This window comes from Parvimonas parva, assembly GCF_045866535.1.
In the GTDB taxonomy this organism is placed as follows: Bacteria; Bacillota; Clostridia; order Tissierellales; family Peptoniphilaceae; genus Parvimonas; species Parvimonas parva.
Genome location: NZ_AP038371.1, coordinates 865071 through 1095756, shown reverse-complemented (window position 1 = coordinate 1095756; position 230686 = coordinate 865071). Strand labels below are relative to the sequence as shown.

217 protein-coding genes, 1 tRNA gene and 1 pseudogene (2 of these 219 only partly in view) are annotated in these 230686 nt (G+C 28.2%); 203 read left to right on the top strand and 16 right to left on the bottom strand.

Annotated elements, in window-relative coordinates; translation table 11 throughout:
- From ACKTSI_RS05420 to ACKTSI_RS05315, 22 genes are all read left to right on the top strand, one after another.
- Positions 1–97, top strand: partial view of a hypothetical protein gene (locus ACKTSI_RS05420; protein WP_407862650.1) — the 3' portion only. It extends 920 nt beyond the left edge of the window; 97 of the gene's 1017 nt are visible here — the last part of the coding sequence; the start codon falls outside the window, past its left edge; it ends in the stop codon at positions 95–97.
- Between the two features lie 12 nt (positions 98–109).
- Positions 110–382 carry a DUF3343 domain-containing protein gene (locus ACKTSI_RS05415; RefSeq protein ID WP_068473072.1) on the top strand — a complete coding sequence of 91 codons (273 nt, stop codon included), beginning with the start codon at positions 110–112 and terminating at the stop codon, positions 380–382.
- Complete coding sequence (locus ACKTSI_RS05410; protein WP_407862649.1) at positions 375–1205, top strand: mechanosensitive ion channel family protein; 831 nt, start codon at positions 375–377, stop codon at positions 1203–1205. The genes ACKTSI_RS05415 and ACKTSI_RS05410 overlap by 8 nt, the downstream gene beginning before the upstream one ends.
- On the top strand, positions 1198–1407 hold the full coding sequence (locus ACKTSI_RS05405; protein ID WP_068473066.1) for a DUF951 domain-containing protein: 210 nt from the start codon (positions 1198–1200) through the stop codon (positions 1405–1407). Before ACKTSI_RS05410 ends, ACKTSI_RS05405 begins: the two co-directional genes overlap by 8 nt.
- A gap of 11 nt (positions 1408–1418) precedes the next feature.
- Positions 1419–1940, top strand: a complete 522-nt coding sequence (locus tag ACKTSI_RS05400) for a nitroreductase family protein (protein ID WP_201274976.1) — start codon at positions 1419–1421, stop codon at positions 1938–1940.
- A gap of 12 nt (positions 1941–1952) precedes the next feature.
- Positions 1953–2648: a DNA alkylation repair protein gene (locus ACKTSI_RS05395; RefSeq protein WP_201274977.1), complete on the top strand. Its 696-nt coding sequence runs from the start codon at positions 1953–1955 to the stop codon at positions 2646–2648.
- An 87-nt stretch (positions 2649–2735) separates the two neighbouring features.
- A protein-coding gene (gene prfB, locus ACKTSI_RS05390) for a peptide chain release factor 2 (protein ID WP_201274978.1) occupies positions 2736–3849 on the top strand; the annotation gives its coding sequence in 2 pieces (ribosomal slippage) (positions 2736–2810 and positions 2812–3849; 1113 coding nt in all).
- A 99-nt stretch (positions 3850–3948) separates the two neighbouring features.
- Positions 3949–4566: a regulatory protein RecX gene (locus ACKTSI_RS05385; RefSeq protein WP_407862648.1), complete on the top strand. Its 618-nt coding sequence runs from the start codon at positions 3949–3951 to the stop codon at positions 4564–4566.
- Positions 4566–4856 (top strand): GIY-YIG nuclease family protein, encoded by a 291-nt coding sequence (locus ACKTSI_RS05380; protein WP_068473053.1) that lies wholly within the window; start codon positions 4566–4568, stop codon positions 4854–4856. The genes ACKTSI_RS05385 and ACKTSI_RS05380 overlap by 1 nt, the downstream gene beginning before the upstream one ends.
- The gene (locus ACKTSI_RS05375; RefSeq protein WP_288981141.1) at positions 4846–5667 is read left to right on the top strand and encodes a hypothetical protein; all 822 of its coding nucleotides are present in this window, start codon (positions 4846–4848) and stop codon (positions 5665–5667) included. Before ACKTSI_RS05380 ends, ACKTSI_RS05375 begins: the two co-directional genes overlap by 11 nt.
- Positions 5668–5676: 9 nt before the next feature.
- Positions 5677–5898 (top strand): YdbC family protein, encoded by a 222-nt coding sequence (locus tag ACKTSI_RS05370; RefSeq protein WP_068473047.1) that lies wholly within the window; start codon positions 5677–5679, stop codon positions 5896–5898.
- Between the two features lies 1 nt (position 5899).
- On the top strand, positions 5900–6685 hold the full coding sequence (locus tag ACKTSI_RS05365; RefSeq protein WP_407862647.1) for a DnaJ domain-containing protein: 786 nt from the start codon (positions 5900–5902) through the stop codon (positions 6683–6685).
- A 78-nt stretch (positions 6686–6763) separates the two neighbouring features.
- Positions 6764–7975, top strand: coding sequence for a peptidase T (pepT, locus tag ACKTSI_RS05360; RefSeq protein ID WP_407862646.1), 1212 nt, complete (start codon positions 6764–6766; stop codon positions 7973–7975).
- A gap of 1 nt (position 7976) precedes the next feature.
- Complete coding sequence (gene pepD / locus ACKTSI_RS05355; protein WP_308577611.1) at positions 7977–9365, top strand: beta-Ala-His dipeptidase; 1389 nt, start codon at positions 7977–7979, stop codon at positions 9363–9365.
- Between the two features lie 179 nt (positions 9366–9544).
- Complete coding sequence (locus ACKTSI_RS05350) at positions 9545–9886, top strand: histidine triad nucleotide-binding protein (protein ID WP_407862645.1); 342 nt, start codon at positions 9545–9547, stop codon at positions 9884–9886.
- 149 nt (positions 9887–10035) lie between these two features.
- The gene (gene rpsU / locus ACKTSI_RS05345) at positions 10036–10215 is read left to right on the top strand and encodes a 30S ribosomal protein S21 (protein WP_004832359.1); all 180 of its coding nucleotides are present in this window, start codon (positions 10036–10038) and stop codon (positions 10213–10215) included.
- Positions 10216–10392: 177 nt separating this feature from the next.
- Positions 10393–11511 carry a carbohydrate kinase gene (locus ACKTSI_RS05340; protein ID WP_407862644.1) on the top strand — a complete coding sequence of 373 codons (1119 nt, stop codon included), beginning with the start codon at positions 10393–10395 and terminating at the stop codon, positions 11509–11511.
- Positions 11483–12403, top strand: coding sequence for a pseudouridine-5'-phosphate glycosidase (locus ACKTSI_RS05335; RefSeq protein ID WP_407862643.1), 921 nt, complete (start codon positions 11483–11485; stop codon positions 12401–12403). Before ACKTSI_RS05340 ends, ACKTSI_RS05335 begins: the two co-directional genes overlap by 29 nt.
- 148 nt (positions 12404–12551) lie before the next feature.
- On the top strand, positions 12552–12725 hold the full coding sequence (locus ACKTSI_RS05330; protein WP_288981130.1) for a hypothetical protein: 174 nt from the start codon (positions 12552–12554) through the stop codon (positions 12723–12725).
- Between the two features lie 9 nt (positions 12726–12734).
- Positions 12735–13010, top strand: a complete 276-nt coding sequence (locus ACKTSI_RS05325; RefSeq protein ID WP_308577617.1) for a TfoX/Sxy family protein — start codon at positions 12735–12737, stop codon at positions 13008–13010.
- A 293-nt stretch (positions 13011–13303) separates the two neighbouring features.
- Positions 13304–13825, top strand: coding sequence for a hypothetical protein (locus ACKTSI_RS05320; protein WP_308577619.1), 522 nt, complete (start codon positions 13304–13306; stop codon positions 13823–13825).
- Positions 13826–15229, top strand: a complete 1404-nt coding sequence (locus tag ACKTSI_RS05315; protein WP_308577621.1) for a sodium:alanine symporter family protein — start codon at positions 13826–13828, stop codon at positions 15227–15229.
- 90 nt (positions 15230–15319) lie between these two features.
- On the opposite strand, the gene ppdK is transcribed toward ACKTSI_RS05315, so the two are convergent.
- Entirely contained in the window at positions 15320–17944 is a 2625-nt protein-coding gene (ppdK, locus tag ACKTSI_RS05310) for a pyruvate, phosphate dikinase (RefSeq protein WP_407862642.1), read from the bottom strand.
- 12 nt (positions 17945–17956) lie between these two features.
- On the bottom strand, positions 17957–18763 hold the full coding sequence (locus tag ACKTSI_RS05305; RefSeq protein ID WP_407862641.1) for a pyruvate, water dikinase regulatory protein: 807 nt from the start codon (positions 18761–18763) through the stop codon (positions 17957–17959).
- 206 nt (positions 18764–18969) lie between these two features.
- Between ACKTSI_RS05305 and ACKTSI_RS05300 the strand changes: the two genes are divergently transcribed.
- The 7 genes from ACKTSI_RS05300 (at position 18970) to ACKTSI_RS05270 (ending at position 23025) form a co-directional block, all read left to right on the top strand.
- Positions 18970–20379 (top strand): L,D-transpeptidase family protein, encoded by a 1410-nt coding sequence (locus ACKTSI_RS05300; protein ID WP_407863127.1) that lies wholly within the window; start codon positions 18970–18972, stop codon positions 20377–20379.
- A 135-nt stretch (positions 20380–20514) separates the two neighbouring features.
- Complete coding sequence (locus tag ACKTSI_RS05295) at positions 20515–20832, top strand: pro-sigmaK processing inhibitor BofA family protein (protein ID WP_068473020.1); 318 nt, start codon at positions 20515–20517, stop codon at positions 20830–20832.
- An 11-nt stretch (positions 20833–20843) separates the two neighbouring features.
- Positions 20844–21473, top strand: coding sequence for a dTMP kinase (gene tmk, locus ACKTSI_RS05290; RefSeq protein ID WP_068473017.1), 630 nt, complete (start codon positions 20844–20846; stop codon positions 21471–21473).
- Positions 21470–21796, top strand: a complete 327-nt coding sequence (locus ACKTSI_RS05285) for a cyclic-di-AMP receptor (RefSeq protein WP_407862640.1) — start codon at positions 21470–21472, stop codon at positions 21794–21796. The genes tmk and ACKTSI_RS05285 overlap by 4 nt, the downstream gene beginning before the upstream one ends.
- A gap of 8 nt (positions 21797–21804) precedes the next feature.
- Complete coding sequence (locus ACKTSI_RS05280; protein WP_068473011.1) at positions 21805–22077, top strand: cyclic-di-AMP receptor; 273 nt, start codon at positions 21805–21807, stop codon at positions 22075–22077.
- Positions 22078–22080: 3 nt separating this feature from the next.
- Positions 22081–22887, top strand: coding sequence for a hypothetical protein (locus ACKTSI_RS05275; protein ID WP_068473008.1), 807 nt, complete (start codon positions 22081–22083; stop codon positions 22885–22887).
- A 12-nt stretch (positions 22888–22899) separates the two neighbouring features.
- Positions 22900–23025 carry an LPXTG cell wall anchor domain-containing protein gene (locus tag ACKTSI_RS05270; RefSeq protein ID WP_231698822.1) on the top strand — a complete coding sequence of 42 codons (126 nt, stop codon included), beginning with the start codon at positions 22900–22902 and terminating at the stop codon, positions 23023–23025.
- A 45-nt stretch (positions 23026–23070) separates the two neighbouring features.
- On the opposite strand, the gene asnA is transcribed toward ACKTSI_RS05270, so the two are convergent.
- The 4 genes from asnA to ACKTSI_RS05250 form a co-directional block, all read right to left on the bottom strand.
- Complete coding sequence (gene asnA, locus ACKTSI_RS05265) at positions 23071–24084, bottom strand: aspartate--ammonia ligase (RefSeq protein WP_068473005.1); 1014 nt, start codon at positions 24082–24084, stop codon at positions 23071–23073.
- 117 nt (positions 24085–24201) lie between these two features.
- The gene (locus tag ACKTSI_RS05260; RefSeq protein WP_068473003.1) at positions 24202–25083 is read right to left on the bottom strand and encodes a stage 0 sporulation family protein; all 882 of its coding nucleotides are present in this window, start codon (positions 25081–25083) and stop codon (positions 24202–24204) included.
- A gap of 175 nt (positions 25084–25258) precedes the next feature.
- Complete coding sequence (locus ACKTSI_RS05255) at positions 25259–27568, bottom strand: ABC transporter permease (RefSeq protein WP_407862639.1); 2310 nt, start codon at positions 27566–27568, stop codon at positions 25259–25261.
- Position 27569: 1 nt separating this feature from the next.
- Positions 27570–28268: an ABC transporter ATP-binding protein gene (locus ACKTSI_RS05250; protein ID WP_407862638.1), complete on the bottom strand. Its 699-nt coding sequence runs from the start codon at positions 28266–28268 to the stop codon at positions 27570–27572.
- A gap of 217 nt (positions 28269–28485) precedes the next feature.
- On the opposite strand from ACKTSI_RS05250, the gene uvrB reads away from it, so the two are divergent.
- The 36 genes and pseudogenes from uvrB to ACKTSI_RS05070 all read left to right on the top strand — a co-directional run bounded on the left by uvrB (position 28486) and on the right by ACKTSI_RS05070 (position 68201).
- Positions 28486–30459: an excinuclease ABC subunit UvrB gene (gene uvrB / locus ACKTSI_RS05245; RefSeq protein ID WP_407862637.1), complete on the top strand. Its 1974-nt coding sequence runs from the start codon at positions 28486–28488 to the stop codon at positions 30457–30459.
- A complete protein-coding gene (gene uvrA / locus ACKTSI_RS05240; protein ID WP_407862636.1) occupies positions 30452–33286 on the top strand; it encodes an excinuclease ABC subunit UvrA in 2835 nt (944 codons plus the stop codon). The genes uvrB and uvrA overlap by 8 nt, the downstream gene beginning before the upstream one ends.
- An 879-nt stretch (positions 33287–34165) precedes the next feature.
- Complete coding sequence (locus ACKTSI_RS05235; protein ID WP_407862635.1) at positions 34166–36271, top strand: hypothetical protein; 2106 nt, start codon at positions 34166–34168, stop codon at positions 36269–36271.
- Positions 36272–36410: 139 nt separating this feature from the next.
- Positions 36411–36620, top strand: a pseudogene (locus tag ACKTSI_RS05230) (excinuclease ABC subunit A); the annotation flags it as partial.
- 115 nt (positions 36621–36735) lie between these two features.
- Entirely contained in the window at positions 36736–37944 is a 1209-nt protein-coding gene (locus ACKTSI_RS05225) for an ATP-binding protein (protein ID WP_407862634.1), read from the top strand.
- 14 nt (positions 37945–37958) lie between these two features.
- Positions 37959–38546 carry a DJ-1 family glyoxalase III gene (locus ACKTSI_RS05220; protein ID WP_068472980.1) on the top strand — a complete coding sequence of 196 codons (588 nt, stop codon included), beginning with the start codon at positions 37959–37961 and terminating at the stop codon, positions 38544–38546.
- A complete protein-coding gene (rlmN, locus tag ACKTSI_RS05215) occupies positions 38547–39593 on the top strand; it encodes a 23S rRNA (adenine(2503)-C(2))-methyltransferase RlmN (protein WP_407862633.1) in 1047 nt (348 codons plus the stop codon). It abuts the gene before it with no gap.
- A 347-nt stretch (positions 39594–39940) separates the two neighbouring features.
- Positions 39941–41068: an acyl-CoA dehydrogenase family protein gene (locus ACKTSI_RS05210; RefSeq protein WP_288979592.1), complete on the top strand. Its 1128-nt coding sequence runs from the start codon at positions 39941–39943 to the stop codon at positions 41066–41068.
- 72 nt (positions 41069–41140) lie between these two features.
- Positions 41141–41962 (top strand): phosphate/phosphite/phosphonate ABC transporter substrate-binding protein, encoded by an 822-nt coding sequence (locus ACKTSI_RS05205; RefSeq protein ID WP_407862632.1) that lies wholly within the window; start codon positions 41141–41143, stop codon positions 41960–41962.
- 7 nt (positions 41963–41969) lie between these two features.
- Complete coding sequence (locus ACKTSI_RS05200) at positions 41970–43151, top strand: cobalamin-independent methionine synthase II family protein (RefSeq protein WP_068472968.1); 1182 nt, start codon at positions 41970–41972, stop codon at positions 43149–43151.
- Positions 43144–43611 carry an OsmC family protein gene (locus tag ACKTSI_RS05195; protein ID WP_068472965.1) on the top strand — a complete coding sequence of 156 codons (468 nt, stop codon included), beginning with the start codon at positions 43144–43146 and terminating at the stop codon, positions 43609–43611. Before ACKTSI_RS05200 ends, ACKTSI_RS05195 begins: the two co-directional genes overlap by 8 nt.
- A 254-nt stretch (positions 43612–43865) precedes the next feature.
- Entirely contained in the window at positions 43866–44126 is a 261-nt protein-coding gene (locus ACKTSI_RS05190) for an HPr family phosphocarrier protein (protein WP_068472963.1), read from the top strand.
- A gap of 50 nt (positions 44127–44176) precedes the next feature.
- Positions 44177–45841 carry a phosphoenolpyruvate--protein phosphotransferase gene (gene ptsP, locus ACKTSI_RS05185; protein WP_407862631.1) on the top strand — a complete coding sequence of 555 codons (1665 nt, stop codon included), beginning with the start codon at positions 44177–44179 and terminating at the stop codon, positions 45839–45841.
- 137 nt (positions 45842–45978) lie between these two features.
- On the top strand, positions 45979–46668 hold the full coding sequence (gene ftsE, locus ACKTSI_RS05180) for a cell division ATP-binding protein FtsE (protein ID WP_201274999.1): 690 nt from the start codon (positions 45979–45981) through the stop codon (positions 46666–46668).
- Positions 46655–47551 carry a permease-like cell division protein FtsX gene (gene ftsX / locus ACKTSI_RS05175; protein ID WP_201275000.1) on the top strand — a complete coding sequence of 299 codons (897 nt, stop codon included), beginning with the start codon at positions 46655–46657 and terminating at the stop codon, positions 47549–47551. Before ftsE ends, ftsX begins: the two co-directional genes overlap by 14 nt.
- Before the next feature lie 9 nt (positions 47552–47560).
- Positions 47561–48757 carry a murein hydrolase activator EnvC family protein gene (locus ACKTSI_RS05170; protein ID WP_407862630.1) on the top strand — a complete coding sequence of 399 codons (1197 nt, stop codon included), beginning with the start codon at positions 47561–47563 and terminating at the stop codon, positions 48755–48757.
- Positions 48758–48769: 12 nt separating this feature from the next.
- The gene (locus ACKTSI_RS05165; RefSeq protein WP_407862629.1) at positions 48770–49966 is read left to right on the top strand and encodes a S41 family peptidase; all 1197 of its coding nucleotides are present in this window, start codon (positions 48770–48772) and stop codon (positions 49964–49966) included.
- Positions 49967–50068: 102 nt separating this feature from the next.
- A complete protein-coding gene (locus ACKTSI_RS05160; RefSeq protein WP_288868391.1) occupies positions 50069–50821 on the top strand; it encodes a PP2C family serine/threonine-protein phosphatase in 753 nt (250 codons plus the stop codon).
- Positions 50815–52761 (top strand): Stk1 family PASTA domain-containing Ser/Thr kinase, encoded by a 1947-nt coding sequence (pknB, locus tag ACKTSI_RS05155; protein ID WP_308577726.1) that lies wholly within the window; start codon positions 50815–50817, stop codon positions 52759–52761. The genes ACKTSI_RS05160 and pknB overlap by 7 nt, the downstream gene beginning before the upstream one ends.
- Before the next feature lies 1 nt (position 52762).
- Positions 52763–53638: a ribosome small subunit-dependent GTPase A gene (rsgA, locus tag ACKTSI_RS05150; protein ID WP_407862628.1), complete on the top strand. Its 876-nt coding sequence runs from the start codon at positions 52763–52765 to the stop codon at positions 53636–53638.
- A complete protein-coding gene (rpe, locus tag ACKTSI_RS05145; RefSeq protein ID WP_288868396.1) occupies positions 53639–54298 on the top strand; it encodes a ribulose-phosphate 3-epimerase in 660 nt (219 codons plus the stop codon).
- 76 nt (positions 54299–54374) lie between these two features.
- A complete protein-coding gene (obgE, locus tag ACKTSI_RS05140) occupies positions 54375–55640 on the top strand; it encodes a GTPase ObgE (RefSeq protein ID WP_288868397.1) in 1266 nt (421 codons plus the stop codon).
- 10 nt (positions 55641–55650) lie between these two features.
- Positions 55651–55944: a ribosome assembly RNA-binding protein YhbY gene (yhbY, locus tag ACKTSI_RS05135; RefSeq protein ID WP_068472933.1), complete on the top strand. Its 294-nt coding sequence runs from the start codon at positions 55651–55653 to the stop codon at positions 55942–55944.
- Positions 55944–57086, top strand: coding sequence for a nicotinate (nicotinamide) nucleotide adenylyltransferase (gene nadD, locus ACKTSI_RS05130; protein ID WP_407862627.1), 1143 nt, complete (start codon positions 55944–55946; stop codon positions 57084–57086). The genes yhbY and nadD overlap by 1 nt, the downstream gene beginning before the upstream one ends.
- Positions 57087–57090: 4 nt before the next feature.
- Positions 57091–57399, top strand: a complete 309-nt coding sequence (gene rsfS / locus ACKTSI_RS05125; protein WP_201275007.1) for a ribosome silencing factor — start codon at positions 57091–57093, stop codon at positions 57397–57399.
- An 18-nt stretch (positions 57400–57417) separates the two neighbouring features.
- Positions 57418–57789: a RidA family protein gene (locus ACKTSI_RS05120; RefSeq protein WP_407862626.1), complete on the top strand. Its 372-nt coding sequence runs from the start codon at positions 57418–57420 to the stop codon at positions 57787–57789.
- Between the two features lie 118 nt (positions 57790–57907).
- Positions 57908–57983: transfer RNA gene (locus tag ACKTSI_RS05115), tRNA-Lys, on the top strand.
- A 201-nt stretch (positions 57984–58184) separates the two neighbouring features.
- The gene (locus tag ACKTSI_RS05110; protein ID WP_407862625.1) at positions 58185–58703 is read left to right on the top strand and encodes an adenine phosphoribosyltransferase; all 519 of its coding nucleotides are present in this window, start codon (positions 58185–58187) and stop codon (positions 58701–58703) included.
- The gene (locus tag ACKTSI_RS05105) at positions 58703–58942 is read left to right on the top strand and encodes an RNA-binding S4 domain-containing protein (RefSeq protein WP_068472921.1); all 240 of its coding nucleotides are present in this window, start codon (positions 58703–58705) and stop codon (positions 58940–58942) included. Before ACKTSI_RS05110 ends, ACKTSI_RS05105 begins: the two co-directional genes overlap by 1 nt.
- Positions 58943–59022: 80 nt before the next feature.
- The gene (locus tag ACKTSI_RS05100; RefSeq protein WP_068472919.1) at positions 59023–59304 is read left to right on the top strand and encodes a septum formation initiator family protein; all 282 of its coding nucleotides are present in this window, start codon (positions 59023–59025) and stop codon (positions 59302–59304) included.
- Between the two features lie 36 nt (positions 59305–59340).
- Complete coding sequence (gene tilS, locus ACKTSI_RS05095) at positions 59341–60726, top strand: tRNA lysidine(34) synthetase TilS (protein WP_407862624.1); 1386 nt, start codon at positions 59341–59343, stop codon at positions 60724–60726.
- Positions 60723–61283: a hypoxanthine phosphoribosyltransferase gene (gene hpt / locus ACKTSI_RS05090; RefSeq protein WP_308578113.1), complete on the top strand. Its 561-nt coding sequence runs from the start codon at positions 60723–60725 to the stop codon at positions 61281–61283. The genes tilS and hpt overlap by 4 nt, the downstream gene beginning before the upstream one ends.
- Before the next feature lie 19 nt (positions 61284–61302).
- Positions 61303–63264: an ATP-dependent zinc metalloprotease FtsH gene (gene ftsH, locus ACKTSI_RS05085; RefSeq protein WP_407862623.1), complete on the top strand. Its 1962-nt coding sequence runs from the start codon at positions 61303–61305 to the stop codon at positions 63262–63264.
- A 45-nt stretch (positions 63265–63309) separates the two neighbouring features.
- Positions 63310–63786, top strand: a complete 477-nt coding sequence (locus tag ACKTSI_RS05080; protein ID WP_288979626.1) for a DUF5673 domain-containing protein — start codon at positions 63310–63312, stop codon at positions 63784–63786.
- Positions 63786–64661 (top strand): DNA-3-methyladenine glycosylase family protein, encoded by an 876-nt coding sequence (locus ACKTSI_RS05075; RefSeq protein ID WP_407862622.1) that lies wholly within the window; start codon positions 63786–63788, stop codon positions 64659–64661. Before ACKTSI_RS05080 ends, ACKTSI_RS05075 begins: the two co-directional genes overlap by 1 nt.
- A 213-nt stretch (positions 64662–64874) precedes the next feature.
- A complete protein-coding gene (locus tag ACKTSI_RS05070) occupies positions 64875–68201 on the top strand; it encodes a SpaA isopeptide-forming pilin-related protein (RefSeq protein ID WP_407862621.1) in 3327 nt (1108 codons plus the stop codon).
- A 205-nt stretch (positions 68202–68406) separates the two neighbouring features.
- Here ACKTSI_RS05070 and ACKTSI_RS05065 read toward each other — a convergent pair whose 3' ends face one another.
- A complete protein-coding gene (locus tag ACKTSI_RS05065) occupies positions 68407–69621 on the bottom strand; it encodes an IS256 family transposase (protein ID WP_407862556.1) in 1215 nt (404 codons plus the stop codon).
- Between the two features lie 106 nt (positions 69622–69727).
- The gene (locus tag ACKTSI_RS05060) at positions 69728–70294 is read right to left on the bottom strand and encodes an ECF transporter S component (protein WP_407862620.1); all 567 of its coding nucleotides are present in this window, start codon (positions 70292–70294) and stop codon (positions 69728–69730) included.
- Between the two features lie 276 nt (positions 70295–70570).
- Between ACKTSI_RS05060 and ACKTSI_RS05055 the strand changes: the two genes are divergently transcribed.
- From ACKTSI_RS05055 to ACKTSI_RS04780, 56 genes are all read left to right on the top strand, one after another.
- On the top strand, positions 70571–71704 hold the full coding sequence (locus tag ACKTSI_RS05055) for a class I SAM-dependent RNA methyltransferase (RefSeq protein WP_308578052.1): 1134 nt from the start codon (positions 70571–70573) through the stop codon (positions 71702–71704).
- 14 nt (positions 71705–71718) lie between these two features.
- Positions 71719–72834, top strand: a complete 1116-nt coding sequence (locus tag ACKTSI_RS05050; protein WP_407862619.1) for a SpoIIE family protein phosphatase — start codon at positions 71719–71721, stop codon at positions 72832–72834.
- Positions 72835–74103, top strand: coding sequence for a glucose-6-phosphate isomerase (locus ACKTSI_RS05045; protein WP_407862618.1), 1269 nt, complete (start codon positions 72835–72837; stop codon positions 74101–74103).
- Positions 74104–74116: 13 nt separating this feature from the next.
- Positions 74117–74689: an AI-2E family transporter gene (locus ACKTSI_RS05040; protein ID WP_407862617.1), complete on the top strand. Its 573-nt coding sequence runs from the start codon at positions 74117–74119 to the stop codon at positions 74687–74689.
- Positions 74679–75908 carry a gephyrin-like molybdotransferase Glp gene (glp, locus tag ACKTSI_RS05035; RefSeq protein WP_407862616.1) on the top strand — a complete coding sequence of 410 codons (1230 nt, stop codon included), beginning with the start codon at positions 74679–74681 and terminating at the stop codon, positions 75906–75908. Before ACKTSI_RS05040 ends, glp begins: the two co-directional genes overlap by 11 nt.
- Complete coding sequence (mobB, locus tag ACKTSI_RS05030) at positions 75898–76389, top strand: molybdopterin-guanine dinucleotide biosynthesis protein B (RefSeq protein ID WP_068473190.1); 492 nt, start codon at positions 75898–75900, stop codon at positions 76387–76389. The genes glp and mobB overlap by 11 nt, the downstream gene beginning before the upstream one ends.
- 177 nt (positions 76390–76566) lie before the next feature.
- Positions 76567–78081 (top strand): D-alanine--poly(phosphoribitol) ligase subunit DltA, encoded by a 1515-nt coding sequence (gene dltA / locus ACKTSI_RS05025; protein ID WP_407862615.1) that lies wholly within the window; start codon positions 76567–76569, stop codon positions 78079–78081.
- An 11-nt stretch (positions 78082–78092) separates the two neighbouring features.
- Complete coding sequence (gene dltC / locus ACKTSI_RS05020) at positions 78093–78320, top strand: D-alanine--poly(phosphoribitol) ligase subunit DltC (protein ID WP_068472899.1); 228 nt, start codon at positions 78093–78095, stop codon at positions 78318–78320.
- Positions 78321–78322: 2 nt separating this feature from the next.
- A complete protein-coding gene (gene dltB, locus ACKTSI_RS05015; protein ID WP_407862614.1) occupies positions 78323–79495 on the top strand; it encodes a D-alanyl-lipoteichoic acid biosynthesis protein DltB in 1173 nt (390 codons plus the stop codon).
- Positions 79489–79620 (top strand): hypothetical protein, encoded by a 132-nt coding sequence (locus ACKTSI_RS05010; protein ID WP_255353727.1) that lies wholly within the window; start codon positions 79489–79491, stop codon positions 79618–79620. Before dltB ends, ACKTSI_RS05010 begins: the two co-directional genes overlap by 7 nt.
- Positions 79621–79628: 8 nt before the next feature.
- Complete coding sequence (gene dltD, locus ACKTSI_RS05005; RefSeq protein WP_407862613.1) at positions 79629–80771, top strand: D-alanyl-lipoteichoic acid biosynthesis protein DltD; 1143 nt, start codon at positions 79629–79631, stop codon at positions 80769–80771.
- Between the two features lie 160 nt (positions 80772–80931).
- Positions 80932–81453 carry a hypothetical protein gene (locus tag ACKTSI_RS05000; protein WP_311526245.1) on the top strand — a complete coding sequence of 174 codons (522 nt, stop codon included), beginning with the start codon at positions 80932–80934 and terminating at the stop codon, positions 81451–81453.
- A 276-nt stretch (positions 81454–81729) separates the two neighbouring features.
- Positions 81730–82101: a glycine cleavage system protein GcvH gene (gcvH, locus tag ACKTSI_RS04995; RefSeq protein ID WP_068472897.1), complete on the top strand. Its 372-nt coding sequence runs from the start codon at positions 81730–81732 to the stop codon at positions 82099–82101.
- A gap of 70 nt (positions 82102–82171) precedes the next feature.
- Positions 82172–83065 (top strand): DMT family transporter, encoded by an 894-nt coding sequence (locus tag ACKTSI_RS04990; protein ID WP_201275392.1) that lies wholly within the window; start codon positions 82172–82174, stop codon positions 83063–83065.
- Positions 83066–83340: 275 nt separating this feature from the next.
- Positions 83341–84819 carry a 3D domain-containing protein gene (locus tag ACKTSI_RS04985; RefSeq protein WP_407862612.1) on the top strand — a complete coding sequence of 493 codons (1479 nt, stop codon included), beginning with the start codon at positions 83341–83343 and terminating at the stop codon, positions 84817–84819.
- 283 nt (positions 84820–85102) lie between these two features.
- Positions 85103–86323, top strand: a complete 1221-nt coding sequence (locus ACKTSI_RS04980; RefSeq protein ID WP_308578042.1) for an MFS transporter — start codon at positions 85103–85105, stop codon at positions 86321–86323.
- Entirely contained in the window at positions 86323–87213 is an 891-nt protein-coding gene (locus ACKTSI_RS04975; protein ID WP_068472889.1) for a phosphorylcholine transferase LicD, read from the top strand. Before ACKTSI_RS04980 ends, ACKTSI_RS04975 begins: the two co-directional genes overlap by 1 nt.
- A 117-nt stretch (positions 87214–87330) precedes the next feature.
- Positions 87331–88038 carry an NAD(+) synthase gene (gene nadE, locus ACKTSI_RS04970; protein WP_288868598.1) on the top strand — a complete coding sequence of 236 codons (708 nt, stop codon included), beginning with the start codon at positions 87331–87333 and terminating at the stop codon, positions 88036–88038.
- 2 nt (positions 88039–88040) lie between these two features.
- On the top strand, positions 88041–88784 hold the full coding sequence (locus tag ACKTSI_RS04965; RefSeq protein ID WP_068472885.1) for a YebC/PmpR family DNA-binding transcriptional regulator: 744 nt from the start codon (positions 88041–88043) through the stop codon (positions 88782–88784).
- Between the two features lies 1 nt (position 88785).
- Positions 88786–89421, top strand: coding sequence for a TIGR01906 family membrane protein (locus tag ACKTSI_RS04960; protein ID WP_311526154.1), 636 nt, complete (start codon positions 88786–88788; stop codon positions 89419–89421).
- Positions 89422–89429: 8 nt separating this feature from the next.
- Entirely contained in the window at positions 89430–90179 is a 750-nt protein-coding gene (gene lgt, locus ACKTSI_RS04955; RefSeq protein ID WP_082713886.1) for a prolipoprotein diacylglyceryl transferase, read from the top strand.
- Positions 90180–90474: 295 nt separating this feature from the next.
- Entirely contained in the window at positions 90475–90912 is a 438-nt protein-coding gene (mraZ, locus tag ACKTSI_RS04950) for a division/cell wall cluster transcriptional repressor MraZ (RefSeq protein WP_407862611.1), read from the top strand.
- An 11-nt stretch (positions 90913–90923) separates the two neighbouring features.
- Positions 90924–91856, top strand: coding sequence for a 16S rRNA (cytosine(1402)-N(4))-methyltransferase RsmH (gene rsmH / locus ACKTSI_RS04945; protein WP_407862610.1), 933 nt, complete (start codon positions 90924–90926; stop codon positions 91854–91856).
- Positions 91857–91869: 13 nt separating this feature from the next.
- Positions 91870–92235: a septum formation initiator family protein gene (locus ACKTSI_RS04940; RefSeq protein ID WP_288868584.1), complete on the top strand. Its 366-nt coding sequence runs from the start codon at positions 91870–91872 to the stop codon at positions 92233–92235.
- A gap of 25 nt (positions 92236–92260) precedes the next feature.
- The gene (locus ACKTSI_RS04935) at positions 92261–94678 is read left to right on the top strand and encodes a penicillin-binding transpeptidase domain-containing protein (protein ID WP_407862609.1); all 2418 of its coding nucleotides are present in this window, start codon (positions 92261–92263) and stop codon (positions 94676–94678) included.
- A gap of 17 nt (positions 94679–94695) precedes the next feature.
- Positions 94696–95667: a phospho-N-acetylmuramoyl-pentapeptide-transferase gene (gene mraY / locus ACKTSI_RS04930; RefSeq protein WP_288980196.1), complete on the top strand. Its 972-nt coding sequence runs from the start codon at positions 94696–94698 to the stop codon at positions 95665–95667.
- 13 nt (positions 95668–95680) lie between these two features.
- Complete coding sequence (murD, locus tag ACKTSI_RS04925; RefSeq protein WP_201275401.1) at positions 95681–97006, top strand: UDP-N-acetylmuramoyl-L-alanine--D-glutamate ligase; 1326 nt, start codon at positions 95681–95683, stop codon at positions 97004–97006.
- On the top strand, positions 97006–98109 hold the full coding sequence (locus ACKTSI_RS04920) for an FtsW/RodA/SpoVE family cell cycle protein (protein ID WP_407862608.1): 1104 nt from the start codon (positions 97006–97008) through the stop codon (positions 98107–98109). The genes murD and ACKTSI_RS04920 overlap by 1 nt, the downstream gene beginning before the upstream one ends.
- Position 98110: 1 nt before the next feature.
- Entirely contained in the window at positions 98111–99220 is a 1110-nt protein-coding gene (gene murG / locus ACKTSI_RS04915) for an undecaprenyldiphospho-muramoylpentapeptide beta-N-acetylglucosaminyltransferase (RefSeq protein WP_288980203.1), read from the top strand.
- Between the two features lie 2 nt (positions 99221–99222).
- Positions 99223–100827, top strand: coding sequence for a cell division protein FtsQ/DivIB (locus ACKTSI_RS04910; RefSeq protein ID WP_288980206.1), 1605 nt, complete (start codon positions 99223–99225; stop codon positions 100825–100827).
- A 92-nt stretch (positions 100828–100919) separates the two neighbouring features.
- Positions 100920–101975, top strand: a complete 1056-nt coding sequence (gene ftsZ, locus ACKTSI_RS04905) for a cell division protein FtsZ (protein ID WP_068472867.1) — start codon at positions 100920–100922, stop codon at positions 101973–101975.
- The gene (nrdR, locus tag ACKTSI_RS04900) at positions 101975–102421 is read left to right on the top strand and encodes a transcriptional regulator NrdR (RefSeq protein ID WP_068472865.1); all 447 of its coding nucleotides are present in this window, start codon (positions 101975–101977) and stop codon (positions 102419–102421) included. The genes ftsZ and nrdR overlap by 1 nt, the downstream gene beginning before the upstream one ends.
- A 304-nt stretch (positions 102422–102725) precedes the next feature.
- A complete protein-coding gene (locus tag ACKTSI_RS04895) occupies positions 102726–103217 on the top strand; it encodes a hypothetical protein (protein ID WP_288868701.1) in 492 nt (163 codons plus the stop codon).
- A 14-nt stretch (positions 103218–103231) separates the two neighbouring features.
- Positions 103232–104032 carry a peptide chain release factor N(5)-glutamine methyltransferase gene (prmC, locus tag ACKTSI_RS04890; protein WP_407862607.1) on the top strand — a complete coding sequence of 267 codons (801 nt, stop codon included), beginning with the start codon at positions 103232–103234 and terminating at the stop codon, positions 104030–104032.
- A gap of 1 nt (position 104033) precedes the next feature.
- Complete coding sequence (locus ACKTSI_RS04885) at positions 104034–104555, top strand: chromate transporter (RefSeq protein WP_407862606.1); 522 nt, start codon at positions 104034–104036, stop codon at positions 104553–104555.
- 9 nt (positions 104556–104564) lie between these two features.
- Positions 104565–105101, top strand: coding sequence for a chromate transporter (locus tag ACKTSI_RS04880; RefSeq protein WP_407862605.1), 537 nt, complete (start codon positions 104565–104567; stop codon positions 105099–105101).
- A 39-nt stretch (positions 105102–105140) separates the two neighbouring features.
- Positions 105141–105716 (top strand): signal peptidase I, encoded by a 576-nt coding sequence (gene lepB, locus ACKTSI_RS04875; protein ID WP_288868698.1) that lies wholly within the window; start codon positions 105141–105143, stop codon positions 105714–105716.
- 3 nt (positions 105717–105719) lie between these two features.
- The gene (lepA, locus tag ACKTSI_RS04870) at positions 105720–107528 is read left to right on the top strand and encodes a translation elongation factor 4 (RefSeq protein WP_068475195.1); all 1809 of its coding nucleotides are present in this window, start codon (positions 105720–105722) and stop codon (positions 107526–107528) included.
- A 59-nt stretch (positions 107529–107587) separates the two neighbouring features.
- Positions 107588–108712 (top strand): radical SAM family heme chaperone HemW, encoded by a 1125-nt coding sequence (gene hemW, locus ACKTSI_RS04865; protein WP_288868697.1) that lies wholly within the window; start codon positions 107588–107590, stop codon positions 108710–108712.
- Between the two features lie 8 nt (positions 108713–108720).
- Positions 108721–109365, top strand: a complete 645-nt coding sequence (locus ACKTSI_RS04860) for an HAD family phosphatase (protein WP_288980421.1) — start codon at positions 108721–108723, stop codon at positions 109363–109365.
- A 113-nt stretch (positions 109366–109478) separates the two neighbouring features.
- Entirely contained in the window at positions 109479–110615 is a 1137-nt protein-coding gene (locus ACKTSI_RS04855; RefSeq protein WP_288980423.1) for a cysteine desulfurase family protein, read from the top strand.
- A 9-nt stretch (positions 110616–110624) separates the two neighbouring features.
- Complete coding sequence (locus tag ACKTSI_RS04850) at positions 110625–111827, top strand: AI-2E family transporter (RefSeq protein WP_288980425.1); 1203 nt, start codon at positions 110625–110627, stop codon at positions 111825–111827.
- A 9-nt stretch (positions 111828–111836) separates the two neighbouring features.
- On the top strand, positions 111837–114443 hold the full coding sequence (gene alaS / locus ACKTSI_RS04845; protein ID WP_407862604.1) for an alanine--tRNA ligase: 2607 nt from the start codon (positions 111837–111839) through the stop codon (positions 114441–114443).
- Positions 114444–114461: 18 nt separating this feature from the next.
- The gene (locus tag ACKTSI_RS04840; protein ID WP_068475212.1) at positions 114462–114713 is read left to right on the top strand and encodes an IreB family regulatory phosphoprotein; all 252 of its coding nucleotides are present in this window, start codon (positions 114462–114464) and stop codon (positions 114711–114713) included.
- Positions 114714–114766: 53 nt separating this feature from the next.
- Positions 114767–115192 carry a Holliday junction resolvase RuvX gene (ruvX, locus tag ACKTSI_RS04835; RefSeq protein WP_068475216.1) on the top strand — a complete coding sequence of 142 codons (426 nt, stop codon included), beginning with the start codon at positions 114767–114769 and terminating at the stop codon, positions 115190–115192.
- A gap of 10 nt (positions 115193–115202) precedes the next feature.
- A complete protein-coding gene (locus tag ACKTSI_RS04830) occupies positions 115203–115448 on the top strand; it encodes a DUF1292 domain-containing protein (RefSeq protein ID WP_068475219.1) in 246 nt (81 codons plus the stop codon).
- Positions 115449–115462: 14 nt separating this feature from the next.
- Positions 115463–115906 carry a Fur family transcriptional regulator gene (locus tag ACKTSI_RS04825; RefSeq protein WP_068475222.1) on the top strand — a complete coding sequence of 148 codons (444 nt, stop codon included), beginning with the start codon at positions 115463–115465 and terminating at the stop codon, positions 115904–115906.
- Positions 115907–115918: 12 nt separating this feature from the next.
- Positions 115919–117589, top strand: coding sequence for a ribonuclease J (locus tag ACKTSI_RS04820; RefSeq protein ID WP_082713940.1), 1671 nt, complete (start codon positions 115919–115921; stop codon positions 117587–117589).
- 8 nt (positions 117590–117597) lie between these two features.
- Positions 117598–117921: a YlbF family regulator gene (locus ACKTSI_RS04815; RefSeq protein ID WP_068475228.1), complete on the top strand. Its 324-nt coding sequence runs from the start codon at positions 117598–117600 to the stop codon at positions 117919–117921.
- Positions 117921–118559: an O-methyltransferase gene (locus ACKTSI_RS04810; protein WP_068475230.1), complete on the top strand. Its 639-nt coding sequence runs from the start codon at positions 117921–117923 to the stop codon at positions 118557–118559. Before ACKTSI_RS04815 ends, ACKTSI_RS04810 begins: the two co-directional genes overlap by 1 nt.
- A 64-nt stretch (positions 118560–118623) precedes the next feature.
- Positions 118624–119850 carry a peptidase U32 family protein gene (locus tag ACKTSI_RS04805; protein WP_407862603.1) on the top strand — a complete coding sequence of 409 codons (1227 nt, stop codon included), beginning with the start codon at positions 118624–118626 and terminating at the stop codon, positions 119848–119850.
- 281 nt (positions 119851–120131) lie between these two features.
- Positions 120132–120398, top strand: a complete 267-nt coding sequence (gene rpsO / locus ACKTSI_RS04800; protein WP_068475239.1) for a 30S ribosomal protein S15 — start codon at positions 120132–120134, stop codon at positions 120396–120398.
- A 55-nt stretch (positions 120399–120453) separates the two neighbouring features.
- Positions 120454–122562 (top strand): polyribonucleotide nucleotidyltransferase, encoded by a 2109-nt coding sequence (locus tag ACKTSI_RS04795; RefSeq protein ID WP_288980024.1) that lies wholly within the window; start codon positions 120454–120456, stop codon positions 122560–122562.
- A gap of 69 nt (positions 122563–122631) precedes the next feature.
- On the top strand, positions 122632–123621 hold the full coding sequence (gene trpS, locus ACKTSI_RS04790) for a tryptophan--tRNA ligase (RefSeq protein ID WP_311526274.1): 990 nt from the start codon (positions 122632–122634) through the stop codon (positions 123619–123621).
- Between the two features lie 205 nt (positions 123622–123826).
- Complete coding sequence (tkt, locus tag ACKTSI_RS04785; RefSeq protein WP_407863126.1) at positions 123827–125800, top strand: transketolase; 1974 nt, start codon at positions 123827–123829, stop codon at positions 125798–125800.
- Positions 125801–126251: 451 nt separating this feature from the next.
- On the top strand, positions 126252–126953 hold the full coding sequence (locus ACKTSI_RS04780) for an HAD family hydrolase (protein WP_288868225.1): 702 nt from the start codon (positions 126252–126254) through the stop codon (positions 126951–126953).
- A gap of 67 nt (positions 126954–127020) precedes the next feature.
- Here the strand turns inward: ACKTSI_RS04780 and trmB are convergent, their stop codons facing one another.
- Positions 127021–127656 (bottom strand): tRNA (guanosine(46)-N7)-methyltransferase TrmB, encoded by a 636-nt coding sequence (gene trmB / locus ACKTSI_RS04775; protein ID WP_068475251.1) that lies wholly within the window; start codon positions 127654–127656, stop codon positions 127021–127023.
- Positions 127657–128313: 657 nt separating this feature from the next.
- Between trmB and ACKTSI_RS04770 the strand changes: the two genes are divergently transcribed.
- The 12 genes from ACKTSI_RS04770 to ACKTSI_RS04715 all read left to right on the top strand — a co-directional run bounded on the left by ACKTSI_RS04770 (position 128314) and on the right by ACKTSI_RS04715 (position 146267).
- The gene (locus ACKTSI_RS04770) at positions 128314–130839 is read left to right on the top strand and encodes a ribonucleoside-diphosphate reductase subunit alpha (RefSeq protein ID WP_407862602.1); all 2526 of its coding nucleotides are present in this window, start codon (positions 128314–128316) and stop codon (positions 130837–130839) included.
- Between the two features lie 12 nt (positions 130840–130851).
- Positions 130852–131901 (top strand): ribonucleotide-diphosphate reductase subunit beta, encoded by a 1050-nt coding sequence (locus ACKTSI_RS04765; RefSeq protein WP_288868229.1) that lies wholly within the window; start codon positions 130852–130854, stop codon positions 131899–131901.
- A gap of 178 nt (positions 131902–132079) precedes the next feature.
- Positions 132080–133024, top strand: coding sequence for a metal ABC transporter solute-binding protein, Zn/Mn family (locus ACKTSI_RS04760; protein ID WP_068471976.1), 945 nt, complete (start codon positions 132080–132082; stop codon positions 133022–133024).
- A gap of 9 nt (positions 133025–133033) precedes the next feature.
- Positions 133034–135286: a pneumococcal-type histidine triad protein gene (locus tag ACKTSI_RS04755; RefSeq protein ID WP_407862601.1), complete on the top strand. Its 2253-nt coding sequence runs from the start codon at positions 133034–133036 to the stop codon at positions 135284–135286.
- Positions 135287–135494: 208 nt separating this feature from the next.
- A complete protein-coding gene (gene groES / locus ACKTSI_RS04750) occupies positions 135495–135779 on the top strand; it encodes a co-chaperone GroES (RefSeq protein WP_004833192.1) in 285 nt (94 codons plus the stop codon).
- 11 nt (positions 135780–135790) lie between these two features.
- Positions 135791–137422: a chaperonin GroEL gene (gene groL, locus ACKTSI_RS04745; protein WP_407862600.1), complete on the top strand. Its 1632-nt coding sequence runs from the start codon at positions 135791–135793 to the stop codon at positions 137420–137422.
- Between the two features lie 126 nt (positions 137423–137548).
- The gene (locus ACKTSI_RS04740; protein WP_288868236.1) at positions 137549–137812 is read left to right on the top strand and encodes a hypothetical protein; all 264 of its coding nucleotides are present in this window, start codon (positions 137549–137551) and stop codon (positions 137810–137812) included.
- Positions 137813–137821: 9 nt separating this feature from the next.
- Positions 137822–138901 carry a ribonuclease E/G gene (locus ACKTSI_RS04735; protein WP_407862599.1) on the top strand — a complete coding sequence of 360 codons (1080 nt, stop codon included), beginning with the start codon at positions 137822–137824 and terminating at the stop codon, positions 138899–138901.
- Entirely contained in the window at positions 138901–140493 is a 1593-nt protein-coding gene (gene rlmD, locus ACKTSI_RS04730; protein ID WP_407862598.1) for a 23S rRNA (uracil(1939)-C(5))-methyltransferase RlmD, read from the top strand. Before ACKTSI_RS04735 ends, rlmD begins: the two co-directional genes overlap by 1 nt.
- A 64-nt stretch (positions 140494–140557) precedes the next feature.
- On the top strand, positions 140558–143332 hold the full coding sequence (locus ACKTSI_RS04725; protein WP_288868024.1) for an HNH endonuclease: 2775 nt from the start codon (positions 140558–140560) through the stop codon (positions 143330–143332).
- Positions 143333–143748: 416 nt separating this feature from the next.
- On the top strand, positions 143749–144585 hold the full coding sequence (locus ACKTSI_RS04720; protein WP_288868025.1) for a hypothetical protein: 837 nt from the start codon (positions 143749–143751) through the stop codon (positions 144583–144585).
- A 212-nt stretch (positions 144586–144797) separates the two neighbouring features.
- A complete protein-coding gene (locus ACKTSI_RS04715) occupies positions 144798–146267 on the top strand; it encodes a hypothetical protein (protein ID WP_407862597.1) in 1470 nt (489 codons plus the stop codon).
- A gap of 46 nt (positions 146268–146313) precedes the next feature.
- Here ACKTSI_RS04715 and murC read toward each other — a convergent pair whose 3' ends face one another.
- A complete protein-coding gene (gene murC, locus ACKTSI_RS04710; RefSeq protein ID WP_068471993.1) occupies positions 146314–147714 on the bottom strand; it encodes a UDP-N-acetylmuramate--L-alanine ligase in 1401 nt (466 codons plus the stop codon).
- Positions 147715–147912: 198 nt separating this feature from the next.
- Between murC and polA the strand changes: the two genes are divergently transcribed.
- Both polA and coaE read left to right on the top strand, forming a co-directional pair.
- Positions 147913–150543, top strand: coding sequence for a DNA polymerase I (gene polA, locus ACKTSI_RS04705; RefSeq protein ID WP_407862596.1), 2631 nt, complete (start codon positions 147913–147915; stop codon positions 150541–150543).
- Positions 150530–152251, top strand: a complete 1722-nt coding sequence (coaE, locus tag ACKTSI_RS04700; RefSeq protein WP_407862595.1) for a dephospho-CoA kinase — start codon at positions 150530–150532, stop codon at positions 152249–152251. The genes polA and coaE overlap by 14 nt, the downstream gene beginning before the upstream one ends.
- A gap of 462 nt (positions 152252–152713) precedes the next feature.
- On the opposite strand, the gene ACKTSI_RS04695 is transcribed toward coaE, so the two are convergent.
- Together ACKTSI_RS04695 and ACKTSI_RS04690 are read right to left on the bottom strand one after the other, a co-directional pair.
- Positions 152714–153667, bottom strand: coding sequence for a GTP-binding protein (locus tag ACKTSI_RS04695; protein WP_068471999.1), 954 nt, complete (start codon positions 153665–153667; stop codon positions 152714–152716).
- 61 nt (positions 153668–153728) lie between these two features.
- Positions 153729–154784, bottom strand: coding sequence for an NAD(P)-dependent alcohol dehydrogenase (locus ACKTSI_RS04690; RefSeq protein ID WP_068472001.1), 1056 nt, complete (start codon positions 154782–154784; stop codon positions 153729–153731).
- A gap of 325 nt (positions 154785–155109) precedes the next feature.
- Between ACKTSI_RS04690 and ACKTSI_RS04685 the strand changes: the two genes are divergently transcribed.
- The 14 genes from ACKTSI_RS04685 (at position 155110) to ACKTSI_RS04620 (ending at position 170684) form a co-directional block, all read left to right on the top strand.
- Positions 155110–155574, top strand: coding sequence for a CtsR family transcriptional regulator (locus ACKTSI_RS04685; RefSeq protein ID WP_068472003.1), 465 nt, complete (start codon positions 155110–155112; stop codon positions 155572–155574).
- Positions 155567–156061, top strand: a complete 495-nt coding sequence (locus ACKTSI_RS04680; protein ID WP_068472005.1) for a hypothetical protein — start codon at positions 155567–155569, stop codon at positions 156059–156061. The genes ACKTSI_RS04685 and ACKTSI_RS04680 overlap by 8 nt, the downstream gene beginning before the upstream one ends.
- Positions 156054–157031, top strand: coding sequence for an ATP--guanido phosphotransferase (locus tag ACKTSI_RS04675; RefSeq protein WP_068472007.1), 978 nt, complete (start codon positions 156054–156056; stop codon positions 157029–157031). Before ACKTSI_RS04680 ends, ACKTSI_RS04675 begins: the two co-directional genes overlap by 8 nt.
- A 10-nt stretch (positions 157032–157041) precedes the next feature.
- The gene (locus ACKTSI_RS04670) at positions 157042–159465 is read left to right on the top strand and encodes an ATP-dependent Clp protease ATP-binding subunit (RefSeq protein WP_068472009.1); all 2424 of its coding nucleotides are present in this window, start codon (positions 157042–157044) and stop codon (positions 159463–159465) included.
- Between the two features lie 397 nt (positions 159466–159862).
- Positions 159863–160189 carry a heavy metal-binding domain-containing protein gene (locus ACKTSI_RS04665; protein ID WP_068472012.1) on the top strand — a complete coding sequence of 109 codons (327 nt, stop codon included), beginning with the start codon at positions 159863–159865 and terminating at the stop codon, positions 160187–160189.
- A 252-nt stretch (positions 160190–160441) separates the two neighbouring features.
- Positions 160442–163123 (top strand): calcium-translocating P-type ATPase, PMCA-type, encoded by a 2682-nt coding sequence (locus ACKTSI_RS04660; RefSeq protein WP_156435973.1) that lies wholly within the window; start codon positions 160442–160444, stop codon positions 163121–163123.
- Between the two features lie 411 nt (positions 163124–163534).
- Complete coding sequence (locus ACKTSI_RS04655) at positions 163535–165205, top strand: formate--tetrahydrofolate ligase (RefSeq protein ID WP_068472016.1); 1671 nt, start codon at positions 163535–163537, stop codon at positions 165203–165205.
- 16 nt (positions 165206–165221) lie between these two features.
- A complete protein-coding gene (locus ACKTSI_RS04650; RefSeq protein ID WP_068472018.1) occupies positions 165222–165860 on the top strand; it encodes a cyclodeaminase/cyclohydrolase family protein in 639 nt (212 codons plus the stop codon).
- Positions 165861–165870: 10 nt separating this feature from the next.
- A complete protein-coding gene (locus ACKTSI_RS04645) occupies positions 165871–166722 on the top strand; it encodes a bifunctional 5,10-methylenetetrahydrofolate dehydrogenase/5,10-methenyltetrahydrofolate cyclohydrolase (RefSeq protein WP_201275969.1) in 852 nt (283 codons plus the stop codon).
- Positions 166723–168000 carry a bifunctional folylpolyglutamate synthase/dihydrofolate synthase gene (locus ACKTSI_RS04640; RefSeq protein WP_407862594.1) on the top strand — a complete coding sequence of 426 codons (1278 nt, stop codon included), beginning with the start codon at positions 166723–166725 and terminating at the stop codon, positions 167998–168000.
- A complete protein-coding gene (locus ACKTSI_RS04635; protein WP_288979305.1) occupies positions 168000–168542 on the top strand; it encodes a 5-formyltetrahydrofolate cyclo-ligase in 543 nt (180 codons plus the stop codon). Before ACKTSI_RS04640 ends, ACKTSI_RS04635 begins: the two co-directional genes overlap by 1 nt.
- 106 nt (positions 168543–168648) lie before the next feature.
- Positions 168649–169533 (top strand): DegV family protein, encoded by an 885-nt coding sequence (locus tag ACKTSI_RS04630; RefSeq protein ID WP_068472027.1) that lies wholly within the window; start codon positions 168649–168651, stop codon positions 169531–169533.
- A 91-nt stretch (positions 169534–169624) separates the two neighbouring features.
- The gene (locus ACKTSI_RS04625) at positions 169625–170011 is read left to right on the top strand and encodes a CidA/LrgA family protein (RefSeq protein WP_201275973.1); all 387 of its coding nucleotides are present in this window, start codon (positions 169625–169627) and stop codon (positions 170009–170011) included.
- On the top strand, positions 169995–170684 hold the full coding sequence (locus ACKTSI_RS04620) for an LrgB family protein (RefSeq protein ID WP_407862593.1): 690 nt from the start codon (positions 169995–169997) through the stop codon (positions 170682–170684). The genes ACKTSI_RS04625 and ACKTSI_RS04620 overlap by 17 nt, the downstream gene beginning before the upstream one ends.
- A 38-nt stretch (positions 170685–170722) precedes the next feature.
- Here the strand turns inward: ACKTSI_RS04620 and ACKTSI_RS04615 are convergent, their stop codons facing one another.
- Positions 170723–171934, bottom strand: coding sequence for a nucleotidyltransferase family protein (locus ACKTSI_RS04615; RefSeq protein ID WP_407862592.1), 1212 nt, complete (start codon positions 171932–171934; stop codon positions 170723–170725).
- A 477-nt stretch (positions 171935–172411) separates the two neighbouring features.
- Between ACKTSI_RS04615 and ACKTSI_RS04610 the strand changes: the two genes are divergently transcribed.
- The 6 genes from ACKTSI_RS04610 to ACKTSI_RS04585 all read left to right on the top strand — a co-directional run bounded on the left by ACKTSI_RS04610 (position 172412) and on the right by ACKTSI_RS04585 (position 178302).
- The gene (locus ACKTSI_RS04610; protein WP_308577070.1) at positions 172412–172843 is read left to right on the top strand and encodes a macro domain-containing protein; all 432 of its coding nucleotides are present in this window, start codon (positions 172412–172414) and stop codon (positions 172841–172843) included.
- Positions 172844–172874: 31 nt separating this feature from the next.
- The gene (locus ACKTSI_RS04605; RefSeq protein ID WP_407862591.1) at positions 172875–173603 is read left to right on the top strand and encodes a hypothetical protein; all 729 of its coding nucleotides are present in this window, start codon (positions 172875–172877) and stop codon (positions 173601–173603) included.
- Between the two features lie 45 nt (positions 173604–173648).
- Positions 173649–175166, top strand: a complete 1518-nt coding sequence (murJ, locus tag ACKTSI_RS04600) for a murein biosynthesis integral membrane protein MurJ (RefSeq protein ID WP_407862590.1) — start codon at positions 173649–173651, stop codon at positions 175164–175166.
- A 241-nt stretch (positions 175167–175407) separates the two neighbouring features.
- On the top strand, positions 175408–177180 hold the full coding sequence (aspS, locus tag ACKTSI_RS04595) for an aspartate--tRNA ligase (protein ID WP_407862589.1): 1773 nt from the start codon (positions 175408–175410) through the stop codon (positions 177178–177180).
- The gene (locus ACKTSI_RS04590; protein WP_068472043.1) at positions 177170–177883 is read left to right on the top strand and encodes a ThiF family adenylyltransferase; all 714 of its coding nucleotides are present in this window, start codon (positions 177170–177172) and stop codon (positions 177881–177883) included. Before aspS ends, ACKTSI_RS04590 begins: the two co-directional genes overlap by 11 nt.
- Positions 177871–178302: a SoxR reducing system RseC family protein gene (locus tag ACKTSI_RS04585; RefSeq protein WP_068472045.1), complete on the top strand. Its 432-nt coding sequence runs from the start codon at positions 177871–177873 to the stop codon at positions 178300–178302. Before ACKTSI_RS04590 ends, ACKTSI_RS04585 begins: the two co-directional genes overlap by 13 nt.
- A 71-nt stretch (positions 178303–178373) precedes the next feature.
- Here the strand turns inward: ACKTSI_RS04585 and ACKTSI_RS04580 are convergent, their stop codons facing one another.
- A complete protein-coding gene (locus ACKTSI_RS04580) occupies positions 178374–178823 on the bottom strand; it encodes a hypothetical protein (RefSeq protein ID WP_288868541.1) in 450 nt (149 codons plus the stop codon).
- Positions 178824–179009: 186 nt separating this feature from the next.
- Here ACKTSI_RS04580 and ACKTSI_RS04575 point away from each other — a divergent pair, with 186 nt between their 5' ends.
- From ACKTSI_RS04575 to ACKTSI_RS04440, 28 genes are all read left to right on the top strand, one after another.
- On the top strand, positions 179010–180668 hold the full coding sequence (locus ACKTSI_RS04575; RefSeq protein ID WP_288868543.1) for a histidine kinase N-terminal 7TM domain-containing protein: 1659 nt from the start codon (positions 179010–179012) through the stop codon (positions 180666–180668).
- Positions 180661–181959: a hypothetical protein gene (locus ACKTSI_RS04570; RefSeq protein WP_308577058.1), complete on the top strand. Its 1299-nt coding sequence runs from the start codon at positions 180661–180663 to the stop codon at positions 181957–181959. Before ACKTSI_RS04575 ends, ACKTSI_RS04570 begins: the two co-directional genes overlap by 8 nt.
- Entirely contained in the window at positions 181937–182560 is a 624-nt protein-coding gene (locus ACKTSI_RS04565) for a response regulator transcription factor (RefSeq protein WP_311526211.1), read from the top strand. The genes ACKTSI_RS04570 and ACKTSI_RS04565 overlap by 23 nt, the downstream gene beginning before the upstream one ends.
- 127 nt (positions 182561–182687) lie before the next feature.
- Positions 182688–184025, top strand: coding sequence for an SPFH domain-containing protein (locus ACKTSI_RS04560; RefSeq protein WP_407862588.1), 1338 nt, complete (start codon positions 182688–182690; stop codon positions 184023–184025).
- 30 nt (positions 184026–184055) lie between these two features.
- Positions 184056–185123 (top strand): hypothetical protein, encoded by a 1068-nt coding sequence (locus tag ACKTSI_RS04555; RefSeq protein WP_407862587.1) that lies wholly within the window; start codon positions 184056–184058, stop codon positions 185121–185123.
- Between the two features lie 9 nt (positions 185124–185132).
- A complete protein-coding gene (locus tag ACKTSI_RS04550) occupies positions 185133–185885 on the top strand; it encodes a TPM domain-containing protein (RefSeq protein ID WP_407862586.1) in 753 nt (250 codons plus the stop codon).
- A 541-nt stretch (positions 185886–186426) separates the two neighbouring features.
- Positions 186427–187593: an FTR1 family protein gene (locus ACKTSI_RS04545; protein WP_288979631.1), complete on the top strand. Its 1167-nt coding sequence runs from the start codon at positions 186427–186429 to the stop codon at positions 187591–187593.
- 75 nt (positions 187594–187668) lie between these two features.
- On the top strand, positions 187669–188385 hold the full coding sequence (locus ACKTSI_RS04540; RefSeq protein WP_068472061.1) for an iron transporter: 717 nt from the start codon (positions 187669–187671) through the stop codon (positions 188383–188385).
- Between the two features lie 152 nt (positions 188386–188537).
- Entirely contained in the window at positions 188538–189863 is a 1326-nt protein-coding gene (locus ACKTSI_RS04535; protein WP_407862585.1) for a Fe-S-containing protein, read from the top strand.
- A 1-nt stretch (position 189864) separates the two neighbouring features.
- Positions 189865–191145, top strand: coding sequence for an ABC transporter permease (locus ACKTSI_RS04530; RefSeq protein ID WP_288868734.1), 1281 nt, complete (start codon positions 189865–189867; stop codon positions 191143–191145).
- Positions 191146–191152: 7 nt separating this feature from the next.
- Complete coding sequence (locus ACKTSI_RS04525; protein WP_407862584.1) at positions 191153–192352, top strand: ABC transporter permease; 1200 nt, start codon at positions 191153–191155, stop codon at positions 192350–192352.
- A gap of 3 nt (positions 192353–192355) precedes the next feature.
- Entirely contained in the window at positions 192356–193033 is a 678-nt protein-coding gene (locus tag ACKTSI_RS04520; protein WP_068472067.1) for an ABC transporter ATP-binding protein, read from the top strand.
- A gap of 121 nt (positions 193034–193154) precedes the next feature.
- The gene (locus ACKTSI_RS04515) at positions 193155–193556 is read left to right on the top strand and encodes an FMN-binding protein (protein WP_068472069.1); all 402 of its coding nucleotides are present in this window, start codon (positions 193155–193157) and stop codon (positions 193554–193556) included.
- Positions 193557–193580: 24 nt separating this feature from the next.
- Positions 193581–194039, top strand: coding sequence for a DUF4418 family protein (locus tag ACKTSI_RS04510; protein ID WP_201275807.1), 459 nt, complete (start codon positions 193581–193583; stop codon positions 194037–194039).
- Positions 194040–194062: 23 nt separating this feature from the next.
- Entirely contained in the window at positions 194063–195268 is a 1206-nt protein-coding gene (locus ACKTSI_RS04505) for an ABC transporter permease (protein ID WP_407862583.1), read from the top strand.
- Between the two features lies 1 nt (position 195269).
- Positions 195270–195941 carry an ABC transporter ATP-binding protein gene (locus ACKTSI_RS04500; RefSeq protein ID WP_407862582.1) on the top strand — a complete coding sequence of 224 codons (672 nt, stop codon included), beginning with the start codon at positions 195270–195272 and terminating at the stop codon, positions 195939–195941.
- Positions 195942–196285: 344 nt separating this feature from the next.
- Entirely contained in the window at positions 196286–196435 is a 150-nt protein-coding gene (rpmG, locus tag ACKTSI_RS04495; RefSeq protein WP_009372623.1) for a 50S ribosomal protein L33, read from the top strand.
- A gap of 22 nt (positions 196436–196457) precedes the next feature.
- Positions 196458–196661: a preprotein translocase subunit SecE gene (gene secE / locus ACKTSI_RS04490; RefSeq protein WP_201275810.1), complete on the top strand. Its 204-nt coding sequence runs from the start codon at positions 196458–196460 to the stop codon at positions 196659–196661.
- A gap of 34 nt (positions 196662–196695) precedes the next feature.
- Positions 196696–197235, top strand: a complete 540-nt coding sequence (gene nusG, locus ACKTSI_RS04485) for a transcription termination/antitermination protein NusG (RefSeq protein ID WP_068472077.1) — start codon at positions 196696–196698, stop codon at positions 197233–197235.
- A 98-nt stretch (positions 197236–197333) separates the two neighbouring features.
- On the top strand, positions 197334–197759 hold the full coding sequence (gene rplK / locus ACKTSI_RS04480) for a 50S ribosomal protein L11 (RefSeq protein WP_201275811.1): 426 nt from the start codon (positions 197334–197336) through the stop codon (positions 197757–197759).
- A 45-nt stretch (positions 197760–197804) separates the two neighbouring features.
- Entirely contained in the window at positions 197805–198500 is a 696-nt protein-coding gene (gene rplA, locus ACKTSI_RS04475) for a 50S ribosomal protein L1 (RefSeq protein ID WP_068472081.1), read from the top strand.
- Between the two features lie 195 nt (positions 198501–198695).
- Entirely contained in the window at positions 198696–198971 is a 276-nt protein-coding gene (locus tag ACKTSI_RS04470) for an HPr family phosphocarrier protein (RefSeq protein WP_068472083.1), read from the top strand.
- Between the two features lie 703 nt (positions 198972–199674).
- Entirely contained in the window at positions 199675–200160 is a 486-nt protein-coding gene (locus ACKTSI_RS04465) for an NAD(P)H-dependent oxidoreductase subunit E (protein WP_068472085.1), read from the top strand.
- A gap of 10 nt (positions 200161–200170) precedes the next feature.
- On the top strand, positions 200171–201766 hold the full coding sequence (locus tag ACKTSI_RS04460; RefSeq protein ID WP_407862581.1) for an NADH-ubiquinone oxidoreductase-F iron-sulfur binding region domain-containing protein: 1596 nt from the start codon (positions 200171–200173) through the stop codon (positions 201764–201766).
- A 25-nt stretch (positions 201767–201791) separates the two neighbouring features.
- Positions 201792–204545, top strand: a complete 2754-nt coding sequence (gene fdhF / locus ACKTSI_RS04455) for a formate dehydrogenase subunit alpha (protein WP_407863125.1) — start codon at positions 201792–201794, stop codon at positions 204543–204545.
- Between the two features lie 130 nt (positions 204546–204675).
- Positions 204676–205359: a response regulator transcription factor gene (locus ACKTSI_RS04450; RefSeq protein ID WP_288868509.1), complete on the top strand. Its 684-nt coding sequence runs from the start codon at positions 204676–204678 to the stop codon at positions 205357–205359.
- The gene (locus ACKTSI_RS04445; protein ID WP_288868508.1) at positions 205344–206822 is read left to right on the top strand and encodes a cell wall metabolism sensor histidine kinase WalK; all 1479 of its coding nucleotides are present in this window, start codon (positions 205344–205346) and stop codon (positions 206820–206822) included. Before ACKTSI_RS04450 ends, ACKTSI_RS04445 begins: the two co-directional genes overlap by 16 nt.
- On the top strand, positions 206812–208209 hold the full coding sequence (locus ACKTSI_RS04440) for a hypothetical protein (RefSeq protein ID WP_407862580.1): 1398 nt from the start codon (positions 206812–206814) through the stop codon (positions 208207–208209). The genes ACKTSI_RS04445 and ACKTSI_RS04440 overlap by 11 nt, the downstream gene beginning before the upstream one ends.
- A gap of 49 nt (positions 208210–208258) precedes the next feature.
- Here the strand turns inward: ACKTSI_RS04440 and ACKTSI_RS04435 are convergent, their stop codons facing one another.
- Complete coding sequence (locus ACKTSI_RS04435) at positions 208259–209191, bottom strand: selenium metabolism-associated LysR family transcriptional regulator (RefSeq protein WP_068472099.1); 933 nt, start codon at positions 209189–209191, stop codon at positions 208259–208261.
- Between the two features lie 240 nt (positions 209192–209431).
- Here ACKTSI_RS04435 and glyA point away from each other — a divergent pair, with 240 nt between their 5' ends.
- Positions 209432–210670, top strand: a complete 1239-nt coding sequence (gene glyA / locus ACKTSI_RS04430; protein WP_201275815.1) for a serine hydroxymethyltransferase — start codon at positions 209432–209434, stop codon at positions 210668–210670.
- 69 nt (positions 210671–210739) lie between these two features.
- Here glyA and ACKTSI_RS04425 read toward each other — a convergent pair whose 3' ends face one another.
- Positions 210740–212500, bottom strand: a complete 1761-nt coding sequence (locus ACKTSI_RS04425) for a glycerophosphodiester phosphodiesterase family protein (protein WP_407862579.1) — start codon at positions 212498–212500, stop codon at positions 210740–210742.
- A 418-nt stretch (positions 212501–212918) separates the two neighbouring features.
- Here ACKTSI_RS04425 and ACKTSI_RS04420 point away from each other — a divergent pair, with 418 nt between their 5' ends.
- The 19 genes from ACKTSI_RS04420 to ACKTSI_RS04330 all read left to right on the top strand — a co-directional run.
- Entirely contained in the window at positions 212919–213596 is a 678-nt protein-coding gene (locus tag ACKTSI_RS04420; RefSeq protein WP_201275817.1) for a phosphoribosylaminoimidazolesuccinocarboxamide synthase, read from the top strand.
- A gap of 280 nt (positions 213597–213876) precedes the next feature.
- A complete protein-coding gene (gene purE / locus ACKTSI_RS04415; RefSeq protein WP_068472107.1) occupies positions 213877–214356 on the top strand; it encodes a 5-(carboxyamino)imidazole ribonucleotide mutase in 480 nt (159 codons plus the stop codon).
- A 15-nt stretch (positions 214357–214371) separates the two neighbouring features.
- Positions 214372–215397: a phosphoribosylformylglycinamidine cyclo-ligase gene (gene purM, locus ACKTSI_RS04410; protein WP_407862578.1), complete on the top strand. Its 1026-nt coding sequence runs from the start codon at positions 214372–214374 to the stop codon at positions 215395–215397.
- Between the two features lie 17 nt (positions 215398–215414).
- Positions 215415–219083: a phosphoribosylformylglycinamidine synthase gene (locus tag ACKTSI_RS04405; RefSeq protein WP_288979800.1), complete on the top strand. Its 3669-nt coding sequence runs from the start codon at positions 215415–215417 to the stop codon at positions 219081–219083.
- Position 219084: 1 nt separating this feature from the next.
- The gene (gene purC / locus ACKTSI_RS04400) at positions 219085–219792 is read left to right on the top strand and encodes a phosphoribosylaminoimidazolesuccinocarboxamide synthase (protein WP_068472113.1); all 708 of its coding nucleotides are present in this window, start codon (positions 219085–219087) and stop codon (positions 219790–219792) included.
- On the top strand, positions 219779–221224 hold the full coding sequence (gene purF, locus ACKTSI_RS04395; RefSeq protein ID WP_407862577.1) for an amidophosphoribosyltransferase: 1446 nt from the start codon (positions 219779–219781) through the stop codon (positions 221222–221224). Before purC ends, purF begins: the two co-directional genes overlap by 14 nt.
- A 57-nt stretch (positions 221225–221281) precedes the next feature.
- Positions 221282–221905, top strand: coding sequence for a phosphoribosylglycinamide formyltransferase (gene purN / locus ACKTSI_RS04390; protein ID WP_407862576.1), 624 nt, complete (start codon positions 221282–221284; stop codon positions 221903–221905).
- 1 nt (position 221906) lies between these two features.
- On the top strand, positions 221907–223436 hold the full coding sequence (gene purH / locus ACKTSI_RS04385; protein WP_407862575.1) for a bifunctional phosphoribosylaminoimidazolecarboxamide formyltransferase/IMP cyclohydrolase: 1530 nt from the start codon (positions 221907–221909) through the stop codon (positions 223434–223436).
- Positions 223437–223445: 9 nt separating this feature from the next.
- A complete protein-coding gene (gene purD / locus ACKTSI_RS04380; RefSeq protein WP_068472121.1) occupies positions 223446–224687 on the top strand; it encodes a phosphoribosylamine--glycine ligase in 1242 nt (413 codons plus the stop codon).
- A gap of 124 nt (positions 224688–224811) precedes the next feature.
- A complete protein-coding gene (gene rpsF / locus ACKTSI_RS04375; RefSeq protein WP_068472123.1) occupies positions 224812–225096 on the top strand; it encodes a 30S ribosomal protein S6 in 285 nt (94 codons plus the stop codon).
- A gap of 12 nt (positions 225097–225108) precedes the next feature.
- Entirely contained in the window at positions 225109–225561 is a 453-nt protein-coding gene (locus ACKTSI_RS04370; protein WP_311526038.1) for a single-stranded DNA-binding protein, read from the top strand.
- Positions 225562–225580: 19 nt separating this feature from the next.
- Positions 225581–225805: a 30S ribosomal protein S18 gene (rpsR, locus tag ACKTSI_RS04365; RefSeq protein WP_004833472.1), complete on the top strand. Its 225-nt coding sequence runs from the start codon at positions 225581–225583 to the stop codon at positions 225803–225805.
- Positions 225806–225856: 51 nt separating this feature from the next.
- Positions 225857–226276 carry a hypothetical protein gene (locus ACKTSI_RS04360; RefSeq protein ID WP_068472127.1) on the top strand — a complete coding sequence of 140 codons (420 nt, stop codon included), beginning with the start codon at positions 225857–225859 and terminating at the stop codon, positions 226274–226276.
- A gap of 92 nt (positions 226277–226368) precedes the next feature.
- Positions 226369–226584 carry a helix-turn-helix transcriptional regulator gene (locus ACKTSI_RS04355; RefSeq protein WP_068472129.1) on the top strand — a complete coding sequence of 72 codons (216 nt, stop codon included), beginning with the start codon at positions 226369–226371 and terminating at the stop codon, positions 226582–226584.
- 183 nt (positions 226585–226767) lie between these two features.
- Positions 226768–226974: a helix-turn-helix transcriptional regulator gene (locus ACKTSI_RS04350; RefSeq protein WP_308577035.1), complete on the top strand. Its 207-nt coding sequence runs from the start codon at positions 226768–226770 to the stop codon at positions 226972–226974.
- Positions 226975–227068: 94 nt separating this feature from the next.
- Entirely contained in the window at positions 227069–228343 is a 1275-nt protein-coding gene (hflX, locus tag ACKTSI_RS04345) for a GTPase HflX (protein WP_407862574.1), read from the top strand.
- Positions 228333–228974 carry a YigZ family protein gene (locus ACKTSI_RS04340; RefSeq protein ID WP_407862573.1) on the top strand — a complete coding sequence of 214 codons (642 nt, stop codon included), beginning with the start codon at positions 228333–228335 and terminating at the stop codon, positions 228972–228974. Before hflX ends, ACKTSI_RS04340 begins: the two co-directional genes overlap by 11 nt.
- A 157-nt stretch (positions 228975–229131) precedes the next feature.
- Entirely contained in the window at positions 229132–230670 is a 1539-nt protein-coding gene (locus ACKTSI_RS04335; RefSeq protein ID WP_311525918.1) for an ABC transporter ATP-binding protein, read from the top strand.
- Positions 230660–230686, top strand: the beginning of a protein-coding gene (locus ACKTSI_RS04330; RefSeq protein ID WP_288979790.1) for an ABC transporter permease. It continues 1050 nt past the right edge of the window; only the first 27 of its 1077 coding nucleotides appear in the window; it begins with the start codon at positions 230660–230662; its stop codon lies beyond the right edge, outside the window. The genes ACKTSI_RS04335 and ACKTSI_RS04330 overlap by 11 nt, the downstream gene beginning before the upstream one ends.

Below are 230686 nucleotides of genomic sequence, written 5' to 3'. Positions count from 1 at the left end.
TAATCTAAAAGAGTTTCCTGCTGAAATCGTAGATTCAGTTGATAGTGAAAATTCTGCATATTTGATATTAAAAGATAGATATAAGAAAATAAAGTAGGAGGTGTTTATTTTGAACGAAAAGTATTTATTATTAACTTTTAATTCAGTTAATCATACAATGCAAATAGAAAAAGAACTTAAGAACTTAGAAAAGAAATTTAAAACAATTCCAACGCCTAGAGAAGTTAGTCGTTCTTGTGGACTTGCGATATTACTTGACCCAAGCGAACTTGTGACTGTAAAATCATTGAAAGAGGACGGAAAAAATGTTGATTACATTTGGTCTTTTGAAAAAACACAAGATAGAGGAAATGTAATAACGGAGATAAATATTAATGAATAAATTTTTTAAAAATTTTATTTATTCGGAGTCGCTTAAAAGTTTAATTATAAAAATAATTTTATCAGTCATAGTTTTTTTGATTGCTAAAATTATTATTTATATTTTTACAAAAGCTCTAAAGAATTTAGTTAAAACTTATAAATCGAATGATTTTAGAAATTCTAAAAAAGTAAATTCAATTGTTTCCATATCATCAAGTGTTTTGAAATATATAATTTATTTTATTGTAATAGTTATAATTTTAAGTATTTTTAATGTAAATACATTGTCCTTAATTGCAACTGCTGGAATTGGTGGTATCATCATTGCCTTTGGAGTTCAAAGCATTATCAAAGACCTTTTTAGTGGGATTTTTATTTTACTTGACGACCAATATAATATCGGTGATGATGTAATTATAAATGATATTGCCGGAAATGTTATTACTATAAATATGAGAAATACACAGATACAAGGTTATGATGGAAGTATAAATACCATTTCAAATGGAAGTATTACTACTGTTACAAATTTAAGTAAAAATAACCAAAGATCTATTGTTACTTTCTGTTTTCCAACTGATGTGGATATTGAAAAAGTTAAGAAAATAATAAGCGATTTTTCAACTGAATTTCCAGAAAAACATAAAAGTGTAATCAAAGCTCCTGTATTTTTCGGAGTTACAGAAATGGAAAGTTATTATATAAAAATAGCTGTTGTTCTTTGGAGCAAACAGTCAACACAATGGCAAAATGAAAAAATTTTAAGAGAAGAATTATACAAAAAATTTAAAGAAAAAAATATTGAATTTTTAAAGTTCGAAAAGGGTGATAAAATTGTATAAATATCAAGTATCAGACATTGTTGTATTAAAAAAAGAGCATCCTTGCGGAACAAATAGATGGCAAATTTTACGAACCGGCATTGATATAAAATTAAAATGTTTGGGATGTGAAAGAGAAGTTTGGGTTAAGAGAATTGACTTTGAAAAAAGACTTAGAAAAGTTGAAATAGACGGAAAGCTTTATAAAGTTGCAAATCTTTAAAGGAGGTAGTTATGGATTTTTTAGAATTAGCAAAAAATAGATATTCTGTTAGAGAATTTTCTGGTAAAAAGGTTGAAAAAGAAAAGATTTTAAAAATTTTAGAATCTGCAAAAATTGCACCGACTGCAAAAAATAAACAACCGATAAAAATTTATTATTGTACAGATGATGAAAAGCTAAAACTTTTAAATGAATCATCTCCTTGTGAATACAACGCACAACTTATGTTTGTAATAACTTACAATTTGGACGAATGTTGGTACAACGAACATAGTGGCATACCAAGTGGAATAGTAGATGCGACAATAGTTGCAACACAAATGGTATTAGAGGCTGAGGACTTAGGCTTAGGCTCAGTTTATATTGGAGCTTTTGACCCTGAAATAGTTACTAAAAATTTTGAAATTCCTGAAAAAAATAAAATTGCCATGCTTTTATTTATGGGATATAAAGGAGAAAATGCTATGCCTTCTCCAATGCACGAAGAATACAAAAAAGACGAAGAATTATTTGAAGAATTAAAAATTAGATAATCAGGGGATTATATGGATAAAATATTAGAAGATTTATTTTCTTTACAAGATATTGAATATAAAAATTTTAATGCAAAACTTATTCCTACAGTAGATAAAGACTTAATAATCGGAGTTAGAACGCCTGATTTAAGAAATTATGCAAAAAAATTATTTAAAGAAGATGAAAAACGAAGCTTTAAGTTTTTAAATAGTCTTCCACATAAATATTATGAAGAAAATAATTTACATGGATTTTTAATTGAGCAAATAAAAGATTTTGATTTAGCTATGGAATATACAGAAAATTTTATTCCTTTTATAGATAATTGGGCGACTTGCGATTCTTTTTGTCCGAAAGTTTTTAAAAAATATGTAAATGAAACTTATGAAAAAATTTTACTTTGGATAAAGTCTGATAAAACTTATGTTGTTCGATATGGAATAGGACTTTTGCTTTCAAATTATTTAGATGAAAATTTTAAAGAGGAACATTTAAAAATTGTTTCAAAGATTAGGTCTGAAGAATATTATATAAATATGATGATTGCTTGGTATTTTGCCACTGCTCTAACTAAACAACAGAAGTATGCTATCAAGTTTATAGAAAATAAAAAACTTGACGATTGGACTCACAACAAAGCAATTCAAAAAGCAATAGAGAGTAGAAGAATAACTGATGAACAAAAAATATATTTAAGAAGTTTAAAAGTTAAGATAATGAGATAAAAAGAGCGAACGCTCTTTTTTTGTTGGACTTGACGAAAATATTTTAATGTTATAAAATTAGATATTATGTATATTGTTGGAGGATTAATGGAAAATCTAAGTACGGTTATCGAAAGATTGAAAAAATTACAACAAAATTTATCAGAAATCGGTGATTCACTTTGACATTTCAAAGTTAGAGGAGACTTATAGAGATTTAGAGGCTCAAACTTTAAAAGAAGATTTCTGGAATGATTCTAAAAGTGCAAAGTCAATTCTTGATAAAATGAAAAGTTTAAAATTTAAAATTGAAACTTTTACTTGTTTAAGTCAAAAAATTTCGGATTCAATAGAATTTTTAGAAATTTTATCTGATGAGGAGTTTATGGAGTATGAGAAAGAAGTTTTAAAAAATATTAAAAATATTGAAAAAGAATATTTTGCATTAAAGTTAGATACTCTAATGGTTGGAGAATATGATTCAAACAATGCTATTTTGGAAATTCATGCAGGAGCAGGGGGAACTGACGCTCAGGACTGGACAGAAATGTTACAACGTTTATATACGAGGTGGATTAGCAATAAGGGTTTTTCATTTTCCATTTTGGATTATAATTCCGATACTGAAGGGGGAATTAAGTCTGTTACTTTAAAGGTTGATGGAGAAAATGCTTATGGCTTTTTAAAGGGAGAAAAGGGCGTTCATAGGCTTGTTAGGATTTCTCCTTATGATTCATCAAATAAAAGGCATACAAGTTTTGCAAGTGTCGATGTATTTCCGGAGATTGAAGAGATTACAGATGTTGAGATAAATCCGAAAGATTTACGGATTGATACTTTCCGTTCAGGTGGAGCGGGTGGTCAGCATGTAAATAAAACGGATTCGGCTGTTAGGATAACTCATATTCCAACGGGCTTAACTGTTTCTTGTCAATCCGAAAGAAGTCAAATGTTTAATAAGGATACGGCTATGAGGCAACTTGTTGCTAAACTTTTGATAATAAAACAAGAAGAAAATAGAGAAAAGATAGAGGATATTCAGGGTAAATATTCACAAATAGCTTGGGGCTCACAGATAAGGTCTTATGTTTTTCAGCCTTATACTCTTGTTAAGGATCATAGAACAGGTTATGAAACAGGAAATGTGGAGTCTGTTATAAATGGTAATATTGATGAATTTATAAATCAATATTTATGTGAATTGATTAAAAAAAGTAGGTGATTTTATGAAAAGAGAAAAAATAACTAGAGCAGTTGCTCTTATATTAGCTTTATTAATGTTAGCCGGAGTTTTTCCAACTGTTATAGGATTATTTAGATAATGTTGGTTATTGATATAAAGTATAACAAGTCAAAGGAAGTTTTTGAAGTGATTTTTGAAGATGAAACAAAACTTCTTTTGAATTATAATATTTTTGAAAAATATAAAGTTTCTGTTGATATGGACTTTTCGGAAACAGAAATTTTGGAGATGAAATATTTTTCAGATATTGAAAGAGCAAAGTCAAGAGCGATAAATTATATTTCCGGAAAATTAAAGACAAAATATGAAGTTAGATTAAAACTTAGAGAAAATGAATTTTCAAATGAAGTAATAGATGAAGTTTTAGAAATTTTAGAAAATGAAGAATATTTGAATGACAGGCTTTATTGTGAAATTTTCATCGAGGATAAAAAAAGATTAAACGGTTATGGAAAAAATAAAATAAAATCTTTATTAATTCAAAAGGGAATTTCAAAAAGCATTTTTGAAGACTTTTTAGATAATTTTGAATATGAAGATGAATTTGATAATGCTGTTAAAATGGGTATAAAAAAGTTGAATCTATTGGCAAATGAAGAAGATAAATTTAAGAAAAAGCAGAAAATTATAAATTATTTAGCTTATAGAGGCTTTAGTTTTGATGTAATAAATGATGTTTTAAAGGAAATTTTGTGATGACTTTTGTTTATATTGTAGAGTGTAAGGACGGGAATTTTTACACCGGTTATACAACGGATTTAAAAGGACGGATTGAAAAGCATAATTTGGGACTTGGTGCAAAATATACAAGGGGAAGAACTCCTGTAAAACTTATTTATTTTGAAGTTTTTGAAACAAAGTCTGAGGCGCTTAAAAGAGAGATTAAGATAAAAAAATTAACTAGAATACAAAAAGAAAAATTAGTATTAAATTTTGATAAGAGTAAATTTTCTACTTATATGGAAGGTGATTTTAATGGTAATTAACGAAAATTTATATGAGAAATATAACAATTTAAGAGAAAATTTAGCAGAATTATTACTTTTAAAAGAGGAAATTATTTCAATTAGAAATGATTTAGTTTTAGAGGACGAAGAAAAGTTTAAACTTTTATATAAAAAAAATATAGAAAGTCTTGTAGAGGTGCAAAAACATTTAGAAAGAGATGTTATGAATCTTTTCAGGGCAAATGAAATTTTAAAAATACTTGAATTTTCAAACAATTTTGTCGATGTTAGTCAAGTATATACAATTATAAATTCTGAAAATAATAATAGCAAAAAGTTTAATTCAAACGAAGTTAAAAATTTTGTTGGACTTTTTGATGAACTTGATATTGAGGAAAACAAAAATTGTAATGATGTTTTTAAAGCTATTGCAAAGGAAATATCTCCACATACAAATAGTGAAAATTGGGATAGAGAGCTTTGGAAACAGACTTTAAAGGCAAAGGCTGACGGTAGCAAAAGAACTATGAATAAGATTTTTAAGACAATCGAAGAGGAAAGATTGAATAAAAGTCCGATAGATTTTAATATTGATGAATATTCTAAAAATATTAGGACTTTGGAAAATAATTTAGAGTTTTTAGAAAGAGAAGTTAGAAATCTTGGAGAGTCTTGTAAAGATACTCTTGATGAGAAAAAAGTAAAAAAGATGACTAAATTGTTAAAAAAGGTTGAGAATAAAAAAGTTGAAATCAATCATTCAATAGAAATTTTGACAAAAATTAGAAATGGTTTAGTTGACGGCTTTATAGCATCTTTACCTGCAAATAAAAACGGAATGTTAAATTAGGAGGAGAATATGGAATTAAAATACGAAATTACAGAAGAATTAGGAGTTTTATCCGAAAATGAAAAAGGCTGGAGAAAAGAATTAAACTTAGTTAGCTGGAATGAAAGAGACGCTAAGTACGACATAAGAGATTGGAACCCAAGCCACGAAAGAATGTCTAAAGGGGTAACTCTTACAAAAGAAGAAGCTGAGGCTCTTTATGAAATTTTAAAAGAAGAATTTGGAGAATAATGTGAAAAAACTTTTTGGAAAATTTATTTTAGGTCTTTCTAAAGCTTTAGATGTAATTTTAGGGGGACTTGTAAATATTTTATCTTACATTGTAAATTTACTTAGCAGTTTATCTGTATTTTTAGTAATACTTGGAATTGGATTTTTAGCCTTAGGCTCATTTATAATTCCGTTTGTACTTATAATTTTACTTGCAAGTCCGTTTTTCTGGGCAGTAATTTTTGTTTTTTTCATTGTGCCGTTTTTGGGAAAGAAATTTATTTCATTTTTAAGGTATGTTAATTATTCATTATGCGAATATTTGAATGATTACGGAAACTTTTTAATGGGAAATAACAAAAACTATTCATCTTTTAGAGAATATAAAAGAAAGTACGAAAGAGCACAGGAAGAACAAAGACAAAGAGAACGTGAAGAAAGACAAAGACGTGAAAGAGAAGAATGGGAAAGACGATTTAATTCATTTAATGAATATTTTTCACAAGGTGGTTTCTATACGAACTATCAAGGTCAAGGTTATCAAGGCTATCAAAATTATAACGGAGCCTACTCCGACCCGTACAGCGACTTTAAAAATAAATTTGAAAAGTCTTGTGATGAGTTGGAATTTAATACCTATGATATAGATTTTTACCAAGTTAAGTTGCAATACAGAAAACTTGCTAAAAAATATCACCCTGATTTGAATAGAGATGTTGACACAACAGAAAAATTTCAACAAATTAATTCAGCTTTTGAATTCTTAACAGAAGAAAATATAAAAAGATATAATCAAATGAAAAGATAGCAAAAATAAATGCTATCTTTTTTAAATTCATAAAATGTGGTAAAATAAATGTATCTTAAAAAAATTTTGGAGGTAGTTATGAATATAGTAGAACGTTTTGTTGAATATGCAAAAATTGATACGCAATCAAATCCTAAGTCTGCGACTGTTCCTTCAACAGAAAAGCAAAAAAACTTGGGAAATTTACTTGTTAAACAGTTAAAAGAAATGGGAATTGAAAATGCTCATATTGATGAAAAGGGTTATGTTTATGCACATTTAAAATCAAATGTAGAAAAAAATCTTAAAAAAGTCGGTTTTATTGCACATATGGATACTGCAACAGAACTTACCGGAGCAAATGTAAATCCACAATTTGTTGATTACAAGGGTGGAGATATAAAGTTAAATGATGAAGTAACTATGACTGTAAAGGAATTTCCTTGTTTAAATGAAGTTGTTGGAGAAAGACTTATAACAACTGACGGAAATACTTTGTTGGGTGCTGATGATAAATCAGGTATTGCAATTATTATGGATATGGTTCAAAAAATTATTTCAGAAAATTTACCACATGGAGATATTTCAATAGGTTTTACTCCTGATGAAGAAATTGGACGTGGAGCGGATCATTTTGATGTTAAAAAATTCGGTGCAGACTTTGCCTACACAATTGACGGTGGACCTATCGGAGAACTTGAATATGAAAGTTTTAATGCTTGTAGTGCTGTTGTTGATATTAAAGGAAAGAATGTTCACCCTGGTTCTGCAAAAGATATTATGAGAAATTCACTTATGGTTGCTCATAATCTTTTATCAATGTTACCTGCAAATGAAAGACCTGAACATACTGAAGGTTATGACGGATTTTATCATTTATTAGAAATGAACGGAGATACAGAAAATACTCATATGGAATTTATCATAAGAGATTTTGATAGAGAAAAATTTGAAAATAAAAAAGAATATATGAGAAAAATTGTTGAAGTTTTAAATTTTAAATATGATAATTCAATTAGTTTAGAACTTAAAGATTCTTATTACAATATGAGAGAAAAATTAGAGGACAGAATGGATATAATTGACCTTGCTTACAATTCAATGGTTGAGATTGGAATAACTCCAAAAATTCAAGCAATTAGAGGAGGTACTGACGGTTCAAGACTTTCTTATATGGGACTTCCTTGTCCGAATATTTTTGCAGGTGGATTTAACTTCCATGGTAGATTTGAATTTGTTCCTGTTTCATATATGGAAAAAGGCTCAGAATTACTTGTAAAAATTGTAGAAAATATTGTTAAAGGAGAATAGTATGAATTTAAAACCAGAAAGAGTTTTTCATTATTTTAGAGAGCTTTCAAACATTCCTCATGAATCACATAATGAAAAAGCTATATCTGATTATATTTATAATTTTGGTAAAAGTTTAGGACTTGAAACAAAACAAGATGACATTTTAAATGTTTATATAAGAAAACCTGCTACAAAGGGTTATGAAGATAAACCCGGAATAATCTTACAAGGACATATGGATATGGTTTGTGAAAAGGCTACAAGTTCAAATCATAATTTTGCAACAGATAAGATTGAATGGGTGATAAAGGACGATTTGCTTTTCGCTAATGATACAACATTGGGTGCTGATGACGGTATTGCAGTTGCAATGGCAATGGCAATTTTGGAAGATGAAACTCTAGTTCATCCTGAACTTGAAGTGCTTATAACTGTTACTGAAGAAACTACAATGGCAGGGGCTTTAGGACTTGAAAAAGGACTTTTAAAAGGAAAATATCTTTTTAATATAGACTCTGAAGAAGAAGGAATTTTAACTCTTGGCTCAGCAGGAGGAACTCTATTTAAAACTAATTTGGAATTAAAATTTGAAAATAGGGAAGTAGAGCTTGTTAAACTTCATTTTGACGGATTTTTGGGTGGACATTCAGGAATGGAAATCGGAAAAAATAGAAGAAATATGATTAAAACAATCGCTGAATTTATAAAAGAAACAGGACTTTCCGTTTCAAGTGTTGATTGTGGGAATAAAGATAATGCAATTCCTAGAGTTGGAGAAATTGTAATTGAAAATTCTCCAAAATTAGATGAAGTAATTGCTAAATTTGTAGAAAAATATAATGGTGAAGAACAACTTACAATAGACAAAAAGGAAGTTTTTGTAGGAAAAGTTTTAACAAATGCTTTAAAAGATACATTGATTGAAATTTTAGAAAAATTACCAACAGGAGTAAATACAAAAGATGAAACAGGTATCATAAGTTCTTCAAACCTTGCAATCGTTCAAACAATCCAAGATGAAATTTTAATTCGTGATTCAATTCGTTCATCATCACTTAGTATCTTAGAAGAAATGAAAACAGCATTTGCTAAAATTTCTAAAACATTAGGATTGAATTATGAATTTTCAGGTGGTTATCCATCTTGGGAAAAGAAAGAAAATTCAATATTACAAAAATTTGCAAACAAAGTTTATAAAGACTTAACAGGAAAAGAATTTGAAAATATCATAGTTCACGCAGGATTGGAATGTGGAGCAATCTATGAAAAATATCCAAATCTTGAATTAATTTCATTTGGACCTGATATAAGAGGAGCACATACTCCAAAAGAAAATCTTTCAATTTCATCAACTAAAAGAGTTTATGATTTTACATTAAAACTAATTGAAGAAATTGCAAAAAATTAATATTTAAACATTCAAACGGAATAGGGATATTCCGTTTTTTGTGTAAAAAATCTAAAAAACATACCATTTTGGTAATTCTGAGCGAAACGTAGTGAAGTCGAAGAATCTCAAAATTTATTGAAAAAATATTTACCTAAGACACAAAATATGGTACAATATATGAGTATGGAGGTGAGATAATGGATTGTATATTTTGTAAAATTGTTAATGGAGACATTCCGTCAAATAAAATTTATGAAGATGATGATATAGTTGCATTTAACGATTTATCACCTCAAGCACCGATTCACTTTTTAGTAATTCCTAAAAAGCATATTGAGTCTTGTAATTTTGTAAATAAAGAAAATTCAGAAGTGGTTGGAACAATATTTGCAAAGATTTCCGAACTTGCAAAAGAAATGGGATTTGATGAGTCAGGTTATAGAATTATTAATAATTGTAACGATGATGGTGGGCAAACAGTTAAGCATCTTCATTTTCATGTCCTGGCAGGACGTAGTTTAAATTGGCCACCGGGTTAAAATTTAATTTTAGTTAAAAATTTTTGAGTTTATATAAATTATATAAAAAAATGTTATGAATTTACTTGAATTTATATCGATTTTGTTGTATAATATGTATGATTATTTCTCAAGACAGAGTTTGTCTGTATAAAGAGAGGGGGGATATCATGGCAGAAATCAGAGTTGGCGAAAACGAATCTTTAGATAATGCGTTGAAAAGATTTAAAAGACAATGTGCACGTGCTGGAGTGCTTTCAGAATATAGAAAAAGAGAACATTACGAAAAGCCAAGTGTAAAGAGAAAGAAAAAATCAGAGGCAGCAAGAAGAAAAAAGAAAAAATTCTAATTTAATAGCTGTATTAAAAAGTAACTAAAGTCCTTTTATTTAAGGGCTTTTTTTATTGCGAAAAATCGCGGAATGGTATGGGTATTATTGAATTTTATTTTAAAAATTTTCTAAAAAATATTGTTTTTTTTATAAACTTTTGATATAATATAATTAACTGTTGTTTAAGGAGGGCTTATGACAAAGAGAGAACAAGAACTTTTAAATATAATTAAAGAAAATCCTTATATTTCTCAAAATGAATTGGCTGATTTGCTGGACATAAAGAGGTCGTCTGTTGCAGTTCATATTTCAAATTTGATTAAAAAGGGATATTTAGTTGGTAGAGCCTATGTGATTAGCTCTAATTTATCGAAAGATGTTTGTGTTATTGGCGGTTGCAATATCGACTTTATTGCAAAGAGTTTCGATAAAATAAATATGAAAGATTCAAATCCTGGAACTTTGGAATATTCTTTTGGTGGTGTTGCTAAAAATATTGCTGAAAATTTAAAAAGAATGGGAATAGAAAATAAATTTATCAGTGTTTTTGGTGATGATGCTTATTCGAGAGAAATTAAAGAGTATTTAAATAAAGTGGGGATAGATTTTTCAAACAGTAAATTTTTAACAAATAGAGGAATGTCAAACTACATTTCGATTTTAGATGAAAATAATGATTTATTTACAGCTATTTCTGCAATGGAAGTTTTAGAAGAAATTAATATTGAATTCATTTCAAAACATATTGATTTAATAAAAAGTTTTAAGTTTATCGTTATGGATACAAATTTAAGTGAAGATGTGCTTGAATATATTTGCAAAAATTGTCCTAATTCAAAGATAATTGTGGATTGTGTTTCAAGAAAGAAATCTTTAAAAATCAAAAATTTATTAAATTATATTTATCTTATAAAGCCAAATATTTATGAGGCTGAAGAATTAACAGAAGTACCTTATAATGATGAAAGAGATTTAAAAAATATTGTAGATGTCTTTTTGAAAAAAGGTGTTCAAAAAGTTTTTATCTCAATGGGAGAAAAGGGAATTCTTTATGCTGATAAAAATGATAGTGGAATTGTAAAGATAAATGAAACTGCAAAGGTTGAAAACACTTCAGGTTGTGGCGATGCGTCTATGAGTGGAATCATCTTTGGTGTAGTTAATGAAAAAGATAGTTTAGAATGTGCTAAACTTGGTAATGTTGCCGGATTTATAACGGCACAATCAATGGATACAGTTAGTAAACATATTAGTGAAAAAAATCTATTAAATTTTGGAGGAAGTTATGAAATTAGAAAAATATTTAACGATTAGTGAAGAAGTACAAAATGCAATTAAAGAAAACAAACCGGTTGTTGCTTTAGAATCAACAATTATCTCACATGGTATGCCATATCCTAAAAATGTTGAAACAGCTCTTGAAGTTGAAAAAGTTATTAGAGAAAATGGTGCTATTCCTGCTACAATAGCTATTGTAAACGGAGAAATTAAAGTTGGTTTAACTAAAGAAGAAATTGAAGTAATCGGTAAAGCAGGGCTTAGCGTAACAAAGACTTCAAGAAGAGATTTACCTTATGTTGTAGCTAATAAATTAAATGGAGCAACAACAGTTGCCGGAACTATGATTTGTGCTGAACTTGCAGGAATTAAAGTTTTTGCAACAGGTGGAATAGGTGGAGTTCATAGAGGGGCAGAAACTACAATGGATATTTCAGCTGACCTTGAAGAATTGGGACAAACAAATGTTGCAGTTATTTGTGCAGGTTGTAAATCAATTTTGGATATGGGACTTACTTTAGAATATTTAGAAACAAAAGGAGTTCCTGTTTATGGATACCAAACAAATATTTTACCTGCATTCTATACAAGAGTAAGTGATTTTAAGGTAAATAAAATAAATTCAGAAGAAGAAATCGCAAAAGTTTTAAAAACTAAATGGGATTTAGAATTAAATGGTGGAGTTGTTATCGCAAATCCAATTCCAGAAGAATATTCAATGGATAGAGAGGCTATCGACAAAACTATCCTAGACGCTTTAAAAGAGGCAGATGAAAACGGAATAAAGGGAAAAGATACAACGCCATTCTTACTTGATAAAGTTCAAAAACTTACACAAGGAAAGAGCTTAGAAGCTAATATCAGATTAGTATTCAATAACGCAAAACTTGCAAGTAAAATAGCAATAGAACTTTCAAACTTAAGATAAGAACTCCACTCATTTACGAGCTTTACATCAGGTGGGTGCCCGGGAACCTTGTTATTTCACAATAAATTACAAAAAGGTCGGAATAAATTTCCGACTTTTTTTGACGAAAATAGTAAAATAAACTTATCAAAAATATTAGGAGCTTAAGATGAAAAATAAATGTAAATTTAAAAATTATTATTTACCAATCGGTGCAATTTTTTTATCAATAGCATTAATTATAAAAAGATATTCTAATATAAATGATATAGTATTAGGATTTTTGTTTGGAATTTCTATTGGATTGTTGCTATTAAGTGGATTATATAAAATTAAAAAATAGGAAATTATTATGGCATCAAGTAAAGAATATTTAGAATTTATAATTGAACAGTTGTCTGAATTTGAAAAAATAAAATACAGAGCTATGATGGGTGAATATATTATTTACTACAAAGAAAAAGTTGTAGGTGGAATATATGACGATAGATTTTTAGTAAAAAATACGAAGTCTGCAAAAAAATATATGAGCAATGTTGAATTTCAATTACCATACAAGGGGGCAAAAGAAATGTTGTTGGTCGATAATGTCGATGACAAAGAATATTTAAAAGGACTGTTTGATTAAATGTATGATGAATTGCCATTACCAAAAACTAAAAAGAAAAACTAATATAATTTTCATTAAGACAACTAAATTAAGGTAAATTATGTTGAAATAAAAATTTCAATTTACCTTAATTTAAATTATCTTTTTAAAGATACAAATAATTTTGTTACTAATTTTTTATATAATATTAACGCTAAAAAACTAAATTGTTAAAAAATATTAAAAGATATTGAAAATTTTTTTATTTTTTGATACAATATTAACTACTGTACATATTGTTTATGTATAATATATAAATAAAGGAGAAAAAAATGTTTAAGAGTATTTTAGTTTCAATTGTTGTTGCTATTTGTTCATTATTAAATTTTAATTTAGGACAAACAGATTTAAGAGCTTCCATGGGAATCGTTGCATTAATTGTTGCTCTTCATGATGACCCTAACCTTAATGAATTAAAAACTGGCTTAATAGCTGGTATTTTCGTTTTCTTAATGAGAATATTAGTAAGTGCATTTGTAGGAAAAGCTTTAACTTTTGCGGTTATAAGTTCTTATTCTATAGAAATTTTATTTTATGCAAGTTATGCCTTATTCTACCTTATACTTGTTAGACATGATCATTCAGTTTACAAAACACCTTTTATAATGATGCTTATGCTTTGTGATTTTGGTGCAAATACTGTTGAATACGTTGTAAGATTTTTAATATTTGGAGGTGGAATAATGAAAAGTCAATTTAATGATATTTTCATTTCTGCATTCATTCGTTCTGCAATTATATGGATAATCGTTTCATATCTTGCAAAATACAAATTAAAAAACGAGGAGAATTAAATGGATTTTATAAAAATTGTTGATGTTTTAAGCGGTTTCTTATGGAACTATGTTTTACTTTTTTGTTTAGTGGGAATAGGAATTTATATGTCTATTAGACTTAAATTTCCACAATTTACAAGACTTTTTCCAGCTCTTGGGAAAATGTTTAGAGATATAAAAGAAAATAAACCTGTAGAAGAAGGAAGAATGACTCCATTTCAATCTTTATCTACTGCAATTGCCGCTCAAGTTGGAACTGGTAATATAGTAGGCGTTGCAACTGCTGTTGCATCAGGTGGACCTGGAGCTGCATTTTGGATGCTTTTATCTGCTTTTTTTGGAATGAGTACAATTTTTTGTGAAGCAGTTTTAGCACAAGTTTACAGAGAAAAAAGAAATGGAGAATTAGTAGGAGGCCCTGCCTACTACATAAAAAATGGATTAAAAAATAAATATCTTGCGGGATTTTTTGCAGTTACTTGTATAGTTGCTTTAGGAATAGTTGGTATAATGGTTCAATCAAACTCTGTTGTGGAATCATTAAAGACTTCTGTAAAATTGCCAAGTACAATAACAATCATCGGGCTTATAGCCTTTGTAGGAATTGTTCTAACAGGTGGTATGGATAGAATTGCAAAATTTACAGAAAAAGTTGTTCCTGTTATGGCTTTTTCTTATGTATTTGGTTGTTTAGTAATAATAGTAATGTTTTCTAATAAATTATTACCTGCTATAGGTTTGATTTTTGAAGGAGCTTTTACTCCTCAAGCTATCGGTGGAGGCGTATTAGGAATAACTTTAAGAGATACAATAAGATATGGTCTTGCTCGTGGCCTTTTTTCAAACGAAGCAGGAATGGGATCAACTCCTCATTCACACGCCGTAGCACACACAGACCATCCAGCAGAACAAGGTTTTACTGCTATGATAGGCGTTTTCATATCTACATTTTTAATTTGTCTATCTACAATAATTATAAACCTTGTAAGTGGTTCATATAACATAAACATTCCAGCAACTGAAATGGCAAAATCAGCTACATTAATGACTCAAAATGCTTTTATCAAAGGATTTTATAGCTTTGGTGGTATATTTTTATCATTATCTCTTACATTTTTCTCACTTACAACAATAGTTGGTTGGTATTTCTTTGCAGAGTCAAATATAAAATTCATTGCAGGAAACAAAAAAACAATTATAATTGTATTTAGAATAATAGTGCTTACTATGCTTGCTGTAGCTCCACTTTTCCAAGGAGATTTTGTTTGGAAACTATCAGATCTTTTCATGGGGCTTATGGCATTACCTAACTTAATCGCTCTTATATTATTATCAAATAAAAGCGTAAGTATCTTAAAAGACTATGATAAATGTGTTAAAGAAGGTAATGTACATTTTGAATATGAATTTGAAAATAAATAATTTTTAAATAAAAAAGTGTCAATGATTTCTCATTGACACCTTTGTCTGCACTCTGAGGATAGCAATTTGCTATCCTCTTTGTTTTTCTTATTATTTACTTTGTTTTATTTTTGCTTGTGCTGCTGCAAGTCTTGCGATTGGCACTCTAAATGGTGAGCAAGATACATAGTCAATTCCAACTGCGTTTAGGAATTCTATTGTTTCAGGGTCGCCACCATGTTCTCCACAGATTCCAACGTGAAGATGTGGATTTGTTTCTCTTCCTAGTTTGAATGAAGTTTTGATTAATTTACCAACACCTCTTTGGTCTAGTTTTGAGAATGGATTAAAGTCAAATATTTTTTTGTTTTCATATTCGTTTAAGAATTTTCCGGCATCATCTCTTGAAAAACCAAATGTCATTTGAGTTAGGTCATTTGTACCGTAACTAAAGAATTCTGCTTCTGTTGCGATTTCATCAGCAAGTAGGGCAGCTCTTGGAATTTCAATCATTGTTCCAATTTTGTATTTAATATTTTCGTTTAATTCTTTTAATGTTAATTCGATTTCTTCTACGATTTCTTTTTTAACATATTTTAATTCTTCGATTTCTCCAACTAATGGAATCATTATTTCCGGAGTAATTGAGATATTTAAATCTTTTTGTGCTTTTATTGCAGCATTTATTATTGCTTTTGCTTGCATTCTATATATTTCAGGGAAAGTTACAGCAAGTCTGCAACCTCTATGTCCAAGCATTGGGTTTACTTCTTCCAATTCTAAGATTACATCTCTTAAATGACTTTCTTCGATATTCATTTCTTTTGCTAAATTTTTGATATCTTCATCTTCATAAGGTAAGAATTCATGTAGAGGTGGGTCAAGTAATCTTATAGTTACTGTTTTTTCTTTTAATACACAGTAAATATCATAGAAGTCTTTTTCTTGCATTGGTCTGATTTTTTCTAATGCATCGATTCTTTGTTCGATTGTTTTTGAAAGAATCATTTGTCTTACAACAGGTATTCTTTCTTTGTCGAAGAACATATGTTCTGTTCTACAAAGTCCGATTCCTTCAGCACCAAATTCAACAGCTTGTTTAGCATCTCTTGGATTATCAGCATTAGCTCTAACACCTAAATCTTTGATTTCATTTACCCAATCCATAAAAATTTTGAAGTTTCCTGTTAATTGTGGATTTAGTTTTTCGATTTCACCTTTGTAAATAATACCGGTTGTTCCATCAAGTGAAATTACTTCGCCTTCTTTGACGATTTCATTTTGAGTTTTTATAACTTTTTCGATTTCATCAACTTTGATTTCACTAGCTCCGGCGATACAACATTTACCCATTCCTCTTGCAACTACGGCTGCGTGAGAAGTCATTCCACCTCTGGCAGTTAAGATACCTTCAGCTTCAACCATTCCTTCAATATCTTCCGGAGAAGTTTCTTGACGAACTAAAATTACTTTTTCTCCTGCTTTAACAGCATCAACAATGTCTTTTGAGTGGAAGTAAACTTTACCACTTGCAGCTCCCGGAGAGGCAGCAAGACCTCTTGATAATATAGGAGTATTCTTCATCATTTCAGCATTAAAGATAGGGTGAAGAAGTTGATCTAAGCTCTTTGGTTCAACTCTTAAAATAGCCTCTTCTTTTGAGATTAAGCCTTCTTTAACTAAATCTACTGCTACATTGATTGCAGCATCTGTTGTTCTCTTTCCATTTCTTGTTTGTAATAAGTACAATTTACCTTTTTCAATAGTAAATTCCAAGTCTTGCATATCTTTATAATGATTTTCTAATGTTTTTGCAATTCTTAAAAATTCATCATAAACTTCCGGCATAATTTCTTTTAATTTTTCGATTGATTCTGGAGTTCTAATACCTGCAACAACGTCTTCTCCTTGTGCATTCATTAAAAATTCTCCAAATAATTTGTTTTCTCCTGTGCTTGGATTACGAGAGAAAGCTACACCAGTACCACTTGTATTACCCATATTACCGAATACCATTGCTTGAACATTTACAGCTGTTCCTAAAGAATCGTCAATACCGTTTAATTTTCTATAAACGATAGCTCTTGGATTCATCCAAGATTTGAAAACTGCTTTAATAGCTATGATTAATTGTTCGATAGGGTCTTGTGGAAATTCTTTGCCAGTTTCTTGTTTAAAAATTTTCTTAAATTTTTCAACTAAGCTTTTTAAATCTTCTGCAGTTAATTCTGTGTCTAGTTTTACATTTTTTTCTTCCTTAATTTTGTCAAGTTCATTTTCAAAATAAACTTTTGGAATTTCCATTGCAACATCACTAAACATTTGGATAAATCTTCTGTAACTATCGAATGCAAATCTTTCATTACTTGTAGAGTTTGCAAGACCGATAACTGATTTATCGTTAAGACCTAAGTTAAGAATAGTATCCATCATACCAGGCATTGATATAACGGCACCACTTCTTACAGAAAATAATAGAGGATTTTCTGTACTTGAAAAACTTTTTTGTAGCTTGTTTTCACAGTCTTTAATGTGAGTTTTGATTTCTTCAATTAAATCATCTGAAATTTTTTCATCATTTTTGTAAAAATTATTACAAGCCTCAGTAGTAATAGTAAAACCAAAAGGAACATTTAGTCCAATATTAGTCATTTCGGCAAGGTTAGCTCCTTTACCGCCCAATAAAGCTCTCATATCTTTATTGCCTTCGTCAAAATTGTAAACAAATTTGCTCATTTTTTCCTCCAATTACTTATTAATTTTTAATAGATGTTTTAAAATAATATCTGCTGTTTCTTCAATAGCTTTTGTAGATACATCTATTACAGGACAACCTATTTTTTTCATTATTCGGCTAGAATATTCAAGTTCTTCAAGTATCCTATTTGAATTTGAATAAATACTATTATCAGGAAGACCTAAAGATTTTAGTCTTTCCTTTCTTATGCTTTCCAACTTTTCTGGTGAATTAGTTAAGCCAATTATTTTTTTAGGCGAAACTTTGAATAATTCATCTGGAACCGGCGTTTCTGGAACCAAAGGAATATTTGCAACTCTAATGTTTTTATTTGCAAGATACATAGACAATGGAGTTTTAGACGTACGAGAAATTCCAATAATTACAAGGTCTGCAATTAAAACTCCTCTTGGGTCTTTTCCGTCATCATAACGAACTGCAAATTCAATAGAGTCAATTCTTCTAAAATATTCTTCATTTAGTTTTCTAAGTGCTCCAGGAGTATTACCGGGAGTTGTGTTGCTTACTCTTTGAATAGCTAAAATAGACGCAGAAAGCAAATCTACATTTGTTATAGAATGTAGCTCTGAGAATTTTTTAACATAATCTAAAAGAGATGCATCAACTAAAGAATAAAATAAAATAGAATTTTCAGTTTCTTTACATTTGTTTAATATCTCTGAAAGTTGTAAAAATTCTCTTGTGTGAGAAAATCTTTCAAGAGTATATTCAATGCCATTAAACTGAGCAAGAGCAGCACGTGCAAGTTGTTCTGCTGTTTCTCCAGTAGAGTCAGAAATTAAAAAAATGTTAAGCATTTATCTTCCTCCTTACTAAATATATTATAAACTTTTAATTAAATAAATACAAGTTTTTTATCAATTTTACTTTTGAAATTAAATATGATAAAATAGATTAATAATATAAATTATTCATTTGTTTATTGTATAATATGAAAAATGATTATTTTATTTTAAAATGTGGTATTTAATATAATGTTATTTTTATGTTTAATAAAATGGAGGTGTGTTTTTTGATAAAGAAAAGTAAAAAAACAAAAACCGGTAAGTCTATAGGAAAGAAGATAGCAATATTTGTAGGAGCGTTATTTTTATCTATTTATTTACTTGGAGTTATTATTTTTTCTTTTGTAGCTTTACCTAACACAAAAATAAATGGAAATGATGTTAGTTATGTTATGATAGATGATGTGTTTAACAAAGACTGGACTGATACATCTATTAAATTGAATCGTGCTGATGGCAAAAGTGATTTTTTTAAGCCGGAAAAAATAAATTATAAAGAAGAATATTTGGCAGATAAGAAAATTTTACAAAATCAATTTGCTTGGCCGATTTCTTTCTTTACAAGCCGTAATTTTAAATTGGAAGTAAATGTAAGTTACGATAATGAAAAGTTCGAAGAGTTTTTGAAAAATACTTTGATTTTAAAGGGAGTAAAGCACCCTGAAGACGCAAAAATAATTTTTAAAGATGGACAATATATTATAAAAGATGAAATTTTAGGAACATATACTACTAAAGAAAAATTGAAAGAGGCAATTTTGATTGCTTTGTCTGAAAGAAAAGATAGTATAGATATGAGTAAAATTTCTGAACAGCCAAAAATAAAGAAAGACGATGCATCTTTGCAAGAGGCTCTTAAAAAATATCAAAAAATTTCAAAGTTAAAATATGAAATTTCCATAGGGTCAAATAAAGAAATATTAGACGGAGAAATTTTAGCTAATATTTTTACTTTTGTAGATGGTGAACTAAAACCTGATGAAGGAAAAGTAAAAGACTATATTATAAGAATTGCGATAAAGTATGATACTTTCGGAATGGATAGAAAATTCAAAACTACCGGCAAAGGTGAAATTACAGTTCCCGGAAAAGATGGAATTTACGGTTGGCAAATTGATGTTAATAAAACGAAAGACCTTTTGATAGAGAAACTGTTAGCGTATGAATCAACTGCTATTGAGCCTGTATTTATACACAAAGGCTTGTCTTATGAAAATACTGACGATATAGGGAATACTTATATAGAAATAGATTTAACCAGACAACATATGTGGTTCTATAAAGATGGGAAACTTCTTTTAGATACTGATGTTGTTACTGGAGATGTTAGCAAAAAAGTTGAAACACAAATCGGTGTTATGAAAGTTTGGAGTCGTGAAAAGGATAGAAATCTTAAAGGGTTATCTCCGATAGGTTACGATTATGTTGCTCACGTTGATTACTGGATGCCTATAAATTGGAAAGGCGTTGGTATTCACGATGCTACTTGGAGAAATGGACAATTTGGAGGAAATATTTATAAAACTTCAGGAAGTTATGGTTGTATAAATACACCACTAGAAAAAGTAAAACAAATTTATGAAAATGTCCAAATAAATACTCCGGTTATTGTTTATAAGAGTAATTAAATTTAAAAGCAAGTAGATAAAATCTATTTGCTTTTTTGATGCCACTAACAAAAAATAAATTACGTACAATAATTTTAATTGATAAAATGTTTACATTGTGATAAAATAATAATATAAAGATAGGAGAGTGATACTATGGGTAAGTTAGAAGAAATATATTTTAAGTCACTAAAATCATTAGATTTTTCCGGTCTTACTAAATTTTTCTTTGAAAACAGTATTATTTCTTATATTATTGGAATTGTTTTAATTTATATTCTTTTTAAATTATTAAAATTCCCTTTAAAAATTATAAAAAAGATTATTTTGAATTCTATAATTGGATATGTAATTTTATATATTCTGTTTCTTTTTAAGATTGTAATAGTACCATTTACTTATATAAGTTATTTTCTAGTTGGTACTTTTGGAATAGTAGGAATAATTTTATCATATTTATTTTATTCAATTTAGGGAGATAAAAAATGGGTTTATTTATTACTTTTGAAGGGCCGGACGGTTGTGGTAAGACTTCAATAATAAATTTATTGAAGGAATATTATAAAAATAATGAAAAGATAATTTTCACAAGAGAACCGGGTGGAACGAAAATATCAGAAAAAATTAGAGAAATTATTTTATCTAATGATAATAGTGAAATGTCAGCTCGTACAGAGGCGTTACTTTATTCAGCAAGTCGTGCCCAACATATTGATGAACTTATAAAACCGAATTTAGAAAAAGGAAATGTGATTATTTCAGATAGATTTGTTTTAAGTTCACTTGCTTATCAAGGTGGTGGTAGAGAACTTGGCGTTGAAAATGTTAAGAAAATAAATGATTTTGCAATAAATGGAGTTAATCCGGATATGGTGATTTTCTTTTATGTTGACCCTCTAACAACCTTGAAGAGAAAATCTTTAAGTGATGAGGCAGATAGGCTTGAACTTTCAGGAGATAATTTCCATAGTAGAGTTTATAATACATATATGGAACTTCTTGAAGAAATGAAAAATGAAAAATTTTTGAAAAAAGTTGATGCTACAAAGAGTATGATGGAAGTTTTTGAAGATGTAAAAAATATAATAGATGAGAAATTGGAGGAATTGCTATGAAGATGATAATTGCAATAGTTCAAGATCAAGACTTGAACCCTTTACAAGACGATTTAACTGAAAAAGGTTTTAGAATGACAAACCTTGAGTCAACAGGTGGATTTTTAAGAGCAGGAAACTCAACTCTTTTAATCGGTGTTGAAGAAGAAAAATTAGATGAATGTCTAAAGATTATTGAAGAAAATTGTAAATCAAGAGAAATTACAACGTCAGTTCTAAGCGTTACTATGCCGGGGGATGCATATATTCCATTCCCTATGGAAGTTTTAGTTGGAGGAGCAACAGTTTTTGTTCTTGATGTTGTAGATTTCGTTAGAATGTAGGTGATATTATGAAACTTATTATGGCTATTATACAAGACCACATTGTTCAAGATGTTTTAAACGAACTTTCTGAAAATAAGGTTAGAGCTACTAAATTATCTTCAACAGGGGGATTTTTCAAAAAAGGAAATACTACTGTTTTGATAGGGATAGAAGATGAAAAAGTAGATAGAGTTAAAGAAATGATTTTAAATATTTCAAAAAATAAAGAAACTGTTGATGATAAAACTGCTAATACTGTAATGTTTGTTTTAAATATGAATCAATTAGTAAGGATGTAGTTTATGAATTATGCTCTTTTTAAAGAGAAGTTGGATTCTTTGACTTTTTCTCAGAATTATATAGTTGAGGGAAGTGAAAGCTTTTTGGAAAAAGTTTCTAGTGAGCTTATAAAAAAAGTTTTAAATCCTGATGATGAATTTAAAAATTCAAGAGAAATTGAAGAAAATACTCACCCCGACTTGATGATAGTAGAACCTGAAAGGAATAATATTTCTATTGATTCTATTAGAAATATGATTGAGTATGTTCAAAAAAGACCTTTAGATTCAAAATATAAATTAGTTATCATAAAGGGTGGGCAGTTTTTAAGAACAGAATCTTCAAACGCTTTGTTAAAAACTTTAGAAGAATCTTTTGATTATGTTATAATCTGTATTTTAGTAGATTCAAGATACAAACTTTTGTCAACCATAAGAAGTAGATGTATCTTTGTTTCTGAAACGGATTTAACAGAAGTTTTTGATTACTCTGAGTATGGAAAACTATTAGAAATTTTATCAATGGCTTTAAAAGGAGATTTTTTAGCTATATATGATTCTAAGAATAAGGAGTATTTGTTAGGTTTAAAGGAAGATAGAAATTTCCTGCCACTACTATATGATTTCTTTAAAGAGTTTTATATGTTTTTAGAAACTAAAAAAGATAGTTCAAACAGAGATATTTTAAAAATATTTAAAAACAATGTTAATTTTGATAAAGAAAAATTGCTTAAAATTTTAAAATCGATAGAAATTGTTAGAGAAAATTTGTATAATAATGTAAATTTTCAACTATCTATTGAAAAAATATTTATAACAATTTTAAGATAGTTGGAGGAGCTTATGGAAAATTTTGCTAATATTATTACTCTTATGAATGTTAACAGCAGTAGAAAATTATTTTTAGCAGTAGGAGCTGTTAGTTTATTAGCGATGGGAGTAGTTATATTTTTAAAGAGAAAGAAATAGATAAACATAAAAAGGATATGATTTTAAAGTCATATCCTTTTTGAATTAAAGTAAATTTATTTTATTTTCTTTACATATATTTAGCATTTCATCAGACCAAAAGCTTGATTGCACTTCTCCAATATGTGCTTTTTGTAAAAAGAACATACATATTCTGGATTGTCCGATTCCACCACCAATTGTAAATGGTAATTCATCGTTTAGGAGCATTTTGTGATAGTCTAAGTTTTTTCTATCTTCATTTTTGCTAAGCTCTAATTGTTTTAAAAGTCTTTCTTTATCAACTCTTATTCCCATTGAAGAAAGTTCAAGAGATGAATCTAAAACGGGATTCCAAAATATTAAATCTCCATTTAAATTCCAATCATCATAGTCTGGACTTCTTCCGTCATGTTTTTTACCACTATTTAATATATCACCAATTTTTGTAATAAAAACTGCTTTTTTTGCCCTTGCGATTTTGTGCTCTCTTTCTTTTGGGGTATCGTTAGGGAACATATCTTCAAGCTCTTGTGTTGTGATAAAAAACACTTTTTCAGGTAAGATTTTTTTGTAATCTAAAAATCTTCTTGATAAAAATTCGTCCGTTCTTTTAAATACATTAAAAATCTTTTTTACAATATCTGTTAAAAATTTTTCATTTCTATCTTCGTTTTTTATAACTCTTTCCCAATCCCATTGGTCAACATATACGGAGTGAATATTATCCAAAGTTTCACAAGGTCTTATTGCATTCATATCTGTATAAATTCCTTCGCCAACCGGAATTTCATATTTTTTTAGAGCTATTCTTTTCCACTTTGCTAAAGATTGAACTATCTCAAGTTGCTGTGAATTTTCTTCTTCACTTAGTGAAAAGCTAACAGGAGATTCACTACCGTTTAAATTATCATTTATTCCCGTATTCTTTTTTACAAATAGTGGGGCAGAAACCCTCGTTAAATTTAATTCATTTGCTAAATTTGATTCAAAAAAATCCTTAATTTCTTTAATTGCTTTTTGTGTTTCAATAATGTTTAAGTCTGAGCAATACCCTTTTGGTATAATCACATTGTTCATAAAATCACTCCCTATAAATTTAAAAATATAACATAAATGATACTATAATTTACAAATATTGTCAACGCCATATTGAATTAAAATATTGAAACAAAAAAATAGAGTTGTTAAACAACTCTATAATAATTTCTCGATATATTCAAATTGAATATCCTCGTCTTTCTTTGCATAAGCCATATCTCTTTCTTTTGTAATAGCAATATCATCTACGAAAAATGGTTTAATACTTTCTGTATTTGCTTCTTCATTTACAATTTTTACTTTTACAATCTCAGATAGAGTATAACTATCTACAACAACACCTTTTCCTTCGTTAGTTATAACATAAGTTCCACAAGGTGGAATTTTTTTCAACTTTTCTTCATAGACATTTTGCTCATATTTTAAACAACACATAAGCCTACCACAAGTTCCTGAAATTTTATTTTGATTTAAAGAAAGCGACTGGTCTCTTGCCATTTTTATCGTTACAGGAGCAAATTCTCCTAAAAATCTTTTGCAACAGCAAGTTTGTCCACAAGAACCGATAGCACCAACTATCTTTGCATGGTCTCTAACACCTATCTGTCTAAGTTCGATTCTGTTTTTAAATATATATGCAAGGTCTTTAACCAATTCTCTAAAATCAATTCTATTATCAGAAACAAAGTAAAAAATTACTTTTTGATTGTCAAAAGTATATTCACAATCAACTAATTTCATATCTAAGCCATGTTCAATTACTTTTACTTTACAAATTTCAATTGCATCTTTAGCTTTTTTCTTGTTTTCCGTATGAATATAATCGTCCATACTGTCGGCAATTCTCAAAACAGGTTTTAATGAAGAAACAAGTTTTGATTCTTCGACTTCTCTCGGTGCTATTGCTACATGTCCGTACTCAACTCCACGAGAAGTTTCCACGATTACATTGTCATTTTGATTTATACTAAAGTTGCAAGGGTCAAAGTAATAAATTTTTCCGGCCTCTTTGAATCTTACCCCAACTACTTTTTTCATAGTTCCTCCTAAAAATTATACATTCATATTATATCATAATTTTCTGTTGAATACTAGATATATAGACTTAATAAAGGGAAAACCGGCGGGAGAAAATATTCAAAAAAATAACGGACAAAAAATCCGTTATTTTTGATTTTATTTTAAAACTAGGTAAACTATCAAATATTTATTTTTATTCTCTGTTTTTTAAAACTTCGCTGAAATTCATTTTGGATATTCTATAAAATTGTAATATACTTACAAACGCATAGGTTGCAATAGTTATTAGAACTGATAAAATTACTATTGTAAAAGAAATATAAAGCTCTAAATATCCTGAAAATTTAAGCATAGAGTAGTACATTATTTCTTTTACCACATATACTTCAAGAGGAATTAAAGCTAGCAAACTTATTAAGACTGTTATAGTTATCGGTCGTATATAAATTTTTGAAATTTCTCTGTTAGTATATCCGAAGATTTTTAAATAAGCTATTTGTAAAGTGTTCTTATCAGTTATTATTTTCATAAGGCTATACATAAAACCTGCCAAAAACACTGCAGATAAAAATACAAAAGTATTTATAAGAGGTCCCATAATTTCAGATAATTGTTTGGAAACATCGGTCATTGAATTTTCATCAATTGTAGTTGCGATGTATTTTTCATCAATATCCAATTTTTCATTGCTGAAATAGCCGTTAAAGAATTCTTTTTTTTGTTCTATTTCTTCGTTTAGGAATTCTTTTTTTACAAAAGCTGAAAGAGTAGATGATTTTTTGTAAATACCAACTATTTTATAAGTTTTTTCTTTATCTAACAATTTGCTTTTTATAGTTATTTCATCTCCTACATATTTTCTGAGTTTTTTTGAAAGATATTCACTTACAATGATTTCATTTTTATTTTCCGGCAGTTTTGTATTTTGAAAATATTTTGAATTTTCACTAATTCCTAATAACAATATATCATCATCTGCTTTTCTGATAGGGTGATATACACTTGCAGATATTGTTGTATATTTTTCAGCCGTTTTACCTTCAATTTCTATCGGTGCTTTTAAGACATATTGATACTTACAAAATAAATTCTCTTTCAAGTTATTTCCATAGTTATCAAATGTCGGCTTTGCAGAAATACCGAAAATAAATAAGATTGAAGTAATAAAAATTCCAAGTATTATAGCTACATAATCACCTCTATTTGATTTTATAATAGATTTTCTAAAAGACCCCAAAAAATTTTTCTTTATTTTCGATTCACTTTCAGATTTTGATTTTATTTTATTTTTATAATGTTTTAAATTTTTTTTCAAAAAATCTAAAGGTGAAAAATTTAATTTCCTATAAATATATAAATAATTAAAAATCAAAATTATAGAAATTGGAATTATAGTTGTAATTATTAGCGCTTCCAAGTTGAAATTAGGGGTAAAGTTAGGCAAGTTAAATGATTTGTAGTAAACAGCTTTGAATGAATTTGTAAAATATGTGTAACCTAAAATATTACCTAAAACCGCTGCCAAAAAAGTTATTATTACTGAATTTGCAATATAATTTAAAACAAGTTCCGATTTTTTATATCCATTTGCAAGTAGTATTCCGATTATTTCAGATTCTTCCTGTATTTTACTTACAATTGAAAGTGCGAATATAAAACTTAGTAAAATTACCATAAGACATAGCATTACAATCATCATAGGTCTATCTCCGCCCATGTCGTCTATCAAATAACTTATTGCATTATTGTCTTTTTTTGTAATCTGCTCCAAAACTGTTTTCGATTTATTTGCTGATTTTACTATATCTTTATTTTTTTCGTCAATTTCTTTTTCACTTAAGTTCCTATTATTAAATCTATAAGAAACTTGATATTTTAATTTACTCTCATTAAAAATATCTTTTTCTTCTTCAGATAGCAATCCTGTTCCGAAATCCGTTGCATTAAATACTAAATCACTATGTTTTTGAAAAGATGAATTATAATCAGGAATAGAGGCAAATCCTACTATTTTAAAAGTATGTTCCTTATTGTCTTTAAAAAATTCTTTTTTAAATGTTATAGTATCTCCGATTTTTAAATCATTAGTTTTAGCAAACAAATGATTTATGGCTATTTCATTCTTATTTTTTGCAAGAACTCCTTCATTAATTATAGGAAGATTAATATTTTTTCTATTTGTATAAAGCCTAATCGTCTTTTCATCTTTATTATCCTTATTTTCCTTAATTTTTGCATCAACATAAGGAGATTTTTCGACTTTTACATTTTCATCTTCAATAGATTTTATAATTTCATCTGTCGGATTAAATGCAAATAATAATTTTCCGTCTTCAACAACTCCTTTAGACATAAGTTCATAATATATAGTCTTTATACTTCCTGATGCAACCAACATACCGGAAGTTACGGAAATCATAGAACACATAAGGATAAAAAGCAATAAGTTTTTTGACCATTGAGTTTTTAAACTTCTGAAAATTCTTTTATTTAAGTTTCTCATACTACCACTCCAATTCTTGTGCATCCAGTACTTTTTCGTTTTTCATTTCTTTAGATATGACACCATCTTTAAGTCTTATAATTATATTAGACATCTTTGTTATCTCTTCATTGTGAGTTGCAAGAATAATTGTAGTTTCATATTCTTTGTTTATTCTTTGAAGTAGGGATAAAATATCTTTAGAAGTTTTATAGTCCAAAGCACCTGTAGGCTCATCACAAAGCAGTATTTCAGGCTTTTTTATTAAAGCACGTCCGATTGCACATCTTTGTTGTTGACCGCCTGATAATTGTCTAGGATATTTATTTTTGTGTTCCCATAAACCTAAATCTTTTATTAATTTTTCAATATCCATAGGGTCATTGTGTATAAAAGAACCCACTTGAATATTTTCCGTTACATTTAAATCCGGAATTAGATTATAAAATTGAAAGATAAAACCTAAATATTTTCTTCTAAAATTTGAAAGGGGATTTTGTTTTAAACTTGAAATTTCACAATTATTTATTGTTATCAACCCACTGTCAATTTTTTCAAGTCCACCAATAGCATTAAGCAATGTTGACTTTCCCGAACCTGATGGTCCCAGTAGAGTACAAAGTGCTCCTTTTTCTAAAGAAAAATTTATATCTTTTAAAACGGAAATTTTATTTTCGTTTGTACCATAAGTTTTATTCAAATTTTTAACAACTAAAAACATAAATACCTCCATAAAAATTTAATTTTATTACAGCTCAATTATAGCACTTTTGATATACACTATCAAGTTGTTTTATAATGAAAAGGAGTTTATATTCTGATTATTAAATAATTTTTTGCGGTATATTAATTATGTTATATATAAAAAATATAGTATAATATAGGTGAATTATTTTTAATAAAAAAATTTTTGATTAATATATAAATTGGAGTACATTATGGAGTTTGTTTTAAATTCAAAATTTAAACCTACCGGCGATCAACCGGAGGCTATTGAAAAAATTTCGGATTCGATTAAAAAAGGAAATAAAGAAATAATTTTAAAAGGTGTTACAGGAAGTGGAAAGACTTTTACAATGGCAAATATTATTGAAAAAGTTCAAAAACCAACTCTTGTAATTGCACATAACAAAACTTTGGCTTATCAGCTTGCGAGTGAATTTAAGGAATTTTTTCCTAACAATGCTGTTGAGTTTTTTGTGTCTTATTATGATTATTATCAACCTGAGGCTTATGTTCCACAATCTGATACATATATTGAAAAAGATAGTTCCATAAATGATGAGATAGATAAACTTAGGCACTCTGCAACAATGTCTCTTTTTGAAAGACGTGATGTAATTATCGTTGCGTCCGTTTCATGTATTTACGGTTTAGGAGATCCGATTGACTATGAAAATTTAGTAGTTTCTTTAAGACCTGGAATGATAAAAGATAGAGATGAAGTTATAAGAAAACTTGTTGACATTCAATACGTTAGAAATGATATTAATTTTATTCGTGGAACTTTTCGTGTTAGAGGAGATAGTTTAGAGATTTTTCCCGTTTCATCTTCTGAAAATAGTATTAGAGTAGAATTTTTTGGAGATGAGATTGACAAGATTTCTGAAATAAATTCTTTGACAGGAGATGTAATTGGAACTCGTGAGCATATTGCAATTTATCCTGCATCTCACTTTGCTACAAGTTCTGAAAAAATAGAAAGAGCAGTCGGTACAATTTCTAAGGAATTGGAAGAAAGACTTTTAGTTTTAAATGAAGAAAATAAATTAGTTGAGGCTCAAAGACTTGAACAAAGAACAAAATATGATTTAGAAATGTTACAAGAAATTGGTTTTTGTAGTGGTGTAGAAAATTATTCTGCCCATCTAAGCGGTAGAGAAAGAGGCTCAAGACCTTATACTCTAATAGATTATTTTCCTGATGACTTTTTGATTATTGTTGATGAAAGTCATGTTACCGTTCCACAAATTGGAGCAATGTACGAAGGAGATAGAAGTAGAAAACAAAATTTGGTAGATTATGGTTTTAGATTGCCGTCAGCTTTAGATAACAGACCTTTAAAATTTACAGAATTTGAAAATATGATAAATCAAATTTTATATGTATCTGCAACTCCGGGTAAGTACGAAAAGAGTCATCACTTAGAGGAAGTCGAACAAATTATAAGGCCGACAGGACTTTTAGACCCATTAATTGAAGTTAGAGAAACGAATGGACAAATTGATGATATTATCGGAGAGGTCAATTCAGTTATAAAAAATGGCGAACGTGTTTTAATTACAACTTTGACTAAAAAAATGGCTGAAAATTTAACAGATTATCTAAAAAATGTAGGAATAAAAACTACTTATCTGCATAGTGATATTGATACAATTGAACGTATGGAAATAATTAGAGATTTGCGTGTTGGAAAGTTTGACGTTTTAGTTGGAATTAACTTGCTAAGAGAAGGTCTTGACTTGCCCGAGGTTAGTTTGGTAATTATAATGGACGCAGATAAAGAAGGGTTTTTACGTTCTGAAACTTCTATGATACAGACTATTGGACGTGCTGCAAGAAATGTGAACGGTAGAGTAATTATGTATGCAGATAGAATTACAAAATCAATGGATATTGCTATAAGCGAAACAAATAGAAGGCGTGAAATTCAAAATAAATATAATATAGAGCATAACATTACACCAAAGAGTGTTAAGAAAGATATTAGAGAAATTATTCAGGCGACAAAGGTTGCTGAAGATATTTCTGAATACAAAACTGAAAATGTTGAAATAACAAATTATGAAAGTTTTATCGCCGACTTGGAAAATGAAATGTTATCTGCTGCAGATTCATTAGAATTTGAAAGAGCAGCGTCAATAAGAGATGAAATAAAGAGATTAAAGGAAATGTGGGGATTAGATGTCTAAAAATACAATTAAAATTAAAGGTGCAAAGGCAAATAATTTAAAAAATATAGATTTGGAAATTCCAAGAGATAAAATGGTTGTTTTTACCGGTCTTAGTGGAAGCGGAAAATCTTCTTTAGCTTTTGATACGATTTATGCAGAAGGTCAAAGGAGATATGTTGAAAGTTTATCAAGTTATGCCCGACAATTTTTAGGTCAAATGGATAAACCTGATGTTGAATATATTGACGGACTTAGTCCTTCAATTTCTATCGACCAAAAAACTACAAATAGAAATCCGAGGTCAACCGTTGGAACTGTTACAGAAATTTATGATTATTTGAGATTACTTTTTGCAAAAATTGGGATTCCAAAATGTCCGAAATGTGGAACAGAGATAAAAAGTCAAAGTATTGACCAAATGGTTGACAGGGTTATGGCTCTTGAAGAAAGAAGTAAAATTTTTGTACTATCTCCCGTTATTCGTGGAAAAAAGGGAGAGCATAAAAAACTTTTAGAAAATATAAAAATTCAAGGTTTTGTTCGTGTAATAATCGATGAAAAAGAATATGAACTCAACGAAGAAATTGAACTTGATAAAAATAAAAAACACAATATTGATATTGTTGTAGATAGACTCATCGTGAAAAAAGGAATTGAGTCAAGACTTGCAGAAAGTTTGGAAACAGCTTTTAAGTTTAGCGATAGCATTGTAAAAGTTAAGGTTGTTAATGGGGAAGAAATTTTATTTTCAGAAAAAATGGCTTGTCCAAACGGACATATTTCATTTGATGAAATTGAGCCGAGAACTTTTTCCTTTAACAGTCCTTTTGGGATGTGTGAAGATTGTAATGGACTTGGTAGTCATAAGATTGTTGACCCGGATTTAGTTGTTCCCGATATGAGTAAATCTCTTTTAGATGGTGCGATTGAGTGTTACAATATGACAACGGGAGAAGACGGCTACTACTATAAAATTTTTAATGAAATCATAAAATATAATGGTTTTGATGAAAATACTCCTTTTAAAAATTTGAGCAAGGAAACTTTGGACGAACTTTTTTATGGAACGAATGATAGATGCGTAAAATTTAGATTTGAAAGTAAATTTTCGAATGAAAATAAAGTTTTTAATAAGCCTTTTGAGGGAATTATAAAAAATTTAGAAAGAAGATATAATACAAATCCGATATCGTCTTTTAGGGAAAAGATTGAAACAGTTATGACAGAAAAAACATGTGAAACTTGTAAAGGAAAAAGACTTAATGAAAAGGCGCTTTCTGTTTATATAAGGGATAAAAATATTGCAGATATTACAGATATGTCTGTTGAAAAACTTAATGAATGGTTTTCAAACTTAGAGCTTACTGAAACTGAAAATATAATTGGAGAAAGAATTTTAAAAGAACTTAAAGAAAGATTAAAGTTTTTAAAAGATGTAGGACTTGAGTACCTGACTTTATCAAGGAGTGCAGGAACTTTGTCAGGTGGAGAAAGTCAAAGAATTAGACTTGCAACACAGATTGGGTCAGGACTTGTTGGAGTTGTTTATGTTTTAGATGAGCCGAGTATCGGCTTGCATCAAAGGGATAATGAAAAACTTTTAGGTGCTTTGAGAAATTTAACAAATCTTGGCAATACTTTGATTGTCGTAGAGCATGATGAAGATACAATTCGTCAAGCTGATTATATTGTAGATATTGGACCTAGAGCCGGTATTCATGGTGGAGAGGTAGTCGCTCAAGGAACTCTAAAAGATATTATGAAAAGTAAAAAGTCAATTACCGGAGCATATCTTTCAGGAAAAAGCAAAATAGAAGTTCCTAAGACAAGAAGAAAATATACAGATACAATTAAAGTTTTTGGTGCCAGAGAAAATAATTTGAAAAATATTGACGTTGAATTTCCTATCGGTGTATTCACTTGTGTAACAGGTGTTTCAGGAAGTGGAAAAAGTAGTTTGGTAAATTCAATTTTAAATAAGGAATTATCCAATAAATTAAACAGAAGTAAACAAAAAACTGGAAAATTTGATAGGATTGAAGGATATGAAAAACTTGATAAGGTTATAGAGATAGACCAAAGTCCTATCGGAAGAACTCCACGCTCCAACCCCGCAACATATACAAAACTTTTTGATAATATTAGAGATGTCTTTGCAATGACAACAAAGGCAAAGATGAAAGGATATACTAAGGGTAGATTTAGTTTTAATGTTCATGGAGGACGTTGTGAGGCTTGTAAGGGCGACGGAACTATAAAGGTTGAAATGCATTTTTTACCCGATGTTTATGTCCCTTGTGAAGTTTGTAACGGACAAAGATATAATAGAGAAACATTAGAAGTAACATATAACGGAAAGAACATTTTTGAAGTTTTAGATATGACCGTTGAGGACGGACTTAAATTTTTTGAAAACCACCCGTCAATAAAAAGAAAGCTACAAACACTATATGATGTAGGTTTGGATTATATTAAAATAGGACAAAGCTCAACAGAACTTTCAGGTGGAGAGGCTCAAAGGGTTAAACTTGCATCCGAACTTGCAAAACGTGGAACCGGAAATACAGTTTATATTTTAGACGAGCCTACAACAGGACTTCATATCGAAGATATAAAGAAATTGATTGAAGTTTTAAATACATTGGTTGAACAAGGAAATACAGTTATAGTTATTGAACATAATCTGGATATGATAAAAATAGCCGACCATATAATCGACTTAGGAGTTGAAGGTGGCGATGGTGGTGGAACTGTCGTTGTAACCGGAACGCCGGAAGAAGTTGCTAAATGTGAAAAATCTTATACAGGACAATTTTTGAAAAAAATATTTGAAAAAGAAAAATAATTATACGATTATTTCCTTTTTGATAACTTTAATTAAGGTAAATAATACGTGAAATTAAATTTTCTTTTTGATAATTTCTTCAAAGTAAATTTAATTTTAAAAAAAACTTAAAATTAATTTTTGATAAACTCTTAAATTACTAATATATTTAAAAAGGTAAACTCATTAATTTGTGTTTATCTTTTTTATTTAAATTATATCTAAAATAAAATGATTTTATTTGCAAAAATATTATAATAGTGGCATAATATTCGAGTAAAGTAAAAGAGTTGTTTTAAATATTTTTAATTAACATTATTTAATTTGAATTATACGATTATTTACATTTTGATAACTTTAATTAAGGTAAATAATGCGTGAAATTAAATTCTCCTTTTGATAATTTCTTTAAAGTAAATTTAATTATAAACAATTAACAATATTTAAACAGTTTTTTGAAATGATTTTAAAGATAAAAGATTACAAAAAAGTAACAAAAACAAAAAAGTTAAAATTTTTTTATAAAAAAACTTGACATGTTTTTTAAAATTATATATAATGTGTTATATAAATCAGATGATTGATTACACTAGATAATTTAAGGTAAATGTTTGTTTAGTTCAAATCCTTTTATTAAGTAACATATCTTTCTTATCGTTGTAGATTTAGACAAGTGGATATGCTACTTAATAAAACCAGATTGACTTGTGATTGTTTTGAAACATATACTTTGTAGTAATTGTATCATTAGAGTCATTTAACTCGATTGGCTTTTGTTTTGTTAAGTAGTTTAGTTTGTAGGCTGGCCGATCGGGTCTATAAATTGTTTTAGTTTTGTACATATCTTCAGTGTACAAGATTATGGAGGAAAACTCTAAATGTATTATGTGAGGTGATTTTATGAAGAAAAAAACAGTATTAGCTTTAGCATTAGCTTCAGCTATGGTAGTGCCAACAGTAGCTCACGTTGCTACAAAAGTTGTTTACGCAGAAGAAGAAAAAACTCTTGATGAGTTAAAGAAAGAGTTAGTAGGATTAATTGGGGAAGTTAAAGCTGCTCCTTTAAGTTTTACAGGTACAGCTGCTTATGATTCATTAGACAAAATCAAAGCTGAAAAACTTAATAAAGAAGAAGTTAAAACTCTTATAAATGTAATTAAAGAGTTAAAGGTTCTTTTAGGAAAAGAATTGGGAAAATACAGCACAAAAGAAAGTTCTGTATATCAAGCAAAGTTAAATTTAGATAACCATGTAGAAAAATATGGTATGGGAAGTGTTCTTCAAGAAAAAGATAAAAAATTGATTGAAGATAGCATTAATGAATACAGAGAAAAACAAGAAAAAGAAGTTATTAAACCTAAAGTTGAAGCAGTTGAAGCAGCTGAAAGAGCTTTAGCAAAATCAAAAGCTGAACTTAACGAAGTTGAAGCTGATGATTATGCTGAAAAAGCAAGAATTACAGCAGAAATCGCTCAAAAACAACAACTTCTTGAAGCAGATCAAAAAGATTTATTGGAAGAAGAAAACAAATTAGCAAATAAAATCAACGATGTTGAAAACTATGTAAAAGTTAAAGAAGCTGTTGAAGCTGTTATAGCAAAAGCAAACGCTGGAGTTGATAAACTAAAAGCTGATGTTAAAGTAAGATTAGCAAAAGAAGCTTATAAAAAGAAAGCAAGTGACATTGCTAACTTTGATAAACAAGAAAAAATCGATGCTGCTAAAGCAAAAGCTGATGCTGAATTAACTACTGCAGGTAAGAAAATAAAAGATAAATTAAAAGTTAATACAGCAGTTAATGTTACTCTAAAGGATATTGACACATACGTACAAGAAAATCACGGAAATCTTGCTGCTGAAAAAGTTGTATTAATTGAAGAATTACTAGACAAAGCAGACATCGAAGCTTACGTAGCTGCTAAAAAAGTAAAAACTGCTATCCCTGATGAACCTGTTACTAGTGCTAGTGATGAAGAAACTAAATATAATGAAGCTTATGACGAATTGCAAACTAAAAAAGATGCATTAGACGAAGCATCTAAAGATGCTACTAAAAAAGTTTCATTATTAGGAATAGCTGTTGACGCCGAATTTTCTAAAGACTTCTTTGAAAAATACGGAGTTCAAGAAAAAGCGGTAAAAGTATTAAAGGATCAATTAACTGCTCATAAAAGAGAATTAACTGAAGCTAAAGCTAATAGAAAAACAAAAGAAGCTGAAAAGAATGAAGCAGAAGAAGCTTTAAAAGCTAAACCTGAAAATGAAGTATTAAAAACTAAATTTGAAGCTGCTAAAACAGCTTTAGAAGCAGCTCAAAAAGCTGTTGAAGATGCTCAAGCTAAAATTGATGAAGTTAAAGGACATTTAGCTAATTTAGAAGCAAAATCAAAAGAATTATTTGAAACATTCAGAAAATATAATGAAGCAGTTAAAAATGGTGCTACTAAAGCAGAAATGGACATCCTTCAAGAAAAATTAGCAAATATTCTTAAAAGCTACAATGATTATGCTAAAAAACATAACTTACCAACAATGGACATCAACAGATCAGAAGTAGCTGAAAAATCTTGGAGTAAAGTTGACGGAGTTTGGTACTACAGAGACAAAGACGGAAAAGATGTTTACAAGAATGCTTGGGGTAAAATTAACGGACTTTGGTACAGATTTGATGAAAAAGGTGCTATGTTAGCTGACCAATGGGTTAAAGTTGGCGAAGAATGGTACTGGGTTAACGCAAATGGTAGATTATCTCAAAACGAATGGGTTTATGTAAACAACGAATGGTACTTTGCTAATGCAAGCGGAAGAATCGCTCAAAACGAATGGTTCCTTGTAAATAATGAATGGTACTTTGCTAATCCAAGCGGAAGAATGGCTCAAAACGAATGGTTCGAAGTAGCTGGCGTTTGGTACTATGCAAAAGAAGACGGAAGAATGGCTTGCAATGAAACATTAGAAATTAAAGGAACTAAATATAGTTTTGATGAATCAGGTGCTTTAGCTTAATAATTTTCAAAAAAGTTGAGAATAAGTTAAAAAACAAATAAAAGGACACAGTTTTGCTGTGTTCTTTTTTATTTTTAACAGATTAATTTGTATTATTTAAATTTTTTTGTTTTTTTGGTATAATACTCATACAGCGTAAGTTTTAAATACATTGGTTGAACAAGGAAATACAGTTATAGTTATTGAACATAATCTGGATATGATAAAAATCGCCGACCATATAATCGACTTAGGAGTTGAAGGTGGCGATGGTGGTGGAACTGTCGTTGTAACCGGAACACCGGAAGAAGTTGCTAAATGTGAAAAATCTTATACAGGACAATTTTTGAAAAAAATATTAGGGAAATAAAATTCTAGACTATAATCGATAAAATTAAAAAATACTTAATAGTTTCGATTATAGTCGATAAATTTATTGATTTATGTTTTATTTTCGTTTATAATAGATAAAAGGAGATGAGCATATGAATTATATTACTAGACCTAAATATATTAATAAAATAAAAAAATTTATAGATAAGCCGATTGTAAAAGTACTAACAGGAATGAGAAGAGTAGGAAAATCAACCATTCTATCGATTATTAAAGATGAAATGTTAATTAATGTTGAAAGCGAAAGAAAGATATATTGCAATTTTGAATCTATGAAATTTCTAGAAATTAATAATTCGATAAAATTTTTAGAATATTTAAAGCCTTATTTGAAAAACTCAAACAAAAAAATGTATTTTTTTTTCGATGAGATACAGATGGTTAAAGATTGGGAAAAAGTTGTTAACGGATTGTTAGTAGATTTTGATTGTGATATTTACATTACAGGTTCAAATTCAACTTTAATTTCAGGAGATATTTCTACTTTACTTGCTGGACGATATATAGAATTTGAAATTCAGCCATTTACATTTAGTGAGTTTGTTTGTGTTTTTAAAGAAGAAAATTTATCGAAAGAAGAATTATTTGATAGATTTATAAAAATAGGGGGAATGCCTTTTTTAAAATATTTTAATTTAGAAGAAATGCCAAGTTATAACTATTTAACAGATGTCTATAATACAGTTCTTATAAAAGATGTTTTGGAATATAATAGTATAAGAGATGTCGATTTGTTTAATAGAATTTTATCTTATGTAATTGAAAATATAGGTATGAATTTTTCTGCGAATAGTATAAAAAAATATTTTAAAAATGAAAATAGAGATGTTTCAGTTGATACAATTTTAAATTACTTGGAATATTGTAAAAAAGCATTTATTATAAAAAAAGTTTCAAGATATGATACTTTCGGGAAAAAACTTCTTAAAGTTGATGAGAAATATTATCTAACAGACCATGGATTTAGACAGGCTGTGGGATTTTCTAATATTAAGGATATTGAGCGTTCTCTTGAAAATATAGTTTTTATTGAATTGATTTCAAGAGGATATAATGTTGAAGTTGGTAGAGTAAAAGATAAAGAAATTGATTTTATCGCTAAGAAAAATGAAGAAATTTTTTATTATCAAGTTTCTTATTTAATGCCGACAGAATCAACAAGAGAAAGAGAATTTGGTGCATATAAGTTTGTAAATGATAATTATCCAAAATTTGTTTTGTCACTCGATAGTTTTGACTTTAGCCAACAAGGAATAATTCATAAAAATATAATAGATTTTTTATTGGAAGATTTAGATTAATTTAGGAGGAGAATATGCAAGAAAAATATATGTTAATATTAACAGATACTTTTGAAGAGATTGAGGCGTTAACTCAAGTTGATTTTTTGAGAAGAGCTGATATAAAAATTGATATGATTTCGATTACCGGAAAACTTCAAGTAACAAGTAACAGAGGAGTAACTGTTTTAGCTGATGATTTAATTGAAAATATAAGTTTAAAAGAGTATGCCGGAATAATTATTCCGGGCGGACTTCCTGCAGCTTTTGATATTAGAGATGATAAAAGAGTTTTGGATATTGTAAAGAAATTTAATGATGAGAAAAAACTTGTTTCTGCAATTTGTGCAGGGCCTTGTGTTCTTGCAAAAGCTGGTGTGTTATCCGGTAGAAATGCAGTAATATTTCCGGGAATGGAAAGTGAGTTGTTAGACGCAAATGTAAAAGAAGATGCAATTTGTATTGACGATAACATAATAACTGCAAGAGGAGCAGGGCTTGCTTTAGAATTTGCATATACTCTTATTAGAAAGATTAAAGGAAAAGTTCAAGAAAAACAAATTCGATTTGCATCTGTTGACCATTTGCTTAAGAGTTTTATCTTAAAGGAAGAAAATAAATAAATGAAAAATGAAAAAATAGAATTTAATTCGATGAAACTTGAGGAGCTTGAAGATTTATTTTTGAGTTTAGGAGAAAAAAAGTTTAGAGCTGAACAATTTTTTAGATTTATGCACCAAAAGAAAAATTATGAAATAGAAAATTGCAAACAACTTCCCAAGACTTTGATTGAAAAACTTAAAGGTATTGGATATATAAATACTTCAACAATTTACACAAAGTACGAATCGAAAATAGATAATACAAAAAAATATTTGATAAAACTTTTTGACAACAGAATAATAGAAACTGTTTTTATGGACTATGGTAGTTACTGTACTGTTTGTATTTCAAGTCAGGTCGGTTGTAGAATGGGTTGTACTTTTTGTGCATCTACAAAGGAAAATTTTAAGAGAAATTTAACTTCGGCAGAAATGTTAAACCAGATCTATTTAATAGAAAATGATTTGAATTTAACTGTAAATAATATCGTAATTATGGGAATTGGTGAGCCACTTGATAATTATAAAAATGTAATTGGCTTTTTAAAACTAATAAATTCTGAAAAAGGAAAAAATTTATCTCTTAGAAATATTACAATTTCAACTTGTGGTTTGGTTCACAATATTTATAAACTTGCTGATGAAAAGTTACCAGTAACACTTACTATTTCACTTCATAATCCTTTTCAAAAGGAAAGAAGAGAGATAATGCCGATTACAGATAGTTTTTCTATCGATGAGATATTAAAGGCTTGTAAATATTATTTTGATAAAACTTCAAGACGTGTTAGTTTTGAATATACGATAATAAAAGGACAAAATGATACAAGAGAGCATGCTTTGGAATTAAAAAATATTTTAAAAGGATTAAATTGCCACATAAATATAATTCCATTAAATTCCATAAAAGAATTTGACGGAGTTGCTCCAAGTACGAAATACATTTACGCATTTAAGTCAATGTTGGAAAATTATGGAATAAATGCAACGATTAGAAAAAAACAAGGTGATGATATAAATGGAGCTTGTGGACAACTTCGACAAGGTGTATTAGAAGATGAAGATTAAACTGACTGAGCAGGTCAGTTTTTTTGTAAAAATTTTTAAATTAATTAATAAATAAATATTTATTATTAAAAGTTTTTATAATTTGATAATTTTATTATTTGTAAATATCAATATTTACTAAAATTAATTATATAAAAAATTTATATATATGTATTTTATATAATAAGTAATATTTATTGATAAATGCTTATAAATATTGAAATTTTAATAAATTATAAAATAAGAAAAAATTATTTAGGCTATCAAATCAAATTTTTAAAATAATTATTATTGTGCTATAATGGGTAAAGATTAAATAATCTTTAATGATTATAAAGATTATTTATATTTTAAAATTGGAGGTTAGTATGAGTAAGTTTTATGAAGAGGCATTATTATTTGCCGAAAAACATATTTTGCCTTATGCAAAAGAGATTGATGAAAAGATGGAATTTCCTGTTGAATCTTTTAGAGAAATGGGGAAAGCTGGATATTTTAAATTGATGATTCCTACTGAACTTGGGGGATTAGGAAAAGGAATGACAGAGCATTCTGAAGCATGTAGGGCTTTTGCTAAAAGTAGTGCAACAGCCGGACTTTGTTATATGATGCATAATGTTTGTTTAAGTATTGTTTTGAAATATGCCAGCGATGAGCTAAAAAGCAAAATTGTTAAAGATGTTGTTGAAAATAATAAGTTTTTAGGATTTGCTTACTCAGAGTTTGGATCAGGTACAAATTTTTATCGACCTGATATTAAAGCTGAGTTTAATGATAAAGAAGTAATTTTAAATGGAACAAAGAGTATGGTTACATCTGCTGGACAGGCTTCTTATTATCTATTACTTTCTTCTTCAGAATCAGGTGAAGGAATTGATAACTGGATTGTTCCTATTGAAACTGAAGGTGTTGAATTTAAGAAAAGTGAATGGAAAGGTTTAGGAATGAGAGGAAATGTTTCTTGTCCTATGGAATTTGTAGATGCTCATTTGCCAAAATCATATAGAATAGGTAAAATTGGAGATGCTATGACTCATATTTTTGAAGTTGTTGCACCTTTCTTTATTACAGGTTTAGCTTCAGTTTATACAGGTGTTTGTGAAGCTGTTCTTTCAGAAGCGTTAAGTCATGCAACAAATAGGAAACATACTTTTGGTTCTAAACTTGCAGAATATGAAACTGTACAAACACATATTTCAAGAATATATTCTCAAACTAATGCTGCAATCTTAGGAACAAAAGAAGCAGCCAGAGCTGCTGATGCCGGAGAAAGTGATGCTATAGTGAAAATTATATCAGCTAGAATTTTTGCGTCAGAGGCTGCTATTGAAGTTGCAAGATTAGGAATGAGAGTTGGCGGAGGAAAAGCTTATAATAAAATGGGAATAATGGAAAGACTTTTAAGGGATTCTTATGCAGGACAAATTATGGCTCCAAGTGTTGATGTTTTGATTCTTTGGTTAGGAAGAGCTCTTTTAGGATTACCTTTAATCTAAATTTTAATTTTTTAATAAATAAGCTTTTTGCTTAGATTTATCTTAAATATTTAAAAAATAGGAGAAACATATATGAATAAATTAAAAGTCGGTGCAGTAGTTTATGCACCTAGAGTAACCGTTATTTGGGGAATAATCGCTGATTTCTTTAAAGGAGAAGGTTTTGAAATTGAACCTATTTATTATAAAGATTATAGATCACAAGTTGACGGACTTATTAAAGAAGAAATTGATGTTGCTTGGAATTCTCCTCTCGCTTGGTTGGATGCTAATTTAAGAACTAATGGGAAAGCATTAAATGGTTCTATGAGAGATACAGATAATGATCGTTCAACATATTTGGTTGTAAAAAAGTCTTCAAATATAAAATCTATGGAAGATTTAAAGGAAAAAATAATAGGTTTTGGAGCTGTTGATTCTCCTCAAGCCAGACTTATACCGATATATAATTTACATCAACATGGTCTTGAATTTAAAAAAGATTATGTTGAAAAAAGATTTGATATAGGAATTGGACTTCATGGAGATCATGTTGGTGGAGAATTGGATTCTGCAAAAGCTATGATTAATGGTGAAGTTGATGCAACTTGGATGTTAGATTTGAATTATGATGCATGGATATTAGATGGAACTATTGACAAAAATCAAGTTGATATAATTTATAAAACTCCTTTTTTTGATCATTGTATTTTTTCAGGAAGACCTAGTCTTGAAGTTGAAAAATTTGAAATGTTTGCGAAAATTTTACACAAAATGGATTACAACAATCCTGAACATAAAGAAATGATGGATATGGAAGGTTTAAAAAAATGGGTTGTTGGTAGAACAACAGGATTTGAGCAAATAAAAAATGCAAATGAATATATTAATTTTTTAGAAACTTTTTATAAGTAGGTATGAGATGAAAAAAACTTTTAAACCATTTACAACTTCTCTTATAGGAAGTCTGCCAAGAAGTAAAGAGGTAATGGCTTTGAAGAGAAGATTAAAATTTGATGTTGATTATAAAAAGGAATATGAGGATTTAATAAAAATTGAAACTGAAAAATTGGTTAAACTTCAAGAAAAATATTCAATAGATATAATAACTAATGGAGAATTGGCAAGAGATAATTATGTTTCTTTTGTAGCAGATAAGATAGATGGAGTTGTTATGATGAATATGGGCGATATGCTTGAATATATAGACGATAAACAGGCGTTCGAACAAATCTTGGAAACACTTGATGTTCCATCTGTTAGTATAAAAAATGCTATTTGTAATGGCGTTTTAAAATATAATAAAAGTTTAGTTTCTGATGAGATAAAATTTTTGAAAAAAATTACAACTTGTTCTGTTAAAGCAACTCTTCCTGGACCGTATCTTATGACAAGATCTATGTGGCTTCCGGCTCTTAGCAAAAAATTTTACAATAGTAAAGAAGAATTAGGTAAAGATGTAATAAAAATTTTAAAGCAAGAGATAGATAACTTAATAGAAGCTGGTGTTGATATAATTCAATTTGATGAACCTGTACTTACAGAAGTTGTTTTTTCTGAAGGGAAAACTCGATCTTTTATGTGTGCTGCTCTTTCTGAAAGAAAAGATCCTACAGAAGAGTTGATATTTGCAACTAGTTTGATAAAATGCGTTATGGATTATATGAAAGATAAACCTATACTTAGTTCACTTCATGTTTGTAGAGGAAACTGGAGTAAGAATGAGAGTATTTTGCTTGAAGGACCATATACTCCTCTTGTTCCTCTTTTTGAAGAAACATCTCCCAATATTTTGGCACTTGAATTTTCGACTCCTCGTGCAGGAGAACTTGATTCTTTATTATCAAGTGAAAAAATTAAAGAAAATTCAATTCTTGCACTTGGAGTTATAAATCCTAGGACAGACGTGATTGAAACAGCACAATCAATAATTGATAGAGCTAAAGAAGCATTGAAATTTATCCCCAAGGAAAAACTTTGGTTAAATCCGGATTGTGGCTTTGCTACTTTTTCAAATAGACCTGTAAATACATTTGAAATAATTGAAAAGAAGTTGGAACAATTACAAATAGCTAAAAATGCTTTAAGGGAAATGTATGAGTAGTTTATATGAATCATATAATTATGATGCTTCTTACAGGGCTATTGTAAGTTATAACGATGTTGTAAAAGTTTTTACAGAAAAAGATTTTATTGAAGTAAATTCTCAGATAAGTTTTGATATAGAAGATAGTAATAAAACTTCTTTTAATTATTTTGCAAGCTCAATTATTTCGGGGATAATTCACAATTTAATTTTTGTTTCAAAAAAACTTAATATAAAATTAGAGGATATTGAGGGAAAAATTAAAATAAAATTAAAAAATCCACTGACAATATTAGCTGTTAAAGGCTATTCAGAGGAAGCTAAAATTGATAGTTGTGATATCATAGTATATTTATTTTCAGATCTTGAAGATGATGAGTTAGTTGATTTTTGTAAGAAATCTTTAAATAGTTGTTTTATTTATAATACACTCAAGGATGTAATGGATATTAATATAAGATTTATTCCAATTTTATAAAAATATTAATAATAGACTTCAAATTTTTAATAAAAAGATTAATTATTTGAAGTCTTTTTTGATAGATGTTTTTAACAATATTAAAATTTATTAATATAGATTTTTTTATATTTTATGTAAAAAATTACAAACTAAATTAATTTAACAATTATGAAAAACGTTTTTTAAAATTTCTTTAAAAACTATTGAATTGTTTTTATAATAATGGTAAAATATATGTATAGTTTAAATATAAAATTTTTAGGAGGCGTATTATGGTAGAGAAAAACGTTACAATAAAAAATGAAACAGGTTTACATGCAAGACCTGCAGCATCTTTAGTTCAATTTGTTAAGAAGTTCGATGAAAGCATTGAAATTATTTTAGATAACAAGGTTGCAGATGCTAAGAGTATTTTTAATGTTATGAGCTTAGGTATTTCTAAAGGTACTGAAGTTACATTAAGAGTTGATGGGGAAAATGAAGAAAAAACTTTGGAAGAAGTTTTTAATTTCATTGAAAATTTAGCTGATTAATTTTTGAAATATAGCTTCTCTTTTTGAGGAGCTTTTTTTGGTGGTGCGTTATGAAAGTGTATGAGGGATTTTCTGTTTCTGACGGAATAGCTTATGGCAAGGCGATAACTGTTTGTTATGAGAGAAAATTTGTTCGTGATGAAATTTCTGATTGTGAGAAAGAAAATGAGATAGCGAGATTTGAAAGTTTGTTGTCAAGTTATTTGGAGTCTGAAAGGGTAAAGGCTGTTGACAAAAAACTCGAGAGTCTATTGAATGTTCATATTGAACTTATAGACGACCCTTATTTGAAAAATACGATAAAAAATAAAATTTTAGAAGAAAATAAGTCTTTAGAAAAGGCGATTGAGGAAACTTTTAATCAAATTTGTTTTGAGTTAAATAATCTTGAGTCTGACTATATGAGAGATAGGATTTATGATTATATTTCTATTCAAGAAGAGTTTATTAGGACTTTAACTTCAGCAAAAGATGTTGAAATTACTGAAAAAAAATTTATTTTATTTATAGAAAATTTATCTCCTAAAATAATTGATAAGTATAAAAATAGATTGCTTGGAATTGTATCTACAAATGGTGGAAAGACTTCTCATGCGTCTTTGTATGCAAAAAATTTACAAATTCCTTATATGATTTGTGATTCTTTGGATTTGAAAGAATTAAAAGATGAGAATTTTGATTGTATTTTAGACTGTGATGGTGAAAAAATATTTTTAAGTCCAAATGAAGATACAATCAGTTGTTATAAAAACTTACTTAAATCATCACAAAAAGAATTTTTAGATACTAATATAGTGAGAACAAGAAATAATAGATATATTAGAGTTTGTAGTAATATTTCAAGTTTTGAAGAATTTGAAGTTTCATTAAAAAATGGAACAGACGGATGTGGATTGTTTAGAACAGAATTCTTGTATATGTCTGACGATTCTCCGACTGAAGAATATCAATTTGAAATTTTTAAAAAACTTGCAGAAAGTACAGATAAACCGATTATTATTAGAACTTTTGATATTGGTGCTGATAAAAAGTCTAAATTTTTTAGATTAGATGAAGAAAAAAATCCGTTTTTAGGGCTTCGTGGTTTTAGAATTTATAAAGAGTTCCATAAGGAGCTTAGGAAACATTTAAGAGCAATTTTAAGGGCGTCAGCTTTTGGAAATTTAAAGATTATGATTCCTATGATAACTACTTTGGAAGAAATTTTGTGGATAAAAAATGAAATATTAAAAATCAAAGATGAATTGAAAGAAGAAAGAGTTGATTTTGATGAGGATATTGAATTTGGGATAATGATTGAAACACCGGCATCTGTTTTTCTTTTTGATATTTTAGTTAAAGAGGTTGATTTTGTAAGCATTGGAACTAATGACCTTGTTCAATATATGCTTGCTTGTGATAGAGAAAATTCCAAGATGCAACTACTTTATGATTGTTATGACCCTTCTGTTATTCGTTCTATTCATAGGGTTGTCGATATTGCACATAGAAATGGAAAGAGAGTTTCTATGTGTGGAAATTTTGCAAGTGAATTGGACGCTGTTGAGCTTTTAATTTTACTTGGAATTGATGAATTTAGTGTTACTAATGATGTTTTACAAAAAATAAAGAAGAGAATAAAATTGTTCGACCAAAATAATTATTTAGACTTCTTTGAAAATATAAATAAGTTTAAAACAGGACGTTCTGTACTATATTATTTTGACAACAAATAGAACAAATAAGGCAAATATTAAGTTATTGAAATATTTTTGTAATGTTTTTGTAACTTTTTTGCTTTTTTTACTACATTTTGTAATTTTTGTGTTATAATAATACCGATGATTAATTAAAATAAATTTGAGGTGATATTTTGTTAGAATTTATAGAAGTAAATAAAACATATACAAATGATGTTTGTGCTTTGAAGAATCTTAGTTTTAAAATAGAGGACGGAGAGTTTGTGTTTTTAATAGGAGCAAGTGGTGCGGGAAAAACAAGTATCATAAAAATGCTTTTAAGAGAAATTAAACCTACTTCAGGACAAATAATTGTTGATAATGTAAATATAGTTGAATTGAGAAATAGAAAAATTCCACAACTTAGAAGAACAATGGGAGTTGTATTCCAAGACTTTAGATTGTTAGAGGGAAAGACGGTTTTCGACAATATAAAGTATCCATTACAAATTCTAGGTGTTTCAAAGAAAGAAATTAACGAAAGAGTAACTGAACTTTTAGAATTAGTTGGACTTTCTGATAGGGCGAATGCATTCCCTAATCAATTATCAGGTGGGGAACAACAAAGAATTTGTATTGCAAGAGCCATTGTAAATAAACCAAAATATTTAATCGCTGATGAGCCTACAGGTAATTTGGACCCTAATACTTCAGAAGAAATTATGAGGGCGCTGTTAGATGTAAACGCAAGTGGAACTACTGTAATTGTTTCTACACATGATAAGGATATAGTTAATAAACTTAAAAAGAGAGTTATTAGTATGAATCATGGAGAAATGGTAAACGATGAAGAGCATGGAGGTTATTTTGATGAGTTCAATTAGAAGATTTTTCTCTGCAATAGGAGAGGGCTTAGTTGGTATTTGGAGAAATAAATCTATGGGTCTTGCGTCAATAGTTTCTATTTGTTCGATGCTTTTAATCCTTGGAGGAATTACTTTTGGGGTTTTTGTTGCAAATAATATTGTAAATGATATGAAAACAAAGGTTGACCAAATTGATATTATTTTGGAACCGGAAGTTGCTCCTGCTAGAGTTAGAGAGATAAAAAAAGAATTACAAAAAATTGAAAATATAAAAGATGTTAAATATGTTTCAAAAGAAGAAGCACTTTCTAAAATGAAAGAACAATGGAAAGAAAATTCATTTCTATTAGATGGAATGGAATCTGCGCTTCCTGAAAGTTACGAAGTAAAAGTTGAAAGTATAGAAAATTCAACAACTGTTGCATCAAGTATTTCTAATATAAAAGATGTTGAAAAAGTTGTTTATTATAAGGATATAGTTGACAAGATAACAAAGATGTCTCAAATTGTAAAATATGTTGGGATTTCATTAGTAGGCGTACTGTTATTAGTTAGTTTCTTTATAATGTCTATAACAATAAAACTTACTGTTATTGCAAGAAGAAAAGAGATAAGCATAAAGAAGTACATAGGAGCAACAAATATGAGTATAACGGGACCTTTTGTTGTCGAGGGAATGGTACTGGGTTTGCTTGGTGCCGGAGTATCTTTTTCTATGATATTCTTTGCTTATAAATATGTTTATGAAAGTCTTACTTGGGGAATCGGAAATATATTTTATAACTATCTTCTACCTTTAAATACATTTGGATATTATGTAGCCGTTGCATATTTTGGAATAGGTATAGGTATTGGAGTTTTAGCATCAATATTCTCAAGTAGAAAGTATATGAAAGTATAGGTGATTGATATGAAAAAGAAAAGATTTTTAGCGTTATTACTTTTGTTTTCAATGTTAGGTTCTGGAGCAGTTTCTTATGCTGATAAAGTTGAAGATTTGAAAAAAGAAAAACAAAATCAAGAACAAAATTTAGAAAATAAGAAAAAATCAATTGAAGATATGACTACTGAAAAAGATTCAGCTTTTAAAGAAATTGTTGAAAAGCAAAAACTTATTGATCAGTTAGATAAAGATCTTACAGATTTGGAAGATGCGATAAATAAATTATCCGATGAAATTCAAGCGTCAAAAGAAAAGATTAAAGTTTTAGAGGAAAGAATTAAAAAGAATGAGGACCTTTTCAAAAAAAGAGTTCGTGTAATGTACGGAAATAAAGATTTGAATTCTATTGAAGTATTATTTTCTGCATCAGATATAAGAGATTTTATTTCAAGATATTTTATGATGCAATCAATCGCTGATTATGATAAAAAATTAATTACAAGTTTAAAAAATGATAAGGCAACTTTGGTTAAAGAAAAAGAAAATCTTGAGGCTAGAAAAGAAGAAAAAGTGGCTAAAAAGAAAGAAATGGAAATAAAATATCAAACATATACTGAAGAAGTTGCAAAAAATAAACAACGTATTGCAAAGTTGGAAGAAAGTATAGAGTTTACAAAATCAGAAGTTGATAAATTACAAAATAAAGTTAAGAATTTAGATGCAAATATAAGTTTTGAGGAAAAAGTAAAAGCTGATATTTTAAGAGGAATGAATGAAAAGAAAATTCAACAAGGTATAGATAGTGGAGAAATAAAAGCACGTCCTTCAAACGGAGAAATGATGTGGCCATTAAGTGGATATTATTCAATCTCAAGTCCATTTGGATGGAGAAATGCACCTATTGGTAGTGGTGGAGAAAGACATAGAGGAATTGATATTCCGGCTCCAACAGGAACACCTGTATATTCTGCAACAGATGGAGTTGTAATTTCTTCAGGTTGGAATGGAAGTTATGGTAATGCTGTTATGATTCAATATACAAATAATATTGTTATTGTATATGGACATAATTCAAGTTTAGTAGTTAGTGCCGGTCAAAGAGTAAGTAAAGGACAAGTTATTTCTTTGGTAGGTTCAACAGGAAATTCAACAGGACCACATTTGCATTTTGAAGTAAGATACAATGGTTATCCGGTTGATCCTCTTAAATATTTGAATCACTAGGAGAAATAATTTATGATAAAAAATAAAAAATTGGTATCTTTTTTAGTTTTATTGATATTTGTGTGTTCATTTATATCATATAAGGCTGGAAAGAATTCATCAACATTATCAATTCAAAACAGTTCGAGTGGGGGAGCCTTAGATTATGGAAGTTTCCAACCTTTTGTAGATGCTATAAAAGATAAATATTATTTTGATATTGATTATGATAAGATGAATACTGAAATAAAGAAAGCAATATTTTCTTCTTTAGGCGACCCTTATACTCAATATATGACTGAAAAAGATATGAAGGAACTTAAAAAGACTAGTACAGGTAAATTTATTGGGATAGGTGTTCAGGTTAGTGTAAATGATAAAGGAGAAGTAGTTGTTGTTGCTCCTATAAAAGGTGGACCTAGTCAAAAGGCGGGTATATTAGCAGAAGATGTCATTTTAAAAGTTAATGATGAAGAAATTAAAAAGAATGATTTAGAGTCAACTGTTAAGATGATGAGAGGAAATGAAGAAATCGGTTCAGATGTTAAGGTTACAGTTAGAAGAATTGTAGATTCTAAAGAGAGTATTTTAGATTTTAATATAAAAAGAGAAGAAATAACAACTGAATCTGTAATTTCAAAACTTTTAGATAATGGAATGTTATATGTTCAAATTACTAATTTTGCTGAAAAAACAGGAGCTGATTTTGAAAAAGCTATTGATGAGGGAATGAGTAAAGGGGCAAAATCTTTAATCATTGACCTTAGAAATAATCCGGGAGGATTGTTAACAGCGGTTAGACAAGTAGCTGATAAACTTTTACCAGAGGCTACTATAATGAAAATTGTAGATAGTAAAGGAAAAGAAACTTTTGAAAAGGCAACAGGCAAAGGACTTAATATTCCAATTGTTGTTTTGATTAATAAAGGTTCAGCATCAGCCTCAGAGGTTTTAAGTGTTGCACTTCATGACAACAAAAAAGCTACATTAGTTGGAGAAAAATCTTTTGGTAAAGGAATTATTCAATCAATCTTCCCTATAAATAATGGTGGAAAGACTGAAGGAATAAAAATGACTGTTGCTGAATATTTTGGACCTAACGGAACAAAAATTCATAAAGTAGGATTGGAACCTGATTATAAGATTGAACAAAAAAATAATTCTAAAATTGGAATAGAACATTTGAATGAAGATAAACAATTACAAAAAGCGTTGGATTTATTAAAATAAACTTTGCAAATTATTGTTAGTTGTTAAATTGAAAAAAAAATGATATAATACCATTATGAAAATTTTAAATTTTCATAATGGTATTTTTTTAGGAGGCGTTTTATGTCTTTTTATATGAATTCAGATAAAGGAAATGTTAGAAAAAATAATGAAGACAGTTTTCTTTTTGAAAGTTTTGAAAAATTGAATATATTAATTTTAGCTGATGGTATAGGAGGACACGAAAGAGGAGAAGTTGCGTCTAATTGTGCAGTTAATGTAGTTATGAATTATATAAAAGATAATTATAAATTGTATGCAAACTATTCACATTTGTTAGTTGATGCTTTTTGTGAGGCAAATAAAATTATTTATCAAATGAATTTAGAAGAAATTTCAGAAGGTGAACCAATTTCTCGAAAGACGATGGGGACAACTTTGGAAACTCTTTTGATAGACGGAGATACTTTATATTTTGCTCATGTTGGAGATAGTAGAATATATATTAAAGATGATAATTTTAAAATGTTGACTAAAGACCATTCTTTAGTTCAATATTTATATTCCAGTGGAGCGTTGACAGAAGAAGAAGTAGAGAATTATAGTGACAAAAATTCTCTTTTAAGAGCAATAGGAACAGAAAAATATATAGAAGTCGATGTTGATAGTATGAAGATAAAAAATAATGATATTTTGCTTGTATGTTCTGATGGACTTACAAATGAAATGAGTGATGATGAGATTTCAGAAATGTTAGACTTGAAATATAGTGCAAAAGAAATGGTTGATAATATTATATCTGCTGTTAAAAATGGTTTAGCAAGAGATAATGTTACTGTTGGAATTTTTAAAAATGATGAGGTGATTTTATGTTAGGTTCGGTTTTAAATGGTAGATATGAGATACTGGAAAAAGTTGGCATTGGTGGAATGGCCATTGTATATAAAGCAAAAGATATTTATTTAAAGAGAATTGTTGCGATTAAAGTTTTAAAAGAACAATATCTTGAAGATAAGGAATTTATTAAAAAATTTGTTATAGAGGCACAATCTGTTGCGAATTTAAATAATCAAAATATAGTTAAAATTTACGATGTTGGACAACATATCGAGAATGATAAGACATATAACTATATTGTTATGGAATATATAAATGGTAAAACTTTAAATCAGTTAATAAAAGAAAAAGGAAGATTAAATTCAAATGCAGTTGTTGCTGTATCTAAACAAATAGCAAATGCTCTTGATTGTGCACATAAGCATCATATAATACACAGGGATATAAAACCACATAATATTATTATAGATGAAAATTTGAATGTTAAGGTTACAGACTTTGGTATTGCAAGAATTGCCACAAGTTCAACAATAACTTATACTTCTTCAGTTCTTGGAACTGTTCATTATATTTCTCCTGAACAAGCAAAGGGAAAATTTATTGATGAGAAATCAGACCTTTATTCTTTAGGGGTTGTAATGTATGAAATGGTAACAGGTAGAGTGCCTTTTGATACAGATAATGCAGTTGGAATAGCTATGCAACATATAAATGAGCCGTTAGTTGAGCCGATTAGACTTGTTCCAAATTTAGAGCCTTGGATAAATTCTATAATTGTTAAATGTATGGAAAAAAAACCAAATGATAGATTTGATAGTGCTGAAAGTTTGATAAAAGCTTTGGAAGATAGAAAAATTGAAAAAAATCAAAAGGTTACATTTAACGACAATAGTGATAGAGCATTGTATAAGGAATCTGTTTACAAAACTAATAAGCAAAAAGACTTTGTTTCCAGTAAACCACCGGTTAGAAATACTAATAAAAATAGGGAAATACTTGATAAGAAAAAAGGAATTTTTGATCACAGTATAACCTATGTTATTTTAGCACTACTTATAGTTGTTTCTGTTTTCTTTATTTATAGACTAGCTGTTTCAAATAAAGCCGGAAATACTGTAAAAGTACCACCGGTTGTAGGTTTAGAAAAAAATGAGGCTATAAAGGTTTTAAAAGATAAAAAACTTAATGGACTTATTGTAAAAACTGTTAGCGATGATTCTGTTGAAGCGGGTAAAGTTGTTAGTCAATCTCCAAGTCCAAATGCAGAGGCAAAAGAGGGAACAAATGTTGAACTTACAGTTAGCGTTGGAAAAAATAAAACAATAGTTCCAAATCTTTCTAATGTTGAGTATGATAAAGTTGAAGGATTGTTAAAGAAGAGTAATTTAACTTTAGGCAATGTTGAAAGAAAATATGACGATAAAGTTGAAGAAAATAAGGTAATTAGTCAAAGTATAAATTATGGTGAAGAAGTTGAAAAAGATACTAAGATAGATATTGTCGTTAGTAGAGGAAAAGAAGATAAGAAAGTTGAAGTTCCTGATTTAGTCGGTAAAACTGAGGCAGAGGCAGTTAAAATGTTATATGATATCGGACTTTCAGTAGGAAAAACTGAAAAGAAAGAATCTGAGCAAAAAGCTGGAACTGTAATATGGCAATCTTATGGAAAAGGGACTAAGGTTGATGCTGAAACTAAGGTTGATATAACAGTTAGCTCAGGAAAATCTGCTAAAGAAAACACTTTAGATATTACTTCTTCTAATGATCCGGGATTTGTTATAAAAAAATATACTATTGATGAACCTAAGAAAAATTATGTTTTATTAGTTACTAGAGATATGGGACCTAATGAAACAAGATTATATGAAAAAACAATGGTTACAAGTGGTGGAAAACTTACTATAAATATTAAAGCTAAGTTTGAAGAAAAATTCCACATTTATGTAAATGATAAGCTTGTACTATCAAATGAGAATTAATATGTTTGAAAATGGAATAATATTTGATATTTCAAAAGATTTATATTATGTAAAAACTGAAAATGGAAACTATATGTCTAAGGCTAGGGGTGTTTTTAGAAAGCAAAAATTTTCTCCGATGGTTGGAGATAATGTTAAGATTGAAATTTTTGATGATAATACTGCATATATTGTAGAAGTATTTGAAAGAAAAAATGAAATTTTAAGACCTCCGGTTGTAAATGTTGACCAAGCCATTGTGGTTTTTTCACTGAAAAATCCTGAAATTTCGTATAAAATTATAGATAGATATATAATGTATTATGAAATAATGAATGTTCCGATAATTTTGTGTTTGAACAAATGCGATTTGATTGGCGAAGAACTTGAAAGAGAGTTTAAAAGCATTTATGAAAAGCTGGGATATAAAATTATATTTAATAGTGTGAATTTAGATAATAAAAAATTATTTAAAGAACTATGTGGGGACAAAATTTCTGTTATTACAGGTCCTTCCGGAGTGGGGAAAAGTACAATTTTGAACTATTTGAATCCGAATTATAATATTTGGGTTGGAGAAATTAGTAATAAGACAAAAAGAGGAAAGCATACTACAAGGTCTGCAACTTTATATGAGATTTTTGAAAATTCTTTTATAATAGATACGGCAGGTTTTACTTCTTTGGATATTACTAAATTTATAGAAAATGAAAGCCAAATTAGAGATGCTTTTATAGAATTTAAGTACAATTTAGAATGTAAATTTTCGGATTGTAAACATATAAATGAGCCAAGTTGTTATGTGAAAAATGAACTTGAAAATGGAAATATAAGTAAGAGTAGATATGACAGTTATCTATTCTACTTAAATGAGTATTTGAAAAATAGGAGGTACTAAATGTTAGAATTATCACCATCATTGTTGTCAGCTGATTTTACAAATTTAAAATCAGATTTGGAGGTGCTTGATAAAAACGGAGTTAAATATTTACATTTAGATGTAATGGACGGTATGTTTGTTCCAAATATTTCTTTTGGGCCAATGATAATTAAACAGTTAAGGCCTTTAACAAATATGGTTTTTGATGTTCATTTGATGATTGAAGAGCCGGATAGATATGTTCAAAATTTTAAAGATTCCGGAGCTGATATACTAACTGTTCATTATGAGGCTTGTAAGCATCTTCATAGAACTATATCATATATAAAATCATTGGGAATGAAGGCAGGAGTTTCATTGAATCCTGCAACAAATATTGATGTTTTGGATTATGTTTTGGAAGATTTAGATTTGGTTTTAATTATGAGCGTAAATCCAGGTTTTGGTGGACAAAGTTTTATTCCGTCAGCTATTGATAAGATAAAAAATTTAAGAAAAAAAATAGATGAGAGAAATTTGGATGTAATAATAGAGGTTGACGGTGGAGTTAAAACTACAAATGTTAAAGATGTAATAGATGCAGGAGCAGATTTAATAGTTTCAGGCTCTGATGTTTTTGTTGACAAAGAAAATAGAATTAAGGCTTACAAAGAGATTTTTGAAAATTATAAAAAATAATTTTTTGTGAGTTATCATACAAAAAAGATTGAACTCTCAATCTTTTTTATAGTTGAAAAAAGAAAAAGAGGTAAATATGTTTATAGATATTGCAAAAATAGAATTAAAAGCCGGAAAAGGTGGCGACGGTTGTGTATCTTTCAGAAGAGAAAAATACGAACCGGACGGAGGCCCTTATGGTGGCGACGGTGGTGATGGTGGTAGTGTAATTTTTATATCTGATGAAGGAGTTAGAACTCTTATGGACTTTAGGTATAAGAAACATTATTTCGCACAGAATGGAGAAAACGGAAGAACAAAAAGACAATACGGTAAAAAAGGAGAAGACTTAATAGTTAAAGTTCCTGTTGGAACATTGATTAAAGACTTTGAAACTAATAGAGTAATTCACGATTTCAAAGTTAAAGATGATGAATTCATCGTTGCAAAAGGTGGTCGTGGAGGTAAAGGAAATGCAAGATTTGCTACAAGTACAAGACAAGCTCCAAGATTTGCACAACCCGGTAAAAAAGGGGAAGAAAGAACAATTAAGTTAGAATTAAAATTAATTGCAGATGTCGGTCTTGTTGGACTTCCAAATGTTGGAAAATCTTCTTTGCTTTCTGTATTAAGTGATGCAAAACCAAAGATTGCAAATTATCATTTCACAACTTTAGAACCGAACTTAGGAGTTTGTAGAGTTGAAGAAAATAAATCATTTGTGATTGCAGATATTCCAGGGCTTATTGAAGGAGCAAGTGACGGAGTAGGGCTTGGTTTTGAATTTTTAAAACACGTTGAAAGAACTAGACTTTTGGTTCACGTTTTGGACGTTTCCGGAATTGAAGGAAGAGATCCAATCGAAGACTACAATACAATTTATAAAGAATTAGAACTTTATAATGAAAATATAAAAAATAAAAAAGAAATAATTGTTGCTAATAAAATGGACTTGCTAACTTCTAATGAAAATTTAGAAAGAGTTAGAGAATATTTTAAAGATAGAACAATATTAGAACTTTCAGCAGTTACACAAATGGGTGTAAAGGAATTAAAATATAAAATATTTGATGAATTATCAAAAATTGAAATAGATTATGAAACTTTTGATGAAGAATATGAATATGTAGAAGACCCTGAAAAAGAGGCTTATGAAATTTATAGTGAAGATGGAACTTTCTACATTGAAGGACCACTTATCGATTATTTAGTTTATATAACAAATTTTGAAGATTATGATTCATTAAAATATTTCCAAAAAGTTTTGGCTGATAAGGGAATAATTGAAGAATTAAAACAAAAAGGTGTAGAAGAAGGACAATCCATTGTAATTGGTGAAATGGAATTTGAATTCTTTGAATAAAGGAGAGTATATGATAAATCCAAAACAAAGAGCGTTTTTAAAATCTTTGTCGCACTCTATGGAGCCTGTTATGAATATAGGTAAATATGGAGTTAACGACGAAACTATAAGACAATTAGATTTAGCTTTGGAAAAAAGAGAACTTATAAAAATAAAAATTTTAAATAACAATTTAGATGATAATAAACAACTTGTTGAACTGGTTTTACAAAAAACCAGAGCAGAGTTTGTTCAACATATTGGAAATAAATTTGTTATTTATAGAAGAAAAAGAAAAGATGAGAACAGAATAGAGTTACCATAATGAAAATAGGAATTTTTGGTGGGAGTTTTTCTCCCATTCATAATGGACATTTGCAAATAGCTGAGGATTGTTTAATTGAAATGGGACTTGATAAAATTATTTTTCTTCCCAATTCTAAACCACCACATAAAAATGTAGAAAAATTTTCTTTTGAAAATAGAGCTGAGATGTTAAAACTAGCAATAGAGGATAATGAAAAATTTGAGATTTCTCTTGTTGAAGAAGATTTTTTAAAAACGCATTATTCATACAATACAATGAAAGAAAATTTTTGTAATGGTAAAGATAAATTTTATTTTATTATGGGTGATGATGAATTTTTAAATATTAGTTCTTGGTATGAATATGAGAAATTTTTAGAAATAACTTCAGTTATAGTTTTTTTGAGAAAATATAATTTAGATTTTATTTTAGATAAAAATAAATATTTAATAGAAAAATATGATATTAATATCGTGAAAAATTCTGTAATTTCAATTTCTTCAACAGATATTAGAAATAGAATGAATGAAAAAAAATCTATAAAATATTTAATCCCTAAAAAAGTCTATAAATATATCTACGAAGATTTGAATTATTTTGACATTAATAAGATAAAAAAAGATTTAAAAGAAAAACTTTCAAAAAATAGATATGAACATTCATTAAGAGTTGCAGATTGTTGCAAAAGACTTGCTAAAATTTATAAAATTGATGAGAATAGAGCGTATTTATCTGGACTTGTTCATGATTGTGCCAAAAATTTGGAAGAATTTTATATGTTGAATAAAAAATTAAATTCTGATATAATATTTGATACCGAAGAAAAAGATAATGAAAATCTTAAACATGCTCCGATAGGTGCAATTGTTTGTAAAGATTTATATGGAATTTTTGATGAAGAAATAATTTCAGCTGTTCGTTATCATACAACAGCAAAAGAAAATATGACTTTGCTTGAAAAGATTTTATTTATATCTGATAAAATTGAGCCTGGGAGGAAGTATGATACAGTTGATGAGCTTAGAAGACTTGCTGATTTTGATATAGATAGAGCTATTGTAAAATTTTTAAATGATAGTTTTGAATATTTAGAAAAAAAATCACAAAAAGTTCATCATCTATCTGTTAAGGCAAGAGATTATTTAGTAAATAAGGAGTAGTTTTATGGAAAAACTTGATATTATATTAAAAGCATTAGATGATAAAATTGCAGAGGATGTTGTAACGATAGACTTAAAAGGAAAATCATCTATTGCTGAATATTTTGTTATTGCAACCGGAAGTGTAATTAATCACAATCAAGCTATTTGTGATGAAGTTGAATTCCAATTAAAAAAGAATGATATGGACTGTTTCGGTACAGAAGGATATAAAGACGGAAATTGGATTTTGTTGGACTGTGGAGAAGTTATAGTTCATATTATGACAAAAGATTATAGAAGCTATTACAATCTTGAAAGATTGTGGGCATAGATTTTAGGAGGGAAAGAAATGAGCGTAGAATTTTTAAAAACTGAAAAGGCTCCAGCAGCTATTGGACCTTATTCACAAGCTGGAAAAGTTGGTAATTTAATATTTGTTTCTGGACAATTACCAATAACTAATGGAGAATTACAAACTGAAATAAAAGCAGCTACACTTGCTAGTTTAACAAATGTTTTAGAAATAATTAAAGCAGGTGGTGGATGTTTAGAAAGTATTGCAAAAGTTAATGTATTTGTAAAAGATATGAATGACTTTGAAGCAATCAACGGAGTTTATGCAGAATTTTTTGGTGACCACAAACCGGCTAGAGCTTTAGTTCAAATTGCAAAATTACCAAAAGATGCTTTAATCGAAATTGAAGCAATAGCAGCTGTTTAAAAAATATTTTTAATACTGATGTGAAAGCATCAGTATTTTTTTATGTAAAATATAAAAATTTTTGAAAAAGGCTTGACAAAATTAAATAAATGATTTATACTATTTGAGTATTAGATTTGCACCTTTAGCTCAGCTGGCAGAGCACCTGACTCTTAATCAGGGTGTCCAGGGTTCGAACCCCTGAAGGTGCACCAAGATTGACAGCTATTTTATATAGCTGTTTTTTTGTGTAAAAATAATTTATTTATATTTACTTTATTTTGGGTAAATTCTATTCATAAAGTAAAATTTTGTGTATATTAAATGAATATAAAAATAAAATTTTGTATTAAATGATTGCAAAAAAACTTAAAATGGTATATAATGAGTAGCCGATAAAATTTTAGGAGGATGTTATGGATTTAAAATCAAAGATTAGAGTTATTGAAGGATTTCCGAAGGAAGGAATCAGTTTTAAAGATATAACTACATTAATTAGTGATGGAGATGCTTTTAAACAAGCAGTAGATATTATAAAGAAAAATTTAGAAAATAGAAACATAGATTACATAGTTGGACCTGAGGCAAGAGGTTTCGTTTTTGGTTCAGCAGTTGCTTATGCTTTAAACATTGGATTTATTCCTGTTAGAAAGCCTGGAAAATTACCGGGAGAAACTGTTTCTTTTGAATATTCACTTGAATATGGAACAGATGTTTTAGAAATTTGCAAAGGAACATTAAAAAGTGGAGATAGAGTTGCAATAGTTGACGATTTACTTGCTACTGGTGGAACGATTAATGCTTGTGCTAAATTGATTGAATCACAAGGTGCAAAAGTTGTTTCAATGCAATTTTTAATGGAATTAACTGAGCTTAAAGGTAGAGAAAAGAATAAAGACTACCAAATAGATTCTGTTTTGGAGTATGATATTTAATGAGAATTGATAAATTTTTAAAAAATTCACGTCTTATAAAGAGAAGAACTGTTGCAAAAGAGGCTTGTGAGAAGGAAAGAATTTTTAGAAATGGTAAGGCAATGAAACCTTCTGACGAAGTTAAGGTTGGAGATATTATTGAATTAAAATTTGGAAATTCTGAAGTAAAAATTAGAGTTTTGGATATAACAGACAGTCAAAAGAAGGAAGATGCTCAAAAAATGTACGAAAATCTTTAAAAATCTTTAAAAATCTGTAAAAACTGTTGAAAAATTATATTTTTTAGTATATAATCATATTAGATAGGGGTGATAGCTTGATGAATAAGAAACATAGAGGTCGAGTTAGACTTTACTCTTTAATATTTTTAGTTTTTTGTATCGTTTTTGGAAAAACTTTTATTTATCAAGTTCGTGAAAAAAATAGATTAAATGCTAAAATTAATTCTTTGGAAGAAAGAAAAGATAAGTTGAATAGTGAAATTATTGAGGCTAAGGATAATCTTCAAAAGGTTGATAGTGAGGAATTTGTTAAAAAAGTAGCTAGAGAAAAACTTAAAATGATAGAAAAAGATGAGATAGTAGTAAAGTATAAGGATTAAGACTAATAAATTAATATGGAAGGGAGCCGAGTATTTTTGCTCGGTTTTTTTGATTTTATGAAGAATAGATTTTTAAAAATTTTAAAAAATTATAATTTTAATAATGTGGGAATTTTACTTGCCGTTTCAGGTGGTAAAGATTCTATGACGATGTTAGATTTGTTTAATTCTTTTAAAGATGAATTTAAACTTAATTTAATTGTTTGCCATTTCAATCATTCTTTGAGGGATAATGCCGATAGAGATGAGAACTTTGTTAGAGAACAATGTGAAAAGTATGGTTTAAAATTTTATTCTAAAAAGGAAGATGTAAATAAATTTTCAGTTGAGAACAAACTTTCTACTGAAGAGGGTGCAAGAATTTTAAGATATAAATTTTTTGATGAAATTAAGAAAAATGAAAATTTAGATTATATTGCAACTGCTCATAATAAAAATGATTTGGCAGAAACTGTTATTATGAGAATTTTAAGGGGAACCGGTATTAACGGTTTGGTTGGAATACAGTCTGAAAGAGGAGATTTGATTAGACCTGTTTTGGATTTTTCAAGAGTAGAAATAGAAAATTATATCAAAGAAAATGATATTCCTTTTGTTGAAGATGAAACTAATTTTGAAGATATTTATAGTAGAAATAAAATTAGGTTAAATCTTTTGCCTATGTTGGAAAGGGAATATAATTCTAAGATTTGTGATGCACTTTGTAGATTGTCAAACATTGCCTCAGATTATAGTTATATCTCAAGAGAATATATTTTTTCTAAAAAAGGAAATTTATGGGATTTTGATGGAGATAAAATTGTTGTTGATATTTCTAAATTACGTTTAGAATCTGTTTCGTTTAGAAATATTTTATATAGAGAAGTTTTTGAGTTTATAAGTAAAAATCCAAATGGAATAAGTTATAAAATAATTGAAGAAATAGATAATTTGATTTTTGCAAAAACGGGTAAATATATAGAGATAAAAAATGTTGTTTTTAAAATTGAATATGATAAATTACTCGTTTACAGTAAAAATATTTTGAAAAGTTCAGAAAATGATTTTTATTTTGAAAATTTAGATTTTTCTTTGTATTCTACAAAATTTTTTGATATAATTATAGAGTATTCAAATTTTGAAGAATTTAAAAACTTAAAACAAAATAAAGATATGTTTTTTATAAATAAAAAATATCTTAGTTTGTTAAAAATTAGAAATAGAAAAAATGGAGATTTTTTAGAGTTTGAATTTGGCAAAAAGAAACTTAAAGATATATTTATTGACGAAAAAATAAGTAAAGATATTAGAGATGATATACCTATTTTTGAAATCGAAAATAATATTGTTTGGGTTTCTAATATTAGAAGGTCTAATAAATATTTGGTTGATAGATTAGATGATATTGTAAAAATTAGAGTTTTATCAAAGGAGAGATTATGAAAAGATTAGATTGTATCGTTAAGTCAGATATGAAAGAATTGCTATTAGATGAAAAAACTATTAAAAATAGAGTTGAAGAGCTTGGTAAAAGTATAACTGAATATTATGAAAATGAAGATGCTGAGCTTGTTGTTGTTGGTATTTTAAGAGGGTCAAGTTTGTTTTTTGCAGATTTGATTAGAAATATAAATTTACCAATTTTAATAGATTTTATGGCTATTTCATCTTATGGAAGTTCATCAGAAAGTGGAGTTGTAAAAATTGTAAAGGATTTAGAGGCTGATGTTACAGGAAAAAATATTTTAATAGTTGAGGATATTATAGATACAGGTAAAACTTTAAAATATCTTTTTAATTACTTTAAAGAAAGAGGAGCTAAAACAGTTAAGGTTTCCAGTATGTTAGATAAGCCTGAAAGAAGACTCGTTGATATTTCCGGAGATTTTGTCGGTTTTGAAGTTCCAAATGACTTTATAGTTGGTTATGGTTTAGATTATAATCAATCATATAGAAATTTACCATATATAATTTCGTTAAAAGAAGAAGTTTATAAATAAATTAATTAGGAGGTAGAGCGTGAATAAGAAAACTAAAGCGTATCTTATATATTTGATACCGGTTTTATTTTTAGCTGTATATTTCTTTGCTATAAAGACTTCAGCTCCTGTCGTTAAGGAATATACTGTTACAGAAATCGTATCAAAGATAAAAAATGATGAAGTTGCTGAGGTAACTACTCAAGGAGCTTATATAACAGGGAAATTAAATGATAAAGATAAAACAGAATTTAAAACTTATTTGCCACAAGAATTTAGATTTAAATTTTATGATAACTATCTAAAGGCTAAGGTTGACAATAATACTTTAAAATATAATGGTAAAGCTGAACCTACAAAACCATTTTATCTTGAAATTTTACCAACTCTTATAATTCTAATAGGACTAGGTGTACTTTGGTTTATGTTTATGAGACAAGCCCAAGGTGGTGGAAAGGTAATGAATTTTGGAAAGAGTAAAGCCAGACTTCATAAGGATAAGAAAAATGAAGTTACCTTTGGAGATGTTGCAGGACTTGAAGAAGAAAAAGAAGAATTACAAGAAGTTGTAGATTTCTTAAAATCTCCTAAAAAGTACAGCGACATTGGTGCCAGAATTCCAAAAGGTGTATTAATGGTTGGACCTCCGGGAACAGGAAAAACTTATCTTTCAAGAGCTGTTGCAGGAGAGGCAAAAGTTCCTTTCTTTAGCATAAGTGGTTCAGATTTTGTTGAAATGTTCGTTGGGGTTGGTGCCTCAAGAGTTAGAGATTTATTCGAAGAAGCAAAGAAAAATGCTCCTTGTATAATTTTTATAGACGAAATTGATGCTGTTGGTAGAAGAAGAGGTGCTGGACTTGGTGGTGGACACGATGAAAGAGAACAAACATTAAACCAATTACTTGTTGAAATGGACGGTTTTGGTGTTAATGAAGGAATTATCGTTATGGCTGCAACAAACAGACCCGACATACTTGACCCGGCTATCTTAAGACCTGGTAGATTTGACAGACAAATTTATGTTGGTATTCCAAATGTGAGAGAAAGAGAAGCAATACTTATGGTTCATACTAGAAACAAGAGATTGGCTCCAGATGTTGACCTTAAGGTTATTGCTAAACATACAACAGGATTTACTCCGGCAGACCTTGAAAACTTGTGTAATGAGGCTGCGCTTTTATCAGCAAGATATGGTCAAAAAACTATCACTATGAAAGTTTTTGAAGAGGCCTCAATAAAAGTTGTTGCAGGTCCCGAAAAGAAATCAGCAGTTGTTACAGATAGAGATAGAAAGATTACTGCATATCACGAGGCAGGACATGCTATTGTTTCAAGATTTGTACCATTATCAGACCCTGTTCAAATGATTACTATTGTTCCTAGAGGAAGAGCTGGTGGATTTACTGCTTATACTCATGATGAAGATAGTCAATATATGACTGTAAATGCAATGAAATCAAGACTTGCAATGATGCTTGGTGGACGTTCAGCTGAACTTATAATCTTTGAAGATTTTACAACAGGTGCATCAAACGATATTGAAAGAGCTACAAAACTTGCAAGAAATATGGTTACAACTTATGGAATGAGTAGTAAGATTGGCCCTATAAATTATGATATGGGCGAAGAAGAAACTTTCTTAGGCAGAGATTTCGGCAAGGGAAGAACTTACTCAGAAGATATTGCAAAACTTATTGACGGAGAAGTTAAGGATTTACTTGATGAGGCTTATGCTACTGCTCAAAGAGTTTTAAATGAAAATATTGAATTTTTACATGCTGTTGCTAAAAAATTACTTGAAGAAGAAACTGTAAGTGGAAAAGATTTCGAAGATATGTATAAAAAACATATGGGTATCGAAGAAAAATTCGAAGTTACAGAAGAAGTTAAAACAGAAGAAGTTAAAACAGAAGAAGTTAATTTAGAAACAGAAGAAGTAAATAGTGAAGTAGTTGAAGAAACTGTTGAAAAAGTAGAAATAGAAGAAAATAAGGAAAATTAGAATTAAGTAGAAGTTCGCTTCTACTTAATTTGTATGGAGGATTTTATGAATAGTGGAGATTTGTTATTAATAGTATTTGGAGTAGTTTTAATATTTGTAATAAAGAAAATAGTTGCTATGTTCCAAACAAGAAAAAAATTAGAAGGAGAAATATCAACGATTAAACTTAGAGGAAGAACTGTTTTACTTGCTTTGTCCATCTCTTTAGTAGGATTTGGAGTTGTTTATACAATAAAAATTAGAGATATTTACAGTATAGTATATATTTTAATCGGACTATGTTATTGTATCGTTTCTCTTGATAAATTATACATTGCAGAAAATGGATTTTGTTTTGACGGAAAATTTGCTGAATTTAAAAAAATAAAAAAATGGACTCCTATTAGCAATAAATTTTATGAAGTTGTTGTTGCAGGAGATATGAAAGATGAAACTTTAACTATTCCACTAGATAAGGAAAATTCTGAAAAACTTTCTATTATAATAAAACAAAATAAGGCAAGACCAAAGGCTAAAAAGTAATGAAGTTATACGAAGAAAATAATTTAGTAATTTTAGAAGATGTCGAAAATTTCGACGCCAGAGCAATATTTACTTGTGGTCAAGCTTTTAGATGGTATGAGGAAAAAGACGGAAGTTTTACAACTGTACATTTAGGAAGAGTTTTAAATGTTTTAAATGAAGAGAATAGAGTTGTTTTCAAAGGGACTAATTTAGAAGAATTTAACGAAATTTGGATAGATTATTTTGACTTAAATACAAACTACCAAGAGATAAGAAAAAACTTAGCAAACAACGAAATTTTACCAAAGGCAATGAAATACGGAGAGGGTATTAGGATTTTAAATCAAAATCATTTTGAAATGTTAATAAGTTTTATAATTTCAGCCAATAACATGATTCCTAGAATAAAAAAATCCATTGAAGTAATTTCTATGAGATATGGAAAGTTTATCTGTGAAGATGAAAATAGAAAATATTACTCATTTCCAACGGTTGAAGAGCTTAGTAATGCAACAGTTGAAGATTTAAGAGAATTTGCAAAAGTCGGCTTTAGAGATAAAAGAATTTTTGATACGGTTAATATGATTTTAAACGATAAAATTGATTTAAATAGTTTTGAAAGTTTAGAAACAGATGTTTTAAGAGAAGAACTTTTAAAATTTTCTGGAGTAGGAAATAAAGTTGCCGATTGTATTATGCTATTTTCATATAAAAGAGGAGAAGTTTTTCCCGTTGACGTTTGGATAAAAAGAGTTATGGAAGAACTTTTCATAAAACAAGAAACACCTGTAAAAAAAATAGCTAAAGAGGCGAACAGAATATTTGGAAAATATGCAGGATATGCACAGCAATATCTTTTCTACTATGGAAGAGAAGAAAAAATAGGTAAATAGAAAATTGTAAATGAAGGGGAAACCCTTCATTTTTTATTTAACTCTGAAAAAATACTTGAAAATATATATAAAAATACTTGACAATGTATATATATATATATATATAATAGTATGTGTAAAACGTTATTTACAGTAAAAAGGTGTCTTTTTAGCATGATAAATTAAAAATGAAAGGAGGCGTATGGATAAATTAATTCCATACAAAAAGTTTATATGAAAAAATCTAAAAGAATATTTGCGTTTTTGTTTGCATTAGTAATGTTAATGCAGACCACGTTTGTATCGTTTGGAAGTTTTGCAGAAGAAACTCCAAAAAAGTTTAAAGCATACGCTAATTCTAGGACTCCAGAATTTATAGAAATTGGAGAAATAGATGGAGGACAAGTAAAGAACCGTATGGTTGCGTATTGCTTGAATTATAAATTTGCATATCCTAAAGTTAAAGAATTAAAGGATAAGTCAGCTGAATACACTAAATTAGATTCAAAAGATTTGAAGGATTTAGAAACAACAAAAAATGATAAAGATTTGTACGAAAATTTGAGAAGGGTTTTGTATAATGGTTATCCTACTGACGGAGCTCATTTTGTTGAATTTGGTAAGATAAGTGAAAACAGAATGAGATTTTTAACTCAATATGCTATTTGGTATTATACAGATGGAAAGAATGCTAAAGATTTTAACTTATCAGGATCTGAAAAGGAAATTTTTGAATCTTTAATAAATCCTGATTCTGAAAATTTAAGAAAAGTTCCGGATAGTTTTAATCCAACTTTATTTAAAAATGATAAGAGCATAAAAGCAGACAATTCTGCTAATGCTCATAAACCATATTTCCAAAATTTAATAGGGTCTCCTAAGTCTGACGATAAGACTTATGATATTTATGCTCAAAAAGTTTGGGAAGGAATGAAAGGTTCAGATAAACCTGTTGTTGAATTTGAATTACGAGAAAAAAATGGAGATAAAAAAGTTGATATTGCTAACAATCCAGTAGAAATGACAGTTTCTAAAGATGAAGAAATGTCTGATGTAGTTGTTTGGAAAGATTTAAAGAAATCACCAACTGAATATAAAGTTGTTGAAAAATATAAATCTGATGCAGATTCAAAAAAATATATTTCATCTTCATTAACAGGAAATGGTAGAAAAGAATCTCCTTACACAATAACTAATGGTAAATTAAATTCTTCATTTATTTTACAAATAAATGCAAATAAACGTTGGGAAAATGTTAATGGAGTTGAAAAACCGGAAGTTTATTTAGGTTTATTTAGAAAAACTGCAACAAAACCAGAAGAATTAGTTACTAAAGAAATGTTAAATTATGGAATGGGAAAAAACAATCACCCAAATTTTGAAAATCCTATAAAAGTTGATTCTTCTCAAAATGTATTTACAAAACATCTTACTACTCTTAACTTATTAGATAAAGTTGACGGAAATGATCCAAATAGTGAGTCTTATATTTACTTTATGAAAGAGTTGAAAAAAGTAGGAGAAGAATTTAAAGATTTTGATTCTCAAGGTTTTACTAGTAAATTAGAAACTAATAATTTAAAGCCTAATAACCCTATGTTTACTTTTACTAATACCTATACAGGTAAATTTAAAATAAATATAAGTAAGAAAAAAATAACAGGCGAAGATGAATTACAAGGAGCAGATTTAAGAGTTCTTAAATCAACTGGAGAAAATGTAACAAGTTGGACTTCTTCTAATAAGCCAAAAGAAATAGAACTTACAGAAGGTGATTATAAGTTAGTTGAAGATACTGCACCTGCTGGATATGAAAAAGTTTCAGTATTTGAATTTTCAGTTAATAAAAAAGGTGAAGTAACTTTGAAAAATAATGTTGAGGGAGTTAATGTTGATAATTCAAAGAGTACTTTAATCGTTAGAGATAAAGACGAAAAAGTTAGTAAAAATATAAAAATCAGCAAAATTAGTAATGATCAAACACCACTTAAAGATGTTGAAATAAAGATTACTAAGATTAATGATAAAACTAATCTTGATACAGATATTTCTTTAAATCCAGATAAAGATATTGTTGCTAAATTTATAACAACAGGAACAGATGAAGAAATTTCATTAAAACCGGGTTCATATAAGCTTGAAGAAATTTCAACTCCTGAAACTCATGAAAAGTTAGAGAAAGTAATATATTTTGATGTTGATGAAAATGGAACAATAACTTTTAAAGCTGGTGAAGATTATAATAATATCGCTGTTGCTGATAAAGATAAATTAACAGTAATAAATAATAAAAAACCAGAAGAACCAAAGAAAAAAGATATAGTAGTAAGCAAAGTACAACTTGGAGATGATAATAACGTTGTAAAAGAAGTAGTAGGAGCAAAAATACAAATCTTTGAAGGTGAAAACACAAGTGGAAAGAAAGTAGATGAATGGACAACAGAAAGCGGAAAAAATCATGAAGTAAAAGGCTTAGAAGTTGGAAAGAAATATACATTACACGAAGAAGTAGCACCAAAGGGACTAAAGGTAGTAACAGACTTTGTATTTACAGTTGATGAAAATGGCAATGTAAAAGTAGAAACAACATTGACAAGTGGAAAGGCAGAGTTCAAAGACGGAAAACTTATAGTAACAGATGATAAGGAAGTTGTACAACCAGAAGAACCAAAGAAAAAAGATATAGTAGTAAGCAAAGTACAACTTGGAGATGACAATAACGAAGTAAAAGAAGTAGTAGGAGCAAAAATACAAATCTTTGAAGGTGAAAACACAAGTGGAAATAAAGTAGATGAATGGATAACAGAAAGCGGAAAGAATCATGAAGTAAAAGGCTTAGAAGTTGGAAAGAAATATACATTACACGAAGAAGTGGCACCAAAGGGACTAAAGGTAGTAACAGACTTTGTATTTACAGTTGATGAAAATGGCAATGTAAAAGTAGAAACAACATTGACAAGTGGAAAGGCAGAGTTCAAAGACGGAAAACTTATAGTAACAGATGATAAGGAAGTTGTACAACCAGAAGAACCAAAGAAAAAAGATATAGTAGTAAGCAAAGTACAACTTGGAGATGACAATAACGTTGTAAAAGAAGTAGTAGGAGCAAAAATACAAATCTTTGAAGGTGAAAACACAAGTGGAAATAAAGTAGATGAATGGACAACAGAAAGCGGAAAAAATCATGAAGTAAAAGGCTTAGAAGTTGGAAAGAAATATACATTACACGAAGAAGTAGCACCAAAGGGACTAAAGGTAGTAACAGACTTTGTATTTACAGTTGATGAAAATGGCAATGTAAAAGTAGAAACAACATTGACAAGTGGAAAGGCAGAATTCAAAGACGGAAAACTTATAGTAACAGATGATAAGGACGTTGTACAACCTCAAGAACCAAAACCTGAGGAACCAAAACCGGAAAATCCAAGTCTAAAACCGGAACCAAAAGATAATCAAGAACCAAAAATGAAGAAAACTTCAATAGGGTTGAGTTCAAGTATATCAATGGTATTAGTTGGAATGGCAGGATTGGTTATTTCATCAAAGAAAAGAAATAAATAGTAATTAAAAAAGACTGAGGGTCTGTAAATAATTTTGTGTATCAACCTAAATCCTGACACAAGGGTAAGGGTTGATACATTTTTATATGTATCAATGTTTGTCCATTCCTATAGGAATGGAGCTTGTCTTAATTTAACACAACTTTAATAAACTGTCAAATTTTTTAAAAATTTGCAGCTAATTTTATACTCTATTTTTAACTTATCTAAAACCTCCCCTCAAAAAATATTGATAATTGCGATAAGATTTGATCCCAACCACGAATTCTACTTGTCCACTTGCTTGAGGCATCTACCATTGCCAAATACAGACTTTTTTGTAGGGCATAGTCATTTGGAAATATGGTTTTATTTTTCGTTACTTTTCTTAGTTGCCTATTGAAGTTTTCCATGGCGTTTGTTGTGTATATTAGCTTTCTTATTCCTTCTGGATACTTGAAATATGTTGATAATTCTGTCCAGTTGTTTTTCCAAGAACTTACACACATTGGGTATTTTTTACCCCATTTTTCTTCAAAGATTCCTAGATTTGTTAATGCTAAGTCTTCGGTTGGTGCTTTGTATACTGCTTTTAGGTCTTTCATCAGCTCTTTGATGTCTTTGTATGACACATATTTAGTTGAGTTTCTTATTTGGTGGATTATACATTTTTGAATTTCTGCTTTTGGGTATACTGCTTCTATAGCCTGGCTAAATCCTGGTAGGTTATCTGTTGAAACTATTAGGATATCTTCAAGACCTCTTTCTTTTAGTTGATTTAATACTAAGAGCCAGTATTTGCTTGATTCATTTTCTCCTACCCACATTCCTAGTATTTCTTTAAAGCCTTCTAGATTGTAGCCTAGGGCAATGTATACTGCCTTTTTGACTACTATGTTGTTTTCTCTTACATGATAGTGTATAGCGTCTAAGAACACCATAGGATAGACTTTTTCTAATGGTCTATTTTGCCACTCTTCTATTGTTGGTAGAATTTTATTTGTTATTTTTGACACCATTGTTTCTGATATCCCAAAACCATAAATATCTTTTATGTGACTTGATATATCTCTTGTTGTCATACCTTTTCCATACATTGATATTATTTGATTTTCTATGTTTGATATGTCTTTTTCGTATTTTTTTAATGCCTGAGGCTCAAAGGATCCTTCTCTATCTCTAGGAATATTTAAATCTATATTTCCATATGATGATTTAACTGTTTTTTTACTTGAACCATTTCTAGTATTTAATGATAGTGGTTTTTCTCCATATTCATAATCTAAATGCTCATCTAATTCTGCTTTTAATAATTGCTCCATTGTATCACCTAAAAGGTCTTTTAAAGCATCTTGTAGATCTTGAACTGTTTCCGGTTGATATTCTTCGATTAACATCTTAGAAATTTTGTTTAATTTTGTTTCTGATCTCTTTCTTGGCATAAAAATTCCTCCTGATTAGTTTTTCTTTACCCTAATCAGGAGGTTTCTATACACAAAATTTTACACAGTCTCAAGACTGAGTTTATTATAAACTTAGTCTTTTTAATTAAATTGTTTTTAGAATTTTTTGTAAACTTTTGTAAATCATTGGTACTAATATTGAACAAACAATTATTTCTGGAATACCATTAGATATTGCGATTGTGAATAAAAATTTTGCCGGATTAATTTTTAGAACTTCATAAAGTTGACTTGAGCAGAATATGTATGCCATTGATAATACACCGAATGTATTTATCATTGTTCCTATCATACTTGCGATTATCACATTAAATACATTTTTTATATATTTTTTTACAAAAGTAAATGTGTAATATGTTCCAAGTCCTATTAATGCTCTTGGTAATACTGAAACAAATGGATTTACAAACATGAAGGATAATGGGCTTATGCCTGATAAATGTTGAAAAAATGAAAATAATCCAAAAATTAATCCTACAAAGAAAGATACGGTTGGTTTTTCGATTAATGCGATTAAGACTATTGGAATGTGTACGGTTGTTATTCTAACAGGTCCTAATGGTATGAATCCGATAGGTGAAAGTGATAAAATAATTACAAGTGCACTTAATATTCCAATTTTTGTTATAGTTTTTGTTGAAATGTTTTTCATAAATCCTCCTTTATTTTTATGTAAAATTTATTGAAATAAAAATTTTAAGTATTTCAACACGAGTCTAATTATATCAAATTTTTCATTTTATAGCAAAAGTTCAAAAAATTTTTCAATATTTTTTTGTTTTTTTTATGTAAATTTGATATAATTATATTTAATGATAAAATAGTTTTTATTGTTAAACAACAAGGTTCTTATGGATACAAATGATTTGAATTATTGTGAAAATATGGAGGTCTTGTTGGATTAAATTTTTATATAAATGGAGAAATGATGAAAAAAGTTACTTTGATTGCAACTTGTGCTTTTGGACTAGAGGCGATTGTTAAAAGAGAGATAATAAAATTAGGTTTTGATGATATAAATGTTTCTGATGGTAAGGTTGAATTTTTGGCGAATGTTAATGATATAGCAAAGGTTAATCTTTGGGTTAGATGTGCAGAGAGAATTTTGCTTAAATTAGATGAATTTAAAGTTTTAAGTTTTGAAGATTTATATCAAGGAATAAAAAAGATAAAGTGGGAAGACTTGATTTCAGAAAATGATAAATTTCCCGTTAATGCAAATAGTGTTAAGTCTAAACTTTTCAGTTTATCAGATATTCAAAAAATTACAAAGAGGGCTATAGTTGATAGGCTAAAAGATATTTATAATGTTGAATGGTTTGATGAGAGTTCAGATGCTTTGTATTATATAGAAGTTTCTATTTTAAAGGATATTGCGACAGTTACTGTTGATACTTCCGGAGAGGCTTTGCATAAGAGGGGATATAGAAAAAGAGCAGGAGATGCTCCTCTAAAGGAAACTTTGGCAAGTGCTATGATTAGTTTATCTTTTTGGGAGCCAAGCAGAGTATTTTATGACCCATTTTGTGGAAGTGGAACGCTTTGTATTGAGGCATATATGATTGGAAGAAATATTGCTCCCGGAATTATGAGAAATTTTGCTTTTGAAAATTGGAATTTACTTGATAAAGATGCTTTAAAAAACGAAAAAAATAGAGCGAGAGCTTTAATAGATTATGATACAGATTTAAAGATTTTAGGTTCAGATATAGATAAGCGTTCAATTTTAAGAGCTAGGGATAATGCAGATATTTTAGGTGTCGAAGATGAAATTTCTTTTTTCATAAAAGATATGAGAGATGTTGATTTATATAATGAGTATGGAGTTGTAGTAACTAATCCGCCTTATGGTGAACGTATGGGGGATATTAAAGAAGTAGAAAGACTTTATAGAGATTTTGGCGAAAAATTTAAAGAGTTAGACACTTGGAGTGTGTATTTAATAACAAGTATGGAAAGTTTTGAAAGATTGTATGGAAAAAAAGCTGATAGAAAGAGAAAACTTTTTAATGGAAGAATAAAGGTTGACTTTTATCAATTTTATGGGCCTAAACCAAAGTAATGGGAGATAACAGTATGTATATGGATAATTTTACACATTGGAATTTTGAATTAGTAGATTTTATGGAAGATTTGGTTAGAGTTTTCGATAAAACGGGATTAATTGTTTATACTAATTCAAGTATGAAAAAATTTTTAGAAAATGAAGAAGGAAAGTTTTGCTTGTTTTCTGAAGATAATTCAGATAAAGATGATAGAGTTTTTTCTTCTTTGAAGTGTGTTGCTCCAATAGGTTGTAGAGATGATGTTACTACTGAGTTGTTATCGGTTGGAGGAAGAGATTTTTTTGTAAAAAGTAGTCCTATTTTTAACTCTAATAATGAGTATTGGGGTTGTATTGAAGTTTTTAGAGATATTACAGATGTAAATAAATTACAAAATGATTTGATAAAATATCAAAAAATGATAAAGAATGATATGCTAACTGCATCAGATATTCAAAAAGGTCTTTTATCTAAATTAAATCATGTAGATGGATTGGATTTAGAATATAAATACATATCATCTGACCAGTTATCAGGAGATTTTTTTGATGTTATAGAATTACCGAATGATAAAGTTTGTGTTTATATTGCAGATGTTATGGGACATGGTATTTCAGCTAGTATGATAACAATGTTTATAAAATTTTCAGTTAGAATGTTGGTTTATGGAAGAAAAATTGAGCATCCTAGAGAAATACTTATGGCTTTATCAAAGGAATTTTCAAAGTTGAATTTAGAAATGTATTTTACAATATTTTTAGGAATTTATAATAAAAATACTTGTGAGTTTGAATATTCAAATGCCGGACATAATTCTATTCCTATTTTATTTAATAAAAATAAAAATTTACGTTTAGAGTTGAGTGGATTACCTATTTCTTGGTTATTCCAAGATAGTGGATATTCTGTTGGTAAGGCTAAGCTTTGTCATGGTGATTGTCTTTTGTTTTACACAGACGGATTGACTGAAACAAAAAATGAAAATAGAGAAGAATATGGAGAAGAAAGATTTTTTAATGCAGTAGATAAATATAAAAATTCTCTTTTAGGTAGGGAGCTTTTAGATAAATTAGTTGAAGATGTTTCTGAATTTAGATACGGAGTTCAAGAAGATGATATTGCATTATTAAGTATGAGGGTTTTGTAGATGGAATATAATAATTTTGAAATTGACTTTTCAGAAGATTTATGTTTTGATAATTATAGAGAAAAAGGCTTTAAAGCTCTTGATTTCATTTTGAATAAAAATGGATTGGGAAATAAATTTTTAGGTTGGGTTACCCACCCTGAGGTTTATGATAGAGAAGAATATAGTAGAATGAAAAATTTATCTGAAAAGGTAAAAAAAGCAGAGGTTTTAGTTGTAGTTGGAGTTGGAGGAAGTTTTCTCGGCTCTAAAGCAGTTATCAAGGCATTAAAACCATATTTTAAGCAAAATGGTCTGGATATTGTATTTGCCGGAAATAATTTAAGTGGTGATTATTTAAGTGAATTGGTTGATTATATTAAAGATAAAGATTTTTATATAAATGTAATTTCAAAATCCGGAAGTACTTTTGAAACAGCTATTGCTTTTAGAGTTTTAAAAGAGCTTTGTGAAGAAAAATATGGAAAAGAATCTGTAAATAGAATTATAGTTACAACAGATTCAAAAAAAGGAATATTAAAAGAAATGAGTGAAAAGGTCGGCTATGAAACTTTTTGTGTTCCTGATGATATTGGAGGAAGATTTTCAGTTTTAACTGCCGTTGGATTATTTCCAATTATGTCTGCCGGAATTGATACCGATGCTATATTACTTGGAGCTAACGACGGACTGGAAGAATATACGAAAAAAAGTTTAAATAATGTTGCTTTAAAATATGCAATTATTAGAAATGCAATGTTTGAAGATGAGAAAAAAGAAATAGAATATTTAGTAGCTCACGAATTTAAACTTTCTTATTTTCAAGAATGGTGGAAACAATTATTTGCAGAAAGCGAAGGTAAAAATGGTAAAGGACTTTATGTTGAAAGCGCTATTTTTACAAGAGATTTGCATTCTTTTGGTCAGATGATTCAAGACGGAAATAAGATAACTTTTGAAACTATAATTGAAGTTGAAAATTTAAAAAATGATATTATAATTCCTTTTGTTGAAGATGATTTTGACAAATTGAATTACTTATCAAAAAAATCTTTAAATGATATAAATAAAGTTGCTGTAACAGCAACTAGAAAGGCTCATACAGACGGGAAAGTTCCTACTGTAAAGATAAAAATTCCAAGATTGGACGCATATAATATTGGTAAATTAATTTACTTTTTTGAAATGTCTTGTGCTATTTCAGCCTATATGTTAGGGGTTAATCCTTTTGACCAACCTGGAGTTGATAATTATAAAAAAAATATGTATCAATTATTAGAAAAAATGTAGAGGAGGAAGAAAAATGTATCTAAACTATATAAATGCTCTTTTGAAAAAAGGAAAGAAAACTTTTAAAGATTATTTACAAGTTCAAGGCATATTAGTATTGTTAGCGTTGATTACTTCATTGGTAGCCATTTATCTTATGAATTATTCAGGTAGATTTAAAGCAGGGCTTATTATGGGTATTTTGGAAATTGTTCCTATTATAGGAAACGGACTTTATCTTTGCTATCAAATTGTAGTTAATTTGATAAAAGGAGAGGCTGTTATTGCATCAAATTTGGCTGTATTGTATCTTACAATATTGATTGTTAGATTAGTTTTAGAACCAATTTTATTAGGTAGGAAAGTTAATTTTAGAATTGCAATTATAATAGTTTTAGGAATTATCTTTAGAATTGTTGGTGGAAATAAAGGATTATCTATAATAGCCGTAATTATATTTATTTTAAATACTCTAATAAATATTAATGAAATTTATTCTTTTGAACAAAAAAGAAAAATGAGAGAAAGAAAAGAAAAAAGACTTAGACAAAGAGAAATGAGAAAGAAATATGATTATGAAAATGTAGGAGGGGAATATGATAATTAATAATTTTTTACCTATTGAATTAAAAGATGCTAGAAAAATTGTTGATGAAGTAGATATTGAAGAAAGATTTGAAAAAATATATTTTAATGATGCATTAAAAAGGGTTTTAGCAGAAGATATAGTATCACAAGTTAATATACCAAGTTTTGACAAATCACCTTTGGACGGCTATGCTTTTAGAAAAGAAGATGTTGAAAAAGCAACAAAAGAAAGCCCGATAGTTCTTGAAGTTATTGATGTAATAATGGCTGGGGAGGTTTCTGAAAAATCAGTATTTGAAGGACAAGCTGTTAGAATAATGACAGGCGCAAAAGTTCCAAATGGTGCTAATTGTATTGTTAGGTATGAAGATACAGAATTTTCTGAAAAAGAAGTTAAAATTTTTTCTCCGATAGGTAAAAATGTAAATATAGTTAAATTAGGAGAAGATGTAAAAAAAGGCGATATAATTATAAAAAAAGGAACAGTTATAACTCCTGCTGAAATTGGAGTTTTAGCAAGTCTTGGAATTCCTTTTGTTAAAGTTTTTAAATCTCCTGTGGTTAGTGTATTTGCAACAGGTAGTGAATTGCTTGATGTTACAGACGAAATGGAAGATGGAAAGATAAGAAATAGTAATAGCTATACCATTGAACAACTTGGAAAAATGTATAATGCTGATGTTATTCAATACGGAAAAGTTGAGGACGACTTGGATACCTTGGTTGATATGTATGAAAAAGCTATAAGAAATAGTGATATAGTTATTTCTACCGGAGGAATTTCTGTTGGAGATAGTGATTTTGTTTTGACTGCGCTTGATAAAATAGGTGTTGAAACTATTTTTACAAGAGTTTCTGCAAAACCGGGTGGACATGTTTTCTTTGGTAAGTATAAAAATAAATTTATTTTTGCACTATCAGGGAATCCTGCTGCATCTTTTATGAATTTTTATCTCTATGTTAGACCGATAATTTTAAAAATGCAAAATAAAAATGTAGATATGCTTAAAGTTAAAAGTGAATTGATTAACGGGTTCGAAAAGAAAGCTAAAGTAGATAGAATATTAAGAGCAAATACATTTTATAAAGATGGAAAATACTTTACAGAGCTTGAAGAAAGACAAGAATCAGGAGTATTATCCACAATGGTAGGTAAAAATTCCATAGTAATTGTTCCAAAGGAAACTAAAATTTCTAAAGGAGAAATTGTTGATGTGGAGTTTTTATATGAAAACTAAAGCAATATCTATTGTCGGAGAATGTTCCAATGTCGGTAAGACAACTTTAATAAAAAATTTGCTTGAAATTTTTTCAAAAGAAGGTTTAAAAGTAGGAGTTATAAAGCATCATCATAAAGAGTTCGACTTTGATAGAGAAGGAAAGGACAGTTATATTTTTTCGCAAAGTGGTGCAAGTTGTGTTAAAATGATAAGTCCCAACAGAGTTATAACGGTTGAAAATTTAAATTATGAAAAATCGCTAAATGATGTGTTAGAAACAATGACTGAGTATGATTTTATTTTAGTTGAAGGATATAAATGGGAAAAACTAGATAGAATTGAAATTTATAGAAGTGGATATTCAACAAAGATAATTTCTGAAAAAGAAAAATTAATAGCAATAGTTTCAGATATTGAGCATAATTTGGATATTAAACAATTTAAGCCTGATGAATATGAAAAAATTGCAAAAATAATAAAAGAATATTTTAAAATTTAAATGAGGTGCCATAGCATCTCATTTTTTTGAAAATTATTTTTTAAATTTTGTTTTTTATATGCTTGTTTTAGTTTTATTTAAAGTTTTTATTGTAGAATGTAATAAAATGGAAATGATATGTATTGAAAAAATATTAGGTATATGTTATACTTTAACAGTTAATGAGGAGGTGATTTTGTGAGATATTTGGAAGTTTTTAATAGTTATAAAAATTCAAATAGGATTGCTTATATATGTAATGAAAAATCCATTTCATATAGTGAGCTTATGCTATATTCAGATAGACTTGCAAAATATATTTTAGAAAATTTTGAAAATGGAAATAAAGATGCCATTCCTGTATATGGACATAAAGATTTTTTAATGTTAGTTAGCTTTTTGGCTTGTACAAAGTCTGGGCACCCTTATTGCCCTATGGATATTTCTTTTACTAAAAATAGAGTAGAAGATGTTTTAAGTGTTACAGAATCAAAATTTTCAATTTTTACTGAAGATTTAGTTGTCGATGAAAAATACAATTTATTAAATAGAAAAAACATTCTTGATATTATCCACGATGAAAAATATGATGATATTTCTACTGACGGATTATATGAAATTAGTGGAGATGATATTGTCTATATAATTTTTACATCCGGAAGTACAGGAAAACCTAAAGGAGTGCAAATAACTTACGATAATTTAAACAATTATATTAATTGGATACATAATGTTGTAGGCAATGAGAAAAATAAAGTTTATTTGAATCAGGCTCCTTTTTCTTTTGACTTATCCGTAATGGATTTGTATTTGTCTTTATATTCAGAATCTACATTATTTGCTATAACTAAGGAAGATCAACAAGATTTTTCTAAACTTTATGCAAATTTAGAAAAGTCCAATATTACAAATTGGGTTTCTACGCCATCATTTGCTGATATGTGTTTGTCTTTAAAGGAGTTTAATTCTGAAAATATTAAAAATTTAAAGTATTTCTTATTCTGTGGAGAGGTTTTGACAAAGAAAACTGCTCAAAGGTTAAGGGAGAGATTTCCGAATGCAAAAGTTATAAATACTTATGGTCCAACTGAATCAACAGTTTGTATTACGGATATTTTAGTTACAGATGATGTACTAGAAAAGTTCGATATTATTCCACTTGGAGATACAAAAAATGGAACTAGAATTGAAATTAGAGAAAATGATAGAGTTTTAAATGACGGAGAGGTTGGAGAAATTGTAATAATCGGCGATACTGTAAGTAGTGGTTATTATAAAAATCCTGCTCAAACAGAAAAGGCGTTTTTTGTTGCTGATGATGGACAAAGAGGATATAGAACCGGTGATTTAGGATATTTTAAAGATGGAAATTTATTTTTCTCAAACAGAAAAGATTTTCAAGTTAAGTTAAATGGGTATAGAATAGAACTTGGAGATATTGAGAGTAATCTTTTGAATGTTGAAGGGGTAATCTCTTGTTGTGCATTGCCAAATTACGATTTGGATAATAAAGTTAAGAGTATCACTGCTGTTATGGTTTGTAATGATGTTACAGATGAGAAAGCATATACGAAGTTTTTAAAGGAAGAGTTACAAAAATATGTTCCAAGTTATATGGTACCTAAAAAATTTAAATTTTTAGAAAAATTACCAATGAATAACAATGGAAAGATAGATAGAAAAGAATTAAAGAAAATTTTAGAAAGTAAGTAGGAAGGATTGTTATGGAAGAAAAAGTTTTTGAAATTTTAGAGGACATTTGTGAAGAAGATTTAAGAGAAACACCTGATATGAATATATTTGAAGAGGGTCTTATGGATTCACTTGGACTTGTTAGATTCATAGTTGAGGTTGAAGAAAATTTAGGAATTACTTTAGGAATAATGGAATTGGATAAGGAAGTGGTTAATACTCCAAATAAAATTATCGAATTTTTAAAGAGTAGGAATTAAATATGGAGTTTTTTAGTGGTTTAAATTTTTGGCTAATACTTATTTTAATGATTGTACCGGCTGTAATTTTTGGCATTAAAGAAAAGAAAAATAAATATTATATTTTAGCTGTATCACTTATTTTTTGCTTTTTAGTTTATTCAAAAAGTAAAACTTCACTATTTTCGCTTATTTTGTTTATAATATATGAATTTTCACTTATAAAAATATATTTAAAGTTGAAAAGTGAAAATAAATTTGATAAGGTATCCATTTTTATAATTTTAAGTTTGATGCCACTTGTTTTAGCTCGTGTATTACCTTTTACAAAAATTCATTATAAATTAGGATTTTTAGGAATATCATATATCACTTTTAAAGTAATGCAAATGCTTATAGAAATAAAAGACGGCTTAATCAAAGAAGTAAAATTTGTAGATTATTTACTATTTATGATATTTTTTCCAACACTTGCCTCAGGACCTATAGATAGAAGTAGAAGATTTTTAAAAGATTTTGAAACTAAATTTACTAAAGATGAGTATTTGGATAATTTAGGAAAGGGAATAGAATATATTTTACAAGGCTTGGTGTATAAATTAATTTTATCTCAGGTTATTTTTGATAAAATGGAAATTGTTGCTAATAAAAGTTACACAATTCCAAACCTATTGATATATATGTACCTATATGGTTTCTATCTGTTTTTCGACTTTGCAGGTTACAGTTTAATGGCTGTGGGTGTTAGTAAAATATTTGGAATAGAAACACCTATGAACTTTAATAAACCATTTTTAGCAAAGGATATGAAAGACTTCTGGAATAGATGGCATATCAGTTTATCACACTGGTTTAGAGATTTTATTTTCAGTAGATTAGTTTTTAAAATGTTTAAAAATAAAACCTTTAAAAAACAATTAACGACAGCAATGGTTGCATATATAGTTAATATGACTGTTATGGGTATTTGGCATGGACTTAATTTAAGCTATCTTTTGTACGGCTTATACCATGGTATGATTCTTGCAATCACAGAGTATTTTCAAAAGACTAAGTTTTATAAATCAAATAAAAACAAAAAATGGTTTGAATATTCATCAATTTTTGTTACATTTAATTTAGTTATGTTCGGATTTTTCATATTTTCTGAAAAATTTGTCTATATTTTACGAATTTTAGGAGGTAGATTATGGTAAAAAAAGAAACCAAAGAATTTTGGCTTAGAGTTGTTTTTTATACTATAATGATGACAAGCCTTATAATTTTTTGCGCTTTGTATGATTTTAATGTCGTAAAAGAATTTATATATAGTAATTTTTAGGAGTTGTTATGAAAAGATTAAAAGCTTTATGTTTGTCGGTTGTTTTATCTTCGATTATTTCTTATTCATTTTTAAATTTTTACACAAAAGGAAGTGAAGATTTAACTGTTAAAAACAATTCGATAAGATATAATGTATCATATGAAAAATATAATTCTCATGATGTTTTAGTAAATAATATAAATAAAAATACAATACTACTTCTTGGTTCATCTGAACTTACAGTAGGAAATGATTTTGAAGAGCATCCTAGACAATTTTTAGATTTTTCAGATAAAAATATTATGCAGATAGGTGGAGGATACTATCAAAGCTTGATGCATTCTATTATTTTGGGTTCTATAGGTAATGAGGTTCCAAATAAAACCGTTAATTTCATTTTGTCTATGCAATGGTTTGATAAAGAAGGGGCTAATCCTAATGCTTTTCAGCCTAGATTTTCTCTAGATCATTTGAATAATCTTTATAGAAATGAAAAATTATCTAAAGAAACAAAAGAAAAAATCTATAATAGAATACTAGAACTTTCTTCTAATAACGAAATAACTAAAACAACTATTTCTAGAATGAAGAGAGATAATTATTTTGATAAAATTTTGAATAAATTGTATTATAGAAAATATAAATTTATTTGTAATAATAATTTTTTAAAAGAATATAAGAGAGATAATAGTGTAAATAATAAAAAATTTTCAAAAGATATTGATTGGGAAAATTTAAAAAATAAGGCTATAGAAAGAGGAAAATTAGAAACTACAAATAATAAATATTTTTTAGAAAATAAATATTTTAATCATTTTATAAAGAATAAGTTTAAGAAACTAAAATCATCAGATAAAAATATAACTTTTGGAGAAAGTCCAGAGTATAAAGATTTACAATTGTTTTTGGATGTTGCAAAAGAATTGGGCTTTAAAGTTAATCTTTTTTTAGTTCCGCTTCAAGGATATTGGGCAGATTATACCGAAGTTCCTAAATCTGAAATTGAAAAATATTATGTAAAAATTAGAAAAATAGCAAAAGACAACAATGTTAATTTAATAGATTATAGTGAATATTCATACACTCCATATTTCTTTAAAGATATAACTCATTTGGGAAGACTTGGACTTTTAAAGTTACAAGAAGATTTATTAAAATATAATGATTAAAAAGGGTTATTGTAAAATTAAATATAATTTTACAATAACTTTTTTAATTTCAATTTAATTTTTTAATATTTTTTAATAATTTTTATTAATTTTATGTTATAATATATTTAGATAAAGTAAAATTTAATAAAATTAATCTGAATTTAGAGGAGTTGGTATTATGACTAAGAAAAAACTTATTTATTTGATTTCTACAATTGTAGTTGTATTGCTTTTATTTCTTGGATATACTTTATCAAAAAATTATTCTAATTTTGGAAAAAATATTTATGAAACAAAAGAATTGGCTTATGAAAATTTTAATAATGAACATAAAACCTTTGGATATATAGATACTCATAAATTTAATTATAAAGATGACGATTTTTATTTAGTTTTTTATGGGGGAAAAGAGGGGGTAGCAGTTAAAGCTTTAAAAACTACAAAGAAAAGCGAAAAATTTTTGTGGCTAAAAAAAGATGGCTATGTAATTGAATCAAGTGCTGGTTTTATATTTGGAGAAAAAAACAATTCTGTTCGAGCTTGGGGCTTTGAGTTTGGAAAAAAATTTTGGATTTCAATAGGAAATCCTAATGATAGATTGGAACCAAGCGTTAAATTTAAAAATTATAATACTATAGAAAAAGGAAATAAAAATTTAAATGGTATAGAAGTTAAATTTGAGGTATTTGAAATAAAATAGTTAAATTTTATGTTAAAAATTCATACTATTTTTTTCTTTGTGATATTTTATTTAAAGCGAAATATAATGAAAAAATCTTTTTTTAATGTAAATACTTAAAAAAATAGTTTTTTTTGAATAAATTTGAAAAAAATATTAAAAAAAGTAATAAAAGGTATTGAAATTTTTTCAAAACTACACTATAATTTAAGTATACTATAATATTGTAATGAATATCCAAAATATTAGTACATACTTGGGTAGAGTTATAGTAAAAATTTTAGGAGGTATATTAGAATGAGAGTAGAAAAAGGATTACTTTATACTAAAGATCATGATTGGGTAAAAGTTGAAGGAAACATCGCAACAGTTGGTTTAGCTGACTATGCACAAGACCACTTAGGAGATATCGTTTATGTTGAACTTCCAGAAGTTGATGATGAAGTTGAAGCTGGCGATTCTTTAGCATCAGTTGAATCTGTAAAAGCTGCAAGTGATATCAACGCTCCTGTTTCAGGAAAAATTATTGAAGTTAACGAAGTATTAGATGATGAACCAGGTGAAATCAACAAAGATTGTTATGCTGCTTGGGTTTGCAAAATTGAAATGTCTAATCCAGCTGAATTAGAAGAATTAACTAATGACGCTGATTATGAAGCATCATTATAATAATTTCTTAAAATTATTTATTTAATAAATGCCACCTAAGGTGGCATTTATTTTTTTAAAAGGAGGGTTTATGACAGACAATTCTAGAAGTACAAATTTAAAATTAGGTATTATTTTTATGATTATTTCTACACTTGGTTTTAGTTTTATGCAAATTTTTGTAAAGCTGACATCAGGAAAATTTACACTTATGCAACAAGTTTTTATGAGAAATTTTGTTATGTTGATTATTTGTACTGTTTATATTTTAATAAAAGGGAGTAGTTTTTTTGGAAATAAAAGAAATAGAAAACTACTTTGTATGAGGTCCGCTTTTGGATATGCAGGAACTATTTTTAATTTTTATGCTATAAATAATATGGTAGTTGCAGATGCAGGGATATTACAAAGGACAAGCCCTATTTTTGTGGTTTTAATCGCTTGTTTTATATTTAAGGAAAAATTTACTTTGGAAAGATTTTTGACTTTAACTTTTTCATTTATAGGTGCTATCTTTGTTGTAAGACCACAATTTGATTCAAGATTATTTCCATCTATAGTTGCTATGACTTCTGCACTTAGCGCATCTATTGCATATATGTGTGTTTCAAGAATCGGAAAAACTGAAAGAACTGAAACTATAATTTTTATATTTTCATTATTTTCAACTGTTTGTAGTTTTCCTTTTATATTTAAAGATTTTGTAATGCCGGATTTGAAAATTTTTATTTATTTGATTTTAATAGGAGTTGCATCATCAGTTGGTCAATTTGGATTAACAATCAGCTATCAATATGCAAATGCCTCTGATGTTAGTATCTTTAATTATTTAGGAATAGTTTTTGTTGTTATTTTGGGTAAATTAATACTAAATGAATCAGTTAGTATCTATAGTTTAATAGGAATTATACTTATTTTTTCTATGTCATTGATGTCATATCTTTCAAATACAAGGGAAAATAATGAAAAAAAATCATTAAAATAGTAAATATTACAATTTTTTAATATTTTTGAGTTTTTCTTTTGAAAAATGCTCTAATTTTTGTAATCATTCTGTAACCTTTGGAAAATGGGGAACAAAAAAACAAAAAAAGTTACAAAAATGTTAAAATTACTTATTTTTGGCTAAAAAGATTGTTAAATTGTATGATTTTTTGTAAAAAACTTTTGAAAAAGTTACAATTTGTTGACGATTTTAGATAAAATCATTATAATTCTATTATCAGGTTATAGCTGATTAATTAAATAAGGAGTGATTATTTGAAAAGAGCAATATTTAGAAGTATTTTAGCATGTTTGTGTGTTTATGCTATATTTTCTGGATTTTCATCTAAGTCATTTGCGAACGAAAAGGTTAGAGGTTTTGTAATTTCATCAGAATCCGAATCTAAAACCATTGAAAAAGTGAATAACAGAATTTTAGATAGTGCTAATGGTAGTTCTTCTAAAATATCTTATGTAGTTAATATAGATGATAAAATTAGCTTCAGTTTGGCAGGTTTGCTTTCATTGGATAAGAATGGAGTTGTTATCCCTGTAAAGGATGGCAATATTGATGAAAACTCAAAAAATATTCTAAAAAATAGTGAGCAAGTGTATGTTGTTGGAGATAGCAGTTCAATTTCAGATGATGTTTTAAACAATTTAGAGATTAAATTCCAAAGAATTGGTTCTACTAATTCTGAAGATACTAATGCTTATGTAAATAAGTTTTTAGGAAATAGAGAGCTTTTAGTTGTTGATGTTAAGGAAAGTTCCGATGTTTTAGGAGCGATTCATTATGCACATATCTATAATATGAATTTGTATCTTTTTGATTCAACAAAGAATATTAATGAAAAATTAATTTCAGAAAATGAAAATAGTATATATTTCTTTGACGGAGTAAATTCTGTTAAAGATGATGTAAAAGCTAAAATTTACGATTTATCAAAAAAAGATAAAAAAGAAATAAAAAGTTATTCTTTAGATGGAAAAGACTTATTAAAGATATTTAAAGATAAGTACGCGTCAAAATTAAATGAAAATGTAGTTTTATCAGAAAGAGGTAACTTGATAGATATGTTAAGTTCATATATCTTAGCTGATAAGAGTGGTTATGGCTATTTAATTATTGATTCAAATTCTATGAATTTAGAAATTGAAAAAATGCTTAAAAAATCTAATGTTAAAAGTTTGAACTTTGTTTCAACTGATGAGTTAGGTAAATATGTATCTTTTAGAGCGATATTATCTTCATTGAATAATGAAGAAGTTACCGGCTTTGAAGTCGAAAAATCTAAGAATGAAATTATTTTATCAGATTTAAGTTCTGATAAAAAGGGTGGAAATTCAGTTTCAGAAGAGGTTACTGTTAAAAAAGATGAAACTATTATTGACGGAAAGGTTGTTTCAAAAGAACAAGAAAAAACTCCTGAGACTGTTGAAACAGTGAAATCTGGAGAATTAAATTATAGTAAAGTTTTAACTATGGATGCAACTTCTTATACAGATGACCCTGCTGAAAATGGTGGTTACAGTACAACTCGTATGGGAACTCCACTTAGATATGGTGTAGTAGCTGTTGACCCTTCAGTTATTCCTTTGGGAACTAAACTTTATGTTGAAGGATATGGTTATGCAGTTGCAGAAGATACAGGTGGTGCTATAAAAGGCAACAGGATTGACGTTTGTTATACTGATAAAGCAAAGGCACATGCTTTTGGAAGAAGAAATGTAAAAGTTTATATTTTAAAATAATTTTAAACGATAAAATTGAGAGCAAAAGCTCTCTTTTTTTGTTGACTGAATTTCTTTGTATTAAAATACTGAAAAAAATTAACCTGATGTAAATTTGATTTGAAATAGACAATCGTTTTTTAATATGGTATAATAAAATCAACATTAATGAACTTTTCTATGATGAGAATTTTATTTCACCATATTTATCCTTAGTTTAGTTATTTTATCGATAAATATGGTATAATAAGTTTAGCAAAAGGTAATAAGTTTATCTTTTGATTTTGTAATTTGGAGGTAATCTATGTTTGGTTATTCAAAGAAAGAATTGAGCTGGATTTTATATGATTGTGCGAATTCTGCTTATTCTATGGCAATTACTACTGCGTTATTCCCAATTTATTTTGGAATGGTTGGTGGAAATGAAATGAATTTAGGTTATTATAATTCATTTGCTAGTATTATTATTGCGATTATTAGTCCGATACTTGGAACTATTGCCGATTTTAAGGGAATGAAGAAAAAATTATTTACATTATTTTCACTTATTGCAATTTTTTCTACATTATTTTTATCATTCGCTGATAATTTTGGCTTGCCTTTATTAATGTCTTTTTTTATTTTAGGAAGTGTAACTTTTGCTGGAGGAAATATATTTTATGATGCGTTTTTAGTTGATGTAACTAATGATGAAAGAATGGATAAGATTAGTACAGCAGGATTTGCTTATGGTTACATAGCTAGTGTAATACCATTTATGTTTTGTTTGGGAGCGGTTTTGGTTTTTGGAATGAAAAATCCTCTTGGTTACCAAATAGGTTTTGTTATAACGGCTCTTTGGTGGTTGATACTTACCATTCCTATGTATAAGAATGTTGAGCAAATTTATGGAGTTGAACCTGTCCCTAATCCTGTTAGAGAAAGTTTTAAAACAATTTTTAACACTCTAAAGGATATTAAGAAAAATAAAATAGTTGTTATATTTTTATGTTCTTATTTTCTTTATATTGACGGAGTAGATACTATTATAAAAATGGTAATTCCTTATTCTAAATCTGTTTTAGATGCCGATAAGTTTAATACTCTTGTACTTTTAGGAATTCTTATTTATGTTCAAATAGTAGCTTTTCCATTTGCTATTATCTACGGAAGATTAGCAAGTAAGTTCGGAACAAGAAATATGATAAAATTAGGCATCGCTACATATATGATTTCAGTTATATTTGCATACTTTATGAGTAATTTACTACATGTTTTTGTTTTATCAACACTTATTGCATCTGCACAAGGTGGTATTCAAGCGTTGAGTAGAAGTTATTATGCAAAGATAATTCCAAAAGAAAATGCAAATGAATTTTTTGGATTTTATAATATATTTGGTAAATTTGCGGCTATAATAGGACCTTTTATTATGAGCTTGATAACTACATTAACCAAAAATCCTAGATATTCGATACTTGGTATAATTCCTTTGTTTGTTGTAGGTTATTTAGTTATGTTACAATTACCTAAGGAAGAAAAGTAATGATTTTTAAGTTTGATTCAAAAAATTCTTGGAGAATGAAACGAGAATTTAAAAAGACTAAGTTTGATATAGACTTTGATTCTTTAAAGAAAAAGGAATTGGAAATTTTAAAGGAATTTATTTCTTGTTGTGAACAAATGAATTTAACTTATTATATAAGTTATGGAACTCTTATAGGAGCGATTAGACATGGTGGATTCATTCCTTGGGACGATGATATTGATGTTTGTATGCCAAGACCTGATTATGATAAATTTATTAGTGAAGGAAGTAAATTTTTACCTGAAAATTATTTTATTCAAACTATGGATACGGACCCTAAGTATGCTTTGAATTTTGCAAAACTTCGTGATAGTGATACAACACTTTTTGAAAAGCATGTTGTAGATGTTGATATAAATCATGGTGTATTTATAGATATTTTTCCTTTTGACGGATATGTTAAAGGACAAAATAAAGTTTTGGACTTGAGAGTAAAAGAAAATCCTGTTTTTGAAGAATCTGATACTAATATTATTTCAAATACTTTAAATGGATTAGGGAAAAAATTAACTTATAAGCTCGGAGAAACTATTCCTAATAAGTTAAAGACAGACCTTTCAAAATTATCTGTTCCTAAAGATAATCCTAGCTTTGAAGAGTCTGAGTATGTTGCTTGTTTGGTAGATAGTTTTTCTATAATTCCTTTCAAGAAAGAATTTTTAGGAAAAGGAACAAAGGTTGATTTTGAAGGAATAAAGGTAAATGCTCCGGAAAATTATGATGAATATTTAAAAATTTTGTATGGAGATTATATGAAATTACCTCCTGAAGACCAAAGAGAAAATCACCATAATTTTCATATTGCTGATGTAAATAAAAGTTTTAGAGAATATCAAGAAAAAATTTAAGCTATGAGTAATCGTAGCTTTTTTTGTTATAGTTGTAGAAATTTTTTTAAAAATATGATAAAATTAATACAGTTTTTATGCCTTATTTTAAGGTGTTCTATGTGAGGGGGTGTAATGATGAAAGAAGTTGTTGATAAACTTGTTAAATGGTTACAGGATTCTGTTAAAGAGGCTGGTTGTAAAGGTATAGTTTATGGGCTTAGTGGTGGAGTTGATTCTGCTGTTGTTGCCGGACTTTCAAAACTTGCTTTTGGAGATGAATCTTTGGCTATTATGATGCCTATAAATAGTTGTGAAGAAGATGAAAAAGATGCTAAATTAGTTATTGAAAAATTTAATTTAAATGCAATAAAGGTTGATTTGTCTAAGACTTATTCTGAATTAGAAAAATCTGTTGAAAATGGAGATAATTCAATGGCTTATGCAAATATTAAGCCAAGACTTAGAATGACAACTTTGTATTATTATGCACAACTAAAAAAATATTTGGTAGTTGGAACTGGCAATAAATCAGAATTTACTGTTGGATATTTTACTAAATATGGGGACAGTGGCTCAGATTTAATGCCACTTGTTGATTTTACAAAGAAAGAAATTTATGAACTTGCAAAGTATCTAGGTGTTCCGGATAAGATAATTCAAAAGCCACCGAGCGCAGGCCTTTTTGAAAATCAAACAGATGAAGATGAAATGGGTTTTTCTTATGATGATTTAGAAAAATTTATAAATAATGAAAAAATAGATTCAAATATAGAAGAAAAAATAAAGAGAATGGTAAAAATTTCTGAACACAAAAGAAATTTTGCTAAAAGTTTTAGGAGGTAATTATGTCAGGACATAATAAATGGAGTACGATTAAACATAAAAAAGGAAAAGAAGATGCTAGAAGAGGAAAGATATTTACAAAACTTGCACGTTATATAATTGTTGCAGTTAAAGAGGGTGGAGCAGACCCTGAGTACAATCCATCTTTAAAGTCAGCTATTGAAAAGGCAAAGGCTGAAAATATGCCTAATGATAATATTGAAAGGGCATTAAAGAAAGGTGCAGGAGATGGAGATGCAAGTAACTACGAAACTATAATTTATGAAGGATATGGTCCTGAAGGTATAGCTGTTATAGTTGAATGTTTGACAGATAATAGAAATAGAACTGCAGCAGATGTTAGACATGCATTTGACAAACATGGTGGAAATTTAGGACAAAATGGTTCAGTTTTGTTTATGTTTGATAAAAAAGGTGTTATCGAAATGTCAAGAGAACAAGCTGAAGAAGATGAATTAATGGATTTTGCTTTAGAAAATGGAGCAAGTGATTTTGAATCTGATGATGAAGTTTATACAATTTATTCAGAAGTTTCTGATTTTATATCATTAAGAGATGCGCTACAAGAAAAAGGATATACATTTAGTGAATGTGATTTAGAATATGTTCCAAGCAATAATTCTCAAATCTCAAATCCAGATAATATAAAGAAAATGGTTAAGATGATTGACCAACTTGAAGATAATGACGATGTTCAAAATGTTTATCATAACTGGGAAGTGCCTGAAGATTTAGACGTTGAATAATATGAAAAAGATATTTGCTTTTCTTATCTCCATAAGTATAGTTTTGTTTGTGCTATTGTATTCGATAGATTTTATGGCTAAAGATATTTCTTATTACAATAATTTTCATAGTGAATATAAAATTGATGAGGTTTCTGGTTTATCTAAAGAATGGATAACTGAGGCTAGTGATTCTTTGGTTAAATTTATTAAAAATGGAGATAAAGAAGTTTTAAAGAAAAATTTTAATGAAAAAGAAATTTTGCACATGGAAGATGTATATAAATTATTTGTACTTGATAGAATTGTATATATAACATTACTCATAATTTTTTTAGCTGGGATTATTTACAAATTCTCAAAAAAGGAAAATTATTTTTTTAATATGCTTAGGAAATATATTTTGATTTCTTATGCTTTAGTAATTTCTTTTTTAGGTATTTGTTCTTTATTCTTTTCTGAAAGTTTTATTTATTTTCATAAATTATTTTTTAGTAATGATTTATGGCTTTTGGACTATGAAACGGATTTGATGATAAGAATTTTGCCGGAAGAATTTTTCTTTACATTATTTGTGAATGTTCTTATGATATCGACAGTAGCTGTTATTTTGATATATTTCTTTTTAAGAACTATAAAATTTGAAGAGCATAATTAGGAGGTAATATGGAAGTTAAAATTGATAGAGTTGCATTCTCTCTTTTCGGAGTGGATATAATGTGGTATGCAATCATAATTTGTTTCGGAATTATGATGGGACTTTTTGTGGCAACAAAAAATTCTAAACTTAGAAATATAAAAGAAGATGAAATTTCTAATCTTTTGCTTTTTGCTTTGCCTCTTAGTGTCATTGGCGCTAGAATTTATTATGTGGCATTTGAATGGGAAAGTTATAAAGGTAATTTTTTATCAATGATAAACATTAGAGAAGGTGGACTTGCTATCTATGGGGCAGTTATTGTTGCAATAATTGTGGTTTACTTTTTTGGAAAATTCAAAAAAATTGATTTTAGAGATTTAGCTGATGTTTGTGCTCCGGGACTTATACTTGGACAAGCCATAGGAAGATGGGGAAACTTTATAAATCAAGAGGCTCATGGAACTGAAACGACATTACCATGGGCAGTTATCATTGACGGGAAGAGATACCACCCAACATTTTTATATGAATCCATTGGCAATCTTTTGGTTTTTACATTTTTGATGATTTATATTAGGAAATACCAAAAGAAAAAAGGAGAAGTTGTATTACTCTATGCAATTTTTTATGGAGTGGTAAGATTTTTTGTAGAAGGTCTTAGAACTGATAGTCTTATGTTTTTAGGATTTAGAGTTTCGCAAGTGCTTTCTCTTGTTGGAGTAATTGTTGGAAGTTTACTTTTCTTCTTAAATAGAAAATACGGAAAAGATATTTAATAATAGAAATTTAATAACAAAAAATTTTAAACTACATAGTTTTGTTCTATGTAGTTTTTTTGTTCAAATTTAAAAAAAAAACATAAAATTTTTGAAAAAAATAGAAAAATCCCTCCACTTTTTATTAATTTTTTAAAATTGTTGAAATTTTAGTGTTTTTTATGAAAAATAAAAAATATTTTTTGAAAATTTTTTGTAAAAAGGGTTGCAAAATATGAAAAAATAGTATAAAATATAAGTGTAATAATAAATGTGGGGTAATATGGAGCAAAATGGAGTTAGTTTTTAGGAGGTGATGGCAATGTTCTTGGGAGATTTTCCTCATACATTAGATGATAAGGGCAGATTAATTATGCCATCAAAGTTTAGAAATGAACTAGGAACTAATTTTATTGTAACTCGCGGCCTTGAAGGTTGTTTATTTGTTTTTACAGAATCAAAATGGAATGAGTTTACAGAACAACTTAATTCAAAAGGATTGAGTAAAAAAGATGTTCGTTCAATTACAAGATTTTTTTGTAGTTGTGCGATGACTTCGGATTTAGATAAACAAGGAAGATTTTTAGTTAATAAAAATTTGCGTGAATTCGCAGGGATTGAAAGAGATGTAATGATTATTGGAGTTTCTGATAGAATTGAAATTTGGTCCAAGGAAAAATGGAATGAATACAGTGAAACTGAATATAGTGATGATAATATTATGTCTGAAAAGTTTGACGGACTTGATTTTTAAGGAAGTTAGTTATGGAATTTAATCATATACCTATAATGTTAGATGAAGTAATAGAAAATTTAAATATAAAACCTGATGGAATTTATGTTGATTTAACTGTTGGTGGCGCAGGTCATTCAACTGAAATATTAAAAAGAATAAAAGGTGGAAAACTTATTTGCGTTGACCAAGATGAAGAGGCTTTAGCAGTTGCAAAGGAAAGACTTTTAAAGATTTCTGATAATGTTTTGTTTTATAAAAGTAATTTTGAAAATTTTAAAGAGATATTAGATTATTTTGAAATAGATAAAGTTGACGGTGTGCTATTGGATATAGGGGTTTCTTCTTATCAAATAGATAATGGTCAAAGAGGTTTTTCATATATGATAGACGCTCCATTGGATATGAGAATGGATAGAAGTCTTGAAAAGAGTGCCTTTGATGTTGTAAATTATTATGATTCTAAAGATTTGGAATATATTTTTTATAACTATGGCGAAGAAAAATGGACAAAAAGGATAGTAGAATTTATAGTTAATTATAGAAAAGAAAAGTTTATAGAAACTACTTTTGAATTAGTTGATATTATTGAAAGGGCTATTCCCAAAGCTGTTAGGGCTAAGGGTGGGCACCCTGCAAAAAGGGTGTTTCAAGCTATAAGGATTGAGGTTAATAGAGAACTTGAAGTTATAAAAAAAGTTATTCCCGATATAGTGGATAGATTAAATGAAAATGGCAGATTGTGTATTATTACTTTTCATTCTTTAGAAGATAGGATTGTTAAAGATTCTTTTAAGAATCTTGCAAAAGGCTGTACTTGTCCTAAAGAATTATATGTTTGTGTTTGTAACAACAAGCCTAAGATAAAAATTTTAACAAGAAAGCCTTTAATACCTTCAAAAGATGAAATGGACAAAAATTCTAGGTCAAAAAGTTCAAAGCTAAGAGTTTGTTCAAAAATTTAGGAGGAGGATTTATATGAGTACGGCTCAAGTAAAATATATAGATGTTTCAAATGAGAGAATTTTAGAGAAAAAGAAAAAAGCCTACGGAATTACCAGAGAATCCAGTTTATATAAAAATATTACACTTTTTATATTTGCTACTGTTACATTAGCTTTTAGTGTAGTAATTTTATATGGATATCTAAATATTGCTCAACAAAATAGAAAAATAAATGCACTAAACTCTGAAATTCGCTCATTAGAAACAGAAAGAGATGATTATGATATTAAGCTTGAGCCTTATAAATCTGTTGATAGGATTGAAAAGATTGCAAGGTTAAATTATAATATGGATTTTCCAAAGAAAGAACAAGTTAAGTATTTGGATAAAATTGACTAATTAAACTTAAACAAGAGGAGTTTAAATGAAAAACAAGCAATATATTATTAGAAATAAAACAGTCTCTTCTCGTTCGGCTGTTTTATTTTTTGTATTTATAATACTTTTTGCGAGTATAGGTTTTAAATTAGCCTATTTGCAACTGTATTCCAAAAATAAATACAGCGTTGAAGAATTTAAAGATTCTGTTAGTTATACAACACTTGAGGCTAAGAGAGGTAGTATTTTTGATAGAAATGGAAATACTTTAGCTAAAAGTATAAGTGTATATAATGGATATTTTTCCACTTTTGATTATAATCGTTATAAAAAATCTAGTGGGAAAATTAAAGATGAAGAAACTAAAAAATTAGATAAGATTTTTGATATTTTGCAATTAAATAAAGAAGAAATCTTTGCTAAGGCTGATGAATATAATAACTTATTGATAAAAAAAGATATTACAGAAGAACAAAATTCTGTTGTTAAATCTGAAAATTCACTTTTAGTAAGTGCTAATAGCAATAAGGAAGTTTATTTTTCGGTTTTAGAATATGATAAATTTAAACTTTATTCTGAAAAAGCTAAAGAGGTGGAAGAGAAAAAAATCGATAAGATTTTTTCTGTGCTTGAGTTGGATAAGAAGAAAGTTTTTGATAGGGCAAATAGAGGGACTAATTTCAAAATAAAGAAAACTATTAGTCCGGATATTGTTAAAGAGATTAAGGAAATAAATTCTTCCATAATCAGTGTTGAAATAGAACAAAATAGAAGTTATATAAATGGAACTTTGGCTCCTTTTGTCGTTGGTCATGCTAATGAAAATGGCGGACAAAGTGGAGTTGAAAATTTTTTAAACGATAATCTTGCGGGAACAAGTGGTGCCAGAAGAGTAATAAGAGAAAATTTGAGTAAGTCTGTTGAAGAAATTGTTGATGCTAAAGACGGTTCTGATTTGTATTTAACTATTGATAGTACAATACAAGAATATGTTGCAAAGTATGGGCAACAATATTTTAATGAAGAAAAACCGATTAAGTTGAGTGTTATAGTTTCTGATGTAACAAATGGGGATATATTAGCTATGGATAATTTTCCAAAATATGATACTAATAATCCTACAACTCCTATCGGAGAAGAGGCAAGTAAAGAATTTGAAACCTTAAATGAAAAAGAAAGGCTTGAAAAAATATTTGCTATGTGGAGAAATCCTGCTGTAAGTGATAGTTATGAGCCGGGTTCTGTATTTAAACTTATAACTGCCAGTGCATCTTTGGAAGAAAAGAGTGATACACTAGATTCAACTTTTTATTGTAATGGTTTTATAAAAGATATTCCAGGAATAACTCTTAGATGTTTTAACTGGAAAAATCCTCATGGGAAAGAAACTTTTACTGAGGCTTTGGATAATAGTTGTAACCCTGCTTTTGTTCAAATGGCTAGACATTTAGGGAAAGAAAGATTTTATAGATATATAAACGGTTTTGGGTTTGGAAAGATAACAGGAATATCATTACCTGGAGAAAGTAGCGGGCAGATTCCTAAAAAATTATCAGATATAGGGCCTGCAGAACTTGCCACAATGAGTTATGGTCATGGTGTTTCTGTAACTCCTATTCAAATGATTACTGCTGCAAATGCAGTTGTAAATGGTGGATATTTATTAGAGCCACAAATTAATGTAAAAAATATTGAAAAAAAATCTGATGATGAAATCAAAATAAAAGAAAACGAACCGATTATTAAAAATCAAATTATATCTAAAGAAACAAGCGATAAGATGCGTGTTATGATGGAACATGGTGTAACAGATGGTATAGTTAAGAAGGCGTATTCTAATAGTATTAGAATGGGTGGTAAATCCGGTACAACTTTAAAAACTGTAAATGGTATATATGACGATAATAAAACTATTGCATCTTTGTATGTGACTTTTCCTATTGAAAATCCAAAATATAGTATTTTGATTATTTTTGATGAGCCAAAGGTGAACACAGGTGGTACCGGAGCATGTGCGCCTTTAGCTAAAAAATTGGTTGAAGAAATAGTTGAATACAAACAATTAGTCAAGACAAAAGATGACAATAATATAATTAGAAAGACAAATGTTCCGGACGTTAGAGGACTTACTTTAGAATATGCAGTAGAAGTTTTAAAAGGAAAAGCGTTAAATTATACTGTTAAGGGAGAAAGTTCTCCAAAAGCTATTGTTACAGAGCAAAGTGAGTATGCCGGAAAGACTTTAGATGAAGGAAGTAATGTTGAACTTACTTTATCAGAAGATGCAAAATTATTAGTAGTTGATTTTTCAAAAATGAATTATCAACAAGCTATGGAAGTTGTAAATAAAATGGGATACAAATATAAAACTTCAGGTGGTAAGGGTAAATTTGTATCTTCAAACAAGAAAATTGGAAGTTATATTTCAAAGGATGAAGAAATAGTATTAACTTTTGAAGATTAATTTAGGAGATGAAAATAATGGATATATCAAATTTTGTAATATGGAGTATTTTGTTCAGTTTTTTTCTAACTGTGTTTATAGCAAAAATGTCTATTCCATATTTAAGAAAATTTAAACTTGGACAAAATATTAGAGATGACGGACCACAAAGTCATTTATCTAAAGCCGGAACGCCAACTATGGGTGGAATATTTTTTGTGGTTGCTATAATTATTACAACAATTTGTTTAGGTAATTTTTCTAAAGAAGTATTTGCTGTTTTAATCGGTATGTTAGGCTTTACATTCATAGGATTTTTAGATGACTTTTTCAAACTTATTATGAAAAGGTCATTGGGTCTTACTGAAATTCAAAAGCTGATTATTCAATTTATAATTAGTATAGTTGTAATTGTTTTTATAGAAAAAGTTGTAGGAGTTGACTTGAGATACCAATTAATTCCTTTTGTAAAAGGAGCTGTTAATTTTGGTTGGTTTATATATCCTATACTAATTTTTGTAATGGTTGGAACTGCGAATGCTACTAATTTAACAGATGGTTTAGACGGGCTTTCATCTTCAGTATCAATTCCTGTATTTTTAGGTCTTGCGGTAATAAGTTTTTTTAAATACCCAAGTGTTTCAGTATTTTCTTTAGTATTTATGGCGAGTTTAATGGGATTTGTTATGTTTAATTCATATCCTGCCAGAGTATTTATGGGAGATACCGGTTCAATGGCATTAGGTGGTGCTATTGCAAGTATATGCATACTTAATGGAATGATTTTCTACCTACCAATCATCGGTGGAATTTATGTAATGGAGGCATTATCTGTAATTATTCAAGTTGTTAGTTACAAAACTAGAAATAAAAAGAGAGTATTTTTGATGAGTCCTATTCATCATCATTATGAATTAAAGGGTTATAAAGAACCTCAAATAGTTACGTCTTTTGCAGTGATTAGTGGAATTCTATCAATTATAGCTGTATATTTATTTTTTAATGCTTAGTTAGGGGATATTTATGGAAGTTTTAAATAAAAAAGTTTTAGTTGTAGGTTTGGGTTTATCCGGAATTTCAACTATAAAAACTTTGAGTTCGTTAAGAGCCGAAGTTTATTGTTATGACGATAAAGAAGAAATAGAATTAAAAAATGTTTTTGAAAGTCTTAATGGATTTAATTTTAAATTTATAAAAAATTATAAAGATTATGATTTTGATTTTGTTGTTAAAAGTCCCGGGATAAAACCGTTTAATGAAATAATTGAATATTTTTGTGAAAATAATGTTCCTGTTTATACGGATTTGGAATTGGCATATACTCTATTTTCAAAAAGAAAAATTATTGCAATAACCGGAACTAATGGAAAGACTACAACTACAAGTTTAGTTGGAGAAATTTTTAAAACTGCAAATATAAAATCAAAAGTGGTTGGTAACATTGGTGTAGGTATGCTTTGGGAAATATTTAATTCTGATGAAGAAACTGTAAATATCATAGAAGTTAGTAGTTTCCAACTACATAACACTAAACTTTTTAAACCTTTTATAGCATCAATTGGAAATATAACTCCTGACCATATTGATTGGCATGGAAGTTTTGAAAATTATATACAAGACAAATTTAAAGTCTTTAAAAATATGGATAAAAATGGAAATTTAGTTTTAAACATAGATGATGAAATTTTAAGTAAAGTTGATGTAGAAAATACAAATATTACAAAGATTTCATTAGAAAGAAAAGATACAGATTTTTATTTTAACGAAAATAATTTTTATCATAAAGGTGAAAAGTTATTTTCTATGAAAGATTTGAAAATTTTAGGCAAACATAATGCTCAAAATGTTTTAATTTCTGTTGCAATTTGTTATAATTATGGTATAGATATGGATACTATAATTTTTGCGTGCAAAAATTTTGGTGGAGTTGAACATAGAATTGAATTTGTTAGAGAATTAAATGGAATAAAGTTTTACAATGATTCTAAAGGAACAAATGTAGATTCAACTATAAAAGCTGTTGACGCTTTAGAAAAACCTATTATTTTGATTTTAGGTGGATATGATAAAGGTGTTGATTTTAATCCTTTGTTTGAGTCATTTAATGGAAAAGTAAAAAAATTAATTTTAGTTGGAGATACAAAATATAAATTTGATTCTTGTTCAAAAAAATACGGATTTGAAAATAATGTAATAGTCGATAGTTATAAAGAAGTTGTAGAAAAATGTTTTGAATTAGCAAGCAGTGGAGATAATGTATTACTTTCTCCGGCATCTGCAAGTTGGGATATGTTCAAAAGTTTTGAAGAAAGAGGAAATTTATTTAAGAAGTTGGTAAATGAATTATAATGATGAAATTTGATAAATATGCCAAGAAGTTAGTTATGGTAGTTATCTTTTTGCTACTTTTTGGAAGCATAATGGTATTTAGTACAAGCTGGCCATATAGTTACAGATTAAAGGGGAATGAAATAGAGATAATAAGAAAACATATAATTTTTGTTGTTTTATCTATTATGGCTATTTTCTTCATATCATATATAAATATTTTAAAATTAAGAAAGTATAGTAAGAATATTTTTATATTTGTATTTTTGATGGGTTTTTTAGTATATTCTCCACTTGGAGTAAATATTTATAATGCAAGAAGATGGGTTGGAGTAGGATTTTTTACTTTTATGCCTTCCGACTTTATGAAAATTGGATCCATAATGATGATGGCTTATGTGATTGATAGGTACAAAAAAGCATTTACTTTTAAAAATGTGTTTTTTAAATATTTGGCAATAGTTGGAATATCAGCTTTTTCTGTAATGATTCAGCCCGACCTTTCAACTACCTTAGTAATAGCAGGGACTATAACATCTATGTATCTGGTTGCAGGTATGGATAAAAAAGCAGTAGGATTTTCTGTTTTAGGACTGAGTTTAGCAAGTTTTGGAGCTGTATTTTTGTTAAAGTCAGGATATAGTAGAACTAGTAGAATTCAAGCCTTTATTGACCCATTAAAATATAGAGATTCTAAGTCTTGGCAATTAATAAAATCACTTTTTGCAATAACTAATGGTTCTCTTTTAGGTGTTGGTCTTGGAAATGGAAGACAAAAATATACTTTATCTGAGGCACATAATGATTTTATTTTTGCAACTATTGCTGAAGAGTTCGGTTTTGTAGGTTCTATGTTTTTAATCGGAGTTTATATTTATTTAGCTTATTTAGGAATAATGATTTCTAGAAATATTAAGAGTTTATACGGAAAAATGATAATATTGGGAATAATATTTTCAATAGGATTGCAAGCATTGGTAAATATAGGTACAGCAACAGGAGTTATTCCTCCTACTGGAGTAACTTTACCATTTGTAAGCTATGGAGGTTCATCTTTAGTTATGACTTCTGTAATGATTGGAATTATTTTAGGAATTGTTAGATATGATGTAAAAGGGAGATAGTATGAAAGTTGTAATATCTGGTGGTGGAACAGGAGGACATATATATCCTGCTGTTGCAATAATTGAAGAGTTGAAAAAAAGAGATAATAATATAGATATTTTATACATAGGTTCTAAAAATAGTATGGAGAGTGAATTGATTCCAAGCTTAGAGATTAATTATGAATCAATAGAAGTTATGGGTCTTCCAAGAAAGATTAATAAAAAATTCTTTAAATCTATTTTTGTTCTACTTAAAGGTTTAAGACAAGCAAAAAAAATATTAAAGAGATTTAAACCTGATGTGGTTATAGGAACAGGAGGATTTGTAACAGGACCTGTTTTATATAAAGCTCATAAAATGGGTATTTATACAATATTTCATGAACAAAACAGTTATCCTGGAATTACAAATAGAATATTATCAAGATATGTTAATGCTATGGCAGTTACTTTTAAAGAGTCTATCAAGTTTTTTAAAAACAACGATAAATGTGTTGTTACAGGAAATCCGATAAGAAATAGATTTGAGTTTTTGAATAGAGAGCAATCTCTTAAATTTTTTGAAATAGATGAAAATTCTAAAAATATATTTTCTTTTGGAGGAAGTAACGGAAGTGAAGAGCTTAACAAAGCTGTTCTTGGAATTTTAGATAAATTTTGTGAAAATGAAAAAATTTCTTTAATTCATGTAACAGGAAAACTTAATTACGACAAGTTTTTAGAAGAAATAAAGAATAAAGATATAAAAATTGGAAATAATGTAAAAATTTTACCATATATGACTGAAATGGATAAGGCTTATGGAGTTTCAGACCTTGTTATAACAAGTTCCGGAGCGATAACACTTGCTGAGATTTCTAAAATTGGATTAGCAAGTATTTTGATTCCAAAAGCATATACAACAGAAAATCATCAAGAATTTAATGCGAGAGCATATAAAGATATTGGTGCCTCTGAACTTATTTTAGAAAAAGAATTAAATTCAGATTTATTATGGGAAAATATAGAAAAGATAATTTTTGATAATAGTAGATTGGAGCAAATGAAAGAAAATGCGAAAAAACTTGCTACACCTAATGCAGTTAAAGACTTTGTTTCAATATTTTATGATGAATTTAAAGGGAGGTAGTTATGTCTGCTGATAAAAGAGAAAAAAAGCCTAGAATTTTTATAAAGAAAAATAGAGATGAAGACATTTCTGTAAAAGATGAATTCTATGAATATGATAAATTAAAGTCTAAAGAAAAAACTATTGATGAATCTTTTTTTGAAGATTTTAGAAGTGTAGATTTTGAGCAAGTTAAGCATGAAAAAGAAAAAAATTCTTTTGAAGAAGTTAAAAAAGATGTTTTTTCATCTTCTGATATGATTGAGGACGAAGTGATTCAAGATGTTTCAGAAGAAAAAGAAATTTTAAAAGAAATTGAGATTCCAAAAGAAAAAGAAATCTTAAATGAAACAGCCAAATTGGATAAAAAAGAAGAAATTCTTGAGGAAGATGTAATTTACGATATAGTAGATGATTTTGAAGAAGATATAAAACTATATGATAAAACTGAAGAAGATGACGATGATGATGATGATTTTGGCAGTTTAGAAGCTGAAGATGAAAATTCCAATAATGACTCAGATGAAAAAAAATATGATTCTTTATTTGAAACAACTGAAGATACTGTTTTTGATGATAAAAAAGAAGATGAAAATTCAATATTTAATCAATATAGTATAGCAAATGATGAAGATTCATCTGAAGAGGGAAATTACGATTCTTTATTTGACAATTCAGGATATGTTAGTTTTGAAAATAAAAGTTATGAAGAAGATGACGATGATGATTTTGGTAGTTTAGATGATGAGCCGGAATACAATGTTGACTCAGATGAAAAATCTTTTGTAAATGTAAGTCAAAAATCTAATTACTATAATGAACTTAAAGAAACAGATGATGAGTTTGAAGATGAATACGAAGAAGATGAAGATGAATATTATGTAAATAAAAAAGGTAAGAAAAAGAAAAAAAGAGGAGGATTTAGAATCTTCTTTAAATTCCTTTTAGCTTTTTTAGTTGCTTGTTCAGCGATAGCTGTTTATTTTGGATTAACTCATGATTTGTTTAAAATAGATTATATAAATATTACCGGTAATGTTGCTAATGAAAAAGAAATTTTAATTTCAAAAAGTGGCGTTAGTATTGGAGATAATATATTTTTAGCATCTTCAAGTAAAATTGAAAAAAACTTAAAAGAAATTTCAAATATTGAAAGTGTTAAGGTAAGGAAAAATTATCCAAATATAATTGAAATAGAAATAAAAGAAAATTATGTTAGTGCTTATATAAATTCACCAAGTGGATTAACTACTATCGATAATTATGGAAAAGTTAAAGAGGTTGTTACTGATAATTCTAAGGCATCAGGAGTTCAGATAAAAGGAATTTCTGAAACAGGATTAAAAGTTGGAGATGATTTTTCTAAAGATATTACAAAAGTTAAATTTTTATTAGATATTTTAACTAAAGAATATTATTCTGAAATTGTTAGTATAGATTTCACTAATGATAAAGAAATAGTTTTAGAATTTAAAAATTCTTTAAAAGTTACATTTGGAGATTTGAAAGATTATGCTAAAAAAACTCAAGTTATTGGAATTTTAATCAAAAAAATTCAACTTGAAGGAATAAATGCAAAAGAAATTATATTAAATGTTGGAGATAACCCAATAATAGTAAAAAAATAGTAGAATTTTATTGAAAAATTTAGTATAATATTAAATAACTGAAATTTAAAATTAAACAGAAATTAATATAAAAAATACAGGAGGAAATTGAAATGGCATTTGAAATGGAAGTATATGGAAATGATTTAGCCAAAATTAAAGTTTTTGGTATTGGCGGTGGTGGAAATAACGCTATATCAAGAATGAAACAATCAGGCTTAAGGGGTGTTGATTTTGTTGCTATTAATACAGATAGACAAATTTTAAATTCTATTGATATAGAAACAAAAATACAAATTGGAGAAAAATTAACAAGAGGTCTTGGAGCCGGAGCTAATCCTGCTGTTGGAGAAAAAGCAGCTGAAGAAAGTAAAGAAGAAATTATACAATCACTTCAAGGTACTGATATGGTATTTATAACTGCCGGTATGGGTGGTGGAACCGGAACAGGTGCCGCTCCTGTTGTTGCAGGTATTGCAAAAGAAATGGGAATTTTAACTGTTGGTGTTGTTACTAAACCATTTACTTTTGAAGGAAGAAAAAGAGCTGTTCAAGCTGAACAAGGAATTGAGGCTTTAAAAGAAAAAGTTGATACTTTAATTACTATTCCAAATGATAGATTATTACAAATTTCTGAAAAAAGAACAACTATGTTAGAGGCATTTGCTATGGCTGATGAAGTTTTAATGAATGGTATTCAAGGTATTTCAGATTTAATTGCCGTTCCAAATATCATTAACTTAGACTTTGCTGATGTTAAGTCAGTTATGTTAGACCAAGGAATTGCTCATATGGGAATTGGTAGAGCAAGTGGAGATAATAGAGCTATTGAGGCAGCAAAGATGGCTATTAACAGTCCATTACTTGAAACTTCTATTGATGGTGCTAAGGCTGTTCTTCTTAATGTTACTGCTGCTAGTGTTGGTATTTTTGAAGCTCATGAAGCAGCTGAATTGATTAGAGAGGCTATTGATGGAGATGCTAATGTTATCTTCGGTTCAGGAATTGATGAATCATTAGGAGATGATATTAAGATTACTGTTATTGCAACTGGCTTTGATCCACTTGTATCAGGTGGACTAAGAAAACCAACTTCAATTGAAAGCAAATCATCTTCTGCTAAAAAAGATGATGGATTAGATTTAGATATTCCGAGTTTCTTAAGATAATGAAATGTCCTAACTGTGGAGCAGAAACTACTAGAGTTTTAGATTCTAGAAATTCGCAAGATAAAACTTATGTTAAGAGAAGACGTCTTTGTGAAGTTTGTAATTATAAATTTACAACTTATGAAAGAATGCCTGAATTTGTAATTTTTGTATTAAAAAAAGATGGCTCAAGACAAATTTTTTCTCGTAACAAAGTTTTTGCTGGGATAAAAAAATGCTGTGAAAAGAGAAATATTGATGATGAACAGATAGAAGCTGTTATAGATAATATTGAAATGGATATTAGAAAGAATTATAAAAATGAAATTGAATCGACTCAAATAGGAGAATTGGTTTTGAAAAATTTAAAAAATCTTGACGAAGTTTCTTATGTTCGTTTTGCAGCTGTTTATAAAAAGTTCAAGGATGTTAAAGCATTTTTGGAATATTTACAAGAAGAGTTTTAAGGAGTGATTTATTCACTCCTTTTTATATGGTTTTTAATTTATTTTTATTGTAAAATATGTTAAAATAAATATGAGTTTACGATTCTTGTGTAAAAGAATATTTATTTCATCATATTTACCTCTTTAAATTTATCAAAATGGAAATATGTTCAAATAAATATGAGTTTACGATTCTTGTGTAAAAGAATATTTATTTCATCATATTTACCACTTTAAATTTATCAAAATGGAAATATGTTCAAATAATAATGAATGATTATTGTGATTTTAAGATGTTGTCTTATAAATTCATTGGGAGTGTTTTATGAAAAAAAATATTAAGTTTGCGATTATTCTAACGTCAATTATAGAAATTTTTGGTTTGGGAATAATTTTTTATCAGTCAAGTGTTGAGGCGGGAAGAATACAAAAAGAAAGAGATAAATATTATATTGTTGTTGATGTTAATAAAAAAGATGTATTAAAAATTGAAAAAAAATATTTATCTTCTCAAGAATTAAATAAAATAAAAATTATTAAAGCTGGAAATGAAAAGAAATACATAATTGAAGATAAAAAGTTAATGGACGATATTATTTCAAAAGTTGAGTTTGGTAAATTTGTTTCTAATCCAAGTCTTAATATGGGGACAGAGGATTTGAATATTGCTTTTGAGAGCAATAACAATAATGTTAGTATTTCGCTGTCTGCTGAGGATAGAACTGCGATTTTGAAATATAATGAATCTGCATTTTTAGTTACTGTTACTGAAGATTTTTATAATTTTGTTTATGAGTTATATTCTAAAATTTCTTAGAATTGGAGTTTTTTATGAACATAAAAGAATTAATTGAAAAATATGGAGATACAAATGAAAATTGGTTGATTTTAGAATTTTTGCTTAAAAAAAGTTTGATAGAATTAAAACTTGATTTGCAATTTTGTATTGATGATATATATGATAGTTTTTTAGATATAATTGAAAAAAGAAAAGCACATTATCCATTGCAATACATTTTTGGGAAATGGGAATTTTATGGTTTGGAGTTATTTGTTGATGAATCAGCTTTAATTCCAAGATTTGAAACAGAAATTTTAGTTGATGAAATTTTGAATTTGGACTGTAAAAAGGATAAAATTTTGGATATTGGCTGTGGAACGGGGGCTATAAGTCTTTCTTTGGCAAGTAATTTAGAAAATTCCAATATTTACGGAATAGATATAAGTGAAAAAGCTGTAAATCTATCAAATAAAAATAAAGAGAAATTTCATTTGAAAAATGTGAATTTTTTTGAAAGTGATATTTTTTCAAATGTTAAAGAAAAAGATTTTGACATTATAGTTTCAAATCCTCCATACATTGATGAGGCTGAGATGAAAACTTTAGAAAGAGAATTGTCTTTTGAGCCTCAAAATGCTTTATATGGTGGTAAAGACGGATTATTTTTTTACAGAGAAATAATTGGAAATTCTTTAGAATATTTATCTGAAATGGGTGTTTTGGCTTTTGAAATCGGATATAATCAAATGGAAGTTATTTCTGAAATGTTGATTGAAAAAGGATTTAAGATTTTAGTTGCTAAAAAAGATTTTGCAGGTTTCGATAGAATTTTGATAGCTAAGAGAGGATAAAATGGTTTTAATTAGTTTATTTTTGGTTTTCTTTTTTATAGGAGCATATAACTTTGGTGGTGGATATGCTATGATTCCACTAATTATATCTCTTGTTGTAGATAAATATGCTTGGATTGAAATGCCTGATTTTATAAATTTTGTTACAATTTCACAAATAACTCCGGGACCTATAGCGATAAACCTTGCAACTTTTGTTGGTTATAATGTTGGTAATGGTGTTTTAGGTTCATTGATTACAACTTTTGCAGTTGTTCTTCCAAGTTTTATTTTGATAACTTTAATTGTATTTTTTATGAAAAAGTTTAAAGATAATATACATATAAAAAACTTTTTTATAGGCATAAGACCTGTTGTAATCGGTCTTATAGCATCAAGTTGTATTTCAGTTATAGATGCAGATTTTTATACTGTATATTCAATTATAACTTTTGGAATTATTTTTTATTTATCTACTTTTAAAAATTTGCACCCAATAATAGCGATATTTTTGACTGGATTTATTGGAATGTGGTTAGTTTAGGAGTTTATTATGTTGTTTAAATTATTTAAAATATTTTTATATTTAAGCACCCTCACAGTTGGTGGTGGAGCTGCTATGATTCCGGTTATAAATAAAGAAGTTGTTGAAAAACACAAACTTTTAACAGAGGAAGAGTTTTTAGACGCATTAGGTATAGCACAAAGTGTTCCTGGGGTTTTGGGCTGTAATATAAGTGTTATAGTCGGATATAAGATTAGAGGCTTTGCAGGAGCGTTACTTTGCCTATTCTGTTCAATATTGCCTGCATTTTTGTCTATTATTATAATTTCAGTTTTTTTTAAAAGCATGAGTGCGAATTACTATGTTAGCAAATTTTTTGTTGCGGTAAAACCGGCTTTAGTTGGAGTTTTGGCATCGGCAGTTTTTATACTTGGAAGAAAAACAAAGTTAAAAGGAAGTCATTATATAATTAGTGCAATAGTTGTGCTTTTGGTTAGTTATTTTAAAGTGAGTCCATTTATCATTATATTTTTAGGTGGATTCGGTTATGTATTTTATTGTAAGTTTTTAGTGGATAGACATTAAAAAATATGGTAAAATAATATTGTATTTGGAGGGAAAATTATGATTGATGATAGATATGAAGAAGAACAAGAAATTAATATAAAGAAAAAAGACGAAAAAAATTATTTTAAGATTTTTTTAGATTATGCGAAAGTTATAATTTTAGCACTTTTAATAAGTTTTGGAATTAAAACCTTTGTTATTACAAGTACAATTGTAGATGGTAGAAGTATGAATCCAACCGTAAATAATGGAGATAGACTTATGGTTAATAAGCTATTTTTTATGAAAAAAAATATAACTCGTGGGGATATTATTGATTTTTATGTTCCAAGTGCAAAAAAATATTATCTAAAGAGGGTTATAGGAGTTGAAGGAGATACTGTTGAGATAATTAAAGATAGAGTTTATTTGAACGGAGAAATGTTGGAAGAAAATTATGTAAGCACGAATGTTACGACTCCACATAATGAAAATACAAAATGGGTTGTTCCTCAAGGGCATGTTTTTGTTTTGGGGGATAACAGGTCAAATAGTAGAGATGGTAGAGATTTGGGAACTATACCGAGAAGTGATATTGTAGGTAAAATTGTACTTAGATATTATCCGTTTAATAATTTTGGGGGGCTAAAATAATTTATGAAAATAGAGCAGAGTAATATTAGAAATTTTTCGATAATTGCACATATAGATCATGGGAAATCTACACTTGCAGATAGATTGATAGAAAAAACCGGAATGATGACTAAAAGAGAAATGGAAGAACAGGTTTTAGATAGTATGGACCTTGAAAGAGAAAGAGGAATTACCATAAAGCTAAAAGCTGTAAAACTTTTCTACAAGGCTAAAGACGGTGAAACATATATGTTAAATCTTATAGATACTCCAGGACATGTTGACTTTACCTATGAAGTTTCAAGAAGTCTTGCCGCTTGTGAAGGGGCGATTTTGGTTGTCGATGCTACACAAGGTGTTGAGGCACAGACTTTAGGGAATGTTTATTTAGCTTTGGAACAAGACTTAGAGATTTTACCTGTTATAAATAAAATAGATTTACCGTCAGCCAGAATTGACGAAGTAAAGGAAGAAATCGAAGAAATTACAGGCTTTGATACTGACGGAATTCCTCTAGTTTCAGCAAAAGAGGGTCTTAATATAGAGGACGTTTTAGAAGATATTGTAAATAATGTTCCTGCACCAACCGGAGATGAAAATGCACCTCTCAAAGCACTTATTTTTGACTCATATTATGATTCATATAAGGGCGTTGTTTCGTATGTTCGTGTAGTTGAGGGAACTTTAAAAGAGGGAATGACAATTTATATGATGGCAACAAAAGGTAAATTTGAAGTTACTGAAGTTGGTTATACTGCGTCCGGAAATGTTCAAACGGGAGAGCTTAAAGCCGGAGATGTTGGTTATGTAGTTGCGAGTATAAAAAATGTAAAAGATGCAAGGGTTGGGGATACAATCACTGACTTTGAAAATATGACTGAAAGTGCATTACCTGGATATAAAAAAGTTGTTCCTATGGTTTACTGTGGAATTTATCCAGCAGAGGGAGAAGATTTTAACAGTGTAAGAGAGGCATTAGAGAAATTACAAGTAAATGATGCGTCATTATCTTTTGAACCTGAAAGTTCAGTTGCTTTAGGTTTTGGTTTTAGATGTGGTTTCTTAGGGCTTTTACACATGGAGATTATTCAAGAAAGACTTGATAGAGAATTTGATTTGAATATCATCACTACTGCTCCGTCTGTAATTTATAAAGTTGCTAAAAAAACTGGAGAGATTTTAGAAATTCAAAATCCAAGTAATTTACCAAAAGAAACAGAAATAGAATATATGGAAGAGCCAATAGTTGAGGCCAATATTATGACTCCAAAAGATTATGTTGGAACTATTATGGACTTGTGTCAAAATAAGAGAGGAATTTTTGAAAATATGGAATACCTTGACCAACATAGAGTTAGTCTTAGATATATTTTGCCATTGAATGAAGTTATTTATGACTTTTTCGATGCTTTAAAATCAAAGACAAAGGGATATGCATCACTTGACTATGAATTGAAAGGTTATCAACGTTCAGACCTTGCGAAGTTGGATATCTTAATCAATGGAGATTTGGTAGATGCCTTTTCAATAATTGTTCATCGTGAAAAATCTTATGATAGGGCAAGAAATATCGTTGAAAGATTAAAAGATGAAATTCCAAGACACCAATTTGCAGTACCTATCCAAGCGTCAATAGGTTCAAAGGTAATCGCAAGAGAAACTGTAAGAGCATTGAGAAAGGACGTTCTTGCAAAATGTTATGGTGGAGATATTTCAAGAAAGAGAAAATTGCTTGAAAAACAAAAAGAAGGTAAAAAGAAAATGCAACAAATCGGTAGCGTAGAAGTACCGCAACAAGCATTTTTAGCGGTATTAAAATATGACGAAAAATAATATATTATTTTAAATTACAAGCCTATTATTAAATAGGCTTTTTGTTTAATGGGAGAAAAATGAAAAGATTAGGACTATACATTCACATTCCTTTTTGTGATAAAATTTGCAATTATTGTGATTTTACTGCATTTCAAGGAGCAAATTCTAAAATTTTAGAATATGTGAATGCTTTAAAAAAAGAAATTCAGTTAAAAGGAAATAAAAATTTTTTTATTGATTCAATTTTTATCGGAGGAGGAACTCCAAGTTTTATTGATGGAAAATATATTTTTGAAATTTTAGAAGAAGTTAGAGAGAATTTTACAGTTTTAGAAAATATTGAAATTTCGATTGAAACAAATCCAAAGACCTTTGATGAAAAAAAATTGGAATTTTATAAAAAAGCTGGGATAAATAGATTATCCATAGGAGTACAGAGCTTTAACGACAAAATTTTAAAAGAGCTTGGAAGAAATCACAATTCAAAAGAAGTTTTTGAAAGTATTGAATTGGTCAGAAAATTTGATTTTGATATAAATTTAGACTTAATTTTCGGTTATCAAAAGCAAAGTGTAGAAGATATTTTATATGATTTGGAAATGGTAAAAAAGATTAATCCTGAGCATATTTCTTACTATTCTTTGATTATCGAAGAAAAAACTAAATTTAAAGCATTGCAAAATGCAGGGAAATTAAACTTTTTAGATGAAGATATTGAAAGAAAAATGTATCATTTAATAGTTGAGAATTTAGAAAAAATCGGACTTAAACAATATGAAGTTTCAAATTTTTCTAAAGAGCAAAAAGAGTCTGTTCACAATAAAAAATATTGGAATTGTAAAGAATATTTGGGAATGGGAGTATCTTCACATTCATACTTTGAAGATGTGCGATTTTCAAATACTGTAAATCTTTCTAAATATATAAAAGAATTGGGAAATGGAAATATTCCAATAGATTTTTCAGAAAATTTGAATATGGCTACAAAGAAATTTGAATATATTATAATGAATATGCGTTTGAAAGAGGGCTTTTTGATTTCTGATTATAATAAACTTTTTAATGTAAATTTTTTAGAAGAGAATAAAAAAGTTGTTGAAAATGCAATAAAAAATGATGTTGTAGAAATAAAAGAAGATAGAATTTACTTTACAAAAAAAGGCTTTGATATAATGGATAGTTTTTTTGTTGATATTTGTTAGGAGGAATTATGAAAGCTGTACTTTTTGATATGGACGGGGTTTTAATTGATTCGGAAATGTTTTATATGGAAGGAACATTTGACTGGATTACTAAAAGAGGCTTTAAAGGAAAGCTTGAAGATACTTACAAATTAATTGGGACAGATATGAAAGGCACTTACAGTTTGCTTTATGAAATGCTTGAGGGAAGATTGACTATTGAAGAAATTGATGAAGAAAATAAAAAATATTTTTCAGAAAATCCGATTAATTATAAAAAAATTTTAAATTCTTTTGTAAAAGAAATTTTAAGTTTTTTAAAAGAAAATAAAATCAAAACTGCACTTTGCTCATCAAGTCCTAAAAGAACGATAGAAAAAGCATTAAAAGAATGTGAAATCTTTGATTACTTTGATTTCATCATAAGTGGCGATGAAGTAAAAGAAAGTAAACCAAACCCTGACATTTACCTAAAGGCTTGTGAAGTTTTAGAAGTTTCTCAAAGTGATTGTTTTGTTATTGAAGATTCAACAATGGGAATACAATCAGGAAAAAATGCAAATATAAAAGTCATTGCAATAAAAGATAAACGCTTTGGACAAAATCAAACCAAAGCAGATTATGTTTTTGATAATTTAGGAGAAGTTTTAGAGTTTTTAAAAAGCGAAATTTAAAATAAAGTTAGTTTGTTCTAACTTTATTTTTTGTTTTATTTTCTTGTATTTTGTGGGATATTAGAGTATAATTATAATAGTATATTTTATTTTAAAGATGGAGATTTGTGTATATGAATAATATTATTTATTTTGATAATTCTGCGACTACAAGTTTAAACGAAGAAGTTTTTAATTCTATGAAAGAATTTTTGCTTTTAAATTATTCTAATCCTTCTTCTGTTTATGAATTTTCACAAAAGTCTAGGGTTATGATTGAAAAGTCAAGAGAAAATATTGCCAGTTACATAAATGCTAATAAAAATGAATTATTTTTTACTTCAGGGGGTACTGAATCTGATAATTGGGCTCTTGTCGGTGCAACTTTATTTAAAGGTAAAAAGAGTGGACATATAGTTACGACAGCTTTTGAACATTCAGCTGTCTTGGAAAGTGCAAAATTTTTAGAAAAAATGGGCTTTGAAGTTACTTATATTAGTCCTAATGAATTGGGTTTTATATATGTAAATGATGTTGTTGATGCTATAAGAGATGATACGATTTTAGTTTCTGTAATGTATATAAATAATGAAGTTGGAACTATTCAAGATATAAAAGAAATTTGTAGAATGGTTAAAGAAAAAAATCCTAATATTTTATTTCATACTGATGCAGTTCAGGCCTTATCTGAAATTGAAATTGATGTAAAGGATTTGAATGTAGATTTGCTTTCTATTTCAGGCCATAAGATTCATGCACCAAAAGGAATTGGAGCTTTGTATATAAAGTCGGGAATAGATATAGAGAATTTTATTTTTGGAGGTTCTCAAGAACGCTCAAGACGTGCAGGAACGGAAAATGTTGCTGGTATTGTAGGATTTTCAAAAGCAATAGATATTTTAAGAAAAAATAGGGGAGTTAATGTTTCTAAGCGATTGGAGTTAAGAGACTATTTTTTGAAAAAAGTTAAAGAAAATTTTGATTTTGCAAAAATAAATGGTTCACTTGAAAATAGACATTCCGGTAATGTAAATATTTCTTTTGTGGGTATGGATAAAGAAATGTTAATTATGAGTATGGATTTTAAGGGAATTTGTATTTCCAGTGGTTCAGCTTGTAGTAGCGGTTCTGTTGGAAACTCACATGTTTTAGATTCTATGAAATTGCTTGATTCATTAAAGGATAGTGCAGTTAGAGTTAGTTTTGGGGAAAGTAACACATTTGAAGAGATAGATATTTTTATTTCATCTTTGAAGGAATTGTTTAATTAAGGGGTGAATATGTTAGATTTTAATTTGATTTTAAATATAACTATAAAGTTTTTAGTGGCTGTTTTATTAGTTTTTGGTATTTATGTATTCATTAAATTTTCTAATAAAAAATTAGATGAAGATAGTAAAATAAGTTTTAATAAATTAAAAATGTTAAGAATAATATTATACATATTGGCTTTGCTTGGTATGATATTTTTGTTTAAAAGATATTCAATTTTAAGGATAACTTCTATTACTTTTTTAGCATCTGTTGTTATTGCTTATATTTTGAATCCTTTTGTAAAAGTTTTTGAAAGAAAAAATATAAAAAAAGTTTATTCGATAGTAATTGTTTATGTAATAATTGCTACATGCATTTTTGTGTTGGCAATTGGAATTTTTCCAAGTACATTTAAACAATTTAAAAACTTGTTTACGTCCTTACCGGCTTTGGTAAAGAATTTTGTTGAATATAGTGATAGTATTAAAAATAGTTTGTTTACAGATAATTCTGTTATAAATAACTGGATAAGTGGATTAAATGGACAACTTTTAAAAGTTGTAAATATGTTGGTTTCCAGTTCAATTAATTGGATTACAGGATTTGTTGCAGGAATTTCAAGCTTAATAGTTATTGTAATTCAACTTATTTTGATTCCGGTAATAACATTCTATTTATTATTAGCAAAAGATAAAATTTTAGATGCGATAGGAAAAAGAGTTCCGGATAAATATGAGCATTTTTTAGTAAAACTTTGGAAAGAAATAGATGAATCTTTATCTATGTTCGTTAGAGGTAGAATTATAATGGCAATATTTGTTGGTATTGCTACTATGATTTACTTAATGCTTTTCGGAATAGAGTTTTCGTTTGTAATTGGAATTATAACTTGTATAGCTGATATTATTCCATATATCGGACCGTTTTTAGGTTTCGTTCCAGCAGTGTTACTCGCTTTGTTTAAAGGGCCTTTTACAGCCCTTTGGGTTGCTATTTTGTTCTGCTTGGTTCAATGGGTTGAAAATAATATTTTGGGACCTAAGATACTTGGAGATAGTACAGGTATGCACCCGTTGATAGTTTTGATATTATTAATTTTAGGTGGTGGAATGTTTGGAGTTTTAGGTATGATTTTCTCTGTTCCAATAGCTGCCGTTGTAAAGATAATTTACAAACATACAAAACCATACATTAAAAAATATTTGTATAAAGATAAATTTGAAAATTAAGAGGTATATATGAAAAAATTAGGATTAAATGAAATTAGAAAAGAATATTTAGATTTTTTTGAAGAAAAAGGACATTTGCGTTTAAAGAGCTATCCTTTGATTCCAAACAATGATAAGAGTTTATTACTTATAAATGCAGGTATGGCTCCATTAAAAGATTATTTTACCGGAGTTAAGAAGATGAGCAAAAGCAGAGCTACTTCAAGTCAAAAATGTATTAGAACTGCAGATATTGACAATGTTGGAAAAACTCAAAGACATGGAACTTTTTTTGAAATGTTAGGAAATTTCTCTTTTGGAGATTATTTTAAAAGAGAGGCAATAACTTGGGCTTGGGAATTTTTAACAGAAAAGCTTGAAATGGATAAAAATTTATTATCTGTAACAGTTTATGAAGAAGATGATGAGGCTTATGATATTTGGAGAAATGAAGTTGGTCTTCCAGCTGAAAAAATTCAAAAACTTGGTAAAGAAGATAATTTTTGGGAATTAGAAGTTGGTCCTTGTGGTCCTTGTTCTGAAATTATGTATGATAGAGGGAAAAAATATACTAATCCGGACGACAGATTTATGGAAATTTGGAATTTAGTTTTCACTCAATTTAATAAAGACAAAGAAGGAAATTATGAAAGATTAGCTCACCCAAATATTGATACAGGTATGGGTCTTGAAAGACTTACTTTAGTTTTAGAAGAAAAAGATAATATTTTTGAAATTGGTTTAGTTGATACAATAATTAAAAAAATTGAAGAGATTTCAGGTGTTAAATATAAATCAAATGAAATTTCAGATATTTCAATAAGAGTAATTGCTGACCATGCAAGAGCTATGACTTTCTTGATTTATGACGGAGTAATTCCAAGCAATGAACAAAGAGGATATGTGTTAAGAAGACTTATAAGACGTGCTGCAAGACACGGAAAATTATTAGGAATTAAAGATAATTTCTTAATCGATGTTTCAAAAGTTGTTATGGAGGCATACAAGTCAGAATATCCTGAGTTATTAGAAGATAGTGAAAGAATTTTTAAGATATTAAATGCAGAAGAATCAAAATTCCAAGAAACAATAGAACAAGGACTCGGAATTTTAAATTCATATATTGAAGAAGAAAAAGCAAATAATTCTAAAGTTTTAGCAGGAGATAAAGCATTCAAATTATATGATACTTATGGATTCCCATTAGATTTAACAAAAGAAATCTTAGAAGAACAAAAAATGACTGTTGATGAAGATTCCTTTAATCAAAATATGCAAGAACAAAAAGTTAGAGCAAGAGAAGGTAGAAATAATGTCTCAGCCGGTTGGAGTGAAAAAAATACTGATTACTTAAAAGCTTTAGAAACAACTGAATTTTTAGGATATACTGAAAATGTATGTAATGGAAAAGTTATAAAATTATTTAAAGACGAAGTAGAAGTTTCAGCTTTAAATGAAGGAGATAAAGCACTTTTAGTATCTGATAGAACTGTTTTCTATGGTGAAGGTGGAGGACAAGTTGGAGATATTGGTATCATAGAAAATGAAAATTGTAAAATTAAAGTTTTAGATACTAAGAAAAATAAAAACAACGGTATTTTCCATAGTGTTGAAGTTATTTCAGGAAAAGTTAATTTAAATGATGAATTGACTTTTAAAATAGATATAAACAACAGACGTGATATTATGAAAAATCACTCTGCAACTCATCTTTTACACCAAGCTTTGATTGAAGTTTTAGGAAATCATATTAATCAAGCAGGGTCTTTGGTAGATGCGACTAAATTAAGATTTGATATTACACATTTTGAGGCTATAAGTCAAGAAGATTTGAAAAAGGTTGAACAAATTGTAAATGATAAAATTGCATTAAATCTTGAAACAGTTATAAAAGAAATGTCTTTGGAAGAATCTTCAAAAATGGGAGCAATAGGACTTTTTGAAGACAAATATAAAGATGTTGTAAGAGTAGTTTCTTTTGGTGGTTGGTCAATAGAACTTTGTGGTGGAACTCATGTTAAAAATGTTAGTGAAATTCAAATGTTTAAAATAATTTCAGAATCAAGTGTTGCTGCCGGAGTTAGAAGAATAGAGGCTACAACAGGAAGAAATGTTTATGAATATTTAAAGAAAACTGAAAACCAAGTTGAAGAAGTTTCAAACTTATTGAAATGTAAAAAATCAGAACTTGTTAATAAAGTTTCATCTTTAACAGAAGAAATAAAAACTTTAGAAAAAGAATTAAAAGAAATGAAATCTCAAATGACTTTGAGTAGTTTAGATTCATTTATAGCTGATAAAAAAGATATTGAAGGGATTTCTTTTATTGCTAAAAAGGTAGAATTTGAAAATCAAAATGATTTAAGAGATTTAATTGATAAATTAAGAGATAAATTGGGTACAAGTGTAATAGTATTTGCTAATGTATATCAAGAAAAATTAACTTTTACAGTTGGAGTAAGTAAAGATTTGAATGCAAGAAAAATAAATGCAGGAAATATTGTTAAAGAAGTTGCGAAACTTGTTGGTGGTAATGGTGGTGGAAGACCTGATATTGCATCAGCCGGTGGTAAAGACTTAAGTAAAGTTGATTTTGCTTTAGAACAAGCAGAAGAAATTTTAAAAGCTCAATTTTAATAAATAGGAGGGGATTATATGTCAAACGAATTTAACGAAACAATGAGAATTGAGATACCAAGTGAAAAGAAAAGTATTAAGGAAATTATTAAAGTAGTGTATTTGGCACTTGAAACTAAGGGATATAATCCTAAAAGTCAAATCATAGGATATATTCTTTCCGGTGACCCAACTTATATTACTAGCTATAATAATGCTAGAGGATTAATTAGACAAGTTAGCAGAGATGAAATCCTAGAAGAATTTTTAGAAAGTTATATAAAAGATTAAGGACTTCCCGGCAATTTTTGCCGGGGGTCTTATTGCAAATTTAAGAGGTATTTATGAATAGATATATGGCTCTAGATGTTGGCGATAGGACAATAGGTGTTGCAATAAGTGACCCTTTGTTTATTATGGCTAGTGGGCATAGTACGATTTTTAGAGAAAATCTTGAAAAAGATTTAGAGATTTTAAAGGATATAATTGTAAAGGAAAGTATAATTAAAATTGTTGTTGGACTTCCTAAAAATATGAATAATACTGTTGGACCTCAAGGAGAAAAAGTTTTATCTTTTGTGGAAGATTTGAAGATATTTTTAAAAGATAACAACTTTGAAATAGAAATAGTTATGCAAGATGAAAGACTTACAACAGTTAGTGCAGAAAGAATTTTAATAGAAGGAAATATGAGTAGAAAAAATAGAAAAAAAGTAATTGATAAAGTTGCTGCTACATATATTTTACAATCATATTTAGATAGAAAATAGGAGTTATATTTTGGAACGTTTTGAGGCATTTGATGAAAATGGAAAAAAAATCATTTTTGAATTAGTTGAAACTTTTGGTATGAATGAAAGTGAATATGCAGTTTTAAATTCAAAAGATGATATTAATACATATATTTTGAAAATTGTATATGATAAAGATGGAAATATTAATCTGGAAGGTATAGACGACGAAGAGCTTTCAGATGCAATAGAGGTTTATGAAGAATTAAAGTCAGAAAAAGAAGAAAATTTATAAAAAGGAGAATTAGTATGGAAGTAAAAGAAATGAAAAAGTTATTAGTAGAAAATAACTATAAGATTACTAAGCAAAGAGAAATTGTTTTTAATGTTTTAAATGAAAACAAAGGTAATCATTTAAGTCCAGAAGAACTACATGAGATAGCCAGTAAATATGATAAAGATTTAGGTATAGCTACTGTTTATCGTACACTTGTTATTTTTGATAAGATGAATATAGTTCACAAATTGGACTTCGATGATAATAGATACAGATATGAAATCATAAGAGATGATGACAAGCATCAACACCATCATTTACTATGTAAACAATGTGGAAAGATAATTGAAGTTGAGGAGGATTACCTTGAAACTTTAGAACAAGTTATCGAAGAAAAATATAAATTTAAAATAAATAACCACGATTTAAAATTCTATGGAAAGTGTTCAGATTGTTTAAATCTTGAAAATAAATAGAGGATAATTGTAGTGCAAAAAAATAAAAAGAAAACTTTAAAGCTGATACCCTTAGGAGGCGTTGGTGAAATAGGGAAAAATATGTCTATTTTGGAATATGACGATGAAATTATTATCTTGGATTGTGGTATGACTTTTCCGGATGATGATATGCCCGGAATAGATATTGTAATCCCGGATATTACCTATTTAATGAAAAATATTGATAGGGTAAAAGGACTTTTTTTGACACACGGACATGAGGACCATATTGGTTCTGTACCATATATAATGAAAAAAATAAATGTGCCTGTTTATGGAACTAAATTAACTTTAGGACTTGTTGAAAGTAAATTACAAGAACATAATATCAGTAAAGAAAATTTAAAACTTGTAAATGCTGGAGAAATTATAAAAACCAAACATTTTTCGGTTGAGTATATAAGAGCTTGTCATAGTATTCCTGATAGTGTAAGTTTTGGAATTAAAACTCCTGTTGGAAACATAATTTTTACAGGAGATTTTAAAATCGACTATACACCTATTGACGGGGATAAGATGGATTTACATCGTATTGCTCAATGGGGTATGGACGGGGTTATGCTTTTATGTGCAGATAGTACAAATGTTGAAAGACCCGGATATACAATGAGTGAAAGTTCGGTTGGAGAAACTTTTATTGAACTTTTCAGCAAAGCTAGTGGTAGAATAATAGTTGCAACTTTTGCATCTAATTTGCATCGTGTTCAACAAATTATAAAAGCAGCTGAAAGATTTAAAAGAAAAGTTGCCGTTTCAGGTCGTTCTATGGTAAATGTAATTAAGGTTGCGACAGAGCTTAATAAATTGGAAATAGAAAAAGGAACTTTAATTGAATTAAAGGATATTAATAAATATGATGAATCACAAATTGTGCTTTTGATGACAGGTAGCCAAGGGGAACCTATGAGTGCATTGAATAGAATGGCTTATGGTGAACATAGAAAGCTTGTCTTGACTGAAAATGATACAGTCATTATTTCAGCATCTCCGATACCGGGAAATGAAAAAATATTTTTCGGTCTTGTAAATCGTCTTGTTGAAATGGGTGTTAAGGTTATACATTCATCACTTGCAGATGTTCATGTTTCAGGTCATGCTTGTCAAGAAGAATTAAAGTTGATTCATACTTTAGTAAAACCAAAATACTTTATTCCGGTTCATGGTGAGTCAAGACATTTGAAAAGACATGCTAAATTAGCTGTTGAAATGGGTATGCCTGAAGAAAATATTTTTATAGGAAGAAACGGAACTGTCTTTGAGTTTAATGATAAACAAGAGGCATTTATTTCCGGTACTGTTGAATCAGGAAACATTTTAGTTGACGGCCTTGGCGTTGGTGATGTCGGAAGTGCAGTTCTTAGAGATAGAAAGCATTTATCTGAAGATGGCATTATCATTGTTATGGTTGTGCTTGAAAAATCTACTAAAGAAATTATTTCAGGTCCTGAAATTGTTTCAAGAGGATTCATTTACGTTAAAGAAAACTTAAACCTTGTATCTGAAATGAGTAAAGTTGTTGAAAATACTTTAAATATTTGTAAGGAAGATTCTATTACAGACATTGGTACTATGAGATATAATATAAGAAAAGATTTGAATTCTTATATTTATCATGAGATTAAGAGAGGACCGATGATTATTCCTATAATTACAGAACTTTAGGAGGTAGTATGAATATTTATAATAGTATTTTAACTTTTTCAAATGATTTTAAAAATTGTGATGAAGTTAAAGAATTTATAAGATTAAAGAAAAAAATTGATGAAAATGTTGAAAATAAAAAAATTATAGATGATTTTCACAAGAAATTATATGACTATCAAGTTGCTAAACAAAATGGAGAAGATGTTGCTGAAAGAGAAAAACAACTTAATGATTTAAATCAAATCTTAATGAGTAATTCAGAAATATCAGAATTTATGGCAGCAGAAGTTAGAATTTCAACTATAATGAATGATATTGTAAAAATGTTAGAGGAAACAATCGCAGGATAATGGAAGTTGTTGCAAATTATGTTTCTGAATATATTAGAGGATTAGAAAAGAGTAAAGAGCCGATTTTAATCGAAATGGAAGAATTTGCTCTTGAAAATAGAGTTCCTATTATAGAGGTTGAAGTTGCCAGATTTTTAGAATTTTTGGTTATGTTAAAAAAGCCAAAAAGAATTTTAGAAATTGGAACGGCAATAGGTTATTCATCTATAATTATGAATAGAGCTTATCCAGAGTCTAATATAACGACTATTGAAATAGATGAAAAAAACTTTTTAAAGGCTAAGGAGTTTATAAAAAAAGCAGGCCTTGAAAAAAATATAGATACAATATATGCTGATGCTAATGATGCTTTAGATTTCATCACAGATAAATATGATATGATTTTTATGGACGCAGCAAAAGGTCAATATATAAGTTTTTTTGAAAAGTCTATTGAAAGATTAAATTCCGGTGGAATATTGGTTTCTGATAATATTTTGTTTAGAGGACTTGTAGCCAAAGAAAAAAATAATGTTAGAAGAAAAAATACAATAGTTAGAAGATTGAAAGAATTTTTAAAAATTATTACTAATAGTGAAGAATTTTCAACTACGATAGTACCGATAGATGACGGTATGGCTATATGTTATAAAAAATAGTTTAAATCTTAATAGGAATCCAGTTTATTGGATTCCTATTTAATAGTTAAAGGAGAATTGATTGATGAAAGATGTTGAATTACTAGCCCCCGCGGGGGATATAGAAAAATTAAAAATGGCAATTATTTATGGAGCAGATGCAGTTTATCTTGCCGGAGAATCTTTTGGTCTTAGAAAAGCATCTAAAAATTTTACAGTTGAACAACTAAAAGAGGCTACTGATTTTGTTCATGAAAGAGGAAAGAAAATATACATAACAATGAATATAATTCCTCATAATGACGATTTGATAGGTCTTGAAGAATATGTTAAAGTGTTAGTTGATATAGGAGTTGACGCACTTATCGTTGCAGATGCAGGAATTTATACTGCTGTTCGTTCGGTAAGTAAAGAAATTGAAGTACATATGAGTACTCAAGCAAGTGTAACAAATTATAGAACTGTAAAATTTTGGCATGATTTAGGAATTAAAAGAATTGTAATGGCAAGAGAGTTATCTTTAGAAGAAATCAGTTTAATTCATAAGGAAGTACCTGATGTTGACATTGAGGCATTTGTTCATGGGGCTATGTGTATTTCATATTCTGGAAGATGTCTATTAAGTAACTATATGTGTGGTAGAGATGCGAACAAGGGAGATTGTGCTCATGCTTGTAGATGGAAATATAATTTGGTTGAAGAAAGAAGACCGGGAGAATATTATCCGATAGAAGAAACGGAGCAAGGAACTTTTATATATAACAGTAAAGACCTTTGTATGTTGGATTCACTTGAAGATGTAATTAAAGCCGGAGTTCATAGTTTGAAAATTGAAGGAAGAGTAAAGACTCAATACTATGTTGCAACGGTTATAAGAAGTTATAGACTTGCACTTGATGCAATAGAAAATGGAACTTATACAGAAGAAATGGCAAGCAGGCTTTTAGCTGAAATAAAAAAAGCGAGCCATAGAGATTTTACAAAAGGATTTTATTATAAAAAACCTGATGAAAACGACCAACTTTATAATTCAAGCTCATACATAAGGACTTATGATTTTGTCGGCTTAGTTTTAGATTATGATAAGGAAACAAAAATTGCAACAATAGAACAAAGAAATAGAATTTTTGTTGGAGATGAAGTTGAATTTTTTGGTCCAAGAGATGGTTTTGAAACTTTTAAAATAGAAAAAATGTATGATGATAAGGACAAAGAAATTGATGTTGCACCAAGAGCAAAACAAATTATAAAAATGCCATTGCCATTTGAAGTAAAGCCTTGGGATATAATGAGAAAAAAATTAGAAGATTAATACTTTGGAGATTTATGGTTAAATTAAAGAACATTCAAAAAGCTGATTTAAAAAGATTGTATGATATAGAATATTCAAGTAAAAGACCTAAATGGAAAGAATATGATGCTCCATATTTTTATAATTTATCATAAAAAATTGATGATAACCGGTAAAATTTTTTAAAAATAGTTTACTTTTGTTGCGTTTTATGTTATACTTATCAAGTACCGTTGCTTTGTTTATGGAAACTCCGACCTTTACAATGCTACGGTGAATAATATTTAGGAGGTAGTTATAAGATGATAACTAAAGAAGATAAATTAAGAATTATTGATGAATTTAAGAGAGCTGAAGGAGATACTGGTTCTCCAGAAGTACAAATTGCTTTGTTAACATTTAGAATTAAATACTTAACAGAACACTTAAAAGAACATAAGAAAGACCACGCTACAAGAAGAGGTTTATTCAAATTAATCGGACAAAGAAAAGGTCTTTTAAAATATCTTAATAACGTTGATATCGAAAGATACCGTGAATTAACTAGTAAATTACAAATAAGAGGATAATTATTAAAGGGCGATTTATTCGCTCTTTATTTTTAGAAGACCATAGGAGGTTTAAATGGTTAGAGAATTTATATACAATTTAAGTGGTAGAGAACTTAAAGTTGTAATAGGAAAAGTTGCAGAGCAAGCCAATGGTTCTTGTTTAGTTCAATGTGGAGAAACTGTTGTTTTAGTAAATGCTTGTGCATCTAAAGAGCCAAGAGAAGGTGTTGACTTTTTTCCTTTAAGTTGTGATTTTGAAGAAAAATTATATTCTGTTGGTAAAATTCCTGGAGGATTTATTAAAAGAGAAGGTCGTCCAAGTGAAAAAGCGATATTGACTTCAAGACTTATAGATAGACCACTTCGTCCACTTTTCCCTGAAGGATATAGAAATGATGTTCAAGTTATAGCTACAGCTTTATCTGTTGAGCAAGATAATCAACCTGATATATTAGCTATGATTGGTTCTTCTATTGCACTTACAATTTCAGATATTCCTTTTAATGGACCAACAGGTTCTGTTAATGTCGGTTATGTTGATGGAGAATATATTATAAACCCAACTATCGCACAAAGAGAAAAATCAAGACTTAATATAACTGTATCAGGTACTAAAGATGCTATTATGATGGTTGAGGCTGGTGCTGATATTTTAAGTGAAGAAGAAGTTTTAAATGCTATTCTTTTTGCACATGAAGAAATAAAATCAATTTGTAATTTCATAGAAGAAATTAGAGCAGAAGTTGGTAAAGAAAAAGCTCCTGTTATAATTAAAGAAAGAGATGAAGAATTATTTAACGCTGTTGTTGAATATGGAAAGGCTGATATTATTAGCGCTTTAAGAACAGCTAATAAAATGGAAAGAGAAGAAAATCTTGATAAGATTTCAAAAGAAATTTTAGAAAAGTTCTTACCTGATCATGAAGATAAAAAAGGTGAAATTAATTCTGCTATAGAATCTGTTGTTGTTGATGAAGTTAGAAGATTAATCATAGAAGAGGGAATTAGACCTGATGATAGACAACTTGATGAAGTTAGAAAAATTTCTTGTGAAAGAGGCCTTTTACCTAGAACTCATGGTTCAGGATTGTTTACAAGAGGTCAAACTCAAGTTTTAACTTTAACAACTTTGGGTGCTCCTGGAGAAGTTCAAATTTTAGATGGAGTTATTGACGAAGAAGACAAGAGATATATGCATCAATACAATTTTCCACCATTCAGTGTTGGAGATGTTAGACCTTTAAGAAGTCCTGGAAGACGTGAAATCGGTCATGGTGCTTTAGCTGAAAGAGCATTGATTCCTGTTCTTCCAAGTGAAGATGAATTCCCATACACAATGAGATTAGTTTCAGAAGTTCTTTCATCAAACGGTTCAAGTTCACAAGCAAGTATTTGTGGCTCAACACTTTCATTACTAGATGCAGGTGTTCCAATTAAAGATTCTGTTGCAGGTATTGCTATGGGTCTTATAAAAGATGAAGAAACTAAAAAAATTGCTATTTTAACTGATATTCAAGGTTTGGAAGACCACTTTGGAGATATGGACTTTAAAGTTGCAGGAACTAAAGATGGTATTACAGCTTTACAAATGGATATTAAGATTGACGGAATTAGTAGAGAAATTTTGGCAACTGCTTTAGAAAAAGCTAAAAAAGCTAGATTACACATTCTTTCTATTATGAATGATTGTATTGCAACTCCAAGTGAAGAAATGTCAAAATATGCACCAAAGATATTTACAATGCAAATTTTACCAGAAAAGATTAGAGAAGTAATTGGACCTGGTGGAAAAGTAATTAACAAGATTATCGATGAAACAGGTGTTAAGATTGATACTTTTGATGACGGACGTATTGCAATTACTGCTGATTCAAGAGAAAACGGCGAAAGAGCTAAAGAAATGATTAATGAAATTGTTAAAGAAGTTGAAGTTGGAGAAATTTACAATGGTGTAATTACTACAATTACAAACTTTGGAGCATTTGTTGAATTAATCAAAGGAAAAGAAGGATTACTTCACATTTCAAATATGACTCATGAAAGACTTGATAAGGTAGAAAACTTATTTAAAGTTGGAGATACAGTTGAAGTTAAAGTAATAGAAATAGATAATCAAGGAAAGATTAAATTATCAAGAAAAGCATTACTTGAAAAACCTAAAAAAGAAAAAGAAGAAAAATAAATACTATTAAAAGGTAAATCTTAAAAATTTACCTTTTTTGTTAATATTTTAAAAGAGGAGGATAAGAAGATGGGAAAGATAGTTTATAGTGCATTACAACCCTCAGGACAACTTACAATTGGAAACTATTTAGGCTCTATTAAAAATTTCAAAGGATTGCAAGAGCAATACGAATGTTTTTTTACAGTTGCTGATTTACATGCTATAACAGTTCCACAAGAGCCAAAATTACTTAGAGAGAGAACATTGGACTTAATGGCTATATTTTTAGCATCAGGTTTAGAACCTGAAAAATCTACTTTATTTGTACAATCGCATGTACCACAACATGCTGAGCTTTCTTGGGTTTTAAGCTGTATGAGTTATATGGGACAACTTAGCAGAATGACTCAATTTAAAGAAAAATCTCAAAAATCTGAAGAAAATTTAAACGCCGGACTATTTACTTATCCTGTTTTAATGGCAGCAGATATTTTATTATATCAAACAGATTTAGTTCCGGTTGGAATCGACCAAAAACAACATTTAGAACTTGCAAGAGATTTAGCTGAAAGGTTTAACAATAAGTATTCTGATACTTTTGTAGTTCCTGATGGAATAATTGGAAAAGAAACAGGGAAAATTATGAGTTTAAAAAATCCTGAAAAGAAGATGAGTAAATCTGATGAAGACCAAAATTCTTTTATTTTGTTACTTGATGATGAAGAAACAATAAAGAGAAAAATCAGAAAATCTGTAACAGACAGTCTTGGAAATTTTGACTATAATGATGAACAAAAAGGCTTGAAAAACTTAATAAATATGTATATTGCTTTTAGTGGAAAAACAAGTGATGAAATTGTTTCAAAATATAAAAATGAAAACTACTCAGTATTTAAGGAAGATTTAGGACAATTAGTTGCAGATAGTTTAAAACCGATAAGAGAAAAACATAAAGAATTTATTTCAGACAAAGCATATCTTGAAAAAGTTATGAAAGAAGGAGCTGAAAAGGCATCTTACTTTGCAAATAAAACACTTAGAAAAGTTTATAAAAAAGTTGGATTTTTACCAAGATAAAACTAATTTAAGATTATATAAATTTTAATTCAGCAATTAAGGTTGATGAGCGAAACTTGTCAACTTTTTTTGTGCGATAATTTGTCAAATCAAGTGCAAAAATTAATTTTTTCTAATTGAAAAAATTTTGATTTATTGATATAATTAAGCTGTTAGATTTTTATTTTGAAATAATATATTTAAGTGAGGGAATGATATGGAAGATATGGAAATTAAAAATTTATGTGTTAATACTATGAGAACACTAAGCGCAGATGCGATTCAAAAGGCTAAGTCAGGACACCCTGGACTTCCACTTGGCGCATCACCGATGGCTTTTACTTTATTTAATGATTGTTTAAAAATTTCTCCTAAAAACCCAAATTGGTTTGATAGAGATAGATTTATTTTGTCAGCAGGACATGGTTCTATGCTTTTGTATTCATTACTTCATTTATTTGATTACGGTGTTAGTATTGAAGATATAAAAAACTTTAGACAAATTGATAGCTTAACTCCGGGACACCCTGAGTATGGTCATACTTTAGGAATAGACGCAACTACTGGACCGCTTGGACAAGGCGTTTCTATGGCTGTTGGTATGGCTATGGCTGAAAGTCATTTAGCATCAATTTTTAATACTGATGATTGTAAAGTTGTTGACCACTATACATATTCAATCGTAGGCGATGGTTGTCTTATGGAAGGAATCAGTAATGAGGCATCTTCTTTAGCAGGAACTTTGAAACTTGGTAAACTTATTGTTTTATACGATAGCAACAATATAACTATTGAGGGAGATACCGCAACTGCTTTTGGAGAAAATGTTAGAGGAAGATATGAGGCGTTAGGTTGGGATACTTATTTTGTTGAGGATGGTAACAATCTTGAAGAAATTTTAAAAGCAATAGAAAGTGCGAAGAAAACTGATAAACCTTCATTGATTGAAATAAAAACAAGAATTGGATATGGCTCAACTAAAGAAGGAAGTGCATCAGCACATGGGGAACCTTTAGGTGAAGATAATATTCCTACTTTTAAGAAAAATATAGGTTGGGAATATGAAGAAAGTTTCTATGTTCCAAAAGAAGTTAAAAGCTATATGAAAGAAGTTGTGACAAAGAAAAATACTTTTGTTGATGAATGGGAAAAACTTCTTGAAGAATATAAAGTAAAATATCCTGAAAAATATGATTTATTTGAAAAATTTATGAAAGAAGAAATTGACGAAGAAATTTTAAATGATAGCTCAATTCTTGAATTTGATAAAGATATGGCATCAAGAGAATCAAGTGGACTTGTTTTAAATAGATTTGCTAAATTACTTCCAAATCTTTTTGGTGGTTCAGCAGACTTAGGTCCTTCAAATAAATCAGTTATGAAAGATTTTGATTTCTATTCACCTGAAAACAGAAGTGGAAAAAATATTCACTTTGGAGTTAGGGAACACGCAATGGCTGCAATCTGTAATGGTATTTCACTACATGGAGGACTTTTACCATATTGTGCAACATTCTTTGTTTTCAGTGATTATTTAAAACCTGCAGTAAGACTTTCTGCACTTATGAATCAAGGTGTTATATACGTTTTAACTCACGACAGTATCGGAGTTGGGGAAGATGGTCCAACTCACGAACCAATCGAACATTTAGCTATGTTTAGGTCAACACCAAATGTTTCAATGTATAGACCTTGTGATGCAAAAGAAACTGCTTATGCTTGGATTTCAGCTTTAAAAAATAGAAAGATACCAAGCTGTTTAGCATTAACAAGACAAAAACTAACTAATCTTGAAGAAACTTCAAGCGAGGCTCTAAAAGGTGGATATGTATTAAAAGATTTTGGAAAAGATTTTGAAATGATTGTAATGGCATCAGGCTCAGAAGTTGGATTGGCATATAAAGTTTGTGAAAAACTTCTTGAAGAAAATATTTCAACAAGACTTGTTTCAATGCCTTGTATGGAAGAATTTGAAAAACAAAGTAAAGAATATAAAGAAAATGTATTACCAAAAGATATTAGAAAAAGAGTTAGCATTGAGGCGCTTTCAACATTTGGTTGGGGAAAATACATTGGACTAGACGGACTTTCAATCGGACTTGATACATTCGGGGCATCAGCACCTGCAAATTTATTATTTGAAAAATTTGGATTTACAGTTGATGCAGTCTATGAAAAAATTAAAAAAGAATTATTCTAATTTATAAAAAATTGTAAAAATAGCGAAGAAAAACTTCGCTATTTTTTGTGTAAAATAAAAAATAAAATGAAAAATGTTGAAAAAGTTTTAAAAAACTATGGAATATTCCATTTTGTTTTAACGATTTTAGTGCTATATTATTTTTTATAAATATCTTTTGTGCAATAATTATCTTATATCTGAGTATAATTTTAGAAAATATATTTTTCGTATTTATATCTAAGAAAGATAAAAAATTAAAACATATAATAAATTTAATTTTATTTGTTGTTATTTTTGGTCTCACATCAATTGTATCACAACAATTTTTAGTTTACACATAATATTTTACACTATGAATTTGTAAAAAAATAGGGTATAATATATTTATTCTTTAAAATACTTAAAATTTTGATTTAATATTACTTTTTATATAATTTTTGATGTAATTGGTAATATATTTGGAGGGGAAATGAAAGCTATATTTTTTGATTTGGATGGAACTTTGCTTCCTTTAGATGAGGAATTATTTGTTGATATTTATTTTGAGGAATTGTCAAAAGTATTTTCTGTTTATAATATTGATAGTAAGAAGCTTGTTGAAAATATTTGGACTGCAACTCATGAAATAATTAAAAATGATGGAAAGAGAACTAATGAAGAGGCCTTTTGGGATAAGCTTAATAGTAATATAAATATTGAATTATCTGATGTTAAAGAAGTATTGAAAAAGTTTTATGCAAATGAGTTTTTTACTAAGTTAAAAAAGTGTTCAGCTGAAAATAGTTTGGCAAAAGTTGCCGTTGAACTTGCAAAGAAGAACGGAAGAAAAGTTGTTCTTGCTACTAATCCGGTTTTTCCTATAGATGCGTTAGTTAGATTGAAATGGACAGGACTTGATATTGATGACTTCGATTATGTTACTCATTATGGCAATAGTTCTTTTTCCAAGCCGAATCCCAAATATTATTTAGATTTATGTGAAAAACTGGATGTTGAACCTAAGGATTGCTTGATGATTGGAAATGATGAAAAGCAAGATATATTTGCAGCTAGTAGTGCTGGGATGAATTGTTATTTAGTAACGGATTATCTTTATACTTATCCTGATTGTAAAGTAAATTGTGAAAAAGGAAGTTTTAAAGATTTAATTGAAAAATTAAAAACTTTATAATATAAATATGTATAAATTAAAAAGACAACAATTATATGAATTGCTGTCTTTTTGTTTGTTTTTATAATTATTTCTTTTTTGCTATTAGGAATTTTATGTTTATTCCTAGTGTTTTGAATTTGTTTTCGTATTCCGTTTCTATGTTTTGTGGGTAGTCGAAGTTTGCTAGGTCGTAAGTTATTAATATTACTTCGAATCCGTTTTCGTTAAAATATTCTAGGCTTGCCTCGAAAAGGTCATCGTCATCTGTTTTGAAATGTATTTCGCCTTCATCTACGAGTAAGTTACTGTATTTTTTTAAAAAGTTTGGGTGTGTTAATCTTCTTTTGTGATGTCTTTTCTTTGGCCAAGGGTTGCAGAAGTTTATGTAAATTCTTGAGATAGATTTTTCGTTAAAAAATTCGTCAATTTTTTCTATGTTTGTAGGGATTGCACGAACATTTAATAGTTCCAAATCTCTTATTTTTCTTGTTGCATATACGATTGCATTTGTGTCTAGGTCTAATATGCAGTAATTTATATCTTTGTTTCTTTCTGCAATTTCGCTAATGAATTTTCCTTTTCCACAGCCTAGTTCAAGGTTTATCGGATTATTATTTTTAAATTCTTCATTCCATTTTCCTTTTAAGTTTTGAGCATCAAATATTACTTGCTCATTTTCTTTCATTTCGGGAACTGCCCACCATTTTTTTCTAAGTCTCATTAATTTTCCTTTCATAAAAAATTTTTATTCTTACATATTATTATATCATATTTTCATTTTAGATAATTTTTTAATGGTAAATATGATGAAATAAATATATTTTTGTAAAAAACACAAAACTATATTTATTATAACATATTTTCGTTTTAGATAATTTTTTAATGGTAAATATGATGAAATAAATATATTTTTGTAAAAAACACAAAACTATATTTATTATAACATATTTTCGTTTTAGATAATTTTTTAATGGTAAATATGATGAAATAAATATATTTTTGTAAAAAACACAAAACTATATTTATTATAACATATTTTCATTTTAGATAATTTTTTTAATGGTAAATATGATGAAATAAATATATTTTTGTAAAAAACACAAAACTATATTTATTATAACATATTTTCGTTTTAGATAATTTTTTAATGGTAAATATGATGAAATAAATATATTTTTGTAAAAACACAAAACTATATTTATTATATCACATTTTTTATTTAATCAAAAATTTTTTAAACTACTAGTAGTTTTATTTTTGTTTAAGTAGAAATTTTTAAATAAAAATAAATAAATATACTATATATAGTTTAAAATAAAAATTTTATTCTATATATATTTTGTTTTGTATTGGGTATAAATTACCGGAGGTGATTTATTTGAAGATTATAAAGAGGGATTTATCTGAGGTATCATTTGATATTTCAAAGATTGAGAATGCAATTTACAAGGCATTTGTTAGCGTTGGTGATGAAGATAAAAAAATTCTTTCAAAAAATTTAGCGAATGAAGTTTTTGAAAATATTTTGAAAGACAAGGGAGAAAATGTAAGTATAAGTGTTGAAGAAGTTCAAGATTATGTTGAAAAGACTTTAACTAAAAATAATCATTATGATACTTTGAAAAGTTACATTTTATATAGAGAAAAGAGAAATTCTTTGAGAAAGGAATTAAATTCTTTTAGAGAATATATTGAAGATGAGAATTTAATTGAAATTTTTGCGAAAATTCAAAAAGATTTTTCAACTGAAGGTTATGAACTTGATAGGTTATTTAGAAAATTTTTATCTTTTGTTAAGCCTAATTCAACTTTGAATGAAAAGGTTGAGCTTTTGATAAAGGCATCTTCTGAATTAACTTCAAAAGAAAATCCAAATTGGGAGTACATTTCTGCGAGAATTTATGCTTATAAGATTCATAAAGGAATTTCTAATTACGAAAAGGAATTGCATATTGTTGACTTTAAATCAAAGATAAAAGTTTTAACTAAACTTAATTTATATGGGGCATATATTCTGGAAAATTACTCTAATGATGATATTGATGAACTTGAAAAATATATGGATAATTCAAGAGATGAACTATTTACTTATTCATCTTTAGATTTAGTTTATAAAAGATATTTAATATGCGATTCACATAAAAAGGTAATTGAAACAATGCAAGAAATGTTTATGGGAATTGCAATGCATCTTGCTATTCCTGAAAAAGATAGGGTTTCTTTTGCTAAAAAAGTTTATGATGTACTTAGCAATTTAAAGGCAACTGTTGCAACTCCTACGATGTCGAATGCAAGAAAGCCGTTTCATCAACTTTCTTCTTGTTTCATAGATACTGTTCCTGACACTCTAAAGGGAATTTACAGAAGTATTGATAATTTTGCACAAGTTTCTAAACATGGTGGTGGAATGGGACTTTATTTTGGCAAGGTTCGTGCAACAGGTTCAGATATTCGTGGCTTTAAAGGTGTTGCAGGTGGAGTTATAAGGTGGATAAAACTTGCAAATGATACAGCTGTTGCTGTTGACCAACTTGGTGTTAGACAAGGTTCTTGTGCTGTGTATTTAGATGTTTGGCATAGAGATGTTCCTGAATTTTTAAATCTTAGAACAAATAACGGCGATGATAGAATGAAAGCACATGATGTTTTTCCTGCAATTTGTTTTCCAAATCTATTTTGGCGTTTAGCAAAGGAAAATATAAATTCTAATTGGTATTTATTCTGTCCTCATGAAGTAAAGGAAGTAATGGGATTTTGTTTAGAAGATTTTTATGGAGAAGAATGGGAAGAAAAATATAAACTTTGCATTAAAGAGCCGAGACTTGATAAGAGGGTTTTAAGCGTTAAAGATTTAGTTAAGTTGATTCTAAAAAGTCAGGTTGAAACGGGAACTCCTTTTATATTTAATAGAGATAATGCGAATAATACAAATCCAAATTCACATAAAGGAATGATTTACTCTTCAAATCTTTGTACTGAAATTATGCAGAATATGAGTGAGATTTTAGATAGTGAAGAAAAGATTATGCAAATAGATGGAGAAGAACATGTTGTTACTGATGTAAAGGCAGGAGATTTTGTTGTTTGTAATCTTGCAAGTCTTGTTCTTGGAAATATAGATTTGAAAAATGATGATGAAATGGAATTTGTCGTTTCGACAATGGTAAGAGCTTTGGATAATGTAATTGACTTAAATTACTATCCAACACCTTTTGCTAAGATAACAAATTCAAAATACAGAGCAATCGGACTTGGAACAAGTGGTTATCATCATGCTCTTGTTAAAAATAAAATTATGTGGCAAACTGATGAACATTTGGAATTTATGGATAAAGTTTATGAAAAGATAAATTATTTTGCAATTAAGGAAAGTTCAAAAATTGCAGAAGAAAAGGGAAGTTACAAATATTTTGAAGGTTCAGATTGGGAAAATGGAAAATATTTTGAAAAAAGAGAGTACAATTCTAAAAAATGGCTTGAGCTTAAAGAAAAAGTTTCAAAAAACGGTCTTAGAAATGCATATCTTTTAGCAGTTGCACCAACAGGCTCAACTTCGATTATTGCAGGAACTACTGCAGGTGTTGACCCTGTTATGATGAGATATTTTCTTGAAGAAAAGAAAGGTTCAATTATTCCAAGAGTTGCACCGGATTTAACTCCTGAAACTTTTTGGCTTTATGAAAATGCTCACGAAGTTGACCAAACTTGGTCTATAAGAGCGGGTGGAGTTAGACAAAGACATATTGACCAAGGACAAAGTTTGAATCTTTACATTACAACTGATTATAAGATGAGTCAAATTTTAAAACTTTTGATTTTATCTTGTGAAGTTGGATTGAAAAGTATTTATTATATAAGAAGTAAAAGTTTAGATATTGAAGAATGTGATAGCTGTTCAGCTTAGAAAGGAAAGATTATGAAATTAAATAAAAAAGCTCTTTTTAATGAAAATGGAGATATTGAATTATCAAAAAGAAAAATGATAAATGGAAATACTACAAACTTAAATGATTTTAATAATGTAAAATACACTTGGACAACTGAATGGTATCGTAATGCGATGAATAACTTTTGGATTCCTGAAGAAATTAATTTATTTCAAGATTTAAAAGATTACAAGGTAATGGACGAATATGAAAAAACTGCTTTTGATAAAGTTTTAAGTTTTCTTATATTTTTAGATAGTATTCAAACTGCTAATCTTCCATACATTGGGGAATATATTACTGCAAATGAAATTAATCTTTGCCTTACAATTCAAGCGTATCAAGAGGCTGTGCATTCACAAAGCTATGGCTATATGTTAGATAGTATTTGTTCTCCTGAAGAGAGAATAAATATTTTATATCAATGGAGAGATGATAAGCATCTTCTTGCAAGAAATAAATTTATTGGTGATTTATACAACGAATTCCAAGAAAAAAAAGACCCATATAGCTTAGTAAAAACTATGGTTGCAAACTATATCTTAGAGGGAGTTTATTTTTATTCAGGTTTTATGTTCTTCTACAATTTAGGAAGAAATGGTAAAATGCCAGGCTCAGTACAAGAAATCAGATATATAAATAGAGATGAAAATACGCATCTTTGGTTATTCAAAAAAATGATTTTAGAATTACAAAACGAAGAGCCTGAACTTTTTACAGAAGAAAAAGTTGCTGTGTATAAAGAGATGATTAAAACAGGCGTTGAGCAAGAAATTGCTTGGGGACAATATGTTTTAGGTGAAAATATACCGGGACTTACAATGCAAATGGTTGAAGATTATATAAAATATCTTGGAAATCTTAGAAGTACAGCTTTAAACTTTGGTAAACTTTATGACGGATATGATGAAGAACCGGAAAGTATGAAGTGGGTTAGTGAGTATTCAGACCCTAATGCAATAAAAACAGATTTCTTTGAGGCAAAACCATCAGCATATTCAAAGTCAAGCATAATAGATGACGATTTAGATGATCTATAAAAAACAAAATTAAATATAAAAATAAATTAAAAACTAACTTTTTTTCAATTAGTTAGTTTTTTTATTGAAAAAATTTATATTAAATTTAGTTTAACTATTGAAAAATAAAATTAATAGTAGTATAATATTAACACAAATAGGAATTATTTGCATTAAAATTTTTTAAAGGGGGATTATTATGAATATTAAATTTAAAAAAATTATTTCAATGATTATTGTTGCATGTATTTTTTTAGTAGGTTGTTCTTCAAGTAAGAATGACAAAACAAAAGAAATAGCAACTACTGAACAAAAAGGCAGAAAAAAAGTTATTTATACTACATTTTTTCCGGTAACTTATTTAACAAATAGTATTGTTGGAGATAAAATGGAGATAAAAACAATTATAAAAGGAAATCAGGAGCCTCACTCATTTGAAATAAAAACAAATGATATGAAAGATATTTTAGAGGCTGATTTAATAATTTATAATGGAGCAAATATGGAAAGTTTTATTCCAGATTTGGAATCAGTTGTTAATGATAAAAATAAGTTTTTGAATATGTCTCAAGGACTAACTCTTTTAGATAATGGAGATGGACTTTCAGACAAACATGAAATGGTAAATCCACATACTTGGCTTAGTATAAAAAATGCAATTATTCAACTTGATACTATTTATAAAAAAGTTTCTTCTATAGATCCAGAAAATGAAGCATATTATAAAGAAAATTTAAAAAAAGCACAAGATGAATTTAGAGCTTTAGATAAAAAATTTGAAACAGAGCTTGCAAAAGTTAAAGATAAGGAAAAATATTTTGTTGTAAGTCATGCTGCTTTTAATTATCTTGCCAATGATTATGGATTAAAGCAAGTTGCAGTTACAGGTATTTCTCCTGAAAATGAACCTTCAGCAAAACAACTTCAAAAAATTGCCGAATTTGTTAAAGCACATAATATAAATACTATATTTTTTGAAGGAAAAGCAACTCCAAAGGTTGCTGAAACTCTTGCAAAAAATACTAACACAAAAACTTCAACTTTATATACTATGGAAAATTTAACTGACGAAGAAATTAAAATGGGCTATTTAAAATTAATGGAATTAAATTTAGAAGCGTTAGTTAAATCATTTAATGAATAGGGAGATATTATGAGTAAAAATTTAAAGAATAAAATAAATAGAATGAATTTGATTTTAGTTTGTAGTGCAATTCTACTTACAAGCTGTTCAAAAAAACAGGAAGAAAATGAAAAAAGTTCTACAAAAAATTTTGAGTTTGTAGAAAAAGAAACAAATTATAAAAAGGATGAGACAACAGAAGTTTTAATTGATGCGGAAATAAAAAAGAGTGATATAGTTAGGTCATATAAACACGGAGACCACTGGCATGTGTTTACTAAAGACGGTAAAGAACATATTACTTATACAGACCCTTCAAAATTGGGAGATGGAAATTCACTTTCTCTTGTTAGTGTTGTTTCAAAGAGTAAATTAAGAGGATTAAATGTAACATCAATATTAAAACATGGGGATCACTGGCATGTTTATACTGCTGATGGGAATGAATATTTAACTTATGAAAATCCATCTAGTATGTTTCCTAATATTACTGTTGGAAATTATGTAGGCTCACATAGTTCTAATAGAAATAGAGGAAGTTCAAACAACTATTCACATGCTAATATTATTGAAGAGAAAAAAGATAGAGTTGTAAAGATTTTAAGACATGGAGATCATTGGCATATTTATACTGAAAGTGGTAAAGAGTATATCAGTTATACTGATCCTACTTCAAAATATCCAAATGTAGAAGTTGGAGAATATAAAGGAAATCATGGTGATTCTCAAGAAAGTCCGGAAAATGAAAAACCTAATGTTCCAAGTGCTAGTGGAAATTTACTTGAAGCTAGAAAGAATCTAAATATAATAAATGTTTTGGGAAAAAATGCTGTTGACAGATATGATATAGTAAAGATTTTAAAACATGGAGATCATTATCATATTTACGATTCAAAGGGAAATGAAGGCATCACATATACTAATCCAAAATCACTTTATCCTGATGCTGAATTTGGAGAATATCAAGGTAATCACGGAGATGATTCAAATAACCATTCACATGATAATATTATTGAAGAGAAAAAAGATAGAGTTGTAAAGATTTTAAGACATGGAGATCATTGGCATATTTATACTGAAAGTGGTAAAGAGTATATCAGTTATACTGATCCTACTTCAAAATATCCAAATGTAGAAGTTGGAGAATATCAAGGAAATCATGGTGATTCTCAAGATAATACAGAAAATGAAAAACCTAATGTTCCAAGTGCTAGTGAAAAATTATTTGAAGCTAGAAAGAATCTAAATATAATAAATGTTTTGGGAAAAAATGCTGTTGACAGATATGATATAGTAAAGATTTTAAAACACGGAGATCATTATCATATTTACGATTCAAAAGGAAATGAAGGCATCACATATACTAATCCAAAATCACTTTATCCTGATGCTGAATTTGGAGAATATCAAGGTAATCACGGAGATGGAAATGAAAAACCATTTGAATGGCCAAAAGGTGTAACAAGAATCGTAGATCATGGAGATCATTGGCATTTATATGTTGGAGATAAAGAGGTTGCAGTTGTTCACGAAAATCCAAGAAGTCATTATCCTAATGCAGAATATATCAAAGAAGGAAGTGACCACTCTGATATTGGTGTAGATGAAAATGAATTATTTACTTACGAAAGTGTAAAAGCGGAAATAAAAGATAAAGTAATCCCATATCTTGACAATAATCTTAGAGCAATGAGACATTATGGAGATTTAGATACAACATTACCAGTTTATGGTTCAAATGGAGTTACAAAAGGAATATTTTATTGGTTACACGGAAATCACTATCATGCAATAACCATAAAACAAATTATTCAAAATGCAAAAGCTGGTCAATATGGTGATTGTACTGCAAAAGAAATTGTATCTGCTCTAAAATATATAATTGAAAATCCAAATGCAAAAATTGAGTCTAAAATAACTGTTGATAGAGAAGAAGTAGAAAAATATCTTATGAAAGTTTATAATCTAAAAGATAAATTGGATGTACAGGTTATTGGAAATATTGCTTATGTTTATATAAATGGTGAGACTTTAAAATTTAGTTTAGCAGATTTTGAAAAAGTAAATGGAAAAATCAGATATAAAAAGAAACTACCAGAAGCACCAAAAAAAGCTAAAAAAGATAATGAAAATTCTGATGTAGAAAATGAAGATAAAAATAAAAATACCATTCATAAGTCTGAAGATAAAAAAGTTGATGAAAAGAAAAAAGAAAAATTAAATACTAATAAGTCAACAAAATTAGACGAAAATAAGAAAGAAAAAGACAACAAAAAGAAGTAATCTTCTAAATTTAAAATCACTCAAATAGAGTAAAATCTAATTGAGTGATTTTTTTGTAAATAAATAAGTTTCATTTAAATAAAATTTTTTAATTAAAAACTTTTTTTGTAAATATGTTTGTAAAATGTTTTTTATGTGGTATAATATATTTGTAATCAATTAGCACTCAAGTTAATAGACTGCTAATAACTTTAATAGGAGGGATATTATGAAATTAAAACCAATAGGAGATAAATTAGTTATAGAAATGGTTGAGGTAGAAGAAAAGACAAGCTCTGGTATTGTTCTTCCTACTTCTGCAAAAGAGGCGCCAAGTGTTGCAAAAGTTTTGGCAATTGGTGATGAAATTTTAAAAGATGAAGATAAAAAAGATTTAATCAAGGTTGGAGATAAAATAATTTTCTCTAAATATGCAGGAACTGAAGTTAAACTTGATAAAAAAGAATATATTGTTGTAAAAATTGCTGATGTTTTAGCAGTTGTTGAAGATTAGGAGGTTTTTAAATGGCTAAAGAAATTAAATTTAACGAAGATGCAAGAAATGGAATGGAAGCTGGTATTAATAAACTTTCAAATGCAGTAAAAGTTACTCTTGGACCTAAGGGTAGAAATGTTGTTTTAGATAAAAAATTCGGTGCGCCTCTTATAACAAATGATGGTGTTACTATTGCAAGAGAAATTGAATTGGAAGACCCTTATGAAAATATGGGTGCTCAACTTGTTAAAGAAGTTGCTACTAAGACAAATGATGTTGCAGGGGACGGTACAACTACTGCAACACTTTTAGCTCAAGCAATTATTAGAGAAGGATTAAAGAATGTTGCTGCTGGAGCAAATCCTATGATTATTCAAAAGGGAATTAAAAAGGCAGTTGAAAAGGCAGTTGAAGGAATTAAGGAATTTTCAAAGCCTGTTGAAACAAAAGAAAGTATTGCTCAAGTAGCATCAATTTCTGCTGCTGATGAAGAGGTTGGAAAACTAATTTCAGATGCAATGGAAAAAGTTGGTAAAGATGGTGTTATAACTGTTGAAGAATCAAGAAGTATGGGAACAACTTTAGATGTTGTTGAAGGTATGCAATTCGATAGAGGATATGTTTCTCCTTATATGGTAACAAATACTGAAAAAATGGAAGCTGAACTTGAAGACCCATACATTTTAATTACTGATAAAAAGATTAGTAATATTCAAGAAGTTTTACCCGTTTTAGAACAAATCGTTCAACAAGGAAAACCACTTTTAATTATTGCTGATGATGTTGAAGGGGAAGCAATGGCTACTCTTGTTGTTAATAAATTAAGAGGAACATTTAACTGTGTAGCAGTAAAAGCACCTGCTTTTGGAGATAGAAGAAAAGATATGTTACAAGATATTGCTATCTTAACAGGTGGTACAGTTATTTCAGAAGATTTAGGATATGAATTAAAAGAAACTTCTATTGAAATGTTAGGTAGAGCAAGAAGAGTAACTGTTGGAAAAGAACTTACTGTTATCGTAAATGGAGCAGGAGAACAATCAGCTATCGAAGAAAGAGTTGCATTAATTAGAAATCAAATTGAAATAAGCGATTCTGAATATGATAGAGATAAATTACAAGAAAGACTTGCTAAACTTGCAGGTGGAGTTGCTGTAATCCAAGTTGGAGCAGCAACAGAAACAGAATTAAAAGAAAGAAAATTAAGAATTGAAGATGCTTTAGCAGCTACAAGAGCAGCAGTTGAAGAGGGTATCGTTCCTGGTGGTGGAACTGTATTGTTAAATGTAATTCCAAGAGTTAAAGCACTTCTTGAAAAAACAAATGGAGATGAAAAAACAGGTGTTAGCATAATTGTTAAAGCACTTGAAGAACCTGTTAGACAAATTGCTATTAATGCAGGTTTAGAAGGCTCTGTAATCGTTGAAAATGTTAAAAATGCAGAAGTTGGAATTGGTTTTGACGCTTTAAATGAAAAATATGTAAATATGCTTGAAAGCGGAATTGTTGACCCTACAAAAGTTACAAGGTCAGCGTTACAAAATGCATCAAGTGTTGCATCAATGGTATTAACAACAGAGGCTGCTGTTGCTGATGTTACTAAAGAAGAACCAATGGGACAAATGCCTGGCGGAATGAATCCCGGAATGGGATATATGTAGGCCTTAATCTACACATAAGATTCAGTTGAAGTATCTTTTAAAATTAAAATTTAATTTTGAATATATTTAAATTTATGGTAAAATAGAACTTAGATGATGTCTAAGTTCTTTTTTTATGGAGATTTTATGATTATTTTATTTTTTAATATTATATTTTTAATTTGTATTACTATTTTGGTGATGCATCAAGGTTTTTATTTATATGAATTTAATAAAATTTTAAAAAATTTAAAAGTTTTAGGTGAAAATAAAGATTTAAAAGAAAATAAAAAAAATATTTTAGAGTATAATTACAATCTTGCACAACTTAATTATATTTTTTGTGTTTGTTTTTCTACACCTATGAAAAAATATTTTGAAAAAAAGATTAAATTTGAATACATTGAATAGGAGAAAATTTTGAAAGATTATTTATTTATACATAAAGATGAAGAAGAAATTGAATATGGAAAAGTTGTAGATAGCAAATTGAATTCCTATTTTGTAAAAAAAATTAGTGATTTTGAAATAGGAGATATTTATAGAGTAAGAGTTGTAAAAAAAGTTGTAGCACTACATTGTTTTTTTGTTGAGCTTAAAAATGGAAAAAACGGATTTTTGGATTTTAAAGATACCATTGGAGAAATCAAAGTTGGAGATGTGATTTTTGTTAAAATATATAAGATAAACGCAGGAGATAAGGCGCCTAATGTTTCAATGAATTTTTCAATTTCTTCTCTTTTTTCAGTTGTTTCATTTAAGAATAGTGAAGAAATTTTGATTTCAAAAAAATTAAAAGATTTTAAATTTGATATTGATAAAATAAAGGCTTTAAAATCAAATTTTTCAATAAAATTGAGGACGAAGTCTGTATATTGTGATGAAGAATTTTTGTTAAATGATATAAGTGAAAATTTGAAAAAAATGCAAGAAATTGTGGACAGTATAAATAATTTACCGGTTCCAAAATTGATATATAAAAAAGAAAATTTTTTGGAAGACTTTTTAATTGAAAATGAAAAATATAGTTGTATCTTAAATGAAAAAGAGTTGTATAAAAAATTTAAAAATGATGAATTTTTAAAAAATGAATTGATTTTTGATGAAGAATATTCTCCAAAATATGACTATAACATTGGGATTTATCTTGAAAATTTAAACAAAAAAGTTGTTGAAGTTGAAAATATAAATATAGTAATAGAAAAAACAGAGGCGCTTACTGTTATAGACGTAAATTCAAAAGGAAAGACAAGTGAAAGCGATAAAAGTAAAAATGCACTTAGTGTAAATTTAATTGCTATTGATGAAATTTTAAGGCAAATTTCTTTTAGAGATATTTCAGGGATAATAATCGTTGATTTTATAAATATGAAAGCAAAAGAAAAAGAAATTTTAGAAGAAAAAATTAGTAAAATACAAGTTTTAGACAATAAAATTTGGAATTTTCACGGATTTACAAAACTTGGACTATATGAGATAACAAGACAGAGAGGCAAATAATGGAAATAAAAAATTTAGAAATAATAGACAACACTAATGAAGGACTTGGAGTTGCAAAAAGCGATGAGGGAATAATTTTTGTAAAAGGTGGACTTGTTGGTGATATTGTTGATGTTGAAATAACACAAAAAAAGAAAAATTTTTCTAATGGATATGTAAAAAATTATGTAAAGTTTAGTGAATTTAGAGAAAATAAATATGATGAAAACTTAACGGATATATATCCTTTTATAAATTTGAAATATGAAAAAGAACTTGAATTAAAGAAAAAAATGTTTTTAAACAATCTTAGAAAAAATACTAAAATTGAATTGGGAAATGTTGAAATTTTAGGAAATGAAAAAAATCTTAATTATAGAAATAAGATAGAATTAAAGACAAATGAAAATTTTGAACTTTGCTATTGTGTAGATAATGGAGAAAATAAATTAAAGCTTGAAAGCTGTCCGATTAGTGATTTAGCCATCAATGAATTTTTACCATTTTTACAAGAAAAGTTAAGAGAATTTAAAATAAAGTCTTATGATGTTAATACAGATATGGGAATTTTGAAGAATATCAGTATAAGAGCAAATTTTAATTCTGAAATTATGATTACCTTTGTTGTAAAGAAAAATACAAAAGAAGTTGAAAATTTTGTTAAAAGTTTAAAGATTTACGAAAATTTAGTTAGTGGATATGTAAATATAAATCCTAAAAAAGCAAGTATAATTATGGGTAATGAATGTATTTGTGTATTTTCAAAAAAACTTTTTATAGATAAAATCGGAAAATATGAATTTAATATTTCTCCAAAGAGCTTTTTTCAAGTAAATAAATTTCAAACTGAAAATTTATATAAAATAGCAAAAGAATTTTTAGGAGAAAATAAGGAAGAAACTTTGCTTGACCTTTACTCAGGAATAGGAACGACAAGTATATACTTTGCAGAAAATTTCAAAAAAGTAATCGGCGTTGAAGTCGTAAAAGATGCAGTAAAAGATGCAAAAGAAAATTTAAAACTGAATGAAGTTAAAAATGTAGAATTCATCTATGGGAAAAGTGAAGAAAAAATCGAAGAAATACTAAAAACAAAAAATATAGACATAGTTTCAGTGGACCCTCCACGAAAGGGATTGGATAAAAAAGTTGTAGATACAATATTGAAAAGCAATATAAAAAAATTAGTCTATATAAGCTGTAACGGAGCTACATTAACAAGAGATTTAAAACTTTTCATTGACGGTGGCTTTGAATTGCAAAAAGTAAAACTATGCGATATGTTCAGTAGAACAGCACACGTGGAAGTAATCACGCTGCTTTCCAAACTAGATTCTAAGAAATATATTAGTGTAGAACTTCCGATGGATGATATGGACTTAACAAGTGCAGAAAGTAAGGCAACATATAAACAAATTCAAAACTATGTTTTGGAAAAGTTTGGGTTTAAAGTATCTACTCTGTACATTGCACAAGTTAAGAAAAAGCATGGTTTAGAAGTTAGGGAACATTATAATATTTCAAAAAATGAGAAACAGAAAATACCACAGTGTCCAATTGAAAAGGAAGAAGCTATTTTGGATGCGTTGAAGTATTTTCATATGATTAAATAAATTTGTATCAAGTAAAAATGATTTGAAATTTATTGTTCAGAGTTATTGATTGGAGGTTAATGAAATGTTTCACCCATATAGAAAAGATAGTTCGTATTTACGTGCAGCTATGTTTAAGTCGTATAAAGAAAAGTGCGTGTATTGTGGAAGAACAATTCAGCAACGTGATATGCACATAGATCATATTATTCCTTCTAATCAGCGAGAAAAAATTGATGATGAAGTAAGGGAATATCTTATCGAGTTAAATGAAAAAGGTTTCATTGTAGATTCAATTGAAAATTATTTGCCTTCTTGTCCAGCATGCAATATCGGAAAAACAAATCAATTTTTTACTGCTGCTAATTTACGTTTTTATCATGAAAAAGCGCGTGGACATATAGAAGAAATATTAAGAATAATTGATGGTCTAAAAAAAACAAAAGAAACGTTTTATGAACCAGTTAATACAGAAATTTGGAAAGAGTTAGATTTTTCTTATCAACGAGATTTGTCACATGCAATTATGGGATATCGATTAACTCCAGCAGATGTTGAAGCTTGTCCTCGTTTTCCACAAGTTGAGAAAATAAAACAACAATTATCAATTGTGGACTACACGGTGTTGGAAGGTGAAACTGGCTGTGGAAAATCTATATGTATTTATCAAGTGGCTTATGATTTTTACAAAAATAATTGGAAAGTTTATGAATGCAAGGCAATAGAAGATATTGATGTAACTGGTATTAGAGATAATGGCGAATTATCTTTGTACTTAATTGATGACGCACAGCAATTGTCGGAAAAGGTAGTCGATGAATTAAAGAGACGAGCAGGATTAAATGTAAAAGTCTTGTTAGCAAAGACAATTTCATCAGTTGTTAAGCAGGATACAATATTATTAACTAATAAAGAAGCAGTTGCGCTTATATACACTGATTTTTTAAAGAAAAAAGAGAAAATAAGTTCAATTGTACACAAGTATGATAAGAGTGTTGGAATTAACTTTTTGGATCAACCGATTGAACGACGTTTGAAACTTGCAAATGATGCAATAACTCCTTGGCAGTTTAACTATATATTGCGAGGTGGCTGGAAAAACATGAAAGAGCGTTATCAAACATTTTGCTCATACAATAACCGTAATCTATTGGCAGCAACGATTGCAGTTTTTCAAATATTAAGATTAGATCACAGTGTTGACTTCAGTTGGGTATGTAACGAATTAAAAAAGTTTGATGCTTCGTTAATTTGGAGTAAAGAAGATCTGTATTACTTGGTAAATAAAATGATTTTGCTTTCTGAAGATGATGTCAGGATTGTTCATATGGAAAGCGCAAAAGTGATTATTGCATTATTTTTCAAAGATAGTAAAGAAAATAAAAAAGAAATTTTACTACGTTTTATTGAAGAGAGTTTTATTAAAAAAGAAATTTCTCCACTGGGGCTTGTTTGGTTGTGTAATGGCATGAGTAGTTATAATTTGTTTTATAGTGCAAGCAAATTTTTCATTACTGAGAAAATGATAGTTTCTACTTTAGATGATATAAGTTGTATTAATTCTTCTCAGGAACGGATGGAAATAGCTTATTTTATTGAAAAAGTTTTTGATTTGCAATATGAAAGAAACGGGAGATATTATTTTTACAAATACAATGAGTTGTTTCTTGACTGGATTCAAAATTCAGATAATGAAACGGCATATGCATATTCAAATTTGATAAATACTTTGAGAAATGTAGATATTAATCTGCATAGAAAAATTGCTAGACGAATTAATTGGACATGTCTACAAGAATCAATGTTAATAGAAACAAACCCTAAACTATATTCTTGGGGAAACTTATATAATCGGTTGACTTGCTCGCTTACTAAAGAGGAATATTTGCTTGTAGGAAAAATGTTGGAGGATGCTATCGATAAATTTTGTGAGTCAGCTTCAATTTCAAATATTGAAGATATAACATGCTTTCTTTGTTCTGTAATGCATACTAATCCAGAGTATATCCATAATAAGGTTCAAAAGTTGATTCCTGTATATTCAGAATACTTTATAAAAGATATGTTACAGGCAATTTATTTATTTGACTTTGAATTCTTGGAATATATATGTGGTTTTAGCTTGTTGGGTAGGCATAGAACTACAAGTATGGAAAAGAAATCTGCAGAGTTGATAGTATCGGTGATTCCGGAAAAGGAATTTTCTGAAGTTATTGTGAATTGTCAGCCTAGAGATTGGCATACTATACAACCAATTATGGACCTTGTAGGTAATTATGATATAAAAAAAGCGAGAAGAATCATCGATTCTGTTGATTTGAATAAATTGACTGAAAAGGCAAAGGATAGTTGGGGTTATAGCCATGAAATAACAGAATTATGTGATATTTTGTACATTGGTAATCGTAAATTGGCAAGAACTTTCATTGAGAACAATCTTGATAAAATTTCAACTATGTATTCATCATTAATAATGATGGCACCTGAATGTGCTATAGATGCATTTGATAAAGGAATTAAGTTAGATTTGTTAACGGAACATTGGTGGGATGTTAGTTTATACGCTATAAAGAAATTATATAAAACGGATGTAAAGAAAACAAAGATAATACTTTTGGAGAATATCTCTCAAATTGTCGAAAGAATAAATTCTGTTACAGCGTTAGATTTTAATGAGAGATATTTTTTAGAATTTATGAAATTGATACAAGGGATAGATGGGAAAATCTTTGAGATAATTGTTTATAAATTGGATTATGTAAAAATTGAAAACAACTGGAATAGAGGTGCTATATATAAAGGGAAAGAAAAACAGGTGGAGAAAAGGAGAGCTCAATTCTATAAACTCGTAAAACGATAGTTATATTATAATTTAAGTCATAGTGAGCCGATAGTGGATTCAAGAGATTTTATTGTGAGTTTATTTGATTATAAAGCGCAATGGCAGATAAAAATGCGTATTTATATCATACTTTTAAAGCTGGAGACAAAGGTACTATCGGTGGATGGAAGGTAGATATATTGAACAAATCAGAAAAACAACATTAGAGTATATGAAATATCAGGTACAAAACTTGCCACTGATTCAAGAGGAATTAATGGAAGAAAAAAATTACATTATTTCAAATAAAAAAGTAAGAGTTAATTATAAAAGTATATTTATGTGCATGACAAGGCTAAAATATGTGAACATGTTGGGTACATGTAAGTTTGGACAATGCTGAACATGTGGAGGCTCTAGTATTGATGACAAGAGAATAGGATTTGGAGAAAGATATGAATATTGATGTTTTTTCAAAAAGAGTAACTAATGATTTTGAAAACAAAGATTTGTGCTACTCTGGAGTATATGATACAGATGTAAAAGAACTATACTATATGTTTAAAGATGAGTGCAATAGATATATTGTAGATAAAAATTATTCTAATGAACGACGTTTCTACATTTATATTTGGTATACGAAAACAACACCAAGAAAAATTTTTTATGTTGGAAAAGGAACAAGCAAAAGATATAAGCATATTTTAACAGATATTCAAAACTATAAAAATGGGAAATTTGCAAATAATATAAGGTTTGAAAAATATTCTATAATTCAAGATTTATATGGAATCGAATACGAAATTGTAAAAAAAGACTTAAATGAGAAAGAAGCTTTAATATATGAACAATGTTTAAAACTTTTCTATTTAAAAAAAGGGGAAGTTCTTTTAAATGTAGAGGGGATTCCACAGGAATATTTACCTGAAGGTTGGGATGATGTCGACACAGATATTCCAACTATTGAAAGAAGTAAATTTAGAGAACGATATTTTAATGAAAACCAAGAGAATAGAAAATTTCATAAAGTCTCAAAAAAAGAACTGTTAAGATGCTATATATACCAACATTTCTCAAAAAATATAGATAATTTAGATTTAAATTTAGTCAAAGAATTTGTTAATGATAATAGAGGAAAGTTGTATAAAACTGTTAGTAAGGGTACACAATCTATAATTATTTGTGGTTTTTTAAGAGCAGAAAAATATGATTATTTAAAGGCAAATGGTAAAAAAATTTATAGTTTAAAAGATGTAATAAAGTTTATCAAGTATAACGAAAATAATATTTAAGCATCTTATTATAGAAAACTTAATGAATCTGAAAAATCTGAGATGTTTCTAAATACTTATTAGTATAAAGTGCATATGATATGTTTGCGAAAACGTAAAAATGGACTTTTTATTCATAGTGTCGACTCGAGGCATTGCGAGGTTGTTGTAGAGATTGGGAGATTAAAATAATTATTTAAGTGATTTTGATAAAGGTGTAAGTTGGTGATTTTATGGAAAACAAACAAATTTATGATTTTGCAGTTAAGTGGGAGTCTGTTTTTAGAGATTTTACAAATTATAAATTTCAGGATATTTATTTTAAACTTATTAATGATTGTGAAAAATTGGGTTTTAAAGAAGACTTAGGGATAGGTTTTGAGTATAGTTATGAAGAGGCTTTTTGTGATTATTTAGATTTTGAAGATATTGTTGACTATATTAGTGATGTTGATATTTTAGGCTCAATTATTTACCATAAACTTAAAACTTTTGATAAAAATTCTGATGCTTATGAATTTTCTTTGTGGTTAAACATTGCATTTACTAGATTTGTTGAAATTTTTTGTGTAAAAATTATAGATAAGAGGTTAAAAAATGTAAACATTTCATCTAAAAAACATTTGAAAAAATTAGGTGTTTCTAAAGTTGTAGAAGAAGTTGTTACCTTAAATAATTTGGGAGAAGTTAAATTTTATATATATGAAAATTTTGCCGGTATATCAAGAAAAATAGAAGAAAAAAGTTTTAATATAGATTCTGAAATGGTAGAAAAAATTTTTGAAAATTTAATTTGTTCAATTAATAAAAGAAAATTCCCAAAAGATGATATAGATGAGAATTTTTGGACTTTAAGCTTAGAGGATATATCCGGTGAAAAATATAAATTTAAAGATTTTTTAGGTAATGATTTATTTTTTAATTCGCTTAGCTTGTCCGAATTTATCAGGAATACTTTAGATATTGATGATTTGTTATTGTTTGACAACAACAAATATGACGAAATCAAAAAATTTGAAATAAAATATGATAGGATTACTAAAATTTCTGATGATGAAACAAATTATAGTGAGAATTTTATTATTGATGCAGATTTAGGAACTATTGAGCATATTCAAAATATTAGTGAGGATATAGTTGTTTCTAAAAAGTATCAAATTAAGTATGAAATAAAAAAATTATTAGATGAAATAAATTCAAAAAATTTATTTGAAAACAATAAACAAAATTTAAATGAAATTATTTTTCCAAGTAATGAAGAAAGAAAATATAGTATAATAATTGATTTTAAAAAGAAAGGTCAAAAGGTTATTAACGGCTTTTATTATAAAAATAATTTGCCAAAGTGCTGGAGAAATCTTATTTATAATATAGAACATTTAATTAAATTTTTTGATTATAAAGAATTATTTGACGAAAAAGTTTTTGATAAGGAACTTTTTTCTAAGGACGATTTTATGTTTTGTAGTGTTGTATTTTCAGATTGTGGTAAGAAATATTACTATATTTCTGAGGATAATAACATAAATATAGGTGATGATGTTTTGGTTTCCGTTGGTAAGGAACATAAAATAAAAATAGTAAAAGTTGTTAAAATTGAATATTTTAACGAAAAAAATTCACCGTTTCCTATTGAAAAAACTAAAAGAATAATTCGTAAATGTGTTAAATCTGATTATTATCTATATGAAGATTATGAATAAAAATATAAAAGACCTGTTTTATCAGGTCTTTAGTTTTTATCAATTTTTATTTATAGTCTTCAACAATCATCTTTGCAAGTTCGTGTGGGTTTCCACAGCCTGTTGTAATTATTGTATCTTTATTTTTGAATGTTTCAAATATATAATCTCTTGCCTCTTCAAAAGTTTTTAAGTAAATTGCATTTACACCATTTTTATTTAATTTTTCAACTAAATCTATTGAATGGATTGTTGGGTCAAACTTTTCTCTTGCTGCATATATTTCTGTAACTATTACTTCATCACAATCATCAAAACATTTTGCAAAGTCATTTAATAATGTTTTTGTTCTTGAGTAAGTATGTGGTTGGAATATACAAACAAGTCTGCCTTCTTTATGTTCGGCGATTGAACTTAAACAACTTTTTATTTCTCTTGGGTGATGACCGTAGTCTGTTAATATAGTAGCTTTTTTATCATTTCCAATTACTCCATAAACTTCCATTCTTCTATGAAGATTTCTATACTTTGAAATAGCCTCTTTTATAGTTTCTACATCAATTCCTGTTTCGTAAGTTGCAATGATTGCAGCAGCTGCATTATAAATATTATGCCTACCAATTATATTTAAACAGAAATGATGTTTTCCAAATTTTTCATTTTCAATGTCAAAACAAGGATGACCAACTTTGTCAAAACTTATATTTGTAATGTTGTAATTTGCTTTTTCGTTATTTACGCCAAAGGTAATAGTTTCTCCTTTTATATGTTCTAATAGTGGAAGACAGTTCGGGTCGTCAATATTTATTATAGCTTTTGAATCTTCATCAAGATTTTTCATATAACCGATAAAAGTATCAACAATATGGTCTAAATTTTTGTAAAAATCTAAATGGTCTTCGTCAATATTTAAAATAATTGCCATACTTGGATAATAATGCAATATATTTGCTTTGAATTCACAAGCCTCAGTTACCAGATAGTCTTCGCTTCCACATAGTACATTTCCGTCTATTTCATCTAAATTTCCACCGATTAAAATTGACGGCTTAAAAGGGGAATTAATTAAAATTTTTGAAATCATACTTGTAGTTGAACTCTTTCCGTGAGAGCCTGAAATTGCTATTGAATGAAGATAATTTCTCATCAAAGCACCTAAAAATTGTCCTCTTGTAACACAAGGAACACCAATAGATTTTGCTTTTATCAATTCTTCATTATCCGGTAAAATTGCATCTGTATATACAATTAAATCCGGATTTTGAATATTTTCTTTCTTTTGTCCAATAAAAATTTTAGCTCCATTTTTTTCTAAAATTTGAATTTCTTTAGAAGTATTCCTATCACTTCCTGAAATATTATATCCTTTTTTCAAAAGTAATTTTGCAATTCCACTCATACTTATTCCACCAATTCCGATGAAATGTATATTTTTATATTTTTTATCATTAAAATCAAATTTAAACATAATAAATCTCCATTGTATTAATTGTATGACTAAGTTATTAAGTCATACTAATTATATCATAGTTTCAATATGATAATCAAATAGTTTTCGTTTAATTATCAAATAATTATGTACAAAAAGCAATAAAAAATTTATTAAATTTTCAAAAAATTCAACTTTATGATATAATAAGTGTAACTTTATATTTTGGAGAAAAAAATGAAAAAAATACTTTTGATTGACGGTTCAAGTCTTATTTTTAGGGCTTTTTATGCAATAAAAAATTTAACAACTAAAGACGGTGTTTTCGTAAACGGAGTTTATGGATTTTTAAATATGTATTACAAAGCGTTGGAGTTAATAAAACCAACTCATATTTTTGTTGCCTTTGATAAGGGCTCAAAAACTTTTAGACATAATGAGTTTTCTGATTATAAAGGAACTCGTGATAAGGCTCCTAATGAAATAACATACCAATTTGGAATTTTAAAGGATTTACTTTCTTCTATGAATGTAAATTATTTAGAGCTTGATGAGTATGAGGCTGATGATATTTTGGGAACTGTTGCAAAACTTGCTCAAAAAGAGGGCTTTGAAGTAGATATTTTTACAGGAGATAGAGATTACTTGCAATTAGTTGATGAAAATATTTTTGTTCATTTAACTAAAAAGGGAATAAGTGAAATTAAACTTATGAATATGGATTCCATTTTAGAAGATTATGGTCTTTCTCCTAAACAATTAATCGATGTTAAGGCACTTCAAGGCGATAGCTCCGATAACATTCCAGGTGTTAAGGGTGTTGGAGAAAAAACTGCTTTAAAACTTATTCAAGAGTATGGAACGCTTGATAATTTATACGAAAATTTAGAAAATCTTAAAGGGAAGTTAAAAGAAAATCTTGAAAATGAAAAAGATAAGGCATATTTGAGTCGTTATCTTGGAGAAATTTTCTTAAATGTTCCACTTGAAAAAAATATTGATGATTTTGTAATTAAGGAAGTAAATACTTCTGAATATATTGAAAAACTTGAAAAATTGGAATTTAAAAGTATTATAAATAAATATTTTAAAGATAGTAAAAAAGAAAATGCAGAAAAAACAAATCAAAATATTGATTTTGAAATTATTAATTTTTCTGAAATTTTTGAAAAAATAGAAGATGATAAGGCTGTATCCATTAAATTTTTCTCCGATAAAAATTATATTTATAGAGATGAATTTTATATTGGAATTTATTCAGATGTAAACAAAAAAGTTTATATTTGTAAAGAATTTACTTTAAAAGATTTTGAAAAGTTTTGTAATTTAGATATAGTAAAAATTGGTTACGATATAAAAGAAGAATTATATTTTGCTTTAAAAAATAATTTAGACTTTAAAAATTATGAAGATGTTATGATTTTAGAATATCTAATTGATTCAAATAAAGGAAGTTACGAGATTTCAAGAGTTAGTAAAGAATTTTTGGACTTTGAAATTTTAGATATAAAAGAAAAATTTGGAAAAGGTAAAAATAAAAAGACTTTTTTCGAATTGGACGAAGATATTATTTTTAAATACATTTCACAAAATGTATTTGCTATTTTCAAATTGTATAATTTATTTAATGAAAAGGCGAAAGAAAATAATTTAATTTCTTTGTATGAAGAAGTTGAAAAGCCTTTGGTTAAAGTTCTTGCAGATATGGAAAATGTTGGAGTTTTAGTTGATAGAGATAAGATTGTTGAGTTAAAGGAAGAGTATTCTAAACTCGCTTATGGGTATGAGCAAAAAGTTTATGAGTTTGCAGGAGAAACTTTTAACTTAAACTCTCCAAAACAACTTGGAGCGATTTTATTTGAAAAAATGGAACTTCCAGTTATTAAGAAAACTAAAACAGGGTATTCAACTGATGTTGAAGTTTTAGAAAAATTATCTGAAAAACACGAAATAGCAGACTATATTTTAAAATATAGGTCTTTGAATAAATTAATTTCAACATATTTAGATGGAATTTTGGAATATATTATGAATGACGGTAGGGTTAGGACTTCATTTAAACAGATGATTACTGCAACAGGAAGACTTAGTTCTGTTGACCCTAATTTACAAAATATTCCGATAAGAAGTGAAGAGGGGAGAAATATCAGAAAAGTATTTGTTGCAGATAAAAATAAAGTTTTTATCGATGCAGACTATTCACAAATAGAGCTTAGAGTTTTAGCTCATCTGTCTAAAGATTCAGTTATGATTGATTCTTTCAAAAATGATTTGGATATTCATAGCAAAACTGCAAGTGAAGTTTTTGGAGTTCCTATTGATGAGGTAACTGCTAATCAAAGACGTAATGCAAAGGCTGTAAATTTTGGAATTGTTTATGGAATAAGTGATTATGGTCTTTCAAAGGATTTGAATATCACAAGGAAAGAGGCAAAACAATATATTGACGGTTATTTAAATACTTATTTAGATATAAAAGATTATATGGAAAAAATTGTTGAGAAAGCCAAAAAAGACGGTTTTGTAACTACTATTTTAGATAGAAAGAGATATATTCCTGAAATAAATTCAAAGAATTTTAATATTAGAAGTTTTGGAGAGAGAATTGCATTAAATACACCTATTCAAGGAAGTGCAGCTGATATTATAAAACTTGCTATGATTAAAGTTTATGAAAGATTAAAGGAAGAAAAACTTAATGCTAAATTGATTTTACAAGTTCACGATGAGCTTATAATCGAATGTGATGAGAATGAAAGAGAAAGAGTTAAGGAAATTTTAAAAGATTCAATGGAAAATGTATATAAGTTGGATTTACCATTGAAAGTAGATGTTTGTGAAGGGAGTAATTGGTATGAGTCAAAATAAAAAATATATTGTTATCACTGGACAAATCGCAAGTGGTAAGAGTAGTTTATCTAAACTTATCAAAGAAAGATGTGAAGATTATTTAGTTTTAGATGCCGATGACCAAGTTAAAGAATTATACAAAAGAGGAGCCGTTCTTTATAAAGTTTTAGTAAATGAGTTTGGAGATAGTATTTTAAATGAAAAAGGAAATATCTCAAAGGCAAAATTAAGAAGAACTGTATTTTTCAACGATGAAAATAGAGAAAGACTTAATGCTATAACTCACCCTGTTATTTTAAAAAATATGGTTAATCTTGCTAAAAATTCTGATGCTGAAGTTGTATTTCTACAAATTCCATTATTGAATGAATCAATAGATAGATTAAAAAAATTAATTAATATTGATGAAGTTTGGAATATTACTGCAAGTGATGAAGTTAGATTCGCTAGAATTATGCAAAGAAAAGGAATGACAGAAGAACTTGCAAGTAGAATTATGTCAATTCAATCAGAGTTTGAAAGCGACGATTATGATATTTTATCAGTTGAAAATAATGGAGATTTTGAAGATTTAAAGAAAAAAGTTGATTTATTTTTTGAAAATAGTTGCATAAAAGAAAAGAAAAAAATCGGATTTTTTGCAAAGCTAAGACAAAATAAACAAGAAAAAGAAGTTGAAGAATTAGATGAAGCTGAAGAAGTTTTAGAAGAACCTGAAAATTTTGAAAAAGATAATTTGGTTAAATCTGAAGAATTAGATGATGAAGTTTCAAAAGTTGAAGAAACAGATAAATCTAAGCAAAAAGATGCAGATTTAAAAGAATTTATGCAATCTGTATTTTCTGAAAATGTAGAAGAAAATACACCAAAAGAAAATGTTGATTTGAAAATTTTAGAAAAGCAAGATTCTCTTGGTATGGAAAAAACTAAATTAACAGATTTAAGTTCTTTACGTGAAAATATTGGAGATACAGGTGTAATTAATAATAATTTAGTAAATGATAATAAAGTTTTTTTCGAAGAAGAAACAGAAGAACAAGAATTAGAAGTTAAAAAAAATGAACAAAAAGGTAGAAAAAAGAAAAAGATGAAATTATGGAAAAAAATATTAATGTTGATAGTTGCACTATTAGTATTGGTTAATGCTTTATTTTTTGGAGCGATATATTATGGAGGAAATAATTATCCGATAAATTATATTGAAGAGATACAAAAATATTCTGATGAATATGGAGTTGACCCTAAAGTTGTATTAGCTATAATGAGAGTTGAAAGTAATTTTAAAAGTGATGCGACAAGTAAGGTTAATGCAAAAGGATTGATGCAAATTTTACCTGATACTGCAAAACATATTGCAAAATTGATGCAAGTAGATGTGAATTCATTAGATTTAAATGACCCTGAAACTAATATAAAAATTGGAACATATTATATAAAATATTTGACTCAAAACTTTAGTAATATGGATACTGTTTATGCAGCCTATAATGGAGGAATTGGAAGTGTTAATACTTGGTTAAAAGATGCTAAGTATTCAAACGATGGAGTTACTCTTTACAATATCCCTTCATCAGAAACAAAACATTATGTTTATAAAGTTAATAAGGCTTTAAAAGCTTATGAAATTTTATATGGAAAGGAATTTCCAAAGAAGAAAACAAAAGGATTTTCAAAATTTATGGAAAATGTAAAAAATACATTTAGATATATTTTTAGAAGTTTTTAAATAAAATAGTATGAATTCAAAGATCAACGGGTGATAAAATCCCGTTGTTTTTTTGTGATATTAGAAAACTAAGTTATATGCTTTCTATAATGGAATGTTCTATAATTGGATATAAAAAATATATATTGTATAATCAGCATAATTTTATAAAAATATTGTAATGGGAAGCTATAACATTGTTTTTTTATGCTAGAAATTGTTTTTAGATTTGGATTAATTATATTTATAATAAGTTTTCTACTCTTATTTTAAGTTTTAATAGAGACACAAAAGAAAAAAGAAATATTTTTCTCTTTCTTTACTTTCTTTGTTTAGACTATTGTTTGTTGGAGCATTAGTTTATGGAATTTATTAGATAGGGAAGGTAATGACTGCTGTTGGATAATATTTTAGATAAATTGTGTAGAAAACTGCATCCAAAATTTTTGATATAAGAAATGGATGCAGTACACATATATTTTATTAAGAATTTAGTTTTTTAAAATTATTTTTGTTAAAAATTTGATGTATGTATTTTTTATTTAATTTTTTTCCTATTATTACAACTCTTGAATCTTCCATTGGATTGCATCCACATATCTCGTAATTATCATTTACTAAATCAAATTTAAACCAAAAATCTTTTATGTTAAAATATCCTTTTGCTCTCACAATATTTCCTAATTGTTTAGACATTAATACATTTAATTTAAAAATTAATTCAGGAATATTTTTTATTTTTATATTTAGTAAAGAAATATTTTCAAGTATTTGTTCTTCGTCTATTTCTATTTTATTAAACACTACTTTTAATTCGCCTTTGTGATCTTTTTTTATAGAATATTCATTATTAAATAAGTTCTCCCAATCTTGTTTTGTCCAATTTGAATAATGTGTTAGATTGAAATTTACTAATTTTCGATTTATCTCTAGTTCGTTTTTAATATTAGAAAATTCTACTTCTGACAAATTTTCTGATTTGCTTAAAATTACTTTTGAAGAATTATTTAGCTGATCTAAGAAATACTCAGAGTAATTTTCTAAATTATTTTTAAAGTTATTTGCATCTATAATTACTATGGGGGATAGTAGTACTATATTTTCATAGCATATTTTCGATAGTTGTTCTATTATATTGCTTAGCATAGCAACTCCACTTGGTTCTACTATCAAATATTCAGGATTTATGGTATTTGCTATTGTTAATATAGAATGTGTAAAATCTAAATTTAATGAACAACATATACAACCTTCTGTTAATTCCCAAATCTTTATTTCTTCATTATTAAAATTTTCTTTTATTAGATTTCCATCTAAACCAAGTTTTCCAAATTCATTTTCAACAATTACGAATTGTTTTTTTGTTTTTTTAACCATTTCTTTTATAAAAGTAGTTTTTCCTGAACCTAAAAATCCAGATATAATTAGTATTTTCATATTACTCCAATAATTAATATGGGGGAGTTTAACTCCCCCATAGTTATAATTTAATTTTTTACTAAAGAACAACCACTGGTTTAATTAAATCAGCAGGTTTATCTTTCATTAACAATAAAGCATCTTCAACATGTTCAAATCCTTTAAATTTGTGAGTTAATAAAGGTTTAACATCTAATTTTCCACATGCAATAAGTGATGCAAGTTTTTCTAAACGTAAACGACCGCCAGGCATAAGTCCACCTAAAATTTGTTTATGACCCATACCAACACCCCATTCAATACGTGGGATATTGATATAAGTACCTGAACCTAAATAATTTACATTACCAATTTTTCCACCTGGTTTTAAACACTTTATTACAGGTTCAAAAGTTTCAACTCCACCACCTGCTATTATAGCTTTATCGACACCAACACCATTTGTTAGTTTTAAAACTTGTTCATCTATAGAACCTTCTTTATATCCTATGAAATCAGTTGCACCATATCCCTTAGCAACTTGTTTACATATTTCCCTTGTACCAACACAAATTATTCTAGATGCTCCTCTTAAATTAGCACCAGCAACTGCCATAAGACCAACAGGTCCAATTCCAACAACTAATACAGTATCTCCAAATTGAACATCAGCAAGTTCAACTCCGTGGAAACCTGTAGGAACCATATCAGAAAGCATACATGCTTCTTCTGGAGAAATTTCGTCAGGTAAATGTGCAAGATTTCCATCCGCGTCATTCACATGGAAAACTTCTCCAAAAACACCATCTTTAAAGTTTGAAAATTTCCAACCAGCAAGCATCCCTCCAGAATGCATACTAAAACCACCTTGTGCTTCTAAAGAGTTCCAATCGGGAGTTATAGCTGCGACCATAACTCTGTCTCCAATTTTAAAATCTTTTACTAATTCACCAACTTTAACAACAACACCACAACCTTCATGACCTAAAATCATATCTTTTCTATCACCAATAGCACCTTCCCAAACAGTATGTACATCTGAAGTGCAAGGTGATAGGGCTAATGGTTTAACTAAAGCATCCATAGGACCACAAAATGGTTCTTCTTTTTCAATCCAACCGATTTCCCCGATTTTTTTCATTGCAAAACCTTTCATAACAAAAATCCTCCTTTAATATTTTTACAATAATAAATATTGTAAAAATATTATAAACCTACATTTGAACATTGTCAACACAAATTTTAGTATTTTCATAGATTTTTTTGACAAAAAGTTAACTTTAAATAAAAAAAATCAAAATAATTTAATAGATAAAATAATATTACAGTATATTATATAAAAAATTTTTTTGAGTAAATTATAAATCTTTTTTAATCTATAAAGATTAGTAAAAATTTTAAAAATATTTTTCAAAATGTAAAAAGTTTTTATTCGTTGGGTATAATATAGAAAAGGTCAAAGTAGGTCAAGAGGTGATTGTATGGCTGGTGTTAGCGATATTATTGAAAAATTTTTAAAAGAAATGTTGGAAAATTCAGAAAATGGAATTATAGAGATTGGAAGAAATGATTTAGCAAGTAAGTTTTCTTGTGCTCCATCTCAAATAAATTATGTTTTGACAACAAGATTTTCTTCAACTAATGGATACTATATAGAAAGTCATCGTGGTGGGAGTGGTTACATAAAGATTGCTACTCTTTCAAATGAAGACAGTTTTTTTAATTCTATTATGGAATATTTAGAGGAAAATTCTATAACTTTTAATGAAGGTCGAAGAATTGTAAATAGAATATTTGAACTTGGATATATCACAAAAAGAGAAAGATTTATTATTTTACACGCTATAAGTGATAATTCTCTTTGTATAGATAGTAAGGGAAGAGATAGTTTAAGGTCGAATGTTTTGCTTAATATTTTATATTCTTTTAGGAGGGAAAATGAGTAGAAAAATTGCATCAATACATTATGAAAGAGAAATAACGGATAGTAAATATGATAGTTTTTTTGAATCTCTACAAGAAGATAAAAGGAGTGAGTTGTTTTCCGATTTTAAAGGGCAAATTTCTAATTCAAATGTCAAATGTAAAAAATGTAAAACTTTCATAAAAGATATGGTTTTTGTAAAAACTACTGTTTGTCCTTGCTGTTTTGAAACTATTCATAAAGTTATAGAAAAAGGAAAATTAAAACCGACACTTGTTTATTCTAATTTTCTTAGAAGATTTTTATATAATGAGCCTAATAAATATAAGGGTAAAAGGCCTGACTATACCAAAGAATTTTTTAAAAATCAAGCGAAAATTGCTGATTTAAAAAGGGAATTGGAATATAGTATTGAAATGGAAGAATATGAAAGATGTGAAGTTTTGAAAAATACTATAAAAGATTTTACAAATAAAAATCTAAAACTTAGGAGGAAGATAAATGAGTAGTTTTTTAGGGAAAATTTCCGAAAAATATATTTCTCTTTCCAGTCAGGTTGATGTTTATAGAAATATAAAAGATTATAGATTCAATTATATGTTGTCTTTTGATGATGAAGTTAAACTCTACAATAAAATTTGCTCATCATTTTATAAATTGTATTATAGTGATAGATTTTCTTTTGAAAAGGTGAATACCAAAGAAAAAGTTTTAAAATATTACAATAAGGGGTTGTTTTTAGATTGCAATGATATTTTTAGAGAAAATTCTTATGTAGGCTCAAGAGATGATGAATTTGCTTTTGTAAATATTAATATTAGAGAGCATCTTAGATTTACCGGAAAACTTCCGGGCGTTAATTTTTTTAGATGTGGTCATTTTGCTTATGGATTAGAGTCTGATATGGATAGTAAATTGGATTTTGCTTTTAATACAAATTTTGGATATGTTTTTGAAGATGTGAATTTGGTCGGAAATGGTCTTAAAATGACAGGTGTTTTACATATTCCGTCATTGAAATATTATAAAACGACCGACTTTTTAGAAAAGAAAATGAGAAATTTAGGAATTAAATTTTATTCTTTATCTGAATTAGGTCTTTGTGAAGATTTTTATATTGCAGAATTTTTAAATCCTACTGCTGAGGAATTTTCTGCTATTAGAAAAATGGACAAATATATTACGGAGATTGTAAATTTAGAAATTGATAATCGTAGAAAGCTTTTAGGAATAAAAACCGATTATTATAGAGAAAAGTTTGAAAAATATAAAAAAATATTGATAAAGAGAGAAAATATAACTCCATATATAGTTAGTAAATTTATTTCTCTTTGTCTGTTGCTACAAAGTTTAGAGCTTATTGTGGGTTATGATGTGAAATTATTATATGAATGTCTTATGAAAGTTAGAAGTTCAACTTTTTTACCTGAAAAGGAAAGTAATGTGGAGCTTTTAGATAGCGTTCTTAAATTGATATAGAGGTGATTTTATGTATGAAAATATAATTAGAAGTGTTGATGAATTTATTCGTTATGCTGTGAATGAAGCTTTTTATTTGAAGGATGATTATATTGGAACAGAGCATATTTTACTTGCGTTTATGAAAGTAAACAGTAGAGAAACAGAATGTCTTGTTTCAGCCGGAGTAAATTATAATTCGTTGAAGAGCTATTTGATAAATAAAAGAGGAATGGGAAGTTTTAATAATGTTGCAAGTAAATTATCTAAAAATGCAAGAAAAGTTGTAGATAATGCAATGAGTATTGCTATGAACTCAGATAATGTTCAAGTTTTACCTTGCCATCTTTTGATTTCTCTTATGGAGCTTAAAGATGGTCTTGCATATAAAATGCTTATTGAATTAGGTATTAGTCCTGAAAGTATTTCAGCAGATATAAAGGAAAAGATAAATTTTGATGTAGATTCAAATGTTAGTGAGGGAGTATCAACCGAATCTTTAGAAAAATATACTGTAAATTTGAATGAAAGAGCGAAGAATGAAAAGATTGACCCGGTTATTGGTAGAGATAAGGAAATAGATAGGATTTTACAGATTTTACTTAGGAGAACAAAAAACAATCCCGTTTTGATTGGAGAGGCTGGTGTTGGAAAGACAGCAATAGCAGAGGGACTTGCTCTTAGAATTGTAGAGGGTAAAGTGCCAACGGTTTTAGAAAATAAAACAATTTATAGTTTAGATTTACCTGCAATGCTTGCAGGAAGTAAATATCGTGGAGATTTTGAAAAGAGAATAAAAGATACTCTAACAGAAATTATGGAAAATAAAAATGTAATTATCTTCATAGATGAATTTCATAATATAGTTGGAACGGGTGGTAGTGAAGGCTCTATTGACGCTGCAAATATTTTAAAACCATTTTTAGCTAGAGGAGAGATTCAATTAATTGGAGCGACAACTATTGATGAATATAGAAAGCATATTGAAAAGGATTCTGCTCTTGAAAGAAGATTACAACCGATTGAAGTTTTAGAGCCGACTGTAAATGAAACTATAAATATTTTACTTGGACTAAAGGAAAAGTATGAAAAACATCATGGTATAAAAATTACAGATGAGGCAATAAAAGCATCAGTTGAACTTTCAAATAGATATTTAACGGATAGATTTTTACCTGATAAGGCTATTGATTTGATAGATGAGGCTGGCTCTATGGTAAGGATAAAATCATATCTAAATACAGATGATATAAATTTCTTAAAAGATGAAAATATCAAATTGAAAGCTGAAATAAAAGATTTAGTTGCAAAACAAGAATTTTTAAAAGCACAAGAATGTAAGGATAAATACGAAGAAAATTTAGAAGAAATAAAAAAGCTTAAAGAGATAAAAAAAGATAGAAAAAATAATGAAAGTCTAACTTTAAAATATGATGATATTGCAAAGATTGTTTCTGATTGGAGCAAAATTCCTGTTAATAGATTAACTGCAAAGGAAAGTCAAAAATATTTATCTCTTTCTGATAATTTGAAAAATATTGTTATAGGACAAGGAACGGCGATTGATAGAGTTGCCAATGCAATAAAAAGGTCAAGGGCAGGGGTTTCTTTAGGTAGTAAGCCGATAGGTAGTTTTATCTTTGTTGGAGCAACAGGAGTTGGAAAAACTTATCTTGCAAAATCTTTGGCTAATCTTTTATTTGAATCTGAAGAAAATATGATTAGAATAGATATGAGTGAGTATATGGAAAAGCATACTGTTTCTAAACTTATAGGCTCTCCACCAGGATATGTTGGATATGGAGAGGGTGGATATTTAACAGAGGCAGTTAGAAGAAAGCCGTATAGTGTAATTCTATTTGATGAAATTGAAAAAGCTCACCCTGATGTATTTAATATGTTACTTCAAATTTTAGATGATGGTAGGCTAACAGATTCACAAGGAAAAACTGTTAATTTCAAAAATACTGTAATCATTATGACTTCAAATGTTGGAGCATCGACTATTGATAAGAAAAACACTTTGGGCTTTTCATCAAAGAAAGATGAAGAGGAAAAAGAATATGATAGAATAAAAGAAATTGTAAATTCCGAATTAAAAATTATGTTTAAACCTGAATTTTTAAACAGGGTAGATGATATCATCGTCTTTTCAAGATTAGATGAAAAAGATATAATGAAAATTACAGAGCTTTTACTTGAAAAGTTAAAGAAAAGACTTAAAAATTTAGGGCTTAATATCGGATATAGTTCAAAGCTTGTAAAAAAATTATCCGATATGGGATTTGATAAATCTTATGGAGCAAGACCTCTTGAAAGAATTATAAAATCAGAACTTGAAAATAAAATTGCAGATGAAATTTTAAAAGATACTATTCTTGATGATGAAAAATTGTTCCTAGACGTAAAAAGAGGAAATATAGTATTAGAAAAAGTAAAAGTTAAGACACAATGAATTTAAGAGAGCAAAAGCTCTCTTTTTAGTTGACTAAATTGCAAAAACATGATATTATCTATTAAAAGATATGTTTAGATAAATTAATAATGTGTTTATAACTGTTTAATATGGGTGAAATATGAAAAGGAAAAATTTTAAAATTTTTATGTTGATGAGTTTATTAGTTCTGACTTCTTGTTAAACTTTGTTATCTACTTTACCTTTATCACAAGCAGATAAAACCATTGCTGATAAAATTAAAATAGATAAAATTCTTTTATTCTTCATATTGTCTCCTTAATAAGAATTAGTTTTATTTTTGCTTATAATATTAACATTTTTTTCTTTTTTGTTAATAAAAATATTGATAAAAGTAAAAAAATATGCTAATATTATTTTAGAGGAGGTAGTATTTATGATAATTACAACTACAAATAATGTTGACGGATATGAAATTGTTGAGTATAAGGGAGTTATCTTTGGAGAGGTAATTACAGGTGTTAATTTTATAAAAGACTTTAGTGCAGGTCTTAGAGATTTCTTTGGTGGACGTTCATCTTCTTACGAAGAAGAATTAATGGGTGCAAGAGATGAAAGTTTAAAAGAAATTATGCAAAGAGCAAATGAAGTAGGAGCAAATGCTATTGTAGGTCTTAAAATGGACTATGAAATGCTTGGAGCGTCAAACAGTATGATGATGGTTACTTGTTCAGGAACTGCCGTTAGAATTGAAAAAAGATAATTTTTAGGTGTTTTGTTTTTAAAACACCTTTTTGATAGGAATTTATTTTTGAAATTTGATGTATTATACTTGAAATAATTTTAAAAGTTTAGTATAATATAGTCAATAAAGGGGAGTAGCTAATTTTGTTTAGTCGTCAATACGGTTTATCCCGGCTAAGCACCTAACTATTTCAATAGGAAGCAAGACCTTTGTTTAATTTTATTAAACAAGGTTTTTTTTATGCAAAAAAACCTTAAAGGAGGAAAAATTATGTTTTGGTACAATAAGAGTACAGATGAATGTATCAACGAGCTTGGAAGTGATTTAAAAAATGGTCTTTCAAGTGAAAAAGCAAGTGAGCTTTTAGAAAAAAACGGAAGAAATGAATTGAAACAAAAAAATAAAAAATCACTTCTTTCAAAAATAATCGACCAATTTAAAGACCCAATGATTTTAATTTTGATTGGTGCTTGTATTATGTCAGCTGTGGTTGGTGAAATAACAGATGCTTTTATAATCATTGCGATAGTAGTTGTAAATGCAATTCTTTCACTTAATCAAGAAGGAAAGGCTGAAAAGGCGATTGAAGCTTTACAAAAAATGGCAAGTCCTATGGCTAAGGTTTATAGAGATGGAAAGTTACTTCATATTCCTTCTCCGGAAATTGTTGTTGGGGATATTGTTGAACTTGAAACGGGAGATATTATTCCTGCCGATTTAAGACTTATCGAAAGTGTAAACTTAAAAATTGATGAGGCGTCTTTAACCGGAGAATCCGTACCTGTTGAAAAATTTGCCCAAAAAGTTTATGATGGAGAAATGGAAATAGGCGATAGAGAAAATATGGCTTATTCATCAACTATCGTATCCTATGGTAGAGGACTTGGAATAGTTATTTCTACCGGAGAAAATACAGAAATAGGTAAAATTGCAACAACTCTTGATTCTTTTGAAGATGAAGATACTCCACTTCAAAGAAAACTTGCAGGACTTTCAAAGTCTTTAGGGCTTATAACAATAGGAGTTTGTATTGTTGTTTTTATTGTAGGACTTTTATATAAACAACCATTTTTACTTATGCTTTTAACTGCTATTTCTCTTGCAGTTGCAGCTGTTCCGGAAGGTTTACCTGCGATTGTTACAATAGTATTATCACTTGGTATGACTAGAATGGTTAAGAAAAATGCAATAGTAAAGAAACTTTTAGCAGTTGAAACTCTAGGAACTACAACAGTAATTTGTTCTGATAAAACAGGAACACTTACTCAAAATGAAATGACTGTAAAAAAAGTTTTTGTAAATAATTCTGTTTATGATGTAGAAGGGACAGGTTATGAGCCTGTTGGAGATATACTTTTAAATGGAGAAAAAACTAATGCAAAAGAAAATGAAGATTTTATTTCAATTTCAAAGATTGCAACTTTAGTAAATGATGCGAAACTTATTAATGAAGAAAATCTTTATAAAATAGTAGGAGACCCTACTGAAGGAGCATTATTAACTCTTTCTGAAAAAGTAAATATTTCTAAAGAAGAATTAAATATTGCACATAAGAGAATTGCAGAGATACCTTTTGATTCCACAAGAAAAATGATGACAACTTTTAACGAAAATATTTTTGGAGCAAATGTTGTTTCTGCTACAAAAGGTGCACCTGATATTGTAATAGATAATTGCAAATATATTTTGATAAATGGAAAAGAAGAAGAATTTACTTCTGAATTAAAAGAAAAAGTTCTTTCACAAAATATTGAATTTGCCAGAGAAGCACTTCGTGTTTTAGCTTTTGCTTATAGAAAATTTGATTCATTACCTGAAGAACAAACAACTGAAAATATTGAAAGAGATATGGTTTTTGTTGGACTTATGGGAATGATTGACCCTGCAAGACCTGAAGCTAAAGAAGCTATTAAAGAATGTAAAAAAGCCGGTATTATTCCAATAATGATAACGGGAGATTATCTTGAAACAGCTGTTGCAATCGCAAAAGATTTAGGAATTTTAGATGAAAACTCAAAGGCCATTATGGGTCGTGAGTTAAATAAAATGACTGAAGAAGAAATTTGTGAAGTAGTTAAGACTACAAGAGTTTTTGCTCGTGTAAGTCCTGAAAATAAGGTACAAATAGTTAGTGCTTTAAAGAAAAATGGACATATTGCTGCGATGACAGGTGATGGAGTAAATGATGCACCTGCTATCAAGAGAGCTGACATAGGTGTTTCAATGGGAATTACCGGAACAGATGTTGCGAAAAATACTTCAGATGTAATTTTGACTGACGATAATTTTGCTACAATAGTTTCAGCAGTACACGAAGGACGTATAATTTATTCAAATATTAAGAAATTTGTTTCTTTCCTATTATCTTGTAATGTTGGGGAAATTTTGATAGTTTTAGTTTCAATTCTATTGAATATTCCGGTACCATTTATACCGATTCAATTACTTTGGTTGAATTTAGTTACAGACAGTTTCCCTGCTCTTGCACTTGGAGTTGAAAAGGGTGATGAGGATATTATGGAAGTTCCACCTAGAAATCCAAATGAACCGATTTTGGATAAAGATATGATTTACAGTATAATTTCTCAATCAATTGCAATTACCGTTGCTACACTTGGAGCATATTTCTATGGAATGCATCATTATCCAAATCATATTGAAGGAGCAAGAACTGTTGCATTCTTTACACTTATAACTGCAGAACTTTTAAGAAGTTATTCAGTTAGAAGTAGTAGATTTACATTATTCCATATAGGTGTATTTTCAAATAAAACATTGTTATATGGAACTGCTTTATCATTCGTTATGATGCTTGTAGTTGTTTATGTACCATTCTTACAACCATATTTCGATACTGTTTCATTAGGAATAAAAGAATTAGCAGTTGCAATTCCACTTGCATTTGTTCCTTTTGTAGTTGCAGAAATTTCAAAAGTTATAAGAAAAAAATAATATAAAAAAATATTATGAGTAATTTAAACTGACCTTTATGTTTGGAGGTCAGTTTTTTCATGTCTTATCAAAATTAAGAAACGTTTTAATTGATTTTTTATATTAAAAAAATTTATAGATAAGACAAATTTTACTTTAATTATACTTTGTTAGTAAAAAGTAGTTCACCAAATATGTAAAAAACATTCATTTTGCTATAAAAAATAAATTAAAAAATTTTTTAAAAATTGTGTTTTATATTTTATCCATAAGGGTATCTTATATCATAAGTATATAGTTTGGTTTATACGCAAGTAAATTTCTTTTTTTAATAAAAGACATTGACAAATTGTTAAATAAGTTATATACTTAATAATAGGAATAACGATTCCCTAATAAAATTTTTTTGTAAATAAAAAAGGAGGATTTTTTATGAAGACAGATGTGCAAATTGCTCAAGAAGCAAAAATGAAACCTATCAGAGAAGTTGCTGATTACTTAGGATTCCCGGAAGAAGCCATAGAGCTTTACGGAAATTACAAAGCTAAGCTAAATATACACGAATTAAAAGATTATAATGATAGACCAAATGGTAAATTAATTTTAGTTACTGCCATTACTCCAACTCCTGCAGGAGAAGGAAAAACTACAACTGTTGTAGGTCTTGGCGACGGATTAAATAAAATAGGAAAAAGAACTGCTCTTGCACTTAGAGAACCTTCTTTAGGACCGGTTTTTGGAGTTAAAGGTGGAGCTGCCGGTGGTGGATATGCTCAAGTAGTTCCTATGGAAGATATAAATTTACATTTTACAGGAGATTTTAATGCTATTGGAGCAGCAAATAACTTACTTGCTGCAATGTTAGATAACCATATCAATCATGGAAATGAATTAGATATTGATGCTAGAACTATTACTTTAAAGAGAGTTGTAGATATGAACGATAGACAACTTCGTTTCATAGTTGACGGTTTAAATGGTAAAGTTAATGGTGTTCCAAGAGAAGACGGATTTGAAATAGTAGTAGCATCAGAAGTAATGGCTATTTTATGCTTATCAAATGATTTAAAAGATTTAAAAGAAAAACTTGGAAAGATTATAGTTGCTTATAATAGAAAAGGCGAACCTGTAACTGCAAAAGATTTGAAAGCACAAGGTGCAATGGCTGCTTTATTAAAAGATGCTATTAAACCAAATCTTGTTCAAACATTAGAACATACTCCAGCTTTCATTCATGGTGGACCATTTGCAAATATAGCTCATGGATGTAATAGTATTATAGCTACAAAATTAGCTTTAAAATATGCTGATTATGTTGTAACTGAAGCAGGTTTCGGTGCTGACTTGGGTGCTGAAAAGTTCTTAGACATTAAATGTAGATTTGCAGGTTTAAATCCTAATGCTGTTGTAGTTGTTGCTACTGTAAGAGCATTAAAAATGCATGGTGGACTTGCTAAAACTGAACTTGGAAATGAAGACCTTGTTGCATTAGAAAAAGGACTTCCAAACTTGTTAAAGCATGTTGAAAATATGCAAAACTTATTTGGTATTCCATGTGTTGTTGCAATTAATAAATTCCCACTAGATACTGACGCTGAAATTAAGTTAATCGAAACTAAATGTAAAGAATTAGGTGTTAATGTTGTTCTTTCTGACGTTTGGGCTAAAGGTGGCGAAGGTGCAGTTGACCTTGCAAATGAAGTTGTTAAACTTGCTGAAAATGACAAACCGATTAATCAAATTTACGATATTGAAGATTCATTAGAAGAAAAATTAAATAAAATTGTTCAAAAAGTTTATGGTGGTTCTGGTGTAACTTTCTCTCCTGGAGTTAAAAAGAAAATTAGAACTATCGAAGAATTAGGCTTTAAAAATGTTCCTATTTGTATGGCTAAAACACAATATTCATTCTCTGACGACAAGAATAAAGTTGGAAGACCTGAAGGCTTTAAAGTAAATATTAAAGACATAAAGATTGCTGCAGGAGCAGGTTTTGCTGTTGCTTACAGTGGCGATATTATGACTATGCCAGGACTTCCAAAAGTTCCAGCTGCAAATAATATTGATATTACAGATGATGGAAAGATAGTTGGTTTATTCTAGTTAATAGGAGGAATTTATGGAACAAAAAATGTGTGATAAAACCATAAATTTATTTATTCAAGAATTATCAGATAAACAACCTGTACCAGGGGGCGGAGGTGCCTCTGCCCTTGTTGGTGCTTTAGGCGTTGCGCTTTTAAATATGGACGCAATTTATACAACTGGTAATGAAAAGTTTAAAGATGTTGAAGAAGAAATAAAAGAACAAATTAAAAAATACAATGAATTAATTATTTCATTAAAAGAGTTAGTTCAAGGCGATGCTGATGCTTTTTATCCACTTTCTCAATGCTATAAAATGCCAAGAAATACTGATGAAGAAAAGAGATTAAAGAGAGAGGCTCTGGAAGAAAATCTTTATAAGGCTGCTATGATTCCATTACAAATAATGGAAAAATCTTATGAGGCTATTCTTTTGATTGACAGATTAACTGAGATAGGTAATAAAAATTTAATTGGTGATGTTGCAACAGGAGCCGTATTTTTAGAGTCTGCACTTAAGGGTGCAAGTCTTAGTGTTTTTGCAAATACTTGTTCAATGAAAAACGAAGACAATATCAAGATGATAAATGAAAAATCTATGAAATTGTTAAAAGAAGGAACTGAACTTGCTAATAAAGCATTTGAAAAAATCTTTAATGGCTTTTTGAAATAAGGAGATTATTATGACAACAATAATGAAAGGTAAAGAAGTAGCGATAGCTTTAAAAGAAAAAATTAAAGCCGGAGTTGCTGAACTTAAGGAAAAAGGAAAAGTTACTACTTGTGGTTTTATTAGAGTTGGAGATAGAAGTGATTCTATCGGTTATGAAAATGCTGCTATAAAGGTTTTATCTTCTCTAGGTATTGAATGTGTTCAATTCCATTTCCCTGAGGATATTACAGAGGCGAATTTTATAGCTGAACTTGAAAAAATCGGAAATGATGATAGTGTAGATGGATTTTTGCTTTTAAGACCATTACCTGCACATATCGATGATGACTTGGTTGGTATGAAGATTAATCCTAAAAAAGATATTGACGGTGTTAGTCCATATAATATCGGAGAAGTTTTCTATCCTAAGGAAGACAGTTTTATTCCTTGTACTGCTGCAGCAGTTATAAAAATGTTAGAATTCTATGATTTAGATTTAACTGGTAAAAATGCAGTTGTATTGGGACGTAGTAATGTTATCGGTAAACCGGTTGCAATGTTATTATTAGCAAAGAATGCAACAGTTACTGTATGTCATAGTAGAACTCAAAACTTAAAAGAAGTTTGTAAAAATGCAGACATTTTAGTTTCAGCTATCGGTAAGGCTCATTTTGTTACAAAGGAATTTGTAAAAGAAGGAGCAATCGTAGTTGATGTTGGAACAAATTATGATGAAAACGGAAAGGTAACAGGCGATGTTCATTTTGATGAAGTTTCTGAAATTGCAAGTTTTATTAATCCGGTACCGGGTGGTATTGGCTCAATAACAACTTCAGTTTTAGCTGAAAAATGTTTAATCGCTGCTAGAAAAAAGGTAAAATAAATGGATTATGAAACTGCAATGATAAAACTTAGAGGAGAAGTTTGCAGTGGAATTAAATTAGGTTTACAAAATATAAAAACTCTTATGGAAAAATTAGGAAATCCACAAGATAAATTAAAAATTATTCATATTGCAGGAACCAACGGTAAAGGTTCCTGCACTTCTTTTGTAAATTCTGCCTTAGTTTCACAAGGATATAAAGTTGGAATGTTCACTTCTCCATCTATTTATAATTTTGAAGAAAGAATTAGAATTAATAATAAAAATATTCCTGAAGATAAGTTAATAGACTTGATGAATGAGGTTAGAGAAGTCGCAGAAACAATGGAAGTTTTTCCCGCTGATTTTGAGCTTGTAACGGCTATTGCATTTTTGTATTTTTATAGGGAAAAATGTGATTTTGCGATTATGGAAGTAGGATTGGGTGGCAGACTTGATGCTACAAATGTAGTCCAAAATCCTCTAATAACTTTAATAACTTCAATAAGTTTAGACCATCAACAGTTTTTAGGAAATACAATTCCTGAGATTGCTCTCGAAAAGGCAGGAATTATAAAAGAAAATGTTCCTCTTGTTTTGTATTCACAAAGTAAGGAGGCTATGGATAGTATAATTGGGGTTGCTAATTCTAAAAACTCTAAAGTTATTCTAAATGATTTAGAAAAAATTGAACTTTTAGAAAATACAAAAAATGGACAAATAATAAATTATAAAGATTTTAAAAATTTAAAAATAAATTTACTTGGTTCACATCAAATTAATAATGCTACAATTTCACTTGAATTGCTTGAACAACTTAGAAAAATGGGATTTGAAATTTCAAATGAAAGCATTTATAATGGTTTTTCAAGTGTAACTTGGCCTTGTAGATTTGAATTGGTTTCAAAAAATCCTGATTTTATTTTAGATGGAGCACATAATATTGATGGAATAGAAAAATTTATTTCAAGTATGAATTTTTATTATAAAGACAATAAAAAAATTGGAATTTTTGGTGTTTTAGCTGATAAAGATTACAATGAAATGTTAGCTAAAATAGTTCCTTGTTTTGATGTATTCTTAACTGTTAGACCGGATTCTGAAAGGGCAATGGAATCTAAAGAACTAAAAGAGAGAATTGAAAAATTAACGAAAAAGAAAGTTTATAGTTTTGAAAATTATCAAGATGCAATAGATAAGGCTTTTGAAATTTCTAAAGAAGATGATGTTATATCAGCTTTCGGTTCTTTGTATTTTGTTGGAGAAGTGCGTAATCTTTTGGGAGTTGGTGATTATTAATGGATAAAAAATTTTTAAGAAAAGAAATTCAGGAAAAATTAAAAAAAATATCAACAGAAGATAGAAAAAAATTTGAAGAAATTTTATATAAAAAGTTATTTGAAAATGAAAATTTTAAAAATGCAAGATGTATTGCGCTTACAATTCCTTTTGGGACAGAGATAAACACATATCCAATAATTGAAAAATTATTAGAAGAAGGTAAAATTATTTGTGCTCCTATTTGTGAAAAGGAAACTAGAAAGATGCTCTTTTATAAAATAAGTTCTTTAGATGAGTTAGTTGAGGGACATTATGGAATAAAAACTCCACCTGAAATTGAAGAAAATATTATTGAAAAAGAAAATATTGATTTGATTTTAGTTCCGGGTGTTGGATTTGACAAAGACAACTACAGAATCGGTTTTGGTGGGGGATATTATGATAGATATTTAAAAGACTTTAAAGGACATACAATAGCTTTAGCTTTTAAAGAACAAATAATCGAAAAAGTTCCAACAAATGAATTTGACTTGCCTGTTGAGTTGGTAATTACAAATTAACATGAATTTTAAAACAGTTTTGATTTCAAAGCTGTTTTTTCTTGCAAAATTTTTTAAAATAGTATATTATATATACTAGGTAAGTTTTTGAAAATAGGAGGTATATATGATAAAGTTATTTTCTGATATGGGAGCAGATATTCCAGTAGAAATTGCCAAAAAATATAAAATACAAATTTTTAATATGATGGTTACAGATGGCGAAAATGAATATACTTTAAATTCTGATATAGACAAATATAAATTATTTGAAAATATGGCTAAAGGTATTGATTATAAAACTTCACAAGTTTCATATAAAGAGTTTTATGATGTTTTTAAAGCAGAAATTTTATCTGAAAATGAAATTATTTATATTTCTTTATCTTCTGGGCTTTCAGGAACTTTTAGTACAGCAAATATGGTAAAAAATGATTTGTTAGATGAATTTCCAAACGCAAAAATTCATATAATAGATAGTTTAGGTGCTAGTTTTGGTTATGGTGCTTTAACTATCAAAGTTGCAAAAATGATTGAAAATAAAGAAAGTTTAGAAGAGATTTTAAAATATATTGATTTTTATAAAAATCATATAAATTATATTTTTACAGTTGATGATTTGACATATCTTTATAGAGGTGGAAGATTAAATAAGGCTAAATTTATTTTAGGTAATTTATTAAATATTTGCCCTATATTAGATATTTCTAAAGAAACAGGAAAGCTTAACTTTTTCGACAAAGTTAGAGGGCATAAGGCTTTTAAGAAAAAAATTATTGATATAGTTAAGAAAAAATCTGATTGTTTAGATAAGCAGACTATTGTTATTTTACAAGGTGATTGTATGGATAAAGCGAATGAACTAAAAGAGCTTTTAACTAAAGAGTTTAATAATTCAGATATTATTATAACCGGTGTAGATGCCGTTATCGGTTGCCATACAGGTCCTAGTATTTTGGCTATGGTTTATTTAGACGAGTTATATGGAAAATATGATAATTTTGAAATTTAAGGGTTAGAAATAACCCTTTTATTGTGAAGTAATAAGGTTGCTACCAACTTATGCGAAGCATTGTGTAAAGAGTATTTTAATTTTTGGGGAGATGATTAATATTAAACATATTTATGAATTTTTAGTTATTTTAATTTTTTTAGTTTTTGGGACATTGGTAGAAATAATTTTTAAATCTCCTGTTCCGGCGACAATTTTATCGATGTTATTTTTAGTTGTATTATTATATTTTAAAATAATTGAGCTTAAAAAAATTGAAAAAGTTTCAGAGTTTTTGCTTGAAAATATTACATTATTTATGACGCCTTTGGTTATTGGTGTTATAGATAAATTTAATTATTTTAATGGGAAATTTTTACAAATATTTTTGATTTTATTTGTAAGTGTAGTCGTATCTATAATTATTACAGCATTTGCAACTTCTTTTTTAGTAAAAATTTTTGTAAAAGGAGGTAGTAAAAATGGAATTAATGATTAATAGTCCACTTTTTGGAATATTTTTAACTGTTATAACTTTTATTATCGGATATGAAATTCAAACTAAATTGGGATTAAAATTTTTAAGTCCAATGGTTACATCTTCAGTTTTAATCATAGCTGTTCTTTTGATTTTTAAAATTCCTTATGTGAATTACAAAGAAGGTGCTGATATTTTAACTTTTTTTGTCGCTCCTGCAACAGTTGTTTTAGCAATTCCACTTTATAAGAACTTAGATATAATCAAAAAATATTTTATTCCAATTTTTCTTGGTTGTTTAATCGGAATAAGTGTTGGAGCAATCACTGGAATTATTTTATGTAATATCTTTGGAATAAATAGAGAAATTTTGCTTTCAATGTTACCTAAGTCAGTTACATCAGCAATAGGATATGAAATTTCTAAAAAAATTGGTGCAATAATTGAAATTTCTATGGTATTTATAGTTATATGTGGAATTATAGGATATAGTGTTGGAGAATTGATTTTTAAGATTTTTAAGATTGATGATAAAATTGCAAGAGGAGTTTCACTTGGTTCTTGTAGTCACGTTTTAGGAACTGCAAAAGCAATGGAACTTGGAGAAGTGGAAGGGTCAATTTCAACAGTTTCAATTTCAATCTCCGGAGTATTAGCAGTTATACTACTACCTTTAATTTTAAATTTTATTTAATGAAAATTAATGAAAAATAACTACCGTTCTGTCGGTAGTTATTTTTTTAAAAATGAAATAAATTCAGTTGAGTTTTTGTTATTTGTAAATAACTTGTAAATTTTTCTTGTATTTTTTTCCAATTCAAATTTGTTTTTTTGTAATTCTGATAAGTTTTGTGAGCTTTTGTGTGTAGTTATTATCTCTAAATTTGATTTATTTTTTATTTCTTTTAATAGTTCCTGCCCGTTTTTGTTAAATGCAAGAACACTTATATACTCAGGTTCTTTTGAATATATTTCTTTTACACTGTTATCTATGTTAAGCAGGTAATTGTAAATAAATCTTTTTATTCTAACTTTTTTATATCTTTTACTTTGAATTTTTTCTACTAGTTCCTCTATTGAATTTACGGTAAACATATTTTTCTTTATCAAATTTAAAATTCCATTTTCATAATTTACAATATTTTCAGGGTTTATTTGATTTATTAAAATATTGTATTTCAATATTTCTAAAATATTTTTTTCATTTGGAAGAATATTGTTTTTTACTGAATTTTTTAGTTCTTCAAAAGTATTTTTATCTATAAAATTTTCTATTTTTTCAAAATTATTTTCATAAATTGCTTTTCTGATTGCAGATGCACTTAATTGCTTATTTGAATTATAGTTTTCACTATTATAATTCTCGCCTTTTCTTTTTATAGGGAAAGGAATTATTTTTGAGTTTGAAAGTATTAAATTTTTTACATATTCTATTGAAAGAATATTATTTGAAATAAAAAAGTCATCTTTAATTTCTAAAACATTATACTTTTTATTTATTTCTATACAAGCATTTTTATATGCGACAGCATAACTTTTTCCAAGTTTCATTTCAGAATTTAAAAATTCTTCTATTTCATTTTTATATTTAAGTTGAAATTTTGCAATTTCTAAAATTTCTTCTTTTTTTTCACATTCAAATCCGAAACATAGATAATCTACAATATTTAATTTGTTTAAAATTGAAATTCCACCTTTTGCAAAATTTTCAGCACTTTGTAGGCTAAAATAAAAAGGAAGTTCTATAACTAAATCTACACCATTTTTTACAGCAAGGCTTGCTCTTGTATATTTATCTAAAATCGCACATTCACCACGTTGAACAAAGTCTCCACTCATAATTGAAATTACAAAAGTGTCTAATTCATTTTTTAAAGTATCTATTTGGTATTTGTGTCCCAAGTGAAATGGGTTGTATTCAGAAATTATTCCAGAAACTTTCATAAATTCTCCTTTAATTTTTTATTATGAATTTTATTAAGATTATTATATCATATTTTCACTTTAGATAATCTTTAAATGGTGAATATGATGAAATAAATACACTTTTATACAATAACCATAAAACTGTATTTATTATATCATATTTTCACTTTAGATAATCTTTAAACGGTAAATATGATGAAATAAATACACTTTTATACAATAACCATAAAACTGTATTTATTATATCATATTTCCAGTTTAGATAATCTTTAAATGGTAAATATGATGAAATAAATACACTTTTATACAATAACCATAAAACTGTATTTATTATATCATATTTTCACTCAAATAACTTTTCAACTTGAATTAATAATTTGATATAATTTTTTAAGCATAAATTTATCAATATTATGTATCTTTGATTATTGACTAAATACAAAAAAAACTATATAATAAACGTACTGTTTTATAATATTTTTTGGAGGTTTTGTTATGGACATTAGAGTTGTTAGTGAAAGCATTTTTGATATTGAATCAGATTGTATTGTTTACTTTGTTGACAATGCTTTTTCAAGCGAAGATACTATGGAATTAGTTTCTAAGGCCGGAGATAGACTACTTGATGTTTTTAGCAAGATAAGTTCGTTTGCAACCGGAGAGTTTAAAATCGTTCCGGCATTTAACCTTAAAACGACTTATGTTATTATTTCTTCAATTCCACAAAGCATTGAAAATGAAGAAGATGAAAAATTTTTGGAAGAAATTTTTTTAAATATTTTATCAGGAATTGAAAAGTATGAATTTAACACAATAGCAGTTGATGTTACAAGGCTTTCAAATAGTTATAGTTCAAAACATAGTGAAGTTTTTAAAAGATTTTTAAGAAATGTAAAAAAAGATATTGTAGTTTTTATGTGTAAATAGATTAGATTTAAATTTATGAAAGGAGGAGAATATGAATACTTTATTAGATAGAGATACTAGACGTGCTTTAGAGTATAGTTTTTTGTATTTAAAAGATTCTGTTGCTTTTGATATTTTTATTTCCTCGCTTTCGATAGAACAACGTGGATTTAATGTAAGATTTAGACAGGCAATTTTTAATAAAATCTCTAAGAGTTTAGATGTTTTTTACAAGAATAGAACAGATAGAGAATATATCAAAAGTGCTGTTAAAAAAGTAGTTCATGATGATATTAATCGCTTGGAAATTGTACTTGCCGTTAATTCATATATTTATGGTAAAAAGTCTAATGTTTTTGCAAATGAACTGGAAAATTATTTTTTACTTAATTATCCTGATTTGAAGATTAGTAGAAAACAAAAACTTATAGTTAGAAAGTTGACTTCTAAAGATTATAGATTTAGAAATAGACTTATAAATAATGTTATAGATTATTACAATTTAAATGAAAAGTTTGAAGAAAAAACTAATGATTTTTTCGAAAATGTAATAAAAGACTATATTTTTAATCTTAACAATTATATTGTAAAACAATTAAAGTTGGAATTTCAGGGTAATAGATATTATATTTTACAAAAAGAAAATTTTTTGACAAAAAAAGATTTAGAAGAACTTTATGCACATATAAAAAAGGTATTTATGGAACATTTATGTAAGACTTCAAGGATATTTATATGGTATGGGCTTAATGATAAAGTTACAAGTAGATATAAAAACTAGAGTCAAAAACATGCGTTTTTGACTTTTTTATGATAGGAGAATTTTATGGGTTATACAGCTTTTTTACTTATGATTATAAATATTTTATCTAAAATTTTAGGATTTTTTAGAGAAATATTATTATCGTATTTTTATGGAACCGGTCAGATAGCAACTGCTTTTCAAATTTCATTTTTAATTCCATATACTATTTTAGGATTTGTAATGTCCGGACTTTCTACAAATTTTATACCAACATATACGTCTTTGTATAAATCAAAGGGAAGAGATGAGTCAGATAGATTTACAAGTAATATTTTAAATATAATTTTTATAATAGGGATTATTGCGACTATTTTAGCTTATATTTTTGCCAGACAAATAGTTTTTATATTTGCTATGGGATATTCCGGAGAAATTTTTGAGTTATCTATTAACTTCACAAGAATTACAATACTTGGAATGTTTGCTCAACTTTTAAATGCAATTTTAAAGGGATATTTAAATATAAAAGGCAATTTTGTTGTACCTGGTTCAACAGGATTTTTATATAATATAGTTATAATTGTATTTTTGATTATAAGTTATAAAATTAATCCGATACTTGCTCCGATTGGAGTTGCTACTGCTACAATTTTTCAATATGTTCCATATATTCCTGCAATCAGAGGAACAAGATATAGACATAAGTTTGTTCTAAATTTTAAAGACGAAAATGTGAAAAGACTTTTGATTTTAGCTCTTCCAATAATTTTTGGGGTTGCAGTAAATCAGATAAATATGATTATAGACCAAAATTTGGCATCATTTATTTCTGATAAGGGTATTTCAGTTTTAACTTATTCTACAAGACTTTATGAATTTGTATGGGGAATAATGATTGTTTCAATAACAACGGCGATATATCCGACTTTGAGCAGACTTGCAATAGAATCAACTGTGAAGTTTAAAGTACAAATAACAAAGACAATTTCAACTATTTTATATCTTGTTATTCCTTCAGCTATTGGAATTATGATTTTTTCAACTGAAATAATAACTTTGATATACAAGAGAGGAAAGTTTGATGAAAATGACGTTACATTGGTTTCGGGTGCACTGTTTTATTACTCTTTAGGACTTATAGGACTTGGAGTTAGAGATGTTTTATCTTCATCATTCTATGCATTAAAGTTAACTAAAATTCCTTTGATAAATTCAATAGAAATGGTTATTTTAAATGTTATTTCATCAGTAATTTTATCAAGGTTTATGGGACTTAACGGTCTTGCATTAGGTTCAACTATTGCGTCTTTCTTTGGAGCGATAAATCTTTATATAAAATTGGAAAAACAAATAGGTAAAATAAAGTGTAAAGTTATGTTGAAAAACATATACAAGATGATAATTTCCGTTTTATTTATGGCTATAGGTTCAAAAGTTATTTTTACTGTATTACATTCAAGATTTTCAAACAACTTAAGTTTGCTTGTATCAATAATTTTTGCAGTAATAATTTATGCGACAGTTTCTATCTTGCTTAGAACAAGACAGGCATTAGATATTTTAAGAGCAATAATAAATAAATTAGAAAGTAAAATTTAATAGACTTGACTTTAATTACATTTGTTGATATAATTAGAAAAAATTAAATATATGCGTTGAAGGAAAAAAACTTTAAGGAAATTTTTAGAGAGTTAGCATTTGGTGAAAGCTAATATTTGATTTAAGGTGGGACACTCCGGAGCTTTTATTTTAAAGAGAGATACCAATAATTAGGGTGGTACCGCGGATTATATTCGTCCCTGCAGTTTGCAGGGACTTTTTTTATACAAGGAGGAAATATATGGCACAAATGGGAAATTTAAGAAGAACACATATGTGTGGAAACTTAAGAAAAGAAGATATTGGAAAAGAAGTGATTTTAATGGGGTGGGTTGCTAAGGAAAGAAACTTAGGCTCATTAATTTTTATGGATTTGAGAGATACAACAGGTATTTCACAAATTGTTGTAAGAGATACACTGGGAGAAGAAATTTTTAATAGTGCAAAGGAAGTTAGATCAGAATTTGTTTTAGCTGTTAAAGGTATTGTTTCTGAAAGAGAAAGCAAAAATCCTAAAATTCCAACAGGGGATATTGAGATTGAAGTTAATGAATTTGTAGTTTTAGATACTGCACAAACTCCTCCAATCTATATTAAAGATGACGACAATGCTTCAGAAAATTTAAGATTAAAATATAGATTTTTAGACTTAAGAAAAGAAAGTTTACAAAATAATTTAAAATTAAGAGCAAAAGTTTGTAAATTAATCAGAGATTTTTATTCAGAAAATAATTTTGTTGAAATAGAAACTCCATACTTAAACAAACCAACACCGGAAGGAGCGAGAGATTATCTTGTACCTTCAAGAGTTAATCCTGGTAACTTCTATGCTCTTCCACAATCACCACAAATTATGAAACAACTTTTAATGATTGCAGGAATGGATAGATATTTCCAAATAGTAAAATGTTTTAGAGATGAGGACTTAAGAGCTAATAGACAACCGGAATTTACTCAAGTTGACCTTGAAATGAGTTTTGTAGATGTTGAAGATGTTATCGATGTAAATGAGAGAATGTTACAAAAATTATTTAAGGAAATTAAAGGAATAGATATTGAATTGCCAATAAAGAGAATGAAATATGATGACGCAATGGAAAAATACGGAAGTGATAAACCTGATTTACGTTTCGGTTTTGAAATTAGAAATATTACAGATTGTGTTAAAGATGTTGAATTTGATTTATTTAAAAATGCAATTTCATCAGGTGGAAGTGTAAGAGCAATTTCAATCGGTAAATATTCAAAAGAATATACTAGAAAGAAAATTGATAAATTAATAGACTCAATAAGAGATTATGGGGCTAAAAATATTTTCTGGATAAAAATTGTAAATGGTGAAGTAACTTCTTCAATTTCAAAATTCTTAAACGAAGAAATTATTGCTAATATTAAAGAGAGAATGAATGCTGAAAATGATGATTTAATTTTAATTATTGCAGATAAAAATGATGTAGTTTTAAATTCATTAGGAGCATTAAGGGGTGTAATTGCAAGGGAAATGAATTTATTAAATCCAAATGAATATAATTTATGTTGGATAGTAGATTTTCCACTTTTTGAATATGATGAAGAAGAACAAAGATATGTTTCAAAACATCATCCATTTACACACCCAAAAGATGAGGATATTCAATATTTAGAAAGCAATCCTGAAAAAGTTTATGCAAAGGCTTATGATATTGTAATAAATGGAGATGAGCTTGGGGGAGGTTCAATTAGAATTAACAATTCTGATTTACAAAACAAAATGTTTAAGGCATTAGGTCTAACAAAAGAAGAAACTGAAGTTAAATTCGGATTCTTACTTGAGGCTTTAAAATATGGAACACCACCACATGGCGGACTTGCATTTGGTCTTGATAGATTGATTATGTTACTTGCGGGTACAAATAATATAAAAGATGTAATAGCATTTCCAAAGACACAATCTGCATCCGACTTGCTTACAGAAGCACCTTGCATAGTTTCAGAGACACAACTTGAGGAGTTAAATTTAAAAATTGGAAAATAATATTTATACGAGAACAGAACTTTTAATAGGAACAGAATCACTTAATATTTTGAAAAATTCTAAAGTAATTGTATTTGGAATTGGTGGAGTTGGAAGTTTTAGCGTTGAATCACTTTGTCGTTGTGGAATCGGAGAAATTTCACTTGTAGATTTTGACACTATTGATATAACAAATGTGAATAGACAAATTCATGCAATGTTAAATAATGTCGGAAAATATAAAGTTGATGAAATGAAAAAGAGGATAGAACTTATTAATCCCGATATAAAAGTTAATGTTTTTAAGGAAAAGTTAGATAAAGATAATATTGAAAAATTTAATTTAAAATATTATGATTATGTTGTAGATGCAATAGATACAATTACTTCTAAGATTTACTTGGCAAAATATTGTTATGAAAATAATATAAAAATAATCAGCGCAATGGGAGCAGGAAATAAATTAGACCCTACAAGATTTAAAGTAGCTGATATTTATAAAACTTCGGTTTGTCCACTTGCAAGAGTTATGCGAAAAGAGCTTAAGAGTTTGGGAGTAAAAAAATTAAAATGCGTCTATTCAGATGAAATTTCTGTTGGGGAAAAGATTGAATCTAATGAGAGAAGAAAATCATCACCGTCCAGCATAAGTTTTATTCCTTCAACTTTAGGACTTATTATTACATCAGAAGTAGTAAAGGATTTGATATTATGGAACAAGTAGGATATATAACTAAAATTTTGCCTGAGAATAAGTGTAAAGTTTTGGTTTCAAGGATAAGTGGTTGTAAAGGAACTTGTAAAACTTGTAGTGGTTGTCCAACACCGACTATGCATATAGTTATGAAAAAGACATTGGACGTTGCAGTTGGTGATTATGTAAAAATAGGTGTAGATAGTAGTATTGTTTTAAAATATTCTATTTTTCTGTATGGTTTTCCACTTTTAATGTTTATGCTTTCAATAGTTTTAGTTAATGTGATTTTTCCAAATTTAAAAGGAATAGATATAATTGGCTTTTTAGTTGGAACTGTTACAATGATTTTAGCTTTTTTTGTAGTTAAACTTGTAGATAAAAAATATGCTCATCTATCAACAAAAGCAATGTATATGGAACAAAAAATTTCAAAAAAAGACATATAAATGAAAAGGTCGATTCAAACGAATCGGCCTTTTGCATCTTTTTATTTAATTCTTATAAAATTTTTTGGTTATTATTTAACTCTTGTAAAAACAGTTTCTCCTGCTTCGTCTTTTATTGTAAGTTTATCATCTTTTATTGAGAAAGTAGCTTTTACCTCTTCTCCCATAAAGTTAATTGTTAAATTTTCTCCATCTACTTTATATTTCATTTCCATTTGTTCAGCTTCTTTTTTAGCTTCTTCTCCAGCAAGAGCAGCCACTGACTTCATTTTTTCTAAAAGACTTTCATCTCCAACTTTAATATCCATCTTTTCATCTTTAGTGAATACTAATGTTACTTCACCTTTCACACCTAAGAATTTTAATGACTCTGAGTCAGTTAATTCTTTCATTGCACCACTAGCTTTTCCTTCCGGTTTCCATTGTCCAACTATTGAATTACTTGAAGCTTTACAAGCAACTAATGAAAACATTATTAATAGTGGTAATACAAATAACATAATTTTTTTGAATTTTTTCATAATATGCCTCCCTTAAAATAAATTAAATTAGTATGTTCTAATTTGTAGTTATAGTATAACATAAAAAAGTTTATATAGTTATACACTTTTGGGTAGTATTTTAATAATTATATATTTTGTGAACAAATTGATTTTTTTCAAAAAAATGATATTATAACATAAAGATTATTTTAAAAGGAGGATATTATGAAAAAGATAGATAAATTTTTTGTTAAATTATTTATAAGTTGTATTCTTCTTTTTTTATATGGATTTTTAAGAGATTATAAATTTAGTTCACATATTATAGATACTATTTTTGCCCAATTTTTAAGTTTAATTTTGTTTTTAACTATAATATTGTGGGGATTGAAAATAAATAAAAGAATATTGAATGAAAATATAAAAAAATATACTCTTAACATTTCATATCTATTGCTATTTTGGGTTTTTGTTCGTGTGTTTAAGTTTCAATACAGTGATATTTCTATGGATACAAAAAGATTTCTTAGATATTGTTATTATATTCCAATGATTTTAATTCCGTTATTTTTTTATTTTATTAGCTTGTGTGTTGATAAAGATGAAAATTATGTTCCGAAAATTGTTTTTCCAACTGCTTTTTCAGTAATTTTAATTTTTATTGTACTTACAAATAATATACATCAACTTGTATTTAAATTTAATTCCATTAATGATGGAGATGGACAAAAAGTATTTTTTTATTTCATAATTGCATTATGGATTGTCTTTATTACTACTTATTCGCTTTATATATTTTTAAAGAAATCATATTTTAAAAAGAATATTAGATATAATTGGTTACCGTTTTTTGTGATTTTTCTATGTATTATATATAATATTATTTATTTATTAAATGGTAGTAAAAATATTTTTGGAGTAGATTTTACAGTTTTTATGTGCTTTTTTTGTATATTGCTACTTGAAACTTTGGTTTTTGTTGGAGAAATTTCGTCCAATGATAATTATAAAATATTTTTTAAAAATATAAAACTTCCTTTAACAATAGTAGATAACAAAGCAAATGTTAAATATCGTTCAGATATTGCTGAAAATTTTAGTAAAGATATTATTAAAAGCATAAAAAATGAAAAGATAAATTTAGACGAAAACAATTTGCTTTACACCTTTAAAATTTTAGGAGGAAATGTTCTTTGGCAAAAAGACATTTCAGAGATTAATAAATTAAATGATGAAATAGCTGAAAGTTCAAATGAAATAAAAAATTCTTTAAGTTTATTGGAGGAAAAGTATAGAATAAAATTGCATAAACTTAGTTTGGTGCATCAAAGTCAAATCTTTACACTTATTTCAAATAGTATTTCATATAAAATTTCAAAAATAAAAAAATTATTAAATGATATGGAGGGGAAAGATTATTCCGTTCAAGAAAATATTTTAAAAAATATAAATGTAATTGGAACTTTTGTAAAAAGATTTACAAATATGATTTTAATAAATGAAATTGGAGAAAAACTAGCTTCCGGAGAGTTAAAGCTGTCGCTTTTAGAAAGCTCCACTAATCTTGAATTTTTCGACATTTATTGTGTCATTAATATTGAAGATGAAAATAAATTTTATGGAGAGAATGCTCTTTTATTTTATGAAATTTTTGAAAATATTGTTGAAAAACATATTTTTAATATTGATAATATTTTTATTTCATCTAATTGTAAGAAAAAATTTTTTATACAAATTGAATTGAAAGAAGAAAGTTATTTAGAAATTAATTTTGATAGGGTTAAAGAAAAATATGAAAATATAGAATTTGAAATTAACACAGAAACTTTTGGTAAGTTATTATCATATAGTATTTGTGAAAAGGGGGCGAATTCTAATGATTGATAGTATTATGACTACTAATGATTTATTCTTATTTATTAGTTTAATCGCTTTATTGCTTGTTTCGATTATATTTTGTTATGAATTTAAATCAAATTTGAATAAATTTAGAAATATTGCTCTTTTCGTTATATTAATTTTTTTGCTTTTAGAAACTATTATTGCTAAATATCTTAGTGATGTAGCTTTAAAGGGGCTTGAAATGAGTAAATTTTTTATTTTTAAAATTAAAATTTCATATCATATAATTTTCATTTCTATATTAGTCATACTTGCGTTTTTGTTGAAAATGGAAAGAAAAAAAGATACTATTGATAGAAATTCTATAAAAGAGGCTATTGATAATATACCTGTTGGAATTTGTTTTTATGATAAAACTGGAAAATCTTTATTGATTAATAGGGTTATGAATAGAATAATATTTTCTTTTTCAGGAACTTATATTAATAATATAGAATATTTCCTTGCTTTACTTGAAAATAATAAATTAGATGTAAAGAAAATATTTTTTAAAGATTCTATTGCATATAAAATTAAAGGGCAAGTTTTTCTTTTTGATAAAAGTACGATTAATATAAATGGAGTAGAAATTTTTCAAGTTATAGTGCATAACATTACAGATTTGTATGCCAAAACTGAAAAACTGGAAGAGGAAAGGTTAAAAATTCAAAATCAAAAAAAATCTCTTGAAAAATTATTAAAAGATATAGTAAAGATAAATCGTTCTAAAGAAATTTTAATTTCAAAATCAAAGTTACATCACGAGTTTGGAAAGTCTGTTTTAGCTACAAAATTATATTTTAAAAATTCTAAAGATTCACAAGATAATTTTGAATATATAAATTTTGCTAAAAATCAGTGGATTGAAGTTATAAGAAAGATAGAAAACAATTTAGCTGAAGAGCCTAAAAGTAATTTATATGATGAATTAGTTTTAGGAGCAAAATCTTTTGGTTGTAAAGTTGTTTTGTCAGGAGATATAAAAGACGGAAATGAATTACCTTATATCTTTATATTTGCACTAAAAGAATCTATAACCAACGCAGTTAGACATTCGAATGCTGATGAAGTAAATTTGAATATTATAAAAAGTGAAAATAAATTATCTGGAATTATCAGAGATAATGGATATAGTGAAGTTTCTGAAATCAAAGAAGGGGTTGGACTTTCTTCACTTAGAAAAAGAATTGAACAAAATGGTGGAACTTTTGAAATAAAAATAAATAATGGCATAGAACTTCATATCAGTTTGAATTTATCGGAGGATTATTATGATAAAAGTTTTAATTGTTGATGACCAAAGAATGGTTAGAGAAATGATAAAATTAAATTTGGAAAAGCTTGAAAATATAAAAATAGTTAATTCCATTGAGAATGCACAAATGGCTGAAATGTTTTGCTCCAATGGACAAATTGATTTAATTATAATGGATATATGCACTGCTAATGGAGAAAGTGGTCTTGAGGCATCAAGAAATATAAAAAAATATTATCCAAATATAAAAATAATAATTGTAACTTCAATGCCTGAACATAGTTTTATCGAGAAAGCTAAGGATATTGGTTGCGATAGTTTTTGGTATAAGGATTTTGATAAAATTTCTTTTATAGAAGTTGTGGAAAAAACTTTGAATGGAGAAAAAATCTATCCGGATAGAACTCCAACCATTGAAATCGGCTTGGCAAAAAGTTATGAATTTACAAGTAGAGAACTTGAAGTTTTGAGAGAATTGGTAAATGGTAGTACACATTTGGAAATTTCAGAAAAATTGGATATAAGTATAAATACAGTAAAGTTCCATATAAAAAATTTACTTTCAAAGACCGGATATACCAATTCGATGCAATTAGTTATAGATGTTGTAAATAAAAAGTTAATATTACCGGAATTTTAATAGAACTGCAAAGTTCTATTTTTTTGTAAAGATTTAACTACCTAAAAGGGTGTATTAAGAAAAATAAAATTTTGTTAATATAAAATTGTAAAAATGAAATAATGTAAATAAACGAAAGGAGTATGTTATGGGACTTATTAAAGCAATTGCCGGTGCAACCGGTGGAGTATTGGCAGACCAGTGGAAAGAATTTTTTTATTGTGAGGCATTAAGTAAAGATGTACTTATGATGAAAGGACAAAAAAGCATTGGTGGAAGGTCATCAAATACGAAAGGAAGTGACAATATTATTTCTAACGGCTCAGGAATAGCAGTAGCTGACGGACAATGTATGATTATTGTTGAGCAGGGAAAAGTTGTAGAAGTATGCGCCGAACCTGGAGAATTTACTTATAATAATTCAACTGAGCCAAGCATTTTTAGTGGTAAACTTGGAGATAGTATAAAACAAAGTTTTGCAACTATTGGAAAGAGATTTACTCATGGTGGAGATACCAGAAAAGACCAAAGGGTTTATTATTTTAATATAAAAGAAATTATAGACAATAAATTTGGAACAGCAAATCCGATTCCTTTTAGAGTCGTAGATAACAAAATTGGATTGGACTTAGATGTATCTATTAGATGTAATGGAGTTTATTCTTATAAAATTACAGACCCGATAGTTTTTTATACAAATGTTTGTGGAAATGTTGCTAATCAATATGATAGAGAAGAAATAGACGGACAATTAAAGACTGAATTTGTAAGTGCGTTACAACCTGCATTTGCAAAAATTTCCGATTTGGAAATTAGACCAAGTTCAATTCCTGCTCATGCAGAAGAACTTTCAGAGGCTATGAATGAAGTTTTAACTAAAAAATGGAATGAACTTAGAGGAATTTCAGTTGTGTCTATTGCAATGAATCCTATAACATTACCTGAAGAAGACGCAGATATGATTAAACAAGCACAAAGAAATGCTATGTTTAGAGACCCGACTATGGCTGCTGCAACTCTTGTAGGAGCACAATCAGAAGCTATGAAATCTGCTGCAAATAATCCTAATGGAGCTATGATGGGCTTTATGGGAATGAATATGGCAGGACAAGCCGGTGGAATGAATACACAAAACTTGTACCAAATGGGGCAACAAAATGCAGGGGCGCAAGTGCAACAAAATGCTCAGCCTCAACAACAGCAACAAGCTCCAAATCCAAATGAATGGAAATGTAATTGTGGAACTGTAAATAGTGGAAAGTTCTGTTTAGAATGTGGAACTCCAAAGCCTGAACCAAAAGGAAATTGGACTTGTAGTTGTGGAGCAACAAATTCTGGAAAATTCTGTGCAGAATGTGGTAGTCCTAAGCCACAAAATTCTAAATTTAAGTGTAACAAATGTGGTTGGGAACCTGAAGATTCATCAAATCCACCAAAATTCTGTCCAGAATGTGGCGATGTGTTTGACGAAAATGATAAAATTTAGTTTGAAATAGTTAAGATAAGAGGTGATATTATGTCTGATTTAACTGATTATAAATGTCCTAGTTGTGGAGGAAGATTTGAGTTTGATAGTGCAAGTCAACAGATGAAATGTCCTTATTGTGATACTGTTTGTGATATAGAAACTCTTGAAAAACTTGAAGAAGAAAAACAAGCCTCAAAAGGAACGGCTTGGGAAAAAACTTCAACAGAAAGTTTTGATAATGCCGATGGTGTTAAAACTTTTGTTTGTAGTGCTTGTGGTGGAGAAATAATTGGAGATGACACATTAGCTGCTACAAATTGTCCTTTCTGTGATAATCCCGTTGTTATTGGAGATAAAATTAGTGGTGAATTAAAACCTGATTGTATCATTCCTTTTAAACTGGATAAAAAATCTGCAAAAGAATCTTTGAAAAATTTTGTAAATAGTAAAAAATTTGTACCAAAAATATTTAAAGATGAAAATCATATTGATGAAATAAAAGGTATATATGTTCCATATTGGCTATTTAAGACTGATGCTAATGCAGATATTTCCTTTGATGGAGAAATAGTAGAAAGATGGTCTGATTCTGAATATGATTATAAGAGTGTAGATTATTATAAATTATTGCGTGAAGGATATATGAATTTTGAAAATATTCCAATAGACGGTTCAAGTAAAATTGAAAATGTAATTACAGAGTCTATTGAACCTTTTTATAATGAGGAATTGACTGATTTTAAAATGCCGTATTTATCAGGATACCTAGCTGAAAAGTATGATGTTTCTTATGAGGATTGTACTGAAAATATAAATAGTAGAATATACAGTAGCGTTGAAGAATATTTTTTAAGAAGTACTAATGATTATAAAAATGTAACTGTTAGAGAAAAAAATATTGAATTAAGTGATGCAGAAGTAAAATACGCTCTTTATCCGGTTTGGTTTTTGAATACTTCTTGGAATGGAGAAACTTATACATTTGCTATGAATGGGCAAACAGGTAAATTTGTTGGAAGTTTGCCTTTAGATAAGACTGCATTTTGGAAAATGGTATTAATCTTATGGCCAATATTTAGTGTGATAATATACTTTATTGCAAACTTTTTTAGATAGGAGGAAATTATGAAAAATAAATTTTTACTTGTTTTAACCTTAATTTTTTCTATGATTTTACCGTCTTGTGTATTTGTATCTTTTTCCTCAATGGCTACTCAGGAAGAAGAAACTTATATTTTAGATGAAACTGGCACACTAAAAGAAAATGAAATATCAGAACTGAATAAAACTTTAAAAGAAATTTCTTCAAAATATAAAATAGGAACTTTTGTAGCTTTAATTGATAAAGATGCAAAAATTACAGCTAAAGGTTATATAAAAGAATTTGAAACTAAAGATAATATAGTTTTTGTAATTTCAAAAAAAGATAGAAAATGGGCAATAGAAGCTTCTGGAAAAGGGAAAATAAATTTTGATTCCTATTGTCAAGAATATACTATAGAAAAAATAAAATCATATTTATCAAAAAGTGATTATTTCGAAGCTATAAAAGAATATAACAAAAATGTTGAAAAATTTTTAGAAAAAGGATCAAAGGGCGAACCATATTCTCAAAAAAATAAAATAAAAGAGAATAATTTGCTTTGGATAGCAGGCTCTTTAGTTGCAGGATTTGTAATTGCTTATGGAATCGGAGCATATTATAAATCACAATTAAATAATGTTCATAATGAAACATCAGCTAATAATTATATTTTGGATTCAGAAATTACAAATAGAGATGATATATTTATTAGAAATGAAATCACAAAAACTGCAAGGCCTAAATCTTCAAGTAGTTCAAGTAGTGATGGAGATTCTTCTGACGGAAGTTTTTAAAATATATGTTACAAAAAAATCTGTGTTTTGATACGCAGATTTTTTTTTGATTTTTACTCCAATAAATCCAAATTTTATATGAGCTTATAGCCGATAAAATAAATAGTATAGATTTTATTAGAATACATATAAAATTTTTGTAAGGCTCTAAAAAATAGCCGATTAGAAATATTTCTACGGCGCTTGGTATCTAATGGGTATCCGGTGATCTTTTTTAATTCGCAATAAAAATTTATAATAACAATGAAAATTTTTATTATTTTGTTGAAAAAAACAAAAAAATATGTTAATATATATTTGATAAAGTTAATACTAAAGGGGAGCATTAATTTTTATAGTTAATGCTTAACTTTTTTGCTTAATGTGCGATAGGTATTATCTTTATCATAAGATGTTATTTTTAAGGAGGTGCTAAGTTATAAAAAAGTTATTTTCTTTTTTTCTAGTCCTTTGTAGTGTATTATTTGTATGTAATATTGGTAATGTTGATGCAAAAGTTGAAAAGAAAAAATATTCAAATTGGCAAGAAGTTGCTAAAGATATGCATATAAAATTTACAGAGGCTAAAGAGCATGCTGATAAAAAAGATTTGAAAAAGGCTTATGAAGCTGTAAATTCTGCTTATTTTGACTATTATGAAGTTCAAGGTTTTGAAAAAAATGTTATGGTTGCAATTTCTAATAGCAGAGTAAATGAAATAGAGGCAATGTTTAGAGAGATTAAACATACTTTTTTAGGAAATTCAAGTGGTTCTATTGAAAAGACAAAAGCCTCAATAGACGAGCTTGATATGAAAGTTTATAAAGATGCACTTGTTTTAGATAAGGTAATTCCAAAAAGTGCTCCAGATTCTGAAGGAAAAGTTGTATTCGGTAATGCTGAAGTTAAACAAGGTGATGAAAAAGCGAAGAATATTCAAGACTTTTTAACATCATTTGGTTTGATGCTTAGAGAGGGATTGGAGGCAATTTTAGTTTGTGTTGCAATTATTGCTTATCTTGTAAAAACAGGAAATAAACATCTTTGTAAAGCAGTTTACATAGGCATGGGGGCTGCTGTTTTATGTAGTTTTGGTTTAGCTATAATGATAAATTATTTATTAGGAGGAGTTGGACAAGAGCTACTTGAAGGTTGGACTATGTTCTTAGCAGTTATTGTTTTATTTTATGTTAGTAACTGGATTTTATCAAAATCTGAAGAAGAGGCATGGGAGAATTATATTCAGTCTAAAGTTCAAAGATCAATAGATAATAAAAGTAAGTGGACTTTAGTTTTTGCAGCTTTTTTAGCTGTATTAAGAGAAGGTGCAGAACTTATATTGTTCTATAAAGCTGCATTTTCAGGTGGGAGTAAAATTTTATATCCTGCAGGTGGTTTTTTAGCAGCGTCAGCTGTTTTAGTGGTTGTATTTTTTATTTTTAGATTTACATCTGTTAAATTACCACTTAAACCATTTTTCTTATTTACAAGTGTACTATTATATCTAATGTGTATCTCATTTATGGGAAAAGGAGTTATAGAATTAACTGAGGCTGGAGTTATTTCAGGTTCAACAGTTATACCTGCAATGCAAGGTTGGAGTATTCCAATTTTGAATATTTACGATAGAGCTGAAACTTTAATTCCACAAATTATGTTATTAATAATAACTGTTTGGATATTGGTAGGACATTATTCCAAATTAAGAAAAATTAAAAATGAAAGTTAATTATTCTAATAGTTTTTATTGGGATTTAAAAAACTTGTTGTTACAAAAAAATAAAAAATTAGGAGGATTTATTTTATGAAAAAGTCAAGAATGGTTGTAACATTAGCATTATTAGCATCAGTAGGTTTAGTAGGTTGTCAAAAAAATGATACTGGAAAAGTAAATGAATTACAAAAGTCAGTTGAAGAAAAAGACAAAAAAATTGCTGAATTAACTGAAAAATTAAAAGAAGCTGGTGAAGAAGAGGAAGAAGAACCTGAAAAACCGGGTGAATCAGGATTTAAGGAAATCAATATTGGAGAAGAAAAAATTGTAGGACCTTTCCAAGTTGCAGCTGTTTATTTCCAAGGTGTTGATATGATTCCTGAAGGAAGACAACCAAGTGCTGCTGAATCAGATATGCATTTAGAAGCTGATATTCATTTAACTAAGGAAGCTGGTAAAAAATATGGTTTTGGTAATGGAAAAGATATTTGGCCAGCTTACTTAACAGTAAATTACAAAGTTTTATCAGAAGACGGAAAAGAAGTAACTGCTGGTTCAATGATGCCAATGAATGCTGATGACGGTGCTCACTACGGAGTAAATATCAAGAAAAATACTGTTAAAGTAGGAAAATATAAATTGGTTATTGAAATTCAACCATCAGCTGATTACTTATTACACACTGATGAAGAAACAGGTGTTCCTGTAATTAAAGATGGAGGAAAAGCTGCTGCATCTAAATATTATGAAAAACAAACTGTTGAATTCGAATGGAATTATACAGGAGAACAATTACAAAATAAATAATATTTAAATTTTGAATTTAATTTAATTATGACAAATAGGCAAATCCTCTCTTAAAAACTTAAGAGAGGTTTTGCCATATTATGAAATAATAAGAGCCACTCTTTGCTTTTTATCGTGAAATAGTGGATTCTTTTTAGAAGAGAGGTTTTATTTTGGGAAAATTTTATGTTGATGTAATTTTTGCTATATGCACATTTTCTTTTTTCTTTGCATTAGTTTTATCTTTTTTAAAGAAAAATATATCTTTGGCAAATAAAATAATTTCATTTTCAATCTTAGCTGTAGGAATTTTTTTAGGTTTATACATACATATTCTTAGAGTAAAGAATAAAAAGGAAATGGTGCACACAGTTGCAAAATTAAATAGATACGTCTTGGTATTATGTTTATTTATTTTTATTTTAATGAGTATTTCTTTAATAATAAGTTTTTTTGTAAAAAACAAAAAAATATCTAAAGTAATGAAATCTTTAGATTTAGCTTTTATGTTTACATCAATTTCTTGTATGCTTTACTTAATAATACCAAGACTTTTAACTCAAGCTATGGAGTTTATTGCATTTGGAGAGGACTCTGTAAGTACAATGACTTTATTTAGGGTTAGTGGCTATATTTTAGGTATTTTAACTGGAGTGTTACTTGTTTTGGCATTCTATAAATTTTTAATAAGATGTAGTAAAAAACAATATTTTATAATTTTTACTCTAATTTTTATTAATACATTTTTAGAATATGCTTTAAGAGGAATTACTTCTATTGTTAGACTTAAACAATATTTGAAAAAAGACTTTAATATGGGACCGATTTTAACTGAAAATAGTAAAGTTTTTGGAATAAAGACTTTTGATTTGATGATTTTTGAAGATAAAAGTGATGCTTATTTCATAGCAATAGCCTTTGCTATTATATTTATAGGTGTTTTATATTTTGTATATAGCAATTTTAAAGTTAAAGGTGAGTTTGAAAGTAAAGCAAGTTTAAGAAAAGAAAAATGGAGATTAATTGTTAATAGAAGATGGGCATATTTTACAACTGTTTTATCTTTTGTTATGTTATTTTCTGTAACATACTTAAACTACCAACTTACAAAACCCGTTGAATTGACAGCGGCACAACCTTATAAAGAAGAAGGAAACAATATTATTATTCCGTTAACTGATGTTGATGACGGACATTTACACAGATTTTCTTATAATAAAGATGGACATGATATTAGATTTATAGTTGTAAAAAAACCTAATAGTACTTCTTATGGGTTAGGTTTAGATGCTTGTCAAATCTGTGGGATTGCAGGATATTTTGAAAGAAAAGATGATATAGTTTGTAAAAGATGTGATGTTGTTATGAATAAGGCAACAATAGGTTTTAAAGGTGGTTGTAACCCAATTCCTTTTGAATATAAAATTGAAAATTCAAAGATTATAATTGATAAAAGTGTTTTAGATAAAGAAAAAGAAAGATTTCCAATAGGTGAATAATATGTTTTGGAGAATGGTTTTTGGAACTATAATTAGACAAAGAAAAAAAATGTTTATGATTGCATTCACAGTTGCACTTGGAGTTTCACTTGCAACAGGAATGCTTAATGTAATGCTTGGCGTTGGAGATAAAGTAAATAAAGAGCTTAAAACTTATGGTGCAAATATAAATGTAGTTTCTAAAGAGGCATCTCTTATTTCCGATTTGTATGAAATGGAAAATTCTGAAACTGCAACAAGTGATAAGTATTTAAAAGAAGAAGATTTGCCAAAGGTTAAGCAAATATTTTGGGGTTTTTCTATTGTTGATTTTACTCCTTATCTTGAAAAAACTGCAAAAGTAAATAATCAAAAGACTAAATTTATCGGAACTTGGTTTTCTAAACACATGGATTTATCAACTGGTGAAAAAATAGATACAGGTATGAGAAATCTTAAAAATTGGTGGAAAATAAATGGTGAATGGTTAAATGAGGACGATAACGATAGTGTTATGGTCGGTAGTCTTTTTGCTGGTAAAAATGGAATAAAAATTGGTGATAAAATTGAAGTTAGTAGTGGAAATAAAACTAACTCATATAAAGTAAAGGGAATTTTTGAGTCCGGTGGAAATGAAGATTTAAATATATTTTCTACTTTAAAGACTGCTCAGGATTTATTTGGTATTGAAGGAAAAATTTCAAATATAGAAGTTTCTGCTCTAACAACTCCGGATAATGATTTAGCTAAGAAAGCTACAAGAGACCCTAATAGTTTAACTCCTACTGAATATGAAACATGGTATTGTACTGCTTATGTAAGTTCTATTTGTTATCAAATTCAAGAAGTTGTAGAAGATAGTGTTGCTAAACCTATAAGACAGGTTGCTGAGTCGGAAGGCAAAATTTTGGATAAAACAAAATTACTTATGATTTTAATTACTGCGCTTGGTTCAATAGGTTCAGCTCTTGGAATTTCAAATCTTGTTACAGCTACTGTAATGGAAAAGAGTCAAGAAATTGGACTTATAAAGGCAATAGGTGGTTCTAATTTAAGAATTATGTTGCTTATACTGACTGAAACGGTTATAACCGGAATTATTGGTGGTATAGCAGGATATTTCATAGGACTTGGTTTTACTCAGATAATTGGTATTACTGTTTTTGGCTCATATATTGAACCTGCTGTTATGGTTATTCCGATAGATATTGCTTTAGTAATAGGAGTTTCTTTAATAGGAAGTATTCCAGCTATGCATTATCTATTTAAACTTAAACCAACAGAAGTTCTTCATGGAAGGTAGGATTGTAATGACTAAAAGAAAAATGTATTTAAAGATGATTTTAAGTTCTTTTATTAGAAGAAAATCAAGAATGGTAGTAGCTCTTTTAGCAGTAATAATTGGTGCAACAATTATGTCCGGACTTATTACAATATATTTTGATATTCCTAGACAATTAGGGAAAGAGTTTAGGTCTTATGGAGCTAACTTTGTTTGTTTGCCTAATGAAGGGAAAATTAGTGAAGAAGATTATAATAAATTTAAAGAGCTTATAAAAGATAAAAAAGTTGTAGGGATTGCTCCTTATAGATATGAAACGACAAAGATAAATCAAAAGCCTTATATCCTTGCAGGTACTGAAATGGACGGTGCGAAGAAAAATAGTCCTTTTTGGTATATTGAGGGAGAATGGGCAACTAATACTGATACAAATGAAGTTATGGTTGGAAAGGAAATTGCCAATACTTTAGGACTTTCAGTTGGAGATAAATTTAAAGTCGCAGGGGTAAAGCATGGGAAAAGTGCTATTGCATCTGATGTGAATGACTCTGCTGAAAAAAGTAAAAATAAAGATACTGGTGATGATTTTTACGATGTAACTTTGACCGTAAAGGGAATTGTAACTACAGGTGGTAAAGAAGAATCTTTTATATTTCTTAATTTAGCTAAACTTAATGAAATTGTTGAAGATAGTACAAAGATTGACTCTATTGAATGTAGTATTGAGGCAAATCATAATGAATTAGATAGTTTGGCAAAAGATTTGAATGGAAAATTACCAAATGTTTTTGGTACAGCTGTAAAAAGGGTTACTCAATCTCAAGATACTGTTTTGAATAAATTAACAGCACTTATATTACTGGTAAATGTTGTAATTTTAGTTTTAACAACAATATCCGTTTCTACAACTATGATGGCAATAATTGCTGAAAGAAGAAAAGAAATCGGACTTAAAAAAGCGCTTGGTGCTCATAATAAAGAGATAATTATGGACTTTATTGGAGAAAGTGTATTACTTGGATTGATAGGTGGAATTATAGGCGTTGGATTAGGATTTTTGTTTGCACAAAGAGTTAGTCTTAGTGTCTTTGGTAGGACAATTACATTCCAATATTTATTAATTCCTGTAATCGTGGTTGTTTCGGTATTAGTAACTACTGCTGGTTGTATATTACCGGTTAAAAAAGCTGTTGAAATTGACCCGGCTTTAGTATTAAAAGGAGAATAGACTATGGAAAATGATAAAGTAATATTAGAACTAAAAGATGTTTCTAAAATTTATGAGTCAGTTAATGCTCTTAGCAATATAAATTTAAAGGTAAAAAAAGGAGATTGGATTGCCATAATGGGTTCATCAGGCTCTGGAAAGACAACTATGATGAATATAATCGGTTGTATGGATAGACCGTCCAATGGACAAGTTTTAATTGACGGAGTTGATATTTCTAAAGAAAGTCAAAAAAATCTTACAAAGATTAGAAGAGAAAAGATTGGACTTGTTTTCCAACAATTCCATTTGATTAGTTATTTAACTGCTCTTGAAAATGTAATGGTTGCTCAATATTATCACAGTATGATTGATGAAAAAGAGGCTTTAGAGGCTCTTAGAAAGGTTGGTCTTGCAGATAGAGCAAAGCATTTGCCTAGTCAATTATCTGGTGGAGAACAACAAAGGGTTTGTATCGCAAGAGCTTTGATAAATAATCCTGAAATTATTTTAGCAGATGAACCGACTGGTAACTTAGATGAGGCAAATGAAATTATGGTCATAGATATTTTAAAGCAACTTCATAAAGAGGGAGCGACTATAATTGTTGTTACTCATGACCCTGAGGTTGGAGATGAGGCAATGAGAAAAATAACTTTAGATTATGGGAAAATTGTGGATGATAAATTATTGACAATCTAGTTGCTTGATGATATACTAAAAAACGTGATGATAGTATGTTATATAAAATTTTATTTCATCACGTTTTTAGTTAATTTAATTTTAAAATTTGAAGAACAATTTGTTTTATTTGGTGGTGGATATGAAAAAGAAAAATTTTAAATTAAGTACAATTCTAATTTTATTTACAATGTTTGTTACAGCTTGTGGTGGTAAAAAAGAATTGAAAGACGGAACGTTTGAAGGAAATTATAAAGACGATAGTTCTACTGTTAAAGTAGTTATTACTGTTAAAGATAAAAAAATTGTTGACTGTATTAGAGAAGAAAGAGATAATAAAACTAATAAGATAAAAGATGAAAGTTATGGTAAAGATGATGCAGATTTCAACTACAAACAAGCACAAAAAGCAGTAAAAAATAGTCAAGGATATGCTAAGAAATTAGTAGAAGTTCAAGATATTGATAAAGTTGATTCAGTTAGCGGAGCAACTGTTTCTTACAAGAGATTTAAGAGTGCAGTTAAGGACGCTTTGAATAAATAAATTTTTTTGATAGGAGGATTTTTTATGAAAATTTTAAAAGAAAAATGTGTAAATATAGTAGTTTTAGTGCTAGGTATAATTTTGGCATTAACACCTTTTGTAATTGCTCCTGTTTGTCCAGCAATGGCGAATGGAATGAGAATGAGCTGTTATTATAGTGGATTGCTTGCTACTTATGTTGGAATTGGTATAGTTATTACCTCATTAATTTCAATTTTTGTAAATAATAAGGTTGTTAATATTGTTTTGAACATTGTTAATATACTTGCCGGACTTTCTGTTCACTTAATACCACATAAAATTATTAAAATTGTTATTGGGGCAAAAAAAGATGGAAGTCCAAAATTTATGGGATATTGTATGAAAGATACTATGAAATGTATTTCAAATCATACATTTACAATAGTTTCTGCTTTAGGAATTGCAATAGCTGTTATTTCACTTATTTATGTTTGTTACATTTTTATAAAAAGAGAAAATTAATTTAGATAAAAGAGAGTGTGGAAATGAGTAAAAAAATTGACGTTAAATTTTTAGCAAAAGAAAATATTAGAAAAAAACCACTTAGAAGTATTTCTTTGATTAGTATAATTGCTATTTTTGTTTTGTTTTTATTTTGTGGAACTATTTTATCATCAAGTATTTCAGGAGGAGTAAACAACCTTTCAAACAGACTTGGTGCAGATATTATTGTCGTTCCTGAAGGATACAAAGTAAATATTGAAAGTGTTTTATTAAAAGGTGAGCCAAGTGAATTTTATCTTCCAAATGATTCTTTAGAAAAAATAAAAAAAATAGAAGGTATAGAATCTATAACTCCTCAACTTTATGTAGCTACACTTTCAGCGTCTTGCTGTTCATATCCGGTTCAAATAATTGGGATAGATTATGAATCAGACTTTTTGATTAAGCCTTGGTTACAAAAAACTCTTAATCGTGAGTTAAAAGATGATGAAGTTATTGTTGGAAATCATATAGTTGGAGAAAAAAATTCTAAAGTTAAATTTTTTGAAGAAGAACTTGATATAGTCGGCAAGCTTGAACAAACAGGAATGGGTTTTGATGCAACTGTTTTTGTTAATATGAAAACTGCTAGAAAACTTGCCAAAGCTAGTGAAAGAATACAAAAAAATCCTGCATCTGAAGGAGAAAAAGTTTCTACTATTTTGTTAAAATTAAAGCCAAATTATAGCGCATCAGAAGTTTCAAACAAGATTATGAAAGAATATGCTAAAGATGGAATTTTTGCTATGTTTAGTAAAAAATTTGTAAATGAAGTTTCTTCAAACTTAAAAGTTATTTCAAGCTATATTTATATCTCAATAGCAATAATTTGGATAATGTCAATGATTCTTTTAGCTGTTGTATTCTCTGTTATACTTAATGAAAGAAAAAAAGAGCTTAGCATTTTAAGAGTTTTAGGAGCATCAAAGAAAAAGTTAGCCAGTATTATAATGTATGAATCTTTATATATAGGATTTTACGGTTCGGTTCTTGGAATAGTTGTTGGAATGATTACAGTATTTTCATTAATACCGGTAATTCAAAAGAATTTGAATTTACCATTCTTAACTCCTTCAATAATGAGTTTACTTTTAGTTTCATTATTTAGTTTATTTGTTGGAACAGTAGTAGGTTGCTTATCTTCAATAAATGCTACTAGAAAGATTAGTAAAACAGATGCTTACTTAACAATGAGGGAGAATGATTAATATGCTAAAGATTGAAAATTTATATAAAACTTATGTTAGAGCAAAAGAATTTAATGCTTTAGATGATGTTAATTTGGAAATAAATGATGGTGAATTTATTACAATTATTGGTAAATCCGGAAGTGGAAAATCAACTCTTTTAAATATAATTTCAGGGATATTAAGTCCAACAAGTGGTAAAGTATTTCTTGACGATAAAGAGATAAGTTCTCTTTCAGATGATGAAAAGTCATTTATAAGAAATGATTCAATAGGATTTGTTCCACAATCAACGGTAACATTATCAACACTTAATGTTTTGGACAATGTTTGTTTACCTTTCTTTTTAAGTAAAAGAGAAGGCGATGCTGTTGGACGTGGAAGATATCTTTTAAAAGAATTGGGAATAGAACATTTAGAAAATTCTTATCCAAGAGAACTATCAGGAGGAGAGCTTAGAAGAGTTACAATCGCAAGAGCTTTGATGAACCACCCAAAAGTAATTCTTGCAGATGAGCCGACTTCCGATTTGGATATTGAAAACACAAAAGAAGTTTTGGGAATTTTAAAGAAGATAAACAAGGACAATAACACTACAATCATACTTGTTACACACGACCTTGCTTGTTTAGAATATTCAGATAAAACATACACAATGTCCTCAGGAAAAATAACAGAAGGAAAAAATATTTAATATAATCTAAAAAACTGATTAATTTTGAATTAATCAGTTTTTTATGCCTTTAAGGTACTCGTAAGAGTCATACTGAGCGTAGCGTAGCGAAGTCAATCTAGCCCTAACTTGTTTGCTTGCAAACATAGTAGGTCTGAGGCAAAGATTGTCCAAATTTTCAATTTGGGAACAATCGACTGTGCAATACTTTACTTAACTTTAGTAATTTTAATTCGTGTTTTGTATTATGAGGTGTTATAAAAAATAATCTAAAATACTTGACATTGTAATGTCTTTATGTTATTATCTTATGAGGAATATGATGTATAGTTATGTTCAAATTTGGTTTTCAAGGAGGTGTTTCCATGAGAGATAAAGTTGTATTAGCATGTACAGAATGTAAAAACAGAAACTACAATACTAAGAAAAACAAGAAAGTTACTACTAACAGAATTGAGTTAAACAAATATTGTAAGTTTTGTAAAAAACACACTCTTCACAGAGAAACAAAATAGTTAGGAAATGGAGGAGAGTAGTATGGCAAAAACTACTGAACAAAAGCAAGCAAAGTCTAGCTTTATGCGTGGAGTTCGTCATGAATTCAAAAAAATTGTTTGGCCTTCTAAAAAAAGTGTTTTTTATTATAGCCTTGCAGTAGTTGCAATATCTATAATCAGCTCAACTATGATTTGGGGATTAGATAATGTATTAAAAAGATTGTTAGGTTTAATTATCCATTAATTATTAAGGAGGGAAGGACTTTAGTCCGCTTTATATGACAACAGAAGAATTAAAGGATATTAAAGAAAAAGAGGCCAGATGGTATGTGGTACATACATATTCTGGACACGAAAACAAAGTGAAGGCTAATATCGAAAAATTAGTTATTAATCGTGGTAATGACATTGATATATTTGAAGTTGTTGTTCCAACGGTTAAGGAAGAAACAGAAACTGGAAAGATTAAAGAAAGACAACTATTTCCGGGATATGTTTTAGTAAAAATGATAATTACAGATATTTCTTGGTATTTAGTTAGAAATACTAGAGGAGTAACTGGATTTGTTGGTTCAGGAAATAAACCTGTGCCATTATCAGAACAAGAAGTTGAGGCTTTAGGAGTTTCAACAAAACCATATAATGATGTGGATATAAACGAAGGAGATTCTATTACAATTATAGATGGAGCATTTAAAGATTTAACTGCTAAGGTAATAGAGGTATCTCCAGAAAATGGTAAATTAAAAGCTTTCGTTTCTTTATTTGGAAGAGATACACTTGCTGAATTAGACTTTAGCGACGTTGTAAAAAATTAAATTTGAAGATAATTTGAAATATTCAAAACAGAGATATACGAGAGTGGGAGGGGTTTAGCACCCGAAAACCACATTAGTTTTTAAGGAGGAACTATAAAATGGCTAAAAAAGTACAAGCATTAGTAAAATTACAAATTCCAGCAGGAAAGGCAACACCTGCTCCACCAGTAGGTACTGCACTTGGACCTCATGGTGTAAATATAATGCAATTTACAAAAGAATTTAACGCAAGAACAGCTGACCAAGTTGGTTTAATTATTCCGGTTGTGTTGACTGTTTACCAAGATAGATCATTTACATTCATCACTAAGACTCCACCAGTACCTGTATTAATTAAGAAAAAATTAGGTATTGAATCAGGTTCAAAAGTACCAAACAGAGATAAAGTTGGTAATTTAACTAAAGAACAAGTTAGAGAAATAGCAGAAGTTAAAATGCCGGACTTAAATGCAGCAAGCATTGAAGCAGCTATCAGTATGGTTAAAGGTACTGCTAGAAGTATGGGAATAACTGTAGAAGAGTAATATTAAGTGGGAGCAAAATAAGCGAACACCACAAGGAGGATATAAATGAAAAAAGGTAAAAAATATTTAGAAAGTTTAAAATTAATAGACAAAACAAATTTATACGATTTAAAAGAAGCATGTGATTTAGCGATTAAAACTTCAACTGCAAAATTTGATGAAACAGTAGAATTACATGTTAAGTTAGGTGTTGACTCAAGACACGCTGACCAACAAGTTAGAGGTACAGTAGTATTACCTCACGGAACTGGTAAAACTTTAAGAGTTTTAGTTTTATGTAAAGAAAACAAAGCTCAAGAAGCTAAAGATGCCGGTGCTGATTATGTTGGTGGAGATGATTACATTCAAAAAATTCAAAATGAAAACTGGTTTGAATTTGACGTAATTGTTGCAACTCCTGATATGATGGGTGTTGTTGGTAGAATTGGTAAAGTTTTAGGACCTAAAGGTTTAATGCCAAACCCTAAATCAGGAACAGTTACATTTGATGTAGCTAATGCTATTAAAGAAATTAAAGCTGGTAAAGTAGAATACAGAGTTGATAAAGCTAATATCGTTCACTGCCCTGTAGGAAAAGTTTCTTTCGGAGCAGAAAAGATTGAAGAAAACTTAAGAACATTAATTTCTGCTATTATTAAAGCTAAACCAGCCGCAGCAAAAGGAAAATATTTAAGATCAGTTTCTATTGCTACAACAATGGGACCTGGAATTAAATTAGCTTCTACAAGATTAGGAGAATAATTATATTAAGACACCTTAGGGTGTCTTTTTTTATGTGAAAATTTTAGATGATGTTTTTAGTATGAAAACATTATTAAAAAATGTATTTTAAATTTATCAAAAAGTTTTTTGAAAAATATTCTTTTTATATATGGACTTTTCTATATTTTTTTGATATAATCTAAATTAAAGAATTAAAAAATAAAGGAGGTAAATATGTTAAAGGAAAAGGTTGTAGTTAATTCAGAGATTGGACTTAATGCTAGAGTAGCTTCTATGTTTTTACGAAATTCAGTAAAATTCAATTCAGATATTATTTTAATAAAAGATAATAATAGATATAATGGAAAAAGTATTTTAAGTATTTTATCCATGCAAGTAGGAAATGGGGAAGAGATAGAAATAGAAATAACGGGAGATGACGAGAAACAAGCAATAGTTTGTTTAACAGCTTTCTTTAAACAAGACTTGAGAGAGTATTATACTATTTAATCTGCATATAAATTAAATATAGTAAAAAAATTTCTGCTAAGATAACTTAAATTATTTTAAATTTATATCATAAAAAAATCCCTAAAAAGGGATTTTTAGATTGCAGACAAAACTAATGCTTTGTCTGCACTCTAATACTGGTTAACCCAGTATTTTTTTTGCCCATATTTTGTGTCTTATTACTATTAGATAGATATAGTATTGTATTTTAAATGAATATATTTTAAAAATAATTTAGATTTTTTATATAAAAATTTTTTATTAATAATATAAAAAATTAGTAAAAAATATTTTTTAGTTTTATACAATGTTTTTTTGAAAAAAATTTTTAATTTTTTTGTTTTGATAAAAATTTAAGTTTTTGTATTGTCTATTAAACTAAATTAAATTTAATTGTTATTAAAATTATCAAAATAGCCGTTTAGATAAAATATTTCTTTTGAAAAAACGTCAAAATTTTTAATACTTCATAACCTAAATGCTTGAAAAATCTTATAAATTTTGCTATACTTTAAGTGAGAGAAAGTCTGATTACTGACTATATTTCACAAAGAATAACCGTATATTAGTTATATACTAGAATGAGTACATATTTATATTTTTAGACTTTACAATTTAATACTTAATGTTTAAAAAAACATATACTATTTATTTTTTATATTCTTTATATGGTTTTTCTAAACTTTTTAAAAGGAGGCAAATTATGGCTTTTGTTTTTAATGTTGAAGAAAATCAAGACAAGATAAATGAACTTTGTGAATTTATCGATAAGAAAAAAGACATTCCCGGAGCGTTGATGCCGGTTTTACAGGAAGCTCAAAGTATTTTTGGTTATCTTCCAGAAGAAATTATGGATTTGATAGCAAAGAGAATGAAGATATTTCCTGCTAAAGTTTTTGGAGTGGCGACTTTTTATTCACAATTTTCATTCATTCCAAAAGGTAAGTACCAAGTTTCTGTTTGTATGGGAACTGCTTGCTATGTAAAAGGTGCTCAAGAAATTTTAGACGAGTTCTGCGATAGAATAGGGGTAGCTGTTGGTGGAACAAGTGAAGATTTAAAATTCTCTGTTGCTCAAACTCGTTGTATCGGGGAATGTAACTTAGCTCCTGTAGTTACAATAAATGAAGATGTTTATGCTTATATTAAAAAGGCAGACATTAGAAGAATAATGAGAAAGTATAAATAGGGGTGATTTTATGATAAAGACTGAAGTTGATATGAAATTATTAGATACTATCAAAGAAGAAAACTATCCTCTATTGATTGAAAGGTTAAAACAAGAACCTGATAAGTACATAATTGACGAAAATGGTATTCGTCTAAAAGGGGAGTTTTTTGAAAAACAAACTAGAATTGCTTTAAAGAATTTTGGTATTGTTGACGAACATAGTGTAAAAGAATATGTTGCTTTAGGTGGTTACTATGCTTTAGCTAAAGTTATTAGTAGTTATGCTCCTGAAGATGTAGTTAATGAAATGAAAAATTCAGGTCTTAGAGGACGTGGTGGTGCAGGTTTCCCTACTGGTAGAAAGTGGGAAGGTGCTATGCAACAACCTGCAGGGCAAAAATATGTTGTATGTAATGCCGATGAAGGTGACCCTGGTGCATTCATGGATAGGTCTATCCTTGAAGGTGACCCACATTCAGTATTGGAAGGAATGGCAATCTGTGGTTATGCAATAGGGGCTGATAGAGGTTTTATTTACGTTAGAGCTGAATATCCTAAGGCTGTTGTAAACTTAAGAGAGGCTATTAAAAAAGCTGAAGATGAAAATCTTCTTGGCGATAATATTATGGGAACAGATTTTAATTTCCATATTGAATTAAGACTTGGTGCCGGAGCGTTTGTTTGTGGTGAAGGTACTGCTCTTATTGAATCTATTGAAGGTAAACGTGGTATGCCTAGAACTAAGGTTTACAGAACAACTGTTAAAGGTTTATTCCAAAAACCTACAGTTTTAAATAATGTTGAAACTTTTGCAAATGTTCCACAAATTTTGGATAAGGGTTCTGATTGGTATAGATCAATCGGAACAGAAGATAGTTCAGGAACTAAGGTATTTGCTCTTGTAGGTAAGGTTGCAAATGCAGGTCTTGTTGAAGTTCCTATGGGTACTACTATTAATGAAATTGTATATGGTATCGGTGGTGGTACCGGTAATGATAAAAAAGTAAAAGCTGTACAAACTGGTGGACCATCAGGTGGTTGTATTCCGACTGATTACTTTGATACTCCGGTAGATTTCGGTTCTCTTGCGAAAATCGGTTCTATTATGGGTTCAGGTGGTATGGTTGTTATGGACGAAACTGACTGTATGGTTGACATCGCTAGATTTTTCTTGGACTTTACTGTTGAAGAATCTTGTGGTAAATGTGTTCCTTGTAGAGAAGGTACAAAGAGAATGTTAGAATTATTGGAAAAAATAACTTCCGGTAAAGGTGAAGACGGAGATATTGAAAGACTTGAAGACCTTTCAGAGACTATTACTGTTGCATCTCTTTGTGGTCTTGGACAAACTGCTGCAAACCCAGTAGTAAGTACACTTCATTATTTTAGAAATGAGTATGAGGCTCATATTTATGATAAGAAATGTCCTGCCGGAGTTTGTCAATCACTTCTTGAGTTCTTTATTACAGACAAATGTGTTGGCTGTACTAAATGTGCTAAAGCTTGTCCAGTTGACTGTATTACTGGTGTTCAAAAGGAATTACATGTTATTGAACCTTCTAAATGTGTTAAATGTGGCTCTTGTGAAGATGCCTGTCCAGTTAATGCTATAATCAGAAGATAGGTTCAGGAGGTATATTATGGCTAATATGATTAATTTAACTATAAATGGCAAAAATGTTAGTGTTGAAAAAGGAACTACTATCATTGAGGCTGCTAAAAAAGTTGGAGTTGATATTCCTAACTTGTGTTATGAAAAAAGCCTTACTGCCTTTGCCGGTTGTAGAATGTGTGTTGTAGAAATTGAAGGAAGTAGAAAGTTAGAAACTGCTTGTTCTACACTTGCTAAAGAAGGTATGGTTGTTAATACTGAAAGTGAAAAATTAACAAAAATAAGAAGAAATATTTTAGATTTACTATTCTCTAATCACCCAAGTGATTGTTTGACTTGTGAGATGGTTGGAAATTGTAAATTACAAGAATATTGTTATAGATATGGAATGAAAGAAGGTACTTGGATTGGTGAAGTTCAAAATCATGAAATTGATGCTAACAATCCTGTTATGATTAGAAATCAAAACAAATGTATCCTTTGTGGTAAATGTGTTAGAGTTTGTCAAGACGTTCAAATTACAGGTGCTATTGATTTTGTAGATAGAGGTTTTGCCGCTCGTATAGGAACACATAAAAATTTAGATTTAAATACAGAAAATTGTAGATTCTGTGGACAATGTATCAGTGTTTGTCCAACAGGTGCTTTACTTAATAAGCAATTAATGGGAACTAGACCATGGGAAATTAAAAAAGTTAGAACAACTTGTCCTTTCTGTGGTACTGGTTGTAACTTTGATTTAAATGTTAATACTAGAACCGGAAAAGTTATTGGTGTTACTCCAAATGAAGATTCTCCTATAAATGGAACACAACTTTGTGTTAAAGGAAGATTTCATGTTGACTTAATCAATAGTAAAGATAGACTTACTGACCCATTGATTAAAAGAAATGGTGTTTTTGAAAAAGCAACTTGGGATGAAGCACTTAGTTTAATTGTTGATAAGTTTAACGAAATAAAACAAAATTATGGTCCGGATGCTATTGCTGGATTATCTTCTGCTAGAACTTGTAATGAAGATAACTATACATTCCAAAAGATGATGCGTGTGGCTGTTGGAACAAACAACGTTGACCACTGTGCGAGAACCTGACATGCTCCTACAGTTGCAGGTCTTGCAACAACACTTGGAGAAGGAGCAATGACAAACACAGTTAATGAAGTTTTTGATACAGATTTAATGTTTGTTATTGGGTCAAACTCAACAGAAGCCCACCCTATAATTGGAAATAAAATGCAACAATCTCACAGAAAAGGAACTAAACTTATAGTTGTTGATCCTAGAAAAACTGAGATTGCAAGAGAAGCGGACTTACATCTTTCTTTAAAATCAGGTACAGATGCCGCTTTAATAAATGGAATGTTACATATCATCATAAAAGAAGAACTTTATGATAAAGAATATGTAAAAGAAAGAGTTGAAGGATTTGAAAATGTTAAAGAAATTGTAGAAAAATATACTCCTGAACTTGTAAGTAAAATTACAACTCTTCCAGTTGAACAAATCTATAAAGCTGCAAGGATGTTCGCAGGAGTAAATGTTGCTGCAATTTACTATACACTTGGAATAACAGAACATACAACAGGTACTTCTAATGTAATGAATCTTTCAAACCTTGGACTTGTTTGTGGATATATCGGTAAAAAAGGTGGCGGTATAAACCCAATGCGTGGTCAAAACAATGTACAAGGAGCATGTGATGTGGCAGCTCTTCCAAATTATTATCCTGGATATAGAAAAGTTGTTGAAGAAAAAGATGCTTTATTATTTGAAGAACTTTGGGGAACTAAATTAAATAGAAAATTGGGTCTTAGAATTCCGGAAATGTTAGATGAAGCTGTTGAAGGAAAACTTAAAGCGATGTATGTAATGGGAGAAGATCCAATACTTTCAGACCCTGATGCAAACCATGTTAAACATGCTATGGGTAATTTGGACTTTTTAGTAGTTCAAGATATTAACTTAACTGAAACTGCAAAAATTGCAGATGTTGTATTACCGGCTACTTGTTATGCAGAAAAAGATGGAACATTTACAGCTTCTGAAAGAAGATTACAAAGAGTTAGAAAAGCTGTTGACGCTCCGGGACAAGCTCGTGTTGACTGGGAAATATTAGCTGATATAGCAAGAAGACTTGGAGCTAAGGGATTTGATTTTAAAACATCAGAAGATGTATTTAATGATATAAGAAAAGTAATGCCTACATACAGAGGTATAACTTATGATAGAATAGATAAAGAAAATGGTATTCAATGGCCATGCTATGATGAAAATGATCCAGGAACACCATATTTACACAAAGGTAAATTTGTGAGAGGCCCTAAAGCTCTTATGGTACCAGTTGAATATGAAGGACCAAAAGAACTTGAAAATGAAGAATATCCTATCATTCTTACAACAGGTAGAGCATTATATCATTACAATGTAATGACTAGATATTCAAATGCATTAGATGCTATTCAACCTTATGAATTGATTGAAATTTCAAAAGAAGATGCTGAAAAACATGATATAGAAAATGGAGATTTTGTTAGAGTAACTTCAAGAAGAGGAAGCGTTGTTGGTAGAGCTAAAATTACAGACAGAGTAAAAGAAGGACTTATGTATATGACTTTCCACTTCTCTGAAACACCGGTTAACCAACTAACAAGTTCACACTATGATCCAATCGCAAAAACAGCAGAATATAAAGTAACTGCTGTTAATATCAAGAAAGTAAATAAACTTGATAAAGGATTGAAAAGTGAAAAATTCATTGACTTAAATGAATTGGTTGAAGAAATAGTTTAATTGAAAAGTATTAAAAGTTGAAGACTTGTTCTTCAACTTTTTTTATGTTTAAATCTGTTTTTTGTTGAAACTTGTGTAGATTTGATATATACTTATAGTAATATATTTATTTTTATTTAAGGAGAAAATTATGAATAAGATTTTATTAGTTGAAGATGAAGATAATATTAGATTATTTACAAAAATAAATCTTGAAAGAGAAGGTTTTGAAGTTTTAGAGGCTGAAAGTGGAGAAAAAGGTGTAGAACTTGCTTTAAAATACAATCCACAAGTTGTTATTTTGGATATAATGTTACCAGGAATAGACGGTTTTGAAGTTTGTAAAATTTTAAGAGAAAAACTTCCTAAGATTGGTATAATAATGCTTACTGCAAAAACTCAAGATGTTGATAGAATTAATGGATTAGAAAGTGGTACCGACGATTATTTGAGCAAACCATTTAATCCTGTTGAGCTTATTTTAAGAATTAAATCTTTGATAAGACGTATAGATTCAATCCAAAATAATAGTGATTTAATTAATATTTATCCTTTTAAATTGGATTTGTATTCTAAAACTTTTTATAAAGAAGGTAAAGAAATAGAACTTACACCAACAGAACTTGCAATGGTTACTATTTTTGTTTCTAATCCGGGAAGAGCATTTTCAAGAAATGAACTTTTGAATATGACTTGGGGTGAAGATTTCGAAGGGGATATTAAAATAGTAGATGTTAATATAAGACGTCTTAGAGCTAAGATTGAAGATAATTCAAGTAAACCAAAGTATATTGAAACTGTTTGGGGGACGGGTTATAGATGGAATTCAAACTAAGATATGGTAAATTAGTTGAAAAATTTAGTAATCTTAAGGAACTTTTTTTGAAGAAATCTTTAAGAATTAGAATAATGACTCAATTTTTCTGGATTATTGCTTTAATTGTAATATTTTTTGAAATTTTTTTAGTCTTTACAATAAAAAATTATTATTATTCCGGAGTTACAGGAATCATTCAAAGTCAGGCAAAATATAGTGCGAAGTTATATGAAATTCATTTGGCTAATTCCAGTCTGTCTGAGTTGGTTTTAGATGATTCTGAAGAGTTTTATAGTGAAGTAAATGCAGAAGTTCAGATTTTGAATAACTCAGGGAAAGTACTATTGGATACTGTTAATGGCAATGAGATAGGAAAAGTTTTAACAAGTGGCGATGTTGATTCTGCTAAAAATGGAAGTAATGGTTCTAGTATTTATAAAAATTTAATTTCTAAAAATAATGAATTAGCTGTATCTATTCCACTTAATAATGGTAGTGAACAGATTGGTATTGCAAGATTTATAATATCAATGGAAAATATAGATAATATGATTACTCAAAGATATCTGGTATTTTTCTTGTTTGGATTTTTTGTTTTAGTTATCGCTATAAGTATAAGTGTTTTTATGAGTGGTAAAATAGTTTATCCTATTCAAAAGCTTACTAATGTAGCTTTGAATTTGGCTGACGGTAGGCTACACGAAAAAGCCGATGAAGTTGGGGATTATGAGATTTCTCAACTTGGAAGTACAATGAATTTAATGAGTGAAAACTTGATTAAAAAAGAACAACTTAAAAAGGACTTTATTTCAAGTATTTCCCATGAGCTTAGAACTCCTCTAACTGTAATAAAAGGTTGGGCTTTTACTTTACAATCTGAGGCTAAAGGGAATAAACTTTTAGAGGATGGGTTGATTATCATAGAAAAAGAAAGTGATAGACTTGGTAATATGGTTACTGAGCTTTTGGACTTCTCAGAACTTAGTAGTGGAAGACTCATAATGAATAAGGAATTGTTAGACCTTAATGAACTTGGTTTATTTATAAATAAACAATTAATGCCAAAATCTAGTGCTAAAAATATAGATATGATTTTAAATTATGATGAGTCTAATAGTGTAATGGTTATGGCTGATAGGGATAGAATTAAGCAAGTCCTTATAAATATTTTAGATAATGCTTTGAAATTTACTGATGAGGGTGGAGTTGTTTTAACTGATATAAAGATTGAAGGTGAAAAGGCTGTTGTTGAAGTTATAGACAATGGTTGTGGTATCTCGGAAGAAGAAATTTCTTTAGTAACAGGAAAATTTTATAAAGGTTCAAACAGCAATTCGCATACAGGTCTTGGCTTATCTATTTGTGAAGAAATCGTTAAAGCTCATAATGGTAATTTGATTATAAGAAGTGTTTTAGAAAAGGGAACAGTAGTTAGGGTTGAGTTACCACTTGAAAAAGGAGATATTCAAAATGAAACATAAAAAATTAATACTTAGCAGTATAGGAATAAGCTTATTGGGATTAATTGTTTTACTGTTTTTCGTTTTAAGAGGTAATTTTTTTAAATATACAGATATAAACTCTATGATTTTAGAGCCAAAGTCTGATTCACTTTTGATATCCGGTACTTGGAAGTTGGAGTCGGTTACCACTATAAGCGACGGAAGTGAATCTACAAGTGAAGATGATAAATTGTATGTTAGCAAAAATTTTGTTTCTTTTGAAAAAATTTCTACAAATAATCCTAAGTTTAAATTTAGAAGATTGAATTTTAAAAATTATTTATTGTATAACGGGGTTATTACTGATAAAATTAAAATTGATTCAGATGAAGTTACCGTTGTTTCTATAAGAGATGAAAAAAACTTTTATAAAGAATTTATTGTTATAGATGAAAATAAAATTTCTACAATTTACAATAAGAAATATTATGTTTTTGAAAGAGTTTCTTTTGATGTTGAAGAAAAATTGATTGGAGATTCCGGCACGGAAGATGTTTCTAAGAAAAAAGATATATCTTTTTTGATAGGTCTTAAAAGTGTAGGAACGGGTAATGTCGATTATGAAACTTTGTTAATTAGAAAAAATGGAGAAAAAAAGATAACTATAAACAAGGCGTCAGGGCTATTTATAAATAATAAAAATAAATTTTTTATCGCTAATTCGATTGGCGATAAAATTTATATTTCTGATGATTATGAAAATAATTCTGAAAAAAAGATATTGGATATAAAAAACGCTACTATAAATTTTTTAAGTGAAAATTATATAAGTGTTGAATCTTATAATACAGATACAAGCAAAAAAAATTATTCTATATATAATATCAATAGCTTGTCTGATGAAAATAAAATTTCAATAAAAGATATTGCCGGAGATAGAGGAGAACAGGCATATTTTAATAAGATAAGAAAACTTGGGTATTCAAGTGAAAATATCACTTCTTTTGATATGAGAAATTTTGGAGTTAAGAGAAATAATTTTGGCTGGGTTTTTAAAGGTATTTTAAATAATTATTCACATAATAATTTTATTTCTAGTGAGATTAATTTAGATTTAATACCTAAAGTTAATATTTTTTCGAATAAATCGAGTAAAATTTCAAAAATAAAAGTAAAAGAAAAGGCTAAAAATGTTTTAGATTATTTTATTTCTCCTGATGAAAGTATGATAGTAATTTTGACTGCAGATGATATATCCGTATATGGGATAAAAAATCAGAAAATCGAAACTTTGCCAATTTCTACAATTAGCTTAAATAGTAGAAGAGAAGTTGTTAATTTTCAATGGGAAAGCGCGATTAGTAGTGAATTAACTTATAATGAATTTTTAAAAATTAAACAATTAGAATTGAAAAAAACTATATAAAAAATCTCTATGAATAATATAGAGATTTTTTTGTTATAATATTTTGTTCTTAAATTGAATTTATGTCTAATCCTTTTTTTAATTCATTTATTTCTTCCACCATAAAGTCTTTAAATATTTTATTTACATTTGAAAATTGTAAATTCTTATTGTAAACAAAATAGAATTTTCTATTTAAATAAATATTTTTTATATTTAAAATTTTAACCTTATCTTTGAAAGGAGAAATATTTAACATTCTTTGAGAAACGAATCCACTTCCAACGCCTTTTGTTACAAGTTCTAAAATTGTGTTTGTATCGTGAATTATGGCAACACTATTTGAAATTACATTTAATGCATTATTTCTCTTCAACTCATCTTCTACTATTTGTCTAGTACCTGAACCTATTTCTCTTAAAATAATTTTATCATTCTTTAAATCGTCAATACTTATTACTGAATAATTTTTTAAATCAGGATATGCGTCTTTATTAACAACATACACTATGTGGTCATCCATAATTTGAGTGTAAATCAATTTAGGGTTAGATATTTTCAATCCAACTATACCGAAGTCTGTTTCTCCAACTAAAATGCTGTCTATTACAGTTCTTGAATCATCATTACTTATATTAAATGAAATATCAGGAAATGAATTTGAAAATTTTTCAATTAAATCCGGTAATATAATCTTTCTTGGAACAGAAGACACACAGATATTTAAAGTTCCCTTTAGGTTTTGTGAATATATATCTAAATCTCTTATAATTTCGTCATAAGAAGATAATATATTAAGAGCATGTTTATATACTATACTTCCTGCTTGAGTTAGTGTAACACTTCTTCTAGTTCTAACAAAAAGGGAAGTATTAAGTTCTGATTCAAGTGCTTGTATATGATTTGTTACAGACGGTTGAGTTATGTATAAAACATCGGCTGTTTTAGTAAAAGATTTTGTTTTAACTATTGTAATAAAAGTTTCTAACTGTTTAAAATCCATAATATCCTCCATAAAATACATATTAAATTTATAATATATATATTTTTATTTATTATAACATTTTTTTAACAAAAAGTAAATATTAATAAAATATAATGAATTTATTGAGAATGTTTTCGATAAAATGTTGAAGTTTCAATCTTTGTATATTAAAGATAAATTTTATTTAAAAATTTACAGAAAACGTGTTGACTTAAGAAATAAAATATGTTAATATATCTTTGTTAGGGGGTATGTAAAATGTTTTCAAACGAGAATATAAAGAAAGTTGATCCAAGTATTGCTGAAATATTGGATAAAGAGTACGAAAGACAAAATAGTCATATTGAATTAATAGCATCTGAAAATTGGGTAAATGATGCGATTTTAGAGGCAGCTGGAAGTATATTAACTAATAAATATGCTGAAGGATATCCTGGAAAAAGATATTACGGTGGTTGTGAAGTAGTAGATGATGCAGAAAGATTAGCTATTGAAAGAGTTAAAGAACTTTATGGTTGTGAATATGCAAACGTTCAACCTCATTCAGGTTCTCAAGCTAACTTTGCAGCATTTTTTGCTATTTTAAATCCTGGTGATACTTACATGGGTATGAATTTAAACCATGGTGGACATTTAACACATGGAAATCCTATTAACTATTCAGGAAAGATATATAATCCGGTTCCTTATGAAGTTGATGAAAATGGATATATAGATTATGATGAAGTTTTAAGAATTGCAAAAGAATGCAAACCTAAATTAATTTTAGCTGGAGCATCTGCTTATGCAAGAAAAATAGATTTTAAAAAGTTTAGAGAAATTTGTGATGAAGTAGGAGCAGTATTAATGGTAGATATGGCTCATATAGCAGGACTTGTTGCTGCAGGATTACATGAATCACCAATCCCTTATGCTGACGTAGTTACTTCTACAACACATAAGACATTAAGAGGACCAAGAGGTGGACTTATTCTTTCAAGTGCTGCTGCAAACGAAAAATTCAATTTCAATAGAGCTGTATTTCCTGGCTCACAAGGTGGACCATTACTACACATTATAGCTGCTAAAGCGATTGCTTTTAAACAAGCATTAGAACCTGAATTTAAAGAATATCAAAAACAAGTTTTGAAAAATGCTCAAGCATTAGCAAAAGGTTTAATGGATAGAGGAATTAAACTTGTATCAAACGGAACCGACAATCATTTAATGTTAGTTGATTTAAGAGATTATGATATGAGTGGTAAAGAATTAGAAAAAGCATTAGACTCTGTTCATATTACTTGCAATAAGAATACAATTCCAAATGATCCTAGATCACCATTTGTTACAAGCGGTATAAGACTTGGAACTCCTGCTATAACTACAAGAGGCTTAAAAGAGGCTGAAATGGATTTAATAGCAGAAGCAATCGCTGGAGTTGTTAAAAACGGAGAAGAAGGAAAAACAAGGGCATTAGAAATAGTTAATGAATTGACTAAGAGATTCCCTCTAAAATAGTATCCTTAATATAAAAAAATAAAACGTCTTAATAGGCGTTTTATTTTTTTAAAAAATTATATTAAATTTTTATGGAATGAGTGAAATTATTTTATTTATTATTAAATCATCAAAGTTAATATTTCCTTTTTCTGATTCTAATATTTCTTTTGAAAGAGTAACTTCATCTGTTATAATACCATCTACACCCTTTGAGTATGCATTTATAATATCATCATTTGTATTTGTTGTCCAAACATATACTCTCTTTCCGTTTTTTTGTATTTTTCTAATAAGCTCATTTGTTACTATTTCTTTTTCTATACAGAAAAAATCTATAAATTTTAAATTATAAAATTTTCCATAACTAAAAGCTAATATTAGTCCTGTTGAAATTGAAGGTTCTAAATCTTTAACTTCTCTTAGAGCCTTAGGAGATAGGGAAGAAACAATAACGTCATAAGGCTTGTCTTTTATCAACTTTACAACTTCTTCTGCCAATTTTTTATCATTTTTCCTAAAAGGCTTTAATTCTATATTTAATTTGATTTTTCCAGAAGTTTTTTCAAGAACTGTTTTTAAATCTACAAAATTATATTCTTTAGAATTTCTTTTATCTATCAATTTATACTTTTTTAATTCCTCAAAAGTTAAATTTTCAATTATTTCTTTTTTACCTGTTAATCTTTTTAAATTGTGGTCATGAGATAAAACTACAACATTGTCTTTAGTGAGTACGACGTCAATTTCGGCAAATTCTGCTCCTAGTTTTATAGCCTCATTTAAAGACTCTAATGTATTTTCTAAAGAGTTTTTTGTGCTACCTCTATGAGCTATAATATCCGGTTTTAAATTTCTAAAAGCGTGATAAAATTTTATTTCTTCGCTTGAATTTCTATATTTACTAAAAATTCCTGCAAAAACTAAAAACAGCATAACTAAAGACATTTTTAATCTCATTTTATTTGTAGGATAAATACTTTCTGAAATTTCCGCATCTAACGATGTTCTAAAATAAAATTTAGAAATTCCTGAAAAAGTTATATAATTTGATAATACATTTGTAAATATTTTTAATAGTGTTGCAATGCACATATATGTGATTATTCCCATATTGCTTAGCGTCTTGTTACTTGTTTGCATATAGAATATGGATATTATAGAAATTAAGCTAAGTATTTTAAAAAATTGAACAATTAAATTCTTAATAGCCACGATAATTAAAGTTTTTATACTTTTTAGTTTGTTTTTTCTAAGTCTTTTAAAACTTATTTTAGCACTTTCGATAAAATTTTTATTTTCTAAGAAAAATATATGATAAATAAAAAGCAAAAATATTGAAAGCACAATAGCTATAAAAGTTATGAGAGCAAATAAAATTATCCCTGCATGAGTACTTAAAATGTGCTCTGTAATAAATGTTGGTATTTTAATTCCTTTGTGAATTGATGTTGAAATAGGAATATTTATAGTTACCATAATCAAAATTAAATAATTTTGAACTTTTTTTAATTTGGATTTTATTTGCTTGTATGAATTGTTAAAAATTTCTAAAATAGAAACTTTATTTCCAATCCTTATTTGATTTGCAGTAAATACAAAACTACTCACTTCAAAGAGCTTTATGATTGCAAACGAAAAAGTTACTATCAAAATAATCCCAATCTTAGTTGGCGACTTTACAAAAAGGCTAGGACTTTCTATCGAAAAAAATCCGAATTTAGTTAATCTAAGAACAAAATTAAAAAATTCTTTTGAAAAAGGCAATAAAATAACAATAAAAGCTAGTTGATATAATAAATCAAAAATCAATAAATTTTGAAAACTTCTATTTTTTAATAATTTAAACATGATAACTCCTTCTTTGAGTTTTTTTATATGAATAATAATAGCACAAATCAAAGAAAATATAAAGAATTATTTATGTAAACATTGCTTAATTGTATATGCTTAAAATATATTTAATAAAAATTTACGGAAAAATACTTTATATTTTAATAATTTTTTAGTAAAATTTTTTTAAAAATTGTATTGACAAAAATAGATTTTATTGTTATTATTTAGGTGTAAGTTAAATTGTGATGACTTAAATGAAATAAAATCTATAAGAGAAAGAGTATCTAGGGTTCCGAATTTATTTGCTGGTCCGAGCGATACGAGTACTTTTTAAAGTATTACACCTAAGGGAGAAAAGCCCAGGAGGTAGGTTTCGCTTGAAGCCTACTTGCTGGGCTTATTTATTTCTTATGTTAAATTTAGGAGGTATTTTATGGAAAAAATTTATACTGGAAAGACAAAAGATATTTATAAGAGCGAAGATGGAAATTATGTTTTAAAGTTTAAGGACGATGTTACCGGAGAAAACGGAGTTTTTGACCCTGGTGCTAATACTGTTGGTCTATCTATAGAAGGGGTAGGTCATGAGGGTTTAAAAATTACTAAGTATTTCTTCGAGATTTTAAAAGAAAAAGGAATTAGAACTCACTATATAGATTGTGATTTGAATGAGAATACTATGACTGTTAAGCCTTGTAAGGTTTTTGGTAAAGGCTTAGAAGTTATATGCAGATTTAAGGCTGTTGGTAGTTTTATCCGAAGATATGGTTTATATGCAAATATGAATGATGATTTAGATACTTACGTTGAAGTTACATTAAAAGATGATGAAAGATGCGACCCTTTAATTACTAAGGACGCACTTGTAATGTTAAATATATTGACTGAAAAAGAATATGAAGATTTAGTAGCACTTACTAAGGAAATTTGTACTATTATTAGAGATGTTTTAAAAGAAAAGGGACTTACTCTGTACGATATTAAATTGGAGTTTGGTAAAACTTGTGGAGAAGTTGTATTGATTGATGAAATATCTGGTGGCAATATGAGAGTTTATAACGGAGATGAAATTGTTGCACCAACTGATTTATATTCTTTTTTGCTTAAATAATTTTAGCCGGGAAGAATATCCCGGCTTTTTGTTTTATACTAAACACTAATTAAAATTTCTAAAATTAAGTAAAGTACGATGCGTGAAGATGTTCACAGTCGATTGTTCCCAAATCAAAGATTTGGACAATCTTTGAGGCAGACCTACTATGTTTGCAAGCAAACAAGTTAGGGCTAGATTGACTTCGTGCTACGCACTTCGCTAAAGATGATGTTTTGGTTGTTTTTTTGAAAGTTTAGTCAGTAATTAGTTTTATTTTATTTGATTTTTGGAGGTAATTATGAAAGTAGCTGTTATTATGGGTAGCATTTCTGATAAAGATATTGCTAAAAAGACTTGTGATGTTTTAAAAGAATTTGGAATAGAATATGAGGCAAAAGTTATTTCTGCTCATCGTTCTTTAGATTTTGCAGTAGATTTTGTAAATAGTATGGAAGAAAAAAATATTGAATTAATAATTGCGTTTGCGGGTAAGGCTGCCCATTTAGCAGGGGTATTAGCCGGTATTTCAACTACACCTGTTATTGGTGTTCCTGTAAAGGCATCAACTCTTGACGGACTTGACGCTTTACTTTCAACTGTTCAAATGCCAAAGGGGGTTCCTGTTGCTACAGTTGCAATAGACGGGGCAGAAAATGCCGGAATTTTAGCAGCACAAATTCTTTCATTAAAGTATGATGAATTAAAGATAAAACTTAAAGAGTATAAAGTAAAAATGAAAGAACAAGTTAAACAAATGGATAATGAACTTAGTTTATAAATGGAGGATATTTTAATGGCATTAACTTATGAATCAGCAGGAGTAAATAAACACGAAGGGTATAATGAGGTAAATTTAATCAAAAAATTTATTAAAAATACTTATACAGATGGAGTGCTTTCAGATTTAGGAGGATTTTCCGGACTTTTTGAGTTGGGAAAAGATTTGAAAAATCCTGTTTTAGTTTCCGGAACTGACGGAGTTGGAACTAAGGTAAAATTAGCGCAAATGATGGACGTTCATAATACTGTTGGGATAGATTGTGTTGCAATGTGTGTTAATGACATTTTATGTCAAGGAGCTAAGCCTCTATTTTTACTAGATTATATTGCAACAGGAAAACTTGTTGCTGAAAAAATGGCAAGTATTGTTGAAGGTGTTGCAGAGGGTTGTATTCAAGCGGGTAGTGCTTTAATTGGTGGAGAAACTGCCGAAATGCCTGGAATATATAAAGAAGAAGATTATGATATTGCAGGTTTCTGTGTTGGTGTTGTTGAAAAGGATAAAATAATTGACGGAAAGAAAAATGTAAAAAAAGGTAATGTTATTTTAGCTTTACCATCTTCCGGAGTCCATAGTAATGGTTTTTCTCTGGTTAGAAAAATAATTTTTGACCACAAAAACTTTTCATTAGATGATGTTATTGAAACCGGAAAAACTTTAGGAGAAGAGCTTTTAACTCCTACAAGAATTTATGCAAAGCAAGTAGTAGCTTTGTTAGAAAAATTTAATGTAAATGGACTTTGCCATATAACAGGTGGAGGTCTTTATGAAAATGTACCAAGAGTTTTAGGTGATGATGTTGATGCTAAAATTTTTGAAAAAAATATTCCAACAAAAGAAATTTTTTCACTTCTTCAAAAATGGGGAGAAATTTCAAAAGAAGAAATGTATGGAACTTTTAATATGGGAATAGGAATGTTGCTTTTTGTTGAAAAAGATGATGTAAACGGAATAAAAGAATTATTCAAAGAAATGAATGAAGAGATTTATGAAGTTGGAGAAGTTGTTGAAGGAAGTTCCAAAGTAATTTTATGTTAGTAAATTTTGGAGGAATTATGGATAAGAGAATTTTTGTAAAAAAAAGAGCTGGATACAATAAAGAGGCTTTAGATTTAAAAGATAGTTTAAATTTAGAATATAATTTAGGAATAAATGATTTAGAAGTTTATATAATATATGATATTTACAATATCAATGAAAAAACTTATGAATTAGCTAAAAATTCTGTTTTTTCAGAAGTTATGATTGATGAAGTTGTTGAAGATATTAAATTAGAGGATGGAAAATATTTTGCTTATGAAACATTACCTGCTCAATATGACCAAAGAGCGGATAGTGCTGTTCAATGTGTATCTCTTTTAGACAATTCTTCAAAGATAACTGTAAGAAGTGGAAAACTTGTTATTTTTGATAAAGTTTTAAGTGAAAATGAACTTGAAAATGTAAAAAAATATTTAGTAAATCCTATTGAATCAAGAGTTAAGGATATGAGTGTTTTAAGTTTTTCAATGAATTCTGAAATGAAAGAAATGAAAGACTTAACAGGATTTTCTAACTTTTCAAAGGAAGAATTGATTTCTTTGAAAAAAGAAATGTCTTTAGCTATGGATATTGAAGATTTGATTTTCATTCAAAATTATTTTAAAGAAGAGGGAAGAACTCCTACTGAAACAGAAATTTATGTTTTAGATTGTTATTGGAGCGACCATTGTAGGCATACAACTTTTGAAACTATATTAGATGAAGTTAAGATTGAATCTGAACTTTTCCAAAAAGAAATGCAAGATGCTTTCGATATTTATTTAAATATCAGAAAAGAATTGAATATTACAAAGCCAATAACTTTAATGGATATGGCAAGTGTAATCGGAAAATATCATAGAAGAATATTGAATGACCAAAATATTGAAGTTAGTGAAGAAATAAATGCTTGCTCATTTTTTACAGATATAGAAAATAATGGAAAAACTGAAAAATGGTTAATTCAATTCAAAAACGAAACACATAATCACCCAACAGAAATTGAACCTTTTGGCGGTGCAAGTACTTGTGTTGGGGGTGCTATTCGTGACCCATTGTCCGGAAGAAGTTATGTATATCAAGCGATGAGAGTAAGCGGTTGCGGAAATATTTTACAAAGTAGGGAAGAAACTTTAGAGCATAAGTTACCACAAGTTGATATTTCAACAAAGGCTACAAGTGGTTATTCATCTTATGGTAATCAAATCGGACTTGCAACAACTTATGTAAAAGAACTTTATGATGATTCTTATGTTGCTAAACATATGGAAGTAGGTGCTGTTGTAGGTGCTGTTAAGTATGGAGATTTTAAAAGAGAAACACCTGTTAAAGATGATATTGTAATGTTAATCGGTGGAAGAACTGGTAGAGATGGTATTCAAGGTGCAAGTGGTTCAAGTTTAGTTCATACAAATGATTCGCTAGAAACTGCATCAAGTCAAGTTCAAAAGGGAAATGCCATTGAAGAGAGAAAAATTCAAAGATTATTTAGAAAGCCTGAAGTCACAAAGTTAATTAAAAAATGTAATGACTTTGGTGCCGGTGGAGTTTGTGTTGCTATTGGAGAATTATCTGAAGGAATAGAAATTCATTTAGATAAAGTTTTGCTAAAATATGAAGGTTTGAATCCGACTGAAATTGCAACAAGTGAATCTCAAGAACGTATGGCGATTGTGATTTCTCCAAATGATTATGAATTTTTTGTTAAAGAGTGTGAAAAAGAAAATATAGAATATTCAAAAGTTGCAACTATTACTGATAGAAAAAGACTTGAAATGTATTACCATGATGAAAAAGTTATGGATTTAAGCGCAGACTTTTTAGCAACAAGTGGAGTTAGACAGCATTCAAAGAGTACTTTAGTAGATAATAATGGAGTAAACCCTTTTGAAAATAAAGAATTTTCTAAAGAAAATGTATTGAATGAATTATCTTCATTAAATGTAACTTGTCAAAAGGGTATTGCTCAAAGATTTGACGGTTCAATTGGAGCTACTACTGTGTTAATGCCATTTTCAGGTAAAAATCAATTAACACCTGTTCAAGCAGGAATTCAAGCTATTCCTACAATTCATTCAACAAGTGATACTGCTACGATTTTGAGTTATGGATTTATTCCTAAAATTTCTCATTATTCACCATTCTTATCAGCTATATATGCCGTTTTAGAATCTGTTGCTAAAGTTTATGCAGTTGGTGGAGATAGAAGTAATTTATATCTTTCATTCCAAGAGTATTTTGAAAAACTTGGAAAAGATAGTAAAAAGTGGGGTAAAGTTACTCAAAGTTTACTTGGAAGTATTTATGCACAAAATGAAATTGGTTGTCCAAGTATTGGTGGTAAAGACAGTATGTCCGGAACATTTAACGACTTAAATGTAGTTGAAACTTTAATTTCTTTTGCTTGTACTCCGGTAAAAATTAAAAATGTAATTTCTCCTGAATTAAAATCAGTTGGAAATTATTTATACTATATTCCGGTTGTTAAAGATTTAAAAGGATATCCGAATATCAAAGAAACTTTGAAGAATTATGAATTAGTAAATGAACTTATAAAAGATAAAAAAGTTTTATCTGTATATGTTCAAGAAGAGGGAAGCGTTGTAAGTTCTCTAGTAAAAATGGCTGTCGGTAATGGTTTAGGTTTTACAGTTAATAAAGAAAATATTTTAAACTTTGACCCGGCATCAATGGTTGTTGAGTCAAACTACGAATTACCTTTTGAAAAAATTGGTGAAGTAAGTGAAAAAATTGTTGTAAATGGAATTACTTTTGAATATGATGAAATTTACAATGCTTATACTAATACTTTAGATAAAATTTATCCTTTATATCAAAATAAAGATAAGGGAAGTTGTGAAAATTTATCTAGTGGAAAGGCAGAAAAGAGATATTACAAGGAATATGTTGAAGATGTAAATGTTCTTATTCCTGTATTTCCTGGAACAAACTGTGAATATGATGTGGAAAAAGCATTTATTGATGCAGGTGCTAAAATAAAAACCATTGTATTTAGAAATAAAAAAGAAGATGATATTGAAAAATCAATAGAAGATTTAGTAAATGGAATAAAAGATGCACATATCATTATGATACCGGGAGGTTTTTCAAGTGGAGATGAGCCTGACGGAAGTGCGAAATTTATTGTAAATGTTTTGAAAAATGAAAAAGTTAAAAATGCAATTCACAAACATTTAGATGATAAAAAATTAATTTTAGGAATTTGTAACGGATTTCAAGCTTTAATTAAGTCAGGTCTTTTACCTTATGGAAGAATAAAAGATTTAACAAAAGATGATTTAACATTGTATAGAAATGATAGTTACCACCACATTTCAACAAGCGCAATAACTCGTGTTGCAAATGTAAATTCTCCTTGGACATGGGATTTTGAAATTGGAGAATTACATGAAGTAATGTTTAGCCATGGAGAAGGAAAACTTGTTGGAGAAAACATTGAAAAATTCAAACATTTATGCGCTTTCCAATATTGTGATTTTGAAGGAAATGCAAGTAGTAACGGAAAGTTCAATCCAAATGGCTCATTGTATGCTATTGAGGGATTGTTGAGTGAAGACGGATTGGTTTTAGGTAAGATGGGACATAGCGAACGTTATGGAACTGATTTGTATAAAACTAAAACTGTAAAAGGAATACAAAATATATTTAAAAATGGTGTAAATTATTTTAAAGGGGGAAAATAGTATGAAACTTTTATACGAAGGAAAAGCGAAACAATTATTTGAATGTGAAAATAATGAAGAAATATATGTTCACTATAAAGATAGTGCAACTGCATTCAATGGGCAAAAGAAAGAAGAATTTAATAAAAAGGGTGTTTTAAATAATACAATTACTTCATTTATTTTTGAATATTTGGAAAAAAATGGAGTAGAAACTCATTTTATAAAAAAAGTGAATGATACAGACCAAATCTGTAAACATGTCAAAATAATTCCTTTAGAAGTAATTACAAGAAATATTGTTGCAGGTTCAATGGCTAAAAAATATGGTTTAGAAGAGGGAAGAAAATTAAAAAAACCTGTTTTTGAATTAAGTTATAAAAATGATGAGCTTAATGACCCGTTGATAAATGATGACCATACTATTGCTTTAGAAATAGTTACTGAAGAAGAACTTGCTTTTATAAAAAAAGAAACAGCAAAAATTAATGAGCTTTTAAAAGAATTTTTCTTAAAGGCAGGTTTGATTTTAGTAGATTTTAAAATAGAATTTGGAAAAACAAGTGATGGAAAGATAATTTTATCTGATGAAATTTCTCCGGATACTTGTAGATTGTGGGACGTAGAAACTATGGATAAACTTGATAAAGACCGTTTCCGTAGAGATTTAGGTTCAGTAATGGATGCTTATGAAGAAGTTTTAAGGAGAATAACAATTGCGTGGAATTAATGAAGAATGTGGAGTTTTTGGAATTTTCAATCATAATGATGCATCAAAATTAACTTACTTTGGACTTCATAGTTTACAACATAGAGGTCAAGAGGGGGCAGGTATTGTAAGTTCTGACGGAGAAAATTTATACAGTTATAGAAATTTAGGATTAGTTTCTGAAGTTTTTAAGGATAAAGAATTACTTTATAATTTAGTTGGAAGTTCGGCTATTGGTCATGTTAGATATGCAACAGCTGGAGATAATAGTGTTAGAAATGTTCAACCTTTTCTATTTGATTTTTATGATATGAGTGTTGGTATTTGTCATAATGGAAATCTGGTAAATGCAAAAACTTTAAGATTTGAATTAGAGAAAAAGGGAGCAATTTTTCATTCTTCATCAGATACTGAAGTTTTGATTCATTTGATTAGAAGAAGTGAAAAAGCAACTTTTGAAGAAAAATTGAAAGAGAGTTTGAATACAGTAAAAGGTGGTTTTACTTACTTAGTTTTACTTAAAGATACTTTATATGGAGCTGTTGACCCTAACTCATTAAGACCACTTGTAATTGGTAAAACACAAAATGGTGCTTATGTTATGGCAAGTGAAACTTGTGCAATAGATACTATTGGCGCAGAATTTGTTTGTAATGTAAAGGCAGGTCAATTAGCTATTATAGATAAAGACGGTCTTAGAATAGAAAACTATACAACTGCTGATAGAATTTCTATCGCTGCTATGGAATATGTTTATTTTGCAAGACCGGATTCAAATATTGCAAGTGTTAATGTTCATACTGCAAGAAAAAATACGGGAAGAACTCTTGCAAGAGAGTGCCCTGCTGAGGCAGATATAGTAATAGGGGTTCCCAATTCTTCGCTTTCTGCTGCAAGTGGATATGCTGAAGAAAGTGGTCTGCCTTATGAAATGGGATTGATTAAAAATCAATATGTTGCAAGAACTTTTATTCAACCTACTCAAGAGCTTAGAGAACAAGGTGTTAGAATGAAATTATCAGCAGTAAAAGGTGTTGTTAAAGGAAAAAGAGTTGTAATGGTTGATGATTCTATCGTTAGAGGTACTACTTCCAGAAGAATAGTTCAACTTTTAAAAGATGCAGGAGCTTTAGAAGTTCATGTTAGAATTGCATCACCACCTTTTGTTTTTCCAAGTTTTTATGGAATAGATATTTCTACTTCAGGAGAGCTTATTGCTGCTAATAAAACTTTAGAAGAAATAAGAGAAATAATCGGAGCAGATTCATTGGGATATTTAAGTGAACAAGGTCTTATAGATTCAATAGGACTTAAATTTGATGCACCGTATAGTGGTTTGTGTATGGATTGTTTCAATGGAGATTATTCTGCCGGATTATATGATTACGAAGAAGATTTTAATAATTCATTAACTGAAATTCAAAAAGAATTTTTGAAAAGAAAAAATAAATAATTTTATACCATAGCTCTTTTTAGAGCTGTGGTAAATTTTGTTATAGAAAGGTAAATTATGTTGAATATAGCTATTTTTATTTCCGGTGGAGGAACAAATTTACAAGCCATAATTGATGCTGTTAAAGAAAATAAAATTAATGGAAAGATAGAGTTGGTTTTTTCTAATAGAAAAAATGCTTATGGTCTTGTAAGGGCGAAAAATGAAAATATTGATACATTTTATTTGAATAAAAAAGAATTTTCAAGTAATGAAAAATATGATGAAAGGATTATTGAGGAGCTTGAAAAAAGAAATATTGATTTAATAGTTCTTGCAGGTTACTTAAATATTTTATCATCAAAGTTGATTTCTAAATATTCTAAAAAAATAATTAATATTCACCCTTCTTTAATTCCTTCATTTTGTGGAATGGGATTTCATGGGGAAAATGTGCATAAGGCCGTTATTAAATCGGGAGTGAAATTCACCGGAGCTACTACTCATTTTGTTGATGAAAATGTAGATACCGGAGCTATAATATTACAAGATATTGTACCTGTTTTTATAGATGATGATTTTGAAATTGTAGCTAAAAGAGTTTTAGAAGTTGAGCATAGAATATTGGTAAAGACGATAAAAGCATTTTGTGAAAATAAAATTGTTTTTAAAGAAAATAGAGCATTCATAGTGGGGGAATAAAATGACAAAAAGAGCATTGATTAGTGTTTTTGAAAAAGATAATATAGTTGAATTTGCAAGTGAACTTGTAAATTTAGGTTGGGAAATTATTTCAACCGGTGGAACTTATAGAATTTTAAAAGAAAGTGGACTTAATGTTATTGAAGTTGATGAGGTAACTAATTTTAAGGAAATTTTAGATGGACGTGTAAAAACTTTACACCCATTTATTCATGGAGGAATTTTATATAGACGTGATGAAAAAAGTCATGTTGAAACTATTGAAAAAATTGGTATTTCTTCAATAGATATGGTTGTAAATAATTTATATCCTTTTGAAAAAGTTTTAAATAGCGAAAATAAAACACATGAAAATTTAATTGAAAATATTGATATTGGTGGACCTTCAATGATTAGAGCTGCTGCTAAAAATTATAATGATGTTTCTATCGTTGTTGACCCTAGTGATTATTCTGAAATTATTGAAAGACTAAAAGAAGATAGACTGGATAAAGATTTTAGATTATATCTATCTTGTAAGGCTTTTAATTATACTGCTTATTATGATGCATTAATTTCAAGTTATTTCAATGATTTATTAAATATTGAATTTCCTGAAAAATTAACTACAACTTATAAAAAAGTTAGTGATTTAAGATATGGAGAAAATCCACACCAAAAAGCATCTTTTTATGAAAAAGTTTATGTTAAAGATGAAGAAAAAACTGAGTTTAAACAATTACATGGAAAAGAATTGTCTTACAACAATTTAACGGATATGTATTCTGCTATAAAAATTGTAAAAGAGTTTGAAGAACCTTGTGTTGTTGCTGTTAAGCATAACAATCCTTGTGGACTTGCAATAGCTGAAAATATTGATGATGCTTATGATAAGGCTTATGCTTGTGATTCTGTTTCGATTTTTGGTGGAATCATTGCTTTGAATAGAGAAGTTACTAAGTATATTGCCGAAAAAATAAATAGCTTTTTTGTTGAAATTGTAATTGCAAATAAGTTTTCAAAAGATGCTATTGAAATTTTGACTAAAAAGAAAAATATTAGATTAATCGAAGTTGAAAATATATCAGAATTTAAACTTCCAAACATTACGACTAAAGAAGTTTTAAATGGATTGGTTGCTCAAAATTATGACGATACTTTATTAACTAAAGAATTAAAATTTGTTACAAAGAGAAAACCTACTGAAGAAGAATTAAAAAATTTAATTTTTGGTTTTAAGGCTTGTAAAACAGTTTGTTCAAATGGTATTGTAATTGTAAAAGATAATGCAACTATTGGAATCGGCCAAGGAGAAGTTAGACGTTCTTGGGCAGTCCAAGAGGGATTGGAAAGAGCGAAAGAAAATCTTAAAGATGCAGTTTTAGCATCAGATGCTTTCTTCTTTGAAGATACTGTTGAATTACTAAAAGAAAATGGAATTAAGGCTGTAATTCAACCGGGTGGTTCTATAAAAGATGAAAATGTAATAAAATTATGTGATGAATATGGAATAGCAATGGTATTTACATCTACAAGGCATTTTAGACATTAGGAGGAAGATATGAAAGTTTTAGTTGTTGGTAATGGTGGGAGAGAAGATGCCATTTGTAAAAAAATATCTGAAAGTAGTAAATGTACTGAACTTTTCTGTTCAAAAGGAAATGCAGGAACTCTTAGATATGCTAAAAATATAGTATTAAATTCTAATGAAGAAATTTTTGAATTTTCAAAAAATAATAATATCGACCTTGTAGTAGTTGGACCTGAAGCACCTCTTTGTGAGGGAATAGTTGATTTATTTTCTGAAAGTAATATAAAAGTTTTTGGAGCTAATAAAAAAAGCGCAAGACTTGAAGGAAGTAAAAATTTTGCAAAAGAATTTATGAAAAAATATGATGTTCCAACTGCAAAATATGAAACTATAAAATCAAAAGAAGAGGGAATTAAAGCTATCGAAAGTTTTTCATATCCAATAGTTATAAAAGCTGATGGACTTTGTGCAGGAAAGGGTGTTAGAATTTGTAATTCTAAAGAAGAAGTTTTAGAATATTTTACAGAACTTTTTGAAGATAAAATTTTTGGACAAGAGGGAACTACTGTTGTCATAGAAGAATTTTTAAAAGGGAAAGAGGCATCTTTACTTTGTTTTGTATCAAAAGGAAATTTAATTCCTATGGAAAGTGCAAGAGATTACAAGAGAATTTTTGATAATGATGAAGGTGAAAATACTGGAGGGGTTGGTTGCTATTCTCCAAGTGAATTATTTAATGATGAATTAAAATTAAAAATAGAAAAAACTTTAGAGAAAATTTCAGAAGGATTGAAAAAAGAAAAATTAGATTATTCAGGAATACTTTTTATTGGATTTATGATTGATGAAGAGCCTAAAGTTTTAGAATTTAATGTAAGATTTGGAGATCCGGAAACTGAAGTTGTTTTACCTAGAATGAAAAGTGATTTACTTTTAGCGATAGAAAAATCTTTAGATGGAACACTTAAAAGAGAAGATTTAAAATGGAAAAGTGAAAAATGTTTAACAGTTATACTAACTTCAAAAGGCTATCCAAAAGCTTATGAAAAAGGAAAAGAAATAATAGGAATTGATTCAGTTGATGAAGATATTTATGTTTATCATAATAATACAAAATTTGTAGATGGAAAAATTTTAACAGATGGTGGTAGAGTTTTATCTGTTACAGGATTTGGAAATACTTATGATGAAATAAGAGAAAAAGTTTATAAAAATATTGAAAAAATATCTTTTGAAACAAAACAATTTAGAAAAGATATCGGAAAAATGTAAAATTAAAGGAAATATATGTAATTTTTTTTGTTGAAAACTTTACATATATTTTTTTTTATGCTATAATATATCAGTAAATCCTTGCTCAATAAAAAGAGCCAGAGACCATAAGGAGGTGAATGTAATGAGAAAATACGAAGGAGTTTTTATTTTTAAACCAAATTTAGAAGAAGAAGTAAGAAACCAAGCGTTCGATAAAATTAAATCAGCTATTGAAGCCAATGGAACTATTACTGAAATTAATGAATGGGGAAATAGAAAACTTGCTTACGAAATTAACTACATTAAAGAAGGATACTATATCATAGTTAATTTTGAAGCTGCTGTTGAAGTAGTTGCAGAAGTAGAAAGAAGATCAAGAATATCTGATGCTATCATTAGATATATGGTTGTTAAGCAAGAAGCTTAGTGGAGGAACTTTATGAACAGTGTAATTTTGATAGGTAGATTAATTAGGGATCCAGAATTAAGATATACTCAAACATCTAGTAGCAGTTATGCCAGATTTACCATTGCAGTTGATAAGGGAATGTCTAAGGAAAAGAAACAAGAATTAGAAGCTAAAGGACAACAAACAGCTGATTTTATAAATATAGTTGTTTGGGGTAAGCAAGCTGAACATTGCCAAAAATATTTGCAAAAAGGTAGAAATGTAGCAATACAAGGAAGACTTCAATCAGGAAGTTATACTGCACAAGATGGAACTAGAAGATTCGTTACAGAAGTTTGGGCTGAAAGAGTTCAATTCATCGACTGGGGCGATAGAGTTCAAAAATCTGCTACAACACAAGGATTTGGTTCATTTGATACAGGTATGGACGATGGTTTTGATTTACCATTCCAAGATGCCTCAGATGAAGAAATTCCATTTTAATTTTTAAAGGAGAATGAATATGCAAAGAAAATTTAGACCAAGAAAAAAAGTTGTTGCATATTTCTCAGATAACAGTAAACCACTTGATTATAAAGATGTAAATACTCTAAAAAAATTCATTAGTGAAAGAGGTAAGATTTTACCAAGAAGAGTAACAGGTGCTACTGCTAAACAACAAAGAGAAATTACAGCAGCAATTAAAAAAGCTAGACAAGTTGCATTATTACCATATAGTGCTGAATAGTTTGTAATTAATGGGGAGAGTAATCTCCCATTTTTATTATTAGGAGAATTTATGAATACTAAAAAAAGAAACTTGTTTCTTATTGCAGGGATATTATGGTTAATAGCCGGAACAATGATTATGAAAGTAGGAGTTCCTTTTTTAATAAATGATGATAAAAATTTTTTATTGGGACTGCTTGGTGCAATAGCGATATTTTTGATATTTTATATAATGATATTTTCTAAGTATGTAAATAAACATAAGAACAGAATTTTAAATGATAAAAGAGAAAAAATGAAAATATGGGAATTTTTTGATAAATCAAGTTATATTTTAATGATATTTATGATGTCTTTTGGTATGGCGTTAAGATTTAGTGGATTATTGCCAAACTTTTTCTTTGAATTTTTTTATTCCGGATTGGGTTTAGCACTTTCCTTAAGTGGTATTTCATTTTTGATTTTGGCTGTTAAAAATATTAATATTTAAAATTGATTTACTTTTCAAACTTTTAATGATAAAATGAGAATGTAATCGTTATTATAAAGAAATTATGTAATTTTTCTAAGAGGGGTGAGCTTGTGAATAATAAATTATCTTCTAAAAATAATGTAGAAAAATTCAGAGTTGAAAGAGAACTTTCTCAAAGAGAGTTGGCTAACTTAATAGGAGTTTCAACGGAAACTATTGTTTCAATAGAAAATGGAAATTTGATTCCAGGCATAAGACTTGCTCTTACAATTTCCACTGAGTTAGATAAAAAGTTTGGAGAAGTTTTTTTCTTTGCTTTTGGTTAAGATGTTTGATTATAATACACTTGAGAAAGTGTATTTTTTTTATTTTTTATTGGAATTATTCCAAGAAATTTTACCAGATATTATTACTATAAAAGAAAAAAAGATTTGATTTTGGGAATATTGATGATTATTTTAGCTTGTGTTAGTGCTTATTTACATTTTGTTAAAGCTTAAGGAGTTTATATGAATGAAGAACTGATTTTAAAAAATAATTTAAAAGAGGCACGAACTAAAAAAGGTCTTTCTCAGCAAAAATTAGCTGATATGATTGGTGTTTCGAGAAATACTATAAGTTCTATTGAAACGGGACAATTTAATCCTACTGCAAAACTTGCTTTAATTTTATGTATTGCATTGGATAAAAAATTTGAAGATTTATTTTATTTTTAAAAGATATGTTTTAGTAAAATATTACATATCTTTTTGTTTGTCTTTATATATGATTTTGTGATACAATTAGATTAGTTTAAATTAAGGAGTTTTTATGGAACAAAAAGTTATTACAGTTACTGTAAATATGAATATGGATGAAAAAACTTTGGAGGATAAAGTTTTTGAACTTGAAAAATTGGTTGAGGCTTTAGATGGTGAAGTTGTTTTAAATTTAACTCAAAATAAATCTAGTATAGATAAAGCCTTTTATATAGGAAAAGGTAAAGTAAGTGAAATAAAAGATTATTGTGAAAAGTTAGATGTAAAAGTAGTTGTTTTTAATAATGAATTGACAGGTTCTCAAGTTAAAAATTTAGAAGAAATTATAGGTGTTAGAGTTATTGACAGGACAAATTTAATTTTGGATATTTTTAACGAAAGAGCTAGAACAAAAGAGGCTAAGTTACAAGTAAAACTTGCAAAATTAAAATATACATTACCAAGATTGTCTGCACTTAGAAGTGGTTTTTCAAGACAACAAGGCGGAATTGGTGGTAAGGGTGTAGGTGAACAACAAATAGAACTTGATAGAAGAACTATCAATAGGGAAATATCAAGTATTACTGCACAGCTTAAAGAAATTGAAAAAAATAGAAATGAAATTAGAAAAAAGAGAATAAATTCAAAAGAGCCCATGATTTCTCTTGTTGGATATACAAATGCAGGGAAATCCACTTTAATAAATAAGTTAATAGCTTATGGAAAAGATGAAAATACTGAAATTAAAGAAGTTTTTGTTAAAGATATGTTGTTTGCGACTTTGGATACCTATGTTAGAGAAGGAATTCTTTTTAGTGGATCAAAGGCTATGTATGTAGATACCGTTGGTTTTGTTTCCGATATTCCACATAATTTAGTTGAAAGTTTTAAAAGTACATTGGAGGAAATTAAATATTCAGATTTGATTCTTCATGTTGTGGATATTTCAAATGTTAATGTGGATGAACAAATCAAAATAACAAATGATATGATAAAAAAACTTGAATGTGAAGATAAAAAAGTAATTTATGTTTTTAATAAAATTGATAAGTTGGAAGATGAAAATATAAAGTTACAGTATGCAAATATTGAAAATAAGGTGTTTATAAGTGCTAAGAGTGATGAGGATATAGTTTTTCTTTTGAAGGAAATTGAAAAAGTTTTATTTTCATCATCTATTAAAACTAAACTTTTAATTCCTTATGATAAACAAAAAATTATGAGTAATATTTTAAACGATTATACTCCGGAACTTGTAGAGCATCTTGAAAATGGAACTTTTTTAGAAGTTATATTGAAAAAAGAAGATTATGAAATTTATAAAGGATATGAGGTAAATGAAGGATAAAGAAAGTTTTTTAAGTATTCATAGTAATAAATCTTATAGTTTTATAGTAAATAAATCTGAATTTATTGGTCATGCTTTTTATGTTGAAAGTGTAGATGAGGCTGAAAAATATATTTCTGAGATAAGGGAAAAATATAAAGATGCAACACATAATTGTTTTGCATATATTATCGGTATGGATAAATTAACACAAAAATATTCTGATGATGGAGAACCTTCAGGAACTGCAGGAGTACCTATGCTTGAAGTTTTGCGTAAAAAAGATATAACAAATTGTCTTGTAATTGCTACAAGATATTTTGGAGGAATTTTACTTGGCGCAGGTGGACTTGTTAGAGCATATACAAAATCTGTTGTAGGTGCTTTAGATGAGGCAAAAATTGTTAGAAAAGAACTTTTCTACAATGTAGATATAATTTTGGATTATATTTTCTGGGGGAAAATTGAAAATATTTTAAAAAATTTTGGACTTGAAATTTTAAATATAGAATATCTTGAAAATGTAAAAATAAATTTGTCTGTAAAAAAAGAAGAGTTTGAAAGATTAAAAAATATTATGATTAATGAAACTTCGGATAATTGTATTGTAAAAATTAATGGAAAAAAATATGGCTCTGTATTTTTAAATTAACAAACTTCAAGATTTAATAAACTAATGTTTAGTCAATAAATTATGTTTTATGAAATTTACATTTTTATTAAATTTATTTCTTGTATTAAAACGATTTTTATTGTATAATAATTGTTGTGATACAAAAATTACATATTATTTATAGGAGGGTTTTGACTTGTCTGACAATAAAACAAATGATAATATTGTAGTTATGAAAGGCATTACTAAAATTTTTGGAAAAAATAAAGTTTTAGATGAAGTTAATTTCGAATTGAAAAAAGGAGAAATTCATGCTCTTTTAGGAGAAAATGGTGCTGGTAAAACTACTTTGATGAATATTCTTTATGGACTTTATTCTCCAAATGGAGGAGAAATTTATATCAATTCTAATAAATATACAGCGATGACTCCAAAAATGGCTGTTGAAAATGGAGTTGGTATGGTGCATCAACATTTTATGCTTATAGAACCTTTTAGTGTTATTCAAAATATAGTTTTAGGAACTGAAGATACTAAAGGAATATTTATTGACATTGAAAAATCCAGAAAAAAAGTTCTTTCCATAATTGAAAAATATGGTTTTAATATTGATTTAGATGCAAAAATTCAAGATATTACTGTTGGTTCTCAACAAAAGGTTGAAATTTTAAAAGCTCTTTACAAGGGTGCTGAAATTATTATTTTTGATGAGCCTACAGCTGTTCTTACGCCACAAGAGATTGATGAATTTATAAATATTTGTAATAATTTGAGAAATGAAGGAAAATCTATCATAATAATTACACATAAATTAGATGAAATCAAGAAAATGGCAGATTACTGTACAATTATTCGTCGTGGTAAATTTATTGATAAAGTTACTGTCGCTGAATCTTCACAAAAAGAACTTGCCGAAAAAATGGTTGGTAGAGAAGTCAGCTTTAGTGTTAATAAAAAAGAATCTGAAGTTGGCGATGTTGTTTTAGATGTTAAGGATATTAATGTTTTAAATAATAGAGATTTACCAATTTTAAATGGACTTAGTTTAAATGTTAGAAAAGGTGAAATTCTAGGGATAGCCGGAGTTGACGGCAATGGTCAATCAGAACTTATAGAGGCTATAACAGGTCTTAGAAAAGTTGAATCAGGAAGTATTTCAATTCTTGGAAAAGACATAACAAATAAATCTGTTTATGATATTATTGAAAGTGGAATAAGTACGATTCCGGAAGATAGACATAAACGTGGTTTAGTGTTGGATTTTTCTGTTTCTGAAAATATGATTTTAGAAAAAAGAGGAAAGGATCCTTTTTCAAAGAAAGGTATTTTGAATTTTAAAGAGATAGAATCTTATACTCAAGAAATGATTGACAAATTTGATATAAGACCAAATGATATTCACGCTATTGCTAGAGGACTTTCTGGTGGTAACCAACAAAAAGTAATCTTAGCAAGAGAAATTGATAATAACCCTGATTTATTAATAGCTGCACAACCTACTAGAGGTCTTGATGTTGGAGCTATTGAAATTATTCATAAATATATTGTAGAACAAAGAGATAAAGGAAAAGCGGTTCTTTTGATTTCATTTGAATTAGATGAAGTTATGGACTTGTCAGATAGGATTGCTGTTATCTATAAAGGAAAAATCGTTGGAGAAAAACTTGGAAAAGATGCTAACGAAAATGAATTAGGACTTATGATGGCAGGGGGTGTTATTAATAATGAACAATAGAAAAAAGATATTAATG

Bases quoted from the DNA above. Each gene is read 5' to 3' on its own strand.
- ACKTSI_RS05410 (WP_407862649.1), top strand. From the start codon at position 375: ATGAATAAATTTTTTAAAAATTTTATTTATTCGGAGTCGCTTAAAAGT.
- ACKTSI_RS05400 (WP_201274976.1), top strand. From the start codon at position 1,419: ATGGATTTTTTAGAATTAGCAAAAAATAGATATTCTGTTAGAGAATTT.
- ACKTSI_RS05395 (WP_201274977.1), top strand. From the start codon at position 1,953: ATGGATAAAATATTAGAAGATTTATTTTCTTTACAAGATATTGAATAT.
- ACKTSI_RS05385 (WP_407862648.1), top strand. From the start codon at position 3,949: ATGTTGGTTATTGATATAAAGTATAACAAGTCAAAGGAAGTTTTTGAA.
- ACKTSI_RS05380 (WP_068473053.1), top strand. From the start codon at position 4,566: ATGACTTTTGTTTATATTGTAGAGTGTAAGGACGGGAATTTTTACACC.
- ACKTSI_RS05375 (WP_288981141.1), top strand. From the start codon at position 4,846: ATGGTAATTAACGAAAATTTATATGAGAAATATAACAATTTAAGAGAA.
- ACKTSI_RS05370 (WP_068473047.1), top strand. From the start codon at position 5,677: ATGGAATTAAAATACGAAATTACAGAAGAATTAGGAGTTTTATCCGAA.
- pepT (WP_407862646.1), top strand. From the start codon at position 6,764: ATGAATATAGTAGAACGTTTTGTTGAATATGCAAAAATTGATACGCAA.
- pepD (WP_308577611.1), top strand. From the start codon at position 7,977: ATGAATTTAAAACCAGAAAGAGTTTTTCATTATTTTAGAGAGCTTTCA.
- ACKTSI_RS05350 (WP_407862645.1), top strand. From the start codon at position 9,545: ATGGATTGTATATTTTGTAAAATTGTTAATGGAGACATTCCGTCAAAT.
- rpsU (WP_004832359.1), top strand. From the start codon at position 10,036: ATGGCAGAAATCAGAGTTGGCGAAAACGAATCTTTAGATAATGCGTTG.
- ACKTSI_RS05340 (WP_407862644.1), top strand. From the start codon at position 10,393: ATGACAAAGAGAGAACAAGAACTTTTAAATATAATTAAAGAAAATCCT.
- ACKTSI_RS05335 (WP_407862643.1), top strand. From the start codon at position 11,483: ATGAAATTAGAAAAATATTTAACGATTAGTGAAGAAGTACAAAATGCA.
- ACKTSI_RS05330 (WP_288981130.1), top strand. From the start codon at position 12,552: ATGAAAAATAAATGTAAATTTAAAAATTATTATTTACCAATCGGTGCA.
- ACKTSI_RS05325 (WP_308577617.1), top strand. From the start codon at position 12,735: ATGGCATCAAGTAAAGAATATTTAGAATTTATAATTGAACAGTTGTCT.
- ACKTSI_RS05320 (WP_308577619.1), top strand. From the start codon at position 13,304: ATGTTTAAGAGTATTTTAGTTTCAATTGTTGTTGCTATTTGTTCATTA.
- ACKTSI_RS05315 (WP_308577621.1), top strand. From the start codon at position 13,826: ATGGATTTTATAAAAATTGTTGATGTTTTAAGCGGTTTCTTATGGAAC.
- ppdK (WP_407862642.1), bottom strand. From the start codon at position 17,944: ATGAGCAAATTTGTTTACAATTTTGACGAAGGCAATAAAGATATGAGA.
- ACKTSI_RS05305 (WP_407862641.1), bottom strand. From the start codon at position 18,763: ATGCTTAACATTTTTTTAATTTCTGACTCTACTGGAGAAACAGCAGAA.
- ACKTSI_RS05295 (WP_068473020.1), top strand. From the start codon at position 20,515: ATGGGTAAGTTAGAAGAAATATATTTTAAGTCACTAAAATCATTAGAT.
- tmk (WP_068473017.1), top strand. From the start codon at position 20,844: ATGGGTTTATTTATTACTTTTGAAGGGCCGGACGGTTGTGGTAAGACT.
- ACKTSI_RS05285 (WP_407862640.1), top strand. From the start codon at position 21,470: ATGAAGATGATAATTGCAATAGTTCAAGATCAAGACTTGAACCCTTTA.
- ACKTSI_RS05280 (WP_068473011.1), top strand. From the start codon at position 21,805: ATGAAACTTATTATGGCTATTATACAAGACCACATTGTTCAAGATGTT.
- ACKTSI_RS05275 (WP_068473008.1), top strand. From the start codon at position 22,081: ATGAATTATGCTCTTTTTAAAGAGAAGTTGGATTCTTTGACTTTTTCT.
- ACKTSI_RS05270 (WP_231698822.1), top strand. From the start codon at position 22,900: ATGGAAAATTTTGCTAATATTATTACTCTTATGAATGTTAACAGCAGT.
- asnA (WP_068473005.1), bottom strand. From the start codon at position 24,084: ATGAACAATGTGATTATACCAAAAGGGTATTGCTCAGACTTAAACATT.
- ACKTSI_RS05260 (WP_068473003.1), bottom strand. From the start codon at position 25,083: ATGAAAAAAGTAGTTGGGGTAAGATTCAAAGAGGCCGGAAAAATTTAT.
- ACKTSI_RS05255 (WP_407862639.1), bottom strand. From the start codon at position 27,568: ATGAGAAACTTAAATAAAAGAATTTTCAGAAGTTTAAAAACTCAATGG.
- ACKTSI_RS05250 (WP_407862638.1), bottom strand. From the start codon at position 28,268: ATGTTTTTAGTTGTTAAAAATTTGAATAAAACTTATGGTACAAACGAA.
- uvrB (WP_407862637.1), top strand. From the start codon at position 28,486: ATGGAGTTTGTTTTAAATTCAAAATTTAAACCTACCGGCGATCAACCG.
- uvrA (WP_407862636.1), top strand. From the start codon at position 30,452: ATGTCTAAAAATACAATTAAAATTAAAGGTGCAAAGGCAAATAATTTA.
- ACKTSI_RS05235 (WP_407862635.1), top strand. From the start codon at position 34,166: ATGAAGAAAAAAACAGTATTAGCTTTAGCATTAGCTTCAGCTATGGTA.
- ACKTSI_RS05225 (WP_407862634.1), top strand. From the start codon at position 36,736: ATGAATTATATTACTAGACCTAAATATATTAATAAAATAAAAAAATTT.
- ACKTSI_RS05220 (WP_068472980.1), top strand. From the start codon at position 37,959: ATGCAAGAAAAATATATGTTAATATTAACAGATACTTTTGAAGAGATT.
- rlmN (WP_407862633.1), top strand. From the start codon at position 38,547: ATGAAAAATGAAAAAATAGAATTTAATTCGATGAAACTTGAGGAGCTT.
- ACKTSI_RS05210 (WP_288979592.1), top strand. From the start codon at position 39,941: ATGAGTAAGTTTTATGAAGAGGCATTATTATTTGCCGAAAAACATATT.
- ACKTSI_RS05205 (WP_407862632.1), top strand. From the start codon at position 41,141: ATGAATAAATTAAAAGTCGGTGCAGTAGTTTATGCACCTAGAGTAACC.
- ACKTSI_RS05200 (WP_068472968.1), top strand. From the start codon at position 41,970: ATGAAAAAAACTTTTAAACCATTTACAACTTCTCTTATAGGAAGTCTG.
- ACKTSI_RS05195 (WP_068472965.1), top strand. From the start codon at position 43,144: ATGAGTAGTTTATATGAATCATATAATTATGATGCTTCTTACAGGGCT.
- ACKTSI_RS05190 (WP_068472963.1), top strand. From the start codon at position 43,866: ATGGTAGAGAAAAACGTTACAATAAAAAATGAAACAGGTTTACATGCA.
- ptsP (WP_407862631.1), top strand. From the start codon at position 44,177: ATGAAAGTGTATGAGGGATTTTCTGTTTCTGACGGAATAGCTTATGGC.
- ftsX (WP_201275000.1), top strand. From the start codon at position 46,655: ATGAGTTCAATTAGAAGATTTTTCTCTGCAATAGGAGAGGGCTTAGTT.
- ACKTSI_RS05170 (WP_407862630.1), top strand. From the start codon at position 47,561: ATGAAAAAGAAAAGATTTTTAGCGTTATTACTTTTGTTTTCAATGTTA.
- ACKTSI_RS05165 (WP_407862629.1), top strand. From the start codon at position 48,770: ATGATAAAAAATAAAAAATTGGTATCTTTTTTAGTTTTATTGATATTT.
- ACKTSI_RS05160 (WP_288868391.1), top strand. From the start codon at position 50,069: ATGTCTTTTTATATGAATTCAGATAAAGGAAATGTTAGAAAAAATAAT.
- pknB (WP_308577726.1), top strand. From the start codon at position 50,815: ATGTTAGGTTCGGTTTTAAATGGTAGATATGAGATACTGGAAAAAGTT.
- rsgA (WP_407862628.1), top strand. From the start codon at position 52,763: ATGTTTGAAAATGGAATAATATTTGATATTTCAAAAGATTTATATTAT.
- rpe (WP_288868396.1), top strand. From the start codon at position 53,639: ATGTTAGAATTATCACCATCATTGTTGTCAGCTGATTTTACAAATTTA.
- obgE (WP_288868397.1), top strand. From the start codon at position 54,375: ATGTTTATAGATATTGCAAAAATAGAATTAAAAGCCGGAAAAGGTGGC.
- yhbY (WP_068472933.1), top strand. From the start codon at position 55,651: ATGATAAATCCAAAACAAAGAGCGTTTTTAAAATCTTTGTCGCACTCT.
- nadD (WP_407862627.1), top strand. From the start codon at position 55,944: ATGAAAATAGGAATTTTTGGTGGGAGTTTTTCTCCCATTCATAATGGA.
- rsfS (WP_201275007.1), top strand. From the start codon at position 57,091: ATGGAAAAACTTGATATTATATTAAAAGCATTAGATGATAAAATTGCA.
- ACKTSI_RS05120 (WP_407862626.1), top strand. From the start codon at position 57,418: ATGAGCGTAGAATTTTTAAAAACTGAAAAGGCTCCAGCAGCTATTGGA.
- ACKTSI_RS05110 (WP_407862625.1), top strand. From the start codon at position 58,185: ATGGATTTAAAATCAAAGATTAGAGTTATTGAAGGATTTCCGAAGGAA.
- ACKTSI_RS05105 (WP_068472921.1), top strand. From the start codon at position 58,703: ATGAGAATTGATAAATTTTTAAAAAATTCACGTCTTATAAAGAGAAGA.
- ACKTSI_RS05100 (WP_068472919.1), top strand. From the start codon at position 59,023: ATGAATAAGAAACATAGAGGTCGAGTTAGACTTTACTCTTTAATATTT.
- hpt (WP_308578113.1), top strand. From the start codon at position 60,723: ATGAAAAGATTAGATTGTATCGTTAAGTCAGATATGAAAGAATTGCTA.
- ACKTSI_RS05080 (WP_288979626.1), top strand. From the start codon at position 63,310: ATGAATAGTGGAGATTTGTTATTAATAGTATTTGGAGTAGTTTTAATA.
- ACKTSI_RS05075 (WP_407862622.1), top strand. From the start codon at position 63,786: ATGAAGTTATACGAAGAAAATAATTTAGTAATTTTAGAAGATGTCGAA.
- ACKTSI_RS05070 (WP_407862621.1), top strand. From the start codon at position 64,875: ATGAAAAAATCTAAAAGAATATTTGCGTTTTTGTTTGCATTAGTAATG.
- ACKTSI_RS05065 (WP_407862556.1), bottom strand. From the start codon at position 69,621: ATGCCAAGAAAGAGATCAGAAACAAAATTAAACAAAATTTCTAAGATG.
- ACKTSI_RS05060 (WP_407862620.1), bottom strand. From the start codon at position 70,294: ATGAAAAACATTTCAACAAAAACTATAACAAAAATTGGAATATTAAGT.
- ACKTSI_RS05055 (WP_308578052.1), top strand. From the start codon at position 70,571: ATGAAAAAAGTTACTTTGATTGCAACTTGTGCTTTTGGACTAGAGGCG.
- ACKTSI_RS05050 (WP_407862619.1), top strand. From the start codon at position 71,719: ATGTATATGGATAATTTTACACATTGGAATTTTGAATTAGTAGATTTT.
- ACKTSI_RS05045 (WP_407862618.1), top strand. From the start codon at position 72,835: ATGGAATATAATAATTTTGAAATTGACTTTTCAGAAGATTTATGTTTT.
- ACKTSI_RS05040 (WP_407862617.1), top strand. From the start codon at position 74,117: ATGTATCTAAACTATATAAATGCTCTTTTGAAAAAAGGAAAGAAAACT.
- glp (WP_407862616.1), top strand. From the start codon at position 74,679: ATGATAATTAATAATTTTTTACCTATTGAATTAAAAGATGCTAGAAAA.
- mobB (WP_068473190.1), top strand. From the start codon at position 75,898: ATGAAAACTAAAGCAATATCTATTGTCGGAGAATGTTCCAATGTCGGT.
- dltC (WP_068472899.1), top strand. From the start codon at position 78,093: ATGGAAGAAAAAGTTTTTGAAATTTTAGAGGACATTTGTGAAGAAGAT.
- dltB (WP_407862614.1), top strand. From the start codon at position 78,323: ATGGAGTTTTTTAGTGGTTTAAATTTTTGGCTAATACTTATTTTAATG.
- ACKTSI_RS05010 (WP_255353727.1), top strand. From the start codon at position 79,489: ATGGTAAAAAAAGAAACCAAAGAATTTTGGCTTAGAGTTGTTTTTTAT.
- dltD (WP_407862613.1), top strand. From the start codon at position 79,629: ATGAAAAGATTAAAAGCTTTATGTTTGTCGGTTGTTTTATCTTCGATT.
- ACKTSI_RS05000 (WP_311526245.1), top strand. From the start codon at position 80,932: ATGACTAAGAAAAAACTTATTTATTTGATTTCTACAATTGTAGTTGTA.
- gcvH (WP_068472897.1), top strand. From the start codon at position 81,730: ATGAGAGTAGAAAAAGGATTACTTTATACTAAAGATCATGATTGGGTA.
- ACKTSI_RS04990 (WP_201275392.1), top strand. From the start codon at position 82,172: ATGACAGACAATTCTAGAAGTACAAATTTAAAATTAGGTATTATTTTT.
- ACKTSI_RS04980 (WP_308578042.1), top strand. From the start codon at position 85,103: ATGTTTGGTTATTCAAAGAAAGAATTGAGCTGGATTTTATATGATTGT.
- ACKTSI_RS04975 (WP_068472889.1), top strand. From the start codon at position 86,323: ATGATTTTTAAGTTTGATTCAAAAAATTCTTGGAGAATGAAACGAGAA.
- nadE (WP_288868598.1), top strand. From the start codon at position 87,331: ATGAAAGAAGTTGTTGATAAACTTGTTAAATGGTTACAGGATTCTGTT.
- ACKTSI_RS04965 (WP_068472885.1), top strand. From the start codon at position 88,041: ATGTCAGGACATAATAAATGGAGTACGATTAAACATAAAAAAGGAAAA.
- ACKTSI_RS04960 (WP_311526154.1), top strand. From the start codon at position 88,786: ATGAAAAAGATATTTGCTTTTCTTATCTCCATAAGTATAGTTTTGTTT.
- lgt (WP_082713886.1), top strand. From the start codon at position 89,430: ATGGAAGTTAAAATTGATAGAGTTGCATTCTCTCTTTTCGGAGTGGAT.
- mraZ (WP_407862611.1), top strand. From the start codon at position 90,475: ATGGCAATGTTCTTGGGAGATTTTCCTCATACATTAGATGATAAGGGC.
- rsmH (WP_407862610.1), top strand. From the start codon at position 90,924: ATGGAATTTAATCATATACCTATAATGTTAGATGAAGTAATAGAAAAT.
- ACKTSI_RS04940 (WP_288868584.1), top strand. From the start codon at position 91,870: ATGAGTACGGCTCAAGTAAAATATATAGATGTTTCAAATGAGAGAATT.
- ACKTSI_RS04935 (WP_407862609.1), top strand. From the start codon at position 92,261: ATGAAAAACAAGCAATATATTATTAGAAATAAAACAGTCTCTTCTCGT.
- mraY (WP_288980196.1), top strand. From the start codon at position 94,696: ATGGATATATCAAATTTTGTAATATGGAGTATTTTGTTCAGTTTTTTT.
- murD (WP_201275401.1), top strand. From the start codon at position 95,681: ATGGAAGTTTTAAATAAAAAAGTTTTAGTTGTAGGTTTGGGTTTATCC.
- ACKTSI_RS04920 (WP_407862608.1), top strand. From the start codon at position 97,006: ATGATGAAATTTGATAAATATGCCAAGAAGTTAGTTATGGTAGTTATC.
- murG (WP_288980203.1), top strand. From the start codon at position 98,111: ATGAAAGTTGTAATATCTGGTGGTGGAACAGGAGGACATATATATCCT.
- ACKTSI_RS04910 (WP_288980206.1), top strand. From the start codon at position 99,223: ATGTCTGCTGATAAAAGAGAAAAAAAGCCTAGAATTTTTATAAAGAAA.
- ftsZ (WP_068472867.1), top strand. From the start codon at position 100,920: ATGGCATTTGAAATGGAAGTATATGGAAATGATTTAGCCAAAATTAAA.
- nrdR (WP_068472865.1), top strand. From the start codon at position 101,975: ATGAAATGTCCTAACTGTGGAGCAGAAACTACTAGAGTTTTAGATTCT.
- ACKTSI_RS04895 (WP_288868701.1), top strand. From the start codon at position 102,726: ATGAAAAAAAATATTAAGTTTGCGATTATTCTAACGTCAATTATAGAA.
- prmC (WP_407862607.1), top strand. From the start codon at position 103,232: ATGAACATAAAAGAATTAATTGAAAAATATGGAGATACAAATGAAAAT.
- ACKTSI_RS04885 (WP_407862606.1), top strand. From the start codon at position 104,034: ATGGTTTTAATTAGTTTATTTTTGGTTTTCTTTTTTATAGGAGCATAT.
- ACKTSI_RS04880 (WP_407862605.1), top strand. From the start codon at position 104,565: ATGTTGTTTAAATTATTTAAAATATTTTTATATTTAAGCACCCTCACA.
- lepB (WP_288868698.1), top strand. From the start codon at position 105,141: ATGATTGATGATAGATATGAAGAAGAACAAGAAATTAATATAAAGAAA.
- lepA (WP_068475195.1), top strand. From the start codon at position 105,720: ATGAAAATAGAGCAGAGTAATATTAGAAATTTTTCGATAATTGCACAT.
- hemW (WP_288868697.1), top strand. From the start codon at position 107,588: ATGAAAAGATTAGGACTATACATTCACATTCCTTTTTGTGATAAAATT.
- ACKTSI_RS04860 (WP_288980421.1), top strand. From the start codon at position 108,721: ATGAAAGCTGTACTTTTTGATATGGACGGGGTTTTAATTGATTCGGAA.
- ACKTSI_RS04855 (WP_288980423.1), top strand. From the start codon at position 109,479: ATGAATAATATTATTTATTTTGATAATTCTGCGACTACAAGTTTAAAC.
- ACKTSI_RS04850 (WP_288980425.1), top strand. From the start codon at position 110,625: ATGTTAGATTTTAATTTGATTTTAAATATAACTATAAAGTTTTTAGTG.
- alaS (WP_407862604.1), top strand. From the start codon at position 111,837: ATGAAAAAATTAGGATTAAATGAAATTAGAAAAGAATATTTAGATTTT.
- ACKTSI_RS04840 (WP_068475212.1), top strand. From the start codon at position 114,462: ATGTCAAACGAATTTAACGAAACAATGAGAATTGAGATACCAAGTGAA.
- ruvX (WP_068475216.1), top strand. From the start codon at position 114,767: ATGAATAGATATATGGCTCTAGATGTTGGCGATAGGACAATAGGTGTT.
- ACKTSI_RS04825 (WP_068475222.1), top strand. From the start codon at position 115,463: ATGGAAGTAAAAGAAATGAAAAAGTTATTAGTAGAAAATAACTATAAG.
- ACKTSI_RS04815 (WP_068475228.1), top strand. From the start codon at position 117,598: ATGAATATTTATAATAGTATTTTAACTTTTTCAAATGATTTTAAAAAT.
- ACKTSI_RS04810 (WP_068475230.1), top strand. From the start codon at position 117,921: ATGGAAGTTGTTGCAAATTATGTTTCTGAATATATTAGAGGATTAGAA.
- ACKTSI_RS04805 (WP_407862603.1), top strand. From the start codon at position 118,624: ATGAAAGATGTTGAATTACTAGCCCCCGCGGGGGATATAGAAAAATTA.
- rpsO (WP_068475239.1), top strand. From the start codon at position 120,132: ATGATAACTAAAGAAGATAAATTAAGAATTATTGATGAATTTAAGAGA.
- ACKTSI_RS04795 (WP_288980024.1), top strand. From the start codon at position 120,454: ATGGTTAGAGAATTTATATACAATTTAAGTGGTAGAGAACTTAAAGTT.
- trpS (WP_311526274.1), top strand. From the start codon at position 122,632: ATGGGAAAGATAGTTTATAGTGCATTACAACCCTCAGGACAACTTACA.
- tkt (WP_407863126.1), top strand. From the start codon at position 123,827: ATGGAAATTAAAAATTTATGTGTTAATACTATGAGAACACTAAGCGCA.
- ACKTSI_RS04780 (WP_288868225.1), top strand. From the start codon at position 126,252: ATGAAAGCTATATTTTTTGATTTGGATGGAACTTTGCTTCCTTTAGAT.
- trmB (WP_068475251.1), bottom strand. From the start codon at position 127,656: ATGAGACTTAGAAAAAAATGGTGGGCAGTTCCCGAAATGAAAGAAAAT.
- ACKTSI_RS04765 (WP_288868229.1), top strand. From the start codon at position 130,852: ATGAAATTAAATAAAAAAGCTCTTTTTAATGAAAATGGAGATATTGAA.
- ACKTSI_RS04760 (WP_068471976.1), top strand. From the start codon at position 132,080: ATGAATATTAAATTTAAAAAAATTATTTCAATGATTATTGTTGCATGT.
- ACKTSI_RS04755 (WP_407862601.1), top strand. From the start codon at position 133,034: ATGAGTAAAAATTTAAAGAATAAAATAAATAGAATGAATTTGATTTTA.
- groES (WP_004833192.1), top strand. From the start codon at position 135,495: ATGAAATTAAAACCAATAGGAGATAAATTAGTTATAGAAATGGTTGAG.
- groL (WP_407862600.1), top strand. From the start codon at position 135,791: ATGGCTAAAGAAATTAAATTTAACGAAGATGCAAGAAATGGAATGGAA.
- ACKTSI_RS04740 (WP_288868236.1), top strand. From the start codon at position 137,549: ATGATTATTTTATTTTTTAATATTATATTTTTAATTTGTATTACTATT.
- rlmD (WP_407862598.1), top strand. From the start codon at position 138,901: ATGGAAATAAAAAATTTAGAAATAATAGACAACACTAATGAAGGACTT.
- ACKTSI_RS04725 (WP_288868024.1), top strand. From the start codon at position 140,558: ATGTTTCACCCATATAGAAAAGATAGTTCGTATTTACGTGCAGCTATG.
- ACKTSI_RS04720 (WP_288868025.1), top strand. From the start codon at position 143,749: ATGAATATTGATGTTTTTTCAAAAAGAGTAACTAATGATTTTGAAAAC.
- ACKTSI_RS04715 (WP_407862597.1), top strand. From the start codon at position 144,798: ATGGAAAACAAACAAATTTATGATTTTGCAGTTAAGTGGGAGTCTGTT.
- murC (WP_068471993.1), bottom strand. From the start codon at position 147,714: ATGTTTAAATTTGATTTTAATGATAAAAAATATAAAAATATACATTTC.
- polA (WP_407862596.1), top strand. From the start codon at position 147,913: ATGAAAAAAATACTTTTGATTGACGGTTCAAGTCTTATTTTTAGGGCT.
- coaE (WP_407862595.1), top strand. From the start codon at position 150,530: ATGAGTCAAAATAAAAAATATATTGTTATCACTGGACAAATCGCAAGT.
- ACKTSI_RS04695 (WP_068471999.1), bottom strand. From the start codon at position 153,667: ATGAAAATACTAATTATATCTGGATTTTTAGGTTCAGGAAAAACTACT.
- ACKTSI_RS04690 (WP_068472001.1), bottom strand. From the start codon at position 154,784: ATGAAAGGTTTTGCAATGAAAAAAATCGGGGAAATCGGTTGGATTGAA.
- ACKTSI_RS04685 (WP_068472003.1), top strand. From the start codon at position 155,110: ATGGCTGGTGTTAGCGATATTATTGAAAAATTTTTAAAAGAAATGTTG.
- ACKTSI_RS04680 (WP_068472005.1), top strand. From the start codon at position 155,567: ATGAGTAGAAAAATTGCATCAATACATTATGAAAGAGAAATAACGGAT.
- ACKTSI_RS04675 (WP_068472007.1), top strand. From the start codon at position 156,054: ATGAGTAGTTTTTTAGGGAAAATTTCCGAAAAATATATTTCTCTTTCC.
- ACKTSI_RS04670 (WP_068472009.1), top strand. From the start codon at position 157,042: ATGTATGAAAATATAATTAGAAGTGTTGATGAATTTATTCGTTATGCT.
- ACKTSI_RS04665 (WP_068472012.1), top strand. From the start codon at position 159,863: ATGATAATTACAACTACAAATAATGTTGACGGATATGAAATTGTTGAG.
- ACKTSI_RS04660 (WP_156435973.1), top strand. From the start codon at position 160,442: ATGTTTTGGTACAATAAGAGTACAGATGAATGTATCAACGAGCTTGGA.
- ACKTSI_RS04655 (WP_068472016.1), top strand. From the start codon at position 163,535: ATGAAGACAGATGTGCAAATTGCTCAAGAAGCAAAAATGAAACCTATC.
- ACKTSI_RS04650 (WP_068472018.1), top strand. From the start codon at position 165,222: ATGGAACAAAAAATGTGTGATAAAACCATAAATTTATTTATTCAAGAA.
- ACKTSI_RS04645 (WP_201275969.1), top strand. From the start codon at position 165,871: ATGACAACAATAATGAAAGGTAAAGAAGTAGCGATAGCTTTAAAAGAA.
- ACKTSI_RS04640 (WP_407862594.1), top strand. From the start codon at position 166,723: ATGGATTATGAAACTGCAATGATAAAACTTAGAGGAGAAGTTTGCAGT.
- ACKTSI_RS04635 (WP_288979305.1), top strand. From the start codon at position 168,000: ATGGATAAAAAATTTTTAAGAAAAGAAATTCAGGAAAAATTAAAAAAA.
- ACKTSI_RS04630 (WP_068472027.1), top strand. From the start codon at position 168,649: ATGATAAAGTTATTTTCTGATATGGGAGCAGATATTCCAGTAGAAATT.
- ACKTSI_RS04625 (WP_201275973.1), top strand. From the start codon at position 169,625: ATGATTAATATTAAACATATTTATGAATTTTTAGTTATTTTAATTTTT.
- ACKTSI_RS04620 (WP_407862593.1), top strand. From the start codon at position 169,995: ATGGAATTAATGATTAATAGTCCACTTTTTGGAATATTTTTAACTGTT.
- ACKTSI_RS04615 (WP_407862592.1), bottom strand. From the start codon at position 171,934: ATGAAAGTTTCTGGAATAATTTCTGAATACAACCCATTTCACTTGGGA.
- ACKTSI_RS04610 (WP_308577070.1), top strand. From the start codon at position 172,412: ATGGACATTAGAGTTGTTAGTGAAAGCATTTTTGATATTGAATCAGAT.
- ACKTSI_RS04605 (WP_407862591.1), top strand. From the start codon at position 172,875: ATGAATACTTTATTAGATAGAGATACTAGACGTGCTTTAGAGTATAGT.
- murJ (WP_407862590.1), top strand. From the start codon at position 173,649: ATGGGTTATACAGCTTTTTTACTTATGATTATAAATATTTTATCTAAA.
- aspS (WP_407862589.1), top strand. From the start codon at position 175,408: ATGGCACAAATGGGAAATTTAAGAAGAACACATATGTGTGGAAACTTA.
- ACKTSI_RS04585 (WP_068472045.1), top strand. From the start codon at position 177,871: ATGGAACAAGTAGGATATATAACTAAAATTTTGCCTGAGAATAAGTGT.
- ACKTSI_RS04580 (WP_288868541.1), bottom strand. From the start codon at position 178,823: ATGAAAAAATTCAAAAAAATTATGTTATTTGTATTACCACTATTAATA.
- ACKTSI_RS04575 (WP_288868543.1), top strand. From the start codon at position 179,010: ATGAAAAAGATAGATAAATTTTTTGTTAAATTATTTATAAGTTGTATT.
- ACKTSI_RS04570 (WP_308577058.1), top strand. From the start codon at position 180,661: ATGATTGATAGTATTATGACTACTAATGATTTATTCTTATTTATTAGT.
- ACKTSI_RS04565 (WP_311526211.1), top strand. From the start codon at position 181,937: ATGATAAAAGTTTTAATTGTTGATGACCAAAGAATGGTTAGAGAAATG.
- ACKTSI_RS04560 (WP_407862588.1), top strand. From the start codon at position 182,688: ATGGGACTTATTAAAGCAATTGCCGGTGCAACCGGTGGAGTATTGGCA.
- ACKTSI_RS04555 (WP_407862587.1), top strand. From the start codon at position 184,056: ATGTCTGATTTAACTGATTATAAATGTCCTAGTTGTGGAGGAAGATTT.
- ACKTSI_RS04550 (WP_407862586.1), top strand. From the start codon at position 185,133: ATGAAAAATAAATTTTTACTTGTTTTAACCTTAATTTTTTCTATGATT.
- ACKTSI_RS04545 (WP_288979631.1), top strand. From the start codon at position 186,427: ATGCATATAAAATTTACAGAGGCTAAAGAGCATGCTGATAAAAAAGAT.
- ACKTSI_RS04540 (WP_068472061.1), top strand. From the start codon at position 187,669: ATGAAAAAGTCAAGAATGGTTGTAACATTAGCATTATTAGCATCAGTA.
- ACKTSI_RS04530 (WP_288868734.1), top strand. From the start codon at position 189,865: ATGTTTTGGAGAATGGTTTTTGGAACTATAATTAGACAAAGAAAAAAA.
- ACKTSI_RS04525 (WP_407862584.1), top strand. From the start codon at position 191,153: ATGACTAAAAGAAAAATGTATTTAAAGATGATTTTAAGTTCTTTTATT.
- ACKTSI_RS04520 (WP_068472067.1), top strand. From the start codon at position 192,356: ATGGAAAATGATAAAGTAATATTAGAACTAAAAGATGTTTCTAAAATT.
- ACKTSI_RS04515 (WP_068472069.1), top strand. From the start codon at position 193,155: ATGAAAAAGAAAAATTTTAAATTAAGTACAATTCTAATTTTATTTACA.
- ACKTSI_RS04510 (WP_201275807.1), top strand. From the start codon at position 193,581: ATGAAAATTTTAAAAGAAAAATGTGTAAATATAGTAGTTTTAGTGCTA.
- ACKTSI_RS04505 (WP_407862583.1), top strand. From the start codon at position 194,063: ATGAGTAAAAAAATTGACGTTAAATTTTTAGCAAAAGAAAATATTAGA.
- ACKTSI_RS04500 (WP_407862582.1), top strand. From the start codon at position 195,270: ATGCTAAAGATTGAAAATTTATATAAAACTTATGTTAGAGCAAAAGAA.
- rpmG (WP_009372623.1), top strand. From the start codon at position 196,286: ATGAGAGATAAAGTTGTATTAGCATGTACAGAATGTAAAAACAGAAAC.
- secE (WP_201275810.1), top strand. From the start codon at position 196,458: ATGGCAAAAACTACTGAACAAAAGCAAGCAAAGTCTAGCTTTATGCGT.
- nusG (WP_068472077.1), top strand. From the start codon at position 196,696: ATGACAACAGAAGAATTAAAGGATATTAAAGAAAAAGAGGCCAGATGG.
- rplK (WP_201275811.1), top strand. From the start codon at position 197,334: ATGGCTAAAAAAGTACAAGCATTAGTAAAATTACAAATTCCAGCAGGA.
- rplA (WP_068472081.1), top strand. From the start codon at position 197,805: ATGAAAAAAGGTAAAAAATATTTAGAAAGTTTAAAATTAATAGACAAA.
- ACKTSI_RS04470 (WP_068472083.1), top strand. From the start codon at position 198,696: ATGTTAAAGGAAAAGGTTGTAGTTAATTCAGAGATTGGACTTAATGCT.
- ACKTSI_RS04465 (WP_068472085.1), top strand. From the start codon at position 199,675: ATGGCTTTTGTTTTTAATGTTGAAGAAAATCAAGACAAGATAAATGAA.
- ACKTSI_RS04460 (WP_407862581.1), top strand. From the start codon at position 200,171: ATGATAAAGACTGAAGTTGATATGAAATTATTAGATACTATCAAAGAA.
- ACKTSI_RS04450 (WP_288868509.1), top strand. From the start codon at position 204,676: ATGAATAAGATTTTATTAGTTGAAGATGAAGATAATATTAGATTATTT.
- ACKTSI_RS04445 (WP_288868508.1), top strand. From the start codon at position 205,344: ATGGAATTCAAACTAAGATATGGTAAATTAGTTGAAAAATTTAGTAAT.
- ACKTSI_RS04440 (WP_407862580.1), top strand. From the start codon at position 206,812: ATGAAACATAAAAAATTAATACTTAGCAGTATAGGAATAAGCTTATTG.
- ACKTSI_RS04435 (WP_068472099.1), bottom strand. From the start codon at position 209,191: ATGGATTTTAAACAGTTAGAAACTTTTATTACAATAGTTAAAACAAAA.
- glyA (WP_201275815.1), top strand. From the start codon at position 209,432: ATGTTTTCAAACGAGAATATAAAGAAAGTTGATCCAAGTATTGCTGAA.
- ACKTSI_RS04425 (WP_407862579.1), bottom strand. From the start codon at position 212,500: ATGTTTAAATTATTAAAAAATAGAAGTTTTCAAAATTTATTGATTTTT.
- ACKTSI_RS04420 (WP_201275817.1), top strand. From the start codon at position 212,919: ATGGAAAAAATTTATACTGGAAAGACAAAAGATATTTATAAGAGCGAA.
- purE (WP_068472107.1), top strand. From the start codon at position 213,877: ATGAAAGTAGCTGTTATTATGGGTAGCATTTCTGATAAAGATATTGCT.
- purM (WP_407862578.1), top strand. From the start codon at position 214,372: ATGGCATTAACTTATGAATCAGCAGGAGTAAATAAACACGAAGGGTAT.
- ACKTSI_RS04405 (WP_288979800.1), top strand. From the start codon at position 215,415: ATGGATAAGAGAATTTTTGTAAAAAAAAGAGCTGGATACAATAAAGAG.
- purC (WP_068472113.1), top strand. From the start codon at position 219,085: ATGAAACTTTTATACGAAGGAAAAGCGAAACAATTATTTGAATGTGAA.
- purN (WP_407862576.1), top strand. From the start codon at position 221,282: ATGTTGAATATAGCTATTTTTATTTCCGGTGGAGGAACAAATTTACAA.
- purH (WP_407862575.1), top strand. From the start codon at position 221,907: ATGACAAAAAGAGCATTGATTAGTGTTTTTGAAAAAGATAATATAGTT.
- purD (WP_068472121.1), top strand. From the start codon at position 223,446: ATGAAAGTTTTAGTTGTTGGTAATGGTGGGAGAGAAGATGCCATTTGT.
- rpsF (WP_068472123.1), top strand. From the start codon at position 224,812: ATGAGAAAATACGAAGGAGTTTTTATTTTTAAACCAAATTTAGAAGAA.
- ACKTSI_RS04370 (WP_311526038.1), top strand. From the start codon at position 225,109: ATGAACAGTGTAATTTTGATAGGTAGATTAATTAGGGATCCAGAATTA.
- rpsR (WP_004833472.1), top strand. From the start codon at position 225,581: ATGCAAAGAAAATTTAGACCAAGAAAAAAAGTTGTTGCATATTTCTCA.
- ACKTSI_RS04360 (WP_068472127.1), top strand. From the start codon at position 225,857: ATGAATACTAAAAAAAGAAACTTGTTTCTTATTGCAGGGATATTATGG.
- ACKTSI_RS04350 (WP_308577035.1), top strand. From the start codon at position 226,768: ATGAATGAAGAACTGATTTTAAAAAATAATTTAAAAGAGGCACGAACT.
- hflX (WP_407862574.1), top strand. From the start codon at position 227,069: ATGGAACAAAAAGTTATTACAGTTACTGTAAATATGAATATGGATGAA.
- ACKTSI_RS04340 (WP_407862573.1), top strand. From the start codon at position 228,333: ATGAAGGATAAAGAAAGTTTTTTAAGTATTCATAGTAATAAATCTTAT.